Origin of the sequence: Bacillus cereus group sp. BfR-BA-01310, from assembly GCF_022664325.1 — a bacterium.
In the GTDB taxonomy this organism is placed as follows: domain Bacteria; phylum Bacillota; class Bacilli; order Bacillales; family Bacillaceae_G; genus Bacillus_A; species Bacillus_A paramycoides.
Window position 1 is genome coordinate 1 of record NZ_JAKUHD010000008.1, and the last position, 204,849, is coordinate 204,849.

Genomic DNA, 204,849 nt, shown 5'->3' on the forward strand with positions numbered 1-204,849 from the left:
GGCAGAAACAGCGAATGAAAGTCGCTCGTATTCATGAACGAATTAAACAGGCAAGAACGGACTATTTGCAAAAACTCTCTACTAGGATCATTAAAAACCACGATGTGATTGGGATAGAAGATTTGCAAGTATCGAATATGTTACAGAATCACAAACTAGCGAAAGCGATTCAAGAAGTATCATGGTCACAATTCAAAGCGATGTTGTTGTATAAGGCACGCTGGTATGGGAAACAAGTGATTGTGGTGTCGAAAACATTCGCTAGTTCCCAAACTTGTTCGTATTGCGACTACAAAAATAAAGATGTGAAAAGCCTGAACCTGCGTGAATGGAAGTGTCCTTCTTGTGGTATGTATCATGATAGAGATGTGAACGCAGCGGAAAATCTGAGAAAAGAGGCCGTAAGGCTCCTAACCGTAGGGATTACGGGGCTCGCCTACTCATAAAACTGAGGGATACCTTGGTGTTCGTAGGAATCCCCCACTTCAAACAGCTCGTTAGAGTGTTAAGTGGGGGTAGTTCAAATAGAACATATTTTGTAGCTGTAGTTTGCTTTTGAGGGTGGTGGAAATGATGGAAAACAAAAAATACAAAAGTTGATAAATTCTAATTTTAAAATATCGCTAGATCTTGACGGCCCGACTTTTCTTCCAGTGCCAACTGGAATGACAGGGATCAGCTTTATCAGGAACTATTCATGCTCCGTTAGTAGCTACAACTAGTTTTGGTGCTACGATGATTGCGAATCTTTCAGCGGGAGCAGCTGTTCGTTTACAGTTAAATGGTTTACTTACTTCTACGACATTGTCAACGACTACACCGGGAGCGGTATTAACAATTATTCGCTTAAGTTAATAAGAGGAGAGCCTTGAAACTTTTATGCTTCAAGGCTTTTTATTTGTTTGAGCAAAAACATCGCAGTTCGAAAATATATTATAATAGAATGAAGATAGGTATAAATTTGGCAGAAAGGGAGAGTGGCGATGCAGGAAAAGGTTAAAGATTTTTTCGGACGCCCACTTCAAGATTTGCGCATCTCTGTCATTGATCGTTGTAATTTTCGGTGTACGTATTGTATGCCGGCAGAAGTGTTTGGGCCTGATTATGCTTTTTTGAAAGATGAGTTTTTACTGACATTTGATGAAATCGAGCGATTAGCAAAAATATTTGTTAGCATCGGTGTACGGAAAATTAGACTTACTGGTGGCGAGCCATTGCTCCGTAAGGATTTAACAAAACTTATCGCACGTCTTGCAAAGCTTGATGGTTTAGTAGATATAGGATTAACGACAAATGCGATTCATTTAACGAAGCAAGCGAAGGCGTTGAAAGAAGCTGGATTACACCGAGTAAATGTTAGTTTGGATGCGATAGATGATGAAGTGTTTCGTACAATTAATGGCCGGAATATTAATACGAAACCCGTACTAAAGGGAATTATGGCAGCGAAAGAAGTAGGACTTGAAGTGAAGGTAAATATGGTTGTAAAAAAAGGGATGAACGATCATCAAGTACTTCCGGTGGCTACGTATTTTAAAGAACAAGGAATTTCACTTAGATTTATTGAGTTTATGGATGTGGGCAGTACGAATGGATGGAATTTTGATCAAGTTATTACGAAACAAGAATTGATCGATATGATTCATCAAGTATATCCAATTGAACCAGCTGAATCTCATTATTTTGGTGAGGTTGCGAAGCGCTATCGATACGTTGGAACGGATGTAGAGGTTGGTTTTATTACCTCTGTTTCTGAGTCGTTTTGTTCTTCTTGTACGAGAGCAAGAATTTCAGCAGATGGAAAGTTTTATACTTGCTTGTTTGCGACAGAAGGAATGGATCTAAGGAAACTTCTCAGGGAAAACCTTTCGGATAATGATTTATTAAAAGCCATACAAGATGTATGGGAGGATAGAAAAGATCGATATTCAGATGAACGGACAGAAGAAAGTGCGAAGAATCGTCCGAAAATTGAAATGTCTTATATAGGAGGATAAGAAAGGGGGATGTCGTATGCAGGAGCGATATTCAAGACAAATGCTATTTTCTGGTGTTGGGGAAGAAGGGCAGCGGAAAATAAGAGGAAAGCACGTGCTCGTCATTGGTGCTGGTGCGCTCGGAGCAGCGAATGCAGAAGCAATAGTTAGAGCAGGGGTTGGAAAAATAACAATTGCTGATCGTGATTATGTAGAATGGAGCAATTTACAAAGGCAACAATTATATACAGAGGAAGATGCAAAGCATTATAAGCCGAAAGCGATAGCGGCCGCAGAACATTTAAAAGCTATTAATTCCGAAGTAGAAATTGTACCGGTTGTGACGGATGTAACGGTGCAAGAAATGGAAGAGTTAATTAAAGGTGTAGATTTAATATTAGATGCGACGGATAATTTTGAAACGCGCCTTCTTATTAATGATATATCCCAGATGTATAACGTTCCATGGATATACGGAGGATGCGTTGGAAGCTACGGAGTAACGTATACAATCTTGCCAGGAAAAACGCCGTGTTTTCGATGTTTAATGGAACATCCGGCGAGCGGAGCGACATGTGATACGGCCGGTATTATACAGCCAGCAGTACAATTAGTAGTTGCGCATCAAATAACAGAAGCTTTGAAAATATTAGTAGAAGATTTTGAGGCACTTCGTGAAACGATGCTATCATTTGATCTTTGGAATAATCAACAGATGGCATTTAAAGTGAATAGGCAGAAAAAGGATACATGTTTATCTTGTGGAAAGCTACGGACATATCCGAGTTTAACATTTGAAGCACAAACGAAAACAGAAGTATTATGTGGACGAAATACAGTTCAAATCCGTCCAGGTGTGCGTCAGGGGTTTAATTTAGAAGAAATTAAAAAGCGCTTACAAAAAAGTGTGGATGTAAAGGCCACGCCGTATTTATTATCATTTCTGGTGGAAGAATATCGTTTTGTTTTATTTACAGATGGCAGAGCATTTATTCATGGGACGAATGATATGAATGTGGCGAAACGATTATATGCAAGATACATAGGTTGAACCTAAAGGAAAACCTTTAGGTTCAAAGGAGAAATGTAGGATTAAGAATTTCTAATGTAATCTCCATTTTTTCCGCCCGTTTTTTCAAGTAAATACGTTTCGCCAATAATCATACCTTTATCAACAGCTTTACACATATCGTATACGGTAAGAGCGGTAGCAGAAGCAGCTGTTAAAGCTTCCATTTCAACGCCGGTACTACCTTCTGTTTTAACTTTTACTTCAATGAGTAGTCGATATTGTTCTTCTGACTGTTTCCAATCGAAAGAGACGTCAACACCTTTTAATAATAAGGGGTGGCACATTGGGATAATATCAGAAGTACGTTTCGCAGCCATAATGCCTGCGATTTGTGCAACGGCTAATACGTCACCTTTACCAATTTCATTGTGAGAGATTTTATCGTGAATTTCTTTTGTAACGACAATGCTAGAGCGTGCGATTGCTGTTCGAACGGTTATTTTTTTGTCACTTATATCAACCATTTTAGCGCGCCCTTGGTCATTGAAGTGTGTGAATGAAGACATGGAATTCCTCCTTGAAGTAATTGCTATTTAATATATAAAGTGTAATCGAGATTAGATATTTTGCAAATACGAGGTGAGAAACAATGGTAGAAAAACGAATCCCGATTCAAGTTGCTGAGGCAGTAGAGCGGGTTATGAAATATGCTAAGCATGGTGAAGTAGAAGAAGTTTCTATTACAGAAAGTTATGGAAGGGTTCTTGGGGAGGATGTTGTCTCAGATCACGATGTTCCTCATTTTGATCGTTCTCCTTATGATGGTTTCGCAATTCGAGCAGAAGATACGAAAGAAGCAAGTCAAGAGCATCCGGTTGAATTTGAAGTAATAGGAGAAATCGGAGCAGGATCTGTTTTTACAGAAGAAGTAGAAGCTTTTCAGGCGGTTCGTATTATGACAGGAGCAGCTATTCCAGAAGATTGCAATGCAGTCGTAATGCTAGAACTGACGGAAGGGTTCGAGAAGAACGGAAAAACATATATGAAGTTAAAACGCCCTTTCAAAAATGGTGACAACGTATCGTTTAAAGGGGAAGATATAAAACAAAATCAAGTGCTTGTTAAAAAAGGTGCTGCAATTAATCCAGGTGTTGCAGCGTTATTAGCGACGTTTGGATATAGCACTGTAAAAGTTGTAAAGCAGCCTGTTGTCGGTATTGTAACGACAGGAAGTGAATTACTAGAAGTACATGAGCCGTTAGAGCCAGGGAAAATTAGAAATAGTAACTCTTATATGATTGCAGCTCAAATTATGAAAGTTGGCGGGAAAGTGCGTTATTATGGACAACTTGCCGATGAGTTAGATGCATGTTTTACAGCCGTTAAATCAGCGATGGATGAGGTTGATATTTTAATTACAACGGGCGGTGTTTCGGTAGGAGATTATGACTATTTACCAGCTATTTATGAAAGGTTACAGGCGAATGTACTCTTTAATAAAATAGCGATGAGACCGGGAAGTGTAACGACAGTAGCTGAAATTGATGGAAAGCTACTCTTCGGTTTATCAGGTAATCCGTCGGCTTGTTATGTAGGTTTCGAATTATTTGTGCATCCAATTATGAAAACGTATTTGTATGCGAAGGAGCCTCACATATATAGAGCGGACGCTATTTTGCAAAAAGATTTTCCAAAACCAAATCCGTTTACTCGCTTTGTAAGAGCAAACGTGACGATTGTTAATGGGTCATTACAAGTGGTGCCAGTCGGTTTAGATAAATCGAGTGCGGTATCTTCACTTGCGGATGCAAATGCTTTTATCGTGTTGCCTGGAGGAACGAGAGGGTTCGAAACAGGAATGAAAGTGTCCGTATTATTGTTAGAATACTCTCAAGGAAGTGATTGGCCGTGGGCAAAGCCTCTTCAATCTTACAAATAGTAGGGTATCAAAATAGCGGAAAAACAACACTTGTAGAGAAAATGGTACATGCATTAGCTCAAAGCGAAATGAAGGTTGCTACAATTAAGCATCATGGCCATGGTGGTTTTCCTGAAGTAGCGCAAAAAGATAGTGAAAGACACCGAAAAGCTGGTGCTGTAGTAAGTAGTGTGGAAGGCGCTGGATTACTATCTTTGTCCTCCTTGCGAGATGAATGGTCCTTGCAAGAAATTATCCGCTTGTACGGATTTTTTGAAGTGGATATGATTTTAATAGAGGGCTATAAAGCGGAGAAATATCCAAAAGTAGTGTTACTTCGTTCCGCGGAAGACGCTGAACTTTTACATAAAATAGAAAATGTAGTAGCAGTTATTACGTGGCATGATGCTCCATTAAGTTTACGAGAAGAATATAAAGTATTTCATATAACAGAAGAAAAGTTGTATATAGACTGGTTTTTACAAACGGTTAGGAGTGCGAAATGACAAATATGTATTATGAAGTAATTGATACAGAAATCTCGATTGAAGAGGTGACAAAGAAAGTAATCCGCCGTGAATGCGGTGCTGTCACAACGTTTATTGGAACAGTTAGGGAGTTTACGAAAGGGCGTCGTACACTATACTTAGAGTATGTAGCTTATAAGACGATGGCAGAAAAGATGCTACAGAAAATAGGGGCAGAAGTGAAGGAGAAGTGGCCTAGTACACATGTTGCGATTACACATCGCATCGGCACGCTACAAATTTCTGATATCGCGGTTGTTGTTGCTGTATCAACACCACACCGTAAAGAGGCCTATGAAGCGAATGAATATATTATGGAACGCATTAAGCAAATTGTTCCGATTTGGAAAAAGGAGTTTTGGGAAGATGGTGACTCATGGATTGGTGATCAATTAGAAAAAACGCCATATCCAGCAGGAGAGCCTGGGAAGGAGCTATAAATATGATTCGAGTATTGTTATTTGCGAACTTGCAAGAAGAAGCAGGAGTAAGTGAATTACAAATAGAGGAAGAAAATATTACTGTTGCACAATTAAAAGAAATTGTTGCGAAAGAATATAATGTACCGGTGTCAGCGCCAATTATGGTTGCAATTAATGAAGAGTACGCGAATGAAGATGATGCTATACAATCTGGTGATATTGTTGCGTTAATACCACCAGTGAGCGGTGGTTAATATTGGATTCATTAAAACGACTTTCCTGAATAGGAGAAGTCGTTTTTTTATGGCAGTTTGGAGAACACTATTGTATAGAATAAGGAGGGAATTATGAAAAAGATATGTGTAATGATTGCAATGATATGTTCTGTTTTCTTCTCTTCTCCAAGCTATTCTTGGGCAAAAGAATCGAAGGAACAACTTTTAGAGAGTGCGCTACTTAATCGGTATTATTCAGTTATAAGGCAAGTGACAGAAGATCAATATGAATGTGATTCAGTTACAAATATAAAGCGTCTAGGCAAGAAAGATGAGTTTGTTCCTAGATTTGAAGTTACGATACAGTTTCTTACATTTCAAGGGGCGCATAATCCGCCGAATGATCGTATTACACTCACTTTAGAAGATCATTTGGATCACATAAAAATAAAAAAAGTGGAGCGAGAAAAAAATGTTTCTGGTGCTACTGCAGATAAGGTTTGTGAGCGAACAAAAGAGAAAATAAAAGCTCACTCTAATGATTTAGAGCGGTAACCTATGACATTTTGTAGAGAAAGGTAATGAGCGATGGATATATTTTTAGCGATTTTACCAGCCATATTTTGGGGAAGTATTGTGCTATTTAACGTGAAACTGGGCGGGGGACCTTATAGTCAAACGCTCGGTACAACGTTCGGAGCGCTTATTTTCTCAATTGTTGTTTATATTTTTGTGAAGCCAGTATTAACTCCTACGGTTATCGGGGTTGGAATCGTGTCCGGTTTGTTTTGGGCGCTTGGTCAAGCGAATCAGTTGAAAAGTATTGATTTAATGGGTGTTTCGAGAACGATGCCGATTTCAACAGGGCTTCAATTAGTTGCGACGACTTTATTTGGGGTTATCGTGTTTCATGAATGGTCAACGACGATATCAGTCGTTCTTGGAGTTTTGGCGCTTGTTTGTATTATTATCGGTGTTATTTTAACATCACTCCAAAGTGAAGAAGAAAAGAATGCAGAGCAAGCAGGGAATTTTAAAAAAGGAATTATTATTTTATTAATTTCAACAGTCGGATATTTAGTTTACGTAGTAGTTATTCGATTATTTAACGTGAACGGTTGGTCAGCCTTATTGCCACAAGCGGTCGGTATGGTATTAGGCGGGATTTTACTCACATTTAAACATCATCCATTCAATAAATATGCGATTCGAAATATTCTTCCGGGATTAATTTGGGCAGCTGGAAATATGTTTTTATTCATTTCGCAGCCGCGTGTCGGAGTCGCAACAAGTTTTTCCCTTTCACAAATGGGGATTATTATTTCGACGCTTGGCGGAATTCTTATATTAGGTGAAAGGAAAACGAAGCGTCAATTAATTGGGATTGTTGTTGGTATCGTTTTTATTATTGCAGCTGGAATTATGCTAGGGGTCGCAAAAAGCTAAAGGAGGTATTGAAATGTATAGCGATTTAGAAGGGAAGGTCGTCATTATTACAGGGTCAGCAACTGGTCTTGGAAGAGCGATGGGAGTACGGTTTGCTAAGGAGAAGGCGAAAGTTGTTATTAACTATCGCTCAAGAGAATCAGAAGCGAGCGATGTATTAGAAGAAATAAAAAAAATAGGCGGAGAAGCGATTGCTGTAAAAGGTGATGTTACGATTGAATCGGATGTTATAAATTTGATTCAATCTGCTGTTAAAGAATTTGGGACGCTTGACGTTATGATTAATAATGCAGGCATAGAAAATGCTGTACCATCGCATGAAATGCCGTTAGAGGATTGGAATAAAGTAATTCATACAAATTTAACAGGTGCTTTCTTAGGAAGTCGTGAAGCGATTAAATATTTTGTGGAACACGGTATTAAAGGATCGGTGATTAATATGTCTAGTGTTCATGAAAAAATCCCGTGGCCATTATTCGTGCACTATGCGGCAAGTAAGGGGGGGATTAAGCTTATGACTGAAACGTTAGCGTTAGAGTATGCACCAAAAGGCATTCGAGTCAATAATATTGGACCAGGTGCAATTAATACGCCAATCAATGCTGAAAAGTTTGCTGATCCTAAACAGCGTGCTGACGTAGAAAGTATGATTCCGATGGGCTACATTGGAAAACCTGAAGAAATCGCAGCAATAGCAACATGGCTTGCTTCAGCAGAGGCGAGTTACGTAACCGGAATTACGTTATTTGCAGATGGTGGAATGACTTTATACCCATCATTTCAAGCTGGACGTGGATAATATAACAAAAGGACAAAGAGCCTTATCTCTTTGTCCTTTTTTCTGCCAAAAAAAAATAGCGGTCGGCTATTTTTTAAATTAGTGATTGATTGTATCTTGAAGAAATTCTGTTGCTTGATGTTCTGAGACATTTTGTACGAGCGCAACTTCGCTAATAACCATTTTGCGCGCATTATCTAGCATTTGTTTTTCGCTCGCATTTAATGCTCTTTCTTTATTACGGCGAAGTAAATCACGAACAACTTCTGCGCTATCTTGAAGGTTGCCGTTCTTCATTTTTTCCATATTCATTGTATATCTTTGTTTCCATGAGAGTGTTGGGTCTGATTCCCCATGATGAAATTCAAGAAGTATACCATCTAATGTACCCTTATCAACGATATAACGTATACCTGATTTTTGTAATTGATCCATCGGAAGCATTACTTGCATATCTTTACTAATGATGCGTATAACACAATATTGACGCGTAGTACCTAATATTTCTTTCTCTTCAATTGCTTCGATGATTCCTGCACCGTGCATTGGATAAACGATTTTATCACCAATTTGAAACAAATCATCCACCTCCATATGTGGTAACCATTTTTAATGATAACATACTGGTATAAAAATGTCAAATTTTATATAATATCACAAAAAATATATTGAAGTCAATATATAAAAGTGGTTTTTTATGGTTTTTTTTTGCTCTTATATGTTGAATAAATATGGGGAATTTTTTTAGAAAAATAGTACAGGGGAAGAAAGAGGGCATATCCACTTATTTTTAAGCATAAAATGTAAAATCGCTAATACAATATACCTAAATCCGTTCTTTGTAGAGGAGGGAGAGAAGGTGGGGCGCACAATTAGGATTGATATTACAAATAAAGTTGTAGCTAAATTTAGGCCAGATTATTTGGAATTATATACGAGTAAATTTATGATAGGTAAGTTTTATGTCTATACTGAAGATAAACAATATGTGTTAGAAGACGGATATATATATGAAAACGGAAAGTTTTATCGCATCATAGATACGCACCGTGGCAATAATCAAGCGGCGGAGGGCTGCGATCTAGGATGGTGTTAACATGATTCGTGTGAAAGTGTTTGATGAAAGTCATGAAAAAGATTTAGAAGACGCTGTAAATGTGTTTTTGAAAAAAATTGATGATGGGAATTTTGTAGATATAAAGTATCAAGTTGGTGTTTCAATTAATGATGATGAAAATCAAATTTATTGTTTTTCAGCGATGATTGTTTATAAAGCATAAAAAAGAGCTGGGGAGCCAGCTCTTTTTTATGCTTTATGTTGGGACAACATGTGTCGGTAAAATATTCATAATAGATTGCGTTGTATCTATCTTCTTTGTCGTTAAAAGAACTTCCTCTGTTGCATGTTCCTGAGCATCAGTGCACATGCCGAGGTGATAACGATCACCTAAAAATGGATCAATATAAAAACCGTTTTTAAATACTTTATCATTCGGATGTTTTTCGTGGTGAATTTCAGAACAGTTAATGCAGTAGAACATAGCTTTCATCCCCTTTTCATTGTTGGTTAAAAAAATGAGTGGGTAGTCATTTCGCTCCTAAGGAAATGTTGAGGAGAAGAGAAATAACTACCTACCCAAATGGTGGGCATATTCCTTCTGATTTCACATATCTCACGTATTGTCCACGAGGGAAGGAGGAGAGACGAAGTACAGGTGAGATAAGTTAGGCGCTTCGCTCGATATGAATGATGGAGTTTCATATTGAGCGAAGTTTTTATTTTTTATTGCCTTTGTGAGTATATTATGAAGGAATGGTGAGAGAGTGTTTGTCCTGTTGAAAAAATGTTGAGAATTTCTCAACAGTAAAAAGAGTCTTACTGTCCGTAAAAGCCCGATTGGTGTGGGCTAATAATCAGTGGGGGATGGACAAAACTCCACTAATTAAAGTTTCACTTTATTGACATGAAACTAAAAGGTGTTATATTATCTGAATACAACTAAAAGGTGTTATGTATTAATGCCGAATAAAGGAGAAATAAAATGGAACAACAAAATACATTAAACGACATTAAACAAACGGTTATTTTTAGTGCATCTATTCAAAAAGTATGGGATACAGTATCAACTGCAGAAGGAATTGCGTCATGGTTTATGCCAAATGATTTCGAACTAAAGGTAGGACATGAGTTTCATATACAATCACCTTTTGGGCCATCACCATGTAAAGTGTTAGAAATTGATGAACCGAATCGTTTATCTTTCTCATGGGATACAGATGGCTGGATCGTTTCGTTTATTTTGAAAGACTTAGGGGATAAAACAGAATTTACGTTAATCCACGGCGGCTGGAAACATCCTGATGAAATTCTTCCGAAAGCGAATGCGAAGAGCTCTATTATTCGCGACAGAATGAATGGTGGTTGGGTAGCGATTGTAAATGAAAAACTGAAAAAGGTTGTTGAGGGCTAAGTGGCATCGTCGGCAGTAAAATACGATGTGTTTCAGGCAATTGCTGATCCAACCCGCCGAGAAGTATTACGGTTATTAAGTGATAAAGAGTTACCAATTTCAAAAATAACGGATCATTTTCCGATGAGCCGTACGGCTGTTGTGAAGCATCTGCATATTCTTTCAGAAGCGAATTTAGTGAGTGGAAGAAAGAGTGGAAGAGAAAAGATATATCGTTTGCAGCCAGAGCCGTTAGCGGAATTACAGCAGTGGCTCTCGTATTATGAACGATTTTGGGATAATAAATTGTCTATGCTTAAATATATTGTGGAGAATGAAGAATAGATTTTAACGCTCATATAAGGAAAGAGGATGACCGAAATGGTCATCCTCTTTATTATTGCTATTGCTCACTTGTTTGTTTAGCTGGCTTTAATAGGAGCCAAGCGATAATTAATGTTAATACCGCTAATGCGAAAGTGCTCATATAAATGACGTGTATACTTGAGGCTAATGCTTCTTGTGATTCAGTTACTACGTTTGCCGCAGATCCTCCATGTCCACCAGAAGATACGAGGTCAAGGTTTTTGATGCCACGTGCATGTATCATCGTATTGAAGACCATGCCGAAAATTGCAGCACCTAACGTTTGACTAAATGTATTAATGAATGTGTTTAAACCGACTGCTGTTCCGCGCGTATGAGCCGGTACAGCTGCTTGAATTGTTACCATGTAAATTGGTGTGACAAGTCCCATTCCTAAGCCGAATAATCCGACTGCAACATAAATAAGGAATGATGGTGAATCTGTTGATAATGTAAATAATAAGAATGAAGCAACTGATAAAATGCTAGCTCCAAGTAAAATGATTTGTTTTGTTTGTAACTTGCCAACTAAATTACCGGAGAACATAGCACCGAATGTCCACATAACAGGAATTGGCATTAAAATGAGTCCAGCCTCTGTTGCATTTTTTCCTAATACACCTTGGCTCCAAATTGGAAGGTACACTGTAATACTAATAATCATTGCACCAGCAATAAGCGTTAATATGTTTATAGTAGATAATGTACGGTTAGAGAAAAGTGCTAGCGGAATTAATGGTTCCGGAGATTTTTTCTCGATGTATAAGAAAATAATGAATGACACAGCGGCAAAGATTAATAGGCCGATAATTGTAATGTCTCCCCAGTTTTGCTTACTGCTACCTGTTAATAGTGCATATAGTAAAGCAATTGTACTTAATGAGAAGACTGTTGCACCAAGGTAGTCAATATGTTGCTTAGAGGACTTAATAGATTCCTTATAAGAAGTGGCAATCATTAAGCAAGCGATAATTCCAAACGGAACGTTTAAGAAGAAGATATAGCGCCAAGAAAGGGAATCAACTAAAAATCCACCTACTAACGGTCCGATAACACCAGATACACCCCAAACGGCACTCATCCAGCCCTGTGCTTTCGCACGGTCCTTCGCTTCACTATATAAGTCTCCAATAATCGTCATTGTAATCGGCATAACAGCCCCAGCCCCTATACCTTGAAGAGCACGGAAGAAGATTAATTGTTCCATTGATGTAACGACTCCGCAAAGTGCAGAACCGATTAAGAAGATTGTTGCTCCGATGAGCAAAACTTTTTTACGGCCGAATAAATCAGCTAGTTTTCCGTATATTGGAGTCGAAACAGCTGTTGCAAGCATATAGATTGCATATACCCAACTAACAAGTTCGACGCCTGACAAATCACTCGTTATACGAGGGATTGCTGTACTAACAATCGTTCCTTCTACCGCAGAAAGAAACGTCATTAGCATTAAAGACATCATGACTTTTTTTCTCATTTGTTTTCCCCTTACCCTTTTTCAAATATTCAACAATATAAAATATAAAGGTACTAAGCTATATAAAGCAACAAAAAAGAAACAGGAATTATAAGGATAGGAGATTTGTCGTTCCTTGTCGGAGTGCTTATATATTGAAAAAATCGCTAATAATTTTGAAGAAACGGTCGATATAATTTTATATGCAATTTTATTATTTCAACATATAAAAAAGAAACAGGAATCCCTGTTTCTTTTAGTATTGCATTTTCGCATTTTGCCCAGCTGTTGTTCCGGCGATTCTACCAGTAACAAGGGCAGATGTAATGTTATAGCCACCAGTATAACCGTGAATATCAAGAACTTCTCCGCAGAAATATAAACCATTCGTGAATTTCGAAGACATTTCTTTCGGATTAATTTCTTTAACGGATACACCTCCGCCAGTAACGAATGCTTTTTCGAGCGGCTGAGTACCATTTACATGAACGGTAAATTCTTTAAAGTCTTTCACAAGTGCACGAATCTTCTCATGAGAAATTTGTCCAGCTTGTTCGCTACCGTCAATTTCATTTTTTTCTAATAAGAATAGGAAGTAACGTTCAGGAACATAGCCTTTTAAAACGTTTTTAATTCCTTTTTTCGGATCTTCTTTCATTTGTTTCAGCATGCGTTGGAACAGTTGCTCACTATTTTCTTCTGGCAATGCATCGATACTCATTTGCACCGTGTTTGTTTTAAACTTCTTCATCGTTTTTATAACGAATTGGCTACAACGAAGAGCGGCAGGACCAGATAGGCCGAAGTGAGTGAAGAGCATGTCCATTTTATGAGAAATGACAGCTTTTCCTTTCGGGTTTAATACACTTAAGTTTACGTCTCGTAAAGCAAGACCTTGCAATGTACGGTCACGAATAAATGGTTCGTTTGAAAGGATTGGTACTTCTGTTGGGAAAAGCTCTGTAATTGTATGTCCGGCTTTTTCAGCCCATGCGTATCCGTCTCCAGTAGAACCGGTATGAGGAACAGATTTTCCACCAACAGCGATAACGACGTGATTTGTTTCTAACACTTCACCTGTTTGCAATACAACTGCTTTCGTTTGACCGTTTTCATATTCAATCGTGTCAACAGGCGTATTCGTACGTATTTTCACACCTAAATCTTTTAATCGTGTTAAAAGTGCGTCTACAACAGATTGTGCTTTATTTGATACTGGGAACATGCGGCCATGATCCTCTTCTTTCAGTTTTACGCCGAGATTTTCGAAGAATGTAATAATATCTTCATTACTGAAAATAGAAAAAGCGCTGTATAAGAAGCGACCATTTCCAGGTATATGTTTAACGATTTCATCAAGTGGTAGACGGTTCGTTACGTTACAACGACCACCACCAGAAATCGCAAGTTTACGTCCTAGTTTATTTCCTTTATCAAGAAGTAAGACATTTGCGCCTTCTTCAGCAGCACCGATTGCAGCCATTAGCCCTGAAGGACCGCCGCCGATGACAATAACATCATAATGCATAATATATCGACCTCATTTTCTACATTTCCTGCCTAAAAGAATAGCATGTTTTCTCTTAAAAGAAAAATAGAGTGAAGTACTGCTTCAGGAGAGAATTGTGGTACAATACAAAAGTTAGAGTTCAGCGTTATCCCGCATTAACGGGTAGTAAGACTCCTATCCTAAGACTTAGCAGAAGCAAAGAAGTGAGTTTTGAAGCGGGAGGTCAACTGCCCGTAAAAGCCCGATTGGTTCAACTAATAATCAGTGGGGGTGAAGCCTTCCCACTGATTAAAGTTTCACTTTATATAAGAAGTAGGAGGATTTTTGTATGTCCGATTCAAAATTTCTGCGCGGAACGCTTATTGTGACGTTAGGGACATTTTTAGTAAAGTTCTTAGGCATGATTTACGTCTTTCCGTTTCATGCATTAGTAGGCACAGAAGGCGGAACGCTCTATACATATGGATATATTCCATATACGATATTTTTAAGTATTGCAACGGCAGGGGTGCCGCTTGCTGTTTCGAAGTTTGTTTCCAAATATAATGCACTTGGAGATTATAAAACGAGCCGGAGAATGTTCCGTTCGGGAATGGTTATGATGATAGTAACAGGAGTTCTTTCCTTCTTAGTACTGTACATGACCGCACCATTATTTGCAGAAGCAATGCTTGGTAAACAAAGTTTACAAAATAAGATAGAAGAAGTTACGACGATTATTCGCCTCGTAAGTTTTGCGCTTATTGTTGTACCGGCAGCAAGTTTGATTCGTGGTTATTTCCAAGGTCACCAATCGATGGGACCGACTACGGTTTCACAAATTATTGAGCAAATTATTCGTATCGTCTTTTTATTAGCGGGTAGTTTCATCGTTATTAAAGTGCTTGGCGGTACAGTAGCAACAGCGGTTGGGGTTGCTACATTCGCTGCATTCGTTTCAGCAGTTGGAGCGCTCGGCGTATTAGTTTGGTACTGGTTAAAACGTAAAAAATATTTGGATCAATATTTAATTGAGCAAACTGTACCAGAATCGACAGTAAGTACCGTTCAATTGTTTAAAGAATTATTTGCGTATGCAATTCCTTACGTTGTAATTGGGTTAACAATTCCTTTATATCAACAAATTGATACATTGACATTTAACTCTATTATGCAGGCAATTGGTCAAGGGGATATCGCAGAGCGAGCGCTCGGTATTTTCACGATGTGGACGCATAAATTAATTATGATTCCTGTATCACTTGCAACAGCGTTTAGTTTAACGCTCGTGCCAGCGATTACAAAGTCGTTTACTGAAAAGCAATACCGTTATTTAAAATTACAAATTACACAAACATTCCAGGCGAATATGTTTTTAACATTGCCAGCAGTTATCGGTATTTCTACACTTGCATATCCGATTTACACTGCTTTTTACGATTCAGATCCACTAGGTGGACAAGTATTAATGTGGTATGCACCAGTCGCGCTATTGTTTGCTTTGTTCACGGTAACAGCGGCGATCCTACAAGGGATTAACCAGCAGAAACACGCGGTTATTGCGCTTGTGATGGGTGTTATTTTGAAATTTGTATGCAACGTAATCTTTATTCGTTATTTCGGTACAGTTGGGGCGATTTTAGCTACTGCAGTCGGCTTCTTAGCTTCCGTATGGTATACGAATAAACAAATCAAAAAACATGCAAACTATTCATTTGGTGTTGTATATAAGAGAACATTCCAAATTGCAGTATTAACACTTGTAATGGTTATTGCTGTAAAGCTATCACAATGGCTTCTATCCTTCATGATTTCGCCTGATGGCCGTATTGGTGCTCTTATTACAGTTGCGATTTGTGCAGGTATTGGTGGCCTTGTTTACGGATTGTTAGCGATTCGCACAGGAGTACTAGAAAGAGTATTTGGCGGAGAGGCTTTAGAGAAAATCCAGCGTAAACTTGGTAGTAGATTCAAAATAAAGTTGAAATCAAAAGGGGCGTAAATACGTCCCCTTTTCTTATGATAAATAAAGAAGGTGAAGAATATGAGATTAGATAAATTATTAGCGAATATGGGATACGGAAGTAGAAAAGAAGTAAAGAAATTATTGAAAGACGGCGTTGTGAAGATTGATGGAACGCCAGTGAAAGATGCGAAGTTTCATGTGAATGTAGAAGAGCAAGAAGTTATGATTCACGGTGAAGTTGTGGAATATAAAGAGTTTGTTTATTTAATGATGCATAAACCACAAGGTGTTATTTCAGCGACGGAAGATGATAATCATGAAACAGTAATAGATTTATTAGAATTAGAAGATGCGATTTTTGATCCATTCCCGGTTGGAAGACTTGATATTGATACAGAAGGTTTCTTATTAATAACAAATGATGGGAAGCTAACGCATCAATTATTATCGCCGAAAAAGCACGTGCCGAAAAAATATTATGCACACGTTTCAGGCGTTGTAACGGAAGATGATATAAAAGAGTTTGCAAAAGGTGTTATTTTAGATGATGGCTATGAAACGAAGCCAGGCGAACTTACAATTTTAAAAAGCGATGATATTTCGGAAATCGAGCTCGTTATTACAGAGGGAAAATTCCATCAAGTGAAGCGCATGTTTGAAGCGGTAGGGAAAAAAGTTGTTTACTTAAAGAGAACAGAGATGGGACCTTTAGTGTTGGATGAAGAGCTAGAACTTGGACAGTATCGTGAATTGACAGATGAAGAAGTAGAAATGTTAAAGACGTATCAAGTAGATAACGAAAAATAATGCCGATTTTAAGGCGCAGAAAAAACCCCTTTCTATATAATTAGAAAGGGGTATGTATTTATTTTACATACAATTGTTTTCGTTATGAGGTCATTCTCACTTTCTTTCCTGTTGTTGTCCACTTACCGCGGCAAGGGCTATACACGAGTTCATTAAACTGCAACACATTTAGATCACGTTGTATCGTTCGCGGTGTGATCCCGAACTCATCTACAAGGTCTTTCGTCGTTACCGTTCCGTTTTCATTGATGTACATATAAATTGATTTAATGCGTGTTAGCATACGAGTAGTTGTAGGTTTCAAGAGAAAACCACTCCTCTACTAGTTTTTTTGACCCCATTCAGGAAAGAAGGTCGTTACTACCATTGTACTCTACATGACAAAATTCATGCCTTAACTTACTTAAATTTTACAAAAGTTTAACAAATATTCATATAGAAAAATATTGGTAGTTGACATTGTATGTCTGGTCAGTCAACTAACTCATAAATTTCTACGTAAAACGCCAAATTCCTGCAAATTTTTTTGAAAAAATAAAAGAAAAACTAATAAGAAATATCAGAAATATTACAATTGTTCGTTATTGGGTTTCGGTATATGGCATAAGAGATTTTGGTTTGCTATGATAAAAGAGAGAATATAGAAGGAGGATGGATGCGTGATGTCAACGATTAATTGGACAGAAGAAGTTACAAAACGAAAAGATGATTTAATTCGTGATACACAACAATTTTTACAAATTAAAAGTGTATGGGAAGAAGAATCTGCGAAAGAGGGCGCACCATTTGGTGAAGGTGTAGAAAAAGCCTTATCTTTCATGTTACATAAAGGAGAAACTGAAGGTTTCGCTTCGAAAAATTTAGAAGGATATGCAGGCCATCTTGAAATGGGACAAGGAGAAGAGTTAGTAGGTATTCTTTGTCACGTTGATGTTGTACCAGAAGGAGACGGCTGGACAACTCCTGCGTATAGTGCTGATATTCGCGACGGGAAGATTTTTGCACGTGGTGCAATTGATGATAAAGGGCCGACGATGGCAGCCTATTACGCAATGAAGATTGTAAAAGAATTAGGATTGCCTCTTTCAAAACGTGTTCGAATGATTTTAGGAACAGATGAGGAAAGTAATTGGAAGTGTGTAGATCATTATTTTAAAAATGAAGAAATGCCAACGATCGGTTTTGCGCCGGATGCAGATTTTCCAATTATTAATGCCGAAAAAGGAATTTCTGATATACAAGTTGTGCAAAATGGTAGTGAAGAGAAAGGCGGCGCATATAAGCTTATTTCATTTGAGTCAGGCCGTCGTTTAAATATGGTTCCTGATTTTGCAGAAGCAGTGATTACAGGAGAAGATGTAAATGCACTTACAGTAGCATATGAAGAGTATTTACAAACTGCTAAGAAAATAGGCAAAGCAATTGTAGAAGGAAATACGATAACGTTGCAAGTTAAAGGAGTTTCAGCTCACGGATCTACTCCAGAAAAGGGAGAAAATGCAGGCTTGTTATTGGCAAACTTCTTAACGACAGTTTCTCTTGATGGAAAAGCGACTTCATTTGCATCGTTTGTAACAGAAACATTTACAGACGATATTCTTGGAGAAAAAGCTGGTATTTCTTATAAAGACGATATTAGTGGCCCGCTAACAGTGAATGTTGGCCGTCTTTCTTACACGGAAGAAAACGGTGGTAATTTAGGATTGAATGTGCGCTATCCAGTTACGACTAACTTTGAAGAAACGATTGAAAAGTTAAAAGGGTATGCCCATAATCACGGATTTGAAGTAGTGGATTATTCAAATTCCCGCCCACATCACGTTGATAAAGATCATGTATTAATTCGTACTTTACAGCGCGTGTATGAAGAACAAACTGGTGAAAAGGCCGAATTGTTAGCGATTGGTGGCGGTACTTATGCTCGTTCATTGAAAGCTGGCGTTGCATTTGGTCCGTTATTCCCAGGAAAAGAAGAACTTGCTCATCAAAAAGACGAGTACATTGAAATTGAAGATTTATTAAAAGCAACAGCAATTTATGCTCAAGCGATTTATGAATTAGCAAAATAAAGGATGTTGCAATTATGACCGCTCTCTAATTTAGAGAGCGGCTTCTTTTTAGCTGAATGAGATAAGAAAGAAAAGCAACAATATAAAGAAGGAGAAGATGTACATGGAGCCGCATTATTTTGTCGCAATTACTTTACCAAATCATATAAAAGAAGTGCTCTCTAATTATAAAGAGGACATGAAGGAGGAATTACCATTTCGCTCGTGGGTACATAAGGAAGACTATCATATTACCCTTTCTTTTTTAGGGAGTGCGACAGAGGAACAGTTAGAAGGAATAAAGAATGGATTACAAACACTTATAGAAAAAAAGGAACTATCTTTCACATTACAAGGATTTTCAACGTTTGGCAGAGAAGACGAGCCTCGTATTTTTTGGGCGAAGGTAAGTGAGAATCACGATTTGTTTCAGTTACAAAAGCAAGTGCATGCTATTTGTGAAGGGAATGGGTTTTCTTTAGAAACACGTTCGTATCATCCGCACATTACCGTTGCCCGTAAATGGGTAGGAGAAGAAAAGTTTGACTTAGAAAATATAAAAGAAGTGGCTGAAATATCATTTCAAGCGGATACGATTACTTTATACGAATCTCACGTGAAGGAAACACCGAAGTATAAAGCGATTGCTGAAATAAAATTACAAAAATAGAATGTATGAAAACGTTTTTTATACAGGTGAATATACTATAGAGAATAATGGAGTTACTGTATAGAGTCTTGCTGATAAGAAAAGCCTTATCATTTGCTGATCGTAAAGGCCCAATTGGTGGGGGCTAATAATGAGTGGGGGATGAATCCCTTCCTCATTAAGGTTTCACTTTATTTTAATTTTGAGGATGATGGTGATTTTTTATGTTGAAAGTAAAACGTCCATTTGATGCTTATTTAGATGAAATGAATAAAATTACAATTTTGCTCCCACATGCGTATGGAACAAGTCGGACATTTCGTTTACAAGAAGGAAACAATGTGAAAGATTTACCGATTGCTCATACTATCGCACTTCCGGATGCAACGAAGTATGAGTGCTTTATAGAAGAGCCGCTAGATGTGGGGAAGTATTATACAGTACGAGATGAACGGAACGAAGAAACAGATTTACAAATAGGTGCTGTGATTCGAACAGCGATTTTCGATGAGAAGTATTATTACGAAGGTACAGATTTAGGTGCTGTGTATCAAAAAGAAGCAACAACATTTAAAGTGTGGGCTCCAACTGCGAGGCTTGCGAAAGTAAGAGTTTATAAAAGTGATAAAGAATATACCGATCATGAAATGTACAGGGAAGAAAACGGAGTTTGGATTCAGACATTACAAGGCGATTTAGACGGAGCGCAATATACATTTCTTGTTTGTATTAATTTAATATGGAATGAAGCGGTAGATCCATACGCAAAGTCAGTGACTGTAAATGGGAAATATGGCGTTGTTATCGATTTGGAAAAGACAAATGTAATAAAACGAGAACAATTGCCACCATTACAGTCAATGACAGATGCCATATTGTATGAACTGCATATTCGTGATGCTACTATTCACCCAAATAGTGGAGTGCATAAAAAAGGGACATATACAGGGTTGATGGAAGAGGGAACGACGGGACGAAATGGAACGTTAACGGGATTATCTCATATAAAAGATTTAGGTGTTACACATGTTGAGCTATTGCCTTTATATTGTTTCGGTGGCATAGATGAGGCGAATCCTTCCTCCGCATATAATTGGGGTTACAATCCATTATATTACAATGCTCCAACAGGATTTTATGCTACAGACCTTTCTAATCCGTATAACAGGATAGTAGAGTGTAAACAACTTATTGAAACATTTCATGCACACGGCATCCGAGTTGTTGTAGATGTTGTATATAACCACATATATGAAAGAGAGACATCTTCATTTGAAAAATTGGTGCCAGGATATTATTTCAGGCACGGTAAGGATGGTATGCCGTCTAATGGGACGGGAGTTGGAAATGATATAGCATCTGAACGGAGAATGATGAGGAAATTTATTATAGAGTCTGTTTTATACTGGCTTACAGAATACAATGTTGATGGGTTCCGATTTGATTTAATGGGGATTTTAGATGTTGAAACGCTGAATGTGGTAGAAAAAGAAGTACGAAAAATAAAGCGTGATGCGCTGTTATTAGGAGAAGGATGGGATTTACAAACACCGCTTCCTCTTGAGGAAAAAGCTACGTTAAATAATGCAAATAAAATGCCGCATATCGCGCAGTTCAATGATCAATTTCGTGATGGGATAAAAGGAAGTACTTTTAATATAAATAAACGCGGCTTTGCATTTGGTGGGCATGTAGACTGTAATCATTTGCAGTATATAGTAGGTGGTAGTCTTTTAAGTGTGAAAGAAACAGGGTTGTTTCTAGAGCCAGTGCAAAGCATCAATTATGTAGAATGTCATGACAATATGACGATGTGGGATAAACTAGTGCGTAGCAATCAAGAATCAGAAGAAATTTTGAAAAAGCGTCATCGTTTAGCAACCGCAATGGTTATCCTTTCACAAGGAATTCCCTTCTTGCATGCCGGGCAAGAATTTTATCGTACTAAGAACGGAAATGAAAATAGTTATAATGCCACTGATGAAATTAATCGATTAGATTGGGATCAAAAAGAGAAAGAGATGGAGACAGTTAATTATATAAAAGGGTTAATTGCGATTCGGAAGGAGCATGGGGCATTTCGATTACAAAATGCTGACCTCATAAAAAAGTATATGACTTTTTTACAAACATCCACAGAAGTCCTTGCATACCATTTACAACACGTAGAATCTTTTGGGCCATGGAAAGAGATTATCGTTTTATTCAATAGCAGTTTGCAACCTGAAATAGTCCAACTCCCTAAAGAAGAAACGTGGCATGTGTTAGTAGACGAAAAACAAGCGAAAGTACAGCCAATTTCTTCATTTAGAGGAAAGGAACTTCAAATGGCTCCAACTAGCACGTATATATTGACGATAATGTGACAAATCGCTACTTGACGATGAGAATGTAATAAATGTAGAATTGACAAAGGTGACGATTTTGAGAAGTTGTCATTCTACGAGTGGTTTTGTAAAATAAACTAGAAGAGTAGGCGATTTGTCCTACTTTCGGCTTATGCCAAGTTTTCTTTTCATTCAACTACAGTAAAATATATATGAACCCACAACATGTGTAGAAATGTTGCGGTTTTTCTTTTCATAACTATAAAAGATAAGGATTTGTTAACGGGTAATGAATATGGAATGGTTGGAACAATTATTAGGAAAAGAGTGGAGTCTTATACCGGCTGGTGGAGTAACGGGCGATGCATATATTGCGCAAAACGGACAACAAAAGTTATTTTTAAAGCGGAATACATCGCCCTTTTTAGCGGTATTGTCAGCAGAAGGAATTGTTCCAAAATTACTTTGGACAAGAAGGGTAACGAATGGTGATGTAATTTCCGCTCAAAAATGGCTTCCGGGACAGAAGCTAGAGCCGGAGGATATGAAACTAGAACGTGTTGCGAAACTTTTGAAGAAAATACACTCTTCTAAAGCACTTGTGCAGATGATTCAACGGCTTGGTAAGCAGCCGCTTCATGCGCAAGAGTTATTACAACAATTACAGCTTGTTTTAAGAGGAGATATAAGAGTCGATGAGACAATTCAGCAAGGGCTTCAATATTTAACTGAGTCATTAAAAGATATTGAGTACGATGAATTCGTTGTATGCCATTGTGATGTAAACCATAACAATTGGATATTGTCGGATGAAGATGAATTGTTTTTAATTGATTGGGATGGAGCTGTGATTGCTGACCCAGCTTTAGACCTTGGTATGTTATTATATTGGTATGTTCCGCGCCATGAATGGAGTGAGTGGCTCGGATATTATGATGTTGAACTGGATGAATCATTGCTTAGGCGTATGAGATGGTATGTTATAGCACAAACGATTTTATCTATTCAATGGCACACAACAAAAAAGCAGCAAGCAGAAGCTAAATATTGGCACCAATATTTACAGCAACTACTTGCTTCAGAATAAAGTATTAAGAAAAATTGTCCATTCCAGCAATCCACTGAGTAAGTTGTTCTTGATTATTGGAAATATGGTTGTCCAAATTAGAGGAAGATTTACCCGATTGACTATAAGAATATACATCGTTTAGCATTGCTTTAGCGTCACTACTTATACTATCGTTTGCGAGTAACGATTGAATGAGGCGCTCTAATTGCTCGCATTCAGAAACTGTCCCGCAGCAATCACTTTGATGGTTGATTAAAATATCTTTTAACACTTCTAATTGATGCTGTTGATTAATTGGCATGAACGGATCATCCTTTCGATTGTTGTTCTCTTTGGAACATGTAGGAGAAAAAGCTGCTCGTCATGGAGTAGTTAATCATTGGCTAACGAAACATCGGAGTTTCGTTTAATGCTGTATGTAGTTTTTATCAAAATGGTACATCTTATACTTGAAAGAAACGGACCGAGTGCTCGTACGTACTTGGTTTTTTGTTTGATAGATTGATTAAAACAGACAGAAGGAATCATTCCTTTAAAATAGTTTTGTAAAGAGAGGGAGACATCTATGCGTTTAAGACATAAACCTTATGCAATGGATCGAATTAATGAGTATTCACATATCGTAATTGGAAACCCAGAAGAGCGAGCTGGTAACTGGAAAGAAGTATTTGGAAATGAACAACCAATTCATATTGAAGTGGGTACGGGTCGTGGCCGCTTTATGTATGATATGGCAAAAGCAAATCCGCATATTAACTATATCGGAATTGAAAAATTCACAAGTGTCGTTGTAGATGCGCTTGATAAATTGATTGAAGAAGAATTACCAAACTTAAAGTTAATTAATAAAGATGCTGAAGATTTAACAGTTTTCTTTGCAAAAGGTGAAATTGACCGCGTTTATTTAAACTTCTCAGATCCATGGCCGAAGAATCGTCATACGAAGCGTCGTTTAACATATAAAACATTTTTACGCAATTACGAAGAAGTGTTAGTAGAGGGTGGAGAAATTCATTTCAAAACTGATAACCAAGGTTTATTTGAATATTCTCTTATGAGTATGGCCGAGTATGGTATGTTATTAACTTACCTTAGCCTAGATCTTCATAATAGTGATTATGAAGGAAACATTATGACAGAGTACGAAGAGAAATTCTCTAGTAAAGGTCATCGTATTTACCGAGTGGAAGCGAAATATCGTACGGAGCCTGTGCAGTAATGCATAGGTTTTTTATATGAAAAATAATCAGAATCTTGTGTTAAAATTAAAGGGAAAAGGGGGATGGAAGATGGAACAGTTACAAATTGGAAATATAAAAGTGACATGGCTAAAAGGCGGGAATACACATTTAGATGGAGGTGCAATGTTTGGAGTTGTGCCGAAAGTACTTTGGTCACGCAAATATAAACATAATGATACAAATCATATTTATTTACGAACAGATCCGTTACTCTTGCAAACGAAAGAAGGAAACATGCTTATTGATTCAGGGATAGGGAACGGTAAATTGAATGAGAAAATGAAGCGAAATCAAGGTGTAACAGAAGAATCATCGGTTTATGAATCTTTAGAAAAGCTCGGACTAAAGCCTGAGGATATTCATTACGTTTTAATGACGCACCTTCATTTTGATCATGCATCTGGTTTAACAAAATGGGAGGAAAATCATCTTGTTCCGGCGTTTCCGAACGCAACGATTTATGTAAGTGAAACTGAGTGGAATGAAATGAGAAATCCGAATATTAGATCGCGTAATACATATTGGAAGGAAAATTGGGAGCCAATCGTAGATAAAGTTGTTACCTTTCAGCAAGAAATAGAAATTACGGATGAAATAAAGATGGCGCATACGGGTGGTCATAGTGATGGACATGCCGTTATCGTCCTTGAAAGCCAGGGAGAAACGATGCTTCATTTAGCGGACCTGTTGCCAACGCATGCACATCAAAATGTATTATGGGTAATGGCATACGATGATTATCCGATGAAATCAATAGAACATAAGCAAAAGTGGATGAAGTATGGTGCTGAAAAAGAGGCGTGGTTTACTTTTTATCATGATGCATATTATCGCGCTGTGAAGTGGGATGAGGAAGGGCATATCGTAGAAAAGGTAGAGAAAAAAACAAGTATAGAAGCATAATAAGAGGAGGTTGTCCAAAATGTCAGTTGGAACAGCCTCCTCTTATTATTGATCGCTATTATTGTCAGCTTTTGTCGGTAAATCGATATAATTTAAAAATCGCCGATATATTTGGAGTTGCGATCGATATATTCGAAAAATCGCCGATATAATTTCAATTACTATCGTACCTTTTTCGAAAAAAAGAGGTTCACCTAATGGGAAACCTCTTTTTTATGCTGCTATAACCTCTAAAACAGTACCTGTTTTAGCATCAACTAAAAATTCAAATCGTTCTTGTATATCATCTAACATTGTTGTAAGACCACCGCGATAAACTTCATACGCGACATCGTATTTTTCAAACGTCTCTGGAACCATATGTACCCAAGAGCCAGTAATTTCACCTTTATGACTTAATGCTTGTTTCACCATTTTCAATGCTTTTTCTGAAGAAATATGGGATTGTTCTTGTACTTTGTTTGCAACGAAATAACCAGCTGCGAATCCAACGCCAAGACCTGCTACTAAACCTTTCCAGCTCATATATTCACCTCAATTCTATAAAATAAAAATAGTGTACCAATAATAATTATAATGCAAACGCAACTAAAAAAGAAGAAACTAGAAACATTTCGAAAATTTCGTTACAATAAAAGAGGTATTCTACTAAGGTTTGAAAGAAGGGGACTTCGTGAATAAAGAGACATTACAATTATTTCGTACGTTAACAGAATTACAAGGTGCGTCAGGTTTTGAACATGATGTACGCCGCTTTATGAAGCAAGAATTAAGTAAATATGCGGATGAAATTGTTCAAGATGGTTTAGGTAGCGTATTTGGTCTGAAAAAAGGGGACGAAACTGGACCACGCGTTCTTGTAGCAGGTCATATGGATGAAGTAGGCTTCATGGTTACGCAAATTACGAAAAATGGGATGCTTCGTTTTCAAACGTTAGGTGGCTGGTGGAGCCAAGTACTATTAGCTCAGCGTGTACAAGTTATGACGAAGAATGGTCCTGTTGTTGGGGTTGTTGGTTCAATTCCTCCGCATTTATTAAGTGATGCGCAACGTGCAAAACCAATGGATATAAAAAATATGTTAATTGATATAGGTGCAGATAGTTATGAAGATGCGATTGAAATTGGTGTAAAACCAGGACAACAAATCGTGCCAATCTGCCCGTTTACGCCGATGGCAAATGAGAAGAAAATTATGGCGAAAGCTTGGGACAACCGTTACGGATGTGGCCTTGCAATCGAATTATTAAAAGAATTAAAAGATGAAACATTACCAAACACATTATACTCTGGTGCTACTGTACAAGAAGAAGTAGGCCTTCGCGGAGCACAAACTGCTGCAAATATGATCCAACCAGATATTTTCTATGCACTTGATGCAAGTCCAGCAAATGACGCATCTGGTGATAAGACGCAGTTCGGTCAATTAGGAAAAGGAGCTCTTCTTCGTATTTATGATCGCACGATGGTAACGCATAGAGGAATGCGTGAATTTATTTTAGATACAGCAGAAACTCATAATATTCCGTACCAATACTTTATTTCACAAGGTGGTACAGATGCGGGCCGTGTACATACAAGTAACTCCGGTATCCCATCAGCAGTAATTGGTGTTTGTGCCCGCTATATTCATACACATGCTTCGATTTTGCATGTTGATGATTATGCAGCTGCGAAGGAATTAATTACGAAGCTTGTGAGAGCGACGGATAAAACGACATTAGAGACGATTAAGGATAACGCTTAAAGAAGAAGGGCTGAAGAGCCTTTCTTTTTTTGGGTTGAATAGATGACCCATCGATGGGTGGTAGCGGTTGGTGCCTAATTGGTGCTCGAGCGATGTATAAATCTCAGATATGAAGAGAGAGTAAGCCTGTTTTAATGTTAGGGGCCGGGAATGATTTTGGAAAAGTTATTTCTTTTTTTGGATTGAATAGATGACCCATCGATGGGTGGTAGCGGTTAGTGCTTAATTTGTGCTCGAGCGATGTATAAACCCCAGGTATGAAGAGAGAGTAAGCCTGTTTTAATGTTAGGGGCCGGGAATGATTTTGGAAAAGTTATTTCTTTTTTTGGATTGAATAAATGACCCATCGATGAGTGGTAGCGGTCAGTGCCTAATAGGTGCTCGCGCCACGTATAAACTCCAGGTATGAAGAGAGAGTAAGCCTGTTTTTATGTTCGAGGCTCGAAGTTTTGAAGGCGTGAAAGTGGAAAGCTTGATTGTAGAAGGAATATGAGTGTGAATTTATATAGAGGTGATTGAGATGAAAGTGGTAGTTGGATCGAAAAATAAGACGAAGGTTGGGGCTGTGGAGAAGGTTTGGACAGATGTGACGGTTATGTCCCTTTCTGTTCCGTCAGGAGTATCAGCTCAGCCATTTTCAGATGAAGAAACGATGCAAGGGGCGATTAATAGAGCGAAGCGAGCGCTGCAGGAAGGTGAAGCGCATATCGGTATTGGACTCGAAGGCGGCGTTATGAAAACGGAGCATGGGTTATTTATGTGTAACTGGGGTGCCTTAGCAACGATTGACGGTAAAACATTTGTTGCGGGCGGGGCACGTATTAAGTTACCAGATGATTTTTTAGCATCTCTAGAAGAAGGAAAAGAGCTAAGTGAAGTGATGGAAGAGTTTGTGCAGCGAAAAGATATTCGTAGTCACGAAGGTGCCATCGGTATTTTTACAGATGATTATGTAGACCGAACGGAATTATTTGTACACGTTGTTAAGTTACTAGTTGGGCAATATAAGTATGATGAAAAGCAAGCATAAACCTTGCACCGTGCGCGATGTATGGTAGTATAAAGAAAAGATTATAGTGTGAAAAAAGTGCACTCGTTAGAGGAGGAAATATAGATGAAATCATTAGAAAGCATGGAACAATTCCAAGAATTAAAAAATGAAGAGAATGTAGTCTTCATGTTCTCAGCAGAATGGTGCCCGGATTGCCGTTTCGTTGATCCATTTATGCCAGAAGTAGAAGAGAAGTATAGCGATTTCTCATTTTACTATGTAGATCGTGACGAGTTTATTGATCTATGCGTGAAATTAGACGTATTTGGCATTCCGAGCTTTGTAGCGTACAATAAAGGTGAAGAAACTGGACGCTATGTAAACAAAGACCGTAAAACACAAGAGCAAATCGAAGAGTTTATTGAAGGTTTAAAATAAGACAATTAGCCAATTGAATTGTAAAAACAACCTCTACCTTCGCGGGGGAGGTTGTTTTTTTGGAAGGGAGGAAAAAGAGATGAAGATGACAAGTAAAAAGATGAAAGACGAGTTAATGAAGAAATTATCTCGACCAGAATGGGACTTTCATTATGATAGCGAGAAAGAAGTTCTTCGTATTGAACAAAAAGACTCGAAAAAAGGTATTAACATATCACTGCCAGGAGTAGTGGCAAAATGGGAAGTGAACAAAGAAAAAGCGATTGAAGAGGTCGCTTATTACGTACAAGAAGCGCTAATTGCAATGCATAAAGAAGAAAATAGCACGGCAAAAATTTTACCTGTTATTCGCTCTACTTCTTTCCCAAAACAAGCAGAAGAAGGAAATCCGTTTATTATGACGGATCATACGGCGGAAACACGTATTTACTATGCGTTAGATTCTAATAAAACGTATCGACTCATTGATGAGCGTTTATTACAAAAATTAGAACTTACAGAGCAACAAGTACGTGAAATGGCATTATTTAATGCTCGTTCATTAGGTTATGAATTTAAACAGGATACAGTAGCCGGTAATACATTCTACTTTTTAAACACAAATGATGGGTATGATGCGAGTCGTATTTTAAACGAATCGTTACTACAATCGATGCGTGAAAAAATCTCTGGTGATATGGTTGTTGCTGTTCCTCACCAAGATGTATTAATTATTGCTGATATCGTCAACGAAATCGGTTATGATATTATTGCACAAATGACAATGAAATTTTTTGCCGAAGGGCATGTTCCGATTACATCACTTTCATTCGTATATGAAGATGGAGACTTCGAACCAATCTTTATTTTAGCGAAGAATCGGAAGAAGACAGATGGAAAAGAGAAAGGATGAACGAAGTGAACGTTTTTTACAACCTTGAAGGAATTGGTGACACTTTAATTGTTACCTTACAAGATATTACTTTAGAGAACCGTACTTTTGATCGCAAAGGAGATGTTGCACGCGTATACGATCGTGAAAGCAATGCAACAGCAGGCTTTAACATCTTTAATGCATCTTCTTATGTAGAGGTAACAGACAAAGGAAACGTTACATTAACGAAAGAATTTGTTGAAAAAATTAACGGAATTTTAGCGAAGAACGGCTTTGAAGAGAAAGTAGAAGCAGATTTCACGCCGAAATTTGTTGTAGGTTATGTAGCTGAAAAAGAAAAGCATCCAAATGCTGATAAATTAAACATTTGTACAGTAGAAATTGGCACAGAAACATTACAAATCGTATGTGGTGCACCAAACGTTGATGCAGGACAAAAAGTTGTTGTTGCAAAAATCGGTGCTGTAATGCCAAGCGGTATGTTAATTAAACCTGCTGAGCTTCGTGGTGTTCCTTCTTCAGGAATGATTTGCTCTGCACGTGAGTTAGAGCTTCCAGACGCTCCACAAGAAAAAGGTATTCTTGTATTAGAAGATAGCTTTGAAGTTGGACAAGAATTTAAGTTTTAATTGATGTAATAAAAGAGAGGGTGTCCTTTTGGGATAGCCTCTCTTTTATTGTATTTGTGAACTTTTGTCTGTAATTCGATATTCCTTGTCGAATCGTTGATATATTGTAAGTTACGATAGATATATTTGTAACTTTTTTCTTAAAATCTATATTGTATTTTATAAACAATCTAGTTAAAATTTAGAAAAAAGAAGGGGATAGACGTATGAAACAACAACTAAAAGTAGCAGAACTTCTGAAACGAATTGAAACTTCAAAACAACAAGATATTGAATTGGGGTCTTATGAAGTATATGTATTTAGTGAAAATGAATTAGAAGAAGGACAAATTGGTTATCGGTATGATAAACATAAAAATTCATTAATAAGTAAAGAAAGTGGAAAATGGCAAGAAGGATGGATTGTTATTGGATATGAAACGGATATGGGAGATCCTATTTTCGTTAATGTGGATGAGGATACTTATCCAGTTTATACGGCAGAGCGCGGTACAGAAACGTGGCAACCTATTCATATCGGGAATATGGATGAGGTTATAAAAAATCTATAAGAAAATGCTTTGAGTCCGGTGCAAAGTGATAGGGGAGAAAAATGAAGTATATAAAAATAATGTGTGCTATTGCAGTCATTGGAATATATATGGGAGGTTGTTCACAAGAACAACTGCAAAAAGAAACAACATCTTCTGTACAAGAAAAAAGCAAAGATAACAAGGAAGACGCACCGGTAGAAAAGCAGCAGGAAGAAGAAAAGAGAGAAGAGCCACAATCTATTCAAACGAGTGAACAAGCAGAGCCTAGGCAGGAGGAAGTGCCGGCCCAAGAAAAGAAAGAAGAAGTCCTACCTACGCAGCAAACTGAGCACCCAGCGCAAAATAATGAGAAAAAAGTAGAGAGTAATGAGAAACAAGGAAAGTTTCTCGTTGTAATTGATCCAGGGCATCAACAAAAAGCGAATTTAAATTTAGAACCGATTGGCCCAGGAGCAACTACGCAAAAATATAAAGTAACAGATGGAACGACAGGGATTGTAACGAAAAAGAGGGAATCAGTTCTTGTATTAGAAATGGCTTTTATATTGAAAGAAAAACTGGAAGCAAAAGGTATACAAGTATTGATGACGAGAACGTCACATGAGGTTGATATAAGTAATAAGGAACGAGCGACATTCGCGAATGATCATAAGGCGAATTTATTTTTACGTCTTCACGCGGATGGTTCTGAAAATCCAAATCAAAGTGGATTTGCTGTATTGACGCCAGCAGAAGGAAATCAATATACGAAAGAAATCTATGCCGAAAGTCTTCAAATCTCTCAAACAATTGTAAATAAAATGAGGGAAAATCATCAGGTGAAAGTAAATGGAATTAAATTTCGAGATGACCTTTCTGGATTTAATTGGTCGAAAGTGCCTGGAGTACTATTAGAACTCGGATTTATGTCAAACCCAGAAGAAGACAAAAAATTATCTGACCCACAGTATGTAAATTCTTTATTACAAAGCGTAACGGATAGTGTAGATGAATATCGAAAAAATAAAGCTTAAACTGCAGCCTTATATGAAAGGTTGCTTTTTTCTATATGCAAAACACTCGTAAATATAGAATATTATGGATAAATCTAATGTGCTTAATTTTACCTGCACTTTTTGCCGAATGCTGATACAATAAAGGATGTTACTATTTAGTAGAAAGAGTGGTAAACATGTTAGATTGGATGAAAAAGCTGTTTAACAAAGAGGAAGAAAAAACAGCGATGAATAAAGAAGTACCGGAACAAATTGAAAGTCAGCCGAAAATTCCTCGTGTAAACCACTACACTGAAGCAAGAGAAGCACAAATGGCAAGTCGGAATGCGGGGAAATGCCGTTTTCCATTAATACCAGACAATGGCTTCGATGAGGAGGATGTAAGAGAATTACCCCGCTTCGAAGAACAATCTGTTCAAAGAGGAACATATGAAGAACAACCTACTCAAAGAGGAATAAAAGTGGAAAGAAGCAGACGACCATATGTGGAAAAAGCAGTCCCTACATATGAAGAACCGGAAATGCAATATGAACAGAAACAAGAGCCTGTCGTAAAAAGAGCATCTGTACCGTCACAAGAAAGTAACCGTAGACCATTTCGTCCAACAGAAATGATTTCTCCGATTTATGGATACAATCGTCCTTCAGTAGAAACGAAGGTCGTACAGGCGGAAGAAGAGGAAAGAGAAGATCTTGAAATATCCGTTGAAGGAAAAGCTGTCGTTGACGCATGGTTAGAGAAAAAGGGATATACATTATCCGACTTTTCGAGGGGTCTACAAGGGAGTTCATCCGTTAAGAACGAAGTGAACGAACGAAGTAATAAAGTAGAAGAAAAATCGGTTGTGGATGCATGGTTAGAGAAAAACGGTTATGAAGTTGAACGTCAAGCCCCTTCATTAGAAGAAAGCCAGAGTGATGATCAGCTTCATAAAACAGTAGGACAGCATATGGAAAAAGAGGCTACAACGGTACAAGCCTTGAAGCAGGAGCAAGATGTAGTGGCGTTATCATCTACAGAAGATAACGAAGAAACTTTACAAGAAGAATCAGTAGGTTCTAAAGTAGAGCACTTGGATTCGATATTAACAGAAGAAAATGAATGTAATACAGAAATAGAAGAAACTGTTGTTGAAGTTGTAGCAAATCAAGTCGAAGAAGAGTCCTTAGAAGATGCAGTGATTGTAAAAGCAGATGAAAAGCTTGAAGAAACGATCATTGTAGAAATACCAGATGCTTCTGAAGCAGAATTGGCAAAATCTAAGGAAGAAGCAGAAACTGTGGAATTAGAGGAATCTAAAGAAGAAGCCCAGGCTGTGGAATTAGAAGAATCTGAGGAAGAAGCAGAAGCTGTGGAATTAGAGGAATCTAAGGAAGAAGCAGAAGTTGTGGAATTAGAAGAATCTAGAGAAGAAGCAGAAGTTGCGGAGTTAGAGGAATCTAAAGAAGAAGCCCAGGCTGTGGAATTAGAGGAATCTAAGGAAGAAGCAGAAGTTGCGGAGATAGAGGAATCTAAGGAAGAAGCCCAAGCTGCGGAATTAGAGGAATCTAAGGAAGAAGCAGAAGTTGCGGAATTAGAGGAATCTGAGGAAGAAGCAGAAGCTGCGGAATTAGAGGAATCTAAGGAAGAAGCAGAAGCTGTGGAATTAGAGGAATCTAAGGAAGAAGCAGAAGCTGCGGAATTAGAGGAATCTAAGGAAGAAGCAGAAGCTGTGGAATTAGAGGAATCTAAGGAAGAAGTAGCAGCTGCGGAGTTAGAGGAATCTGAGGGAAAAGTAGAAGTTGTGGAATTAGAAGAATCTAAGGAAGAAGAACCAGTTACGGAATTCATATTAGAGGAAACTTCTCAAGAAATAGCAATTGAAGAAACGATAAATAAAGAGTTGGTGGACAATATACCAGTTGCAGAGCAACCAGTAATTTCTCAGCAAGAAACAATTGAGTTCAAGGAAGAACGTGAAGTGTTCGTACCAGATTCAGAAGCGGATGAGCAAACAAAGAAAGATGTTCAAAGCTTTGCGAATGTTTTAATTGAAGAAGCTGAGGAAAAGAAACAAGTTGCTGAAGAACAGCCTGCTACACAAACAGAAGAGCCGAAGCGTGAGAAAAAGCGCCATGTCCCATTTAACGTTGTTATGCTAAAACAAGACAGAAAGAAGTTAATGGAAAGACATGCGGCAAGAACGAATGTAACGCAATCTACTTTCGGTGAACGAGTAGCGGAAAAACCAATGCAGCAAGTGGCGGTAGAAGCACAAATGGAAGAAAAGCCAATGCAGCAAGTGGCGGTAGAAGCACAAGTGGAAGAAAAGCCAATGCAGCAAGTGGTAGTAGCTGAACAAGTGGAAGAAAAGCCAATGCAGCAAGTAGTGGTAGAAGCACAAGTGGAAGAAAAGCCAGTGCAGCAAGTGGTAGTAGAAGCACAAGTGGAAGAAAAGCCAATGCAGCAAGTGGTAGCAGCTGAACAAGTGGAAGAAAAGCCAATGCAGCAAGTGGTAGCAGCTGAACAAGTGGAAGAAAAGCCAATGCAGCAAGTGGTAGTAGCTGAACAAGTGGAAGAAAAGCTAGTGCAGCAAGTGGTAGTAGAAGCACAAGTGGAAGAAAAGCCAATGCAGCAAGTGGTAGTAGCTGAACAAGTGGAAGAAAAGCCAATGCAGCAAGTAGTGGTAGCTGAACAAGTACAAGAGCCAATTTCAAGTACGGAAGTACAAGAGAAAGCATATGTTGTAAATCAAAGAGAGAACGATATGCGCAACGTACTACAGACGCCACCGGAATATGAACTTCCGTCATTAACGTTGTTGTCGGTTCCACAGCAGGCAGCGTTAGATAATACAGAGTGGCTAGAAGAACAGGAAGAATTATTAAATACGACATTTAATAATTTCCATGTTGGAGCACATGTTATTAATGTGTCACAAGGGCCGGCAGTAACTCGTTTTGAAGTACAACCAGACCCAGGTGTGAAAGTAAATAAAATTACAAATTTAAGTGATGATATTAAATTAAGTTTAGCTGCGAAAGATATTCGAATTGAAGCGCCAATTCCAGGGAAGAGTGCCATTGGAATTGAAGTTCCGAACAAGGAAAGTAAGCCAGTATTCCTTCGTGAAATTTTAAGGAGTCCTGTATTTACAAAGAGTGAATCACCGCTTACAGTTGCGCTTGGACTTGATATTTCAGGTGATCCAATTGTAACGGATATTCGAAAAATGCCACATGGACTTATTGCAGGCGCAACTGGTTCAGGGAAAAGTGTGTGCATTAACGCAATTTTAACGAGTATTTTATATAAAGCGAAGCCGCATGAAGTGAAGTTGATACTAATTGATCCGAAGATGGTTGAGCTTGCACCATATAATTCTGTTCCACATCTTGTAGCACCTGTTATTACTGACGTAAAAGCAGCTACAGCTGCGTTAAAGTGGGCGGTTGAAGAGATGGAACGCCGCTATGAATTGTTTGCGCATGCTGGTGCTCGTGATTTGACTCGTTACAATACGATTGTAAGTGAGAGAGAAATTCCGGGTGAGACATTACCTTATATTGTTATCGTCATTGACGAGTTAGCGGACTTAATGATGGTTGCCCCTGGTGATGTTGAGGAAGCAATTTGTCGTATTGCACAAAAAGCTCGTGCTTGTGGAATTCATCTATTAGTTGCGACGCAGCGTCCATCTGTAGACGTTATTACAGGTTTAATTAAATCAAACATTCCAACGCGTATCGCATTTACAGTATCGTCTCAAGTTGATTCGCGTACGATTATCGATATTGGGGGCGCGGAGAAATTACTTGGCCGTGGTGATATGCTATTTTTAGGAAACGGCACGTCTAAACCAGTTCGTGTACAAGGCGTATACGTATCGGATGATGAGATTGAAAAAACAGTTGACCATGTGAAAAAGCAAATGAAGCCGAACTACTTATTTAAGCAAGAGGATTTATTAGCAAAATCAGAGCAGAGTGAGTCTGAAGATGAACTATTTTTTGATGCATGTCAATTTGTTGTAGAGCAAGGGGGAGCGTCCACATCTTCTGTACAGAGAAAATTCCGTATCGGTTATAATCGCGCGGCACGTCTAATTGAAGAGATGGAATCGCAAGGGATTATTTCTGAAGCAAGAGGAACGAAACCGAGAGATGTCCTTATTTCCGAGGATGAATTTGCTGCTATGCAGGAAACGAATGTATAGTACGCGGTTTTGCTGTATACTAAGAGAAAATGTTGGATAGTAAAGTAGGGAGTAAAGCGACATGAAAGAAATTGAATTAAAATTAAAAGGTGAAATAAATCGACTAACAAATAAAACATTTAAATTTGATGAACGTGTTGGAGACGGTTGGTTCTCTGCCGTTTACTTTTTAAAAACTAGAGAAATCATTGAAGAATTTCGCCCAAAAAGTGTTGTAACAATGCAGTTTTTCCAAAAAGAACATGCAGTTCTTTGCGGAACAGATGAGGTAATTGCATTGCTACAAACATTCGCCAAAAATCCTGAGGAATTAGAAATTCATTCTTTAAAGGATGGCGATAATATTAGTCCATTTGAAACGGTTTTAACAATTCATGGTCCTTATGAATACTTCGGCTTTTTAGAAGGTGTAATTGATGGGATTTTAGCTCGTCGTACATCAGTTGCGACAAACGTATATAACGTTGTCCAAGCTGCACGTAGCGTAGACAAAGAAAAACCGGTTATTTTCATGGGAGATCGTGATGATCATTATACGCAACAAGCTGGTGACGGTTATGCGGCATACATCGGAGGTATGAGCGCACAAGCGACGCATGCAATGAATGAATGGTGGGGCAGAAGTGGTATGGGGACGATGCCTCACGCATTAATTCAAATGTTTAATGGTGATGTTGTTGAAGCTGCAAAAGCATATCATAAAAAATTCCCAGAGGATGAATTAGTCGTACTAATTGATTACAACAATGATGTCATTACAGATGCACTTCGCGTAGCGCGTGAATTTGGATCAATATTAAAAGGTGTACGTGTCGATACGTCTCGTACAATGATTGATCAATACTTCATTCGTCACCCAGAAGTACTTGGAACATTTGATCCTCGTGGTGTAAATCCATCGCTTGTATTTGCACTTCGTAAGGCTCTTGATGAGGAAGGTTTCCAACATGTAGATATCGTTGTAACTGGTGGATTTGATGAGAAGCGTATTCGTGAATTTGAAGCTCAAAATGTTCCTGTCGATATATACGGAGTAGGAAGCAGCTTATTAAAAATGAATATTGGTTTTACTGGTGATAACGTAGAATTAAATGGAAAACCAGAAGCAAAAGCTGGTCGTAAATACCGTCCAAACCCACGTCTAGAGCGTGTTCAATTAGAAACAAAAAAAGATATGTAAAAGCGAGAAAAACTGATAGGTGATTGACCCTATCAGTTTTTCTGTTATCATAGTATAGCGGCTTGTTTTTTGCTATAATAAATGTGTTATGGACATAAAAGAAGTACGTACGAGTTTATCCGGATAGGTGAAGGTAAAAAGAAATTCACTGCATCAGAAATGTATGATGATTACCAAAATAAGAAAAGATTCATATACTGTCTTATAGATAGGCCGTTGTATTAGTTCGAAATGTTGGAGGTTCTTTAAGATGACAGTTTACCATTTTGTAGGAATTAAAGGAACAGGAATGAGTTCATTAGCGCAAATTCTTCATGACATGAAGCATACTGTTCAAGGGTCTGATTATGAAAAGCGTTTCTTTACACAAACAGCATTGGAAAAGCGTGGTATTTCCATCCTTCCTTTTGATAAAAATAATATTAAAGAAGGACAAGTGATTATTGCAGGAAATGCATTTCCAGATACGCATGAAGAAATCGTAGCAGCAAAAGAATTAAATATCCCAGTACACCGTTACCACCATTTTTTAGGTGACCTTATGAACAAATATACAAGTGTTGCTGTAACTGGTGCACATGGAAAAACATCAACAACTGGTTTGTTAGCCCATGTAATGCAAGGTGCACACCCAACATCATACCTTATTGGAGATGGAACTGGGCATGGGGTAGAAAATAGTAAGTATTTTGTATTTGAAGCTTGTGAGTATCGTCGTCATTTCTTGTCTTACTATCCAGACTATGCAATTATGACAAATATCGATTTCGATCATCCAGATTATTTTGCAGACATCAATGATGTATTTAGTGCATTCAAAGAGATGGCATTGCAAGTGAAAAAAGGTATTATTGCATGTGGTGATGATGAAGAACTTCAAAAAATTCAAGCAAAAGTACCTGTTATTTTCTATGGATTTGGAGAAGATAATGATTTCCAAGCACGTAACATCCAAAAGAGAACTGATGGTACTATATTCGATGTATTCGTTCGTAATACGTATTATGACAAGTTCAAAATTACAGGATACGGCGATCACAGCGTATTAAATGCATTAGCAGTTATCGCGCTTTGCCATTATGAAAACGTTGATGTAGAAGCAGTAAAACATCAATTAACAACTTTTGAAGGTGTAAAACGTCGCTTTAATGAAAAGCCGATGGGAGAGCAAGTTATCATTGATGACTATGCACACCATCCGACAGAAATTAATGCAACGATTGAAGCAGCTCGTCAAAAACATCCAGAGCGTGAAGTTGTCGCTGTATTCCAGCCACATACATTCTCACGTACAGAGAAATTCTTAGATGAGTTCGCAGAAAGCCTAAGCAAAGCTGACCAAGTATACTTATGTGATATTTTCGGCTCAGCACGTGAAAACAAAGGTGAATTAACAATTGAAGATCTGCAAAAACGTATCGATGGTGCAGAGCTAATTACAGATACAACAACAGAGGTATTAAAGAAACATAAAAACGGCGTTCTTATTTTCATGGGCGCAGGTGACATCCAAAAATTCGAAGCAGCTTACGTAAAAGAAGTTCAAGTTGCAGAGAAGTAAGAAAAAAGACGCATAGCTGAGCTGTGCGTCTTTTTTTGTTGTGTTCGATTTTTATCCCGCTATTTGCGAGCAGTAAGACTCCCACCTCAAAATTCGGCTGTAAAGCAAAGGAGTTAGGTGGGAGATCAACTGCCCGTAAAAGCCCGATTGGTGAGGGCTGATAATCAGTGGGGGATGAACAAAACCCCCACTGATTAAAGTTTCACTTTATGTATTGACCTAGAGTCAACTCTAGGTTGTAAGATGAAAATGTAAAAACAAGGGGGAGAGAACATGTATAAAATCAGTGAAGTAGCAGAGTTAACGGGGATGGGTATTCACACTTTGCGCTATTATGAGAAATTAGGTTTATTACCACCACCAACGCGAAATAGTGGTATTCGGCAGTATACAGAAGGTGATGTGCGGCTATTAAAGTTTTTATATTCATTAAAGCAAACTGGAATGTCATTAGAAGAGATGGCTGAGTTTGCAAGTGATGGATGCATTATAGAGGAAATCAAACAGCGGAAAGAGGAAGTACCTACGAAAGTAAAAAAGAGAATTTCAATTTTAACAACTCACTTAGAGCGGTTAAAAGAACAACAGGAGCAATTGCAAAAAGTAGTTCAGTTAACAGAGGAGAAATTAGAAATTTATTACGGTTTTCTAGAGGGAAAAGACTCGGAGGCCGACAATGAAGAATAAAGTATATGCTCAGTTATTAGGATTTTCCATATTTACTGGTGGGACATTTAATGCTTCGAAATATGCGGTGCAATATTTCGAAGCGATTCATATAGCGGCATGGCGTTTTGGGATTGCTGCACTTGTGATGTTATGTCTTTTAAAAATACGAAAAGATTTTAAAGTGGAAGTATGGAGGCAGAATAGGGTTTATTACTTTTTGCTTGGTATAGTTGGTGTATTCGGTTTTAACTTCTTTTTCTTTTTAGGAATGAAACATACAGAAGCTATTAATGGAGCGCTTATTATGGCGACAAATCCACTTGTTACGACATTATTAGGAAGTGTAATTTTACGAGAGAAAATAGTGAAGCACCAAGCGATTGGAATGTTACTTGCACTACTTGGTGTTGTTTTTGTCCTTACACAAGGTTCGTTTGCAATACTACAAAATTTATCGTTTTCAAAAGGTGATTTATATATTTTATTAGGGAATATTTGCTGGGCACTATACGGCGTATTAAGTAGAAGATTTATTAAGACGGGTAGTCCAATACAAACGACGACATATACGATGACTATTGGGGCACTTGCTTTTATTATGATATCTTTCACGCAAAAGAGTGTAGTACCAGTGTTAGAAATTCCTCTATTAGCTTGGATATCTATCATCTTTATGGCAATTGGAATGAGTGTGCTTGGTTACTTATGGTGGAATAATGGAATCGCTCAAATTGGTGCAGCGAGAACATCTTTATTTTTTAATTTAGTGCCTGTTGTTACTATGATTATTTCTTTTGTAGAAGGAATAAATATAACAGCCGTACAATGTATAGGGATAATATTAGTTATTACGGGAGTACTATATTCTTCTGGCTTTATTAAGATAAGATCGAAAGAAAGTGTGAATATTTAACATTTTCTATCTAGAAATGTTAGAATAATAAGAAAACAAAAAAGGGGCTAAAAAATATGTTCACACTCCGAGTAGATAATGAAATCGAACTTCAACTATTAGAAAAACATCATAAAGAGGAACTATATGAATTAATAGATCAAAATCGTAATCATTTAAGAAGGTGGCTTCCGTGGGTAGATGGGACGAAATCTGCTGATGCTTATGATGAGATTTTTCCGATGTGGTTAAAGAAATTTGCAGAGGGAGACGGTTTTGAAAGTGGAATACGTTATAAAGGAAAGCTTGTTGGAATGGTGGGAATTCATCCGGTGAGCTGGGGAAAGAAAGCGGCGAGTCTTGGATATTATCTTGCAGAAGATGCTGGCGGAAAAGGTGTTATGACGCGTAGTGTGAAGGCTGTGCTTCATTATGCATTTGAAAACTTGAAACTGAATAAAATTGAAATCCGGTGTGGTGTTGAAAATGCGAAAAGCCGCGCAATTCCAGAACGTTTAGGTTTTAAGTTAGATGGTACTTTAAGAGATGAAGAATGGCTATATGATCATTTTCAGGATATTGCTGTGTATAGTTTACTAGCTTCGGAATGGAAGGGGATTCGATGAACGAGAAAATTTTCATTGTGCCATATGAAAGTAAGTTTCAAGATGAAGTAGTAGATCTCATTGTTCATATTCAGCAAAAAGAATACAATGTCCCAATTACGAAAGAAGAGCAGCCTGACTTACTAGAAATAGAAACGTTCTATCAAAGGGATCAAGGAAACTTTTGGGTGGCAACTTATGATGGGAAAGTAGTTGGAACGATAGCTTTATTAGATATTGGGAATCGTCAAGTAGCGCTAAGAAAAATGTTTGTGAAGAAAGAGTTCCGCGGAAAAGAATGGGGTGCATCAAGAATGCTACTTCAAACAGCAATCTCTTGGGCGAAGGAACAGAACTTGGAAGACATTTATTTAGGAACAACAATTAAATTTCTAGCGGCACACCGTTTTTACGAAAAGAATGGTTTCCAAAGTGTGAGTATAGAAGAGTTGCCAAAAAGTTTTCCTGTGCTAGAAGTAGATAAGAAGTTTTATAGGTACATCGTTTAAAAAGGTCATTCAGAAATGGCCTTTTTTATAAACAAAAATGGAAAATATAGTATAATTCAGGTTAGGTGATGTAGGTATGAACTTTCCGATTCAAAGAAGTAAGTCATCGTTGATTTTCGTTAGTCTCACGTTAGCTTCTATGTTTGTGTATCCAATTGTAATGTTTTTTACAAGAAAAGGGGATTGGGTTTCAGCTCTAATTGGGATGGGGTTATGCTTCATTGTAAATGTCCCTCTCGTTTGGGAAATATTCATTAAAAAACATAAAGTAGAAAATGGTGTGCTAAAATACGGTATTTTAAACGATGATGTTGTATTAAGAGATGTTAGAATTGTTCGTCAAGTTGGAAAGTCTCTTGAGATTACAACGAATGCATATAAGGTACATATGATTGCGATGCCACAAGATATGACACAGTTTTTATTGCTTGTTGAAAAAGAGAATCCAAATGTGAAAATAGATATGTTTGGGAAGAAATAACAAATAAGAAAATGAGTTTTAAAGTGCCAGAGGATGTGGCTAAAGATTTATCCCGCATTAACGGGCAGTAAGACTCCCACCTCAAAATTCGGCTGGAGCAAAGAAGTTAGGTGGGAGATCAACTGCCCGTAAACGCCCGATTGGTGCGGGCTGATAATCAGTGGGGGATGAACAAAACCCCCACTGATTAAAGTTTCACTTTATTACAGTACTGATAAAAAAACGCTCGGATACAATTCCGAGCGTTTTTTTATATTATTTTAAGTTCTCTGGGTTTAAAGCTTCTAGTTCAGGTACAACGAAGCGTCCGTCTTTACGGATTAGTACGTCGTCCAAGTAAATTTCGCCGCCGCCGTATTCAGGGCGCTGAATGCATACTAAATCCCAGTGGATGTTAGAGTTGTTGCCGTTCCATGCATCGTCGTAAGCTTGTCCAGGAGTGAAGTGGAAGCTGCCATCGATTTTTTCATCAAATAGAATGTCTCCCATTGGATGTAAGATGTATGGGTTTACACCGATTGCGAATTCACCAACGTAGCGTGCGCCTTCGTCTGTATCGAAGATTTTGTTAATGCGTTCTGAATCGTTTGCAGTTGCTTCAACGATTTGTCCATTCTCAAATTTAAGTTGTACATTTTCAAATGTATAGCCGTTGTAAGGCGATGGTGTATTGTAAGAAACTGTACCGTTAACAGAATCGCGAACTGGCGCAGAGTATACTTCACCATCTGGGATGTTTAAATGACCTGAGCATTTAATAGCTGGAATGTCTTTAATAGAGAATGTTAAGTCAGTTCCAGGTCCAGTTAAGCGAACTTTATCTGTTTTATTCATTAATGCAACAAGGCTATCCATCGCCTTATCCATTTTTCCGTAATCTAAGTTACATACTTCGAAGTAGAAGTCTTCGAAAGCTTCTGTGCTCATTTTAGCAAGCTGTGCCATAGAAGCATTTGGGTAGCGAAGAACAACCCAGCGTGTTTTCGGAACGCGAATGTCTCTATGAACTTTTTTACCAACTGTTTGGCCATGAATTTTCATACGTTCACTTGGAACGTCGGCTTGTTCGTTAATATTATCACCAGAGCGAAGGCCGATGTAAGCATCCATATCTTTCATTACGCTCGCTTCATATGTAGCGATTTGTTCGAAATGTTCTTCCGTAGCACCCATTAATAAAGAGCGATCTACTGAGTGGTCTTTTAAAGAAACGAATGGGAAACCGCCAGCTGCATATGCTTCTTTTACAAGTGCAGTTACAAGTTCTTTTTGTAAGCCAAAGTTTTCAATTAATACTTTTTCGCCTTTTTGTAAGCGAATAGAGTAGTTAATTAAATTGTATGCTAACTTTTCAATGCGTGGATCTTTCATATGTAAAGCCTCCTTACTAATTATGTATCCTCTCCTATTGTAACCTACTTAGTGGAATTTGTTGAATGATTTATGTTAAAGTTAACGAATAAGTATGAAAATTCTAATGAAAAGATAGGGATTAGAATGAAACGGAAAATGATTGTATAATAGGAGAAAGTATGAAAAAGATAAAGGAAGTGATGAAATGCAAGTTCTTTTATATGTAAGTGCGGCTATTATTGCAGTTGCTTTCGCTGTATTAGTAGTATATGCATGCAGAACGTTGTTATCGGTTCAGAAGACGTTAGAAAACGTTGCAAGCACGTTAGAAGGTTTAGAAAAGCAAATGCAAGGAATAAGTGTAGAGACGGAGCAATTATTACATAAGACAAATGCGTTAGCTGATGATATTCAACAGAAGTCACAGTCGCTAAATAAAGTAGTAGAAGGTGTGGATGGAATCGGAACGACGATTCACTCTTTAAATACGAAGCTTCGCAATGTGTCAGAGTCTGTTACGGACGAAATTGAAAATAATGCAGATAAAGTAGCACAAGTTGTACAGTGGAGTAGCGCAGCAATTGAAGTATACAACCATTACCGTGCTACGAGACAAGAGAAAAAGATTGAAAAAGAAGAGCGTAAACTAGAGAAAGCTGAGCAGAAGGCTGAAAAGAGAGAGAAACGCTCTAGACTTCGTATGAGAGGTGAGTAATGATGAGTATGATAAAAATTGAAACGATTGAAGAACTTGAAGCGTTAGTAGAAAAGAACGAGCCATATGTTCTTTTTAAACATAGTACAACATGTCCAATTAGCCACGGTGCATATACAGAGTTTCAAGCGTATTGTGGTGAAGAAAGAGAAGTACCAGCATATTACTTATACGTACAAGATGCGAGAGACGTTTCGAACCATGTTGCAGAGCAGTACAGTATTAAGCATGAATCTCCGCAAGTGTTATACATAAAAGATGGAATGGTAGTATGGCATACATCTCATTGGAATATTAAAAAAGAAGCTTTAGAAGAGAATGTAAAGTAGAGAGGCAAGCGAGAGGCTTGCTTCTTTTTTATTTTGTTGCAATATATTTAGTGGTACACTATAAATACATTAGAACTAAGTAAATTGAATTTTGAAAGTGGGTTTTAAGCAATGAAGAAAATGGCGTTATTCTTCACAACCGTAAGTTTATTACTGGGGGCTTGCAGTAATGATACTATTGGTAAGAAGGATGAAGTTGTACAGAAAGATACGAAAGAAAAAAGTATGATTCCAAGAACTGCGGTTTCTAAGGAGTACTATAGAACTGTTATTCCTTTAAAGGAACAAAAAGTAATTAATACAGTTAATGTTACAACGAATTCTAAACTAGATTTAGCAGAATATGAAAGTGGTTTAATGAATATTGCTTCAAAACAATTTGATACAGAAAATTACGTATTACAATTAAATCAGTATATTCCAGAGAAAACTATTGATGAATTAGTTACGAAACAAGAAGTACCGGTTGTGACTAATATTATAGAACAGGACTATTTCGGCAAACAAAATTCAAACGAACTAAGCTTGTCTGGTGTAGTTATTGGTTTAGCTATGTCTTCAAATGTATCTAATGAGGAAGCTATTTCTAAAGGTACTGAAGTCGCTAAGAAGCTTATAGAAGCTATTAATAAAAATGATAAATATAACAAATCTCCAATTACGTTTGCTATATTTAAGCAAGAAAGTACAAGTTCTTTAAAGAATGGTACTTATATTTCTAGCGCTTCTGTTCAAAAGAACGATACAAATCTTGGGAATTGGGAAGCTATTGATGAAAAGTCGTATTCGTATCCTTCTCAAGAATTTGAGGGAGCACATGGAGAAGATAATAAAAAGCTAAATGATTTTTCTAAAGCGATAAAGGAATTTTCTAAAGGAGATTATATTCCAGTTAATGCTAAGATTTCATATAAGCAAAATCGTATGGATAAATTAAATCTGGATATTGTCGTTAAATACAATGGTAAATCAGAATTAATGGGGCTCTCTCAAATTGCTGTTCAAAGTATGTTAGAACAATTGCCTAAAGATGCTAAAGTACAATTACAAATCAAGTCCGAGAGTAAAATCGAGGCTGTTATTATAAAAGAGAAGGACAGCGATAAGCCGTTTGTTTCTTTCCTATAATAAAAAAAGACAGTTTAAATACTGTCTTTTTTTTCATTGCAAACTACTATATTTGCATGAAATTCTCATGCATTCTTTCTATCTGTTCACTACGTCACTCTTTGTTGTATATCGTGTGACAACTGCATATGTATCAGCTATAATAAGTTATCTTAAAAAAGTTAATGACTGTAACATATAGAAATTTGAAAAAGGTGGCTTTCTTATGGCATCACAAGAATTGGATCGTTTACGTTCTGGAATCGATCAACTCAATCTACAAATATTAGAATTACTAAGTGAAAGAGGCCGTCTCGTGCAAGAGGTTGGGAATTTAAAAGAAGTACAAGGTGTGAAACGTTTTGATCCTGTACGTGAAAGAAATATGCTTAATTTAATTGCAGAAAAGAATGATGGTCCATTTGAAACATCAACTTTACAACATATTTTCAAACAAATTTTCCAAGCTGGTTTAGAGTTACAAGAAGACGATCATCGTAAGGCGCTACTTGTTTCTCGTAAGAAAAAAACAGAAGATACAATTGTCGAAATTAATGGCGAAAAAATTGGCGATGGTAATCAGCATTTTATTATGGGGCCATGTGCTGTGGAAAGTTATGAACAAGTACGCAAAGTTGCAGAAGCGATGAAAGAGCAAGGGTTGAAATTAATGCGCGGTGGTGCTTTCAAGCCTCGTACATCTCCATATGATTTTCAAGGTCTTGGATTAGAAGGCTTGCAAATTTTACGCCAAGTTGCAAATGAATATGATTTAGCTGTTATTAGTGAAATTTTAAATCCAAATGATATTGAAATGGCATTAGATTACGTTGATGTTATTCAAATTGGTGCTCGCAATATGCAAAACTTCGAACTGCTAAAAGCGGCTGGTGCTGTAAATAAACCGGTATTATTAAAGCGTGGTTTATCAGCAACAATCGAAGAATTTATTAATGCGGCAGAATATATCATGGCAGAGGGTAATGGTAATATCATTTTATGTGAACGTGGTATTCGCACATATGAAAGAGCAACGCGTAATACGCTTGATATTTCCGCTGTGCCGATTTTAAAGAAAGAAACGCATTTACCTGTCGTTGTCGATGTTACGCATTCTACAGGGCGTCGTGACCTTCTATTACCAGCTGCAAAAGCGGCGATGGCAATTGGTGCGGATGCGATTATGGCAGAAGTACACCCGGATCCTGCGATTGCTTTATCAGATGCAGCACAGCAAATGGATATTCCGGAATTCAATGAGTTTATGAAAGAATTAAAAGCATTTGGAAGTAAATTGTAAAAATTTTTAAAGAGGCGGTCCAAAAAGACATTTTGGAACAGCCTCCTCTTATTTTATAAGTTTTTACTTATGGGACATCTCCTTTTTACAAAAATTGCCCTTTTTGCATAAAAAATACGAAAATACGAGAAAAGAAGCGAATTTTTTCGAAACTTTTGCGGGAAAATATTGTATGAGCCTGCGTTTTTATCGTATCATTAGTAAAAGGAAGAACTCGGGACGATTGTTGGCATCTGCAAATAGAGTTGATGTCTTTTTTTCATTCAAGTGAACCGATACATAAAAATAGATAACATAAATAGAAGGAGTGTGCGAAGAGATGAACGTAACAATCTATGATGTAGCGCGTGAAGCGAATGTTTCAATGGCTACTGTATCACGTGTTGTGAACGGTAACCCAAACGTAAAGCCTACAACAAGAAAGAAAGTATTAGAAGCAATTGATCGTTTAGGATACCGCCCAAATGCGGTTGCACGTGGACTAGCAAGTAAGAAGACAACTACAGTGGGTGTTATTATCCCTGATATCTCAAATACGTTTTATGCAGAACTTGCTCGTGGAATTGAAGATATCGCAACAATGTACAAATATAACATCATTTTAAGTAACTCTGACCAAAACAAAGAGAAAGAGTTCCACTTATTAAATACGATGCTTGGGAAACAAGTGGACGGGATTGTTTTCATGGGTGAAGATATTACAGATACTCACGTTGAAGAGTTCAAAAAATCTCCAGTACCAATTGTATTAGCAGCGTCATTTGATGAGCAAAATGAAACGTCATCAGTAAATATCGATTATACACAAGCAGCTTACGATGCAATGAAGCATTTTATTGAACAAGGACATAAACGTATCGGTTTCGTCTCTGGTCCTTTCATTGATAAAGCGGGAAGCGCGAAGAAGTTACAAGGTTATAAAAAAGCTTTAGAAGAAACAGGTATTTCATATGATGAAAATCTTGTAATCGATGGAGATTACACATATGATTCAGGTCTAGAAGCGTTTGAAAAGCTTTGGAGCATTGATGAAAAACCAACAGCAATTTTCGTATCTTCTGATGAAATGGCACTAGGTGTAATCCACGCAGCACAAGACGCTGGATTAAACGTACCAACTGATATCGAAGTGCTTGGTTTTGACAATACTCGCCTTGCCTTAATGGTACGTCCACAGCTTTCAACAGTTGTACAACCAATGTATGATATCGGTGCAGTAGCAATGCGTCTATTAACAAAGTATATGAACAAAGAAAAAGTAGAAGATCACACTGTTATCTTACCTCACCGTATCCAATTTAGAGATTCAACGAAGTAAGCATAAAAGAGCTCACAGCGATAGCTGTGAGCTTTTATTCATATTCAGGATAATATTGTTTACCTACTACTGTATCTACATTTTCATTTTTCTTAACGTGTAAAAATCTTGCATATAATTCTTTTCCTGTCTCAAATGGCGTTTCATCTAACTCAAAAACGTGAAGTACTTTTTGAAACTTCCATGTTACTTTTTCATCGTACACATTACGGGGTTATTCCTTGTTATATGTCACATAAGTGCAAATTTAACTATTATAGGGCAATGTCATGTATAATAGAAAGAAAAGGCTTGTGAGGGGGGAGAAGAGATGATCGTTCTTTGGATAATTACGCTTTGCATGACTGCTATTTTTGCATATATGACGTTAAAACAAAATGGCTTAAAGCGATTTGTTCCAGGAAGTATTCTTGCAGGAATCGCCCTTATCACGTATGTAATTTCTATTTTTACTGAAAGTATTTCGATAGATTTAAGTACGAGTTTAATGTTTATCGGTATTACACTATTTGCAGGTAGCATTATGGTACTTATGGTTGCAGGTATTATTATATTTATTCATATGAATTCGGAAACGTTATAACATATAAAAAAAGGCATGTCCCGAGAGGGGCATGCCTTTTATCCGTTCAATTATGCTCTATCTTTAGAAGAGTTTTGTTGTTTTAGTAAGTCGCGAATTTCGCCAAGAAGAGCTTCTTCTTTTGTTGGTTCTGGAATTTCTTCCTCTTTTTCTTCTTCTTTTTTCAACGTTAGTTTATTAAACAGTTTAATGAATAAGAAGATAGAGAATGCGATAATTAAGAAGTCGACAACTGTTTGAATAAATGCACCATATTTTACAACCGCGCCACCAAATGTAAAGGAAAGCCCTTTGAAGTTTATTCCACCAAGTAGTAGACCAATTAATGGCATGATAACATCGCCTACTAATGAAGAAACAATTTTACCGAATGCACCACCGATTACGACCCCGACAGCTAAATCCATTACGTTCCCTTTTAAGGCGAATTTTTTAAATTCATTCCACATGTATTATTCCCATCCTTTCCACGATTCAATATGAAATTTATAATTCCTATCAACATATTCTATAGAAACTTTTGATAGAAATAAAGGGGAAATGGGAATGAAAGTAAATTCTGAAAAATGTATCCGTTTTAATTTTTCCTTGCAGCGTGCAGTAGAGATTGTAGCATTTGCTGAGATTTTAATCCTTCTAACCCATCTACTATAGGCTTTGTATCCCCATGTACACATTCGATAAAATGATGAACAGCATCTTCAAAACCGCGCTGTTTTAACGTTGTTTCCCATGAGGGTGAACCACTTTGTGAAACGGAGTTTTCCTGCTCAATTTCAAATGTGTTCATATTTTTTACGCGAATGATTTTACCTGTCGTCACAAGTTCAATTTGTTCTAAATTTGTACCGGCATGGCGGTGCATCGCTGTAGAAAGTAAAAGTCCGTTTGCAGTTGTATATGTATGATGTCCGTAAAGAAGTTCATTCTTTTCATTTATTTGCATCATATTGTGAACGACGTTAAGATCATCATCAGCTAGCCAGCGAGCAGTATCTACAATATGTAAGTAATCATCTAACATAGTAAAGTCATACGTATATGGCCCGACTTTATTTGTGCGGTGCTTTTCAATCCGAATCCATGAAATATCATTAGCCTGCTCTTTTGCAGCGACATACATAGGGACGAAGCGGCGGTTAAATCCAACCATTAATTTCCGATTGTACTTTTCACTCATTTCGACTAGCTTTTCAGCTTGTTCAGTAGTAGCCGCTAACGGTTTATCTACATAAACATCGATTCCCTTTTCCAAAAGTGTAGAAACAATTTCATAATGTGTAGCAGTTGAACTATGAACGAAGATTGCATCACATTCCGAAGCTAACGTTTCAATAGAATGGAAGTCTTGAATACGATATTGCTGGCAAATTTGTTTTCTTTTCTCTGCGTTAGGTGTAAACGCCCCTACAAAATTCCAATCTGTCTCTTTTGTAAGTGTTGGGAGATAAGCTTTTTGTGCAATATTTCCAAGACCAATCATTCCGATTCGAGGTTTGTTCATTTTTATTCCCACCCTATTAGCAATATTTAATTGACGGGTTAAATGTAGCATAGGGCGTGGGAGGAAGGCAAAAAGTAGGATTTTTAATTTTTTACTTATTCCCCTCTAACAAAATCTTCTCTATCTCTTCAAAGTTATGAGCACGAGCATGTTGTAGCGGGGTAACACCATCATTGTCGGGAATATTTACATCTGCACCGTGTTCAATAAGTAGGCGAATGACTTGTTGCTGTGTTTCATCTCCGTTACTTAATACGATAGCTTCCATTAAAGCTGTCCATCCGAGGTTATTTACATGGTTTACATCGATATTTGTTCGAGCGAGGAGTTCTTGTATAACATCGAGATAACCGTGCTCTGAGGCTGGAATAAGAGCTGTTCCGCCGTAACGATTCGTAAGCGCTGGATCCGCACCGGCATCAATCGTTAGTTTTAAAATGTCTAAGTAACCTTCCGCACCGGCGTATAGAAATGGGTTGTTTTTCATATCATCTTGTATATTTACATCAGCGCCAGCATCGATAAGGGCTTTTGCGGTTTTTGTATCATTTTTGTATGTAGCAATCATAAGAGGAGTACGTCCTTTACCGTCAGTTATATTTATATTTGCCCCTTTTTTTAGTAATGCTATAACAGTGTTAGTTTCTTTTTTCTCAGTAGCTGATAGTAGTGCTGTCTCCATGTTTGTCATCTCCTTTTTCACTTCTTGTTCTTGCGAGCATCCTTGTAAAAAAATTACGCAACATATCATACTTAATGTTTTTTTGAACATAGAATTTCAACCTCCTTTTGTAAGCAGTGCGGCCTCTTAATTTAAACTGTAAAATAGGAACATTAAATTTTTATAAACTGGTGCTAAAATTACTATAAAATCGCTTGAGTATTTGAACATATATTTTTATGCTTATGAATAATAAGGATGGATAAAGTGAGGATGTAAATTATGTCTATTAAAACGAGGTTTTTATTTTCTTATATTGCTGTTATTCTCGTTTCTATTACGCTCATATTGGTCGCGGGATTTTTAATTGTATTTTCGATAACAGGTGACTTGGAATCGGTGAAAAATTTCTACAAAAGCTCTTATATTCAAAAGCCGCTGACGGCAGAGGAGGAAAATGCTTTTCTTGAATTGAAATTAGCGGCAAAGCAGCACCAATCTCAACTATTAGATGAATCGTTCGTGTCATCAATAGAAAAAGAGGGTGTGAAAATAGTTGTAAGGAAAGGGGAAACAATTTCATATGCTTCAAAAGTATTTGAAAGCACAGCTTTAAAAGAAGCTCTTCCAAAATTTGAATCAGCAAATATTAATAGTCGTGGCACAACGGAACTAGGTGATACATTTTACCGATATGTAAAATTCGATTTTTATTTTCCGCAGAATGAAGAAGGGAGTATATTTGTACTAAAAAAGCAAAGTTCCTTTGTAGATCTTACACAAAAATTATTTCCGATTTTGTTCGTATCGCTCTTACTTTTAGCCATTTTGCTTATTGGACTATTAAGTTACTTCGTTTCAAGAAGTGTTATAAAACCAATCTTTGTATTGAAAGATGCGACTGAGAGAATTAAAGAAGGGAACTTAGATTTTCAAATTCCAGCTACATCGCATGATGAAATAGGACAGTTAAACCAAGGATTTGAGGAAATGAGGAAGAAGTTAAAAGGGTCGATTGAGATGCAAACGCAGTATGAAGAAAATCGAAAAGAACTCATTTCAAACATCTCTCACGATTTAAAAACACCGATTACATCTATAATAGGGTATGTTGAAGGAATAAAAGATGGGGTAGCAAATACGCCGGAAAAAATGGATAAATATTTAACAACCATTCATACGAAAGCAAAACATATGGACACCCTCATTGATGAACTATTTTTGTTTTCGAAGTTGGATTTGAACCGAGTTCCATTTCAGTTTGAAACGATAGAGTTAAATATGTTTATGCAAGATTTAATAGAAGAGATGCAGATGGATTTAAGTGAAGAAGGTATAGATGTATGCTTACAATTACAGCATGTATCACCGCTATATGTAATAGCGGATCGTGAAAAAATAAAGAGAGTTATATCGAATTTAATTCATAATAGTGTGAAGTACATGGATAAAGGTGAGAAAAAAATTACCGTAACCGTATCAAGTAATGAAAACAAAATTATCGTGAAAGTGAAGGATAATGGATCAGGAATAGAATCTGATACACTTCCGTATATTTTTGAGAGATTTTATCGAGCGGAGCAATCACGAAATTCTAGCACAGGTGGAAGTGGGCTTGGTTTAGCGATAGCGAAGCAAATTGTTGAAGAACATGGTGGGGAAATTTGGGCAGAAAGTAAGCTTGGAGAAAGCACAAGTATTTTCTTCTCGCTGCAAAAAGTACAGGAATGTGGTGAATGAATTGAAGAGAGTTTTACTAATTGAAGATGAAGTAAGTATTGCAGAATTACAGCGAGATTATTTAGAAATTCACGATTTTCAAGTTGATGTAGAGCATTCTGGAGAAACAGGCTTACAAATGGCTTTGCAGGAAGATTATGATTTAATTATTTTAGATATTATGCTTCCGAAGATGAATGGCTTCGAAATTTGCAAACAAATACGTGCTATAAAAGATATTCCTATTTTACTTGTTTCAGCAAAGAAAGAAGATATAGATAAAATTCGCGGACTCGGATTAGGTGCGGATGATTATATAACGAAACCATTTAGTCCAAGTGAGTTAGTTGCAAGAGTTAAAGCACATATTTCTCGTTATGAAAGATTATCAGGAAATATAAATAAGCAACGTGATACGTTATACATTCACGGAATTTCTATTGATCAGCGAGCGAGGAAAGTTTCTATCAATAATGAAGAAGTTGCGTTTACAACGAAGGAATTTGATTTATTAACATTTTTTGTAATGCATCCAAATCAAGTGTTAAATAAAGAACAGTTATTTGAACGTATTTGGGGATTAGATTCAGCTGGTGATTTAGCAACAGTTGTTGTTCATATTAGAAAGTTACGTGAAAAAATTGAAAGAGATCCTGCTCATCCGCAATATATTGAAACAGTGTGGGGAGCTGGTTATCGTTTTAACGTGTAGTGAACCTGTCGAGAGATTGACAGGTTTTTTTATTAGAAAAAATGAGATTAAAAATATATTATCTTTATTTTATCTTTTTTTAATAATTTATTTATAGGCAATTTATACCCGCTATTTATTATTAATATCACAGGAAGCAATGAAAATATTGATCATAAATTTGGAGGGTATAGAGATGAAAAAAATGAAATTTTTAGTACCAGCAGTAATTGGATTTACAGTGCTTGTAACGGGATGCGCGCAAGGTGAAACGAAGGCGGAGTCAAAACAAGCAACGAAGCAAGAGGCAAAGAAAGAGAAGAAAAAACAACAAGCCCAAATTACGAAACTAGAGCCATTAAACGCAATGACATTACAATTAACGTTTTCTAAACCTTTATCAGAAGAGGAAGTGAAATTAGAAAACTTAGATGCAATTAAGAAAAACTTCGTGTTTAGTAATGGCCTGGAAATTGTGAATGTACCGAGACTAAAAACAGGGGCAACGAGTACATATATCGTACCTGTAATGGTGCAAAAACCAGGTGAAAAATATACGTTAAGTTATAAGGGTGGAAAAAAGGAAAAATTTGAAGGAAGTTCGGAAAAGATTAATGTCCGCCAAGCGAAGCAAGTGACAAATGATACGTTTGAAATTGAATCATTTTTAGAAGATGGTGTGACGGATTATGCAAATGTTATTGAAGCGTATAAAGCAGGAAGAGGTAATCAAGCCTTCCAATTAGATGATGAAAATAAAGATAAAGACGGTAAAAAATATCAAATAATTTCTTCACTTCGTGATAGAAAACTAACGATTACAGCAAGTTCAGGTGAAAAAATTGAAGTTGGATATGTTCCGTTTACACAAGCGGCAGATGGTAGACAAGCACCTAAATTCCGATTACCTGCGGGTCAAACGTTGAAACCAGGAACAGAGTACACAATTACATCTGATTGGGCAACAGTTAAAAATCCGAAATTTACTGCTTCGTCTATCGCTCCGTTAGTAATTCAAAGTGCAGAAGCAATAGATAATAAATCTATTCAAGTTACATTAGACAAAGATCCGAGCATGGAACTTTTTGCTGGTAGAAAAGTAGAATTACAAAGTGAAGATGGAAATAAAGTAGAAGCGCAATACCGCTTCAGCTCTCGAAAAGGTGCAGTAGGAATCTTTGATTTACAAAACGGCGCAACTCTGCAACAGGGGATGAAGTATACAGTTGTACCAATGGGAGGCTGGGCGACTGGCGAACAAGTTACATTTGGAGGGAAATAGTTCAGATAGCGTAGGACAACTGTATAAATGATAGATTAAATCGAGTATAAAATCATGAAGATTTTATGCTCGATTTTTTTATGTGTAATGGTGTATTTTGCTTGTTATTTGAATGGAAAGGGAATAATAGGTAATTTATATTAAAATATAAAGAGAAATAAAACTTCTTTGTTTTGCTAAAACGCAGGATAGTTTGAGGGGGAGTGCTAGATTTTGGGGGATGAATTAAAGAATAATAAATCAAACAAGGCTTTAAGGATTGGAACTAATATCATAATTATTTTATTAATTATTGGTGCAATAGAAATGTTTTATGATGAAGATTATACAAATGATCATTATGGTTGGTTATTTTTGATGATATGTTGGATAGTTAGAAGCGTTTTTAGTATTACGATAAGTTTAAAGGAAGGAGATAAAAAGTCGGTATTACTGGATTTAGGTTTAGTGCTTTTTTCCTTTTATCTTATATTTGTATATAGTACGAAATATTTCTTCTGAAAATTAAGCTCATAGTCATATAGAGACTTTGAGCTTTTTGTCAGTAAATTAGTTTGTGAATTAATATGTTATTTTAGATTTCCACAATAATAACGGAACTAAAGGCGGGCATTTTCCTAGCGTAACGATTTATAAAACTCTTGAATAGTAGAAGTAAAGCGGCTGGCTTCTTCTAAAAAAGGATAATGGTTACTGTACTCAAATGGCACAAAGATAGAATCGTGTATGCTCTCATGCATCTCAAGAGAATATTGAATGGGGCACTGTACATCATGTTTTCCGCAAATAATAAGCGCCTTTGTTTGGATAGAAGAAGGTAAGTACTCTCTCAAATCAAATGAAGAATATTCTTTAGCGAAAGCGTTCATCCGGCTAGCGGACATTATTTTTTGGATGGATTTACAAAAATAAGAGTTATAGTTTTCGGGTTTGTATAAAGATAATTTTGTTCGTTTAGTAGATAATTCTTTTCTTTCTTCATTTGTAAGATGGGGGCTTTTTAAGTTCTCGATAAGCTCTTGCATATAATGAAACTGTGGGTGTGCTGGGTGATAAATACAAAATGATGTTTCGGTATAGTTACTGGCTGAAGCTCCAACGATAACTAATGATTGTAAGGAATTTGGGTATGTAATCGCGTATAGAAGTCCAAGCATACCGCCTGTTGAATGGCCAGCGAAATGCCATGTGGGAAGTTGTAAAGCTTCTCGTATCGCTTCTAAGTCATGAATTGTTTCAATCATACGTAATTCATTTTCTGACTGGGCTTTTACAGAGTTACCAGCATCACGTAAATTAATGAGGAATACACGGTGTGCAGGAGTAAAAGTTTCCGCAAAGTAATCACCGGTTTCGTTAAATTGTGAATAGTGATGTGTAATGCAAAGTGGTTCGCCGTCGCCTTTTATAAATAGTTCGAACTTTCCACGTTTCGTATTGATTATTTGTTGTTTCCACATAATATCACTACCTTTTCTCATTAGAGGTGGGATAGTCCGTTAGTAAACGAAAATATATCATCGATTTTTCATTATATTGACCGCAACTCAAAATATATCGATTTACCGACAGTAAAATAAAAGGAGGCCATTCTAAAACGAGCCTCCTTTCTGTTTAATACAAAGATTTTTTCATATTATTCCGAATAATTTCAAGGGATTTCGCTACAGTTAATGCATTTTTTTCTTCAATTTCAAGTTTCCGAGGGATAGGTTTATACATGTTGTCTGGATCTTCCCATGTGAGGGGAAGTTCAGTTTCTGCTTGTCCTTTCCAAGCATCAATCCATTCTGGAGGGAGATAACCTGAGATGTTTTGGATGTTGTTCATTTCGAGCCAAATGAGTGCCCAAGCTCTTGGTACGACGCGCCATAAGTCGTAGCCACCGCCGCCGACAGCAATCCAGCGACCGTCGCAATATTCATTAGCAATTTCGCGAGCGAGCTTCGGTATTTCACGGTAAATGTTCATCGTTGCGCAAAGGTGTGTAAGTGGATCGTAATAATGTGCATCGGCACCGTTTTGCGTTAAAATAATATCCGGTTTAAAGTATGCTGCAACTTCTTTTACAACAGTTCGATACGAGTCTAAAAACGATTCGTCTTCTGTAAAGGCATCGAGCGGAACGTTAAAAGAGTAACTATATCCATTTCCTTGTCCGCGTTCATTCACAGCACCAGTTCCAGGAAATAAATAACGCCCAGTTTCATGTAATGAAATGGTGCATACGTTAGGGTCGTCGTAAAATGACCATTGTACACCATCACCGTGATGAGCATCTGTATCAATATATAAAACGCGTAAACCGTATTTCTTCTGGATATATTTCATTGCGATAGAGCTATCGTTATAAATGCAAAAACCAGATGCTTTGCCGCGAAAGCCATGGTGTAAGCCGCCGCCTAAATTAAGTGCATGTTTCACTTTTCCGGAAAGAACAGCATCTACAGCTGTTAACGTACCGCCAACGAGTAATGCGCTTGCTTCATGCATATTTGGGAACATCGGTGTATCTTCTGTTCCGAGCCCATATGTCATAGCAATTGATTTTTCTAACTTTCCTTCTCCAGCACGTTTTACCGCATTTATGTACTCCTCTGTATGAATGAATGCAATTTCCTCATCTGTAGCCATTCTTGGTGGAATGACTTGAGAAGGGGAGATAAAACCACTTTTTTGTAATAAATCGTACGTAAGTGTGACGCGCAGTTGGTTAAAAGGATGTTCAGGGCTAAAAGAATAGCCCCGAAAGTCATCCGAATAAATGAAGGCGCTATTCATGCTTGCATCCCCATTATGTTCGGCCATAAAACGCGATAGCCCTCTGCTTCAAGTGCATCAATCACCCTTAAAGGATTCATCGTTTGAATGCGGAAAACGAGTACTTTATCATTCTCATCTTTTGCTGGATAGACGAGAACGCTCACAATATTAATTTGTAAATCGCTAAAAATAGCAACTACCTTTCCGAGAATACCAGGTTCATTCTTCACTTGAATTTCAATTTGCGAACTAGGCTGATGTGCCCCTGTTAACTTCACTAATGTGTGTAGTACTGTAGATTCGGAAATAATTCCTACTAGCTTTCCAGCCTTTGTAACAGGGAGACAGCCAATTTTATTTTCAAAAAATAAAGTAGCAATTTCCTCAACGAAATCAAGAGGATGGCAAGTCATGACAGGCTGTTTCATAATAAGTTCGAGCGGTTGTTTCAGCATATTGAGTGGAACTTGTTCATCAAGAATTGATGGACTTGCATCTCTTACATCTCGATCAGAAATAATGCCTACTACGTGATTATTTTGATCGACAATTGGAATGTGCCGAATACCTTTCGTACGTATCGTTCGGATTGCTGTTTCGATTGTATCATCTGGATGCAATGTTACTACATTTTGATTCATAATTTCTTCTACAATCATTCCAGTTGCCCCCTTTATTAATACATAAAACGATTGTGAAAACGTAGACGATCGAATGCTTGAATGGAATCCGTATCGACGCGCTTACCGACGCGAACCATTAAACAGTTAGCGGGGTGTGAACAAATTTCAGGATCGTCTGTAGCCATCCATTGTAAACCACCGGCATTCATCATTTTTTCCATTACTTTTCGGTATTCCCAAACATTTAAGCCTGTTTGTTTTAAATCCCAGTGCCAATAATATTCAGTCGTTAATATAATGTAATCTTCCATATGATCATCCATCATTGAAACTTCTAATAAGTTTTTTCCGACAGAGCACCCGCGAAAGGCTGGGACAACTTCAATTGCCCCAAGTTCAATTAAGTTTTCAATTTTTCCTTCTGACCATCGTTCGAGCGGATCAGGATATAAGTATGTAACGTATCCAATGATCGTTTGATCATGTCTAGCAATAATGAGACGAGCTTCTGGCAATTTAGAGATTTCGACAATTGCTTTATATTGCTGCTCGGCAGGACGAAACGCAACTAAGTCTGGATGGAATTCATACATTTCAAGATTATGTGTAGAGACAGGCCCTTCGATAATTAAAGTGCCCTTCGCTGTTTTTAAGTTTCTGGCATTATATATTTTTTTATGAATCAATGTATTGCTCACCACCTTGAGGGTTTGTGAATCTATTAATATCGTACTTTATAATATATGAGATGTGAATCGAATTTTGTCATTAAAAATTTGTCTAAAAATCAACAAATATACTGAAAATTTTAAATAATATCATTATAATAGATAATAGAATACATAGGAGGGGGATGTAAAGTATGAAAGTAGAAACGCTTCCTGTCATTAAAGGGGAAAATAATTTGCCGAATTATGAAGAGGCATACGCAAATTTTAACTGGGAAGAGGTTAATAAAAATTTTACTTGGAATGAAACAGGCCGAGTGAATATGGCGTATGAGGCAATTGATAAGCATGCGAAATCCGATCGAAAGAATAAAGTAGCGCTTTATTATCAAGATGGATCGCGAAAAGAGAAATATACATTTAAGGAAATGAAGGATTTTTCTAATAAAGCAGGAAATGTCCTGAAAAACTATGGCGATGTTGAGAAAGGCGATCGCGTTTTTATTTTTATGCCGCGTTCCCCAGAATTATATTTTGCACTTCTTGGTGCAGTGAAATTAGGGGCTATTGTTGGACCGCTATTTGAAGCATTTATGGAAGGTGCAGTTCGCGACCGCTTAGAAGATAGCGAAGCAAAGGTGCTAATTACAACTCCTGAATTGTTAGAGCGCGTACCATTAAATGATTTACCTGCTTTAAAAACAGTCTTCCTTGTTGGAGACAATGTAGAAGAAGGCGGTAAAACTGTAGCGTTCAATCCTTTATTTGAACAAGCTTCAAAAGAATTACATATCGAATGGTTAGGCCGTGAAGACGGTTTAATTCTTCATTACACATCTGGTTCTACTGGTAAGCCAAAAGGTGTGCTTCATGCGCAAAACGCAATGGTTCAGCACTATCAAACGGCGAAGTGGGTATTAGATTTAAAAGAAGATGACGTATATTGGTGTACAGCTGACCCGGGCTGGGTAACTGGAACAGCTTACGGTATTTTTGCACCGTGGTTAGTGGGGGCATCAAATGTTATTTTAGGTGGACGCTTTAGTCCAGAAGCGTGGTACGAAGCGTTACAAGATTACGGTGTAACAGTTTGGTATAGCGCACCAACAGCGTTCCGTATGTTAATGGGAGCTGGACAAGATGCAATTAAAAAATATGATTTATCACAAGTTCGTCACGTATTAAGTGTTGGTGAGCCGTTAAATCCAGAAGTAATTCGCTGGGGGATGAATGCATTTGGACTTCGTATTCATGATACATGGTGGATGACAGAAACAGGTGGACAAGTTATTTGTAACTACCCTTGTATGGAAATCCGTCCAGGTTCAATGGGTAAACCAATTCCAGGCGTGAAAGCAGCGATTGTTGATAATGAAGGAAATGAAGTGCCTCCATACACAATGGGTAACTTAGCAATTGCAAAAGGTTGGCCATCTATGATGCGTGCGGTTTGGAATAACCCGCAAAAATATGAGTCTTACTTCATGCCGGGAGATTGGTACGTATCAGGTGACTCTGCCTATATGGATGAAGATGGATACTTCTGGTTCCAAGGACGTATTGATGATGTCATTATGACGTCAGGAGAGCGCGTTGGTCCGTTTGAAGTAGAAAGTAAATTAATCGAGCATGCTGCTGTAGCAGAAGCTGGTGTAATCGGTATTCCTGATCCGGTTCGCGGAGAAATCATTAAAGCATTTATCGCGCTTCGTGCAGGATACGAACCATCTGAAGAATTAAAAGAAGAAATTCGTCAATTTGTAAAGAAAGGTCTAGCAGCTCATGCAGCGCCACGACAAATTGAATTTAGAGATAAGCTACCGAAAACGAGAAGTGGTAAAATTATGCGCCGCGTATTAAAAGCGTGGGAATTAAACTTACCAACAGGCGATTTATCGACGATGGAAGATTAAGAGAGAAAGGTCTGAACGATACGTTCAGACCTTTCTTTTTTATGTTATCATAAACTTATATATACGTGTTGGAAGGGGAGAAAGAAATGAAAACAGAAAAAGAAAAGATGATACAAGGGGAAATGTACATACCAGCTGATCCAGTTTTAGTACAAGACAGGGAGCAAGCTCGTATATTAACGAGAACGTTAAATGAAACATCAGAAGTAAAAGTAGAAGAACGTAGTGCAATCGTAAAAGAATTATTCGGAACGACAGGAGATAATATTCACATCGAGTCTTCTTTTAAATGTGATTACGGCTATAACATTCATGTTGGCGAAAATTTTTACGCAAACTTTGAATGTACGATTTTAGACGTATGCCCAGTTACAATTGGAGTGAACTGTATGTTAGCCCCAGGTGTTCACATTTATACAGCGACACACCCGCTTGATCCAGGAGAACGCATAAGCGGATCAGAATACGGAAAGCCAGTTACAATTGGTGATAACGTATGGATTGGCGGAAGAGCGATTATTAATCCAGGTGTAACAATTGGGGACAATGCGGTTATCGCATCTGGCGCCGTTGTAACGAAAGATGTGCCGGATAATGTAGTAGTTGGCGGGAATCCTGCAAAGATTATTAAAAAAATAAAATAATATTTGAACGAAGCGTCTTCCTCGTCTGTATACATTTATGAAAGAATAGATAGGGGAGGCGTCTTTTATGCTAATGGGGTTTATTATTTCAGGTGTTGTAATAGTTGTAATGATGGGTGTTATCCTTGGGATTTTAATACCTTTTGATAGAAAATATATTGTACGGAAAAAAGGAAATAAAATTGATTTTACAAAAACAAAAGTGTATTTTCGCTGGAATGTATTTGATACTATTTCTGTCTGTCTTGCAGTGTATGCATGCATATGTGTGCAAGCGTTAAATATTTTAATTTTAAGTGGATTTACAGTTCAAAACCCGTATGTTCAATTTCTTGCGAATCAATCACAAGTATGGATTATTGTCGCAAGTGCATATTTAATTTCCCGCATTTCATTAACGTTAAAAGGAATAAAGGAGATCAAAAATCATGGCGCAGATTGGGATTGAGGAGGAGCTCATGCTTGCGTATCAAAGTGGAGATAAGCAGGCTGGGGAAAAACTATACGTTTTAATCAAACCAGCGCTATATACATTTTTGTATCGTTTTAACCGAGATGAACAATTAAGTATCGACCTTGTGCAAGATACGTTTTTGACGTTAGAACGCAAGAAACATATGTATGAAATCAAAAAAGGAAAAATTAAAACGTATTTATTTCAAATCGGTTATCGTCTTATGATTAATAAATTAAATAGAAGAAAAAAGTGGCGTACGCTCTTGCCGTTTTTAGTACCAGTTCAGGAGATAGAGTTTTCACAAGAAGACCGTCTTACAGTAAGAGAAGCAATTTTGAAAGTTCCTGAAGAGCAGAGGGCTGTCCTTATTCTTTCTTATTATCATGATATGCAGCAAAAAGAGATTGCAGAGATATTAAACATTCCTATTGGAACAGTGAAATCGAGGCTCCATAACGGAATAAAGAAATTGAAACAATTGCTGGAGGTGGATGAAATTGAGCGAAAATCCCTTTAAAAGTGAATATAAATTACAGCAGCATTTAGAAAGCGACCATGTAGAAGTGCCAGATTTTCCGAAAGAGGTAAATCGTTTGGATCGATTACTTGGATTTCTGGCTTCTCCGGCGAAAGATCCTGTGGAAGCTACGATTGGAAATGATTTATCGGTTGTGTTTCATGTATCGTTATTAGTTGGGGTTCCAGTTATTTCTTTGATTACGATATTCCTTGCGACGTTGTAAAGGAGTGGTAAGGAGAGAAACCCCACCTCTATTTGACACGCCTATATAAATGATGGTATAAAGAAAAGTATATGAATAATTGAGCGTGGAAAGGGAGAAGTAGTGATCATTTCCCTGTTTTAGAGAGCTGATGGTCGGTGGAAATCAGCACATAGATGATCGCGAATTACGCCCCTAGAGCATCTTTTTTCGATTGAATTATATTCAAAAGGGAAAAGACGGTGCTAAGCCGTTATGTAAATAAGGTGGTAGGCCTTTTTGGTCTGCAACTAGGGTGGTAACGCGATAATCAAAATCGTCCCTTATTTGAAGGGGCGATTTTTTTATGTTTTCAACATTCACGCTAGACTTAACTTAAAGGAGAGTATGTAGGATATGGGTATTTTACAAGATCTTGAATTTCGCGGTCTAATTAATCAGCAAACAGATGCTGAAGGCCTTGAGCAATTATTAGAAAAAGAAAGCGTTAAATTATACTGTGGTTTCGATCCGACAGCGGATAGCTTACACATCGGTCATATGTTACCAGTATTAATGTTACGTCGTTTCCAATTAGCTGGTCACCAACCAATCGCACTTGTTGGCGGTGGTACTGGTATGATCGGTGACCCAAGTGGTAAAAAAGCAGAGCGTACATTAAATACGAAAGATACAGTTGCTTACTACACAGAAAGCATTAAAAACCAGCTTTCAAACTTCTTAGAGTTTGAAAATGTGGACAACCCAGCAACGATGGCTAACAACTATGACTGGCTTGGTAACTTAGATGTAATTACATTCTTACGCGATATCGGTAAAAACTTCGGTTTAAACTATATGTTAGCAAAAGATACAGTAGCATCTCGTTTAGAAACTGGTATTTCATTCACTGAGTTTAGTTACATGATTTTACAATCATATGACTTCTTAAACTTATACCAACAGCACAATTGCCGTCTTCAAATCGGTGGTAGTGACCAATGGGGTAACATTACAGCTGGTCTTGAATTAATCCGTAAATCAGAAGAAGATGCAAAAGCATTCGGTTTAACAATTCCACTAGTTACAAAATCTGACGGTACGAAGTTTGGTAAAACAGAAGGCGGCGCAATTTGGTTAGACCCAGAGAAAACGACTCCTTATGAGTTCTACCAATTCTGGATTAACACAGATGACCGTGATGTAGTTAAATACTTAAAATACTTCACATTCTTATCTCATGAAGAAATTACTGAGCTTGAGAAGCAAGTAGCTGAAGCGCCAGAAAAACGTGCAGCACAAAAAGCATTAGGTTCTGAAATGACAAAACTTGTTCACGGTGAAGAAGCATTAGAGCAAGCAATTAAAATTTCAGCTGCATTATTCAGCGGTTCTGTAGCAGAACTTACTGCAAGTGAAATCGAACAAGGATTCAAAGATGTACCATCTGTAGAACGTACTGCAGAAGATACAGTATTAATCGACTTACTTGTAGAAAGCAAAATCTCTCCATCTAAACGTCAAGCACGTGAAGATGTAACAAATGGTGCAATCTACGTAAACGGTGAGCGTACACAAGCATTAGACTACGTTGTAACAGAAAACGACCGCATCGAAGGTAAATTCACAATCATTCGCCGCGGTAAGAAGAAATATTTCTTAATTCGTTACTAATCAGAAAAGAATTTAAAACAAATAGTACCCCGAATTGTAGGCTGAAAAATCTATGATTCGGGGTTTTTTATGTATGAATTTAGATTGCCTCAGTATTTCTTTTAAATAGAATATGAAAAATTAATACTAGCATATAAAGTAAGCTAATTAGCATAACGACAAATGCTGTGGGATAAAATTTTGCCGCATATATAAAGAAATCGATTTGATAAATATCTTCATAACTTGAAACGGGCCCTTTAAAATAATTCGTAAACTTCGCGCTATATTTCCATTCATCAGGGCTGTCTATTAAATTACTCCCTTGATACCAACTAATAAATGCTGAAGTAATAAACAGCATAAACGAACTGCCTAATTGAACCATTTGATTTATTGTCAAAATGAACCCCCTCCTATTTTCTGGTTATTATAACTTGATAATTTGCTTTAATAAACTACTCAGGAGATAGAGTGCAGTTGGCAGTCCTTTAAATTTTTTTGTTTTAATCTCCTTTTCGAGTTCATACGGAAATCACATGTAAGCGGTATGATAATCGTATAACAACTAGAAAGGAGTGGTAAAACGAAATGTCACTAGAAGCGCTTATTATTTTTTCTTTGCTAAATGCGGGTCAGCTTGCAGAGAACACGAAGGTTGATATACATAAAGAGCAGAAAGATGCTTATGTATATGTTCAAAAAGAGGAAAATAAATAATTTTATTTTATATATAAAAAATGAAGGCTGTTTGAAGTAACTGTTTAGTTGCTTTAGATGGCCTTTTTTATTTAGAAGGAATAAAAAGGCTAGGGATATCGTCGACCAGTCAAAGCGGAAATGTTGTTTTTCTACTTTTTGGATTTCTTCATCTGTAATTGGTGTTTTACTCATAAAGGACCATGTAATATTCTTCATTTTAATACTCCATATTAAAGGAGGGCTGTTTTCAATGCTTCTTCAAGCATTGTATTGAAATCATTATATGTGTTCATCACTGTTCCAGATGGTTTATCAAGTTCTAAATAAGTACTGTCAGATAAGTTTTTACAAAACCACGCAATATTTGAATCTCCAAAGAAAAGATACTCTTTTTGAAATTCATTTTCATACCAAATCTCATTCGTGTCTATAAATCCACAAATCGGTTCGTTTCTTTCTGTTTCTAGTAAAGAAGGGTCAACTCCATAAATAACTAGTCCACCAAAATCTAAACCGTTTACATTTTTAAGAAACTCCTCAAATTCAATCGGTAAATCAACATTAAATTTCTCTTTCACGTGCTCTCTTAATCTATGAACTTCAGTATCCTTTGCTGGTGTGTTCAAATTAAAGTTAACACTTTTTAGTATATCTCCAATTTCTAAAACTAGATTTTTCCACATATAAAAACCTCTTTCTAAGTGTATTTATTCTCCTTTAGGGTAGATATTATATTTGGGTATAGGCCAGCTTATGTCTGCACTATCTCCATCTTGTAAGTGTCTAGTTAATGTACGTTGTGTATTAGTTATAGCTTTATGATATGGATGATTTTGTATTAAAGTTAAATTTTCAAATGCGTTTGTTCCTCCGTCGTCTAAAGGAAGATTATGATGTACTTGCCACCCTACTGGAGGTCTTCCTTGTTTCATTAATTCTATATTACCATCTGTTATTCCCGCTTTCTTAAGTTCAGCAAGCTTAACAGGGTCATTTACTAAGGATTTAAGAAATATGTATTGGATGTAGAAGGAGCCGGCGATATTAGATAATTCACCAAATAAAAAAGTGAACGATTATGAAAAATATTCGTTCACTTTTATTTTACTCTTTATAAATATAGTTCATAATTTCCATCAGTACTATCAGGCTTTCTAAATATTTCCTCGAATGGACCGACATTTTTTGAAAAACCATTTTTTAATGCAAAGTGGTAACCTTCTTCGGTTATAACTTCTTGTAATACTAATCGTTCGAATCCTTTTTCTTTAGCGAACGTTTTAAACCAGTCAATAACAATACTGCCCTTACCTTGATTACTGGGAGAAATACTTATAGTAGTAATTGCTAAGTGTGGATCAGGGTAAAATTCACTTCTAAGATTAATTGTGACCAAAGATTCTTTAGAAGAAATAATTAAAGCATATTTAGAAAAATTTTCAATGAATTCTATTTCATCTTGCACTAATTCTTCTAATAACAATTTTAATTTTTGAAAGTCTTGTACATGAAGAGGAATCTTGGTGAATTTTTCTTTCAAAACAAGTAACTCCTTTTATCATCTATTTTGTGTACTTATCCATTTCTATACACACGCCAGCCTTTTTTATTGTGGCCCCAAACTGGCCCCAATTACATTCTTTTTTATGCCTTATCTTGCATTATTAAATAAAATAAAAAAAGCCCAGGCCCCTTGATAAACAAGGTTCCTAAGGCTTTTAATACGACTCTTTTCAGAGTACCGAGATTAACGAGAGTAGAACTCTACGATTAATGCTTCGTTGATTTCAGCTGCTAACTCAGAACGCTCAGCGTGACGAGTGTAAGTAGCTTCTAACTTATCAGCATCGAAAGTTAAGTATTCTGGTACGAAGTTGTTAACTTCGATCGCTTCTTTAACAACAACAAGGCTGTTAGATTTTTCGCGAACGCTGATAGTTTGACCAGGTTTAACGCGGTAAGATGGGATATCTACGCGAGCGCCATCTACCATGATGTGGCCGTGGTTTACTAATTGGCGAGCTGCGCGACGAGTGCGAGCTAAGCCCATGCGGTAAACTAGGTTGTCAAGACGAGCTTCAAGAAGGATCATGAAGTTTTCGCCGTGCTTACCAGGCATTTTACCTGCTTGGTCAAATGTGCGACGGAATTGACGCTCAGTCATGCCGTACATGTGACGAAGTTTTTGTTTCTCTTGTAATTGTAAACCGTATTCTGAAAGTTTCTTACGTTGGTTAGGACCGTGAGGACCTGGTGCGTAAGGGCGTTTTTCTAATTCTTTTCCTGTGCCGCTTAGAGAGATTCCAAGACGACGAGACAGTTTCCAAGCTGGACCTGTATAACGAGCCATAGTTGACTCCTCCTTCAAAAATGTTTTTATTTTCGTAAAATAAAAACAGACGTAATCGATATTTACGGGTATTTTGTTTTCATGTACCTTCGCTCCAGCAGCAGGGAGTTACGAGATACACCTCCGCAGAGGAACAAAATACAAACGATAAACTCACATTACAAGGCTGCCTTTTTATTTTACACAAACGCTATTATATCTTTTACCTACAATTTCGTCAAGCGAGTATCTTTTTGTTTTATGCAGATAAATTTTGGAAATTAACAAGAAGGAATTTAAAACAATATAAAAGAAGAGATAGAAACACAAGTGAAACGCTTACATAAAATGTAGTAAAAACGTTCATCAGTTTTTTACTTGTGGATAAGTGGCAATAAAAACATAAGGGGGATGTTTTTATGAAAAAGAAACATATGGAGACAGCATTAATTCATCACGGTTATGAATCAAACGAACATAAAGGGAGTTTAACACCACCTTTATTTCAAACTTCTACATTTACGTTTGAGACAGCACAGCAAGGAGAAGCGAGTTTTGCTGGAGAAGATCCATCTTATATTTATTCAAGGCTTGGAAATCCAACTGTGAATTTATTTGAAGAACGTATGGCTGTTTTAGAAGGTGGAGAGGAAGCGCTGGCGTTCGGTTCAGGTATGGCAGCAATTTCAGCAACGTTAATTGGCTTTCTAAAGGCTGGAGATCATATTATTTGTTCAAATGGATTATATGGATGTACTTACGGTTTTTTAGAAGTGTTAGAAGAAAAATTTATGATTACTCATTCGTTTTGTGATATGGAAATAGAGGAGGATTTGGAAGGGAAGGTTCGTCCAAATACAAAGCTCATTTTTGTTGAAACACCGATTAATCCAACGATGAAATTAATCGATTTAGAGAAGGTGATACAAGTAGCAAAGCGAAATGGTTTACTTGTTATTGTCGATAATACATTTTGTTCACCTTATTTACAAAGGCCTCTTGAGCTCGGATGTGACGCTGTCGTTCATAGTGCGACAAAATATATTGGGGGTCACGGGGATGTTGTAGCGGGTGTAACAATTTGTAAAACGAAAGCGTTAGCGGAAAAAATCCGTCCGATGCGAAAAGATATTGGCGGTATTATGGCGCCGTTTGATGCGTGGTTATTATTACGCGGGTTAAAGACATTAGCGGTAAGAATGGATCGTCATTGTGATAATGCGGAAAAAATTGTAGCGTTTTTGAAAAATCATGAAGCGGTTGAAGGTGTTTGGTATCCGGAGGGAGAGTTAGCATCTCGGCAAATGAAACGAGGCGGGGGCGTTATTTCTTTTTCTGTAAAAGGCGGAAAAGAGGAAGCGCAGTCGTTTATTAATGACCTCCATTTTATTACGATTGCGGTAAGTTTAGGTGATACAGAAACGTTAATTCAGCATCCGGCGACGATGACGCACGCGGCTATTCCAGCTGAGCTCCGGAAGGAAATGGGTATTTTTGATAATTTAATACGCCTATCTGTCGGTTTAGAATCATGGGAAGATATCATTTCTGATTTAGAGCAGGCGCTTAAAAAGATATCCACTGTTAGCAATCAATAAAGTGAAACTTTAATCAGTGGGGGTTTTGTCCATCCCCCACTGATTATTAGCCCTCACCAATCGGGCTTTTGCGGGATAAAAAAGAGTGAGCTCTCGGTTTCGTACATTACGTACGTAATTGATAACTCACTCTTTTCTTTTTTACATATGTTTTAGGAGTGTTTCCACAAACTTTTCTAAATAGTGCTGATCTACTTCATCGAAACGATTTTTTTCAGGACTATCAATATCAAGTACACCAATGACAGTTCCTTCTTTCATAATCGGTACAACGATTTCCGAATTAGAGGCACTATCGCAAGCGATATGTCCTGGGAATTGGTGAACGTCTGCTACAAGTTGCGTTGTTTTTGTTTCAGCTGCCGCGCCGCAAACACCGCGTCCGAAAGGAATACGTACGCAAGCGGGCATTCCTTGGAATGGTCCAAGAACAAGCTGATTTCCTTCTGTTACATAAAAGCCAACCCAATTAACGCGATCTAAAAATTGATTTAATAGTGCGGACGCATTTGATAAGTTTGCGACTACGTTCGGTTCGCCAGTTAATAATGCATCCAGTTGTTTAATTACTGTCTCATATTGCTGCTCACGAGATCCTGCATAACTTTCTTTTGTAAACATGGAAACAACTCCCTTTTTATCGAGATATGTAAAATGCTAGCAAAATACGATGTATTTCACATGACTTTGTCGATAGAAAATTAAAGGAATTTGTCTTAAAAGTCAAGAAATTTAAACTATAGCTGTTCAGTGAGAGGAAGTGAGCGCATGAAGCAGACGAAACAAAAGGTAATTGATGCGGCAATATCGTTGTTTAATACGAAAGGTTATGATGGAACGTCGGTGCGAGACATTGCAAAGCGAGCGGATGTGAATGTAGCGAATATTTCATATTATTTTGCTGGAAAGCAAGGCCTATTAGAACAGCTTATTACTGATTTTTTAGAAGGATATATTCACGTAATTGAAACATCATTTGAACAGAGAGAATATTTATCGGCTAAAGATGCGATAGTGCAAATGGTGCGCGGGATTTTACGATATCAATTTGATAATAGGGAACTGACACGTTTTTTTTATAGAGAGCTTTCGCTTGATACGACATTAATTCGTGAAGTGATGACCGTTTATTTTTCTAGAGAAAGATATTATATAGAGCAAATTATTAAACAAGGACAAATGAAGAAAGAATTTAAAAAGGTATCTTTTACAATGTTTATGACGCAATTAAAAGGCATGATGAATATGCCGTTTTTATATCCGCAATATATATCAGAAGTACTACACTCTTTTCCGTCAGAGACATTTTTCTTAGAAATGTACACGAAAGAAATTGAGCAATGGATGGAACGAACATTGTATACAACGAATATGTACTATGAATTGCCAAGAGCTGTTCATATGTGAAAAACCCCCACCTAACGAACTGAGGTGGGGATTTTTATATCTTGTTTTCTTTGCCATAAATTGTTGCATAATAGCGCAATAATTGTTAATGCTGCTCCGACAATTTCTATGTTGTCGATTGTATAACCTCGAAATATAGAACCGATAAGTGCAAGCACAGGAACTAAATTCATAAATAATATGCCGTTAATAGATGAAATGTATCGATTTCCCGTGTTCCAGCAAAATACAGCGATAACGCCCGCAATAATTGACATATAAAAGAGCTCAAAACGAACGCTCATAATTGTATGTAGTGACGGTACAGCGACTATATTTGCGTTTGTTAATGCAGTAACGATTACAACGAGTGAAATAGAACCGAATAAACAAGTTAATGTTGTGTATCTAAGTGGTGACCAAGACTTGAAATTAGCACCGCCGTTCGTGTAAATTACCCAGCAAGTAACGCCGCATAACATAAATATATTTGTTGATAAGTGACTTGCGGTTCCGAATAATAAGTGAATGTTTCCTTTTGAAATGACAAGCATAACACCGAATAATGCAACGAACATACAAAGAAAGGTGTAGTGTTGTGGGCGTTTATTTTTAGTTATCCATTGCAATAATAGAGCAATTAGTGGCATAAGAGACTGAATCATAGCCGCATGAATCGCTCCGGAAGGCCCAGCCAGTTGTTGTCCGTAGAAAACGAGAAATCCATACCCTGCGAAACCGACTGTTCCATAAAAGAATAACGAAAGTGTTCGTTTTTCTAAGCGGAGCGAATTCTTCCCCTCGATGATTAAGAGCAGCATAAGGAAAATAATAGCTGCTGATCCATAGCGGATAGTTGTGAAGAAGAATGGATCTATAAACTGCAGGGCATTTGCCATTACAGGAAACATAAATCCCCAAGCCATTACAGCGATTAAGCATAGAAGGGATCCGAGTAGTATTTGTTTTTTGTCCAAGAGTATCTTTCTCCTTTTTATTTCGTTATAGTAAGTTGATAAAATAAGTATAAAGATTGATTCTTTCTAAGAGGAAATATAGATTTTTTATGGCGGTTATAACTTTTTGTTAGAGGTGTGTATGATGGATTTGGAGGCAGTACGATCGTTTATTGAAGTAAAGAAAACGCGAAGTTTATCGAAAGCGAGTAAACTTTTACATATTTCACAACCAGCGCTTAGTAAACAAATTCAAAGATTAGAAGCTGACTTAGAGGTTACTTTATTAAAACGTTCCGCTCAAGGGGTAGAGTTAACAAAAGCTGGAGAGCTATTTATAAAAAGAATGTCACCGATTTTGGAACAAATAAATGAAGTGAAAACGGAAATGAAGGAATTTCAAGAGAAGCGGAAAATCTCAATAGGTATATTACCGAGTTTAGCGGCTCATTACATATCAAAGTGTACAGACATATTAGGCGATGTATATGAAGTAGAGTGGCAAATCGAGCATACGAAAGTATTAATGGAATTATTTAAAGAGCGGAAGATTGAAGCGATGTTCATTGATTCAGTAGTAGAAGGCGCTACGTCTATAAAAGAAATTCGGGAAGAAAAAATTGTTTGTGCTGTTTCAAATGATCATCCGTATAAAGAGAAAACGGTAATTCGAATGGAAGAATTGCAAAATGAAAAGTTAATTGTATACCCAGAAATATGTGATGTAAGGAAAATGATTATGAATATGTTTCAAGGTATGGGCGCGAAACCGATAATTGCAGTTGAAACCTCTTATGCAGAACCTATGCTTGCGATGGTAGGAGCTGGACTTGGTATAACGTTGCTTCCAGAAATAGCTGTACAGCAAGCAGTAATGCAAGGTAATGTGCATGCAATTTCTGTAGAACCATCACTATTGCGAAAAATTTATTTCGTATCTCATATGGAAGAGTGCTTGTTATCGCGTTCATTTGAGGATAGAGGGTGAAGTAAACGGAATGTTGAGAAAGATTACAATTACATTTAAAGAAACATGAAATTTTAAAAAAAACTAGGTCAAAAACACGCCATTACATGGTATGATTAGTACATTGTTAGTTGTTAAATATAGGGGAATTCCCTTTTTATACATAATGCCTTCCATTTCATAAACGGAACGGACAAAAAAAGAGATATAACTAGGAGGCTTTTTTGCATGGATTCTATCCTGACGATCGTTATCATTGTAGTAAGCTCTATTCTAGTGCTGCTCATGATAGAGCTTGTGATAAGAAATCGTTCATATAAAGATATTGAAGCACTGGAGCAGTGGAAACAAGAAATAAAAGATAAACCTGTGGCAGATGAACTAAAACGGGTGAAAGACTTAAATATGACAGGTCAAACAGAAGAACTGTTTGGTAAATGGCGTGAAGAGTGGGATGAAATTGTATCAACAACTCTTCCGAAAGCTGAAAAAGATTTAGGGCAAGCGCGAAAATTCGCCTCGCAATTCTCCTTCCGAAAAGCAAAGCATGCGATGAAAGAATCCATAAGTGGTTTAGATGACGCTGATAATCGTATTACTGATATTTTAAATGAATTACAGCAACTGTTAGAAAGCCATGAGAAAAATAGTTCGGAAATTGAAGGGTTACGTGATACATATCGTAGTATGAAGAAAAGTGTTCTTGCTCATCGACATATGTATGGAGCAGCTGAGCAAAGAATTGAAGAGATGCTAGATGCTGAATCTAATAAATTTAAAAGTTTTGAAGAAGCAACAGATAATGGCGATTATTTAAAAGCGAGAGAAATTGTTATTAGTTTAGAAGAAGGTTTAGCAAGTTTAGAAATTATTATTCACCAAATTCCGGATTTATTGGTAGAGTGTCAAGCGACATTACCAGTTCAGCTGGAAGATTTATTGCACGGCCATAACGATATGGTAAGTCAAGGCTATGTATTAGAGTATTTGGAAATCCCTAAAGAAGTCCGTGATATGACGACACAACTACAAACATGTTTAATGGATATACAGGAGCTTCATATAACGGAAGCAGCTGAAAAAGTAGAAAACTTAAAAACTCGTTTAGATGGTTTTTATGACCAACTTGAACAAGAAGTGCATGCGAAACATTATGTGGAGCAAAAAACACTTTCTGTTTATGAAGATTTAGAAGAAATTCGCATAGGAACAATTGAAACGAAAACAGAAACACAACTTGTGAAACAAAGTTATCAATTACAAGATAAAGATATTGAGTCGCAAAAAGTAATTGAAAAACAAATGCATATTTTATTGAAACGTTTTGAAGTATTGCAATTACGAGTTGCTGAGCAAGATATTGCATTCTCTATTATTCGTGAGGAACTAGAAGAGATTTATGAGCAATGTGAAACTTTAAAAGTACTTCATGAAGAATATAAGGAAATGCTACAAACGATGCGTAAAGAAGAATTTGAAGCACGTGAAAAGTTACAAGAAATGCGAAATACCATTTTTGAAACGAAACGCTTTATGCAAAAGTCGAATTTGCCAGGTCTTCCAGAGAGTATTATGGAAGATTTACAAAGAGGGCAAATGGCAATGCAAGCTGTATATGAGCAATTAGAAGTAAAACCGTTAAATATGAATGCTGTAAATAGCAGTTTAGAAGAAGCATATACAACTGTGAATGGTGTATATGAAATGACGGAAGAGTTAATTGGACAAGCGTATTTAGTTGAAAAATTAATTCAATACGGTAATCGTTACCGCAGTCATGATGTGGAACTTGCGCAAAGTTTAGATTATGCGGAGAAGTTGTTCCGTGAATATCAATACGATGCAGCTTTAGAGCAAGCAGCTTCTGTATTAGAGCAGCTTGAACCTGGCGTTGTTCAAAAAATAGCTGAATATGTAGACAATGAACAAACCCTTTAATAAAGGGTTTGTTTTTTTGTGTAATTTTGAAGACGATGTTGCTATAATGAATAGCGGAATATAGTAAGGTTATTCGTTTCAAAATAAAGTGAAATCATAAGTGATGGGGATTCATCCACCACTGATTGTTAATCTTCACCAATCAGGCTACCTGCAAATAGCGGAGAAAACTGTACACTTTTATATAAAAACGGAACCTTTGAGTAGTCTTAGCGTAATTACACGTATTTGTGATATGATTATATGATGTGATAGCGCTGAAAGGGGAAGAACGATGATCTATTTTGATAATAGTGCGACGACGAAGCCATATCCAGAAGCTCTTCAATCGTACGTAACGGTTGCAGGGAAATATTTTGGTAATCCTTCTTCTATTCATTCGCTTGGAGGAGAGGCAGAGCGTCTATTAACTCAATCGAGAACGATTGCAGCACAGCTCCTTCACGTTAAACCTTCTGAAATTATTTTTACATCAGGTGGAACGGAAGGGAATAACCTTGCGATTAAAGGGATAGCGATGAGGAATCGTTCGCGCGGCAAACATATCATTACAACAAATATTGAACACGCGTCTGTGTTTGAGGCATATAAACAATTAGAAGATCTCGGTTTTGATGTAACATATTTACCGGTTAACGAGCATGGTGTTGTATCGGTAGAAGATGTAAAACGAGCGCTTCGTGAAGATACGATTCTTGTGTCAATTATTCACGTGAACAACGAGACGGGAGCAATTCAGCCCGTTGCTGAAATTGGAACGTTATTATCGAATTATCCGAAAATAAGATTTCACGTGGACCATGTACAAGGGATAGGAAAAGTACCACTTGATTTATACGCTTCTCATATTGATCTTTGTTCAATATCTGGGCATAAATTTCACAGTGTAAAGGGAACAGGACTTCTTTATGTACGTGATGGTGTAAGATTAGATCCAATCTTATCAGGTGGTCAACAAGAGCTCAAGTATCGCTCAGGTACAGAAAACTTACCTGGTATTGTAGCGATGGTGAAAGCACTTCGTATGACGATGGAACAAGTGAAAGAAAAGGTAGTTCATTTGCAAAATTTACAAACAGAGCTGGTCCGTTTCTTTAAAGAGATGGAAGATGTAACGATTAATACGTCACTTGAATATGCGGCACCGCACATTTTAAACGTATCATTTGTTGGTTTAAAACCAGAAGTAGTCGTTCATGCTTTAGAAGAGCATGGTGTATATGTATCGACGAAGTCTGCTTGTTCTTCAAAAGCAAATGAAGTGAGCCGAGTACTAGTGTCAATGGGAGTACCGCACGCCGCAGCTGCAAGTGCGATTCGCATTAGTCTAGCACCGGAAAACACGATGGAAGAAGTAAAACAATTTGAAGGTATTGTTAAAGAGACAATGCCAAAATTATATGAAGTGATGAGGTAAAGAAATATGATGACATATGAATATATTTTAGTTCGTTACGGAGAGATGACGACTAAAGGTAAGAACCGCTCTAAATTTGTAAGTACGTTAAGAGATAATGTGAAATTCAAATTGAAAAAATTCCCAAACATTAAAATCGATGCAACACATGATCGTATGTACATCCAATTAAACGGTGAAGACCATGAAGCAATTTCTGAAAGATTGAAAGATGTATTCGGTATTCATAAGTTTAACTTAGCGATGAAAGTACCATCAGAATTAGAAGATATTAAAAAAGGTGCACTAGCAGCTTTCTTACAAGTAAAAGACGATGTGAAAACATTTAAAATTACAGTGCACCGTTCTGATAAGCGCTTCCCAATGAAGACGATGGAGTTACTTCCAGAAATCGGTGGGCACATTTTAGAAAATACAGAGGATATCACAGTAGACGTTCATAATCCAGATGTGAATGTACGTGTAGAAATTCGCAGTGGTTACAGCTATATTATGTGTGATGAGCGCATGGGAGCTGGCGGTTTACCAGTTGGCGTTGGCGGAAAAGTAATGGTACTTCTTTCTGGTGGTATTGATAGCCCGGTAGCAGCTTACTTAACGATGAAACGCGGCGTATCTGTGGAGGCAGTTCACTTCCATAGTCCACCTTTCACAAGTGAGCGCGCGAAACAAAAAGTAATCGATTTAGCACAAGAGTTAACGAAATACTGTAAACGTGTAACACTGCACCTTGTTCCGTTTACTGAAGTGCAAAAAACAATTAATAAAGAAATTCCATCTAGCTATTCTATGACGGTTATGCGTCGTATGATGATGCGTATTACAGAGCGTATCGCAGAGGAGCGTAATGCGCTTGCAATTACGACTGGTGAAAGTCTTGGACAAGTAGCGAGCCAAACATTAGATAGTATGCATACGATTAACGAAGTGACAAACTATCCTGTTATTCGCCCGCTTATTACGATGGATAAATTAGAAATTATTAAAATCGCTGAAGAAATTGGCACATATGATATTTCAATTCGTCCATACGAAGACTGCTGTACAGTATTCACACCAGCAAGCCCAGCGACGAAACCGAAGCGTGAGAAAGCAAATCGTTTTGAAGCGAAATACGATTTCACGCCGTTAATTGAAGAAGCTGTAGCAAACACAGAACAAATGGTATTACAAACGGTAGAAGTAGCGGCGGAAGAAGAAAAATTCGAAGAACTTTTCTAAAACCATAAATTACCATATCTAAAATATGTATGAAGTCATGTTGTTTATCACACTCTATACTCACAAGGAGGTGATACAACATGGCAAGCACAAATAAATTAGCAGTGTCTGGTGCTCAAGCAGCATTAGATCAAATGAAATACGAAATCGCTCAAGAGTTTGGTGTTCAACTTGGAGCTGATTCAACATCTCGCGCTAACGGTTCTGTTGGTGGCGAAATCACTAAACGTCTAGTTTCACTAGCTGAGCAACAATTAGGCGGTTTCCAAAAATAATCCCATATACGATGGCTTAGAAAGAGCGGGTTTTCCCGCTCTTTCTTTTTTGTTGTGTCGCTTTTTGTCGGTAAGTCGATATCACCTGTCGAACGTTGATATATTTAGTTTTACGTCGATATATTTGAAAAACTGTCGATATAGTTTCATTTACCAATTCAGCAAAACTGAAAAATTTGTCAAAAGAAGAGGGTTCAAAATTTACAGAAAATTCTTTATTATATAAGGGAGGCATAGAAATAAAGGAGGATGTTTATGAAGAGAGAGGAATTGTTGGCGCCACCGTCTTATAATTTAGTTTCGGAAATAGAGAAATATACAGGCGATAAAGAGAAGCTTGCTTTAATTTGGCAAGATGATAAAGGAAATAGACGAGAGGTTACATATTTTGAACTAATGCAAGGTGCGAATAAAATTGGAAACGCTTTTATAAAAAGTGGCTTGCAAAAAGGGGACAAGCTCCTTATTATGATGCCGCGCTTAATTGAAGCTTACATGACGTATATCGCTGCGATTAAAGCAGGATTTGTCGTTATTCCAAGCTCAGAAATGTTGCGTAAAAAAGATATTGAGTATCGTATTGAGCACGGGGAAGTGAAGGCAATCGTCAGCTACGAACCGTATATTGGACAATTTGACGAGATAGAGGCGATGGACTCTCTTCAAAAATTCGTTCTGAGCGAGCGATCAGTAGATGGATGGACAAACTTAAAAACAGCATTAGAAACAGAAAGTGACATGCTAGAAATAGCGAAGACAGATAAAGAAGATATGGTCTTTTTATCTTATACGTCAGGGACGACAGGAAATCCAAAAGGTGTTGTTCATACGCATGCATGGGCATACGCTCATTTACGTACGAGCGCCCCAAATTGGCTCGGAATTGAAGAGAATGATGTTGTATGGGCAACGGCTAGTCCAGGGTGGCAAAAGTGGATTTGGAGCCCGTTTTTAGCAACTCTCGGTTCAGGGGCAACAGGATTTGTGTACAACGGTAAGTTTGAACCGAAAACGTATTTAAATTTATTAGACGATAATAAGGTGAATGTGCTTTGTTGTACGCCGACTGAGTATAGATTAATGGCAAAGGTAGAAGACTTGACTGAGTACAATTTAGAAGCGTTACATAGCGCTGTATCCGCAGGTGAGCCGTTAAATAGAGAAGTCATTGAAACGTTCCAAAAGCATTTTGATATTACAGTAAGAGACGGTTATGGGCAAACGGAAAATACATTACTTGTTGGTGTAATGAAAGGGATGGATATTAGACCGGGATCAATGGGGAAACCAACGCCAGGAAACCATGTTGATATCGTTAATGAAGAAGGAATTCCAGTACAGGTAGGAGAAGTTGGCGATATTGCGGTTCATATTGAAACACCAGCACTCTTTAAACAATATTATAAAGACGATGAGCGCACAGCGATGCAATTCCGCGGCGATTATTATATTACCGGTGACAAAGCGAAAAAAGATGAAGACGGCTATTTCTGGTTTGAAGGACGCGGAGATGATATTATTATTAGCTCTGGTTATACAATCGGACCGTTTGAAGTAGAAGATGCACTTGTAAAACATCCATACGTAAGAGAATGTGCTGTTGTCGCAAGTCCAGATGAAATTCGCGGAAGTGTCGTGAAGGCATTTATCGTATTAAGAGAGAATATACAAGAGAACGAAGAAACATTAATTTCAGTGCTTCAAGAACACGTCAAAGAATTGACTGCACCATATAAATACCCTCGCAAAATTGAATTTGTAGATGAACTACCAAAAACGATTTCTGGAAAAATTCGCCGTATTGAACTTAGAAAACAAGAGATGGAGCTTCCTTCAAAATAATTTCGAAAATGAAGGGGTAAATAGTTGAATAAGATGTAAAACGTATGATATTATAAAAACGAACACAAGTTCTGTTTTAAAAACTTAAAAAAGAGGTGTCCGTATGATTTTAGGTATCAATCCGTACTTAGTTTTAGATGGTAGTGGGCAAGAAGCTGTACAGTTTTATAAAGAGGCGTTAGATGCAAAAGTAGAAGTAATGCAAACTTTTGGTGACATGCCTGAAAATCCAGAATACCCGATTCCAGCTGAAGCGAAAGAGCGCGTTTTACATGCTCATTTAAAAATTGGTAATACGGAACTTATGATTTCTGATACATTTCCAGGTAAAGGGCATGCGATTGGATCTCAAGTAACAATTGCAATTCGAATTAGTAATGCAGAGAAAGCAAAAGAAGTATTTGATAAGTTACAAGAAGGTGGAGAAGTTTTAATGCCACTTCAAGAAACTTTCTGGAGCCCAGCATACGGACAAGTAAAAGATAAATTTAGTATTGAATGGCAAATTACAACGAATCCTACTGAACAAAATTAATTTTTGGAAAAGCACCATTTTTAATCGGAATGGTGCTTTTTTTATACACTTTAATTTAGACTAAAGGAAAAAGGGGATGAGTATATGGGAGAAATTTGGTATGGCGGCATCATTTACACGATGAGAGAAGAAAATGAAAAAGCGGAAGCTATTTACGTTGAAAACGGCATGATCGCTGATATCGGGAGTAAGGAAGAGTTAGAAAACCGATATGCTGCGGAGAAGTTGCATGACTTAGAAGGAAAAACAATGATTCCGGGGCTCGTTGATAGCCATATGCATCTTATTGGGCATGGAGAGAGGTTGCTCCGTTTAGATTTATCAAATTGTACATCTTATAGCGAAGTGCTTATTCTTGTTCAGAAGCGAGTAGAAGAAGCTCCACAAGGAACATGGATTATTGGAGAAGGCTGGAATGAAAATAATTTTACAGATACAAAGCATGTTCATATACGTGATTTAGATGAGATTTCTAAAGAGCATCCGATTTTATTAAAGCGCGTTTGTCGTCACGTTACATGGGTGAATTCATACATATTGGAACAAGCGAACATAACAGAAGCGACACAAGACCCGAAAGGCGGGAAAATTGGTCGTGATGCGTCTAATAAGTTAACAGGACTTCTATATGAGCAAGGACAAGAGTTAATTAAACATGTTCAGCCTGAAATAGATGGAGTGTATTTGCAAAGCGCGTTACAAACGGCTATTTCAGACTGCTGGCAATACGGGTTAGTTGGCGGACATACGGAAGACTTAAATTATTATGGCGGCTTTCAAAAAACGTACAATGCGTTTTCGCATGTTATAAACGAAATGCCATTTAAAGCACATTTACTTGTTCATCATGAAGTAGCGAATGAACGAAACGAATATGAAAATAAGCATTATATTGAATTTGGAGCGATGAAAATTTTTTCTGACGGCTCTTTTGGCGGAAGAACGGCTTTATTAAGCGAACCGTACGAAGATGCGAAGGAAACGAATGGAGTTGCCATTTTTTCACGTGAAGAGCTTGCAGAGTTAGTGAAAAAAGCTCGTGATTTACAAATGCCGGTTGCGATTCATACAATCGGTGATTTATCGCTTGAATATGTCATTGATGCGCTTGAATTATATCCACCTGCAGAAGGATTACGTGACCGTATTATTCATTGCCAGCTTGCTCGTGAAGAGTTAATTGAAAGAATGAAGAGTTTGCAAGCAATCATTGATATTCAGCCTGTCTTTGTGTCGTCGGATTTTCCATCAGTTATTGAAAAGTTAGGAGAACATCGCCTTCGTTATGCATACGCTTGGAAGACATTACTCGATGCGGGATTACATTGTAACGGAGGATCTGATGCTCCAATTGAACAAGTAAATCCGTTTTTAGGCATATATAGTGCTGTTACACGTCGAAGCTTTATTGACGGCGTATGCTATATGCCAGAAGAAAAGTTAACGGTATATGAGGCAGTTTCTTTGTTTACGACAGGAAGTGCATACGCAATTGGCAAAGAAGCGAAGCGGGGGCAAATCGCAAAAGGATATGAAGCAGACTTTACGGTATTAGATCGCAACATATTTGAAATTGAGCCAGAAGAAATAAAAGAAGTACAAGCAGAAATGACCGTCATTGATGGGGAGATTGTATATAGAAACGATGCGTGAAAGTATATTAGTGATTTTCGAAATATATCGATTTAACGATAAAAACTGACAATGATATGAGGCTGTGCGCCAATAGCGGGGGAAATAAATAACCCTCGAATTATGGGATTTCCATAATTCGAGGGTTATTTTATTACTATAAAAACGTTCTCTGTACTTTTTCCCAGAAGGAATTATTTTTTAATTTAACAGTTTTAATTTGTTTATCGCTTAATCGAACAACGGCTTTCTCCACTTGTTTAATGCTAAGTGCTTCGTTATCCATTCCGATAACAGGATAATCATTGCCATCTGGTCTAAGTTTTAAAGTTAACGTACGTTCGTGATTTAAAAGAAACGGTGATCCGAGTGTACGGTATGTGTTGTTATTTAAAGATGCTAGTTCGCTTACTTGGAAACATGGGATAAGTGGATCGACAACTGCACCATGTAATGATTTATTATAAGCGGTACTTCCTGTTGGTGTGGAGATAACTAATCCATCACCTCTAAATGTTTCGAAATGTAAATCGTCGACGTGTACATCTACGACAAATGTTTTAATGATGCTAGAGCGTAATGAGAATTCATTTAAACAATGGAAAGATGTGCCGTGATCTACATCTACTTTAATTGTTGGATATTTTCGCACTTCAATTTCATTTTTTGTAATTTCTTGAAGGGCTGTATCAACGTGGTCAATGTGGAAATCGCAGTAGAAAGAAATTTCATCTTTCGTCGAAATACCTGCGTATAAGCAATCTTCTCTAAAACCAGTTTTACGAACGGCTTGTAAGAAAGTTCCATCATCTCCAACGCTGACGATAGCGTTTGCATTTTTTGGATGATCTAATATGGTAAATCCATTCTCCTCTAAAATACGATATATTGGTTTCATTTTTTCAACGAGCGTTACTTTGTCATCACCATAAAAGAAAAATAAATTGCGACGATCTGCCATTATGTATCCCTCCACTGCAGTCAAATTTTCTAATCTTAGTGCTGCATATCATGAGAGTGTCTTCTGAATGATATGCTCAAATAGTATATTTCGATATAAAATGTCAAAATTCCTTTTTGTTTTTAGAAAAATTTTTATATTCAATTTTATAAAAGGTTGTTTAATGATGAATAAACTTGTCGATAATGGGTATGGAGTGAAAGGATGGTACGAATGAAATGGCTCGTAATTGGAATGATAATTCTTCTCCTTTTTATTTTACTAATACTATTATCGAAAATAACGCTTAAGGTGACGTTTTTATATTCAGAAATGGAAAAACAGTGTTTATTTCAAGTGAAAATATGGATGATTCGATATACGTTTGATGTATTGGAAAGAATTGAAAAACAGCAGAAAAAGACAGGGCAGAAAATCGAAAAGGCTGAAAAAGATGGCGGAATAGATAATAAAATTATGGCACAACTTGATAGCATTGGAGAACTGATAAAAAAGCTTCAAGAAGTTCATACTATTCTTAAAGATTTTCTCAAACGAGTGAAAATCAATAGTTGGAAATGGCATTCACAAATTGGAGCAGGCGACGCAGCTAGTACTGGAATTGTCACTGGATATGCATGGGGGACAAAAGGAATGGCTGCTGGAGTTGTAGGACAATATATGCATATTGTCGACGTACCAGAATTTGAAATTACACCTGTTTTTCAAGGGAAGGGATTTGCATCAAGATGTGAATTAACGGCTTCCTTTCATATATTTCGTACTGTGAAAACAGGGGTAAAACTACTCATGTTTATGAGAAAGCAAAAGTCTGGTATGGCAGATAAATCTGTTCAAGCATAGGGGGGGATATAGAATGGACCATCCAATTCAAGGTTTAATGACAACCGCAATGCAGCATTTAAAACAAATGACTGATGTAAATACTATTGTTGGTGACCCAATTAAAGCGGCAGATGGAAGTGTAATTCTTACCGTTTCAAAAGTAAGTTTTGGATTTGCTGCTGGTGGAAGTGAATTTGGAAAAGTAGAACATTCTGGTCGTCATCCATTTGGTGGAGGTAGCGGTGGTGGTGTTTCCATTAATCCAGTTGCCTTTCTTGTTATAAATGGAGAAGGTGTGAAAGTTTTACATTTAGATAAACAAACACATGTTATTGACAAAATAATTGAATTAGCGCCACAAGCTGTTGATAAAGTGAAAGAAATGATGGATAAACGAAAAGAAGATGATCCAGAATTTCAAATTTAATGAGTAAAGAAGCTAATCAATGGATTAGCTTCTTTATTTTTTTGTAAATGAAGCGATTTTATTTGCATTATCGATAGGGACAAACTATCATTTACATTGTACATATTTTGTTTAAATAAGGGAGGATTTTTAAGTGGCAAACGTAACTTTTAAAGGTAACCCAATTACTTTAGTTGGAACAGAAGTTAAAGTTGGCGACCAAGCGCCAAACTTCCAAGTATTAGCAAATGACTTATCTCCAGTAAGTTTAGAAACATACAAAGGTGAAGTGAAATTAATCAGTGTTGTACCTTCAATCGACACAGGTGTATGTGATGCACAAACTCGTCGTTTTAACCAAGATGCAGCAGGTATTGAAAATGCGAAAGTATTAACAATTAGCGTTGATTTACCATTCGCTCAAAAACGCTGGTGTGCAGCTAACGGTTTAGAAAATGTTGCGACACTTTCTGACCACCGTGACCTTTCATTCGGTGAAGCTTATGGCTTAGTAATGAAAGAACTTCGTTTACTTGCTCGTGCAGTATTCGTAGTAGATAGCAATGACAAAGTAGTTTACGTAGAATACGTAAGCGAAGGTACAAGCCATCCAAACTATGAAGCAGCATTAGAAGCAGCAAAAGCTGCGAAGTAATGTAAAAGAAGACGACCTCTAACTAAAGTTTTACTTTAGAAGAGGTCGTCTTTTCTCATGTATTGTTAACTGAACCAATATATGAGAAAAGACGTTACATCATAAACAACTTGAAGGGGAGCTCTTTACAAGAGGTCGCTTTTTCTTTTTGGAAAAAATCACTTTGTGGTATGATATAAGTTATGTGTAAATGAGAGAAGGAGGAATGTACGTGAGTCAGACAGTAGAAACATTATTTTCTATTTTTGATTCTTCTACGGTAGTTTTACGTAAAGAATTAGATGTAACATATTTAGAGGCGCTTGTAGAAACAGGGGATAACTTGTTTGAAGGAGCGATTTTACAAGAGGAATTATCCGAATCAACAATTGAAAGGTTGAATCGTGAATATAGTACGTTTAATGAAGAAACATATAAAGGTGAAGAAATTCGTAAAGCATTTCAGCTAGCCATTTTAAAAGGCATGAAAGAAGGCGTGCAAGCGAATCACGAAATGACGCCTGATGCAGTTGGAATGTTCATGAGCTACTTATTCCATAAATTTATGCAAGGTCAAAAAGAAATTACTGTTTTAGACCCTGCAATTGGAACAGGTAACTTAATGACTACAGTGTTTAATAGTGCCAAAGAAGAACTAGCAATGAGTGGATTTGGTGTAGAAGTGGATGAAGTGCTAATCAAACTTGCTTTAGTAAATGCAAATTTACAAAAGCATGCAATCGAATTCTTCCATCAAGATGGACTAGCACCACTTTATATCGATCCGGTTGATGCAGTTGTTTCAGATTTACCAATTGGTTACTATCCAAATGAAATCGGTGCAAGTGAATATACATTAAAAGCAGATGAAGGAATGTCATATGCGCATCACTTATTTATTGAACAAAGTGTGAAACATACGAAAGAAGGCGGGTATTTATTCTTCTTAGTACCAAACTTCATTTTTGAAAGTGATCAAGCGCCAAAACTACATGCATTTATTAAAGAAACATGTTTTATTCAAGGGTTGTTACAGCTACCTGTTTCCATGTTTAAAAACGAGAAAAATGCAAAAAGTATATTTGTTCTCCAAAAGAAAGGCCAAGATGTAACAATGCCGAAACAGGCACTACTAGTGGAATTACCTAAATTCTCTAACATGAAGGCTATGGAGGATATTATGGATCAATTAAATACTTGGTTTGCAGCACATAAATAATACAGTATATATGTAACAGGGTTAGTATTCAATATAGTACAGTTGTATATGATATATAATATTTTTTAATGTATACAAGATTTAACTGAATTTTTTTGAAATCTGTAATATATTTTTTTTCTTGGTGTTACAATTTTTTCACTTGAAATATATGTCGGACGATGTTTAAATTAAAATCGTGAGTATAAAATTTACTGATGATGAAACGTTTTCATAGTGAGTGAATTTAATTAGATAAAATCGAGCGGTTTGTGGAATGATCCACACAACTACCAAGAGAAAAAGGGGCGAAAGACTAGATGTCAAAAATCATCGCGATTAACGCAGGAAGCTCTTCCTTAAAATTCCAATTATTTGAAATGCCAAGTGAAACAGTATTAACAAAAGGTTTAGTAGAACGTATCGGTTTAGAAGATAGTGTCTTCACAATTACTGTAAATGGCGAAAAGCAAAAAGAAATTACAAATATTCCAGATCACGCAGTAGCAGTTAATATGCTTCTTAACAAATTAACTGAAAACGGAATCGTAAAATCTCTTGATGAGATTGGCGGTATCGGTCACCGTGTTGTACACGGCGGCGAAAAATTTGCTGATTCTGTTTTAATTACTGATGAAGTATTAGCTGATATCGAAGAATTAAGCGATTTAGCACCACTTCACAACCCAGCAAACCTTGTTGGTATTAAAGCGTTCCAAGAAGTATTACCAAACGTACCAGCAGTAGCAGTATTCGATACAGCATTCCACCAAACAATGCCGGAATCTGCATTCCTATACAGCTTACCATATGAGTACTATGAGAAATTCGGCATCCGTAAATACGGTTTCCACGGAACTTCTCATAAATATGTAACTGAGCGTGCAGCTGAATTATTAGGTCGTCCACTTGAAAGCTTAAGCCTACTTTCTTGTCACTTAGGTAACGGTGCAAGTATCGCAGCAGTAGAAGGCGGTAAGTCTATCGATACTTCTATGGGCTTCACTCCACTTGCTGGTGTAACAATGGGTACACGTTCTGGTAACATTGACCCTGCGTTAATTCCATACATCATGGAAAAAACAGGCCAAACAGTAGAAGAAGTAGTTAACGTATTAAACAAGAAGAGTGGTATGCTAGGTCTTACTGGTTACTCTAGTGACCTACGTGACATCATTTCTAAAGAAGAAGAAGGCGACCACCGTGCGAAAGTAGCACTTGATGTATTCGTAAGCCGTATCCACAAATACATCGGTTCTTACACAGCTCGTATGAAAGGTGTAGACGCAATCATCTTCACAGCTGGTATCGGTGAAAACAGTGCAGTTATTCGTGAGCGCGTATTAGAAGGCCTTGAGTACATGGGCGTATACTTCGATGCAAAACGTAATAACGTATTTGGTGAAGAAGCATTCATCAGCTTCCCACACTCTCCAGTAAAAATTATCGTAATTCCAACTGACGAAGAAGTTATGATCGCTCGTGACGTATTACGTCTTGGAAATATTGGTTAATATATGCATGAAAAAAGACGAGATCCTAAAGGATTTCGTCTTTTTTCTTTTGGATATATTTTATGATTCCATCCGGATATAGCACTTTTTCCTTCTGAATGAATGCAGTGATGGGGATCCATTTTGCATAGGAAGATGTTTGTTCATCATATATGGGGAATATTTCTGTTGTATGTAGTGATGTATTTAAAAGGCGGATTGTATATAGTTGAATAATCTCATGAGCAATTTCATCATCTGCATGAAAAATGTTTTCCAAGCAACCTAAATAATCGATAATTTCCACTTCTGTATGAAGTTCCTCTTTAAACTCCCGAATGACTGTTTCAGCCGATTTTTCTCCGAGTTCAATTGATCCACCAAGAGGTCGGTAATAGGTTTCATCGGCCGTGCTATACTCTTGTACGAGAAGGAAATTATCCCGTATTACAATACCGAAGGCCTTTGCACGTGGATACATGTATGTGATCGCCCCTTATTCATTAATATGTGGATAATTATAATTTGAAATATGGAGAAAATCACCTTTTTATTCAATTGGTTGAGCTAATTGTAAAGAATAAGCGGAAATATGTTACAATAGAAAAAAATCGAACGAGGTGGTTGTTGCGATGCGATCGAAGCGAGAACAAGCCATTTTAGAAAATATAAAAGAGTGGGAAGGGCAATTAGTAGAGCAAGAAGCGACTGATTTTCAAAAAATGTTTGATAAGTGGTTGCATACTACAATTACGAAACTGCCTGAGAAAAAACGAAAAGATTTCTTTGCGAAAGCAGATGGATGGCTCTTTCATTTGCATGCACTCATTCAAAGTTCGCAATCACAGTTAGATGCACGAAATCGTATTTTAGGAACATCGAGATTATTTGATGAATCAATTGAGCAACTTGAAGATTTGAAGGCGTTATCTATTGATCAATTAACATACATAGCAGAGCAGCAAACAGCACGTCATCGTCTATATTCATTCGTACAAGGCGGGGCAACAGGTGCTGGCGGTCTATTATTATTAACGGCTGATTTTCCGGTTATGATTGCATTAAATGTGAAGGCTGTACAACTTATTGCGACATCATTTGGGCATGATGCGAACAAGCCGTATGAGATGATGCTCGCGTTGAAAGTATTCCATGCAGCATTATTACCAGCAAGACTTCAGCAATATGCATGGTACAATTTACTGAGAGAACTCGAGCAAGAAGATTCATTCTTTTATGAAGGAGACGAAGAAGTGTTAAAGCCAGCTTCTACTGAGGTTGTGTTAAAACAAATTTTGAAGACATTTTCGATTTATGCTCTTCGTCGTAAATTATTCCAAGGTATTCCTGTACTCGGAATGGCAATTGGCTCTACAGTGAACTATCGCTTAACGAGGAATGTTACTGAATTTGCAAATAAGTTTTATCAAGTACGCTACATATTAGAAAAAGAAAAGAGAGCATGAAAAAAAGCGAGAGGCCGAAGCCTTTCGCTTTTTAGTTTGTCGCATGTTTTTTGGACATTGGAATAGATACTGGTTTCTTTTCTGCTTTTGGATAGTAAATTAAATCCAATGTTTTTGCCTGCACGGCAATCGAAAGAATAGTAAAAGCGATTTCTGTCCAATTTAAATAATATAATGAAAGCGCAAGAACAATCGCGTCAAAGACGAAGAAAATTTGCCCAATTGTAAAACGAGTTCGTTTACTTAATACAATTGTCAAAATATCGTCTCCACCGGTTGCACCGCCAAATCGCAATATAAAACCGAGTCCAATACCAGCTAACGCACCGCCAACTATTGCAGCTATAAATAAATTATTTGATAAGTCTACCGTAAAAGGAGAATAATTTTCCATAAGGGAATAAAATACTCCGAATGAAATTGAACCTAAGAATGAATAGCCAACCATTTTTCTACCTAAAAATGAAGCGCATAGTAAAATAATTGGGATGTCCATTATTACAGTTGAAATAGATGGTGAAATATCATAAAAATTTTGGATGAATAGTGCAATACCTACAAAGCCACCTTCTGTTAAGTGGTTTTGGAAGTGAATGTGATATAGCGCTGCTGCTAAAATAAATGAACCGATTAAAACCATAAAAATTTCTTTAATAATTTGTCGACTTTGGATGTTCCTCATCGTTATTCCTTCTTTCCGTAGTTAGTAGTCCTTTTTGTGTTGTAAACTAACTACGAGCTCACATGTAGCTTTCAGTTAGTTTACGAAAAAACTAACTACGCTATATGTCGCTGAAGAAATAACGAATAATCCTCTCGTCCATCAATTCTCCCTACCTTCGTTTTAGTTTAAGTCTTAAAACGACTAAACAAAACGTGGAGTAGGATTCGTCATTTAGCAATCCTGCTCTTCTTTGTTTTGTTTAGCTAGTAACAATTAAGTCCTAAACAAAACGCTATGTGTAAGAAGAGTCTTTTTTTTGCCAAATTATCCTTCGGGCAATCATAATTTCCCCACTCTCGTATTTTTTTCGCTAGACTAAAGTATCTGAGCTGAAAAATACGCTACGTGTATGATTCGTCAATACGATGCCACATGCTCCTTCGAGCGATCATGATATCAAAATCCCTTCCTTCAAGATTTATATTATTATATCATACTTTCAAAAAATGTATGCGGATGGAAACCGACAATAAACGGAGGGAATCTACAAAAATTGTTATGTTTAAATATTTTTGTAGAAAAGCCTAAGCTATTCCGTAAGATTGGACTGTTTTTAAAGTTTGTCCAATAAGTAAGAAAAGATGGGTTTTTATTCAGTTGTATTGTTCTTATCACTTTTATCTTTAAAAAATGCATCCCAGCTAATCACACTTAAAAAAGTTAAAGCGATAATAATGAAAGCTCGCATAAGTTTGAAGCCTCCTTTTGTACATAGTATATGAATAATTCATTTTGGGATGTGTCATTTTTTTACAAATTTTAATTGTTATGAGATTATATTGATATAGATAGATGAAAGGGAGAGTGGAGATATGCTAAAAGACATGTTTAAAAGAAAAGAATTACAATGTGTTTCATGTCAGAAAAAGATTGAATACGAAGAAGAGCTTGTTGCTTTTGTGAAGTTGCCGAAAGAAAGAAGTATATTAGTTGGCCCGTTTGATGTATGTTTAGCAAAAACAGCGCAAGAAATATATTGTAAATCGTGTTACGACAAAAAAGCATGACCCAAAGTAATTGAGGGGCATGCTTTTTTTATTGGTGTGCTTTTCCCTCAGATACATTTTGGGTAAGACGATACCAAAGCCAAAGATCATTAATGATGGAAGCGAGATCGGCAATTTCTGAATTAAGTTTGCAAGAAATTTCGAAGTCTTCCTCGTTATTTAAATGATGTTGTTTTGCATTAATATAGTGTTCGAGTTCTTTTATGCGATCAGGAATTTTCCCGCGAACTTGTTCCCATCTTAGTAAAATAGCATGTTGCATTTTTTCGGGGATGTCTTCCCAGTCTTCTTGTAAATGCGGAATTTCAATTCCTAGATGTTCATCGTATAAGAAATACTTTTCCATAAGTTCACCCCCATTTTCCTGCTTATATTGTACATAAAAACAGAAAGAAGTTCGACGAAATTGTTTGAAAAAAATTTAAAATGCCCCTTGATACATTTTATAAAAGGTGTTAAAGTTTGAATTATTATAAAAGAAAATGAATATTTATTCTTTAGGGGGATGCAAAATGGAGAAGAAAAAAGTTGTGTTAGCATATTCCGGAGGTCTTGATACTTCCGTTGCAATTAAATGGTTACAAGAGAAGAATTATGATATTATCGCGCTTTGTTTAGATTTAGGGGAAGGTAAAGACTTAGCATTTGTAAAAGAAAAAGCACTTTCAGTAGGAGCAATTAAATCGTATATGATTGATGTTCAAGAAGAATTCGCGAATGAATATGCATTGATGGCATTACAGGCCCATACGTTGTATGAAGGGAAATATCCTCTCGTTTCGGCATTATCTCGTCCACTTATTGCGAAGAAATTAGTAGAAATCGCAGAACAAGAAGGTGCAACTGCAGTTGCACACGGATGTACAGGGAAAGGAAATGACCAAGTTCGTTTTGAAGTTTCTATTCAAGCATTGAATCCATATTTAGAAGTGATTGCGCCTGTGCGTGAATGGAAATGGTCACGTGAAGAAGAAATTGCATATGCAAAAGAAAACGATGTACCAATTCCGATTAATTTAGATAGCCCATTTTCAATCGACCAAAACTTATGGGGACGCAGCAACGAATGTGGAATTTTAGAAGATCCATGGGCAGCGCCGCCAGAAGATGCATACGAGATGACATTGGCATTAGAAGATACACCAAATAAACCAGAGTTTGTAGAAATTGGATTTGAAGCAGGAGTACCGACTACTTTAAACGGCACTGCATATTCGCTTTCTGAATTAATTAAAACGTTAAATGCACTTGCTGGCAAACATGGCGTGGGACGTATCGACCATGTAGAAAATCGCCTTGTCGGTATTAAATCTCGTGAAGTATATGAATGCCCAGCAGCAATGACATTAATAACAGCGCATAAAGAACTTGAAGATTTAACACTTGTGAAAGAGGTTGCTCATTTCAAACCGATGATTGAGCAAAAACTAACAGAATTAATTTATAACGGCTTATGGTTCTCACCTTTAAAACAAGCACTCAATGCTTTCTTACAAGAAACACAAAAACATGTAACAGGTACAGTGCGTGTGAAATTATTTAAAGGTCATGCAATTGTAGAAGGGCGTAAGTCTGAATACTCTTTATACGATGAAAAATTAGCAACGTATACTGTCGATGATGAATTTAATCATGATGCAGCAGTTGGTTTCATTTCATTATTCGGTTTACCTACAAAAGTATATAGCCAAGTGAATCAAAAGAAGGTGGAAGCGTGAGCAAACTTTGGGGCGGACGTTTTACAGAAGAAGCGGAAGCGTGGGTAGAAGAATTCGGAGCTTCTATTTCCTTTGATAAGCAATTGGTTAACCAAGATATAAAAGGTAGTATCGCACACGTTACAATGCTAGCAAAACAAGGCATCGTAACGAAAGAGGAAGCGGAGAAAATCAAGATAGGGCTTCAGTATTTATTACAAGAAGCAAAAGAGAATAAGCTTCAATTTTCGGTAGAAGCAGAAGATATTCATTTAAACATTGAAAAAATGTTAATTGAACAAATTGGCGAAGTAGGAGGGAAACTTCATACAGGCCGAAGCCGTAACGATCAAGTAGCGACAGATATGCACTTATATTTAAAAGAAAAAGTAGAACATATTATAAAAGCTACCAAACAATTGCAAACTGTTCTTGTTCATCAAGCGGAAAATAACATTGAAACAATTATGCCTGGCTATACGCACTTACAGCGTGCCCAGCCGATTTCATTTGCGCACCATATTCTTGCTTACTTTTGGATGTTAGAGCGCGATGTGAATCGTTATGAAGATTCGTTAAAGCGTATTAACATTTCACCATTAGGAGCAGGAGCACTAGCTGGCACAACATTTCCGATTGACCGAGAATATAGTGCGGAGCTCCTTGGATTTAATGGAATCTATGAAAATAGTTTAGATGCGGTAAGTGATCGTGATTTCATACTGGAGTTTTTAAGTAACTCATCTATGCTCATGATGCACTTATCACGCTTTTGCGAAGAACTTATTTTATGGAGTAGCCAAGAGTTTCAATTTATTGAAATGAGCGATCAATACGCGACAGGTAGCAGCATTATGCCGCAAAAGAAAAATCCCGATATGGCGGAACTCATCCGCGGAAAAACAGGCAGAGTATATGGCAATTTATTTAGCTTGCTTACTGTAATGAAAGGATTGCCGCTTGCTTACAATAAAGACTTACAAGAAGATAAAGAAGGAATGTTTGATACAGTGAAAACAGTAGAAGGATGCCTTCATATTATGGCGGGCATGCTTGAAACGATGACTGTAAACAAAGAAAAAATGGGGCAAGCTGTGACGCAAGATTTCTCTAACGCAACAGAAATTGCTGACTATTTAGCAAGCAAGGGACTGCCATTCCGTCAAGCTCATGAAATTGTTGGGAAGTTAGTTCTACATTGCACACAAAAAGGAATCTATTTATTAGATGTACCACTTGAAACATATAAAGAAATGAGTTCGTTATTTGAAGAAGATTTATATGAGGTTCTTTCACCGTATGCAGCTGTAAAGCGCCGTAACAGTGCTGGTGGAACAGGCTTTGAACAAATTGAAAAAGCTTTGGAGAAAGCGAAGAGTTTAACTAAAGAGGTTATTACAAATTAAGTTGGAAAGTACGCCATTCTGTTAAAGGGTGGCGTACTTTCTTTTTTTTTAGTATTCAAGTTATGATATAGTAAAAAATAATAATTGAGGGGAATCTATGAAAAGAACAATATTTATCGTTGTACTATTAATTAGCTTACTTGCAAATGTTAAAGTATTCCTTTTGGACAAATATATGATTGTTGGTGAACAAGAGAAGCGAGAAGAAGCGATTATTGCAACGATGTGGCATCTGCAAGAAAAAGGATATAAAGAAAGTGATATTTCATACATAAAACCGGCCTTTTATAGTAAAAACGGTTCTTACGGTATGAATGTACAGTTTAAAGATGAACCAAATGAATCGTATACATATAGAGTTTCGAAAGATGCTAAAACAAATGAACTAACTGTACACCAAGATAGCAATGCGCCAGGTGGTATGGGTGGGAAGCATCAGGAACTTAAATAGATAAGAGAGACTGCTAAAAAGTAATATTAGCAGTCTTTTATATTTTTAGAGATGCATCGAGCGTTTTATAGTCATTTTTCATAATGATAAAATGATGCTTCTCATGTATTGCTAATAGTTGAATAGATTGAATAAGGTTAGGATAGTGAGCAATTGGATCTAAAAATACGATATGTCCTGCAATATTTTCTTCTATATTTTGAACTAGTTTTTTTATTTCATTTGTTTCACGTGAAAGTAATTCTTCTAATTCATTTACATTCATAGCGTAATAGACTTTTTTTGAAGGGATTAAAATCCAAGGGGCTTTCATTCCTTTGCCATGCTTTTCTTTATATTCGGCATAAATGTCATGTATTTCAGTTGCAAATGGGGTATTTCTTCTTAATTTGGCATAGGGGATAAGAGCGAAAGAGAATTTAATCGCTACTTTTAGCATCCTTGCAATTAAATATAAGTGATAAAAGTGCTCACCAATAGACCATTTTGCGTCTTCTTTCTTATACCATAGTTGCTCTTGTGAAAGTGAATGAAGTTTAGGAAGGAATTGGTTTCTTTGTACATGTAATGTGTGAAAGTGTTTTGAGATATTTTCAGATTCCATAGTAGAGCATCCTCCATACATGTTTTTCCTAATTATAACATTTTACATGTGAATATAATTAAGCCTAGAACAATATGTTCTAGGCTTAATTATCCATCGATTAATCATACTTATGTCGATCTTCCGTAATTCGAATATACTCAATATCCATCAAATCTCGAAGTAGCGCTCCGTGACTTAGTTCAACCCCATGCTTTTCTTTAAAGTGTGAGCGAATTGTATTTAACATTTCGATTTCTTTTCCGTTTACATCTAAAATGATTCGTTCATAATCTTCCATAAAGCATCCTCCTTTTTTAAACACATATATTTTGTCCGTCTATTTCTAAAAAATGTATGTTGACCTAATGTTAGGAAATAAGAAAGGAATGGAAGATGAGACGTATTTATTTTATAGGGTTAATTTTGTACACGCTAATTGTATTACACGTTGCATTCCCAGAAATATTTTCATTTGAGAATGTAACAAAAATACATATAGCAATATTTATTTTTACTTTATTTGTAGTAGATTGCTGTATTTCTTTATGGATTTCTAGAAAAAAGAAAGTACAAGAAGTAAAAGATAAAAAAGAAATAGAACGGAAAAAGAGAAAACGTTCATTGTAGCTTGTCTTGTATTTATAGTAAGATATGTGAAATGAAAAACACCAAGCCCATGTGGACTTGGTGTTTTATTTATCCCGCATTAACGGGCAGTAAGACTCCCACCTCAAAATTCGGCGAATGCGAGGGAGTTAGGTGCGAGATCAACTGCCCGTAAACGCCCGATTGGTTCAACTAATAATCAGTGGGGGATGGACAAAACCCCCACTGATTAAAGTTTCACTTTATAAATTAAAGATCACCTTGCTCCTCATCACCACGAACAACAAGGACATCGCATTTCGCATAGCGAATAATATGTTCAGAGACGCTACCAATTAGGAAACGTTCTACAGCATTTAAACCAGTTGCACCGCACATAATTAAATCCACTTTATGTGTTGGGGCAATTTCTTTTGAGATTTTAGATTTTGGATTACCAAATTCTAATACAGTTTCCACTTTTTCAAGACCAGCTTCAACCGCAGTCTTTTTGTAGTCTTCTAATAAGTCTTCTGCAAAGAGGTTTGCACGCTCAGCAATAGCGCGGCTATAAGCCTCTACTGCGGAATATGCTTTCACATCAACGATATGAGCAATTGTTAATGTTGCATTGTTTCGTTTTGCGACTTGAATTGCTTTCTTAAAGGCTTTTTCTGCTTCTTTGGAACCGTCCACTGCAATTAAAATATTTGTATATGTATTATTCATAGTAGATTCCTCCCAATTCATTTTCATAACCGTTTACAACTTAATTATAAAACAAATTATGGTAATGTGCTTGCTAAAACGTTACAGAATTTTGAAAACTCTGTTTTAGTTCATTTTAGTTGTAATTGGAGCGAGAACTTGTTACATATGAAGTATAGCAATTTAAAAGGAGGCAGTTTTGTGAGACACGCGCTCATTACAGCCGGTACGAAAGGTTTAGGAAAGCAAGTAACAGAAAAGTTATTGGCTAAAGGATATTCAGTAACAGTAACGTATCATAGTGATATATGTGCTATGGAAATAATGAAAGAAACTTATAAAAATATGGCAGAACGTCTACAGTTCGTGCAAGCTGATGTCACGAAAAAGGAAGATTTACATAAAATAGTAGAAGAAGCGATGAGCCGTTTTGGCAAAATTGACTTTTTGATTAATAATGCTGGTCCGTATGTATTTGAACGGAAAAAATTAGTCGATTACGAAGAAGACGAATGGAATGAAATGATCCAAGGTAATTTAACAGCGGTGTTTCATTTATTAAAACTTGTCGTGCCGATTATGAGAAAACAGAACTTTGGTCGTATTATTAACTACGGTTTTCAAGGAGCAGATAGCGCGCCTGGATGGATTTATCGTTCAGCCTTTGCAGCTGCGAAAGTAGGGCTTGTTTCATTAACGAAAACAGTAGCTTACGAAGAAGCGGAATATGGTATTACTGCGAACATGGTTTGTCCTGGTGATATAATTGGTGAAATGAAAGAAGCGACGATTCAAGAAGCACGAAAGCTAAAAGATAGTAACACACCAATTGGTAGATCCGGAACAGGTGAAGATATCGCAAGAACTATTTCGTTTTTATGTGAGGAAGATTCGGACATGATTACCGGTACAATTATTGAAGTAACAGGTGCGGTTGATGTTATCCATAAACATCTCAAATAATGAGTAGTTGTAGTAATTGGACAGGTGATTTTCATATATAAGAATCATACTGTCCTTTTATGCGGAAGAAATTCTATCGGAAAACTTGTATTATTTTTTGTCAAATATTGAGATATTATGTTAAAATATAAGAGCGTAGAAAGCGCTTTAAAAAATGATTCAGGGGTCATTTCATAACTCAAGGGGGAACTAATAATGCGTATCGGTATTCCAACAGAAATTAAAAACAATGAAAACCGTGTGGCAATGACGCCAGCGGGAGCTGTACATTTAGTACAAAATGGTCATGAAATTTTTGTTCAAAAAGGAGCAGGTGTAGGATCAGGCTTTACAGATGAAGAATACGTACAAGCTGGTGCAAAACTTGTTGAAACTGCTGAAGAAGCATGGAATCAAGATATGGTTATGAAGGTAAAAGAGCCAGTTGAAAGTGAATACGGTTATTTCCGCGAAGGTTTAATTTTATTCACATACTTACATTTAGCTCCAGAGCCAGAATTAACAAAAGCATTAATTGATAACAAAGTTGTATCAATTGCATACGAAACAGTACAATTAGAGAATCGTTCTTTACCATTACTTGCACCAATGAGTGAAGTTGCAGGCCGTATGGCTGCGCAAATCGGTGCACAATTCCTTGAGAAAAACAAAGGCGGTAAAGGTATTTTACTTGCAGGTGTTCCAGGAGTTAAACGCGGTAAAGTAACAATTGTCGGCGGTGGTCAAGCTGGTACAAACGCAGCAAAAATTGCAGTTGGTTTAGGTGCAGATGTAACAATCATTGACTTGAGTGCAGAACGTCTTCGTCAATTAGATGATATTTTTGGTAATCAAGTAAAAACGTTAATGTCTAACCCATACAACATTGCAGAAGCTGTTAGAGAATCTGATCTTGTAATCGGTGCAGTATTAATCCCAGGTGCAAAAGCACCAAAACTTGTAACAGAAGAAATGATTAAATCAATGGAACCAGGTTCTGTCGTTGTAGATATCGCGATTGACCAAGGTGGTATTTTCGAAACAACTGACCGTATTACAACTCACGACAACCCAACTTATGAAAAACATGGTGTTGTTCATTATGCAGTTGCAAATATGCCAGGTGCGGTTCCACGCACATCAACTCTTGCGTTAACAAACGTAACAGTACCATATGCAGTACAAATTGCTAACAAAGGCTACAAAGATGCTTGCTTAGGCAACTCTGCATTACTAAAAGGTATTAACACATTAGATGGATATGTAACATTCGAAGCAGTTGCAGAAGCGCACGGCTTACAATATGCTGATGCGAAAGAGCTTCTTGAAAAAGCTCCTGCTTTATCATAATAGAAATAAAATAAAGACCTTTCCTTTGTAGGAAGGGTCTTTTTGTTTAAACTAATTATCTAATTTCTTCACAATTTTCAAGCCGAACATCATTGTGAAGAAAAGAATTCCAAACAAGTAATACAGGGCATACTCAACTCGTATCGTCGAATTTTTGTCAGTGATATATAAAATAAATAGTATCGCAGAGCCGATTAAATGAGAGAGGCCGAAAATTTGCGCCATAAGTTTTAAACTCATTTTCTCAATTCGTTCATCTATCTCAGGTAATGGATATTTCTCGGACTCTTTCTTTTTTTTCTTAAAGAATATTCGTTTCACTACAAATAGTACCAAGGCTAAGAGTATGTATACGCCAGCGAATAGAAGGACAGAGCGAATCGTTTCTTCATCATTACTATTGAAATAAAGAAAAATTGATCCTAACACTAAAATGGTAAGATGTGAAATGAATTCTTGATTAAAAGTATTTTTCATTCTATTTCCTCCCTAGTTTTATCTAATTGAAATAAATCTTCTACTTTACAGTTGAAAAACTCACATAATTTCAATGCTAATTCTAAACTTGGGTTGTATTTATTCTTCTCGATAGCGATGAGGGATTGTCTAGTGATTTGAACAGAGGAAGCTAATTGCTCTTGGGTGATGCCTCTAACGACGCGGAATTGTTTTACTTTATTTTGTATCAAATATACAAAGTCTCCTTTTTGTAAATTTGTTACATTTATTATATCCATTTTTAGGAAATAAGTAAATAAAACTTTACAAAAAGTAAACAAAACTTTACGAGAGATATCGCTTGTTGCAATGTATATTTTTGTGATAATTTGGAATTAAACGGAAAGTGAAAGTCGATAGAGGGGATTGGGTGGGGAGAACTATGGAAACAGTAAATCTATTAGAGTTAACAAAAGATATTAAAGACCAACATAAGAACTTCGTCGTTTCAAATGTAAATAGTCATTGTTTACGAATTGCTGTATTTGCTGGTGAATATGATTGGCACTATCATTCTAATTCGGATGAATTATTCATTGTGTTAGAGGGAGAATTACTGATCGATTTTCAAGATAGAGAGACGGCAGTTTTAAAGTCAAATGATTCTATTTTAATTCCAGCAGGTACAATTCATAGAACGAGAGCGTTGAAGAGAACGGTAAATCTTTGCTTTGAAAATGTAGAGGCGGATACAGTAATTGTGGAGGTCGTATGAGAAGGTTAGAGATTGAAGAATACGATAAAGTAATTCCGCTTTTAGAAGGGAATCAACGAACAACAACTTTTGCGTATGCAGTTTGTGATCAAATCATAGATGGTGAAATTTTTACAAATGAGAAATTAACAGCAGGACTAATCGTTACAGCTAACGGCATTTATTATTTGTTTGGCGACACTTATGACCGAAGTTTTAACGAAGATTTAGTTTCATATATTGAAACAGCTATTGAAAAAACAGAGAAACGATTTACACTGTTCACTTCGAGTAAAGAGTGGGAAATGATTATTGAAGAGCGTTTTAGTAATGTACTCCGGAAAATTCCAAGAATGACATTTCAATTTCAAAGAGAAGTTCTTGAAGAAAGAAAACAAGATTTTAACAAAAATACATATGAAGTTAAGCGTATTGATAAAAGCAATATAGAAAGAAGTAATGAATTTACAGAGGAATATTACAAAGAATATTGGGGATCAAAAGAAGCGTTTTTAAATAGTGGCTTTGGTTTTTGTATAGAACAAGATGGGATAATCATAGCTGAATGCGTCTCAATATTTAGCGGGAATGGTTTTGCTGAAATTGATATTGCTACGCATGAGGCATATCAAGGGAAAGGATTAGCTAAAGTTGTCGCAACAAGTTTCATTGAACATTGTATACAAAATCATATTATACCGTGCTGGGATTGTAATGTGGATAATATTCCTTCGCAAAAGTTAGCTAGTAAAATAAGTTTTCATAATCCAGTAGAATATGATCTATTTGTGCGTAAGAAAATGGGGGAATAAAAATGAATGTGGAATTAACGAGATTTAAAGTAAAGCAAGGTAAAAGTCATCGTGTAGATGAATGGATGAAGCTTCTTAATGACAATATGAAAGAAGTGCTTTTGACATTAAACGACGAAAAAATGTATGTCGAGACAATTTTCCGGGAAATAAGAGATGGAGAAGAGTACTTATATTGGTATTCTGTGCAAGGAGAAGGTGGTACTCTTGTCGAAAATTCTCATCATGAAATTGATAAAAAACATTTAGCGTTTTGGTATGAATGTATTGATGAGGATGATCCGGCTGTCGATATGAAGACGGAAGTCGTTATGATTCAAGATGTTGTGAAAGAAGCGATGAAATAATAGAATAGTATTTTTGGGAGAAGCACATCAAAACAGATGTGCTTTTTATTATGAAAATTTTTTTTTAGAAAAGCTGTATACATTTTACGCTCTCAAACGTTGAGTATATAGAAAGGAGAGCCGAATGAGTCATGATACGTTTGAAACATTATTAATAGAAAAGTCAAAAGCTGTATTTGGATACTTAATTAAGATTGGAGCAGATAGAAAAGAAGCGGAAGATATTGTGCAAGATACTTTGTATAAAGCTTTATTGCTTATAGGGGAAATACCGCTAGAACATTTAACTCCTTGGCTATTTAGAGTTGCGATCAATCAGCACCGAGATTTACACCGAAAAGAAAAAAGATTAAATCCAATTGCGATTGAATCAGTTGTTCTTATAGGTCAAAAGTCATTAGATGAAGTGCTTTTGACAAGTGAACTACAAGGCGAGGTACAAGAAATATTGGAGACGATGACAGAGGATTATCGTCATATTTTACTGTTGAAATATGAGTATGAACTATCTTATAAGGAAATTGCCATTTTATTAAGTATGAAAGAAGAAACAGTGAAAACAAGTTTGTACCGTGCAAGAAATCAATTTAAAAAATTGTATAGGAGGAGAACTAATGAGTCGGAAAGACTTTGATTTGAATATGGATGATAAGCAGATGAAGACTTTGATGAAGAGGGCGAAGAGGAAGCAGCTTTTTAGAAATTTTGTCATCTCAATCTTTGCATCTACTTTAGTGATCGTTGGATCTTTCACCTTAATAGTATATTTAAAACAAAAGAACTTTAATGAGATGGAAAAAAGAGTATTTGCAGAGCAAACTGTAACGGGGCCTAACATAAAATTTTATTCTCATAGAAAATTAAATATGGGTTTAATGAGCGATTCTATTATGTATAGTTCGTATAAAAATATTTCGGGTCAACCGGTTAAGTGGATAGATGAAATATATGAATATGATGTATGGGGCTATATGTCAAGAAGTCATAATGGAAATACGCATTTAGAGGAAGAACTATCGAATATAGACGAAGCTGAAACTTTGCAGGACTACAATATACAAACGATGCAACGCGAAATGAGGTTTTATTTGCCGTTCATGAAGTATGTAAATTATGCGAATGATTTAAATCAAATTGGGGATTTAAAAAATAAAGTCGCGGAAGTGGCTCTATCGTTTGATAAAGCGTATACGATGGATGAAATCATGAGAATACTACCAAAAGGTGTACAACCAGTTTGGTTTTGGGTAGATACATACAATGAAAAGAAACGAGATGAATATGTTGGTTTAACAGATCCGAAAACGGGTGCTGTTTTAAATGCTGAAAAATCTACTCTTGTCTATGGATTTACAGGAAGCTATGCTAAAAAAGAAGAAGAAATGAAAATGGATTTTGAGAGGCATTCAAAAGAATTTATGGGAGCAATGAAAACATTAGCAGAAGATGAACGACATATGGATAATGCGAAAGATTCGTATAAGGAAATAAAAAACACAAAACCAAAAGATCTACCAATATACGGTGTAGTCGTAACCGGAAAAATAGAGGATTTACAAAGTTTACAAGGTGCGCCATATATTAAGGCGGCTGTAAGAGGTGTAACAGTTGAGAAATATTGATTACAACTAATTAATGTGAATAATCAGAAAATTTATGTTATAATATGGGAAAAGGAGGTTTATATGAGGCAAATACATGGAGCAATTTATATTTACATAACAATGTTTTTCGTGGGGATATCCTATGGTTTAGGGCACGTGTATTCGCATCCTATATTAACTTTTTTAAGTGGAGCATGTATGGTGATTGCGTTTCTTGTCCACCTCTTCTCAGTTTGGATCGTGAAATTTCAAATAAATATTAGTGAGATAGAAGAAGGCACTTTTTAAGAGCCTTCTTTTTTAATAATATTGGCGAAGCCCCTGTAGTAATTTTTCAATTTCGCATTCAGTTTCTTTACATATAGACATTGTACGTAATCTGAAAAATAAGCTACGTAAGAAAGATTTTATATTTCCGAATAGAAATTCGTACGAGTTAATATGTAGTGTCGGTTTTTGAACTTGCAATTGAGCTACTAGATCACGAAGGGCTAATATGAGTACTTCTTCCTCTAGACCATTTTGCAGCATTGCGACAATTGGACAAACGATACGTTCATCTTCTTCATACTTGTAATAGATGGAATGGACACAAACTTTATTTAATAAAGTTGTTAGTATTTCTCCGTAATGTGAAGTTCCCAGTTTAGGATTATTAACAAGCGCTTCAAATGTATCTGAAACATGAGCGATACTATGTGCCCAGCCACGGTCTTGAACATATCCTCGTAAGTCATGTTCTTTGTTCATATATAGAATTAATTTATCTTTTACATTTAAAATATCAGACTGTGATAAGAAATGATGTTTTGTATCAGCATCAATAATGAGCGCAATTAATAATGTCGTAAATGCTCGGGTAAATACAGCATCATCGTCATCTAAGTGAACCTTATAAAATAAATATTTTTCACTGATGCTTTCTGAGAATAGTTTCTGTAAGTGGGTGTGTGAAATATAGTCCTTCTTGATTAGATGATAAAAAGTAGAGTAAATGAGTTTGTCTCTTAAATAGCTATCGGTAACACCGATATGTTGAAGCATACTTGAACTTAAAGAATCAATATGAAGTGTGTTGTTGATTATGTAATTATTATTACGAATTTCTTCTAACTGCTGTTGTAACATATAACCCTCCTATTTTAGAAAATTCTGTATATTAATAGTATAATGGAAGGAAGAAATAGACAAGAAATAAGTTCTTTTGAATGACTCGATATGGGGGATCGTTATGAGGAAAGCCACGTTCTTCTTCATTAGTATTTTATTTCTAATAATATTATCAGCGTGTACTACGAAAACAGTAGAGCAAGTAGGAGTAAAAGAAGAACCTAAAGAAGGGTATATCATATTAAGAAATGACACGGTATTTTTTGTCGGTGATAAAACGTTTAAAACAAAAGTAGAGTTGCAAAATTATATAGAACAACAAATAAATAAAGAACATCCATCAGATACAATTTTGAGGCTGAATGATAAAAGAGCCTATGATCAATTAAAAACAGGGGATAAAATAAAAGTATGGTCTTCTCAAGTACTTGAAAGTTATCCAGCAAAAATGATTGTAGAGAAACTTGAAATAGTAGAGAAATAGAAAAAGGTAGCGATCACGCTACCTTTTTTATTATTTCACAAATTGTAATTCTTTCGGGAATTTCGTTAAAATTTCTGATCCGTCTTTTGTGATGTAAATATCATCTTCAATACGAACGCCACCTACGTTTGGTACGTAAATACCTGGTTCGATTGTAAAGACCATACCTTCTTTTAATAGAGAATCGTTGCCTTCTTTTACATCTGGATATTCGTGTACGCTAATTCCAAGTCCGTGACCAAGGCGGTGTGGGAAGAAGTCTCCGTAACCTGCATCTGCGATGACAGAGCGAGCAGCGTTGTCGATTGCGCCAAGTGTAACGCCTGGTTTACATGCTTCAACTGCTTGTAGTTGTCCAGCAAGTACAGTGTTGTAAATGCGAGTTTGTTCTTCAGAAATATCACCAAACGCTACTGTACGTGTAATGTCAGAGCAGTAACCTTCAATAATTACACCTAAATCAAATAGTACGAAATCGCCGCGTTTCATTTTGTTTGCACCTGGAATACCGTGTGGAAGAGCAGAGTTTGCACCTGCTAATACCATCGTATCGAATGACATTTTATGGATGCCTTTTGTTTTTAATTCATGCTCAATAATTGCTAATACTTCTAGCTCGCTGCGGTTTTCTTTAATTGCATTTACACCAACTTCAACAGCATAGTCTGCCATTTTAGCTGCTTCACGTAAAATAGAAAGTTCTTTTTCATCTTTAATTAGGCGAAGCTCGCGAACTTTCTCTTCAGCTGATTTGAAAGCCGCTTTCGGGAATAATTTCGTTAACTCTTCGTAGCGCTCTACGTTTAAATGTTCTTTTTCAATTGCAACTGCATTTGCATCAATACCACGATCTTTAATTGCTTTTGCAATCATATCCCATGGTTTGTCAGTATCAGTAAATCCGATAATTTCATGTGCCCAGCCAGCGTTACGCGCTTGGCCTTCTTCCATTTTAGGACAAATTAAAATAGGCTCTTTTTCTTGGAATACAAACATACCAAGTAGTCTTTCATGTGGTTCGCAGTGGAAGTTTGTCATGTAGAAGACGTTTGGTGTAGAAGTTAAGAACGCAGCTTCTACGTTTTTTTCTTTTAGCCATTGCATTAAATTTTCTAATCTAGCATTCATCGATAGGCACCCCCGAGATATTTAATTACAAATATAACTTTACATCGGATGAAAGCGTTATGACAAGTAAATAGATGTTAGAAAAGACAGGGAATTAAGAAATCATGTAGAATAAAAAGTGTGAATGTGAATAGGGGAGGAATGGAATGATGAAAGTATCTTATCACGGGCATTCAGTTGTAAAGATTGAAACGAATGGAAAGGTTATTTTAATTGACCCATTTTTAACGGGGAATCCGAAAACAGATTTAAAAGCAGAAGATGTAAAAGTTGATGCGATTATTTTATCGCACGGACACGGTGATCATGTCGGCGATACAGTAGCGCTAGCAAAAAAAAATAATGCGGTTGTTGTGGCGCCGTTTGAACTAGCGACATTTTTAGGATGGCAAGGTGTAAATACACATCCAATGCATATTGGAGGTTCACACGAATTTAACTTCGGTAAAGTGAAATTTACGCAAGCATTCCACGGTTCTAGTTATATTGATGAAGAAAATAAAACAATTACATATACAGGTATGCCAGCTGGTATTTTGTTTACGGCAGAGGAGAAAACTGTATATCATGCAGGAGATACTGCTTTATTCTCTGATATGAAGTTAATTGGAGAACTTAATAACGTTGATTTAGCATTTTTACCAATTGGTGATAATTTTACAATGGGGCCAGAAGATGCTGTTTTAGCTGCAAAATGGGTAGGTGCGAAAACAGTTGTACCGATGCATTACAATACGTTCCCAGTTATTGAACAAGACCCTTATCAATTTGTAGAAAAACTACAAAATTGTACAGGGAAAGTATTAGAAGCTGGAGAAAGTATTACACTATAAAAAAGAAACCCTTCATTTGAACAAACAAGTGAAGGGTTTTTTACGTGTGTAGCACAGCTTTTAAAGTTTGCGCTTGTTTTGGTGATTTTTTTCTTTTTGGGAGTGGCTGTTCGGGTGTTTCATTCAATTCAATTGCAACCTTTTTTCCATCTACGAAAGCTAAAAATACAGCACCTACAACCTCTAAAAATTTTTTTATCATTTATTCGCTCCTTTGTTTCATTTCTTGTCTTAATTGTATATGGAAGCGTGTGGACAAGCTATCGAACGAGATGACAATACCATTACATTGTTGTAATGGAAGGATTAGTGTAATGTAAGGAGCATTTTGTTATAAAAAAAATAGTACAGACATACAAAGAGAGAGTGTAACAGTTTTGAAAATATAGTATACTGAAAATACAACACATGAAGAATTTAGGGAAAAGAAAGTATGGTGAAACCATTTGGCTACCAAACATAATCAAATTTTAGAACATATTAATAGCCTGCCAGTAGGGCATAAAATTTCTGTGAGGCAAATTGCGAAAGATTTAGGTGTAAGTGAAGGGACAGCTTACAGAGCAATTAAAGATGCAGAAAATAAAGGATATGTTAGTACAATTGAACGTGTCGGAACAATTCGAATTGAACAAAAGAAGAAAGAGAATATTGAAAAACTGACATATGCAGAAGTCGTTAACATTGTCGATGGTCAAGTGCTTGGAGGCAGAGACGGACTACATAAAACATTAAATAAATTCGTAATCGGGGCTATGAAATTAGAAGCGATGATGCGCTATACAGAAGCAGGGAACTTACTTATTATCGGTAACCGTACGAACGCACATCAACTAGCATTAGAAGCTGGAGCTGCGGTGTTAATTACGGGTGGATTTGATACGGAAGATCATGTGAAGAAATTAGCAGACGAGTTAAAGCTACCGATAATTTCGAGTAGCTATGATACATTTACGGTCGCAACGTTAATTAACCGTGCTATTTATGATCAGCTTATTAAGAAAGAAATTGTACTCGTTGAAGATATTTTAACACCAATTGAAGAAACGTTATATTTAAAGCCAAGTGATACAGTACAGCAATGGCATGCCTATAATGAAGAGACGATGCATGGACGTTATCCAATTGTTGATGAAAATAAAAAGGTGCTAGGTATCGTAACTTCCAAAGATATGATTGGTGTTGTGAAAGAAACACCAATTGATAAAGTAATGACAAAGCATCCAATTACGGTAAATGGAAAAATGTCTGTCGCAGCTGCGGCACGTATGATGGTGTGGGAAGGTATTGAGTTACTTCCTGTTGTTGACGAAGGAAATAAATTACAAGGAATTATTAGCCGCCAAGATGTACTTCAGGCGCTGCAAATGATTCAGCGTCAACCGCAAGTTGGTGAAACAATTGATGATATTGTAACGAATCAATTTATGACTCCGAAAGAAGCGAAAAATGAGCATCTATACCAATTTTCAGTGACACCACAAATGACCAATTCGATCGGGACGTTATCTTACGGCGTATTCGCAACGATTGTGACCGAAGCAACGAATCGCGTCATTCGTGCGCAGAAGAAGAGTGACTTAATTGTTGAGAACTTAACCATTTATTTCGTAAAGCCAGTTCAAATTGATAATGTTGTATCAGTTCATCCGAAAGTATTAGAAATTGGGCGTAAATTTGGTAAGGTTGATGTAGAAGTGCATCATGAAGGTAATGTTGTTGGAAAAGCATTGCTTATGGTGCAATTGATCGACAAATAAAAAGATGGAACAAATCGCTTTGATTTGTTCCATCTTTTTTGTTTTATAGGTGTTGTCCATCGCTAAAGATGTAAGCGAGTTTTAGTAGAATATGTATAAGGCTGAGTAGGAGTAGGAAAATTATGCTTATTTGGTATGTAGGAGAGGGGTTATATGGAGAGACAATTATATAATGAGAAATAACAGAATATTAATTCTTTTAGATTATATACTATGTTATAATCGGATTGTAAGATAATGGATGTCGGAAGGGGGATGCAATATGTCATCAGAATTACTCTTTTTTGGTGGTATCGCACTCTTTTACTTTCTTGTGATGATACCAATTCAATACTTATATTTACAAGGATTAAATGAAAAAAAGAAACGAACAGGATTATCTCAGCAAGAACTGTACAAACAGATGTCCTTTGAAGAAGAACAATTACATTTTCACGTACAAGGCAATCTATTTAATATACCTTCTGCGTTTGTTGCAAGTATGATTTTGAAGATTAAGGGACGTAAAAAAGCATCACAATATTGATGCTTTTTTACGTTGTTTTATAAGATTCAGCTTCTTTTACTGCTAATGGTAGAAAATGTTTATATTGGCGGAATCCATTAAATGTACTCGCAGTGCCAAATAAAATAAACAAAACACCAACGATGATGCGGGCAGTTGAAAGCTCTAAAAAAAATTGGTTTATCCCAAAGAATAGGACGAATAAGCCGAGTGCCATAGCGGATTTCCCTGAGAGCCAACCTTTCTCCATTGGACGGTTTGTACGAAAGAATTTTGTTTTATAGAAGAGATACAACATAAATGAGACGATAATACAGAAAACTAATACTGGCATAATGCACACTCCCATCGCTTTATATAAAATAGTGGAGAATAAAGAAATATCTAAACTTTCTAACTTTTATTATAAAGCAATTGTTCGCATGTATGAAATATTTTCCGCTATAATGGAGGATAAAGTGAAACTTTAATTAGTGTGGGGATATTTCCCCCACACTAATTATTAGTTGAACGAATCGGGCTTTTACGTGCAGTTGATCCGCCGCTTAACTTTGTCTCATTGGTTTCAATGTATTTTGAGGTGGGAGTCTTACTACACGTTAATGCGGGATAAAGTGAAGAAGTTGAATGAAAAGGAGATTATACATATGCATGAACAAATTTTAGGAGCAATTAAAGAGTTTGATACAATTATTATTCATCGTCATGTGCGTCCGGATCCAGATGCGTTAGGTTCTCAGTGCGGACTTGGTACAATTTTGCAAGAATCGTTTCCAGAGAAAAATATTTATATGGTTGGGTACAACGAGCCTTCTTTATCGTTTTTACGAGTAATGGATGATATTGAAGATAGTGTATATGAAGATGCACTTGTTATCGTTTGTGATACAGCAAATCAAGAGCGTGTTTGTGATCAGCGTTATACAAAAGGAAAGATGTTAATTAAAATTGATCATCATCCGAATGAAGATCCGTACGGAGATATTACGTGGGTGGATACGACAGCAAGCTCTACAAGTGAGCTTATTTATGAGTTTTATTCTTATGGAAAAGATAAAGGATTAACGATTTCAAAGGAAGCAGCTCGCCTTATTTTAGCGGGTATTGTTGGAGATACAGGCCGCTTCTTATTCCCAAATACAACAGCGAAAACACTTCGTTACGTAAGTGAGCTTGTTGATATGGACGTGAAATTCACGGATTTATACAATGAAATGTATAAGACGAAAGAGAAAATTGCTCGTTTAAACGGTTATATTTTACAAAACTTTACGATGGTAGAAGAAGGAGCAGCGTACATTAAATTAACGAAAGAGGTATTAGAAAAGTTTGATGTACTTCCTTCTGAAGCATCTGGTGTTGTCGGAGCGCTTGGTAATATTGATGGATTAAAGGCGTGGGTTCTATTTTTAGAGGAAGACGATGTTATTCGTGTTCGTCTTCGTTCAAAAGGACCGGTTATTAATAAATTAGCAATGCAATATAACGGTGGAGGACATCCGATGGCTTCTGGTGCAAAAGCATCTTCTTGGGAAGAAGCGGATCGTCTTTTTGCTGATTTACGTGAGCTGTGCAGATAAGAGCTTATATGTTAAAACGAAAAGAAGGAGAGGTGTAGAATCCCTCCTTCTTTTCGTTTATTTTTCTTTCTCTATATCAATACTAATTTCAAGTACGGTATCAAAAGAGACTGTGTCTACTTTAAAGCGATATATACGATCGTAATGTTTGTACGTTTTATTTTCGATTACCTTTTTGAGTAGGTCTTTATTTTTGGCGATGCTTTGAATGTTTTTCGTTAAAAGATGTTGGAGATCGTTATGGATAGAAGTGGTCATATTTTCGAGTGTAAGGTTGTCTAAGTCATATTTTTCTCGATTTATAATTTTTATTTTGATTTCTTGAATTGTTAAGAGCCGCTTATTTTCCGTATTCAATTTCTCTTGATCTTCGAGAAGGACATGGAGTTTTGCTTCTTGCTTTTCTATAATTTCTTTTTGTTCTGCTATTTTACTAGCTTGTTCTTGCTGGAAAACACCGTATATGTACAAAAAAATAAACCAGCTCAAAACCCCTCCAACAGCAGCACCAGCTAAAACTAAATACCACCTTTTTGCTGTATTGGCACTTGGTACTCTCATACATGTTCCTGTGTAAGCCATTTAATAATAATAAGACCAGTTTGCATACCACCAGTTGCGAAAAAAATAAGGAGAATTTGTTTTACGATATCTTTCATATCTCCGCCAAAGAAGCTTCTTTCAAAGCTATAAAAGGTATCGAACGTTCCACCAATTGCTGCAACGAGTGCCCAAATTCTTAAATTTTGGGCAAATTGATTAATATAAGTTAGAGCTGGTTTTCCGATGAGAAATGCACCAAATCCACCAATTAATGAACCACCAAGTATAACTCCAAAGGCAATAAAGTAACTAATAATAAGCAGAGAGAAAAAAGTATGTTCTCTTACATCCATCGTCATTCCCCTTTCTTCTTCATATATATGGACAAAGTATGAGAAGTATGTTTTGATTTCCGCTTTCCTCATCACCTATAATAAAAGTAGTCAAATAGGTAAAGAGAGGGTACAACAGTGAAGTTTGTGCATTTACAATGTCAAACCGTTTTTAGTTTATTAAAGAGTGCTTGTAAAATTGATGAGCTTGTCATTCGGGCGAAAGAGCTTGGATTTTCATCGCTGGCCATTACGGATGAAAATGTCATGTATGGAGTTATTCCGTTTTATAAAGCATGCAAGAAAAATGGTATACAGCCTATTATCGGCTTAACAGCCTCTATTTTTAGTGAAGAGGAAGAAAGGTCTTATCCACTCGTCTTACTCGCTGAGAATGAAATAGGCTATCAAAATTTATTAAAGATTTCTAGCAGTATTATGACGAAGTCAAAAGAGGGTATTCCGAAGAAATGGCTTGCTCATTATGCGAAAGGATTAATTGCGATTTCACCAGGGAAAGATGGGGAAATTGAACAGTTATTATTAGAAGACAAAGAGAGTCAGGCTGAAGAAGTAGCCCGCACGTATCAAAATATGTTCGGCAATTTTTATATAAGTTTACAGTATCACGCGATTCAAGATGAACTGCTTTTGCAAGAAAAACTGCCTGAATTTATTAATAAGGTAAACGTTCCAGTCGTTGCAACAAATGATGTGCGCTACATTAATCAAAGCGATGCACTTGTTCATGAATGTTTATTATCTGTTGAGGGTGGAACGAAAATGACTGATCCAGATAGGCCGAGGATGAAAACGGATCAGTATTATTTAAAGTCGTCGGATGAAATGGAAGCACTATTTTCTCATACTGAGGAAGCGATTCAAAACACAATAAAAATCGCGGAGCGTTGCCAAGTGGAGATTCCTTTCCAGGTAAATCAACTACCTAAGTTTCCTGTTCCATCTAACGAGACGAGTGATATGTACTTGCGCCGTGTTTGTGAAGAAGGCTTGCAGAAACGATATGGCGTGCCGAAAGAAGTGCATATAAAGCGTTTGGATCATGAATTAAATGTTATTTCCCGCATGGGATTTAGTGATTATTTCCTCATTGTATGGGACTTTATGAAATATGCACATGAAAATCATATTTTAACAGGACCAGGACGTGGATCAGCAGCTGGTTCGCTCGTTTCTTACGTATTGGAAATTACAGATATTGATCCGATTGAATATGACTTATTATTTGAAAGGTTTTTAAATCCGGAACGTGTGACACTTCCAGATATTGATATTGATTTTCCAGATATAAGACGTGATGAGATGATTCGATATGTGAAAGATAAATATGGTCAGCTTCGTGTTGCACAAATTGTAACGTTCGGAACCCTTGCAGCAAAAGCTGCAATTAGAGACATTGCTCGTGTAATGGGGCTACCGCCAAGAGATATTGACATATTTTCAAAACTTATTCCATCAAAGCTTGGTATAACATTAAAAGATGCATATGAGGAATCACAATCACTCCGTGAGTTTATACAAGGGAATCTTTTGCATGAGCGTGTGTTTGAAATTGCAAAACGTGTAGAGGGATTACCGCGGCATACGTCTATTCATGCAGCTGGCGTTATTATGAGCCAAGAACCGTTAACGGGGAGTGTAGCAATCCAAGAAGGGCATAACGATGTTTATGTTACGCAATATCCAGCTGATGTATTAGAAGAACTTGGCCTGTTAAAGATGGACTTTTTAGGTTTACGTAATTTAACGTTACTTGAAAATATTATGAAGTTTATCGTTAAAAAAACGGGGGAACAAATTGATATAAGAAATCTACCTCTTCAAGATGAAAAGACGTTTCAATTGTTAGGGAGAGGGGATACAACAGGTGTATTCCAGCTTGAATCAGGTGGTATGCGAAATGTACTTCGCGGGTTAAAACCGAATGAATTTGAAGACATAGTCGCTGTTAACTCGTTATACAGACCAGGACCGATGGAACAAATTCCAACCTTTATTGAATCGAAGCATGGAAAAAGAGGAATTGAATATTTACATCCAGATTTAAAGCCGATTTTAGAACGAACATACGGCGTAATTGTATACCAAGAACAAATTATGCAAATCGCATCGAAGTTAGCTGGATTTTCGCTCGGAGAAGCGGATTTACTGCGCCGTGCAGTGAGTAAAAAGAATCGTGATATTTTAGATCAAGAACGTAAACATTTTGTTCAAGGTTGTTTGAAAAACGGATACGATGAGACATCATCAGAACGAATTTACGATTTAATTGTAAGATTTGCGAATTACGGTTTTAACCGAAGTCACGCTGTAGCTTACAGTATGATCGGATATCAGCTTGCATACTTAAAAGCAAATTATACGCTGGAATTTATGACAGCATTATTATCAAGTGCAATTGGTAATGAAGATAAGATTGTGCAGTATATACGAGAAACGAAGCGGAAAGGTTTTCACGTCTTACCGCCGTCTCTTCAGAGAAGTGGTTACAATTTCCAAATAGAAGGAAATGCGATTCGTTATAGTTTACTTTCGATTCGGAATATCGGAATGGCTACAGTGACGGCGTTATTGGAAGAACGAGAGAACAAAATGTTCGAAGATTTATTTGAATTTTGTCTTCGTATGCCATCAAAGTTTGTCACAGAGCGAAATTTAGAGGCTTTCGTCTGGTCTGGATGTTTTGACGATTTTGGTGTTTCGAGGACGACTTTATGGAAAAGTCTTAAAGGGGCGTTAGAGTACGCAAACCTTGCACGTGATTTAGGAGATGCTGTTCCGAAATCAAAATACGTACAAGGAGAAGAGCTATCCTTTATTGAACAGTTAAATAAAGAGAAGGAAGCACTCGGTTTTTATCTATCTAGCTATCCGACAGCGCAGTATGTGAAGTTAGGAAAAGAATTAGAAATTCCATCTCTTGCTCAGGCGATGCGACATAAGAAAAAAGTACAAAGGGCAATCGTATATATAACAAGTGTGAAAGTTATTCGTACGAAAAAGTTACAAAAGATGGCGTTTATTACATTCTGTGATCAAAATGATGAAATGGAAGCTGTTCTTTTCCCGGAAACATATATACATTTTTCAAACAGGCTACAAGAAGGAGAAATTGTTTTAGTTGATGGCACGATTGAGCAAAGAAATCATAAGTTACAATGGATTGTGAATGGACTATATCCGCTAGAAGAAATGGATGTTTATGAAGAGATGAAAGAAGCGTCTGTTTACGTGAAGTTGCCGTCTCAGTATGAAAAAAAGCTTGTAAATCAAGTTACAAAAACATTGTTTGACTATTCAGGTTTTGCGAAAGTACTAATTTATTATGAAAAGGAACATAAAATGGTACAATTATCTCGAAGTTTATCAATTCATCCAAGTGAAGAATGTTTAGGAGCACTTCGTGAAATTGTCGGTGACGAAAATGTCGTTGTGAAAATATAATGGACAATTTCCCTACACTTCGATTATTATAGTAGTAGTGTTCGTGGTCAGACCACTTGGAGAAATTGATATCAGCAAGAATAATTTGAGGAGAGTGGATAGTTTGTCAACACTTCGTGAAGAAGCACTTCACATGCATAAAGTGCATCAAGGAAAATTAGAAACTGTATCAAAAGTAAAAGTAGAAAATGCAAAAGATTTAAGTCTTGCATATTCTCCAGGGGTAGCAGAGCCTTGTAAAGAAATTTATGACGATAAAAGTAAGGTATATGAATATACAATGAAGGGAAATATGGTAGCAGTTGTGACAGATGGAACGGCTGTACTTGGTCTTGGTAACATTGGACCTGAAGCATCTCTTCCAGTAATGGAAGGTAAAGCTGTATTATTCAAGAGCTTTGCTGGTGTAGATGCATTCCCAATTGCCTTAAATACAAACGATGTAGATAAAATTGTTGAAACTGTAAAATTAATGGAGCCAACTTTTGGTGGTGTAAACTTAGAAGATATCGCAGCACCAAATTGCTTCATTATTGAAGAACGTTTGAAAAAAGAGACAAATATTCCTATCTTCCATGATGATCAACACGGAACAGCTATCGTAACAGTAGCAGGCCTTGTGAACGCGCTGAAATTAGTTGGGAAGAAAATGTCTGACATTAAAGTTGTCGCAAATGGCGCAGGTGCAGCAGGTATTGCAATCATTAAACTTTTATATCGCTATGGTGTACGTGACGTTATTATGTGTGACCGTAAAGGTGCGATTTATGAAGGTCGTCCTGTCGGTATGAATCCCGTGAAGGATGAAGTTGCAAAATATACAAATAAGAATCGTATAGAAGGTTCTTTAGCTGACGTTGTAAAAGGTACGGACGTATTCATTGGTGTATCTGCAGAAGGTGCATTAACGGAGGAGATGGTTCGTACAATGAATGACGATGCGATTATTTTTGCAATGGCGAATCCGGTTCCAGAAATTATGCCAGAATTGGCAAAAGCAGCGGGCGCAGCTGTTGTTGGAACAGGTCGTTCTGACTTCCCGAACCAAGTAAATAATGTACTAGCGTTCCCTGGTATTTTCCGCGGTGCACTTGATGTACATGCGACACAAATTAATGAAGAAATGAAGATGGCAGCTGTACAAGCCATTGCAGAGCTTGTATCAGAGGATGAGTTGAATGCAGACCATATCATTCCAGCGCCGTTTGACGCGCGTGTAGCGCCTCAAGTAGCGGCTTACGTTGCGAGAGCAGCAATGGAGACAGGAGTAGCTCGCCGTCAAGTAGATCCAAATGAAGTCGCTGAGAAAACAAAACAATTAGCGCTGATTGGTAAAGAATAAGCGAGGAATTCCCATTGACATCATCAAATACAAAAGTATATCTCGAAATTGTAAAAAAAATCCGTTCCATTATGGAAGAGGATGGTTTAGTAGCGGGGGATCGTTTGCCGTCTGAGCGTGAGTTAAGTTCACGTTTAAACGTTGGACGTTCCTCTGTAAGAGAAGCATTGCGTGCTTTAGAATTGGTAGGGTTAATTGAAACAAGACGCGGTGAGGGGACGTTTATTCGAAACTTTTACGATAACGGTCTTGTACAATTAATTGCTCCGTTTCTACTGCAAGATGAGAAAACAATTCGTGATTTATTACAAACAAAACGATTGCTTGAGAAAGATATGATTCGCATTGTATGTAATTTACCGAAAGAAGCGTTTTCTAAAGTGCTAAGTAAATTACACCAAGTGCTTGAAGAAAACGCAAGTTCAATTCCGATGCTTCATCAAACGTTCTTTAAAACACTTATTGAACAAGTCGATAATTATTTACTATATCGCATTTGGATGATCGTAAATGATTACGTTGCAACTCTTTCTTGTGAAGTTTCAGGAGATTCTATCGAATTGTATAGAAAACTGTATGCTACTTTGGAAGTGAAACAAGAAAATGATGCGTTAAAAATTTACGATGAATTAGTAGAGAATATACAGTTTCACTCGTAATGTATAAAATTTGTCGAAATGACCATGACACGTTATGACAAACATTCTACCGCATAGCGGTTAAAGTTAAACGTAAAGAGAGAGGTTATTAGACAGATTGAGAAGATAAGGCTAACATCAAACTTTGGTGTTAGCCCCATTTTCTTCTTACGCTAACCTTAGCTCTCAACGAAGGGGGTCAAATTGTGCTAAGAGATTTATTCGTGAAAAAGAAAAAGTACGCTGCAATACCTTCAGAACAAGTACGAAAAGATGTACCAGATGGCGTTATGACAAAATGTCCGAAATGTAAAAAAATCATGTATACGAAAGAGCTTCTTAAGAATTTAAAAGTATGCGTAAATTGTGGATATCATCATCCAATGAATGCATGGGAACGTCTTGACAGTATATTGGACGAAGGTTCATTTCGTGAGTATGACAAAGAGATGGTTTCATTAAATCCACTTGAGTTTCCAGGATATGAAGAGAAACTAGAAAACGATCGTAAGAAGACTGAATTGAATGAAGCGGTTGTAACTGGTGAAGGAACAATTGATGACATGCTTGTTGTTGTTGCAGTAATGGATTCTCGTTTTCGAATGGGCAGCATGGGCTCTGTTGTAGGAGAAAAAATTGCCCGTGCAGTTGAAAAGGCATACGACTTACAAGTTCCATTTATTATCTTTACTGCGTCGGGTGGTGCCCGTATGCAAGAAGGGATATTAAGTTTAATGCAAATGGCGAAAACAAGCGTAGCTTTGAAAAAGCATAGTAATGCAGGAGGGTTATTTATTTCTGTTATGACTCACCCGACGACAGGCGGGGTTTCAGCGAGTTTCGCTTCACTTGGTGATTATAATCTTGCAGAACCAGGTGCACTTATCGGATTTGCTGGTAGACGTGTAATTGAACAAACAGTGCGTGAGAAACTGCCGGAAGATTTCCAAACGGCAGAGTTTTTACTAGAGCACGGTCAATTAGATGCGGTGGTGCATCGTGATGATATGAGAGAATCACTCCGTAAGATTTTAGAAGTTCATCAAGGAGGGGAAATGGCTGTATGGCAGAGCTAGAATTTGAGAAACCAGTTGTTGAGCTAAGAAATAAGATTCGCGAACTGAAAGACTATACGAAAAACAGCCAGATGGACTTCAGTGAGGAGATTCGTATTTTGGAAGACAAGCTAGAACATTTAGAGGAAGATATATACGGCAATATGAAAGTATGGGACCGTGTTCAAATTGCTCGTCATGCAGAACGACCGACAACGCTTGATTATATTGAGCACTTATTTACTGATTTTTTTGAATGTCATGGAGATCGCCTATTTGGCGATGATGCAGCGATTGTCGGCGGCATTGCGAAATATAAGGGAATGCCTGTAACTGTAATTGGGCATCAACGCGGAAAAGATACGAAAGAAAATATTCGTCGTAATTTTGGGATGCCTCATCCAGAAGGATATCGAAAGGCACTGCGTTTAATGAAACAAGCGGAAAAGTTCAATCGTCCAATTATTTGTTTCATTGATACGAAGGGAGCTTATCCTGGTAAAGCAGCTGAAGAGCGTGGTCAAAGTGAAGCTATTGCCCGTAATTTATTTGAAATGGCCGGTTTAACTGTACCTGTTATTTGTATTGTTATCGGTGAAGGTGGTAGTGGTGGTGCGCTAGGTCTTGGAGTAGGAGATTACATTCATATGCTAGAAAATTCCACTTATTCTGTTATTACACCAGAGGGTGCGGCAGCAATTCTTTGGAAAGACGCTGGAAAAGCGAAAGAGGCTGCAGAAGCGATGAGAATTACAGCATTAGATTTGAAAGAATTAGGTGTAATTGACGAAATTATTCCAGAGGCGCGAGGCGGGGCGCATCGTAATGTTTTGAAACAATCAGAAAATATAGATTTAATGCTTAGAAAAACTTTTGAACAATTAAGCGGAATTTCGAAAGATGAATTAATCGAAAAACGTTATGAAAAATATATGAAAATTGGGCAAGTTTCGTTTTCAAACGCTTCCATTTGGATAAAATAAGAAAAGCGTGCGTTCCTCTTCGCGAATGCACGTTTTTATTATGAAAAGACACATCTTCTCCATTGTGTTTTTATATTTTTTCGTGTTATTTTATTATAAGGCAAATAATCTTTATGAGGTGAGTACAAATGAAACGTATTGGTGTATTAACAAGTGGTGGAGATTCACCTGGTATGAATGCTGCCATTCGTGCAGTTGTTCGTAAAGCGATTTTCCATGATATTGAAGTATATGGTATTTACCATGGATACGCTGGTTTAATTTCTGGTCATATTGAAAAATTAGAACTTGGTTCTGTTGGCGATATTATCCACCGTGGTGGTACAAAATTATATACAGCAAGATGTCCTGAGTTTAAAGACCCAGAAGTACGACTTAAAGGAATCGAGCAATTAAAGAAACATGGTATTGAAGGACTTGTTGTTATTGGTGGAGATGGTTCTTACCAAGGCGCAAAAAAATTAACTGAGCAAGGATTCCCATGTGTAGGTGTACCAGGTACAATCGACAATGATATCCCTGGAACAGACTTCACAATTGGTTTCGATACAGCTTTAAATACTGTTATTGATGCAATTGATAAAATCCGTGATACAGCTACATCTCATGAACGTACATATGTTATTGAAGTAATGGGACGTCACGCTGGAGATATCGCATTATGGGCTGGTTTAGCTGATGGTGCAGAAACTATCTTAATCCCAGAAGAAAAGTATGACATGGATGATGTTATCGCTCGTCTGAAACGCGGTAGTGAACGTGGTAAAAAGCACAGTATTATCGTTGTAGCTGAAGGTGTTGGAAGTGCAATTGACATCGGTAAGCACATTGAAGAAGCAACAAACTTTGATACTCGTGTAACTGTATTAGGTCACGTACAACGTGGTGGATCACCAAGTGCACAAGACCGTGTATTAGCAAGTCGTCTTGGTGCAAGAGCAGTTGAATTATTAATTGCTGGTAATGGCGGACGTTGTGTTGGTATTCAAAACAATAAACTTGTTGATCATGACATTATCGAAGCGTTAGCTCAAAAGCATACAATCGATAAAGAAATGTATCAATTATCTAAAGAATTATCCATCTAATTGACTTAATGTCAGATATTTGGGAACGGTTTCATAATTTTCGGAGGTGCAATATGCGTAAAACTAAAATTGTATGTACTATAGGTCCTGCTAGTGAAAGTATTGAGAAATTAGAGCAATTAATCGAAGCGGGTATGAACGTTGCTCGTTTAAACTTCTCTCACGGTAGCCATGAAGAGCATGGAGCTCGTATTAAAAACATTCGTGAAGCTTCAAAGAAAACTGGTAAAACAGTTGGTATTTTACTTGATACAAAAGGCCCAGAAATCCGTACACATGACTTCGTAGACGGACAAGCTGAGCTTGTAACAGGTGCAGAAGTAATTCTTTCTACTGAACAAGTATTAGGAACTGCAGAGAAGTTCTCTGTATCTTATGCTGGTCTTTATGATGATGTAGACCCAGGTTCTCGCATTCTAATCGATGACGGTCTTATCGAACTAGAAGTAATCGAGAAAGCTGACGGAAACATCCGTACAAAAGTATTAAACAGCGGAACTGTAAAAAATAAAAAAGGTGTTAACGTACCAAACGTAAGCATTAAGCTTCCTGGTATCACTGAAAAAGACGTTAAAGATATCGTTTTCGGTATCGAACAAAAAGTTGATTTCATCGCAGCATCTTTCGTACGTAAAGCATCTGACGTATTAGAAATCCGTGAATTATTAGAAGAGCATAACGCTCAGTATATCCAAATCGTACCAAAAATCGAAAACCAAGAAGGTATCGACAATATCGATTCAATCTTAGAAGTTTCTGACGGTTTAATGGTAGCTCGTGGTGATATGGGTGTAGAAATTCCACCAGAAGAAGTACCATTAGTGCAAAAACGTCTAATCAAAAAATGTAACGTATTAGGCAAACCAGTTATTACTGCAACGCAAATGTTAGATTCTATGCAACGTAACCCACGTCCAACTCGTGCGGAAGCAAGTGACGTAGCAAACGCAATCTTCGATGGTACAGATGCAATCATGCTTTCAGGTGAAACTGCTGCGGGTCAATATCCTGTAGAAGCTGTAACAATGATGGCTAACATTGCAGTACGTGTTGAAAAATCATTACAATATGAAGATATGTTCAAAAAACGTATTAAAGAGTTCACTCCAACAATTACAGATGCAATTAGTCAATCTGTTGCGCACACAGCACTTGCTCTTGATGTAGCTGCAATCGTAGCTCCAACAGAAAGTGGATATACTGCGAAAATGATCTCTAAATACCGTCCGAAATCTCCAATCGTAGCTGTAACATCTGACGAGCAAGTAGGACGTCGTCTTGCACTTGTTTGGGGTGTTCAAGCGTTTATGGCTGGAAAACGTGCAGCTTCTACTGACGAAATGTTAGATACTGCAATTCAAACAGGTATGGATGCAGGTCTAATTGGACTTGGAGATACTGTAGTAATCACTGCTGGTGTTCCAGTTGCTGAAACTGGTACAACAAACTTAATGAAAATCCACGTTGTTGGTGAAGAAGTTGCTAAAGGGCAAGGTATCGGTCGTAAAGCTGCAAAAGGTAAAGTAGTTGTAGCGAAAACAGCTGCTGAAGCTGTAGCGAACGTAAACAAAGGTGATATCCTTGTTACTACAAGCACTGATAAAGATATGATTCCTGCAATTGAAAAAGCTGCTGCTCTAGTAGTTGAAGAAGGTGGCTTAACAAGCCATGCAGCTGTTGTAGGTGTATCAATCGGTATTCCTGTTATCGTTGGTGTAAACGGCGTAACAACAACTTTAAAAAATGGCCAAGAAGTAACAGTTGATGCAGCACGCGGAATTGTTTATAATGGACATGCGGAAGTGCTATAAGAAGTAATACGGAGAGAAGGAGCGGAGTCCTTCTCTTTTTTTTACACAAAAAAGGGTAGAGATAGCTTTAAATACCTGAAATCGCTTTGGAAAACGTTTGTTATAATGTTTAATGGCCGAAGGTTATTTATCTTTTGTAGAGCTTATATGAGCGTTGTGAGAGGCTTATAAAGCCATGATAGATGTGATGAGGGAGAGGCGATATTTGAGCCTTTTGAATGAAATATGAAGGAGTGTGGAGTTATGAAGTGGTTACTATGCTTGCTTATTTTAATACCGGCGATTGAGATTACGGTATTAATTGTGTCGAGTCATGTAATAGGTTTATGGTCTACGTTCGCTATGATTGTATTTACGGGTATTGTAGGTGTGTATTTGGCGAAACGACAAGGGTTTAAAGTGCTTAGAGAGATTCAATTTAGGTTAAATAGAGGAGAAATGCCGGGTGATGCGGTTCTAGATGGTATTTTTATATTCGTAGGAGGTATTCTTTTGGTGTTACCGGGATACGTAACGGATATACTTGGTTTTATCTTTGTTGTTCCTGCGACGAGGACTTTATTAAAACCGCTTGTTATGAAGTGGATTGATTGGAAATTTAGAAAGAGAACTACTATTATTGTTCAAAAATAAAGCGTGGATCATAATGATCCACGCTTTATTTTTTTTGTTTGTTAATTATGGCTGCTTAGACTTCAGTTGGAATATGAGTTTTTTGTGAAAGTTAGATTGTTGTCAGCTGATAATCAATAGGGATAGAGAGTTGTTCTTGTAAATTAAATGTTTACTTTAGGGAATGTTCTTTCCTCTGTCGAGGTTTGATTAGTGTAAAGAAGATAGGTGAGGGGAGGAAAACTACTGATTAAAAGGGTCCCCTACCTCGTTTTGTATATTTATTCATTTACATAAAAAGTAATAAATGTAAGTAATAATTATAGGGTAAATAGAATAAAAATGTAATTTCAACCTAAAACATGCGCTTTTTATGCAAAAAACAAGAGAATTATCCTTTTTTAGGAAATTCTCTTTCGGATGTAGTTAGTACAAAAAAGTACAGTGAATAATCAGTGGGAAATTCCCACTGATTACAGTTAATTTTTTTATTGTGTATGAATTAGAAAATATTATTTTGATGGTGAGCCTTTGATGAATTTCCATAAGTCATGGAATACATGAGCTTTGTGTAATGTATTAAGTAGTACTAATGTGACTGGACCGATGATTAATCCTAAAAAACCAAAGAGCTTAAAGCCGACAAATAGAGCGATGAGTGTCGCTAATGGATCAAGTCCAATATTAGACGAAAGTACTTTCGGCTCCATGATTTGTCTTTGGACAATCACGACGATGTATAGGATGAGAAGACCGATGGCAAATGCAGTGTCGCCTGTGAAAAATACGTATATAACCCAAGGAACGAAGACAGCTCCTGTTCCTAAATACGGGAGTAAATCCACAACTCCTGTAATAATCGCGATAGTAATTGCGTATGGCACGCGTAATATTAAAAGGCCGATTAGTACAATGATAGTTGTCATAGATACGAGTGTAAGTTGCGCTTTAACAAAACCGAACAAAGCTTTTCTTAAATCGACAAAAATAGTTTTTCCGTATCCATGTACACGATTGGGTAGGAGTTTTCGTGCTTTATGAGCAAGACGATGCCAATCGTAACTAATGAAGAAAGTGGCTAATAAGACGAATACAAGGACAGTTAAAGTTGTTGGTAATGCACTAATGAAATTTGTTAATCCGCTTATGATGGCGGTTAAAAGTTCTTTCATTTGTGTCGTTGCTTCGGTACCTAAGTTTTGAATATTTTGTGTAATAGTGTATCGCTGTGGTTCTCCGAGATGATTAAATTTAGAGATTAAATCATCATAGAGAGGCATAATATGATTAAGTGCAAATTCTTGGGCGAATGCAACGATATCTGGAAACTTCACTGTAACAATTTGTAGTAAGTATGTTGTGGCAGATATTGCTTCAGTTACAAGGTATGTAACAAGTCCGACGATAGCCCCGAACACGAGAATTAAGCTAACGAGTACCGATAAAGCACGAGGAAATTGTAGTTTTTGATTAAGGAAATTGACGACAGGATTAATCAAATAAGCGAATGCAAAAGCGATAATAAAAGGGTAAATAAGGCCTGACATGTAAAGTAAGGCATAGAACCCAACTACCGTTGCTACAATGACAAATATGAGTCGTAATATCGTATATAGCAAGTTTCGGTTCAAAGATGTATACCTCCCATTCCAATTTGGATTATCCTAATTCGTTCAACTTATAACTAGTGAGATTCACTGATCAAAGTTTCACTTTATGTTATAGTGGAATGATGGATTTAGCCTGCTTTTGCAGTGGAATAATGACTGTAAAAGCTTGCTGGTGATATGGTAAAAACTTCATTTTCTCTCCTTTTTATTTTACCTGTTTCTTATTAGAAAAGAAAGGAGAGACAGCCGGTGTATACATGCTTTAGTTTTTTTCTGGTTAAAGTCTTGTTTGTAATTTTGAAACGCATATAAAAATTAATTTGTTGCTTTATTATAATTGATAAATGCGCATCGATATAGCATGTATAACGATAGGTTTAAAGGTATTTTTGTTTGGAAACAAGTTCATTATTTTCAGAAAGGAAGTGCAATCATGATTAGTCAGTCAACGTTATTTTTATTCATACTACTTATTATAGGACTAATTGCTAAAAACCAATCGCTTACTGTAGCTGTTGGTGTGTTGTTTTTATTGAAGTGGACGTTTTTAGGAGAAAAAGTTTTTCCTTATTTACAAACGAAAGGAATTAACCTCGGTGTGACGGTTATTACAATTGCGGTGCTTGTACCAATTGCGACGGGTGAGATAGGCTTTAAACAACTTGGAGAAGCGGCGAAATCATATTATGCATGGATTGCCTTAGCTTCAGGGATAGCAGTTGCTTTGTTGGCGAAAGGTGGAGTGCAATTATTAACGACTGACCCTCATATTACAACTGCACTTGTTTTTGGGACAATTATAGCTGTCGCTTTATTTAATGGGGTCGCTGTAGGTCCATTAATTGGGGCTGGAATTGCCTATGCAGTTATGAGTATTATGCAAATGTTTAAATGAGGAATTTTATAGTAATATAAAATTTTTGAATTCTTTCTGTTCACAAAAGTCAGATAATTGTTTATAATAGGATTAGAAACTTTGAAAAGTTACATAACAGCAAAGACTTTACACCAGATAAAATAAAAACAACATAAAACAATTTTATAATGATATTGTTTTATGTTGTTTTTATCATAAAACTCTTCGGAATTAATTTTCCTCACTAACTTGTTGTTCTGAGCGTGAGGATTCGGGGAGACATTCACGCTCATGCTTTCCATGTAAGCAATGGACAATAAGAGGGGAACATCGCAATAAATTTGCATGATCGTGCATTTTGCTTGCCTAAAGAGTGAACGAGCGTTCATAATTTATAAGGGGAGCAAATAGATATAAGGAGCAAGATTGGGAGAATTTTCAGGAAAAGGAGAGAATGTCATGACTGTTATTCGAGGTTTAGAAGGGGTAGTAGCAACAACATCATCTGTGAGCTCTATTATTGATGATACATTAACTTATGTTGGGTATAATATTGATGATTTAGCTGAGAATGCTACATTTGAAGAAGTAGTGTACTTATTATGGCACCGCAAGCTTCCTAACGAAAAAGAACTAGCGGAATTTAGTGAAACTGTGTCTCAATACTATAAAGTTCCAGGTGAGATTTTAACATATTTAAAACAAGTAGATTTAAATATTGCGCACCCGATGTCTGTTTTACGAACTGCAATTTCCATGCTATCATTATATGATGAGAGCGCTGAAATAATGGATGAAAAATCCAATTATTTGAAAGCGGTTAAATTACAGGCGCAAGTGGGGACTTTAGTTGCGGCTTATGCAAGAATTCGCAAAGGTTTAGATGTTGTTGAGCCAAGAAAAGATTTATCATTAGCTGCAAACTTCTTGTACATGTTAAATAATCGTGAGCCAAATGAAGTTGAAATTGAGGCTTTTGACAAAGCACTTGTACTCCATGCAGATCATGAGTTAAACGCTTCTACATTTACTGCACGTGTTTGTGTTGCTACGCTGTCGGATGTATATTCTGGTATTACAGCAGCGATCGGTGCGTTAAAAGGTCCTCTTCACGGCGGGGCAAATGAAAATGTAATGAAGATGTTAACTGAAATTGGCGAAGAAGAAAATGTAGAATCATATATTCATAATGCTCTTCAAAATAAAGTGAAAATTATGGGATTTGGCCATCGTGTGTATGAGCATGGTGATCCACGCGCGAAACATTTACGTGAAATGTCTAAGAGATTATGCGTGCTTTTAGGAGAAGAGAAATGGTATAATATGTCTATCAAAATTGAAGACATTGTAACAAAAGAAAAAGGTCTTCCACCAAATGTTGATTTCTATTCAGCTTCTGTATACCATTGTTTAGGAATTGACCATGATTTATTTACACCTATCTTTGCAATTAGCCGTATGTCAGGCTGGTTAGCTCATATTCTAGAACAATATGAAAATAACCGTTTAATCCGTCCGCGTGCTGATTATAATGGACCGACACACCAAGTGTATGTTCCACTAGCACAACGATAAGCGAAAAACACTATTTTGATAGTGAAAATACGCTTTCAAAAGTCTGACTTTTTTGGGAAGATGTAATGATTAGAATATTTTAATTTGACTAACGGTTTGAACTGAGGGGTTAATCCCTCAGTTTCATACATATGAAATTTCAAACATGGGGGTTATCACATTGACAACAGGTGAAAAAATTACTGTAACTAATGGTGTTATGAATGTACCAAACAATCCGATTATTCCATTTATCGAAGGAGATGGAATTGGTCCTGATATTTGGGCAGCTGCATCTCGCGTACTAGAAGCAGCAGTTGAAAAAGCTTATGATGGTGAGAAGAAGATCGTTTGGAAAGAAGTGCTTGCAGGGGAAAAAGCATTCAACCAAACAGGCGAGTGGTTACCAGAAGAGACATTAAATGAAATTCGTGAGTATTTAATCGCGATTAAAGGTCCACTTACAACTCCGGTTGGTGGTGGTATTCGTTCTCTAAACGTAGCTCTTCGTCAAGAATTAGATTTATATGTATGTCTACGTCCAGTTCGTTACTTTGAAGGTGTTCCTTCACCTGTAAAACGTCCGGAAGATACTGATATGGTTATTTTCCGTGAAAATACAGAAGACATTTATGCTGGGATTGAATATGCACAAGGATCTCCAGAAGCAGAAAAAGTTCTTACTTTCTTAAAAGAAGCAATGGGCGTTAATAAAATTCGCTTCCCAGAAACTTCAGGGATTGGTATTAAGCCTATTTCAGAAGAAGGGACAAAGCGTCTTGTTCGTGCTGCAATTCAATATGCAATTAACGAAAAACGCTCTTCTGTTACATTAGTTCATAAAGGAAACATTATGAAATTTACAGAAGGTGCTTTCAAAAACTGGGGTTATGAAGTAGCGGAACAAGAATTTGGCGATAAAGTATTTACTTGGGCTGAATATGACCGTATTGTTGAGAAAGATGGTAAGGATGTAGCGAATAAAGCGATGGCTGAAGCAGAATCTGCTGGAAAAATCATCGTAAAAGATTCTATTGCAGATATCTTCTTACAACAAATTTTAACTCGTCCTCGTGAGTTCGATGTTGTTGCAACAATGAACTTAAACGGAGACTATATCTCTGATGCACTTGCTGCACAAGTAGGTGGCATTGGTATTGCACCTGGTGCAAATATTAACTATGTTACTGGACATGCTATTTTTGAAGCTACACATGGTACAGCTCCGAAATATGCAGGTTTAGATAAAGTAAATCCATCTTCTGTTCTTCTTTCTGGTGTATTATTATTAGAGCACTTAGGATGGAACGAAGCTGCGAAATTAGTAACTGCTTCAGTTGAGAAAACAATTGCATCAAAAGTAGTAACATATGATTTCGCACGCTTAATGGAAGGTGCAACAGAAGTGAAATGTTCTGAGTTTGCTAATGAACTTATTAAAAACATGGATGTAGCGATAATCAAAAACGCATAATTAAAGCGGGGGGTAAATTATGACAATCAAACGCAAAAAGGTTTCAGTCATCGGTGCAGGATTTACAGGAGCAACAACAGCATTCTTATTAGCACAAAAAGAACTTGCAGATGTTGTATTAGTGGACATTCCACAGCTGGAAAATCCAACAAAAGGGAAAGCGTTAGATATGTTAGAAGCGAGCCCAGTACAAGGTTTTGATGCTAACATTATTGGTACATCTGATTACGAAGATACTGCTGATTCTGACGTTGTCGTTATTACAGCAGGTATTGCGCGTAAGCCTGGTATGAGCCGTGATGACTTAGTAGCAACAAACTCTAAAATTATGAAAAGTATTACGCGCGACATTGCAAAACATTCACCAAATGCGATTATTGTTGTGTTAACAAATCCAGTTGATGCAATGACATATTCTGTATTTAAAGAGGCTGGGTTCCCGAAAGAGCGTGTTATTGGTCAATCAGGTGTATTAGATACAGCTCGTTTCCGTACATTCATTGCGCAAGAATTAAATCTATCTGTTAAAGATATTACAGGATTTGTTCTTGGGGGACATGGTGATGATATGGTACCTCTTGTGCGCTACTCATATGCAGGTGGTATACCGTTAGAAACATTGATTCCGAAAGAGCGTTTAGAAGCAATTGTAGAACGTACACGTAAAGGTGGCGGTGAGATTGTAGGCTTATTAGGAAACGGTAGTGCATATTATGCGCCAGCAGCATCTTTAGTTGAAATGACAGAAGCAATCTTGAAAGATCAACGCCGTGTATTACCAGCTATTGCGTACCTTGAAGGTGAGTATGGTTATAGTGACCTTTACTTAGGGGTACCAGTAATTCTAGGTGGTAACGGAATTGAAAAAATTATTGAATTAGAACTTCTTGAAGATGAAAGAGAAGCGTTAGATCGCTCTGTAGAATCTGTACGTAACGTTATGAAAGTTCTTGTTTAATAATTAAATATAGGCGGAAAAAGATTCGGGGCCCCGAATCTTTTTCTACTATTTACTGAATTGTTTTTTTAAAATAATATGAAAACGCTATCATTTGTAGGATCCTATAATGAAACCATAGACTTATACTATACATTGCCCTCATCATAGTAATTTTCGGATAAGGTATCGCTTTTAGTAGGATAATAAGGTGAAAAAATCGGAGGGGGTTGTAACATGTTAAAGAAAAAAGTTCAAATTGGTCGTAGAATGGATGAAATTACAGTAGGAGAGAAACTATCTATCACTGAAAAAATTGAGGATAAAGATTTGTTATTGTATTTAGGGTTAACGAATGATGCCAATCCATTATATATTCAGCATGATTACGCATCCCAAACTCCGTATGAAAAGCCGATTGTACCAAGCATTATGCTAACAGGGATGATTACAACGGCGGTTACGAAATATTTGCCAGGTCCAGGTAGTCATATTATTAGGAAGGACCTTACGTTCGTGAAGCCTGTTCACCATTATGAAACGTTACAAATCCACTTTGAAGTTGTGGCTGTTTCTGAGGAGGAACATACAATTGATATGCTTGTATCAGCTTATGATGAACAAGAAGAGAAAGTTGTAAAAGGTTCATTAACAGTAACACCACCTTTTAAATCTGTCTCTATTATGGAAAAAGCATTAGATAATTTTTAAAACATGAAAATATGAATAGCGCTAGCATCCCTGTATTAAAGAGATGCTAGCGCTATTTTTAGTTGAAGAATCCATCTACGAATCCTTGGGCGAAATCTGAGCAGTTAGTTTTAATTGTATCCCAGTTTGAGATGTTAAAAGTAAGAATACATGTTACCACTAAAGATAAAATAGGTAGTACGAGTCGCATAATAAAACCTCATTTATTTTAAATTTATATATAGTAATTTTGTATTTAATTATTGCATTATTAAATAATGGAAGTCAAATGAAGGGGTGGTTTTTAGAGGAATGAGATGGAAAAGTGAAGACACGATCTTTGAAACGATGAGAGAAGCTGAAGTATGGGCAGATTCGATCGCGAATGAAATGTATGAGAGAGTATTTGATGGATATGAAACACCAGATTATAAAATAGCATATGCTCTTTCGTTTTTCCTAGCGCAAAATCAAGATTTTATAGTTTGTACAGAAGTGAGTTATAAAAAAGATAGGATGATTTATAAGGTTTGGACAACAACTGGATCACTAAAGTGAAATTGTAATTATTTCGATTTTTCGGAACGATTTTATTATAACCGGGATCCATGAATAGACAATTTTATTGAGGGGGAACCTGTTTTCTAGTATGATGAGAATAACGGGGAAAATACTAGGATGAAGAAGGTTTCAAGTCTATAACTTGGAGGAAGAGAATGAACAATCGTATTTTAGTAGTTGATGATGAGGAGTTTATCTTAACTTTAATTGAATTTAATTTACAACAAGCTGGGTTTGAAGTTATAACAGCGATGGATGGAGAAATGGCGCTTCAAAAAGCGACTACAGAACGCCCAGATTTAATTATATTAGATTTAATGCTTCCGAAAATGGATGGTATGGAAGTGTGTAAAGAATTACGATTGCAGCGTGTTATGACGCCGATTCTAATGCTAACAGCAAAAGATGATGAATTTGATAAGGTGCTAGGTCTTGAACTTGGGGCTGATGATTATATGACGAAGCCATTTAGTCCAAGGGAAGTTGTTGCTCGTGTGAAGGCGATTTTGCGTCGTACGAAATTACAACAGGAAGAACAAGTTTCAGAAGCGTCAGATGAAGATAGCATCATGATTGCAGAACTGAAAATTTTACCTGAGTTTTATGAAGCGTACTTCCAAGGGAGAAAGCTGGAGTTAACGCCGAAAGAATTTGAGCTGCTTGTTTATCTTGCGAAAAATAAAAGTCGTGTATTAACTCGTGATCAATTATTAAGTGCTGTATGGAATTATGATTTTGCCGGTGACACAAGGATTGTTGATGTCCATATTAGCCATTTGCGCGATAAAATTGAAAAAAATACGAAAAAACCGACGTACATTAAAACGATACGTGGTTTAGGTTATAAATTAGAGGAGCCAAAAGGGGATGAATAAATTTCGCTCCAGGCTTCTTTTTACATTTGTTTCTCTCATTGTTTTTATTCTAGTTGGACTAGGTGTGTTATTAGAAACTGTATTTGAAAATTACTATATAGATCATGTTAAAGAGAGAATGGTAAAAGAGACGCAGTATGTTGCGTTATTAGCAGAAGAGCAAGGGTTTGATGCTGTTTTAAAAAAGCCGTATGTATTTGAAAAGTTAGAAGAACAAATACCAGCTTCTATTCTATTTGTTGATGAAAAAAGGAAGGTTCAATATAGCGGTGGGCAACAATCTGCATTTAGTCAAGAGGTGATTAAAGAACTTTCTTCCGAAATAGCAAACCAAAGAAATAAAGTCATTACGAAAGAAACGGATCAAAAGAATGCATTTTATCATGCGGTGTTCGTTCAGGATGTAGCAGGGAAACAAGGATATATTTTGGTGAAAAGTACGATTGAACCTTTGAGGGACATTCACCAAAAAACGTGGGGATTATTAATTATCGGATTTGTCATCGCTTGTCTCGTAGTTGTATTCCTTGGTATGAAAATTACAGGGCAATATATTAGGCCGATTGAATCGGTTACGAAAGTTGCGATTGAATTAGCGAAGGGGAATTATAAAGCGCGTGCATATGAAAGTCGTTCAGATGAAACTGGAATGCTGAGTAAAGCGATTAATATTTTAGCTCGTAATTTACAAGAGATGACACTCGAACAAGAAATGCAACAAGATCGTTTGCACACATTAATTGAAAATATGGGAAGCGGAATGATTTTAATTGATAGCCGTGGATATATAAACCTTGTAAACCGTTCTTATAAGGAAACTTTCCACGTAACAGATGAAGAATATTTAAATCGTTTATATTATGAATCGTTTCACCATACGGAAATTATTGAACTTGTGGAAGAAATTTTTATGACGGAAGTGAAAGTGCGTAAACAAATGTTATTGCCGCTTGGCATTGAGCGAAAGCATTTCGAAGTATATGGAGCGCCAATTATTGGGACGAACCATGAATGGAAGGGAATTGTTCTCGTATTCCATGACATTACTGAGCTAAAGAAATTAGAACAAATGAGAAAAGACTTTTTAGCGAATGTTTCTCATGAATTGAAGACACCGATTACCTCTATTAAAGGTTTTTCAGAAACGCTCTTGGATGGAGCGATGGATAACAAAAGATTTTGTGAACATTTCTTACATATTATTCTAAAAGAAAGTGAACGCATGCAAGGATTAATTGAGGATTTATTAGATTTGTCAAAGATCGAGCAACAAGGATTTAAGTTGAATATGGGTACGGTTGATATGAAGGGGCTTCTTGAGGACATTCACATGGTGCTTGATAATAAAGCGGGAGAAAAAGAAATCTCTTTACAAGTGAATGTATTGAAACGAGTTTCTGTTATTGGAGATCCTAGCCGCTTAAAACAAATCTTTATTAATTTAATTAATAATGCAATCGTATATACGCCAGCTGGAGGCGTGGTTTCTGTTGAATTAGCAGAAGATAAATATAATGCTTATATAAAAGTATCGGATACTGGAATTGGTATTAGTAAAGAAGAAATCCCTCGTATTTTTGAACGTTTTTATCGAGTAGATAAAGCGAGAAGTAGAAATACAGGTGGAACAGGTCTTGGCTTGTCCATTGTTAAACATTTAGTGGAAGCACATCAAGGTACGATTACAGTGGATAGTGAAGTTGGGGAAGGAACAACATTTACAGTTGTTTTACCAAAATCGGCAACTGTAAAATAGGGCGAAGGATGTTTACAATATATTAACAATTGCTTAATTAAATATTAATAAAGTTCTGTTAATATAATATATGAAAACCCCTTCATCCAAGGAGTAATTTTGGACGAGAATAGTTACGCTATTCTCGTCACTTCCCTTTATGCCAATATAAGTCTGTTTATATATAATAGAAAAAACCGTTATTTTTCTTCTCTCTATTAGTCATGTTAATATAGAGAGAGGAAAGGAACGGTTTTTTTCTGTGGAAAAATCGTTTTAAATTTGTATGGGGAGGTTTGCAGTTTGGAAAAAAAAGTCGTATTAGTAGATGGTAATAATATCGCGTATCGTGCTTTCTTTGCACTACCGCTTTTAAATAACGACAAGGGTATACATACGAACGCAATTTATGGTTTTACGATGATGTTAATGAGAATATTAGAGGAAGAAAAACCGACGCATATGCTTGTAGCGTTTGATGCGGGAAAAACAACATTCCGTCATAAAACATATAGTGATTATAAGGGAGGGCGTCAAAAGACTCCGCCTGAATTATCAGAGCAATTCCCGTTTATTCGTGAACTACTTGATGCATTTAATGTTCCGCGTTATGAGTTAGAAAATTATGAAGCGGATGACATTATGGGGACGTTAGCGAAAGAAGCAAGTGAACAAGGGTTTCATGTTAAAGTTATTTCAGGAGATAAAGATTTACTTCAACTTGTTTCAGATAATACACTCGTATGTATTCCTCGCAAAGGGATTACGGAAGTAGATGAATATACGAAAGAAGCTTTATTTGAGAAATATAGCTTGTCACCAAAACAAATTATTGACATGAAAGGTTTAATGGGAGACCAATCAGATAACATTCCTGGCGTACCAGGTGTTGGTGAAAAAACTGCAATTAAATTGTTAACACAATTTGAAACAGTAGAAGCTGTATATGAAAACTTAGATCAAGTAAGTGGCAAGAAATTAAAAGAAAAGTTAGAAGCAAATAAAGAACAAGCTCTTATGAGTAAAGATTTGGCGACTATTATTACGGATGCACCAATTACTGTGCATGTAGATGATATGGAATATAAAGGATACGAAGCAAGCGATGTTATTCCGATGTTCGAGAATTTAGGATTTACATCTCTTTTAAATAAGTTAGGTGTTACGCCAGAAGAAACAGCGCCAGCTGAATTAGATGATATTACATTTGATATTGTGGAAGAAGTTACGGAAGAAATGCTTCAGCAAGATAGTGCGCTTATTGTAGAGGTACAAGAAGATAACTATCATAAAGCGGACATTCAAGGTTTTGGTATTCAAAATGAAAATGGTTGTTACTTTATTCCGACAGACGTCGCTCTTAAATCAGATGCTTTCAAAGAGTGGCTTGCGAATGGAGAAATGAGGAAACATACATTTGATGCGAAGCGTGCTATCGTTGCTCTCAAGTGGAATGGTGTAGATATTCAAGGGATTGACTTTGATTTATTAATTGCCGCTTATTTACTTGACCCAGCTGATACCGATAAAGATTTTCGTGCTGTAGCAAAAATGAAAGAAACACATGCGGTAAAGTCTGATGAAGAAGTTTACGGAAAAGGTGCGAAGCGTGCTGTTCCAGAACAAGAGGTAGTAGCTGAGCATGTAGCTCGTAAAGTGCATGTATTATACGATGTGAAGCAAACATTCGTAGAAGAGTTAGAAAAGAATGAGCAATATGAACTATTTACAGAGTTAGAATTACCGCTTGCGCGTGTATTAGCTGACATGGAAGTGAAAGGTGTTACAGTTGATACGGAGCGTCTTCGTAATATGGGAGAAGAGCTTGCAGGTAGATTAAAGGAAATGGAACAGGAAATTTATGAGCTAGCGGGGACAGAATTTAATATTAATTCACCGAAGCAGCTTGGCGTCGTTCTATTTGAGACCTTAAACTTACCAGTTATTAAAAAAACGAAAACAGGTTATTCTACGTCAGCTGATGTACTAGACAAGCTTATGGATCATCATGCAATCATTCCGAAAATTTTACACTATCGTCAATTAGGGAAACTAAACTCAACATATATTGAAGGGTTATTAAAAGTTGTACATGACGATTCGTCTAAAATTCATACTCGCTTTAACCAAGTGTTAACGCAAACGGGGCGACTAAGTTCAACAGAACCTAACTTGCAAAATATCCCAATTCGCTTAGAAGAGGGAAGAAAGATTCGTCAGGCATTTATTCCTTCAGAAGAAGGATGGATTATGTACGCGGCTGATTATTCGCAAATCGAATTGCGCGTGCTTGCTCACATTGCAAAAGATGAAGGGTTAGTTGAAGCGTTCCAACATGATATGGATATTCATACGAAAACAGCTATGGATGTATTCGGCGTTGGAAAAGATGAAGTGACATCTAATATGAGACGACAAGCAAAAGCTGTAAACTTTGGTATTGTGTACGGTATTAGTGATTACGGACTTTCACAAAACTTGGGGATTACTCGAAAAGCGGCAGGAGAATTTATTGAGAAGTATTTTGAAAGTTTCCCAGGTGTGAAAGAATATATGGATGACATTGTAAAAGACGCGAAGCAAAAAGGATATGTTTCAACGTTATTAAATCGTCGTCGTTACATTCCAGAAATTACGAGTCGTAATTTTAATTTGCGTAGCTTTGCAGAGCGTACTGCAATGAATACACCGATTCAAGGTAGTGCGGCGGATATTATTAAAAAGGCTATGATTATTATGGCGGATCGCTTAGAAGAAGAAGGATTAGAAGCGCGTCTTCTTCTGCAAGTGCACGATGAATTGATCTTTGAAGCACCAAAAGAAGAAGTGGAAAAATTAGAGAAGCTTGTACCGGAAGTAATGGAGCATGCAATTGAATTGGCAGTTCCATTAAAAGTTGATTATTCTTACGGCCCAACTTGGTACGACGCGAAATAAGGAAGGGATAAAATGCCTGAATTACCAGAGGTTGAAAACGTTAGACGGACACTTGAAAATCTTGTAACGGGAAAAGTAATTGAAGATGTAATTGTCACTTATCCAAAAATAGTGAAACGACCGGACGATGTAGAAATCTTTAAAGAAATGCTGAGAGGCGAGACGATTGGAAATATAAAACGAAGAGGTAAGTTTTTACTTCTATATGTAACGAACTATGTAATTGTTTCACATTTGCGTATGGAAGGTAAGTTTTTACTTCATCAAGAGGATGAGCCAATCGATAAACATACACACGTGCGTTTCTTATTTACAGATGGAACTGAATTACATTATAAAGATGTGAGGAAGTTTGGTACGATGCATCTCTTTAAGAAAGGTGAAGAATTTGCTCAAATGCCTCTTGCAGATTTAGGGCCAGAACCATTTGATGCTGAATTGACACCGCAGTACTTAAGGGAAAGACTACAAAAGACAAATCGTAAAATAAAAGTTGTATTATTAGACCAGCGTCTTTTAGTAGGGCTTGGAAATATATATGTAGATGAAGTTTTATTCCGTTCGCGCATCCATCCAGAACGAGAAGCATCGTCTTTAACAGAAGAGGAAATCGAAAGAATTTACGAGGCGACTGTCACAACACTAGGTGAAGCTGTTAAACGCGGGGGAAGTACAATTAGAACTTATATTAATTCACAAGGTCAAATCGGTTCGTTCCAAGAGCTTCTAAATGTATATGGGAAAAAAGGAGAACCGTGTGTAACTTGTGGCACGATATTAGAAAAAACAGTGGTTGGTGGAAGAGGAACGCATTACTGCCCAATTTGCCAGCCTAGAATATAGAAAAGAGATAACATCGGATAGGCATTTGTCATATACATACAGCAGAGCTATGTATAAGGGAGGAGCTTACCGATGTACCTTTATTTATCTCTTATTTTATTAGCTTTTACATTAAGCTTAGATAGCTGTAGTGTAGGGCTGACATATGGGTTAAGAAGCGTAAGAATTCCGCTAAGATCCATTATAATTATCGGGATCTGTTCAGCAGCTGTAATGCTCGTTTCCATGGGAATTGGACATATGATCGCGAAAATATTTTCACCTGTTATCGCAACGCGTATCGGTGGGCTTGTTCTTATTGGAATAGGTATTTGGGTGTTATATCAGTTTTTTCGGGGCGATAAAAAAGAAGAACCGAAGCAAGAAGAGAAAGTTTGGAAGTTAGAAATTGCTTCGCTAGGGCTAGTCGTTCAAATTTTGCGAAAACCGACTGTTGCGGATTTTGATAAATCAGGAATCATCTCCGCAGGAGAAGCGCTACTTCTCGGTATTGCTCTTTCTGTGGATTCGTTTGGTGCTGGAATTGGTGCATCTTTATTAGGGTATGCACCTGTGATGATGGCGACGATAGTTGCGGTTATGAGTTCTTTATTTTTATTTATTGGAATGAAGCTCGGTACGGTTTTATCGAATATGAAATGGTTACAAAAATTTACATTCCTGCCTGGGGTTTTACTCATTATTATTGGAATTTGGAAAATGTAAGTATGGGCGTGGAACATTAGTTTCGCGCCTATTATTATGAGGAGGATTATTATGACAGTTGTAGTTGGATTAACAGGAGGCATTGCGAGTGGGAAAAGTACAGTATCACAAATGTTTCGAGAAATACATATACCAGTCATTGATGCCGATATTATTGCGCGAGAAGTTGTAGAACGTGGAAAACCAGCATATAACAAAATTGTAGAAGTTTTTGGAACGGAAGTGTTACAAAAAGATGGAGAACTTGATCGACCGAAGCTTGGAAGTGTTGTTTTTTATAATGAAGAAAAACGATTGCAGTTAAACAAAATTGTTCATCCTGCGGTGCGTGAAGAAATGAATGAACAAAAGGAGATGTACATAAAAGAAGGTATGCAAGCGGTTGTGTTAGATATCCCTCTTTTGTTTGAAAGTAAATTAACAAATCTCGTTGATCGAGTATTAGTTGTAGCGGTTACGCCGAATACGCAATTAGAACGTTTAATGAAACGGAATGATTTTTCAGAAAAAGAAGCAACGGCACGTATTCAATCTCAAATGCCACTAGAAGAAAAGGTAAAGATGGCGGATGAAGTAATTCATAATGATGGCACAATTGTTGAAACGAAAACACAATTAGCTGCTATTTTGAAAGAATGGAACATTATTGATTAAAAAATTGTGAAATTAATGAAAATGCTTAGTGACATATCTCCTTTTTGTGCTATACTATTATTGGGATTGGAGATAAATAGTATAACGCATTCAAGGGGGATAACATATTATGACTCGTGTGGCAATTAATGGATTTGGACGTATTGGGAGAATGGTATTTCGTCAAGCAATAAAAGAAAGCGCATTCGAAATTGTAGCAATCAATGCAAGCTATCCATCCGAAACGTTAGCACATTTAATTAAATATGATACAGTTCATGGTAAGTTTGACGGAACAGTAGAAGCATTTGAAGATCACCTACTAGTTGATGGGAAAATGATTCGCCTTTTAAACAACCGCGATCCAAAGGAATTGCCTTGGAAAGATCTAGGTGTTGAAGTTGTAATTGAAGCAACTGGTAAATTTAATTCGAAAGAAAAAGCAATTCTTCATGTTGAGGCTGGAGCGAAAAAAGTTATTTTAACAGCGCCTGGTAAAAATGAAGATGTAACAATTGTAGTTGGTGTGAACGATGACCAATTAGATATTACAAAACATACTGTTATTTCAAATGCATCTTGTACAACAAACTGTTTAGCGCCTGTTGTAAAGGTGTTAGATGAGCAGTTCGGAATTGAAAACGGTTTAATGACAACTGTTCATGCTTATACAAATGACCAAAAAAATATTGATAATCCACATAAAGATTTAAGAAGAGCACGTGCTTGCGGACAGTCTATCATTCCGACAACGACGGGTGCTGCGAAAGCGCTAGCAAAAGTTCTTCCACACTTAAACGGAAAACTTCATGGTATGGCACTTCGTGTACCAACACCAAACGTGTCTCTAGTTGACCTAGTAGTAGACGTAAAACGTGATGTGACAGTTGAAGATATTAATGAAGCGTTCAAAACTGTTGCAAACGGTGCATTAAAAGGAATTGTAGAATTCAGCGAAGAGCCTTTAGTGTCTATCGACTTTAATACAAATACACACTCAGCTATTATTGATGGTTTATCTACAATGGTAATGGGTGATCGTAAAGTGAAAGTGCTTGCTTGGTATGATAACGAGTGGGGCTACTCTCGTCGTGTTGTAGATCTTGTAACGTTAGTTGTTAATGAATTAGCGAAACAAGAAAATGTTCAACACATTTAAGTGAAATAAAGGGAGGGCAAGTAAATATTTGCCTTCTTTTTTATTTTTTTCTGAAAAGGGAAAAAATTATATGAGTATATTTTCAAAAAGTGGACATACCAAAAACCATTGGGATTACTGCATTTGTGAATGGTTTATTTTTTTTAGGGAAAAGTAAAGAGGAAAATATGACAGAAAATCGAAAAAACTGTTGTTGCAAAATGAAAATAAACAAAGTATACTAACACTCGTAAACTTAAGAGCTGAGGTACGTAGTCACTACTTAAAGGGTTAGGACCTCTCTGGACTAACTTTCCCCCGTGGTAGTGGAGCAAGCCAAATTGCAAATTAGTTTTCAATTCGAACAGTTAGATTAAATTTACAAGGGGGAACTGTAGAATGGATACTATGGATACGATGGGTCGTCACGTGATCGCTGAACTTTGGGATTGCGATTTCGACAAGCTTAATGACATGCCGTATATTGAACAATTATTTGTGGATGCAGCACTAAGAGCTGGTGCTGAAGTACGTGAGGTTGCTTTTCATAAATTTGCACCACAAGGTGTAAGTGGAGTAGTAATTATTTCGGAATCACATTTAACAATTCATAGCTTTCCGGAGCACGGTTACGCAAGTATTGATGTTTATACTTGTGGGGATCGTATTGATCCAAATGTTGCTGCAGAATATATTGCAGAAGGTTTAAACGCGAAAACGCGTGAGAGCATCGAGCTTCCTCGAGGCACTGGTAGCTTCGAAATTAAGCAGAGAGAAACAAAAGCTCTTTAAAAAAGAACATAATTGATTTAAAATGTAAAGAGGTGTATAATGCACCTCTTTTTTAGTTTATATAAAATAAGATCATGATATGTATTAACTTAGAGTGGTCAGTGTAGAAGAATGAGTTATATAATATTGTATATATATTTTCACGTGTAGATGAATCGTAAAAAATAAAGAGTATATTGTAAAGGAGTGAATGAATTGCGTTGTCCATCCTGTTTTCATAATGGCACAAGAGTGTTAGATTCGCGTCCGGTAGACGAGGGGCGCTCTATTCGAAGAAGGAGAGAGTGTGAGAGTTGTTTAAGTCGCTTTACGACATTTGAAAGGGTAGAAGAATCACCTCTTATCGTTGTTAAAAAAGAAGGAACACGAGAAGAGTTTAATAAAGAGAAGATCTTACGCGGTTTAATTAAAGCGTGTGAAAAAAGACCTGTATCTTTAAGGCAGTTAGAGGAAGTAACGCAAAGTGTAGAGCGTGAACTTCGTAACTTAGGTATATCAGAAGTGAAAAGTGATATGATTGGTGAAATTGTTATGGAAGAACTTCGCGATATCGATGATGTTGCTTACGTACGTTTTGCTTCTGTATATCGTCAATTTAAAGATTTAAATGTATTTATTGAAGAATTAAAAGATATACTGCAAAAAGAGAGAGAGTAGAAGGTGTAATCCATTCTCTTTATATACTGTAAGTAAACGAGATAAGAGAGCTAGAAGCGGAAGCTAATAGCTCTTTTTCGCTAAGAAATTATATAATGAAGATAGAACGAATGAAATATAGGTTAGATTGGATGAGAGAAAGGAAAGCAAGAATGGAAAAACAGTCATGGATGGAGCTATTGCCGATTGATCGTTATAAAGTAAGTGCGAAAGGGTTGCTACATAATTACGACCGGAAAGTGTTAACGATGTTGTATCAGCCGCTAGTAGGTAGTAGAGCTTTTAGCTTATACATGACGCTATGGGGAGAGTTAGAGCAAGATCGTGTGTTTGGAAAAGAGAATACACATCACTCCCTTATGGTGACCATGCAAATGCAACTTCCTGAAATATATGGGGAACGAGTAAAGTTAGAGGCGATTGGGCTTTTAAATGTATATATTAAGAAAGAAAAAGATATTCGAATGTTTATATATGAATTGCAACCACCTTTATCTCCGAAGCAGTTTTTTGATGATATTGTTTTAAGTATCTTTTTATACAATCGATTGAGTCGGACAAAATACAACCAAGTAAAGCAATATTTCTTAGAAGAAGAATTCGATTTTGCTTCTTATGAAAATGTTACGCGCTCCTTCAATGATGTATTTGATTCATTTAACCCAGGTCAGTTTGAGTATGCGCAAGAAGAACTTCGTATCCCGAAAACGACAACTATGCCAAGTAATGAGAATGGGGATGCTCCGAAAGTTTGGAATGATTTCTTTGATTTCTCTTTATTTGTAGAAGGATTATCAGCGCTTGTTCCTAAAAAGGCGATTACAGATCAAGTGCGAGAATGTGTCATTACACTCTCTTATGTGTACGGTGTGGATGTGTTATCGATGCAAAATATCGTTCTTGGCGCAGTGACAGAGATGCAAACAATTGATATTGAAAGGCTTCGAAAGGGAGCACGCGATTGGTATCAATTCGAAAATGGTCAAGCATTACCTGTATTAAGTGAAAGGGTGCAACCTCATGCTGCTCGTACAATGAAAGAGAAAGAGCCATCTACGCAAGAAGAGATGCTAATGAAGCAGTTAGAGGAAATCTCGCCAAAACAACTATTGAAGGAGATTTCGGGCGGTGCAGAGGCGACGAAGGCGGACTTGCAAATTGTCGAGGATGTAATGATAAACCAAAAATTAACGCCAGGGGTTGTGAATGTACTTATTTATTACGTTATGCTACGCTCAGATATGAAGCTTGCTAAAACGTATGTTGAGAAGATTGCTGGGCATTGGGCGCGAAAAAAGGTTGGTACAGTAGGCGAAGCAATGGCGCTAGCAAAAGAAGAGAATCGTCAATATCAAGAGTGGGCTGAGACGAAGAAGAAAGGCCGTACGACCAAGAAAACGGTGCGTAAAGAAATGGTACCTGATTGGCTTAAAGAAGAGCCGAAAGAACAAGCGAAAGAAACTGTGAAAAATGACGTGAGTGTGGAAAAAAATGCAAGTACGTTAGAAGATGAACGAAAACGATTAGAAGAAGTGTTGAAAAAATATAAGCGTGATTAATAGAAGAGAATGAACGCTCTTTGAGGTGAGGAAATGGAGCATATTCAAAATTCGTTTGCGAAATTAATGGAGAATGAAAACTTTAAGAATAGATATGAAGTCTTAAAGGCAGAAGTGATGGCACATCCGCGTGTGAAAGAATTTATAGACGAACATAAAGGTGAAGTAACGACTTCGATGATTGAACGAAGTCTTGTGAAGTTATATGAATATATTGGGCAAAGTGTAGGGTGCGCTGATTGTCCAGATTTAGGGTCATGTAAAAACATGCTGCAAGGATATGAGCCAAAGCTTGTTATCCAAGGTAAGATGATTGATATTCAATACGATCGCTGCGTTAGAAAAGTAGCATATGATGAGCGGAAGAAATATGAAAAGCTTGTTCAAAGTGTATATATGCCAACTGATATTTTACAGGCAACTATGGAAAACCTAGACCCTTCAGATTTAGATGCACGTATCGATGCAATCGGTGCAGCGAATGAATTTTTAAGCACATATGAACCGGGTAAAAAAGTACAAGGTTTATATCTGTACGGTAAATTTGGTGTGGGGAAAACGTATCTTTTAGGAGCAATTGCGAATGAGCTTGCCCGAAAAAAAATAAGTTCGATGCTCGTATACTTCCCTGAATTTTTACGTGAAATTAAAAGTTCTATTCAAGATAATTCGATTGGGGAAAAGATTGATGCGGTTAAACGTGTACAAGTGTTAATGTTAGATGATATTGGAGCGGAGGCAATGTCGAGTTTTGTACGTGATGATGTGCTTGGTGCAATCTTACAATTCCGTATGCTAGAAAACTTACCGACGTTCTTTACGTCTAACTTTGATTTCAAGGAGTTGGAACATCATTTAACGTATACACAACGCGGTGAAGCCGAAGAAATGAAAGCAGCCCGTATTATGGAACGAATTAAATATTTAGCGAAACCAATTCCAATTGGCGGAAAGAACCGTCGTCATAAGTAAAGAGCAAGCTGAGAAGCTTGCTCTTTTGTATTATAGTGATATTTTCTTTTCGAATATGAGCTCCAAATATTCAGGGTGGCCGGAACCTCCATCCGTCTCTAGCATGTTCTTGAATAATTTCTTGGTAATCTTCAGCGGGTTTTACGCGGGTAAAACCCCAATGTAATTCGATTTTCACAAACTTATATTCAAAAATTTGTATACCCTATTTTGGTGATGAATAAATTATACAATGAAAAAATTAAATTGGCTTGTATCATTTTTTTCTCTCTCCTTTAATATATATGAAATTAGCAAGTTGTATCGAGTGGGTTGTCTAAGGGTAGAAGATTGTTTCTGCTGAGAGACTTTGCCACGGATCGGACTCTTATAGGGTTTTTAAATCCTTTAGAGCGGGGATAAAAGGGGGGACAAAAGTGATTGAAATTTGCTTCGAAGAAAAAAATGATGCTGTGCACATATACAGACAACTAACGAAAAAAATGGAATTCTTATACAAGGAAACAAGTGTATATTTAAACGAACAAAAGGTTGTTATTCATATACCATTATGTGAATCGAATTATATTGAAAAGATTTTATTGCCAGTATTACTATATTTCATTATGAATGTGAAACAAAATGAATGGATTCATACCATTTTAAAGGAAAAGTTTTTTTATGAAGAACAAGAAGAGTGTCATCAAATATTGCATATGGCACATGAGATTTTAAAGGAAAGAAGAAAAGGGGTAGCTAGTGATTTAACGCGTCATAAATTTGAATCTTATATTGCGTCGTCTTTAAATGATTGGCTTTGTGATCCGCTCTCATTTTCGTTTTCATCATACGTTCGCTTTCGTCTTCGTACATATAGGGAAATGGTAGATCGGCTTGCTGAAGTTGCAATTGATGAGTATAAGATGGAGCAGGAATATCAAATGTTCATTGAGACACTTCGCCAACAAGTAAGGAGCCGGAAATCGCGTTTGTCCTGTGTGCATCTTATTTTTGATGAAAGTTTTATTTTCTATGATGATAAAGGTAGACGTTTAAAACAGGAGAAATTGGTTCAATATATAGATGAAGAATTATTAAAGCAAAAGGATGTATATATCGATACGAAAGTAATTGCACCACTTCTTTCCATCTCGCCGAAAAAGATTTATTTATATACGAAAGAACAAGATCATAATATGATTATTACTTTGCGAAATGTATTTCAAGAACGAGTACAACTACATGGATTACATGAATTTGAGCGCAACGTGAAAAATTTAAAAAATAAGGGTAACGCCCTTGATTTTCTAAGTTTTTGAGCATATAATTACCTACATAAATGAAATATATCGAAATGTTATGATGAGGACATGAGTAGTTTTCTACGATTTTCAGAGAGGGAAGCCTTAGGGTGTGAGCTTCCTAGTACGGGATTATTACTTACCACCTCTAAACTTTAGCAGTGAACCTTTTTCTAGTAATTGCTAACGGACAACACCGTTATGTTGAACTTGAGCAATTAACAATAAAGTTAATTGGAACAAGGGTGGAACCACGAATTCAACACTCGTCCCTTTTTATGGGATGAGTGTTTTTTATTTTGAAAAAAAGAGGAGTGACCAGTGATGGCAGATGTAGTTAAAATTACTTTCCCTGATGGAGCTGTGAAGGAGTTTCCAAAAGGAGTAACAACTGAAGAAATCGCAGCTTCTATTAGCCCAGGCTTAAAGAAAAAAGCTGTGGCTGGAAAGTTAAATGATGAGATGATCGATCTTTCTACACCAATTGAAGAAGATGGTGCAGTTTCTATTATTACATTAGATTCTGAAGATGGCTTATATATTTTACGCCACTCAACAGCCCACCTTTTAGCGCAAGCGTTAAAACGTTTATATAAAGATGTTAAGCTTGGTATCGGTCCAGTAATCGAAAATGGCTTCTACTACGATATCGATATGGAAGAAGCAATTACAGTTGAAGATTTCAAGAAAATCGAAAAAGAAATGCAAAAAATTGTGAACGAGAACTTAGAAATCGTTCGTCATGAAGTACCACGTGCAGAAGCACTTCGTCGTTACGAAGAAGTTGGCGATGAGCTAAAATTAGATTTAATTAACGATCTTCCAGAAGATGCAGTTATTTCAATTTACGAGCAAGGCGAATTCTTCGACCTTTGCCGTGGTGTTCACCTTCCATCTACAGGAAAGATTAAAGTATTTAAATTATTAAGCGTTGCAGGTGCTTACTGGCGCGGCGATAGCAATAATAAAATGTTACAACGTATTTACGGTACTGCATTCGTTAAGAAAGCAGAATTAGATGAGCACTTACGTATGCTTGAAGAAGCAAAAGAGCGCGATCACCGTAAATTAGGTAAAGAATTAAAACTATTTACTAATAGCCAAAAAGTAGGACAAGGTTTACCACTTTGGTTACCAAAAGGTGCAACAATCCGCCGCATTATTGAGCGTTACATCGTTGATAAAGAAGCAAGCTTAGGATATGACCACGTATACACTCCAGTACTAGGAAGCAGAGAGCTTTATGAAACTTCTGGTCACTGGAACCACTATCGTGATGGCATGTTCCCATCAATGGAAATGGATAATGAAGAATTAGTTCTTCGTCCAATGAACTGTCCTCACCATATGATGGTTTATAAAAATGATATTCATAGCTACCGTGAACTACCAATCCGTATTGCGGAACTTGGAACAATGCACCGTTATGAAATGTCTGGAGCATTATCTGGATTACAACGTGTACGCGGGATGACTTTAAATGATGCGCACATTTTCGTTCGCCCAGACCAAATTAAAGAAGAATTAAAACGCGTTGTAAACTTAACTTTAGAAGTATACAAAGATTTCGGCTTAGAAGATTATTCATTCCGTCTATCTTATCGTGATCCAGCAGATACTAAAAAGTATTATGCTGATGATGAGATGTGGGAAAAAGCACAAGGTATGTTAAAAGAAGCTATGGATGAAATGGGTCTTGAGTACTATGAGGCTGAAGGTGAAGCAGCGTTCTACGGTCCGAAACTTGACGTTCAAGTTCGTACTGCACTTGGAAAAGACGAAACACTTTCAACTGTACAATTAGACTTCTTACTTCCAGAACGCTTTGAATTAACTTACGTAGGTGAAGATGGTAAACAACATCGCCCAGTTGTAATTCACCGTGGTGTTGTATCAACTATGGAACGCTTCGTTGCCTTCTTAATTGAAGAATACAAAGGTGCATTCCCAACTTGGTTAGCTCCAGTTCAGGCGCAAGTAATTCCAGTTTCTCCGCAAGTACATTTAGACTACGCGAAGAAAGTACAAGAAGACCTGCAACGTGCTGGTATCCGTGTTGAAGTAGATACTCGTGAAGAGAAAATTGGTTACAAAATCCGTGAAGCACAAATGCAAAAGATCCCGTACATGCTTGTAGTAGGTGACAATGAAGTGACTGAAAATGGCGTAAACGTACGTAAATATGGCGAACAAAAATCAGAAACAATCGCATTAGATGCGTTTGTTGACATGATTAAAGTAGAAGGAAAACGATAAGAAAGAGCCGCGGTATACCGCGGCTTTCTTATGTATTATAAATAAGAAAAACTAGAAAAAATAACCAAACAATACTTATCATAAAAAAGTATTGCAAGTATGCTAGTTGTTTGTTACAATATTTCTTGTTGTTAGTAAAACACATCGCGTCTTCTTGACAGACGTCATGTCCTATGATAAACTCATCAAGGATAATAGAATATGGTTTTGGAACAAGTAGAAGCACCCGCTTCTCACCTGATGGACGCATTCGCAGTTAGCAGGTAAATGTATTTCTTACTAAAGATATTACAAGTGTGGGTGCCGTATGCCCGCACTTTTTTTGTTCGGGTTCTACAATTACAAAACGTATTCTGAGAAAACCTTGGAGGTGGCTTACTATTAGCAAGGATATGATGATTAACGAGCAAATTCGTGCACGTGAAGTACGCTTAGTTGGCGCGAACGGCGATCAACTTGGAATCAAGTCTCGTAATGACGCTTTAGACTTAGCTGCAAATCTTAATCTTGATTTAGTATTGGTTGCTCCAAATGCGAAACCGCCAGTATGCCGCATTATGGACTACGGTAAATTCCGCTTTGAGCAACAAAAGAAAGAAAAAGAACAGCGCAAAAATCAAAAAGTAATTAGCATGAAAGAAGTTCGTTTAAGTCCAACAATTGATGAACACGACTTTAACACAAAACTTCGTAATGCTATCAAGTTTTTAGAGAAAGGCGACAAGGTTAAAGCGTCAATTCGCTTTAAAGGACGTGCCATTACTCATAAAGAAATCGGTCAACGTGTTTTAGATCGCTTCTCAGAAGCTTGTGCTGAAGTTAGTACAATTGAATCTAAGCCTAAAATGGAAGGACGTAGTATGTTCTTAGTTTTAGCACCGAAAAACGATAAGTAATAGATAGAGGAGGAAATACCTATGCCTAAACAAAAAACTCATCGCGGCGCTGCAAAGCGTTTCAAAAAGACTGGATCTGGTAAACTGAAGCGTTCTCACGCTTACACAAGCCATTTATTCGCTAACAAATCTACAAAAGCTAAACGTAAATTACGTAAAGCTGGTGTAGTAAGCGCTGGTGACTTCAAACGCATTCGTCAAATGCTTGACAACTTAAAATAAGTTCGGCTGATATATAGAACAAATAGGAGGTAATATTATGCCAAGAGTAAAAGGTGGTACAGTTACTCGTCAACGTCGTAAAAAAGTTATAAAATTAGCAAAAGGTTACTACGGTTCTAAGAGCACATTATTTAAGGTTGCTAACCAACAGGTTATGAAATCTCTAATGTATGCATTCCGTGACCGTCGTCAAAAGAAACGTGACTTCCGTAAATTATGGATTACACGTATCAACGCAGCAGCTCGTATGAATGGTCTTTCTTACAGCCGCTTAATGCACGGTTTAAAAAATGCTGGCATCGAAGTTAACCGCAAGATGCTTGCTGACTTAGCTGTTCATGACGAAAAAGCTTTCGCTGAATTAGCAACAGTTGCAAAAAACAACATTAACTAATTGTTTAAAACCTTAGAAGATTTTTCTTCTAAGGTTTTTTATTTGTATTCATTATAATTATTCAATAATTAATAAAATTCCCTACGTGATATCGTCACAATTGAGTGCGTTATTTCGCACCTCAGTATATTAATATGTGCTTGTAAGAACTTTTGGAAAGATAACGAGGAGGCGTTTACATGAAAGCAGGAAAGATCTACGGGCGTGTCGTTATCGATATGACAAAATCAATATAAAAGTTATAGCAATATAGAAGAATATACATATGAAGTCAGGGGAATTCTCTTGGCTTTTTTATTTGTACTCATTCGTGAGGAAGTGTACCTTTCCTAGCAGAAACGACACTGCTATAATGGAAAGATGATATGGAACTTTCATCAGATGAATAATCTATGAATGATGATTGAAACGTATTTGCAAATTAAGGACAAGCTATCTTTATAAAGATGTAGGTAGCTGACTTGTTAATAAGAAACGAAAAATAATAATGAACTTTGAGATGAAACAACATTGTTGCGGAAAATGCGATGTTGGAGGAGGACAATAGAATGGACTTACTACAACTATTTAAATTACAAAAAGAATTAGACGATCGTATTGTGAAAGAGCATGACTTACAACCGAAGAAATTGTTAAAAGAAAAAATGTTAGCTCTTCTTGTAGAAATTGGAGAACTTGCAAATGAAACACGTTGTTTTAAATATTGGAGCAATAAACCAGCATCAGAACGTGAAGTAATATTAGAAGAATACGTAGATGGCCTACATTTTATTTTATCAATCGGAATCGATTTAGGAATTGATAAAAACTTCTTATTCTATAAATGTGCGCAAACGAATAAAACACAAGTAGAAATTTTCTTAGACACATATGCGAAAGTAATTCGTTTTACAGATCAACCTTCTATTACGAACTATATTGAATTATTTACAAGCTATCTTCGCCTTGGACAAGCGCTTGAATTTGAACAAGAAGAAATTGAAAAAGCATACTTAGATAAAAATGAAGTAAATCATCAGCGTCAAACACAAGGATACTAAGTTAATTTTTGAATATTTCAATTTACTTATTGTATAATGAAGTGACTGAAGAAAAAGGAGGGTGTTGGCAATGACAAAATTAGACGCGACATTGACAATGCTAAAAGAATTAACAGATGCACGCGGTATTGCGGGTAACGAGCGCGAACCACGTGAAGTAATGAAGAAATATATTGAGCCGTTTGCAGATGAACTTTCTACTGACAATTTAGGAAGTTTAGTTGCGAAAAAAGTTGGGGAAGAAAACGGCCCGAAAATTATGGTTGCAGGTCATTTAGATGAAGTTGGCTTTATGATTACGCAAATTGATGACAAAGGATTCCTTCGTTTCCAAACGGTTGGAGGCTGGTGGTCACAAGTTATGCTTGCACAGCGTGTAACGATTGTAACGCGTAAAGGAGATGTAACAGGTGTAATTGGTTCCAAACCACCGCACATTTTACCTCCAGAAGCTCGTAAAAAGCCAGTTGACATTAAAGATATGTTCATCGATATTGGTGCTTCTAGCCAAGAAGAAGCGATGGAGTGGGGCGTACGACCAGGAGATCAAGTTGTACCTTACTTTGAATTCCAAGTAATGAAGAATGAAAAAATGTTACTTGCAAAAGCATGGGATAACCGAATTGGTTGTGCAATTGCAATTGACGTATTAAAACAATTAAAAGATGAAAAGCATCCAAACGTTGTATACGGCGTTGGGACTGTACAAGAAGAAGTTGGTCTTCGTGGTGCGAAAACATCTGCAAACTATATTAAGCCAGATATCGCATTCGCTGTAGATGTTGGTATTGCTGGTGATACACCAGGTGTATCGGCGAAAGAAGCACAAAGTAAAATGGGTGATGGCCCACAAATCATTTTATATGATGCTTCTGTTATTGGTCATACAGGTTTACGTGATTTCGTTGTTGATGTTGCTGACGAATTACAAATTCCGTATCAATATGACTCTGTAGCGGGTGGCGGAACGGATGCAGGAGCAATTCATATTTCTGTAAACGGTATTCCGTCTATGGCAATTACGATTGCGACACGCTACATTCATTCTCATGCAGCGATGTTACATCGTGATGATTATGAAAACGCAGTGAAGTTAATTGTAGAAGTTATTAAACGTCTTGATAAAGAGGCTGTACATAACATTACATTTAATTAATAGAAAAAAGCGAAGGGGAATTTCCTTCGCTTTTTTTATGTTAAAAGGGTCTTTCTAATCCTGCTGCCGTATGAGCTCCTAAAATAATTAAGCGCGTCAACTGCATTGCCATAAAATGCGGGGTATAGATCATGCCCTTTTTTAGCCATGACATAATCATTCCGAGATGAGCACCAGTAACATAACTAATGAGAATATCACGAGGGACCATAAGCTTTTCGTCGTTAGGCTGTGAAATGGATAAACTTAACGTTAAATGTGTTTGAATTGCTTTCATCATTTTATAAGTATAGTTTCCGGCTGCTTTATCACCGAGCATAATGTTATAGAAATTAGCATTTTCTGCGATATGCTCAAATAAAGCTAAAAAGGTCGGATGTGGAGAATCAAACGTAAGCTGAAAGTCTTCTTTACTGCGCTTTTCTGGCTTAATCACCTCGACTAGCTTTTCTAACATCTCTTCTATGCTTTTTTCTAATAAGTCATATTTATCGTGATAATGGCTATAAAATGTAGCGCGATTTACGGGGGCGCGTTCTGCGATATGTTGAACGGATACACTTTCAAAGCCCTTTTCGCCTACTAAAGCGACAAAAGCATCCTGTATGAGTTGTCTCGTTCGTTTCACGCGTGGATCATTTGTATTTTTAATAGACATTTTTACTTCACCTCGTTTAATTTTTTTCACTTAAACAACACATATATAGTGTAATGTTGTTTAAACAACATATATGTTTAAATTGTCGGTTGTAGATTCGGAATAATTATTTATAATTATAAACGATAGTCCTTTAGAAATCAGCACCGCTCGCAGGCAGACAAATTAGGTTTATACTGCAGATGGTGTGATTTTTTTGGTTAAAAGTTAATATAATTAACAATTAAGCAATCTAAACAAAAAGGATATAAATAGTTTAGAAAAAAATTATATGCGATATAAGGAGAGGAATGCAATGAATCAGTTTCGAAGAATGGTAATTATCAATATTATCACATTAATTGTATTAGTTGGCGGCGGTATTGGCGGTTATTACTATTACAATCAAACAGAAAATTATTTAAAGACAGACAATGCAAAGATTGACGGGAAAGTAATCCCAATTGCATCACCAGTAGCAGGTAAATTAACAGACTGGAAAGCTGAAGTAGGTAAAAATTACAATGAAAATGATAAATTAGGTGCTGTTACTGTAGCAGGAGCGAATGGTGAGCAAACAGTAGACGTAACGATTCCACAAAATGCAACAGTTGTACAATCAAACGCAACAACAAATGCGTTCGTTGGAGCAGGAAGCCCAATTGCTTACGCATTTGATATGAATAATTTATGGGTAACAGCAAACATTGAAGAAACAAATATTGATGATGTTCAAAAAGGTCAAACAGTAGATGTGTATGTAGATGCATACCCAGATACAACGTTAACAGGAAAAGTAGAACAGGTTGGATTAACAACAGCAAATACATTCTCGATGTTACCATCAAGTAACGCAACAGCGAACTATACGAAAGTAAAGCAAGTTGTACCAGTTAAAATTTCTTTAGATCATAGTAAATCAGTAAATATTGTTCCTGGAATGAATGTGTCAGTTCGTATTCATAAGTAAGGGGGAGATGAGATGTCCTCAATTGCAATTGTAGGATATGCGCTATTTTGTATAATCGTCTTCTTCCTTGTAAATCGTCTTTTACGAAAGAAAAAAACGAATGTGGGAGAAGAACAAGTCCCAGCCGTAAGTAAGATAGAAGTAAGTAAGATAGAAACAGTAGAGAAAGAAATTGAATCAAAACAAGAAACAGAAGTTTCTAATGTTGTTGAATTAGAAACAGGGAAGCAAGAAGAAGTAAAACAAGAAATAGAAGTGCCGAAAAAACAAATGTCTATGCCTCTAGAGAATGTAAACGTAAAGGCAGTTGTAGCTGTATTAATTCTCGGTATGTTCGTTTCTATTTTAAACCAAACGATCATTAATGTTGCATTGCCTCCATTAATGAACGAATTTAATGTATCAACTTCAACAGCACAATGGTTAATTACAGGCTTCATGCTTGTAAACGGAATTTTAGTACCGATTAGTGCCTTTTTAGTTTCACGGTTTACGTATCGTAAATTATTCGTAGCAGCAATGTTATTCTTCACTGTAGGATCTATCATTTGTGCTACATCAGGTAACTTTACAATGATGATGACGGGCCGCGTTATTCAAGCGGTTGGTGCGGGTATTTTAATGCCAGTTGGTATGAATATCTTCATGACATTATTCCCGCCTAATAAACGCGGAGCAGCTATGGGACTATTAGGGGTAGCGATGATTTTAGCACCAGCTATCGGACCAACTGTAACAGGTTGGGTAATTGAAAACTATAGCTGGAACTTAATGTTCTATGGGATGTTTGTTGTCGGTTTAATTATTACGTTCTTATCTTTAAAATTCTTTACACTAGCCCAGCCAGTGTCTAAAACAAAGTTAGATGTATTCGGTGTTATTAGTTCAAGTATTGGACTAGGTAGCTTACTGTACGGATTTAGTGAAGCTGGAAATAATGGCTGGACTAGTGCAGAAGTTGTTATAACACTTATCATCGGTGTCATTGGTTTAGCTGTATTTATTTGGAGAGAGCTAACAACGGACAATAAAATGCTTGATTTACAAGTGTTTAAATATCCAGTATTTACTTTTACTTTAGTAATCAATGCAATCGTTACGATGGCCTTATTCGGAGGTATGTTATTACTTCCAGTATACTTGCAAAACATTCGCGGTTTTACACCGATGGAATCAGGTTTATTATTACTTCCAGGATCATTAATTATGGGAATTATGGGACCAGTTGCAGGTAAACTATTTGATAAGTATGGTATTCGTCCGTTAGCAATTGTCGGATTAGCCATTACAACATTTGCGACATATAAATTTACAACGTTATCGATGGATACACCGTATAGCGTTATTATGACGGATTATATTATACGTTCAATTGGTATGTCATTCATTATGATGCCAATTATGACAGCTGGTATGAACGCGTTACCGATGAAATTAATTTCTCACGGTACAGCAACACAAAATACGTCAAGACAAGTAGCTGGTTCAATTGGAACAGCGATATTAATCACGCTTATGACGCAACAAACTACTGCTCACGTAGCGGATTACGGCAATATGTTAACAACGTCAAACCCAATTTTAGTTGATAAAGTACACGGTATGGGCCAAAGCTTAGCGGCATTAGCCGGATCAGCTCAAGCAGGAGATGCGATGAGCACGCAACTATTATTCGGACAAATTTCAAAGCTATCTGCAATTAACGGTATTAACGATGCCTTCTTAATTGCAACGATATTAGCAGGCGTTGCTTGGGTATTATCGTTCTTCTTACCATCAGGCAATAAACCAAATAGAAAAGCAGGGAATTAAATTCCCTGCTTTTTTGTCTTTTTAAAGAGTTAGATATAAAAAATGATAACCAATCACGGAGCATAATCCTGTTATAAACAAAATCGTCCCCATAGAAAGAATACTTGATATTTGTCTTCCGCTTATAATAGCTAATAGTCCAGCTAAAGAGAAGAAACACCAATATAAAGTTCCTGAAATTGGGAGACTCCCCTCTAAATCTATTCCGTTACCTATACAAATGATAGGAACAACGATAAATAATACGCTAATCAATCCAGCTATAATGGTAAGTAATTTACGATATTTAATTCCGGCAGCAATTAAGAAAATACCAACGATGATTTCACATAACAATAAAATAGGGGCTAAGATAAGCCAAATAAATAATCCGGTAGATTCCATGTATAATAACTCCTTAACGAATGAAAAATGAATCAGGCATAGACATGAGTTGATAACAAATAGTTGCGAACAGTCCTATTGAGAAAATAATGAATCCCATGTTGCGTATACTATTAATTTTTGAACGTGCTCCATTCATTCCTGCTAATAGACCAGCTAAAGAGAAAAGCATCCAATATAGAACAGTTGGAATGTGAAGAATGTCCTCTCCATTGATACCTTTGCTCAAAAAAATAAAAGGCATTATAACGAATGAGAAACAAATAATCCCCATTAAGATAACAAGTAATTTTTGATGAATAATTCCTGTTACTACTAAAAAAATACCACCAGCAATTCCACATAATAAGAGAAGCGGCATAAAAAATATCCAAATAATACTGAACATATGTAAACTCCTTTATATTAATTAAGTTATATTTTACTACATGAGGTTTATTTTGGATATTATTAATAAATATGTATAATTTGATAGAAATGAGTAGTAACGATACGAATTAATAGATGTAGAGAACGTTAGAGAGGTATCGTGATGATACCTCTCTTTATCCTAAAAATGCTACCATATTATTTATAATATGAAATAGTATGGTTGGAATGATGGAATTTGTTTTCTTGTATAAAATGGCCATCATTAGTCCTGCGAAGAAAGCACTCACCATTATCCCGAGTGAGTATGTATGGGCGACTCCGAAAAATAAACTTGTCAAAATTGCAGCAATCCAGAATGGGAACCGCTCTGAGAAGAAGCGAAGCATAAAACCTCTGAAAATAAGTTCTTCAAAAATGGGTGTAAGTATTGCGGACCCAATAAGTAATAATATTTGATATTGCTCTAAAATATGTAAGTTTAATGCAGCCGTTTGTTCTTCTAATGCATCTGGAAATACGTTTTCTAATACGAATAAATTGAAAAGGATATTTAATGAGAAGAAAATGAGTAAATATGCGTATGTACGCCATCCTTTTAATACTCTAAAGTTAAATGATGATAATAATAACCTTTTGGCAGGCTCGTATTTAAATATGAAGAACAATAGAATAGTCAGTTGTAGTGCAATGCTAGTCGTATCTATAATAGATTCGCATAAGGCGATTTGTGATTTATCTGCAAAAAAACTTTTATAAATTATTAGTGGGAGTATAAGGAATCCAGTTATAAAACCAGTGCCCCAAAATGCAAATAGAGCAGAGGGAATAAACTGCCCCCATGACATGGATTGTTTTTGAGTATCTGAAAACTGTGCATTTGATTGCATATGAAAAACCCTTTCTTTTTTATTTATATATTGATTTTATTTCTTGATAGTAAAAAGGTGGGATGGGGGTGTCTTCAATAAATTTGATTTTTAAGTGAGAAATAATCAGTGGAGAATAAAGAATCCACCACTGATGGAAGTTTTATAATAATGCTAGGGTATTATTCAGCATGTGCAATAAAATAGCTGGAATAATTGAATTTGTCTTTTTGCATAAAATAGCCATAAATAGACCCATGATGAACATACTAAACATAACACCAGTTGAATATGTATGACCTATTCCGAAGAGGAAGCTAGACCCAAGTGCTGCAATCCAAAAAGGGAAGCGCTGTTGTAGGAAGTGAAGAATAATACCGCGGACTATAAGTTCTTCAAAAATAGGTACAAAGATAGCGCTGCCTAGTAGCAATAATAGTTTGTATTGTTTTAACATTTCTAGGTTTAAAGCGGATGACTGTTCTTTTGCCGCATCAGGAAAAAGATTAGTAATTATAAATATATTACTAACAATATATAGTCCATAGAAAAGGATTATATATATATATGTGCTTACTTTTTTTAATGGTGTAAAGTTTAGCGTTGGGACAATTAAATTTCTTAATGGTTTGTATGAATAAATTAAAATTAATAAAATGCACAATACAAATAAATTTCTTCCAGAAGTAGTAAGGGATTTGGTTAAAGCAATTTGGTTTGGATCGGTTAGGCCTTCTGTATAAATAACAGTAGGAAGGCCTATGAAAAGGTCGGCCAGGAATCCTGTTCCCCAAATCGCAAAAACGATTGAAAATAGAACTTGTGAGAGTGACATAGGATGTTTTTGTGAGTAAGTTAGTTGTGTGGCTTGTTGTATAATAGTGAATCACCTATCCTTATATATCGAAATTGTATATAAAGATTATAGAATATATGTAAGAAAAAGTCATTACTATAGTAAAAGGTATATTTTTGACTCCACTATTTACAGACAGTAATAATCTTATATTGATGTTCTGTGAAGGGAAATTATCGTAAAATTCTGTGTATTTTTTAAGGTAAAATAATAAAAGAGGTATCACTCTGTAGTGATGCCTCTTTTTCATTGGTAAATGTGTTCTGTTGTTTTATTCAATTTCTTTTGCTCTATTTGTAATTCACGCTCTACCAATCGATCTAATTGCTGAATTGCCTTTAGGGCTTTTTCATAAGAAATAGTTCGGTAATGGTGAGCTCCGCCTGGTTCTTCGTCTGCTTCATCCGCCCACTTAATAATGTTTTGTAGAGGTGTTCTTTCAAGTGTTTGTTCTACTAAGAAAGAATCAGTGTGCAATAGAATTGCAACAGAAATTTCTTTTGCTTGCTTCGGATGTTCTCCTAATCGGATTAATAATTTATGAGCTCTTTCCGCCCCTTTAATTGCATGTATATCATTCTTTTTATACAATTCATAGTCCCATTCTCCGCCTGTATACCATGTATGATGTCCGATATCATGAAGGAAACCAGCTTTTGTTGCAGCGTCGACTGAGGCGTGATGCTTTTTGGCTAAGTGAAACGCATGGTAAGCGACAGCAATCGCGTGGACCATCCCAGAACGATTTACGTATTTTTGTGTAATATGGTGTTTAAAAATTTGTTCAAGCGTAATACGGTGCATAAAACATTCACTCCTTTTATCTAATGGTGTATATGAAGAAAAATCGATCGGTTTAAATGTATTTTGAACATTGTACTCCATCGATCAGCGTTAGTAAAGTAGAAATGTTTAGGAGAAGAAAAATTTTATAGACATAAAAGGTCACCTTAGTTTTTTCTAAGGTGACCTTTTAGTGTTTATTTTTTTAATCCTTGCTCCAGCGTTTCTAACATTTCGTGTTTTTCATTTTCATCAGCATTTTTCCAAATGACTTCGAATAAAACGCCAAGACCTGGAAGCATTTTTTCTTCACCGCTTTGAATTGCATCGACAATCGTTTCTTGTAATTGGTCTTGTGAATTTCCAGATATATTCGCTAATACAGCGCCGCGTAAATTAAAACTCATTATTTTCACCTCTTCTTCAGAATTGAAACTGACGTTAGTTTTTGTTCTTTTTTATGTAAATATGTATGAAAAATAGGCTATAATGATAAGACAAGAAGAGAGGGAAATACATATTATGAAAAACATTGATTCAGTACAAAACCCGCGTGTGAAGCAGTGGAAAAAGCTGCAGACGAAAAAAGAGCGCGATAAAAAAGGTTTATTTTTTGTAGAAGGATTCCATTTAGTAGAGGAAGCTTTAAAGGCAGGAGTTGTAACAGAACTTATCGTTTCAGATCAGACAGACCTTCCGAAAGATTGGACAGTTAATGATGTTGAAATGTATATCGTGCCTGAAGCAATTGTAAAAGTACTTCGTGAAACAGAAACAACGCAAGGTGTATTTGCTGTTTGTGAAAAACAGGAGAAAGAAGTAGCTCTTACTGATGGGAAATTCCTTTTATTAGACGGTCTTCAAGACCCAGGTAATCTAGGGACGATTATTCGTACAGCTGATGCAGCTGGTATTCATGCCGTTGTACTTGGAGAAGGTTGCGTTGATGTTTATAATAGTAAAGTACTCCGCTCTACACAAGGTTCTATTTTTCACTTACCGATTGTAAAAGGGAACTTAGAAGAATGGGTAGACAAATTAAAAGAACATAATGTTCCTGTATATGGAACAGCTCTTGAAAATGGAGTTCCATATGGTGAAGTAACACCGGCTGGAAGTTTTGCATTAATTGTAGGAAATGAAGGAAGTGGCGTACGCCAAGAAATTCTTGCGAAAACTGATCAAAACTTGTATATTCCGATTTACGGTGGGGCAGAATCATTAAATGTTGCGGTTGCAGCAGGGATTTTAACGTATTATTTACAAAGCCCAGTTGCGAACAAATAAAAAACTTCTTATAATAAGTTGAAGTACATGTTCGTAATGAACATATAATAAAAGTTAAATAATGAAAAACGTTGATAGAGAAGAGTAGCTTACAAAATCGCCATATAGGGAGAGAGTGCCGTAGACTGAAAGCATTCTTATGGTAGACGAAAGTGAATTCACCTCTGGAGTTGACGCCAGGACCATTTATATGTAAAGGCGTTCCGGCCAAAGCTGGCCGTTATAACTAATGAAGTGGGCAGACTTGTTCTGTCAATTTAGGGTGGTACCGCGAATTTACCTCGTCCCTTTTTGGGAGCGAGGTTTTTTTATTTTTAAAATTAGGAGGGTTCCAAATGGAAGCACGTTTAAAAGAGCTAAAGCAAAAAGCGTTAGAGCTTATTGAAGAAGCGAAAGAGTTAAAGGGCTTAAACGACGTACGCGTAGCGTATTTAGGGAAAAAAGGTCCAATTACAGAAGTATTACGCGGCATGGGAAAATTATCAGCAGAAGAGCGTCCACGTATGGGAGCATTAGTAAATGAAGTACGTGAAGCGATTCAAACGCGTCTAGAAGACAAAATTAGCAACTTAGAAAAAGCAGTAATCGAAGCAAAATTAGCTACTGAAACAATTGATGTTACACTGCCAGGTCGTCCTGTTGAAACAGGTTGTCATCATCCGTTAACAGCTGTTGTTGAGCAAATTGAAGATGTATTCATCGGTATGGGTTATGAAGTAGCTGAAGGGACAGAAGTAGAAAAAGACTACTACAACTTTGAAGCATTAAACTTACCGAAAGATCACCCAGCGCGTGATATGCAAGATACATTCTACATTACAGAAGAAACGTTACTACGTACACATACATCTTCTGTGCAAGCACGTACGATGGAAAATAATAAAGAAAAAGGCCCAATCAAAATTATTTGTCCTGGTAAAGTGTATCGCCGCGATGATGATGATGCGACGCATTCACACCAGTTCATGCAAATTGAAGGTCTTGTAATTGATAAAAACATTCGTATGAGTGACTTAAAAGGTACACTACAAGTATTCGTGAAAAAGATGTTCGGTGAAGATCGCGAAATCCGTCTTCGTCCAAGTTTCTTCCCATTCACAGAGCCATCTGTAGAGATGGATATTTCTTGTATGATGTGTCACGGCAAAGGTTGCGGTACTTGTAAAGGAACTGGCTGGATCGAAATTTTAGGCGCAGGTATGGTTCACCCGAACGTACTTGAAATGGCTGGTTATGATTCAAAAGAATATCAAGGCTTCGCATTCGGTATGGGCGCAGAGCGTATCGCAATGCTGAAATACGGCGTAGATGACATTCGTCATTTCTATACAAATGATGTACGTTTCTTACAACAATTCAAACGAGCGTAAGGGAAGGAGAGGATAAATATGTTCGTATCATATCGTTGGTTACAAGAGTATGTAGATATTAAAGATGTAACAGCACAAGAACTAGCAGACAAAATCACGAAAAGTGGTATTGAAGTAGAAGGCGTTGAAGTATTAAATAAAGGTGTAAAAGGTGTTGTGGTTGGTCACGTATTAGAATGTGAAAAACACCCAGAAGCTGATAAATTAAGCAAATGCTTAATCGATATCGGTGAAGAAGAACCAGTACAAATTATTTGTGGTGCTGCTAACATTGCAAAAGGTTTAAAAGTACCAGTTGCAAAAGTTGGTGCTGTACTTCCAGGTAACTTCAAAATTAAAAAAGCGAAACTACGCGGGGAAGCTTCTCACGGTATGGTTTGTGCTCTTCAAGAGCTTGGTATTGATGGGAAACTAGTTGCGAAAGAATACGCAGATGGTATCTTCATCTTCCCAAGTGACGCTGAGGTTGGTGCAGATGCACTTGAGATTTTAAACTTACATGATGAAGTACTTGAGCTTGGTTTAACACCAAACCGTGCAGATTGCTTAAACATGCTAGGTGTTGCATATGAAGTAGCTGCTATTTACGGCCGTGAAGTAAAACTTCCAGCTATCAACTTACAAGAATCAGCTGAAAAAACATCTGATTATATTTCTGTAAGTGTAGAAGCGAAAGAAGAGAATCCATTATACATTGCGAAAATGGTTAAGAACGTAAAGATTGGTCCATCACCAATGTGGATGCAAACTCGCCTTATGGCAGCTGGCATTCGCCCGATTAGTAATGTAGTTGATATTACAAACTACATTTTAATGGAATATGGTCAACCGCTACATGCATTCGATTACGATAAATTAGGTTCAAAAGAAATCGTTGTTCGTCTAGCTAAAGAAAGCGAAAAGATTCAAACGTTAGATGATCAAGAGCGTACATTACAAAGCCACCACCTTGTTATTACAAACGGTGAAAAAGCTTTAGCTGTTGCTGGTGTAATGGGCGGAGCGGATTCTGAAGTTGATAGCGATACAGTGAACGTTTTAATTGAGTCTGCATACTTTGCAGGTCAAACAGTGCGCCGTACATCAAAAGACTTAGGTCTTCGTAGCGAATCAAGTGCACGTTTTGAAAAAGGAATCGACCCAACACGTACATTTGAAGCAATTCAACACGCTGCTGCTTTAATGGCAAAATATGCTGGCGGAGAAGCGCTTGAAGGTGTAGTAGAAGTTGATAACTTACAAGTAGAAGAGCGTACAGTATCTGTTACAGCTGAGAAAGTAAATCATGTATTAGGTACAGACATTTCTACAAGTGAAATGGGTACAATGTTCACAAACTTGAAATTCCCATTCACAGAAGTAGAAGGAACATTCCATGTGAATGTACCAGCGCGCCGTCCTGACATTACAATTTCAGAAGACTTAGTAGAAGAAGTAGGTCGTTTGTACGGTTATGATCACATTCCAGTTACATTACCAGCTGGAACAATGACACGTGGTAAATTAACAGCAGCTCAAACGAAACGTCGTAAAGTACGCCGCTTCCTAGAAGGCGCTGGTTTATATGAAGCAATCACATATTCATTAACAAGTGCTGAAAAAGCGAAACAATATATGGTTGAGCCGAACGAAAAAGCACCTGTAAATCTTGCGCTTCCAATGAGTGAAGAGCGTAGCCAACTTCGTTTAAGCTTAGTGCCACAATTGTTAGAAGCAGTTTCATACAATGTTGCACGTAAAAACGACAGCGTTGCTTTATACGAGGTAGGTTCTATCTTCTTACCAACAGTAGCAGGAGAACTTCCGAAAGAAGAACAACATCTTGCAGGTGTTATGACAGGCCTTGCTCTTCACCATGCATGGCAAGGTGAGAAGAAAGTTGTAGACTTCTTCGTTGTTAAAGGTGTGTTAGAAGGATTATTCGACGTACTTGGCGTTGCAAACCAAATCACTTATGCACCAGCAAAACGTGAAGGTATGCATCCAGGCCGTACAGCTGACATTTTATTAGATGGCGAAGTAATTGGATTCATCGGTCAATTGCACCCAGAAACAGAAAAACAACTAGATGTGAAAAATACATTTGTATTCGAACTATCTCTTGTAAAAGTATTCGGTGCAGACGTTGAAGAAACTTACTACTCAGCAATTCCACGTTTCCCATCTATGACACGTGATATGGCTGTTGTGGTAACAACAGAAACAAAAGCTGGTGAAATGAAGCAAGTAATTGCTGAAGCTGGCGGAGAACTTCTGAAAGAAGTAACACTATTCGACTTATACGAAGGTGAGAAAATGGAAGAAGGCAAGAAATCACTTGCATTCTCTATGAACTACTTCGATGCAGAACGTACATTAACAGACGAAGAAGTAACAGAAGCACATAGCCGTGTATTAACAGCGGTAGAAGAGAAATTTGGTGCGGAGTTACGTAAGTAATAAAAAATTGCCGGATTAATTCCGGCAATTTTTTTAGTAGAGCGGTTGTCGATTACTGTCGGTAAGTCGATATTCTATGTTGAATCGCTGATATATTTCGAGTTACGGTCGATATATGATAAAAATCGCTGATATATTTTCCGACATCTTGCATCTTTCCCTCGAATGTAGTACATTAATTTTAGTTTAACAAAATGAAAGACGATGATAAGGAAAAGTAGTATATACTATAATCCAAAGCGAGTCAGGGGCGGTGAGAGCCTGATGAGGCGGTATATGTGAAGAACACCTTGGAGTTGCTAACCGAAATTGAAGCTTGTATTCAAGAGTAGACTTAGACGGGAATCCGGCCTGTTACAAACCGGGAAGTATGTATTACATACGAGTTAAAGTTGGTCTTTATGACAAATTGGGTGGTACCGCGAAGTTTAACCTTTCGTCCCTTTATGGATGAAAGGTTTTTTTGTATTTAAATATATCAGCAAAGGAGAATTTCACTATGGAAAACACATTAGTAAAAAGTCTGTATAGAGATACAGAGAAATACGCAGATCAAACAGTACAAGTATCAGGTTGGATTCGTAACTTACGTGATTCAAAAGCATTTGGTTTCATCGAATTAAACGATGGTAGCTTCTTCAAAAGCGTTCAAATCGTTTTCGATACAGAATTAGAGAACTTCAAAGAAATTGCAAAACTTCCACTTAGCTCTTCAGTTAAAGTAGAAGGTAAAGTAATTGCAACACCTGGAGCAAAGCAACCATTTGAAATTAAAGCAGAAAAAATTGATGTTGAGGGCTTATCAGATTCTGATTACCCACTTCAAAAGAAGCGTCACACGTTTGAATACTTACGTACAATCGCTCACTTACGTCCAAGAACAAATGCATTCTCAGCAACATTCCGCGTGCGTTCTATCGCAGCGTTTGCGATTCACCAATTCTTCCAAGAGCGTGGATTCGTACATGTTCATACACCAATTATCACTGGTAGTGATACAGAAGGTGCAGGCGAAATGTTCCGCGTAACGACGCAAGATTTAAACAACGTACCAAAAGGTGAAGACGGACAAGTTGACGAATCAAAAGACTTCTTCGGTAAAGAAACAAACTTAACGGTAAGTGGACAGCTGAATGCTGAAGCTTATGCACTAGCGTTCCGTGATGTGTACACATTTGGACCTACATTCCGTGCAGAAAACTCAAACACAACTCGCCACGCAGCTGAGTTCTGGATGGTTGAGCCTGAGATTGCATTCGCTGAATTAGGCGATGTAATGAATCTTACAGAAGATATGCTGAAATATGCAATGAAATACGTATTAGAGCATGCACCTGAAGAAATGGAATTCTTCAACAGCTTCGTTGATAAAACAGTTCTAGAACGCATGAACAACGTAATCAACTCTGACTTCGGTCGCATCACATATACAGAAGCAATTAAAGTACTTCAAGAGTCAGGCGCTGACTTCAAATACCCAGTAGAATGGGGTATTGACTTACAAACAGAGCACGAAAGATACTTATCAGAAGAAATCTTCAAACGCCCTGTATTCGTAACTGACTATCCAAAAGACATTAAAGCGTTCTACATGCGCCTTAATGAAGATGGAAAAACAGTAGCTGCTACTGACCTTCTAGTTCCTGGCATCGGCGAATTAATCGGCGGTAGCCAACGTGAAGAAAGAATGGACGTTTTAGTAGACAGAATTAAAGAATTAGGTATGAACGAAGAGGACTACTGGTGGTACTTAGAACTTAGAAAATACGGCGGTACAAAACACGCTGGATTCGGTCTAGGTTTCGAGCGCTTCCTAATGTACATCACTGGCATGGCTAACATCCGTGACGTAATTCCATTCCCAAGAACTCCAGGTTCTTCTGAGTTTTAAGATATAAAAAAAGCGAGAGCAACTGCTCTCGCTTTTTTTATTGGAAAAGGGTGTAACTAGAACTCAAATTTTATAAAGTATTTCAAGAATGGAAAAGATGTTGTTCATAGTTCCCTTCTCATTTCATATATAGTAAAACGAATGCAACATTTATAGGGAAGGGGTTTTGGGGCGATGGGGGAAAATCCAAGTCATACAAAGTGGACATTGCGTGACAAGTATATAGTAATCACTGGTGCAACAAGCGGTATTGGATTAGCGGCAGCTAAGGCATTTGCAAAAAGCGGTGCCAAACTAGGAATCATTGCACGTAACGAAGCAAAAGCGAATGATGCTATAGTCCAAATTAAGGATGTAACGAATGGGAATGCGACGATAGATTTATTTTTGGCTGATATGTCTTCCCAACAATCTATACGCCAGGTAGCTACTGATATTTTAGAAAGATGTCCGAGAATTGATATATTAGTAAATAATGCTGGCGCTTTATTTCAAACAAGGAAGCTTACGGAGGACGGTTTGGAGATGACTTGGGCGGTTAACCATTTAGGGCCATTCCTGCTCACAGGTTTGTTGTTGGAGCGTTTAAAAGAAAGTGCTCCTGCTCGTGTCATTACAACCGCATCTCACGGTCACAAAATGGCTAAAAAGGGAATTGATTTCGGTGATCTAGATGCAGAACAACTTTATCGTGGTGTTAAGAGGTTCATGGGTGGTCCTACAATGCGTTATGCGCAAACAAAACTAGCTAATATTTTATTCACCTCTGAATTGGCACAGCGGTTGGAGGGAACGGGTGTTAGTGCTTATAGCTTTGACCCGGGGCTAGTGGATACGAATTTCAACCAGGACAATGGTCTGGTTGCTCGCTTAACTATGGCAGCAATGAAACCTTTCTCTCGTACGCCCGAGGAAGGTGCTGAAACTTTGATATGGCTAGCAGAATCAACTGAATTTACTGATCATGGTGGTTATTACTATGCCGATAAGCAAATAGGAAAAATGTCAGAAGCTGCCTTGGATAAGGATGCCGCAAAACGTCTATGGGACATTAGTGAAAAACAAACAGGAGGATAAAAGAGTAGCCAGTATATGTTCAGATGGTTATGTTGAATAGTTTTTTACCCGTAAGTAAAAAGTAAACTTGGGGGGTGATTGTAATGAGTAAGAAAGTGAAAACAGATCATTCTAGATCAAGCTTAGGTTCTCCGGAAGTGGAAGGACAAGGAACGACTACGCATGAAACAGGTTCTTATAAAGTACCTTCATCAAATAAGAAGCAGAAACGAAGTTGAATATGAAGAAGGGGAGTCATGGGGGCTCTCCTTTTTTGCGTAATAAGGAATGATGTACTTGAGCGAAGTGGGGATCGATAAATAGTAAAGGAAATGATATCGGTGGAAATTGAAGTATATTGATCTTAATTTAAGGTTGAGGGATATCATTACTTAAATGGTATTTTTTGTATTTTTAAAAGCTTTTATATGTTATGCTGATGTAAAAGGAAATTCATGTAACTTTTATGTGACTGAAGAGAAGGGGGAGTATTTTGGTAAACAATTCATTGTTTAAATTGAAATTTCGTTATATTTTTCTATATTTAATAGTGGGATTTCTTATTATGGAATGCGTAATTAGATTACCATTGTTTAATGAAGTATCGATGTTGTTAAAGCGGGAAATAGGTTTACTGAGTGTTTTGTATGTTATACCGGTTTTATTATTTTATAAATATTGTAGAAAACATAGTGTGAATTTTTATGAGACTTTTTTCACGAAACCATCTGTAATATCTATTAAAATAATTGTTATGCCAGTTGTAATGTTATTGGTATTCCAACTAGGCTGTCTTATGGCACTTGCTGTTATTATTTGGAGTTTTAGTTCTGTGGAATTAGCTACTGCAAGTGTTGCAAAAACGAAAGAAACAGGAGATGTATTACAGTTATGGATTCGTTGCATTGTGGTGGCATTCATTGCACCTATTGCTGAAGAAATATTGTTCCGGGGTTATTTATTGCGTAAGTTACATTTGAAATTTAGTATGAAAACGAGTGTAATTATTTCTTCAATTATATTTGGTATATTGCATTTGCAAGCAACATTTAGTGCTATTCTGTTTGGGATAGTCATGTGTCTATTGTATATAAAATCTAGAAGTCTTATTTTACCTATTATCGTACATATGATATCCAATATATTATTAGTAATTAAAGACGTTATTATTATTTCTAATCCATCTGAATCTGCTAGTACATCTACTAATCCTTTGAGTATAACAAGTGGGATCGTCGTAACATTGTTCTTTTTAGGGATAGCATTATTATGGATCATCCCATTTTTAAAAAGAAGTTGGCGTGACTGTATGGAAAAAGGTTTACCAAAAATCACATATCATTCATAAAAGGCGAAAAGAACTCAATTCTTTTCGCCTTGTTTAGTTCATCCCTATCCTGTCGATACTAAAAAGTAGTTATTTTTTCAATAAGCGAAACGCTTTCTCCGTATTAGCAAAATGCAGTTTCACAAACTCAGGTAGTCTTTCTTTTCCAAGCTTCTGAATGAGTTTAGCAGCGGCAATATCTACTTGTTTGCCGGCACCTTTTGGAAGTGACATACCAGCTTTTTTGCTTAGTTCGTCAAATTGTTTTACAAATGAGTAACGAGCTAAGATGGAAGCAGCAGCTACTGCTAAATGGACACTTTCTCCTTTTGTAGCGAAGTAAACATCTTCACGTTGTACCTGTTTTTGTTTCGCTAAATATTTATAGTATGTATCAGGTTGCGTAAATTGGTCGATTAAGATGCCTTCTGGTGTTGTAGGTGCAATTTTTGCTAATAAATTTGTGATGGCTTTATTGTGTAGTAAAGCTTTCAGTTTACCTTGGTTGTTTCCTTTATCAAATAGCTCATTATACTTTTCATTGTGAAGAACGAGAGAGCTATAAGGAACAACGTGAAGGAGTTGTTTTGCAATCTCAGCAATTTGGGCATCGTTTAAGTTTTTAGAGTCTTTTACACCAAGTTCTTTTAAAAGTGGAATCTGTTTTGCGTCCACATATACAGCAACGACCGTCATCGGGCCGAAGTAATCGCCAGTACCTACTTCATCGGATCCTACAATAGACATTGTACCGATGGAAGAGGGCGGGGCATAACGATGTGAGTTAGCCGATTTTTTTACAGCTGATTTTGGTGCTTGAGAGACAGTTTGCCAACGAGTAGCTTCTGCTTCAGCACGGCCACCTTGGAACATCACTTTGCCTGATTTATATGCTGTAATCGTGCAAGATGGAACTTTTGCCATAAAGATACCGCCTTGCGGAATTTTCGGGCTAAGCGCCTGTTTATATTGTTGTTTCATGTCTTCAATTACTGTAGAACTTGTTTGTAATACGATAGAATTTGACAAGATGGTCGCTCCTTTTTTATATTGTTATTTTTATCATATCGGATTGTTCTTTCTGTTTCCATATTATGATGGTTCATGGTATGATAAACTTTAGGATTCTGTACGTGATTGGAGGCCGGTGAGTTGTCACAACAAAAGGGAAAGAAAAGTCGAATTAATGTAGAAATCTATGGTCAGCAATATTCAGTTGTTGGCGATGAAAGTACAAGTCATATCCGCATGGTAGCAGCGATTGTGGATGATAAAATGCGCGAACTCAATGCCAAGAATCCTTCGCTTGATACGAGTAGACTAGCGGTATTGACGGCGGTAAACGTCATACACGATTACATAAAATTAATAGAAGAACATGAGAAGCTGAAAGAAAGTATGACAAAAAAAGGAATGGAATAACATGATTGATATTATTATCATTTTACTGCTTGTTATGGGATTTTTCCTTGGCTTACGCAGAGGGTTCATTTTGCAACTTATAAAGTTAACAAGCTTTATTATCGCATACCTTGTTGCATACTGGTACTGTAAAGATTTAGCGCCAACACTTGCGAAATTTATTCCGTATCCATTTGATAAAAACGTATCTGTTCCAGAATGGATTGATGCAAATAATATTGAAACAGTATTTTATCAAGCAATTGCGTTTATCGTATTATTTATTATTACAAAAATCGCACTTTCATTTCTTGGTAATTTGTTAAATATGTTTGCAGAAATACCGGTTTTAAAGCAAGTGAATGCACTTGCGGGGGCAATCCTCGGATTTTTAGAAGTGTATATTATTTTGTTTGTCTTAATTATTGTTGGAACAATTCTTCCAATTGAACAATTGCAAACACCATTACAAAAATCATCAATTAGCAAAATAATTATAGACGATACACCGATTCTTTCTGAAAAGGTGAAGGAACTATGGCAGACAGGTAGCAGAGTATAACTTCTCTTTTTTCGGAAAGAGGAGTTTTTTTCTATGAAAGAAAGGCGGGGGCAATGATGAAAGTAAATAAAAAACAAGTTATTAAATTATTGGAGACAATCGGCCTGTTTATGGAATTAAAAGGCGCAAATCCATTTAAAATATCTGCATTTCGTAAAGCAGCGGCAGCTCTAGAAAGTGATGATCGTAGTCTTTCTGAAATTGAAGATTTCACAAAGATTCCAGGCATCGGAAAAGGAACGGCAGCAGTTATTCAAGAATATATAGAATCGGGAACATCTGAAGTACTACAAGAACTTGAAAAAGAAGTACCGAGCAGTTTATTACCGCTATTAAAACTACCAGGCCTTGGGGGGAAGAAGGTAGCTAAGTTATACAAAGAGCTTGGTGTTGTCGATATGGAAACGTTAAAAGCTGCTTGTGAGGAAAATAAAGTACAAGCTTTAGCAGGTTTCGGTAAAAAAACAGAAGAGAAAATATTGGAAGCAATTGATCAAGTAGGATCTCGTCCAGAGCGTTTACCAATTGCGATGGTATTGCCTATTGCCGGGGAAATAGAGGAGAAATTGTCGAATATTGCTGAGGTGATTCGTTTCTCCCGCGCTGGTAGTTTACGCCGTGTTCGTGAGACAGTGAAGGATTTAGACTTCATCATTGCAACTACAGAACCAGCTGTAGTACGTGAACATTTACTACAATTTGATAATATGATTGAAGTAATTGCGAGCGGGGATACGAAAGTATCAGTTCGTCTTCAATATGAATATGATATTTCAATTGATTTCCGTCTTGTAAAACCAGAAGAATTTATTACAACTCTTCACCATTTCACAGGATCAAAAGACCATAACGTAAAAATGCGTCAAATTGCAAAAGATAAAGGCGAGAAAATTAGTGAGTACGGTGTAGAAAACTTGGAAACCGGTGAAGTGAAAACTTTTGAAACGGAAGAGGAATTCTTCGCTCATTTCGGTCTTCCATTCATCCCGCCAGAAGTGCGTGAAGATGGAAAAGAAATTGAATTAATTAAAGAGTATCCGAACTTAATTCAGTTCTCTGACATACAAGGTGATTTACATATGCATACAACGTGGAGTGATGGTGCTTTTTCAATTGAAGAAATGGTACAAGCATGTCGCGCTCGTGGATATAAGTTTATGGCAATTACTGATCATTCACAATACTTGAAAGTAGCGAATGGCTTAACGAAAGAGCGTCTTTGCGAGCAAGCGAAAGAAATTGAGCGCATGAATGAAAAGTATCCAGACATTACAATTTTACGTGGAATTGAAATGGACATTTTACCAGATGCAACACTTGATTTTGATGATGAAGTATTAGCAGAATTAGATTATGTCATTGGAGCGATTCACTCTAGCTTCTCACAAGACCGTGAAACGATTATGAAACGTCTTCGCACTGCGCTTGAGAATAAGCATGTCACAATGATTGCCCATCCGACAGGGCGTCTTCTTGGGCGCCGCGAGGGCTATGATGTAGATACAGATTTATTAATCGAACTCGCAAAAGAAACAAATACAGTTTTAGAATTAAATGCAAATCCAAACCGTTTAGATTTAAGCGCGAAATTATTAAAACAAGCACAAGATGCTGGTGTAAAAGTAGCGATTAATACCGATGCCCATACACTTGAAATGTTAGAAGATATGGAAACAGGTGTAGCAGCAGCACGTAAAGGTTGGATTCAAAAAGATAACGTGATTAACACATGGGATATTGAACGTTTATTGGACTATATTAAACGTAATAAGTAACACAAGGGGGACCTGCAACATGTTAGAAAGAACGTTGCGTGTATTAGAATACAATAAAGTAAAAGAACAATTACTTGAACATACAGCCTCTTCACTTGGCCGTGATAAAGTGAAGAATTTAGTGCCGAGCACTGATTTTGAAGAAATTGTAGAAATGCAAGATACAACGGATGAAGCAGCGAAAGTCATTCGTTTAAAAGGTAGTGCACCATTAGGTGGTATTACGGATATTCGCTCAAATGTGAAGCGTGCAAAGATTGGAAGTATGTTAAGCCCAAATGAACTACTTGATATTGCCAATACGATGTATGGTAGTCGCAATATGAAACGTTTCATTGAAGATATGGTTGATAATGGTGTCGAGCTTCCAATTTTAGAAACTCATGTCGCTCAAATTGTATCTTTATATGATTTAGAAAAGAAAATTACAAATTGCATCGGTGACGGCGGTGAAGTAGTCGATAGCGCAAGTGATAAACTGCGTGGTATTCGTACTCAAATTCGTACTGCGGAAAGCCGTATCCGCGAGAAGTTAGAAAACATGACGCGTTCTTCAAATGCACAAAAAATGTTATCAGATGCGATTGTAACGATTCGTAACGAACGCTACGTAATCCCGGTAAAACAAGAATACCGCGGCGTATATGGCGGTATTGTTCACGATCAATCAGCTTCTGGACAAACTTTATTTATTGAACCACAAGTCATTGTAGAATTAAATAACGCGCTTCAAGAAGCACGAGTGAAAGAAAAACAAGAAATCGAACGCATCTTATTGATGTTAACAGAAGAAGTAGCAGTAGAAGCGGATATCGTTTTATCTAACGTAGAAGTAGTTGCCAATCTTGACTTCATTTTTGCGAAAGCTTTTTATGCGAAGCGAATTAAAGCAACGAAGCCAATCGTAAATAACGAGCGGTACATGGATTTAAGACAAGCACGTCATCCGCTTATTGATCCGGAAATTATTGTGCCAAATAACATTATGCTCGGTAAAGACTTCACAACAATTGTTATTACAGGGCCGAATACAGGTGGTAAAACAGTTACGCTGAAAACAGTTGGTATTTGTGTATTAATGGCGCAATCTGGTCTTCACATTCCAGTAATGGACGAGTCAGAGATTTGTGTATTTAAAAATATCTTTGCTGATATCGGTGATGAGCAATCGATTGAACAAAGTTTAAGTACGTTCTCCTCACATATGGTGAACATTGTAGATATTTTAGAAAAAGCTGATTTTGAAAGCTTAGTTTTATTCGATGAATTAGGTGCTGGAACAGATCCACAAGAAGGGGCTGCACTAGCAATTTCAATTTTGGATGAAGTATGTAACCGCGGTGCTCGCGTTGTTGCAACGACGCATTACCCGGAATTAAAAGCATACGGATATAACCGTGAGCAAGTTATTAATGCGAGTGTTGAGTTCGATGTGAATACATTAAGCCCAACGTACAAATTATTAATCGGTGTACCAGGACGTAGTAATGCCTTTGAAATTTCGAAGCGCCTTGGACTATCTGATCGAGTTATCGATCAAGCACGTAACCATATTAGTACAGATACAAATAAAATTGAAAATATGATTGCGAAGTTAGAAGAAAGTCAAAAGAACGCAGAGCGTGACTGGAACGAAGCAGAAGCGCTTCGCAAGCAATCTGAAAAACTTCATCGTGAATTACAGCGTCAAATTATTGAATTTAACGATGAGCGCGATGAAAAATTATTAAAAGCGCAAAAAGAAGGGGAAGAAAAAGTCGAAGCTGCAAAGAAAGAAGCAGAAGGCATTATTCAAGAACTTCGTCAATTGCGTAAAGCACAGCTTGTAAACGTGAAAGACCATGAACTTATTGAAGCGAAGAGCCGTCTAGAAGGGGCAGCGCCAGAGCTTGTGAAGAAACAAAAAGTAAACGTGAAAAACACAGCGCCGAAACAACAATTACGAGCAGGCGATGAAGTAAAAGTGTTAACGTTCGGTCAAAAAGGTCAACTACTTGAAAAAGTAAGTGATACAGAGTGGAGCGTACAAATTGGTATTCTGAAGATGAAAGTGAAAGAATCCAATATGGAATACATTAATACACCGAAGCAAACTGAGAAAAAAGCAGTCGCAAGTGTGAAGGGTAGAGATTATCACGTTTCATTAGAGCTTGACCTTCGCGGTGAACGTTATGAAGATGCAATGGTGCGCGTTGAGAAATATTTAGATGATGCACAGCTTGCAAGTTACCCTCGTGTATCAATCATTCACGGTAAAGGAACAGGAGCACTTCGCCAAGGTGTACAAGATTACTTGAAGAAACACCGCGGTGTGAAAAACTTCCGTTACGGTGACATGGGTGAGGGAGGCCTAGGTGTAACAGTTGTCGAATTAAAATAGCAAACAACCAAACAAAAGGGGAACCATTATATGTTTATGGACAAACTTGCAAAAGTATTGTTAGCTTGTTGCGGAATATTTTTGGTGATTGGGGTTATTTATTTAGTTGTTTTTGCGAAGTAAAGGAGCGTCAATCTTGGCATAATGATATTGCCATGGATTGACGCTTTTAATCTATAAGAAAAGGAATAAAACATGAAAATCAACCAATACATAAGCGAAGCAAAATCCTGCTCAAGACGCGAGACAGATCGTCTCATCAAAGCAGGGCGTGTCGCGATTAACGGTGAAATATGTACGCACGGTACAATCGTTAACGAAGGTGATGTTGTAACGATTGATGGACAGGTAGTTGCAAAAGAAGAGAAAGAAAAAGTGTATATTGCTTTCCATAAACCAGTTGGAATTACTTGTACAGCAGCGGATCATATTGAAGATAATATTATTGATTATATCAATTATCCAGAACGAATCTTTCCTGTTGGGCGGTTAGATAAAGCATCGGAAGGACTCATTTTATTAACGAATGATGGTACGATTGCGAATCAAATTTTGCACGGTGATCATGAGCATGAGAAAGAATATGTTGTTACGGTCGATAAGCCGTTTACAGATTGGTTTATTGATATGATGTCCAGCGGAGTGAAAATCAAAGATGGAATGACGAAACCATGTAAAGTGACGAGAGTTGACCAATCTACATTTCGCATCGTTTTAACACAAGGAATGAATAGACAAATTCGTAGAATGAGTCGTGCTTTCGGGTATACAGTAACAAAGTTGAAGCGAGTTCGCATTATGAATATAGAGCTAAATGAACTTGAAACCGGAAAATGGCGGAACATTACAGCTGAAGAATTAGAAAGATTGATGGGGCAAATATAGGGGGGAATGTTTTCCCCCTATATTTTTTTGTCAGAAAAAATAAAACTATTGATTTTTTAAAAAATAGCCCATATAATAAAAAAACAACAAGTTTCGACAAGATATTTTATAAAAGTAATGATGAGGACACGAGTTGTTTTTTACGATTCTCAGAGAGGGAAGCCTTAGGCTGTGAGCTTCCTAATACGGAAAGACATACTTACCACCTCTAAACTTCAAGAGTGAACTGCATGATGCATTGTAATTCTTGGCGGATAAAACCGTTATCAATTTACACGAGCTATAAAATGAGCTTATTTCGTTATAAATTCATTTTATTAGAATAAGGGTGGAACCACGATTTCAACACTCGTCCCTTTGTTAGGGACGGGTGTTTTTTGCGTTCTTTTATAGGGAAGTATGCTTGAAAGAGGAAATGTGACGGAATTTAATTCAGAATATTTTGTTAATCTGATAATTATATAGGAGGTTAGTAGAAATGAAATCGTCTTTAAAGTTTTCTGAGATGTTTGCAATAAGTTTAATGTTATTTGCATTGTTTTTCGGTGCAGGTAATATGATCTTCCCACCAGCGTTAGGACAAGGTGCTGGAACGGATGTATGGATTGCGTTGTTTGGTTTTATCGTAACAGGTGTGGGACTTCCTTTATTAGGGGTTATTGTTATAGCTTTAAAAGGAGATATTAATGAACTGGCAGGACGTGTACACCCTGTATTCGCACTTATTTTTATCACTGCAATTTATTTATGTTTAGGTGTATTTGTTAGTGTACCACGTACAGGAACTGTTGCTTATGAAATGAGTGTTGCACCGTTTTTACCAAGTGAGGTAGCTGGTCAATCATATCCACTTGTTATCTTTACATTTATTTTCTTTGCAGTAACTTTCTATTTAGCTTTAAACCCATCGAAATTAGTGGGCCGCATCGGTAAAGTGTTAACACCAATTTTATTAGCTGTCATTGCAATTATTGTAGCGAAAGCAATTATGACACCAATTGGAGAGTTTGGTGCACCGACAGAAGCGTATAGTGCTCCACTCTTTAAAGGCTTTATTGACGGATATTTAACTTTAGATGGACTTGCAGCACTTGTTTTCGGAAATGTTGTAATTAATGCTTTAAAAGCAAAAGGTATTACAAATAAAAATAGCATTGCGAAAGTAACAATTTTTGCAGGATTTATTGCAGCACTTGGCTTACTACTTGTTTATTTAGCGCTTGCTTACCTTGGAGCTTCTAGTGTTTCACTTGGCATGGGAGCAAACGGCGGAATTATTTTAACAAACGTAGTGACTCATTTATTTGGCAATTACGGAACGTTATTACTTGGTATCGCAATTACAGCAGCATGTTTAACAACTTCTGTAGGTATTGTTGCAGCTTGTGGCGAATACTTCTCTTCTTTATTACCAAAGCTTTCTTATCAAAAAGTTGTTTTCATTTTCTGTGTATTAGCATTTATGGTAGCAAATCTTGGTTTAACTCAGTTAAATGCATTAGCATTACCAATTTTAATTGCAATTTATCCAATTGGTATCGTGCTTATCGTATTATCACTCGTTGAAAATTACGTTCGTCTTCCATTAGCAATGTATGTAGGCGGTATTATAGGGGCGTTCGCGATTAGCTTCTTTGATGGATTGCACAATGCAAATCTTCAAATTGCCGCATTAGCACCTATTTTAGATAAGATTCCATTATATAGTGTAGGGATTGGCTGGTTAGTTCCAGGTATGATCGGTATAGGAATTGGTTATATAGTTTCTAAGTTTCAAAAGCAAGAAATTGCTGTAGAAAAATAAAGAAAGTCTCTTTTATATAAGTTTTTTCAGTTATTGTAGATAGTAAGATGTTCACTTCAAAAGTTAGTAAATATATAGCGGTTATGCGAGAGGATAGGCTAGTTGTACTAGCAAAGCAATAATATGGTATAGTGAAACGAGGCTGTTTTTTCAGTCTCGTTTTTTAAATGCTTACTATAGTTAGAAAGCATTCAAATGGAAAGGAAGACATTACATGCGATCTGAAGTAACTATAAAAATAAAACCGAAGTTTATAAAAGAAATTAAAAGTGGATATCCGCTTATTTTAAAAGATGCTATTCAAAATTTAAATGATGTACGTGAAGAAGGGACAATCATCAAAGTAGTAGATGAGAAGAACCAATTCATCGGAAAAGGCTATTATGGAAAACAAAATAAAGGATATGGATGGATTTTAACGAGAAAAGAGAAGGAGCAAATTAATCAACCTTTCTTTGAAAGTAAAATCAAATCTGCTTTACATAAACGAAAAGATTTTTATAAATCAAATGATACAACAGCATTTCGTGTTGTGAATGGTGAGGGCGATGGTCTTGGTGGTTTAATCATCGATTATTATGACGGTTATTACGTAATAAGTTGGTATAGTGAAGGGATTTATACTTTCCGTGATGAAATCGTAGAAGCACTTCAAAAAGTAGCAAATTTCAAAGGGATTTATGAGAAAAAACGTTTTGATACGAAAGGGAAATACATTGAAGATGATGATTTTGTAGCAGGAGAGCGCGGTGAGTTTCCACTTATCGTAAAAGAAAACGGTGTAAACTTTGCTGTATATTTAAATGACGGGGCGATGGTTGGTGTATTTTTAGATCAGCGTAACGTTCGAAAACAAATTCGTGATAAATATGCAAAAGGAAGAACAGTTTTAAATATGTTCTCTTATACTGGAGCTTTTTCTGTATTTGCAGCACTTGGCGGTGCAAGTAAAACAACGAGTGTTGACCTTGCAAATCGTAGTTTAAGTAAAACGATTGAGCAGTTCAGCGTAAATGAAATTGATTACGAAGCGCAAGATATTATTGTAGAAGATGTATTTCTATATTTCAAATATGCAGCTAAGAAAAAGATGAAATTTGATATGGTTGTACTTGATCCTCCAAGCTTTGCACGTTCGAAAAAATATACATTCAGTGCAGCGAAAGATTATAAAAATTTATTAAAAGAAACAATTGCCATTACAGAAAATAACGGTATTATCGTAGCTTCTACAAATTGTAGCGCATTCGATATGAAAAAATTTAAAGGCTTTATCGATACAGCATTTAAAGAAATGAACGGCAAATATAAAATATTAGAAGAACATTCTTTACCCGAAGATTTCCGTACAATTGATCAATTTAAAGAGGGAGACTATTTAAAAGTAGTTTTCATCGAAAAAATTAAAGGGTAATGAAAATAAGAAAAGGAGCTCAATTTCAAATGAGCTCCTTTTCTTATTGAATAATATTTTGTACTCTGCCAATCTGTCCGTCCTGCAATCTTACTTTAATGCCGTGCGGATGGGAAGGGGAATTCGTTAAAATATCTTTTACAATTCCTCTTGTTAACTTACCAGTTCGTTGATCTTGTTTTAACACAATATCAACTTCAAGACCTGGCGCGATGTTAGATCGTTTTTGCCCGTTCATTTACACACCTGTACGTCTACGTTGGTTGTTTGTTTTCTTCGTTTGTTGGTTTTGTAATTTTTTCGTTGCTTGGCTTTGATTTGTATTATTTGAACCATTTCCATTTCCTTGCTTTTTCTTTGCAAGTTGTTCGCGCATTAAATCAGCTAAGCTTACTTTTTTGTTTTCTGACATGATAAGTCTCCTTTATATAAAGTTAATTATGAACAATAGTAGTGAATTTCATCATATCATTGTTAAGGAAGGAAGGGAAGTTGGTTTGAAAATTCATATAATTCTTTCCAGCATTCATTCGTTACGATACAATTGAAATGTTAATGTTTGTAAAAAGGGGATGAGAATATGTCACATCATATTTTATTAGTTGAAGATGATGTCTCAATTCAAGAGATGGTTGAAACATATTTAGTAAAAGAAGGTTTTCAAGTTACAATCGCATCTGATGGAGAAGAAGGAGTTACCGCATTTTTAAAAGGTTCATTTGATTTGATCATTCTCGATATTATGATGCCGAAGTTAGATGGCTTAGAGGTTGTGCGAATCATTCGAGAGAAAAGTGCCGTTCCGATTTTAATGATGTCAGCGAAGGATACAGATGTTGATAAGGCAGTTGGTTTAGGTCTTGGAGCGGATGATTACATTTGTAAACCGTTTTCTATGATTGAACTAGCAGCGCGTGTAAAAGCTGCTATTCGAAGATCTACAAAGTATTCAGCTGTGGAATCAAAAGATGAGACCATTCAGATTGGTGATTTAATAATTGACCCAATTAATTTTACTGTGGAGAAAAAGGGAAGACAGCTTAAACTTACTTTAAAAGAATTTGAGATTTTAAAACTGTTTGTAAAGAACCAAAATCGTGTATTTACGAAAGCGCAAATCTATTCACTAATTTGGAATGAAGAATATTATGGTGATGACAACGTTATTAATGTCCATATGAGAAGATTGCGCGAGAAAATTGAAACGGATCCATCTAACCCAGCGTATGTAAAAACATTGTGGGGCATCGGTTATAAGCTGGAAGGGATGTAGTATGGTTACTTTTTTAACGGCCGTTATTTTTATATTGCTAATAATAATTTATGTACAATATAAAATTCGAAAAAATAATAGTAGAAATTTACGTTATACATATGAAAAATTAGAGGATATTGTAAAAGAGAAAACTGGTGAGAAGCTATTAGTTATGACAGATGATAAGGAACTGCAAAAACTATTAGTTACTATTAATCATTTGTTAGATGCGAAACAGAAAACGAATGCAGATCATGCGAAAGTAGAAATTTCGATGAGAAAAATGCTTTCGAACATCTCACATGATTTAAAAACGCCGCTTACCGTCATTCTTGGATATACAGAAATGTTAAATGTAGATAAAACGATTAATGAGGAAGAACGGCAATTATTATTACAAAAGGTACATGTGAAAACATTAGAAGTAATGGAACTGATTCATAAGTTTTTCGATTTAGCAAAATTGGAATCTGGTGATAAAGCAATTGAAATAACGAAGATAAACATGAATGAAATATGCAGGGAAAAGATTTTATCGTTTTATGATTTAGTAACCTCGAAAGGATTCGAGGTTCATATTGATATACCAGAGAGAAATATATATGCATTTGGAAATGCAGAAGTGATTGGAAGGGTGTTAAACAATTTAATATCAAATGCGATTGCCTATGGATATGATGGGAAGGCGCTCGGTATGGTATTAAGAGAGGATGAAACGAGTGTGTATATAGACGTATGGGATAAAGGGAAAGGAATTGATGAATCTCATATTGATAAAGTATTTGAGCGTATGTACACACTTGAAGATTCAAGAAATAGATTGTACCAAGGGAGCGGTTTAGGGTTAACGATTACGAAAAGGCTTGTGGAAGCGATGGACGGAGAAATACATCTTTCTAGTAAGCCGTATGAAAAAACAATTTTTACAGTTGTATTAAAAAAGATGCTGTTTTAGCTTGTAGAGAAGTAGATTCTACAAGCTTTTTTTCAGCGTAAGGAATTTGTAAGGAACGGGTAAGAAAAAAGAGATTTCCGTTGTCTATTATAGAGGTATAAGGTAGTGCGAAAGGAGACAGTGACATGACATATATATTAAAAACGAATCAGTTAACGAAAGTGTTTAAAGGGAAAGAAGTTGTTTCTAGCGTTAACATGCATGTGAAAAAAGGAGAAATTTACGGTTTTTTAGGACCGAATGGTGCGGGTAAAACAACGATTATGAAAATGATTACAAACTTAATAAAGCCGACGAGCGGTGATATTGAAATTTTCGGTGAGAAGTTAACAGATACATCTTATGAATTGTTAAAGCGTATGGGAACGATTATTGAATATCCGATTTTTTATGATAAATTAACGGCGAAGGAGAATCTGGATTTACATTGTGAATACATGGGTTATTACGATAAGAACGCAATTGATCATGCTTTGAATCTTGTTAAGTTGCATGGCATCGATAATAAAAAAGTAAAAGATTTTTCATTAGGGATGAAACAAAGACTGGGTATTGCAAGAGCAATCATGACAAAACCAGAGCTTCTTATTTTAGATGAACCGATTAACGGCTTAGATCCAATTGGTATTAAAGAATTACGAGATTTATTTAAAATGCTTTGTAAGGAATATGGCATTACTTTATTAGTTTCTAGTCATATTTTAGGTGAAATGGAACAAATGGCGGATACAATTGGTGTTATTCAAAATGGAAAACTAATAAAAGAAGTTTCAATGAAGAGTATTAACGGAAAACAAACAGAGTACATTGAAATTACTATTCCTGATGTGAAACGTGCAGCTTATATTTTAGAAGATAAACTTGGTATAAAAAATTACAAAATAATGAGTGGAAATATGATTCGTGTTTATGAAGTGGCGGTGACGCAGCAAGCAATTTCAAAAGCACTTATTATGAACGATGTGGAAATTGAAAGTATAAATAAGAAACATAGCTCTTTAGAAGAGTATTTCTTAAATGTCATGGATGGAGAAGGAATTCATGCTTAGTGGATTGTTGCTGAATCTAGTAAGTGGATTGATTGTAATACTCATAAGTGGAATTTTATATTATAGAAAACCAGAACGAAAGTGGATTCTAATTTTACTAGTAATAGGAATAGTAAGCGTAATTACAGCTGGAATTAGAATATTATTAGCATAGAGACAATTATGTCAGTAATGGAGGCGTGGTTTATATGTTTAGATTAGTGAAGCTCGAATGGAAGAAACATCACTTATCTAGTTATTTTAAAGGGGTAGCTATTTGTATTATAGCAATTTTTGCTGCGGTAAGTCTTATGGCATGGGGATCTAAAGTAGAGGATGATTTGATGTTCTCTACCTATATGGAGTACATGTCTTTAGCAAACATTTTTATTAGGGCAACATTCATTATTTTTAGTTCGGTCATTTTATCACGTTTAGTAATTGATGAATACAAGAATAAAACAATGCAATTATTGTTTATGTACCCACTGCAAAGAAAAATGGTAATGAGAGCGAAATTAGCAATTGTTTTTAGTTTTTGCTTTGTGAGCACGGTTATCGCTACTTTCATTATTAGTTTGCTCATATTCTGTGTGAATCCAATGATGGGACTACTTGAAACACCTGTTACGATAGGTGAAATAATAGCTACCGTTCCAGCTACATTTATAAGTGCATTTATGATATCTGGTATAAGTTTAATTCCTTTATTTTTTGGGATGAGAAAGAAATCGACACCCACAACGATTACTTCTGCAGTAATAATCGGGATGATAATTAACAGTAACGTTAGTACAGGCAACACTCAAACGAGTTTATATGATTTTATAGTTATACCTATTGCTCTCTGTTTATTAGGGATTTTTATTAGTTATCTTTCGTATCGTAAAGTCGATCAGGTCGATGTGGCGTGAAGCAAGCTTAAAACAATAACGAACTGGGGTAGGAAGAGTGAAAAAAATAATAGTAATTGCAATTTATATCAATTAAATTTTAAGTGGTTTACATGGAAGGAGGACCATAATGCTACGTCTTATGAAGCTAGAACTGAAGAAGTTTAAGCTTGGATGGTATGTGAAGGGAGCAATTATTGCAAATATCACCATACTGGCACTATTAATCTTGGCTGGTTTCGTTGCTCAAATAGAAGGAGATCCAGAAATAAGGGATCCGCAAGCGATTTTGTCGATGGCTAGTGTGTCAGTAAGAGGAACATTTATTATTTTTGGTGGTGTACTAATAGCCAAGTTAATAATTGATGAATATAAAAATAAAACAATACTACTCATGTTTTCTTATCCTATTAACCGGAAGAAAATGATGATTAGTAAGTTGGCCATTACAGCAACATTAACATTTATAACAGTTATTTTATCTAACATTTTAGTAGTAGGAATTTTCTTTGGGATAGATAGTTATTTTTCAATTCTTCCTAATCCATTTACAGTAGATCAATTGATTCAAGAAGGGGTAAACCTTGTCCCTTTAGCAATTGCAACTGCGGGAATAAGTTTAATCCCTCTATATTTCGGAATGCGTAAACATTCGGTGCCAACTACAATTGTTTCATCTATTATCGTTGTAATAATCGCAATTAATAACCAGCCAATATTTCCTATAGCGACTTTTCTCCCTCTTCAATTCACATTTGCAGCGATCGGTATGGCGATTGCTTATTATGGAATTAAAAATATTGAGAGGGAAGATGCAACGGTATGACAAGAATAAGTAAAAAAGAGTTGGCGTTACACCAACTCTTTTTTGTATATGTATGCTTCGTTACTACTCTGTAAATTTGTAGTGTTTGCTTAAATATTCTTGAACTTCTGGAGAAATGTTAAAGTTATTAGGACTTTTATATTCGATAGTAAACTCTCCGTCTGCACTTGTTTCAAAGGAGATTGCATAGCTATCCATTTTAGAATCGTAAGAAGTATTTTTGACTTCCGCATTTAGATTGAAGTATTTTGTAATATAACTTTTTGATTCCGCAATTGCTGTTTGTTTTCCCCAAGGAGTACCATAATATGTGAAGTAAAGGGATACACCGATAACTCCAATAATAGAAGTTAGTAAAAGAGTTCCCATAGCTATTTTTTTATTTTTTGTATTCAATTTGGTTGCCCCTCCTCATAATATGTATTCATTTTAACGTGTTTTTTTCATAAAACAACCATTTAGCAAAAAATAGTTTCACATGAAACAAGTTACAGAAAAAGACAAGATGTGTAAACACCTTGTCTTTTTTTGTTGTTACATTTTAGGAGCTTCCATTCCAGCGGCAGCCCACTCTTCTTTTGCAGGACCGTATACACCAGGAACTATTAATCCCGCTTGTCGCATTAAAACAGTCATTTGCCCGCGGTGGTGATTTTGATGATTAATGAGTGTCATTAAAAATATAGAATTCGGCATAGGGCGACCAAAGAAGTCATTAATAGTAGATAAGTCTTTATCTGTCCATTCACTTTGAAGTGCTTCAACAAAAGCTGCATTCACTTTGCGATACCCATCTGCAATTGTTTTTGCTGAAGTTGGAACAGGATAATCTTTCGTTTCGCCTTCAAACTTTAATCCTGTCCCTGATAGCATAACAGGAATTGTAGTAACGATATGCCAAGCAACTCGTCCTAAAGTCCAGTGTCCAGGCGCAATTTCCTGTGATAAAGATTCATCCGTTAATGCATCGTACATTTTCTGAGTAGACTCAGCCTCGTATTTCCATGATTGTAAAAAGCCTTCAATTGTTTGGTACATGTTATCCCCCCTATTTTCGTTCATAGATTAAATTCGTGAGAGATAATATAATCCCTGTTTAATAAAGAACACTTAATTAAGTATTGCTACAATATAGAAATAACTAGGAAATATTTGTGGAAGTGTCAGGAAACTGACGAGTTCATTCGTATACTTAGTGAGTAGAGAATGGAATAAAGGGTGGTGATAAGGATGAAAGAAATAGAGATAGTAGAGGGATTACGAAAAAGAGACATGTTAGCATTGCTTGCAACGACTTCCTTTAGTGCAACAATAATTACAACTCTTGCAGCTGGAAGTGCCATTAGTTTGCAATTATTTGGTTTGGTAGCTGTTGCAACATTATCAACAGCTACTCCAGGAGCGCTGTTAGCGATTATAAGACTAAGCTAAATACTAATAACTCTCTTACTCTTTTAAGATTAGGTGAGTTTATACATATAATAAGAAGTTAATGAGATAAAGCATAGCTATACAAAAGTCAGAATATTATGATTGTAACGTTGTTATGACTATAATATAATGAAAACAACCATCATGAATGAACATTCATTTATTTTCGCAAATATTGGAAGGGGGAATGAGAGTGGAAAAACCTTGGTTGAAAAATTATCCAGAGGAAATTCCAAGTACGATTTCTTATGATATTCAGCCGCTTCATGGATATGTAGAACAGATGGCTTCTCGTTATCCAGAAAAGAAAGCGCTTCACTTTTTAGGGAAAGATATTACATTTTCAGATTTCCATGATAAGGTGAAGAGATTTGCAAATTATCTTCAAACGCTAGGTGTGGAAAAAGGGGATCGAGTTGCCATTATGTTGCCGAACTGTCCGCAATCTGTAATTGGTTATTATGGTACATTACTTGCGGGAGGAATTGTCGTACAAACAAATCCACTCTATACAGAAAGAGAGCTGGAGTATCAGCTTCGTGACTCGGGAGCAAAAGTAATTCTTTGCCTGGATTTAGTATTTCCGAAAGTGACGAATGTTCAAAATACGACAAAGCTTGAACATATTATCGTAACCCGTATTGCAGATTTTTTACCTTTCCCTAAAAATTTATTGTATCCATTTGTGCAGAAGAAACAGTCGAATTTAGTTGTGAAAGTATCAGAAAGTGAAACGATTCATCTTTGGGATTCAGTAGAAAGAGAAGTAAATACGGATGTTGAAGTACCGTGTGATCCTGCAAATGATCTAGCCCTTTTGCAGTATACAGGGGGAACGACAGGATTTCCAAAGGGGGTTATGTTGACGCATAAAAACCTCGTTTCGAACACTTTAATGGGAGCGCATTGGTTATATAATTGTAAAGAAGGGGAAGAAGTAATCCTTGGTGTCCTTCCGTTTTTTCATGTGTACGGGATGACAGCTGTAATGAATTTAAGTATTATGCAAGGATATAAGATGGTGCTTATTCCGAAGTTTGATATGAAAATGGTTTTTGAAGCAATTAAAAAACATAAAGTCACACTATTTCCAGGAGCACCAACCATTTATATTGCTTTATTAAATAGTCCACTTCTAAAAGAATACGATATTTCTTCTATTCAGGCTTGTATTAGTGGCTCTGCACCGCTTCCGGTAGAAGTGCAGGAAGAGTTTGAGAGAGTTACAGGTGGCAAATTAGTAGAAGGTTATGGATTAACGGAATCATCACCAGTTACACATGGGAATTTTTTGTGGGAAAAACGCGTGCCGGGAAGTATTGGGGTGCCGTGGCCAGACACAGAGGCAATCATTATGTCACTTGAAACAGGAGAGGCATTACCTCCGGGTGAAATTGGTGAAATTGTTGTAAAGGGCCCACAAATTATGAAAGGGTATTGGAATAAGCCTGAGGAAACAGCGGCTGTATTGCAAGATGGCTGGCTTCATACAGGTGATGTAGGATACATGGATGAGAATGGCTTTTTCTATGTGAAAGATCGTAAGAAGGATATGATTGTTGCTAGCGGTTTTAATGTATATCCTCGTGAAGTAGAAGAGGTTTTATATGAATACGAAAAGGTGCAAGAAGTGGTAACAATCGGTGTTCCTGATCCGTATCGAGGGGAAACTGTAAAAGCGTTTGTTGTTTTAAAGGAAGGCGTCGAATGTTCTGAAGAAGAATTAGATCAGTTTGCACGTAAATATTTAGCAGCTTACAAAGTCCCGAAAGTATATGAGTTTAGAAGTGAGTTGCCGAAGACGACAGTTGGAAAAATTTTACGACGTGTCCTAATAGATGAAGAGAAGAGAAAGAATGAGGATGAACAAACGGGCTAAGGCCCTTTCTTTTTGAAAAAATAGGATTGACACTTTTCTAAATAGTCAGTATTATAAGAATATGAATGACTATTCATTCAGTCATCTTCTTGAAGGGGACAGTAAAGTGAAGAAAAATAGACCGAAATACAATCAAATTATTGATGCAGCAGTCATTGTGATTGCGGAGAATGGATACCATCAAGCGCAAGTTTCTAAAATTGCAAAGCAAGCTGGGGTAGCTGATGGCACGATTTATTTATATTTTAAAAATAAAGAAGATATATTAATATCCTTATTCCAAGAGAAGATGGGAGAATTTGTTGAAACAATTCGTCAAAAAATAGCAGGAATTGAAAGCGCTGTAGCGAAGTTATTTATGTTGGTAGAAACGCACTTCTTGCTGTTGTCGCAAAATGATCCTCTTGCTATCGTTACACAATTAGAGCTAAGACAGTCCAATCAAGACTTGCGCCTCAAGATAAATGAAGTATTAAAAGGCTACTTACAAGTTATGGATGAGATTTTAGAGACAGGTATAAAGCAAGGTGAATTTCAGGCGGATTTAAATGTTCGCGTGGCAAGACAAATGATCTTTGGAACAGTAGATGAAGTTGTGACCAATTGGGTAATGAGCGATCATAAGTATGATCTGGTCGCACTTTCAAAAACGGTACATGGGCTACTTATTGCAGCTTGTGGTTATCGTCAATAATGGGAGGGATCATGTTGAAATTCCTATCTGTAAGAGTTGAAGATCATATCGCCGTGGCGACGTTAAACCATGCGCCAGCTAATGCGATGTCTTCACAAGTTATGCATGACGTTACTGAATTAATCGATCAAGTGGAAAAGGATGATAACATTCGTGTTGTTGTTCTGCATGGCGAAGGGCGCTTCTTCTCAGCGGGAGCAGATATTAAAGAATTTACATCTGTTACTGAAGCGAAGCAAGCGACAGAATTAGCACAGCTTGGGCAAGTTACGTTTGAGCGTGTTGAAAAATGTTCAAAACCAGTTATTGCGGCAATTCATGGAGCGGCACTTGGCGGCGGCCTTGAATTTGCTATGTCTTGCCACATGCGCTTTGTAACTGAAAGTGCAAAGCTTGGTTTACCTGAGTTAACACTTGGATTAATTCCTGGTTTTGCAGGTACACAGCGCTTACCGCGTTATGTTGGTAAAGCGAAAGCTTGTGAAATGATGTTAACAAGTACACCAATTACTGGTGCAGAGGCATTGAAATGGGGACTTGTTAACGGGGTACTTTCTGAAGAATCACTTTTAGAAGATACGCTTAAAATTGCAAAGCAGATTGCTGGAAAAAGTCCGGCAACAATTCGTGCTGTGCTAGAGTTATTACAAACAACAAAATCGTCTCATTATTATGAAGGTGTACAGCGTGAATCACAGATTTTTGGTGAAGTATTTACGGGTGAAGATGGAAAAGAAGGCGTAGCAGCATTTTTAGAAAAACGTAAGCCTTCATTTAGTGGTAGGTAGTCCAAATATTTTTTTAATATAAATTAACAGAATTTTAAAATTGATAGAATCTTTCTGAAAAATAAGGGGGTAAATGGAATGAACATCTACGTACTCATGAAACGAACATTTGATACAGAAGAAAAAATCGTAATTAAAAACGGTGCAATTTACGATGGCGAAGCGGAATTCATCATCAACCCTTACGATGAATATGCGATTGAAGAAGCAATTCAAGTAAGAGATGCACAAGGTGGAGAAGTTACTGTTGTAACAGTTGGTGGCCAGGATAGTGAAAAAGAACTTCGCACAGCATTAGCGATGGGTTGCGATAAAGCGGTATTAATTAACATTGAAGATGATGTTGAGAATGGTGACCAGTTCACAACGGCAAAAGTGCTTGCTGAATATTTGAAAGATAAAGAAGTAGATTTAATTTTAGGTGGAAACGTTGCGATTGACGGTGCATCTGGACAAGTTGGTCCACGTGTAGCTGAAGCGTTAAATATTCCATATGTAACGACAATTACAAAGCTTGAAATTGATGGTACAAATGTGAAAATCGAGCGTGATGTTGAAGGGGATACAGAAGTAATTGAAACATCATTACCGGTTTTAGTAACAGCGCAACAAGGTTTAAATGAACCGCGTTATCCATCGCTTCCAGGTATTATGAAAGCGAAGAAGAAGCCACTAGAAGAATTAGAATTAGATGATTTAGATTTAGAAGAAGATGATGTGGAAGCAAAAACAAAAACAATTGAAATCTATTTGCCTCCTAAGAAAGATGCAGGAAAAGTGTTACAAGGCGAGCTGCAAGATCAAGTAAAAGAACTTGTATCGTTGCTCCATACAGAAGCGAAAGTAATCTAATAAAATACGAAATTATATATGCAGGAGGGAAAATCTATGGCTCGTAAAGTATTAGTAATGGGTGAAGTTCGTGACGGATCGCTACGTAACGTTTCGTTTGAAGCGGTAGCAGCAGCAAAAACAATTGCAGAAGGCGGTGAAGTGGTAGGTCTTCTAGTTGGAGACAGCGTTACCTCTTTTGCAAATGAATTGATTCATTACGGTGCAGATCGCGTTGTGACAGTTGAAAATGATAAATTAAAATCATATACATCTGATGGCTATGCACAAGCGTTTTTAGCTGTATATGCTGAAGAAAAACCAGAAGGAATTGTATTTGGACATACAGCACTTGGTAAAGATTTATCACCAAAATTAGCTGCGAAGCTTGAAGCTGGTCTAGTTTCTGACGTAACTGCTTTAGAGGTTGAAGGTGGAAATGTTATCTTCACTCGTCCAATTTACTCTGGTAAAGCGTTTGAGAAGAAGATTGTAACAGAGGGTATCTTATTTGCGACAGTGCGTCCAAATAACATTGCAACTCTTGAAAAAGATGAGTCTCGCAGCGGTGACGTGTCTTCTATTACAGTAGATGTGAAAGATTTACGTACAATTATTCAAGATGTTGTCCGTAAAACAGCAGAAGGTGTAGACCTTTCTGAAGCAAAAGTTATTATCGCTGGTGGACGTGGTGTGAAGAGTGAAGAAGGATTTAAACCATTAAAAGAGTTAGCTGACGTATTAGGCGGCGCTGTTGGAGCATCTCGTGGTGCTTGTGACGCTGAGTATTGTGATTACTCATTACAAATTGGTCAAACTGGTAAAGTTGTTACGCCAGACCTATACATTGCATGCGGTATTTCTGGTGCGATTCAGCATTTAGCTGGTATGTCTAACTCAAAAATAATTGTTGCGATTAATAAAGATCCAGAAGCTAGTATCTTCAAAGTAGCTGACTACGGTATTGTCGGTGATCTATTTGAAGTAGTACCTCTTTTAACAGAAGAGTTTAAAAAGTTAAAAGTACATTCATGATTTGAGTACCCTTGAGTTCCAAGTGAAGTACCCCTATATATAGAAAAAGGTGAGAGATCCCCTGTCTCTCATCTTTTTAGTATTTAATCCGTATTTTTATATAGTATAAAGGAACATTTTTTTGTTACAATACATAACGATACATAATATTCGCCACGTATATAAGTTAATGATATACTCTTGGTAGAATATACTTGAAGGAGGAAATAAAATGGCAATTGTAAATGCAAATGACCAAAGCTTCGCAGCTGAAACTAGCGAAGGTGTTGTATTATTAGATTTCTGGGCGCCTTGGTGCGGACCTTGTAAAATGATCGCTCCTGTATTAGAGGAAATCGATGCAGAGTTAGGCGAGAAAGTAAAGGTAGTAAAAGTTGACGTTGATGAAAACCAAGAAACTGCTCGTCAATTCGAAGTAATGAGCATTCCAGCTCTTTTCGTGTTAAAAGATGGTAAAGTGGTTGATCAAGCGTTAGGTTACAAACCGAAAGAAGCGTTAGTAGAATTAGTTTCTAAACACTTCTAATAAAAAAAGCTGCCATGAGGCAGCTTTTTTTATTTTATAATATTTTCTTTTTCTGTCGCTTTCCGTTACAATAAAAGAACGTATGTTGGGTGTTTTAGCATAGTATGTTTTCGTATGAAAATAAAAATGATAAGCATGTAGAAATGGAGGGAGACGAGTGCACGAGCATTTAAAAGAGAAGTTAGCAATTTTGCCCGATCAACCTGGTTGTTATTTAATGAAGGATAAACAGGGAACGGTTATATACGTCGGAAAAGCAAAGGTACTCAAAAATCGTGTACGCTCGTACTTTACTGGTTCGCATGATGGGAAAACACTTAGGCTTGTAGGAGAAATTGTAGATTTTGAATATATTGTAACCTCCTCAAATTTGGAGGCTCTTATTTTAGAGTTAAATTTAATTAAAAAGTATGATCCAAAATATAATATTCAATTAAAAGATGATAAAACATATCCTTTTATTAAAATTACAGCTGAAAAGCAGCCGCGTTTACTCATTACGCGAAATGTAAAAAAGGACAAAGGAAAGTACTTTGGTCCTTATCCGAACGCCCAGTCAGCTCATGAAACGAAAAAGTTATTAGATCGTATGTATCCGCTTCGTAAATGTACCAATATGCCGGATAAAGTTTGTCTCTATTATCATATGGGACAATGTTTAGCACCTTGTGTAAAAGAAGTAACGGAAGAACAAAATAAAGAAATTGTAGATGAAATTATTAAGTTTTTAAATGGTGGACATAAAGAAGTTCGTTCAGAATTAGAAGCAAAAATGTATGAGGCTTCAGAGAAGTTAGAATTTGAACGGGCAAAAGAGTTGCGAGATCAAATTGCTCATATTGATGCAATTATGGAAAAACAAAAGATGATTATGAGTGATTTAGTGGATCGTGACGTGTTTGGATATGCAGTTGATAAAGGGTGGATGTGTGTTCAAGTTTTCTTCGTTCGAAAAGGAAAGCTAATTGAACGTGATGTTTCTATGTTTCCAATCTATGATGAACCAGAAGAGGGATTTTTAACGTTTATCGGTCAATTTTATGAAAACAGTAGTCATTTTAAGCCGAAGGAAATTGTCGTTCCAGGAAGTATAGATTCAGAATTAGTAGAGCGCTTTTTAGAAGTTGAAGCGACACAGCCGAAGCGTGGGAAGAAAAAAGATCTTGTGGAATTAGCAAATAAAAACGCGAGAATTGCACTAGAAGAGAAATTTTACTTAATTGAACGCGATGAAGAGCGGACGATTAAAGCTGTTGACAATTTAGGGAAGCAGCTCGGTATTGAAACGCCATATCGTATTGAAGCGTTTGATAACTCGAATATTCAAGGGACAAATCCTGTTTCAGCAATGATTGCTTTTATCGATGGGAAACCAGCGAAGAAAGAATATCGGAAATATAAAATTAAAACAGTCCAAGGGCCAGATGATTACGAGTCTATGAGGGAAGTTGTGAGGCGCCGTTATACGAGGGCATTAAAGGAAAATTTACCCTTGCCAGATTTAATAATTATCGATGGGGGAAAAGGGCATCTCGCGGCTACAAGTGATGTTCTTGAAAACGAGCTTGGATTATATATTCCAATGGCAGGGCTTGTCAAAGATGAAAAACATAAAACATCACATTTAATTATTGGGGATCCACCTGAGCCCGTTATGCTTGCGAGGAATAGCCAAGAATTTTATTTATTGCAGCGCATTCAAGATGAGGTGCATCGATTTGCAATTACATTCCATCGTCAATTACACGGGAAATCTGTTATTCAATCCGCGTTGGATGAAATTCCGGGAATCGGTGATAAACGGAAAAAGGTATTGTTAAAACATTTTGGTTCATTAAAAAAGATGAAAGAAGCTTCCATATCGGAATTTGTCGAAGCAGGTATGCCGAAAAATGTAGCGGAGACGATTTATACTTATTTAACAGATAAGAAGACGTTGTAGTTTACAATGTCTTCTGTTTTTTGGTATAATTTCTGAAGATTTGAAATAAACACATCTGAATGAATATACAAAAAAGTCAACTAAACGTATATGTCTAGTTTAGTTGACTGTAGGTAAATGCTACACTTCAATGAGATCTTTTATATCCCATTTAACAAGAAATGTAATAGAGTCTGAACGTTTTTTCTGTTCTTCGTAGGACTCGGCAATGACGTTTCTTTGTCTTTGAATTTGCTCGGCGATAAATCCAGCTTCTAATTGATAAGAAGAATGTCTTTTTTGTTTTTGACGCTCAGCAATGAGTGCACTTTTAAGTTGGAACTGCATTTCACGACGTTTATGCTCAACGATGCTTAAAGTGCCCCAACCGGCTTTTTCGAAAAACTGAATAACTTCTTCAATGGTTTCTAGCGGATATTTTCTTGCAAGATTTCTACCGGACCAGTATAAAATTCCATCTAAATCATTACCAATTAAATCAGGTAGTAGTTCTTCACGCAGTAATTCATAAGCGAAGGCGTTCAATGAAACATCTTCTAAAGATGTTATATCGATTGTATTTTTGCTCACAATATTCCCCTCTTTCTATAGGGATTATTATATAACATTTCTCATTTATAAAAACAGATTTTTCTTTGGGAAATCTGAATATATAAGAAGAAAAAAAGAAATGGCAAATTATATGCAAATTATGTATACGTTTTCTTGACGCTTCGACAAAAATAGGAGTAAAATGAACTTGGTATCAAATTATGCTGAAATATTTCGAATAATTTTTTCAGTTTTTCTTATGCCAATAGTGAAAAAACATTATTGTTGTAAACTAATCTGAAAACAGCAGTCAAACATTCAAGGGGGGTAATGGGGACATGAAAGGCCGCGAGTATACGTTTCGTAAGTGGCACTCATTAATGGGGGTCATCCCGGTTGGTGTCTTTTTGACGCAACATTTAGTAGTAAACAACTTTGCAACAAGAGGAGCAGAGGCTTTTAACAAAGCTGCAGGCTTTATGGAGCTCCTTCCATTCCGGTATGCGCTAGAAATTTTCATCATCTTTTTACCTATACTGTACCATGCTATATATGGCTTATATATTGCATTTACAGCTAAGAACAATGCGGTATCTTACGGTTATTTCCGTAACTGGATGTTCGTCTTCCAACGAATTTCAGGTATCGTTACGCTGATATTTATTTCTTGGCACGTCTGGGAAACTCGTATTCAAGCAATGTTAGGTAAAGAGGTAAACTATGATATGATGGCAGATATTTTAAGCAATCCAGCTATGTTTGCATTCTACTTAGTTGGTGTTGTTTCAACTATTTTCCACTTTGCAAATGGACTATGGACATTCTGCATAAGCTGGGGAATTACAGTATCTCCACGTTCACAAAGAATCTCTACTTATGTAACATTAGCTATTTTCTTAGGTCTATCTTATGTAGGTGTGAGTGCATTATTAGCGTTCATCGATCCACAGCTAGCAAACCAGTAAGGAGTGGGAGAGCATGAAAGGGAAACTTATAGTAGTCGGCGGTGGCTTGGCTGGCTTAATGGCAACGATTAAAGCGGCAGAAGCAGGAGTAAATGTTGAACTGTTTTCATTAGTACCAGTAAAACGTTCACATTCTGTATGTGCCCAAGGTGGAATTAACGGTGCCGTAAATACGAAAGGTGAAGGGGATTCTCCATGGATCCACTTTGACGATACAATTTATGGTGGGGATTTCTTAGCGAACCAACCACCAGTTAAAGCGATGTGTGAAGCAGCACCTGGTATTATTCATTTAATGGACCGCATGGGTGTTATGTTCAACCGTACGGAAGAAGGACTTCTTGATTTCCGTCGTTTTGGTGGAACACAACATCACCGTACAGCATTTGCTGGCGCAACAACTGGTCAACAATTACTATACGCATTAGATGAGCAAGTACGTCGCCATGAAGTAGCAGGACTTGTAACGAAATATGAAGGTTGGGATTTCTTACGAGCTGTTGTGGATGACGAAGGTGTGTGCCGAGGAATCGTTGCACAAGACTTACAAACAATGGAGATTAAAAGTTTCCAAGCTGATGCTGTGATTATGGCAACAGGGGGCCCTGGTATCATCTTCGGAAAATCAACGAACTCCATTATTAATACAGGTACAGCAGCATCTGCTGTATATCAGCAAGGTGCATATTATGCGAACGGTGAGTTCATTCAAATCCATCCAACAGCAATTCCTGGAGACGATAAGTTACGTCTTATGAGTGAATCTGCACGTGGTGAAGGTGGACGTGTTTGGACATATAAAGATGGTAAGCCATGGTACTTCTTAGAAGAAAAATATCCAGCTTACGGAAACCTTGTACCTCGTGATATTGCAACGCGTGAAATCTTTGATGTTTGCGTAGAGCAAAAACTAGGTATTAACGGTGAAAACATGGTATATCTAGATCTTTCTCATAAAGATCCAAAAGAACTAGATATTAAACTTGGCGGAATTATTGAAATCTATGAGAAATTTACAGGTGATGATCCTCGTAAACTACCAATGAAAATCTTCCCAGCGGTTCACTATTCAATGGGCGGATTATGGGTTGATTATAAGCAGATGACAAGTATTCCAGGTTTATTTGCAGCAGGTGAGTGTGATTATTCTATGCACGGTGGTAACCGTCTAGGTGCGAACTCACTATTATCAGCAATCTACGGTGGTATGGTAGCAGGACCGAATGCAATTGAGTATATGAAAGGTCTTTCTAAATCATCTGATGCTGTGTCATCTACTGTATATGAGCAAAATGAATTAATCGAAACAGAGAAATTTAACAATATTTTAACGCTTGATGGTAACGAAAATGCATATGTTCTTCATAAAGAGCTTGGAGAATGGATGACAGATAACGTTACAGTAGTTCGTGAAAATAAAAAATTACTAGAAACAGATGCGAAAATTGAAGAGTTAATGGCTCGTTACAAACGCATAAACATTAACGATACAGCAAGATGGAGTAACCAAGGTGCTTCATTTACACGCCAACTTGCAAATATGTTTGAATTAGCGCGTGTTATTACAATTGGGGCATACAACCGTAATGAAAGCCGCGGAGCGCATTATAAACCAGAATTCCCAAATCGTGATGATGCAAACTTCTTAAAAACTACGATGGCAAAATTTGAAGGAGAAGGAAATGCACCAGCATTCCATTACGAAGACGTGGATGTTTCATTAATTAAACCACGTAAACGTGACTATTCTTCAAAACATGATGTAGCTGCTAAGGGTGAAGAGAAGGGGGATAAACAACATGTCTGAGAAAACAATCCGCCTCATCATTACGAGACAAGATGGACCAGATGCACAAGAGTTTGAACAAGAGTTTGAAATTCCATATCGTCCTAATATGAATATTATTTCGGCGCTTATGGAAATTCGTCGTAATCCTGTTGACTCAAAAGGAAACCACACAACTCCAGTTGCATGGGATATGAACTGTTTAGAGGAAGTATGTGGAGCATGTTCGATGGTGATTAACGGAAAACCACGTCAATCATGTACAGCTCTTATTGACCAATTAGAACAACCAATTCGCTTAAAGCCGATGAAGACATTCCCAGTTGTACGTGATTTACAAGTTGACCGTAGTCGTATGTTTAACGCGTTAAAACGTGTGAAAGCTTGGATTCCAATCGATGGTACGTACGACCTAGGACCAGGTCCAAGAATGCCAGAGAAAAAGCGCCAATGGGCATATGAGCTTTCAAAATGTATGACATGTGGTGTTTGCCTAGAGTCATGTCCGAACGTAAACAGTAAATCTGACTTTATTGGACCAGCACCGCTTTCACAAGCGCGTTTATTCAACTCGCATCCAACTGGTGAAATGCATAAAGCAGATCGCTTACGTGCAATTATGGGTGATGGAGGACTTGCAAACTGTGGTAACTCTCAAAACTGTGTGCAATCATGTCCGAAAGGTATTCCATTAACAACTTCAATTGCAGCATTAAACCGTGATACAACAATTCAATCGTTCAAAGATTTCTTTGGTAGCGACAATAACTATTAATAAATATTGCCTCTTCATTTTGAAGAGGCAATATTTATAGCTTAATTTTTCTGTTTATTCTGTGTATTTATAAAAGAAAAGGAGAGGGAACAATGAAGAGAATTTCTTATATTGAAGACTTTGAGCAGTGGGAAAGTGGTTTTTCATTTTATAATCCTGTTAAAGTTCGTTTTGGTGAAGTAGATATGTTTGGCCATGTGAATAACGTCGTTGCTTTTACATATTTTGAAGAAGCACGTATCGCATTGTTTAAAGAACTTGGATTTATGCAAGAATGGACACATGAATCTTCAGAAACGATGATAGTCGTCGCAGATCTACAATGCAATTTCATAAAACAAATTTATTTTGATGAGCAGTTGAAAGTATATGTAAAAGCAGGAGCGGTTGGGAATTCTTCTTTAGATTTACACTATATGGTCAAAAATGCAGAGGGAGAAGTTTGTTTAGTTGGGCGTGGAACAATGGTGCAAGCATCGAAAAAAACTGGAAGAGGCGAACCATGGCCTGAAGAATGGAAGAAGAAGTTGCTACAATAATAGAATGAAAGAAAAATAAGAGAGCGATTCGCTCTCTTATTTTTTGTCCTCCATCGCCTCTTCTAATGTTAGATGGTGCTTATATATGTATGTGGCGTATGGATTACCAACGTAGCGCAAGTGCCACGGTTCATATGCATACTCTGTTGTCTTTGTTTTATCCTCTAAATAACGAATGACAAATCCGAACTCATGGGCATGTTCTGCAACCCATTTTCCCTCTGCGGTCTCTCCGAAGATTGGTTCTAATTGGAATTTAGCAGATTTTGAGCTAATATCCATTGCTAGACCAGTTTGATGCTCGCTTGTTCCAGGAATTGCACTTACTGAATCAGCTTCAGCTTTTCCTTGGCGTTTAATATATGTGTTATGTAATGATTGTTGGCGTTTGTAAGAACGGTAACCTGAAACTGCTGTAAGTTCTAAGCCTTCCTTTTTCGCTGCTTGGAACATTTTTTCGAGCGCGTCTGAAGCATCTTTACGAAGTAATGTTTTCTCCTTATCTTTTGGACTAGTAAATGGTACGTTCGGTTTAGTTAAATCTTCTGGAATGTACCCATCTGGTAATTTACGATGTTTATTGACCAATACAAGATCAGAATCTGGATTTGTTACAACGGAAAAATTATCATCTAGTTTCTTTGCATTATGATCAGCTTTTGGAAAAGCAGGAATCTCTTCTTTTTGATGGTTATTATGTTTTTGACTTTCGACAGCTTTCGCCTCATTCTGTAGTGGTGATTTAGAACCGAAGTAAGCGAAAGATGTGATACCGATTACAATAGTAGCGGCAGAAATAATTACTATTTTTTTCATGATGCCCTGTAATCACAGTCCTTTCTTAATAAAATTTGTATCATTATTGATTATAAATCTAGTTTGTCGAAAAAGAAATATAAGAGTCGTAACGTAATAGAAATGCAAAGAAAATGTCAGAAAATGTGTGAAATTGTAGAATTTTTTCACATAATTCATTTCTTATCTTTCATGAAATTCATTTTTATGTAATATATATGTATAAGAAGATGTAGCGATTATCGAGAATAAAGGACTTCTTGTATAGACTAGGAGTGAATGAGAATGGATTTTGCAACAATTATTGGGCTCATTTTAGGATTTGTAGCGGTAGTAGTAGGGATGTTCGTCAAGGGCGCTGACGTAACAGCCTTATTGAATCCTGCCGCAGCATTAATTATTTTTATCGGTACATTTGCCGCAGTTTGTATTGCATTTCCGATGAATCAACTTAAGAGGGTTCCAAAATTATTTAAAGTTCTTTTTGGTTCAAATAAAAAAGATTTAAGTTATGAACAGTTGCTAGAATTATTTGTTCATTGGACATCTGAGAGTAGAAAATATGGTATTTTGTCTTTAGAGCAACAATTAGATAAAATTGAAGATGAGTTTCTTTTGCGTGGTATGAAATTTGTTATTGATGGCGTATCTGCGGAAGATTTAGAACAAATTTTAGAAGCTGAATTAGAAGCAATTGAAGAGAGGCATGCAAAAGGTGCTGCTATTTTTTCGCAAGCTGGTACATATGCACCTACATTAGGGGTTTTAGGTGCTGTTATTGGTCTTGTAGCTGCACTTGGAAATTTAACTGATATTGAGAAGCTAGGGCATGCTATTTCAGGTGCATTTATTGCAACGATTTTCGGTATTTTTTCAGGTTATGTGTTATGGCATCCATTTGCAAATAAATTAAAGCAAAAGTCTGCCGCTGAATTAGAGAAGAAACGTTTAATTATTGATTGTTTATTAATGTTACAAGAAGGTACATATCCGTTTATTATGAAAAACCGCATTTTAGGTGCGCTTTCTGCGACTGAGCGTAAGAAGCTAGAAAAAGGAGCGGAAAAAAATGCGGAGTAAGAAAAATAGAAGAGGTAAAAAGAAAAAACACGATGAGCATATTGATGAAACTTGGCTAATTCCGTATTCTGATATGCTAACGTTGTTGTTTGCGCTGTTTATTGTTTTATTTGCAATGAGTAGTATAGATGCTGCGAAATTTAAACAGATGGCAGTAGCTTTTCGCAGTGAACTAGCAGGTGGAACAGGAAATAAAGAGTTTTTAAGTGATCAAAAACCGAAGAAAGAAAAGGAATTATCGGCAAGTAGTTTGGAATCTGAGAATATGAAAAAAAATGCTGAAGCTGAAGTGAAGCAGCAAGAAATGAATGAATTAAAAGCAGTACAACAAAGTATTGACAAGTATATTGCTGAGAATCAATTATCTTCTTCTTTTAAAACTGATTTAACAGAAAAAGGGTTAATGGTAACGATATTAGAAAATGTCCTATTTGATTCAGGAAAAGCGGATGTGAAGTTGGAATCGTTAGGGATTGCAAAAGAGATGTCTAATCTACTTGTTTCGGCATCACCTCGTGAAATCACAGTATCTGGTCATACAGATACTGTTCCTATCGCAAATGCTCAGTTTGCATCAAACTGGGAGTTAAGTACACAGCGTGCAGTAAATTTTATGCAGGTATTACTTCAAAATAAAGAATTGCAACCAGAAAAATTTAGTGCAATTGGTTACGGAGAATACCGTCCAATTGCACCAAATGATACACCAGAAGGAAAAGCAAAAAATAGACGTGTAGAAGTATTTATTTTACCTTTAACAAGAAATATGCAATAAAAGAGGATGGCGAAAGCCATCCTCTTTGTTATTTTGCATCAAATGATTTTAAGTTGTCACGACGAATTTTATCTTTTTCTGCATCTGATTTTTTGAAATCATAGTCATATAAAGCGCCTTCCCAATCACCATACATTGGATTAGGGAAAATGATGAATTTCTCACCAAATTGTGCTTTTGATTCTTCTACTGTTTGATTGCGATCTTTTACAGATTTTCCATCAAAACCAGTGAAATCAGATAAGTTATCACCGAAGAATAGGACAATATCATGTGTTTGAGAAACAAGTTCACGGCGTTTTTCTTTTCCTTTTTCTTTCGGGTCTTGTAGTAATATGTGTTCTTTCGTTGCTTGAGGAGCACCTACGCGCTCGAGATTTTTAATTGTTGCATCTAGTTGATTCGTTTTACGATTTGAGATGTAGTAAATATCTACACCTTTAGACTCTGTATATTTTAAGAAATCAATCGCGCCTGGAAGGGCTTCAGCTTCAGCCTTATTAATCCAATCGTCCCATTTATAAGGATAGCCTTTTCCTGTTTTTACGCTCATTGCTTGATGAGGACTGTTATCTAAAACAGTTTCATCTAAATCAAGTACGATAGCAGGTTTTTTGTTTGTACCTTTTGCAAGAGCTGCATCAAGCTTCAATTGACCAATATTGTATCCTTGGTAGTACAGCGCTTTCGTTTCGCCAGCTGTTTGATACCATAAATCAGCCATCAATTGCTGGTCTGTTAATTTTACTTTCTCTTCTTTTGCCACTGTTTTCTCAGCTGTTCCTGAACATGCTACAAGCGATGTGGAAAGAACGGCTACAGATAATAAAGTGGTAATACCCCTCTTCATCTTCATATGTATCCTCCTTGATGTTAGAAAATCAATTAATATTATATATTAAAATATAATATTTTTTGTATTTTTTTTATGAACATTTGCATATTGTCTTTTGTATATATAGTAGTTTGTCCTATAGTAGATAAGATGCATAAAAAAGATGCGATAAAAACTAAGTAGCTGAAGAAAAGGAATGTATATAAGAAGATGGAATAAGGTGTTACTATATGTTGTTTTTTAAACAATCATATTATGAAAGCGAGAATGCTATTGAAGGGGAGGATATATACATTGAGTTTACAAATTCAAAACTTAACGAAACTATTTGGAGAATCAAAAGCAGTTAATGGTTTGCAAATCTCGTTACCAAAAGGTGAAGTGTTAGGGTTACTTGGCCGAAATGGTGCAGGGAAAACAACGACGATTAAAATGTTACTAGGTTTATTAACGCCAAATGAAGGTTCTATTACGTGGGATGGAAAAGAATTTGGTAAAAGCGGGGTAACGATTGGATATTTACCAGAAGAAAGAGGATTATATACAAAAAGTAGAGTAATAGATCAACTACGTTATTTTGGTAGATTAGAAGGAATGACGAAGAAAGAAGTGGATCTTGCAATTGATCACTGGTTAGAGCGATTAGCAATCCCAGAATATAAATTCAAAACAGCGGGAGAACTTTCGAAAGGAAACCAGCAAAAAATTCAATTAATTGCTGCTCTTCTTCATGATCCAGAGCTTCTTATTTTAGATGAACCATTTAGTGGACTTGATCCAGTTAATGCTGGGATGCTAGCTAGTATTATCGAAGAACAAGTACAAAGGGGAAAGACAATTATTTTATCAAGTCATCGTATGGAGCAAGTAGAAGCTTTTTGCCAGCATGTATGTATTTTGAAAAAAGGTGAAGCGGTCGTAGAAGGTCAATTAAGTGATATAAAGAAAGAATATGGTTTTCGTAATTTAACGGTTGAAGATACAGTAGAGAATGAAAAAGGGCTCGAAGTTATAGATGTTCCGTATGAAAAACAACAAGGCCTTCTTTATGTGAAAATACAAGACGATGCAGAAGCTCTAAAGATTTTGCAACAGTTGCAAGAACAAGGTGTTAGCTTACGACAATTTAAAATGTTAGAGCCGACATTAAACGAAATCTTTGTAGAGAGGGCGAAATAAAGATGCGTAAATTTTCTCATGTATTTTCATTTTATTTTAGGGAAGCGTTTTTATCTAAAAAATCATTAATTACAAGTGCGATTTTATTTTTAGTTGTGTTTGGTATTTTTGCATTTAATCATTTTACTTCAGGTGGAGATAAAAATAAGGATAAAGATAAAATTGCAGTTGTAACAGAGAGTTCCACCTACAAAATACAAAAAGAAGAGTTAGATAAGTTATTACCATCAGCAAAAATAACGGTTGGTTCAAAGGCTGATTTTGATAAACTGCATAAGCAAGTAGAAGAAGGCGATTTAGATGGTCTATTCCATGTGACGGAGAAGAATGGAGCCCCATCGGTTACATATATGTATAATGGATTCCCAAGCCAAGCAACTTCTGCAATTATGGCGGGGTATTTAAAACAACAATATACAATGGTGACGATTGCAAAAAATAATGTTTCGCTGGAAATTGCACAGCAATTACAAGCAGAAATTCAAGTAAAGCAAGAAGCGATAAAAGACCGTACGTCTTCTTTCGGAATTGCGTATTTCTTTACATTTGCTTTGTATATGTTTATTGTTGCTTTCGGGAATACAATCGCAATGAATATTGCATCTGAAAAGGCGTCACGCGTAATGGAAGTGATGCTTCCGAAAGTAAAACCTCTTACGATGATGTATGCGAAAATCTTAGCGGTTGTTTCAACGGCGTTACTACAACTTGTAATACTGGCGTGTGGTTATCTTATTCCTTATTTGTTAGGTTGGGTCGACTTAGAAAGTGCCTCATTATTTGGGATTCCAATTGACTTTACAAAATTAGATGCAAAAGTTATAAGTATGTTTCTTGTCTATTTCATTACGGGATATTTACTTTATGCGATGATGTACGCTGCGGCTGGAGCTGTTGTGTCTAAGACAGAGGATTTACAAGCTGTGTCTTTCCCGGTAATGATTTTGATTATGGCTGCATTCTTCATTAGTATTAAATCATTAAGTGATCCGAATAGTACTATTGTCGTTGTAAGTTCGTATGTTCCGTTTTTCACTCCGATGGTTACCTTCTCGCGTATTGTAGCTGGTGAAGCAGGTATGTTAGAAATTACGATAACATTAGTAGTTTTATTGGCGACAATTGGTATATTAAATGCTATTACAAGTCGTATTTATGTAAACGGTGTAATGAATTACTCCGGCAAAGTGAAATTTAAAGATTTAGCGAAATTTATAAAGCGTCAATAAGGAGAGAAAAGCATGATTTTCTAGTGGAATCATGCTTTTTCTTTATGTATAAATTAAAAATAGTATATAATAATAAGAGTTGTCTTTTAATAGAATGAATAAAAAGGAGGGTGTGCAGATGGGAATTAGTAGTCGTTTTACAGTAGGTGTTCATATGTTAACGTTACTTGCAATAGATCGAAACTCTCGCTGTACCTCTGAATGGATTGCTGGTAGTGTGAATACAAATCCAGTTGTGATTCGTCGCATTACAGGAATGTTGAAGAGAGCAGGACTTGTTGATGTACAAGCTGGTAAAGGTGGTACGACACTTGCTCGTGATTTAGATGAAATTACATTACTTGATGTATATAAAGCTGTGGAAGTTGTAGAAGAAGGACACCTATTTTCTTTCCATGAAAATCCCAACATTGAATGTCCAGTAGGAGCTAATATTCAATCGGTATTAGAAATTATTTTAATGCAAGCGCAAGAAGCGATGGAAAACGTACTTGCAAATGTAACGGTAGACCAATTAGTTACAAATTTGAAGTCTAAAATTAAAGAATAAAAAAGCGAGCATCCTCATAATGAGGGCTCGCCTTTTTTTATTCGGAAATATTGAAAATTCTATTTTTCAGTATTTAAAATAAACTTTCCTACAACAGCTGCTACGATACCACCAAGAATTGGTGCAACGATGAATACCCATAGTTGAGAAATTGCTTCTCCGCCAGCGAATAAAGCTGGTGCGATACTACGAGCTGGGTTAACAGATGTTCCAGTTAACGGGATACCTAATAAGTGAATTAATACTAATGTGAAACCAATTACTAGTCCAGCTAAAGAAGAACTTCCTTTTTTACCTGTTACAGCAACGATAACTAAAACAAATACGAAAGTTAAAATGAATTCAACTAAAAATGCTCCAGATAAACCAAGAGTTCCAAAACTATTTTGTCCTAAATTATCTAAAGATAATTTAGCAGATCGTAAAATTGTTACTAACGTTGCAGTTCCTAATAAACCACCTAAAATTTGAGCTAATAAATAATAGCTAAGTTCCATAGCGTTCATTCTTTTGTTGATGAACATAGCGATCGATACTGCTGGGTTAATATGACATCCAGAAATTGTTCCAATGCTATATGCCATAGCCACGATAGATAATCCGAAAGCCATAGCGATACCTAATGTTCCAATTCCTTCAATTCCGCCGCCAATGACAGCTACTCCAGTTCCGAATAGTACAAGTACAAATGTACCAATAAACTCAGCAATTGCTTTTTTTAACATAATTTACCTCCTATTAATGCACATGAAACGTATTATAACATAGGTTTTAGTATAAATAGCTAATGAAATTCTATTCTGATAAATCTGAATAGGGGGACGGTAAAAAAGCATGATTCTATAAAGAAGAATCATGCTTTTTTTATGCTAATTTTTTCTGTTTAACGACTGGAACAGAACGGTTTAAAACACTATTTACGACCATGCCTAGCATGATAATAATCATCCCAATCAGTGACAGACCACCAGGAAATGAACCATTTAAGAAAATAATCTCACCGAGCACGGTAAAGACCATCGTTCCAGCTTGTGTTGCTTCAACAGCTCCAAGTAAACCAAGATTGTCTTTTGCTAAGTCAGTAGCAAAGAAAAATGTCATCGTCGCAATAACTCCGGAACATAATGCTAACAAAAACCCTTGCAACATTTGACTTGATGATGGAATACCAGTAGTGGAAAATCCGTATATACCAAGTAAAATTGTAATAGGGAGACTTCCGATCGCCATTCCTAATACACGTTGGAATGTATCAAGACGCCCGCCAACAAGTTCCATCATTTTTCGGTTACCGAAGGGATATAAGAAAGCTGCTAAAACGACGGGTAAAAAACCAGAAATGAACTGAGTCATTGTAATATGACCTGCCGCAGTAGTTTGCATACAAATTACACCAAGTAAAATAAATAATGCTACATATAAACTGCGCAGTGGAATTTTTCCGCGTACAAGTTTTGTACCAGACTTTGTTTCTATTTTAATGAAAAATAATGGTGATAAAAGTAAACCTGCTAATATCGTAACTTGCCAAGTTCCAGCAACGAGCCAAGCTGGAGAAAAAACAGCTGCGAAACTTAATAAAGAATAGAAGCCGATGCCAGCGACGGAGCCCCACCCAATCCATGCAAATGGATGTTTCTTTAACTCTGCCCATAAAGCTCCCAAGTTTTTGCGAAATAAAACGATAAGGAATAAAATAGGGAGAGCAAATAGAAAACGGAAGGAAGCAGTCCAAGCCCAGCTTGTTCCAGATACATTCATTGCTCTGTTAATAATAAAGGTTGCAGAAAAAAAGGCCGATGATAAAAGACCAAGTAATATTGCGCGCATGAAGTATAACGCTCCTTTCAGAATTGAATGGTTATGTATATTATACTATGCTTTAATTAAATAAAAGTAAACTATTTTATACTTTAAGGTGGTTTTTAAAGATGAAAGAAAATGAGGACATGCAAACGAAAGAAGTCATTCAGCAAGTAGGTCAGCTATTAAGACAAATTCGAAATGAACAAAAATTAAGTTTAGAAGATTTAGCCCAAAAGACAGGTGTTAGTAAATTAACGCTAGGAAAGATTGAAAGAGGTGAAACGAATCCAACATTAGCTGTCATTTGGAAAATTACGAAAGGGTTATCAATCCCTTTATCGAGATTGATGGTTGTTGGAGAGCCTGTAGCTGTTGCACGCTGCGGAGAAGGGTTTGCAGTAGATGTAGGACAGGCGTGGCACTTAGAAACAATGTTCCGTTACACGAAAGAAACGGGGATGGAAATGCACCGGGCTTGTTTAAGAGCGCATAGTATATATGAGCCTGAAGCTCATCATGAAGGAGCAATTGAGCTTGTAACGGTAATGAAAGGGAAAGTTTCTATTCAAGTTGAGAATGATGTGTATGAGCTAAATGAGTTTGATTCCATTCAATTTGAAGCGAATAAGAAACATAGTTATAAAAATGAAGAGGATGAAGTGGCGGTATTGCATTTAACGATGAAATATTCTTCATAAAAAAATCACCTATAGAATTCTATAGGTGATTTTTTTATATGCACTGCTAAAGTATAGTGAATGATGTTATTAGTACGAACGTGGCATGAGTAATAAACAAACGAGATAAACTAAAAACCCTGTTCCAAAACATAGAACGGCAATAAGCCAGATGATACGAATGAGAGTAGCGCTAATATCAAAATATTCGCCTAAACCTCCGCATACACCAAATAACATTTTGTCAGTTTCAGATTTACATAATTTCTTCGACATATAATGATCCTCCCCTTTTTATATCATCATTGTGAAAATTTTATGTGTGCGTATGTACTTTTATTCTATATGGGAATTTACGGGAATACCATTTGATTATATTATTTTTTTCGAAGAGGTTCATAGCTTGTTAATTGTCTTGATTTTCAGTTGATATTAAAATGAAAATGAGGGTGTGACGTATTTTCTAATATAAGGTGGGGAAATGGTAATGACATTGTATTGGTTGACTAATGTAAAGCTTGAAACAGGTTATACATATGAAGAAGCGAAAATTTCACAAACGGAAACAGAGATATACAGTCTTCTTATTGAAGATGGCATAATTAAAAAAATTATATCGGGAATCGTTCAAGAGGAAGGAACTTTAATTTTTGATGCTAATCGTTTATTAGTTTTACCAGCTTTCGAAGAGATGCATATTCATATCGATAAAACGTATTATAGTGGGCCTTGGAAAGCTTGCATGCCAGCAGAAAATATTTTTACACGTTTTAATGAAGAAGAAACGATTTTGCCAAAGCAATTAGCAACTGCTCAACATAGGGCGGAAAATATGTTAGAGTTACTGCTCCGAAATGGCGCAACGAATATTAGAACGCATTGTAATGTTGATCCAATTATTGGACTTCGTAATTTGGAAGCAACATTAGCGGCTTTAGAAACATATAAAGATCGGTTGTCTGGTAGAATAGTTGCATTTCCGCAACATGGATTATTGCGCAGTAATTCTGTACAACTTGTGAAAGATGCAATGCGTATGGGCGCGCAATTAGTTGGCGGAGTGGACCCAGCTACTGTAGATAATGACATCGAAAAATCATTACATACAATTATGGATATTGCAGTAGAGTTTAATGCGGATGTGGACATTCATCTGCATGATGCAAATAACCTTGGAACGTTTACGATGAAGAGATTGGCAAGCCTAACAGAGGAAGCAGGATGGCAAGGGCGTGTAACGATTAGCCATGCACTTGGACTTGGAGGCGTCACTGATAAAGAAGCTGAAGAAGTGGCAGAAAGATTAGCGGCATTAAAGATCGATATTACTTCAACTGTTCCAATTGGTAAACAAGTAATCCCAATTCCATTATTAGATCGAAAAGGAGTTAAAGTTTCATTAGGAAATGATAGTATTACAGATCATTGGTCTCCGTTTGGAACGGGAGATATGCTTCAAAAAGCGAATCGATTGGCGGAACGGTTTGGTTGGAGTGATGAAAGATCTTTAGGAAAAGCTCTTCGTTTTATTACAGGAGGGAAAGAAACGTTAAATAATGAAGGGGAGCGAGTGTGGCCTAATGTAGGGGATGAAGCAAGTTTTGTTTTAACGAATGCAACATGTGTCGCTGAAGCAGTAGCTCGTCAAACGGAGAAATGTGTAGTAATGTATAAGGGGAATGTCGTTATGGGGAATTTAGATCAAGTGAAATTAGATAATCTTGTATAGAAGAATCGTTTAGACGTTTTGAGAAGGGGTCTTATTTGCATGTGTGCTACTAGTTGTTATGTCGCTGTTTCCAAGTATTATCCGCTACCTAGCATCTCTGCCATCCGCGGTCGCATCTGCAGTTTTAATGGCTTCGTTCGTACAGTTAATTGGAATTGGGTTTCATAACATAAAAAAATACAACTTAGCGAAAGGAATGTAACGATTTTAGGGGTTGCGGTATTATTTGGCTGCGGCGTTATGTTTTTACCGTTTGGAGCACTCCAATCATTGCCTTCTGTTATGCAAAATATATTCGGTAATGGTTTGTTTGTAGGTACCGTTGTAAGTATATTGCTAGACCAAATATGGCGTACGGAGAAGTAAATGTATAAAACGAGTGCATAAACAGTATAAAAGTCTAAAATAACATAAGAAATAAAGCCCATTTTCATTCACCACCTGCACATTTCGTTCATACAATATCTTGACTAAATAAACACCCAACTTACACATACACAGCTCTGGCTTAAGCAAGGAGGGTTATACCAGTTGAAGGAAAAAGCGTATCAATCTAAACCTTTACTCACAAAGAGAGAGAGAGAAGTATTTGAATTACTGGTTCAAGATAAAACGACGAAGGAAATTGCAGGTGAACTTTTTATAAGTGAAAAAACAGTGCGCAACCACATCTCAAATGCAATGCAAAAGCTAGGGGTTAAAGGACGTTCACAAGCAGTTGTTGAGCTTCTTCGTATGGGAGAACTCGAACTATAAATAGAAGAAGCCGACTTTTATAAAAAGAGTCGGCTATTTTTCTGTTTATATTTTGAAGTGAACTATTGAAGTGGGAAAAGGTTCTTGAACTTAAAAAGCAGGTATCTCAGATTTTGAGATAGAAGATATGTTAAGGAAGAATCCTTTATTGCGTGGTTTTGTAAAAACTTATCGGAGGGTACTTATTTAGAACTGGATAAGCCATCAGGTACAGTGATGAAAACATATAACGATTTCAATACAATGCTTGAAGAAGCGTTGAAAACAACTGTTTTATAACATGATGAGGTATTCAAGATAGGTATCTTTGCTATTCATGAATAAGAAGGTGTAAATATGAAATTGTATTTTAAAGATATAGAAATAGGTGAAATTAAAGATGTTTTTGGAGAAATGCCATGGATGTATGGAACAATTCGTTTATACGAGAATAGTAAACCAATTCAAAAATATTTTCGCGAGATGGTAGACGAAGAGAGTACATTTGATTTTGAAAGCATAGACCGTGAATTTCTAGATGACGAAAATTGGTCTGTTTTTGATGAGGGTGAGCGACGATATTTAGGGATTAATATTCCTGCTATTCATATGGAAGATACAACGATTGCATGGCGCTGGAGATAAGAACTATAGCGTGTGCAATCAGTAGGTGAGCTTCTTCGTATGGAATACCTCAATAGAAGAAACATTATGTAGTAACAAGAAGGTTTGTCCGTAATCATATTAATAATGCAATGCAAAAGCAAGGTGTTAAAGGACGTTCACAAGCAGTGGTTGAGCTTCTTCGTATGGGAGAGCTCGAACTATAATAGAAGTGAAGTGACCCCATAAAGTTAGACAGATTATTTCATTAGGCAACCTTTTGGGCATGGGTCCGGTATTGTACCGGGCTCATGCCTTTTAGTT

217 protein-coding genes, 9 pseudogenes and 6 other annotated features are annotated in these 204,849 nt (G+C 36.7%); of the genes and pseudogenes, 167 read left to right on the top strand and 59 right to left on the bottom strand.

The annotated features are described in order from the left end of the window. From MR109_RS16820 to MR109_RS16835, 4 genes and pseudogenes are all read left to right on the top strand, one after another. Positions 1-446: RNA-guided endonuclease TnpB family protein (locus MR109_RS16820; protein WP_242273191.1), on the top strand; the 446-nt coding region annotated here is incomplete at its 5' end. Positions 447-672: 226 nt separating this feature from the next. Next, positions 673-855: pseudogene (locus MR109_RS16825) on the top strand (BclA C-terminal domain-containing protein); the annotation flags it as partial. 128 nt (positions 856-983) lie between these two features. Next, complete coding sequence (gene moaA, locus MR109_RS16830; protein ID WP_242273195.1) at positions 984-1,997, top strand: GTP 3',8-cyclase MoaA; 1,014 nt, start codon at positions 984-986, stop codon at positions 1,995-1,997. A 16-nt stretch (positions 1,998-2,013) separates the two neighbouring features. Beyond that, positions 2,014-3,027 (top strand): molybdopterin-synthase adenylyltransferase MoeB, encoded by a 1,014-nt coding sequence (locus MR109_RS16835; RefSeq protein ID WP_002138701.1) that lies wholly within the window; start codon positions 2,014-2,016, stop codon positions 3,025-3,027. A 41-nt stretch (positions 3,028-3,068) separates the two neighbouring features. Here the strand turns inward: MR109_RS16835 and moaC are convergent, their stop codons facing one another. Continuing rightward, positions 3,069-3,554 (bottom strand): cyclic pyranopterin monophosphate synthase MoaC, encoded by a 486-nt coding sequence (moaC, locus tag MR109_RS16840; protein ID WP_002173847.1) that lies wholly within the window; start codon positions 3,552-3,554, stop codon positions 3,069-3,071. 83 nt (positions 3,555-3,637) lie between these two features. Here moaC and MR109_RS16845 point away from each other — a divergent pair, with 83 nt between their 5' ends. From MR109_RS16845 to MR109_RS16875, 7 genes are all read left to right on the top strand, one after another. Beyond that, entirely contained in the window at positions 3,638-4,927 is a 1,290-nt protein-coding gene (locus MR109_RS16845) for a molybdopterin molybdotransferase MoeA (RefSeq protein WP_242273197.1), read from the top strand. Continuing rightward, positions 4,891-5,412 carry a molybdopterin-guanine dinucleotide biosynthesis protein B gene (mobB, locus tag MR109_RS16850; protein WP_242273200.1) on the top strand — a complete coding sequence of 174 codons (522 nt, stop codon included), beginning with the start codon at positions 4,891-4,893 and terminating at the stop codon, positions 5,410-5,412. The genes MR109_RS16845 and mobB overlap by 37 nt, the downstream gene beginning before the upstream one ends. Then, positions 5,409-5,873 carry a molybdopterin synthase catalytic subunit MoaE gene (gene moaE / locus MR109_RS16855; protein ID WP_002173844.1) on the top strand — a complete coding sequence of 155 codons (465 nt, stop codon included), beginning with the start codon at positions 5,409-5,411 and terminating at the stop codon, positions 5,871-5,873. Before mobB ends, moaE begins: the two co-directional genes overlap by 4 nt. 2 nt (positions 5,874-5,875) lie before the next feature. Further along, positions 5,876-6,109, top strand: coding sequence for a molybdopterin converting factor subunit 1 (gene moaD / locus MR109_RS16860; RefSeq protein WP_002173843.1), 234 nt, complete (start codon positions 5,876-5,878; stop codon positions 6,107-6,109). A gap of 93 nt (positions 6,110-6,202) precedes the next feature. Beyond that, positions 6,203-6,625, top strand: a complete 423-nt coding sequence (locus MR109_RS16865) for a DUF3888 domain-containing protein (RefSeq protein WP_002173842.1) — start codon at positions 6,203-6,205, stop codon at positions 6,623-6,625. A 33-nt stretch (positions 6,626-6,658) separates the two neighbouring features. Further along, positions 6,659-7,516 carry a glucose uptake protein GlcU gene (gene glcU, locus MR109_RS16870; RefSeq protein ID WP_098308100.1) on the top strand — a complete coding sequence of 286 codons (858 nt, stop codon included), beginning with the start codon at positions 6,659-6,661 and terminating at the stop codon, positions 7,514-7,516. 13 nt (positions 7,517-7,529) lie between these two features. After that, positions 7,530-8,315: a glucose 1-dehydrogenase gene (locus MR109_RS16875; protein WP_242273202.1), complete on the top strand. Its 786-nt coding sequence runs from the start codon at positions 7,530-7,532 to the stop codon at positions 8,313-8,315. Positions 8,316-8,393: 78 nt separating this feature from the next. On the opposite strand, the gene MR109_RS16880 is transcribed toward MR109_RS16875, so the two are convergent. Further along, positions 8,394-8,888, bottom strand: coding sequence for a CarD family transcriptional regulator (locus MR109_RS16880; protein ID WP_242273204.1), 495 nt, complete (start codon positions 8,886-8,888; stop codon positions 8,394-8,396). 265 nt (positions 8,889-9,153) lie between these two features. Here MR109_RS16880 and MR109_RS16885 point away from each other — a divergent pair, with 265 nt between their 5' ends. Continuing rightward, a complete protein-coding gene (locus MR109_RS16885; RefSeq protein ID WP_048374324.1) occupies positions 9,154-9,390 on the top strand; it encodes a DUF2553 family protein in 237 nt (78 codons plus the stop codon). A gap of 1 nt (position 9,391) precedes the next feature. Beyond that, a complete protein-coding gene (locus tag MR109_RS16890) occupies positions 9,392-9,574 on the top strand; it encodes a sporulation protein Cse60 (protein ID WP_000621746.1) in 183 nt (60 codons plus the stop codon). Between the two features lie 33 nt (positions 9,575-9,607). Here MR109_RS16890 and MR109_RS16895 read toward each other — a convergent pair whose 3' ends face one another. Beyond that, the gene (locus MR109_RS16895; protein ID WP_048374325.1) at positions 9,608-9,835 is read right to left on the bottom strand and encodes a DUF3973 domain-containing protein; all 228 of its coding nucleotides are present in this window, start codon (positions 9,833-9,835) and stop codon (positions 9,608-9,610) included. A gap of 501 nt (positions 9,836-10,336) precedes the next feature. Here MR109_RS16895 and MR109_RS16900 point away from each other — a divergent pair. Next, the gene (locus tag MR109_RS16900; RefSeq protein ID WP_048374326.1) at positions 10,337-10,765 is read left to right on the top strand and encodes an SRPBCC family protein; all 429 of its coding nucleotides are present in this window, start codon (positions 10,337-10,339) and stop codon (positions 10,763-10,765) included. Continuing rightward, positions 10,766-11,089, top strand: a complete 324-nt coding sequence (locus MR109_RS16905; protein WP_002173835.1) for an ArsR/SmtB family transcription factor — start codon at positions 10,766-10,768, stop codon at positions 11,087-11,089. Positions 11,090-11,147: 58 nt separating this feature from the next. Here MR109_RS16905 and MR109_RS16910 read toward each other — a convergent pair whose 3' ends face one another. Both MR109_RS16910 and MR109_RS16915 read right to left on the bottom strand, forming a co-directional pair. Next, positions 11,148-12,587: an MDR family MFS transporter gene (locus MR109_RS16910; protein WP_048374327.1), complete on the bottom strand. Its 1,440-nt coding sequence runs from the start codon at positions 12,585-12,587 to the stop codon at positions 11,148-11,150. Positions 12,588-12,822: 235 nt separating this feature from the next. Further along, on the bottom strand, positions 12,823-14,094 hold the full coding sequence (locus MR109_RS16915; protein WP_071718399.1) for a BaiN/RdsA family NAD(P)/FAD-dependent oxidoreductase: 1,272 nt from the start codon (positions 14,092-14,094) through the stop codon (positions 12,823-12,825). Between the two features lie 310 nt (positions 14,095-14,404). On the opposite strand from MR109_RS16915, the gene MR109_RS16920 reads away from it, so the two are divergent. Both MR109_RS16920 and MR109_RS16925 read left to right on the top strand, forming a co-directional pair. Further along, positions 14,405-16,057, top strand: coding sequence for a putative polysaccharide biosynthesis protein (locus MR109_RS16920; protein ID WP_242273206.1), 1,653 nt, complete (start codon positions 14,405-14,407; stop codon positions 16,055-16,057). A 42-nt stretch (positions 16,058-16,099) separates the two neighbouring features. Further along, positions 16,100-16,828 (top strand): pseudouridine synthase, encoded by a 729-nt coding sequence (locus MR109_RS16925; RefSeq protein WP_002173831.1) that lies wholly within the window; start codon positions 16,100-16,102, stop codon positions 16,826-16,828. A gap of 82 nt (positions 16,829-16,910) precedes the next feature. On the opposite strand, the gene MR109_RS16930 is transcribed toward MR109_RS16925, so the two are convergent. Beyond that, entirely contained in the window at positions 16,911-17,132 is a 222-nt protein-coding gene (locus MR109_RS16930; RefSeq protein WP_000805512.1) for a DeoR family transcriptional regulator, read from the bottom strand. Positions 17,133-17,490: 358 nt separating this feature from the next. On the opposite strand from MR109_RS16930, the gene pepV reads away from it, so the two are divergent. The 4 genes from pepV to MR109_RS16950 all read left to right on the top strand — a co-directional run bounded on the left by pepV (position 17,491) and on the right by MR109_RS16950 (position 22,939). Then, positions 17,491-18,897 carry a dipeptidase PepV gene (pepV, locus tag MR109_RS16935; protein WP_242273209.1) on the top strand — a complete coding sequence of 469 codons (1,407 nt, stop codon included), beginning with the start codon at positions 17,491-17,493 and terminating at the stop codon, positions 18,895-18,897. 103 nt (positions 18,898-19,000) lie between these two features. Next, entirely contained in the window at positions 19,001-19,546 is a 546-nt protein-coding gene (gene thpR / locus MR109_RS16940; RefSeq protein ID WP_048374330.1) for an RNA 2',3'-cyclic phosphodiesterase, read from the top strand. A gap of 203 nt (positions 19,547-19,749) precedes the next feature. Further along, positions 19,750-21,891, top strand: coding sequence for a type I pullulanase (gene pulA / locus MR109_RS16945; protein ID WP_242273211.1), 2,142 nt, complete (start codon positions 19,750-19,752; stop codon positions 21,889-21,891). 250 nt (positions 21,892-22,141) lie between these two features. Continuing rightward, the gene (locus MR109_RS16950; RefSeq protein ID WP_002077574.1) at positions 22,142-22,939 is read left to right on the top strand and encodes a phosphotransferase family protein; all 798 of its coding nucleotides are present in this window, start codon (positions 22,142-22,144) and stop codon (positions 22,937-22,939) included. Between the two features lie 4 nt (positions 22,940-22,943). Here MR109_RS16950 and MR109_RS16955 read toward each other — a convergent pair whose 3' ends face one another. Further along, positions 22,944-23,222, bottom strand: coding sequence for a YtzH-like family protein (locus MR109_RS16955; protein ID WP_002112336.1), 279 nt, complete (start codon positions 23,220-23,222; stop codon positions 22,944-22,946). A 264-nt stretch (positions 23,223-23,486) separates the two neighbouring features. Between MR109_RS16955 and trmB the strand changes: the two genes are divergently transcribed. Together trmB and MR109_RS16965 are read left to right on the top strand one after the other, a co-directional pair. Further along, positions 23,487-24,140 carry a tRNA (guanosine(46)-N7)-methyltransferase TrmB gene (trmB, locus tag MR109_RS16960; RefSeq protein ID WP_025150604.1) on the top strand — a complete coding sequence of 218 codons (654 nt, stop codon included), beginning with the start codon at positions 23,487-23,489 and terminating at the stop codon, positions 24,138-24,140. Between the two features lie 70 nt (positions 24,141-24,210). Continuing rightward, a complete protein-coding gene (locus MR109_RS16965) occupies positions 24,211-25,065 on the top strand; it encodes a YtnP family quorum-quenching lactonase (protein ID WP_242273213.1) in 855 nt (284 codons plus the stop codon). A gap of 213 nt (positions 25,066-25,278) precedes the next feature. On the opposite strand, the gene MR109_RS16970 is transcribed toward MR109_RS16965, so the two are convergent. Continuing rightward, positions 25,279-25,590, bottom strand: a complete 312-nt coding sequence (locus MR109_RS16970) for a PepSY domain-containing protein (RefSeq protein WP_000118537.1) — start codon at positions 25,588-25,590, stop codon at positions 25,279-25,281. A gap of 148 nt (positions 25,591-25,738) precedes the next feature. Here MR109_RS16970 and MR109_RS16975 point away from each other — a divergent pair, with 148 nt between their 5' ends. From MR109_RS16975 to MR109_RS17045, 15 genes are all read left to right on the top strand, one after another. Then, positions 25,739-26,812, top strand: coding sequence for a M42 family metallopeptidase (locus MR109_RS16975; protein WP_002173825.1), 1,074 nt, complete (start codon positions 25,739-25,741; stop codon positions 26,810-26,812). 520 nt (positions 26,813-27,332) lie between these two features. After that, positions 27,333-27,842 (top strand): DUF84 family protein, encoded by a 510-nt coding sequence (locus MR109_RS16980; protein ID WP_002173824.1) that lies wholly within the window; start codon positions 27,333-27,335, stop codon positions 27,840-27,842. 84 nt (positions 27,843-27,926) lie between these two features. Next, positions 27,927-28,241, top strand: coding sequence for a thioredoxin family protein (locus tag MR109_RS16985; RefSeq protein ID WP_000838192.1), 315 nt, complete (start codon positions 27,927-27,929; stop codon positions 28,239-28,241). 79 nt (positions 28,242-28,320) lie between these two features. Next, complete coding sequence (locus tag MR109_RS16990; protein ID WP_242273215.1) at positions 28,321-29,133, top strand: DUF1444 domain-containing protein; 813 nt, start codon at positions 28,321-28,323, stop codon at positions 29,131-29,133. Then, positions 29,130-29,744 carry a YtpR family tRNA-binding protein gene (gene ytpR / locus MR109_RS16995; protein ID WP_242273217.1) on the top strand — a complete coding sequence of 205 codons (615 nt, stop codon included), beginning with the start codon at positions 29,130-29,132 and terminating at the stop codon, positions 29,742-29,744. The genes MR109_RS16990 and ytpR overlap by 4 nt, the downstream gene beginning before the upstream one ends. Before the next feature lie 206 nt (positions 29,745-29,950). After that, a complete protein-coding gene (locus MR109_RS17000; RefSeq protein ID WP_242273219.1) occupies positions 29,951-30,295 on the top strand; it encodes a thiamine transporter in 345 nt (114 codons plus the stop codon). Between the two features lie 41 nt (positions 30,296-30,336). Further along, on the top strand, positions 30,337-31,290 hold the full coding sequence (locus MR109_RS17005; protein WP_242273221.1) for an N-acetylmuramoyl-L-alanine amidase: 954 nt from the start codon (positions 30,337-30,339) through the stop codon (positions 31,288-31,290). 158 nt (positions 31,291-31,448) lie between these two features. Further along, on the top strand, positions 31,449-35,468 hold the full coding sequence (locus MR109_RS17010; RefSeq protein ID WP_242273222.1) for a DNA translocase FtsK: 4,020 nt from the start codon (positions 31,449-31,451) through the stop codon (positions 35,466-35,468). Between the two features lie 61 nt (positions 35,469-35,529). Then, complete coding sequence (locus MR109_RS17015; protein ID WP_002173816.1) at positions 35,530-36,648, top strand: nicotinate phosphoribosyltransferase; 1,119 nt, start codon at positions 35,530-35,532, stop codon at positions 36,646-36,648. A gap of 250 nt (positions 36,649-36,898) precedes the next feature. Continuing rightward, complete coding sequence (gene murC / locus MR109_RS17020; protein WP_242273223.1) at positions 36,899-38,209, top strand: UDP-N-acetylmuramate--L-alanine ligase; 1,311 nt, start codon at positions 36,899-36,901, stop codon at positions 38,207-38,209. 273 nt (positions 38,210-38,482) lie between these two features. Further along, a complete protein-coding gene (locus MR109_RS17025) occupies positions 38,483-38,896 on the top strand; it encodes a MerR family transcriptional regulator (RefSeq protein ID WP_002173814.1) in 414 nt (137 codons plus the stop codon). Continuing rightward, positions 38,886-39,791 carry a DMT family transporter gene (locus MR109_RS17030; RefSeq protein WP_242273224.1) on the top strand — a complete coding sequence of 302 codons (906 nt, stop codon included), beginning with the start codon at positions 38,886-38,888 and terminating at the stop codon, positions 39,789-39,791. The genes MR109_RS17025 and MR109_RS17030 overlap by 11 nt, the downstream gene beginning before the upstream one ends. A 56-nt stretch (positions 39,792-39,847) precedes the next feature. Next, positions 39,848-40,396: a GNAT family N-acetyltransferase gene (locus MR109_RS17035; RefSeq protein ID WP_242273225.1), complete on the top strand. Its 549-nt coding sequence runs from the start codon at positions 39,848-39,850 to the stop codon at positions 40,394-40,396. After that, positions 40,393-40,884: a GNAT family N-acetyltransferase gene (locus MR109_RS17040; RefSeq protein WP_242273226.1), complete on the top strand. Its 492-nt coding sequence runs from the start codon at positions 40,393-40,395 to the stop codon at positions 40,882-40,884. Before MR109_RS17035 ends, MR109_RS17040 begins: the two co-directional genes overlap by 4 nt. A gap of 76 nt (positions 40,885-40,960) precedes the next feature. Beyond that, positions 40,961-41,365, top strand: a complete 405-nt coding sequence (locus MR109_RS17045) for a PH domain-containing protein (RefSeq protein ID WP_242273228.1) — start codon at positions 40,961-40,963, stop codon at positions 41,363-41,365. Positions 41,366-41,620: 255 nt separating this feature from the next. Here MR109_RS17045 and MR109_RS17050 read toward each other — a convergent pair whose 3' ends face one another. Beyond that, complete coding sequence (locus tag MR109_RS17050) at positions 41,621-42,736, bottom strand: aminopeptidase (protein ID WP_242273229.1); 1,116 nt, start codon at positions 42,734-42,736, stop codon at positions 41,621-41,623. 187 nt (positions 42,737-42,923) lie between these two features. Here MR109_RS17050 and MR109_RS17055 point away from each other — a divergent pair, with 187 nt between their 5' ends. The 5 genes from MR109_RS17055 to ccpA all read left to right on the top strand — a co-directional run bounded on the left by MR109_RS17055 (position 42,924) and on the right by ccpA (position 47,487). Next, positions 42,924-43,433, top strand: coding sequence for a DUF948 domain-containing protein (locus MR109_RS17055; RefSeq protein WP_098789960.1), 510 nt, complete (start codon positions 42,924-42,926; stop codon positions 43,431-43,433). Positions 43,434-43,435: 2 nt separating this feature from the next. Then, entirely contained in the window at positions 43,436-43,762 is a 327-nt protein-coding gene (ytxJ, locus tag MR109_RS17060) for a bacillithiol system redox-active protein YtxJ (RefSeq protein ID WP_025147632.1), read from the top strand. Between the two features lie 111 nt (positions 43,763-43,873). Next, positions 43,874-44,890 carry a CamS family sex pheromone protein gene (locus tag MR109_RS17065; RefSeq protein WP_048372089.1) on the top strand — a complete coding sequence of 339 codons (1,017 nt, stop codon included), beginning with the start codon at positions 43,874-43,876 and terminating at the stop codon, positions 44,888-44,890. 205 nt (positions 44,891-45,095) lie between these two features. After that, a complete protein-coding gene (locus MR109_RS17070) occupies positions 45,096-46,169 on the top strand; it encodes a bifunctional 3-deoxy-7-phosphoheptulonate synthase/chorismate mutase (protein ID WP_242273230.1) in 1,074 nt (357 codons plus the stop codon). Positions 46,170-46,488: 319 nt separating this feature from the next. Next, positions 46,489-47,487: a catabolite control protein A gene (ccpA, locus tag MR109_RS17075; RefSeq protein ID WP_242273231.1), complete on the top strand. Its 999-nt coding sequence runs from the start codon at positions 46,489-46,491 to the stop codon at positions 47,485-47,487. A 34-nt stretch (positions 47,488-47,521) separates the two neighbouring features. On the opposite strand, the pseudogene MR109_RS17080 reads toward ccpA, so the two are convergent. Then, positions 47,522-47,695: pseudogene (locus MR109_RS17080) on the bottom strand (DUF4288 domain-containing protein); the annotation flags it as partial. A 102-nt stretch (positions 47,696-47,797) separates the two neighbouring features. Here MR109_RS17080 and MR109_RS17085 point away from each other — a divergent pair. Next, entirely contained in the window at positions 47,798-48,070 is a 273-nt protein-coding gene (locus MR109_RS17085; RefSeq protein WP_000636596.1) for a DUF3917 domain-containing protein, read from the top strand. Positions 48,071-48,120: 50 nt separating this feature from the next. Here MR109_RS17085 and mscL read toward each other — a convergent pair whose 3' ends face one another. The 3 genes from mscL to MR109_RS17100 form a co-directional block, all read right to left on the bottom strand. Further along, positions 48,121-48,519: a large conductance mechanosensitive channel protein MscL gene (gene mscL, locus MR109_RS17090; protein WP_242273232.1), complete on the bottom strand. Its 399-nt coding sequence runs from the start codon at positions 48,517-48,519 to the stop codon at positions 48,121-48,123. A gap of 128 nt (positions 48,520-48,647) precedes the next feature. Beyond that, on the bottom strand, positions 48,648-49,574 hold the full coding sequence (locus MR109_RS17095; protein WP_242273233.1) for a Gfo/Idh/MocA family protein: 927 nt from the start codon (positions 49,572-49,574) through the stop codon (positions 48,648-48,650). Between the two features lie 91 nt (positions 49,575-49,665). After that, positions 49,666-50,346 carry an ankyrin repeat domain-containing protein gene (locus tag MR109_RS17100; RefSeq protein WP_242273234.1) on the bottom strand — a complete coding sequence of 227 codons (681 nt, stop codon included), beginning with the start codon at positions 50,344-50,346 and terminating at the stop codon, positions 49,666-49,668. Between the two features lie 171 nt (positions 50,347-50,517). Here MR109_RS17100 and MR109_RS17105 point away from each other — a divergent pair, with 171 nt between their 5' ends. From MR109_RS17105 to MR109_RS17120, 4 genes are all read left to right on the top strand, one after another. Further along, positions 50,518-51,975, top strand: a complete 1,458-nt coding sequence (locus MR109_RS17105; protein WP_242273235.1) for a sensor histidine kinase — start codon at positions 50,518-50,520, stop codon at positions 51,973-51,975. A gap of 1 nt (position 51,976) precedes the next feature. Continuing rightward, on the top strand, positions 51,977-52,666 hold the full coding sequence (locus MR109_RS17110) for a response regulator transcription factor (RefSeq protein WP_071718418.1): 690 nt from the start codon (positions 51,977-51,979) through the stop codon (positions 52,664-52,666). Positions 52,667-52,841: 175 nt separating this feature from the next. Further along, the gene (locus MR109_RS17115; protein WP_242273236.1) at positions 52,842-53,927 is read left to right on the top strand and encodes a hypothetical protein; all 1,086 of its coding nucleotides are present in this window, start codon (positions 52,842-52,844) and stop codon (positions 53,925-53,927) included. A 213-nt stretch (positions 53,928-54,140) separates the two neighbouring features. Then, positions 54,141-54,428 carry a hypothetical protein gene (locus MR109_RS17120; protein ID WP_242273237.1) on the top strand — a complete coding sequence of 96 codons (288 nt, stop codon included), beginning with the start codon at positions 54,141-54,143 and terminating at the stop codon, positions 54,426-54,428. A gap of 116 nt (positions 54,429-54,544) precedes the next feature. Here the strand turns inward: MR109_RS17120 and MR109_RS17125 are convergent, their stop codons facing one another. The 4 genes from MR109_RS17125 to acuA form a co-directional block, all read right to left on the bottom strand. After that, entirely contained in the window at positions 54,545-55,408 is an 864-nt protein-coding gene (locus MR109_RS17125) for an alpha/beta fold hydrolase (RefSeq protein WP_242273238.1), read from the bottom strand. A 133-nt stretch (positions 55,409-55,541) separates the two neighbouring features. Then, complete coding sequence (gene acuC / locus MR109_RS17130; RefSeq protein WP_082147851.1) at positions 55,542-56,708, bottom strand: acetoin utilization protein AcuC; 1,167 nt, start codon at positions 56,706-56,708, stop codon at positions 55,542-55,544. After that, positions 56,705-57,349: an acetoin utilization AcuB family protein gene (locus MR109_RS17135; protein WP_242273240.1), complete on the bottom strand. Its 645-nt coding sequence runs from the start codon at positions 57,347-57,349 to the stop codon at positions 56,705-56,707. The genes acuC and MR109_RS17135 overlap by 4 nt, the downstream gene beginning before the upstream one ends. A 17-nt stretch (positions 57,350-57,366) precedes the next feature. After that, positions 57,367-57,999 (bottom strand): acetoin utilization protein acetyltransferase AcuA, encoded by a 633-nt coding sequence (gene acuA, locus MR109_RS17140; RefSeq protein WP_242273241.1) that lies wholly within the window; start codon positions 57,997-57,999, stop codon positions 57,367-57,369. 176 nt (positions 58,000-58,175) lie between these two features. Between acuA and acsA the strand changes: the two genes are divergently transcribed. From acsA to tyrS, 6 genes are all read left to right on the top strand, one after another. After that, on the top strand, positions 58,176-59,894 hold the full coding sequence (gene acsA, locus MR109_RS17145; protein ID WP_048372126.1) for an acetate--CoA ligase: 1,719 nt from the start codon (positions 58,176-58,178) through the stop codon (positions 59,892-59,894). An 86-nt stretch (positions 59,895-59,980) separates the two neighbouring features. Beyond that, a complete protein-coding gene (locus MR109_RS17150; RefSeq protein ID WP_242273243.1) occupies positions 59,981-60,538 on the top strand; it encodes a maltose acetyltransferase domain-containing protein in 558 nt (185 codons plus the stop codon). Positions 60,539-60,605: 67 nt separating this feature from the next. Continuing rightward, entirely contained in the window at positions 60,606-60,986 is a 381-nt protein-coding gene (locus tag MR109_RS17155) for a hypothetical protein (protein ID WP_025147617.1), read from the top strand. Continuing rightward, positions 60,967-61,512, top strand: a complete 546-nt coding sequence (locus MR109_RS17160; protein ID WP_048372131.1) for an RNA polymerase sigma factor — start codon at positions 60,967-60,969, stop codon at positions 61,510-61,512. The genes MR109_RS17155 and MR109_RS17160 overlap by 20 nt, the downstream gene beginning before the upstream one ends. Continuing rightward, positions 61,493-61,738, top strand: a complete 246-nt coding sequence (locus tag MR109_RS17165) for a hypothetical protein (protein ID WP_242273244.1) — start codon at positions 61,493-61,495, stop codon at positions 61,736-61,738. The genes MR109_RS17160 and MR109_RS17165 overlap by 20 nt, the downstream gene beginning before the upstream one ends. Positions 61,739-61,815: 77 nt before the next feature. Continuing rightward, positions 61,816-62,044, top strand: a binding site (T-box leader). 69 nt (positions 62,045-62,113) lie between these two features. Beyond that, the gene (gene tyrS / locus MR109_RS17170) at positions 62,114-63,370 is read left to right on the top strand and encodes a tyrosine--tRNA ligase (RefSeq protein WP_071718427.1); all 1,257 of its coding nucleotides are present in this window, start codon (positions 62,114-62,116) and stop codon (positions 63,368-63,370) included. Positions 63,371-63,449: 79 nt separating this feature from the next. Here the strand turns inward: tyrS and MR109_RS17175 are convergent, their stop codons facing one another. Continuing rightward, the gene (locus tag MR109_RS17175) at positions 63,450-63,752 is read right to left on the bottom strand and encodes a YjdJ family protein (RefSeq protein ID WP_071718428.1); all 303 of its coding nucleotides are present in this window, start codon (positions 63,750-63,752) and stop codon (positions 63,450-63,452) included. 188 nt (positions 63,753-63,940) lie between these two features. On the opposite strand from MR109_RS17175, the gene MR109_RS17180 reads away from it, so the two are divergent. Next, on the top strand, positions 63,941-64,069 hold the full coding sequence (locus MR109_RS17180) for a hypothetical protein (protein WP_002112286.1): 129 nt from the start codon (positions 63,941-63,943) through the stop codon (positions 64,067-64,069). Positions 64,070-64,195: 126 nt separating this feature from the next. Here the strand turns inward: MR109_RS17180 and MR109_RS30415 are convergent. From MR109_RS30415 to rpsD, 4 genes and pseudogenes are all read right to left on the bottom strand, one after another. Continuing rightward, positions 64,196-64,267, bottom strand: a pseudogene (locus tag MR109_RS30415) (SMI1/KNR4 family protein); the annotation flags it as partial. Positions 64,268-64,281: 14 nt separating this feature from the next. Further along, on the bottom strand, positions 64,282-64,734 hold the full coding sequence (locus MR109_RS17185; RefSeq protein ID WP_048372138.1) for a YrhA family protein: 453 nt from the start codon (positions 64,732-64,734) through the stop codon (positions 64,282-64,284). A gap of 428 nt (positions 64,735-65,162) precedes the next feature. Beyond that, positions 65,163-65,591 (bottom strand): GNAT family N-acetyltransferase, encoded by a 429-nt coding sequence (locus MR109_RS17190; RefSeq protein WP_242273246.1) that lies wholly within the window; start codon positions 65,589-65,591, stop codon positions 65,163-65,165. A 207-nt stretch (positions 65,592-65,798) separates the two neighbouring features. Further along, positions 65,799-66,401: a 30S ribosomal protein S4 gene (rpsD, locus tag MR109_RS17195; RefSeq protein ID WP_000135316.1), complete on the bottom strand. Its 603-nt coding sequence runs from the start codon at positions 66,399-66,401 to the stop codon at positions 65,799-65,801. A gap of 398 nt (positions 66,402-66,799) precedes the next feature. Between rpsD and megL the strand changes: the two genes are divergently transcribed. Next, positions 66,800-67,978 carry a methionine gamma-lyase gene (megL, locus tag MR109_RS17200; RefSeq protein ID WP_002173778.1) on the top strand — a complete coding sequence of 393 codons (1,179 nt, stop codon included), beginning with the start codon at positions 66,800-66,802 and terminating at the stop codon, positions 67,976-67,978. A 141-nt stretch (positions 67,979-68,119) separates the two neighbouring features. On the opposite strand, the gene MR109_RS17205 is transcribed toward megL, so the two are convergent. After that, complete coding sequence (locus tag MR109_RS17205; protein WP_002173777.1) at positions 68,120-68,599, bottom strand: GAF domain-containing protein; 480 nt, start codon at positions 68,597-68,599, stop codon at positions 68,120-68,122. Positions 68,600-68,746: 147 nt separating this feature from the next. Between MR109_RS17205 and refZ the strand changes: the two genes are divergently transcribed. Further along, entirely contained in the window at positions 68,747-69,385 is a 639-nt protein-coding gene (refZ, locus tag MR109_RS17210) for a forespore capture DNA-binding protein RefZ (RefSeq protein ID WP_025147606.1), read from the top strand. Between the two features lie 11 nt (positions 69,386-69,396). Here refZ and MR109_RS17215 read toward each other — a convergent pair whose 3' ends face one another. Next, the gene (locus MR109_RS17215) at positions 69,397-70,341 is read right to left on the bottom strand and encodes a DMT family transporter (protein ID WP_071718432.1); all 945 of its coding nucleotides are present in this window, start codon (positions 70,339-70,341) and stop codon (positions 69,397-69,399) included. A gap of 121 nt (positions 70,342-70,462) precedes the next feature. Between MR109_RS17215 and MR109_RS17220 the strand changes: the two genes are divergently transcribed. The 8 genes from MR109_RS17220 to MR109_RS17255 all read left to right on the top strand — a co-directional run bounded on the left by MR109_RS17220 (position 70,463) and on the right by MR109_RS17255 (position 80,168). Beyond that, positions 70,463-71,308 carry a LysR family transcriptional regulator gene (locus MR109_RS17220; protein ID WP_242273248.1) on the top strand — a complete coding sequence of 282 codons (846 nt, stop codon included), beginning with the start codon at positions 70,463-70,465 and terminating at the stop codon, positions 71,306-71,308. Positions 71,309-71,515: 207 nt separating this feature from the next. Then, a complete protein-coding gene (ezrA, locus tag MR109_RS17225; RefSeq protein ID WP_098789764.1) occupies positions 71,516-73,225 on the top strand; it encodes a septation ring formation regulator EzrA in 1,710 nt (569 codons plus the stop codon). Between the two features lie 274 nt (positions 73,226-73,499). Next, positions 73,500-74,642 (top strand): cysteine desulfurase family protein, encoded by a 1,143-nt coding sequence (locus tag MR109_RS17230; protein ID WP_048372153.1) that lies wholly within the window; start codon positions 73,500-73,502, stop codon positions 74,640-74,642. A 6-nt stretch (positions 74,643-74,648) separates the two neighbouring features. After that, positions 74,649-75,863 (top strand): tRNA uracil 4-sulfurtransferase ThiI, encoded by a 1,215-nt coding sequence (gene thiI, locus MR109_RS17235; protein WP_048372155.1) that lies wholly within the window; start codon positions 74,649-74,651, stop codon positions 75,861-75,863. A gap of 80 nt (positions 75,864-75,943) precedes the next feature. Further along, a complete protein-coding gene (locus MR109_RS17240) occupies positions 75,944-76,138 on the top strand; it encodes an alpha/beta-type small acid-soluble spore protein (RefSeq protein WP_002173769.1) in 195 nt (64 codons plus the stop codon). A gap of 255 nt (positions 76,139-76,393) precedes the next feature. After that, the gene (gene mbcS, locus MR109_RS17245; RefSeq protein WP_242273250.1) at positions 76,394-77,980 is read left to right on the top strand and encodes an acyl-CoA synthetase MbcS; all 1,587 of its coding nucleotides are present in this window, start codon (positions 76,394-76,396) and stop codon (positions 77,978-77,980) included. Positions 77,981-78,083: 103 nt separating this feature from the next. Beyond that, positions 78,084-78,515, top strand: a complete 432-nt coding sequence (locus MR109_RS17250; protein ID WP_242273252.1) for a VOC family protein — start codon at positions 78,084-78,086, stop codon at positions 78,513-78,515. An 84-nt stretch (positions 78,516-78,599) separates the two neighbouring features. Then, complete coding sequence (locus MR109_RS17255; protein WP_242273254.1) at positions 78,600-80,168, top strand: amidohydrolase; 1,569 nt, start codon at positions 78,600-78,602, stop codon at positions 80,166-80,168. 136 nt (positions 80,169-80,304) lie between these two features. Here the strand turns inward: MR109_RS17255 and MR109_RS17260 are convergent, their stop codons facing one another. Further along, positions 80,305-81,108: an NAD kinase gene (locus MR109_RS17260; protein ID WP_071718439.1), complete on the bottom strand. Its 804-nt coding sequence runs from the start codon at positions 81,106-81,108 to the stop codon at positions 80,305-80,307. Positions 81,109-81,312: 204 nt separating this feature from the next. Between MR109_RS17260 and MR109_RS17265 the strand changes: the two genes are divergently transcribed. From MR109_RS17265 to ackA, 5 genes are all read left to right on the top strand, one after another. Continuing rightward, positions 81,313-81,951: a DUF2953 domain-containing protein gene (locus tag MR109_RS17265; protein ID WP_025147596.1), complete on the top strand. Its 639-nt coding sequence runs from the start codon at positions 81,313-81,315 to the stop codon at positions 81,949-81,951. A gap of 13 nt (positions 81,952-81,964) precedes the next feature. Further along, positions 81,965-82,360 (top strand): GerW family sporulation protein, encoded by a 396-nt coding sequence (ytfJ, locus tag MR109_RS17270; protein ID WP_000350005.1) that lies wholly within the window; start codon positions 81,965-81,967, stop codon positions 82,358-82,360. A gap of 133 nt (positions 82,361-82,493) precedes the next feature. Next, positions 82,494-82,994, top strand: a complete 501-nt coding sequence (tpx, locus tag MR109_RS17275) for a thiol peroxidase (protein WP_042980312.1) — start codon at positions 82,494-82,496, stop codon at positions 82,992-82,994. Positions 82,995-83,205: 211 nt separating this feature from the next. Next, complete coding sequence (locus MR109_RS17280) at positions 83,206-84,192, top strand: class I SAM-dependent methyltransferase (RefSeq protein WP_242273256.1); 987 nt, start codon at positions 83,206-83,208, stop codon at positions 84,190-84,192. 299 nt (positions 84,193-84,491) lie between these two features. Next, a complete protein-coding gene (gene ackA, locus MR109_RS17285) occupies positions 84,492-85,685 on the top strand; it encodes an acetate kinase (protein ID WP_242273258.1) in 1,194 nt (397 codons plus the stop codon). Between the two features lie 25 nt (positions 85,686-85,710). Here ackA and MR109_RS17290 read toward each other — a convergent pair whose 3' ends face one another. Next, positions 85,711-86,145, bottom strand: coding sequence for an NUDIX hydrolase (locus MR109_RS17290; RefSeq protein WP_048372171.1), 435 nt, complete (start codon positions 86,143-86,145; stop codon positions 85,711-85,713). A 151-nt stretch (positions 86,146-86,296) separates the two neighbouring features. Between MR109_RS17290 and MR109_RS17295 the strand changes: the two genes are divergently transcribed. Next, positions 86,297-87,130 (top strand): EcsC family protein, encoded by an 834-nt coding sequence (locus MR109_RS17295; RefSeq protein ID WP_048372173.1) that lies wholly within the window; start codon positions 86,297-86,299, stop codon positions 87,128-87,130. Between the two features lie 31 nt (positions 87,131-87,161). Here MR109_RS17295 and MR109_RS17300 read toward each other — a convergent pair whose 3' ends face one another. Beyond that, the gene (locus tag MR109_RS17300; protein WP_098306425.1) at positions 87,162-87,812 is read right to left on the bottom strand and encodes a YitT family protein; all 651 of its coding nucleotides are present in this window, start codon (positions 87,810-87,812) and stop codon (positions 87,162-87,164) included. Positions 87,813-88,666: 854 nt separating this feature from the next. Here MR109_RS17300 and MR109_RS17305 point away from each other — a divergent pair. Then, positions 88,667-88,861 (top strand): hypothetical protein, encoded by a 195-nt coding sequence (locus MR109_RS17305; protein WP_048372177.1) that lies wholly within the window; start codon positions 88,667-88,669, stop codon positions 88,859-88,861. Positions 88,862-88,889: 28 nt separating this feature from the next. On the opposite strand, the gene MR109_RS17310 is transcribed toward MR109_RS17305, so the two are convergent. After that, entirely contained in the window at positions 88,890-89,207 is a 318-nt protein-coding gene (locus tag MR109_RS17310; RefSeq protein ID WP_048372179.1) for a hypothetical protein, read from the bottom strand. Positions 89,208-89,373: 166 nt separating this feature from the next. On the opposite strand from MR109_RS17310, the gene MR109_RS17315 reads away from it, so the two are divergent. The 3 genes from MR109_RS17315 to MR109_RS17325 all read left to right on the top strand — a co-directional run bounded on the left by MR109_RS17315 (position 89,374) and on the right by MR109_RS17325 (position 92,415). Further along, complete coding sequence (locus MR109_RS17315) at positions 89,374-90,579, top strand: argininosuccinate synthase (RefSeq protein ID WP_002173754.1); 1,206 nt, start codon at positions 89,374-89,376, stop codon at positions 90,577-90,579. Then, positions 90,576-91,964 (top strand): argininosuccinate lyase, encoded by a 1,389-nt coding sequence (gene argH / locus MR109_RS17320; protein WP_242273262.1) that lies wholly within the window; start codon positions 90,576-90,578, stop codon positions 91,962-91,964. Before MR109_RS17315 ends, argH begins: the two co-directional genes overlap by 4 nt. 97 nt (positions 91,965-92,061) lie before the next feature. After that, on the top strand, positions 92,062-92,415 hold the full coding sequence (locus MR109_RS17325; protein WP_048372182.1) for a DUF3139 domain-containing protein: 354 nt from the start codon (positions 92,062-92,064) through the stop codon (positions 92,413-92,415). A gap of 37 nt (positions 92,416-92,452) precedes the next feature. Here the strand turns inward: MR109_RS17325 and MR109_RS17330 are convergent, their stop codons facing one another. Together MR109_RS17330 and MR109_RS17335 are read right to left on the bottom strand one after the other, a co-directional pair. Then, positions 92,453-93,019, bottom strand: coding sequence for a DinB family protein (locus MR109_RS17330; protein ID WP_242273264.1), 567 nt, complete (start codon positions 93,017-93,019; stop codon positions 92,453-92,455). A gap of 100 nt (positions 93,020-93,119) precedes the next feature. Next, positions 93,120-93,299, bottom strand: a complete 180-nt coding sequence (locus tag MR109_RS17335; protein WP_002173750.1) for a hypothetical protein — start codon at positions 93,297-93,299, stop codon at positions 93,120-93,122. A 95-nt stretch (positions 93,300-93,394) separates the two neighbouring features. On the opposite strand from MR109_RS17335, the pseudogene MR109_RS17340 reads away from it, so the two are divergent. Then, a pseudogene (locus MR109_RS17340) lies at positions 93,395-93,622 on the top strand (hypothetical protein); the annotation flags it as partial. A gap of 234 nt (positions 93,623-93,856) precedes the next feature. Here MR109_RS17340 and MR109_RS17345 read toward each other — a convergent pair. Continuing rightward, positions 93,857-94,315 carry a universal stress protein gene (locus MR109_RS17345; protein WP_071718455.1) on the bottom strand — a complete coding sequence of 153 codons (459 nt, stop codon included), beginning with the start codon at positions 94,313-94,315 and terminating at the stop codon, positions 93,857-93,859. A 147-nt stretch (positions 94,316-94,462) separates the two neighbouring features. Here MR109_RS17345 and MR109_RS17350 point away from each other — a divergent pair, with 147 nt between their 5' ends. Continuing rightward, positions 94,463-95,257: an SDR family oxidoreductase gene (locus MR109_RS17350; RefSeq protein WP_242273359.1), complete on the top strand. Its 795-nt coding sequence runs from the start codon at positions 94,463-94,465 to the stop codon at positions 95,255-95,257. A gap of 195 nt (positions 95,258-95,452) precedes the next feature. After that, complete coding sequence (gene ald / locus MR109_RS17355) at positions 95,453-96,586, top strand: alanine dehydrogenase (RefSeq protein WP_025147585.1); 1,134 nt, start codon at positions 95,453-95,455, stop codon at positions 96,584-96,586. 51 nt (positions 96,587-96,637) lie between these two features. Here the strand turns inward: ald and MR109_RS17360 are convergent, their stop codons facing one another. Together MR109_RS17360 and MR109_RS17365 are read right to left on the bottom strand one after the other, a co-directional pair. Beyond that, positions 96,638-97,063, bottom strand: coding sequence for a hypothetical protein (locus MR109_RS17360; RefSeq protein WP_071718456.1), 426 nt, complete (start codon positions 97,061-97,063; stop codon positions 96,638-96,640). After that, the gene (locus MR109_RS17365) at positions 97,060-97,323 is read right to left on the bottom strand and encodes a helix-turn-helix transcriptional regulator (protein WP_242273266.1); all 264 of its coding nucleotides are present in this window, start codon (positions 97,321-97,323) and stop codon (positions 97,060-97,062) included. The genes MR109_RS17360 and MR109_RS17365 overlap by 4 nt, the downstream gene beginning before the upstream one ends. 143 nt (positions 97,324-97,466) lie before the next feature. Here MR109_RS17365 and MR109_RS17370 point away from each other — a divergent pair, with 143 nt between their 5' ends. The 6 genes from MR109_RS17370 (at position 97,467) to MR109_RS17395 (ending at position 100,829) form a co-directional block, all read left to right on the top strand. Then, entirely contained in the window at positions 97,467-97,799 is a 333-nt protein-coding gene (locus tag MR109_RS17370) for a cupin domain-containing protein (protein ID WP_242273269.1), read from the top strand. Then, positions 97,796-98,590 (top strand): GNAT family N-acetyltransferase, encoded by a 795-nt coding sequence (locus MR109_RS17375; RefSeq protein WP_242273271.1) that lies wholly within the window; start codon positions 97,796-97,798, stop codon positions 98,588-98,590. The genes MR109_RS17370 and MR109_RS17375 overlap by 4 nt, the downstream gene beginning before the upstream one ends. 2 nt (positions 98,591-98,592) lie before the next feature. Further along, on the top strand, positions 98,593-98,937 hold the full coding sequence (locus MR109_RS17380) for a DUF6176 family protein (protein ID WP_242273273.1): 345 nt from the start codon (positions 98,593-98,595) through the stop codon (positions 98,935-98,937). A gap of 124 nt (positions 98,938-99,061) precedes the next feature. Beyond that, positions 99,062-99,571 carry an RNA polymerase sigma factor gene (locus MR109_RS17385; protein ID WP_071718460.1) on the top strand — a complete coding sequence of 170 codons (510 nt, stop codon included), beginning with the start codon at positions 99,062-99,064 and terminating at the stop codon, positions 99,569-99,571. After that, positions 99,552-100,559 (top strand): anti sigma factor C-terminal domain-containing protein, encoded by a 1,008-nt coding sequence (locus tag MR109_RS17390; RefSeq protein ID WP_242273276.1) that lies wholly within the window; start codon positions 99,552-99,554, stop codon positions 100,557-100,559. Before MR109_RS17385 ends, MR109_RS17390 begins: the two co-directional genes overlap by 20 nt. 63 nt (positions 100,560-100,622) lie before the next feature. Continuing rightward, positions 100,623-100,829: a hypothetical protein gene (locus MR109_RS17395; protein ID WP_002173739.1), complete on the top strand. Its 207-nt coding sequence runs from the start codon at positions 100,623-100,625 to the stop codon at positions 100,827-100,829. 12 nt (positions 100,830-100,841) lie between these two features. Here the strand turns inward: MR109_RS17395 and MR109_RS17400 are convergent, their stop codons facing one another. Then, positions 100,842-101,669: a DUF2785 domain-containing protein gene (locus tag MR109_RS17400; protein WP_242273278.1), complete on the bottom strand. Its 828-nt coding sequence runs from the start codon at positions 101,667-101,669 to the stop codon at positions 100,842-100,844. 103 nt (positions 101,670-101,772) lie between these two features. Here MR109_RS17400 and MR109_RS17405 point away from each other — a divergent pair, with 103 nt between their 5' ends. Continuing rightward, complete coding sequence (locus MR109_RS17405; RefSeq protein ID WP_071718463.1) at positions 101,773-102,135, top strand: DUF3221 domain-containing protein; 363 nt, start codon at positions 101,773-101,775, stop codon at positions 102,133-102,135. A gap of 30 nt (positions 102,136-102,165) precedes the next feature. Here the strand turns inward: MR109_RS17405 and pepQ are convergent, their stop codons facing one another. Next, positions 102,166-103,263, bottom strand: a complete 1,098-nt coding sequence (pepQ, locus tag MR109_RS17410; protein WP_048372208.1) for a Xaa-Pro dipeptidase — start codon at positions 103,261-103,263, stop codon at positions 102,166-102,168. Positions 103,264-103,412: 149 nt separating this feature from the next. Between pepQ and MR109_RS17415 the strand changes: the two genes are divergently transcribed. After that, positions 103,413-104,096 carry a metal-dependent hydrolase gene (locus MR109_RS17415; RefSeq protein WP_025147575.1) on the top strand — a complete coding sequence of 228 codons (684 nt, stop codon included), beginning with the start codon at positions 103,413-103,415 and terminating at the stop codon, positions 104,094-104,096. 40 nt (positions 104,097-104,136) lie between these two features. Here MR109_RS17415 and MR109_RS17420 read toward each other — a convergent pair whose 3' ends face one another. Beyond that, on the bottom strand, positions 104,137-104,298 hold the full coding sequence (locus MR109_RS17420; RefSeq protein WP_242273281.1) for a hypothetical protein: 162 nt from the start codon (positions 104,296-104,298) through the stop codon (positions 104,137-104,139). A gap of 244 nt (positions 104,299-104,542) precedes the next feature. Between MR109_RS17420 and MR109_RS17425 the strand changes: the two genes are divergently transcribed. Both MR109_RS17425 and MR109_RS17430 read left to right on the top strand, forming a co-directional pair. After that, positions 104,543-105,856, top strand: a complete 1,314-nt coding sequence (locus tag MR109_RS17425) for a CBS domain-containing protein (protein WP_002173733.1) — start codon at positions 104,543-104,545, stop codon at positions 105,854-105,856. A 262-nt stretch (positions 105,857-106,118) separates the two neighbouring features. Beyond that, the gene (locus tag MR109_RS17430) at positions 106,119-106,382 is read left to right on the top strand and encodes a DUF3949 domain-containing protein (protein WP_025147574.1); all 264 of its coding nucleotides are present in this window, start codon (positions 106,119-106,121) and stop codon (positions 106,380-106,382) included. Positions 106,383-106,389: 7 nt separating this feature from the next. Here MR109_RS17430 and MR109_RS17435 read toward each other — a convergent pair whose 3' ends face one another. Continuing rightward, complete coding sequence (locus MR109_RS17435) at positions 106,390-106,695, bottom strand: YtpI family protein (RefSeq protein WP_002173730.1); 306 nt, start codon at positions 106,693-106,695, stop codon at positions 106,390-106,392. Positions 106,696-107,008: 313 nt separating this feature from the next. Here MR109_RS17435 and MR109_RS17440 point away from each other — a divergent pair, with 313 nt between their 5' ends. Further along, on the top strand, positions 107,009-107,941 hold the full coding sequence (locus tag MR109_RS17440) for a DHH family phosphoesterase (protein ID WP_098306393.1): 933 nt from the start codon (positions 107,009-107,011) through the stop codon (positions 107,939-107,941). Between the two features lie 57 nt (positions 107,942-107,998). Here the strand turns inward: MR109_RS17440 and ytrI are convergent, their stop codons facing one another. Further along, complete coding sequence (gene ytrI, locus MR109_RS17445) at positions 107,999-108,502, bottom strand: sporulation membrane protein YtrI (RefSeq protein WP_002173728.1); 504 nt, start codon at positions 108,500-108,502, stop codon at positions 107,999-108,001. Then, positions 108,499-108,912, bottom strand: a complete 414-nt coding sequence (locus MR109_RS17450; RefSeq protein ID WP_002034291.1) for a YtrH family sporulation protein — start codon at positions 108,910-108,912, stop codon at positions 108,499-108,501. Before MR109_RS17450 ends, ytrI begins: the two co-directional genes overlap by 4 nt. Positions 108,913-108,954: 42 nt before the next feature. On the opposite strand from MR109_RS17450, the gene dnaE reads away from it, so the two are divergent. From dnaE to MR109_RS17490, 8 genes are all read left to right on the top strand, one after another. After that, positions 108,955-112,281 carry a DNA polymerase III subunit alpha gene (dnaE, locus tag MR109_RS17455; RefSeq protein ID WP_242273283.1) on the top strand — a complete coding sequence of 1,109 codons (3,327 nt, stop codon included), beginning with the start codon at positions 108,955-108,957 and terminating at the stop codon, positions 112,279-112,281. 133 nt (positions 112,282-112,414) lie between these two features. Beyond that, positions 112,415-113,623 (top strand): NADP-dependent malic enzyme, encoded by a 1,209-nt coding sequence (gene ystJ, locus MR109_RS17460; protein WP_162790989.1) that lies wholly within the window; start codon positions 112,415-112,417, stop codon positions 113,621-113,623. Positions 113,624-113,637: 14 nt separating this feature from the next. Further along, positions 113,638-114,282, top strand: a complete 645-nt coding sequence (locus MR109_RS17465) for a FadR/GntR family transcriptional regulator (protein WP_002173725.1) — start codon at positions 113,638-113,640, stop codon at positions 114,280-114,282. Positions 114,283-114,467: 185 nt separating this feature from the next. Next, positions 114,468-115,337: an acetyl-CoA carboxylase, carboxyltransferase subunit beta gene (gene accD, locus MR109_RS17470; protein WP_002173724.1), complete on the top strand. Its 870-nt coding sequence runs from the start codon at positions 114,468-114,470 to the stop codon at positions 115,335-115,337. After that, positions 115,325-116,299 (top strand): acetyl-CoA carboxylase carboxyl transferase subunit alpha, encoded by a 975-nt coding sequence (gene accA / locus MR109_RS17475; RefSeq protein WP_048372219.1) that lies wholly within the window; start codon positions 115,325-115,327, stop codon positions 116,297-116,299. Before accD ends, accA begins: the two co-directional genes overlap by 13 nt. Positions 116,300-116,427: 128 nt before the next feature. Continuing rightward, complete coding sequence (gene pfkA / locus MR109_RS17480) at positions 116,428-117,387, top strand: 6-phosphofructokinase (protein WP_242273286.1); 960 nt, start codon at positions 116,428-116,430, stop codon at positions 117,385-117,387. A gap of 53 nt (positions 117,388-117,440) precedes the next feature. Further along, positions 117,441-119,198 (top strand): pyruvate kinase, encoded by a 1,758-nt coding sequence (gene pyk, locus MR109_RS17485; RefSeq protein ID WP_048372220.1) that lies wholly within the window; start codon positions 117,441-117,443, stop codon positions 119,196-119,198. A gap of 243 nt (positions 119,199-119,441) precedes the next feature. Next, positions 119,442-119,831, top strand: a complete 390-nt coding sequence (locus MR109_RS17490) for an FxsA family protein (RefSeq protein ID WP_242273288.1) — start codon at positions 119,442-119,444, stop codon at positions 119,829-119,831. Positions 119,832-120,322: 491 nt separating this feature from the next. Here MR109_RS17490 and ytvI read toward each other — a convergent pair whose 3' ends face one another. Then, entirely contained in the window at positions 120,323-121,441 is a 1,119-nt protein-coding gene (gene ytvI, locus MR109_RS17495) for a sporulation integral membrane protein YtvI (RefSeq protein WP_098306390.1), read from the bottom strand. A gap of 412 nt (positions 121,442-121,853) precedes the next feature. On the opposite strand from ytvI, the gene MR109_RS17500 reads away from it, so the two are divergent. The 17 genes from MR109_RS17500 to dnaI all read left to right on the top strand — a co-directional run bounded on the left by MR109_RS17500 (position 121,854) and on the right by dnaI (position 140,338). Continuing rightward, complete coding sequence (locus MR109_RS17500) at positions 121,854-122,315, top strand: DUF441 domain-containing protein (RefSeq protein WP_071718469.1); 462 nt, start codon at positions 121,854-121,856, stop codon at positions 122,313-122,315. Positions 122,316-122,702: 387 nt separating this feature from the next. Next, positions 122,703-123,851, top strand: a complete 1,149-nt coding sequence (citZ, locus tag MR109_RS17505; protein ID WP_116500351.1) for a citrate synthase — start codon at positions 122,703-122,705, stop codon at positions 123,849-123,851. A gap of 160 nt (positions 123,852-124,011) precedes the next feature. Next, positions 124,012-125,304 carry an NADP-dependent isocitrate dehydrogenase gene (gene icd / locus MR109_RS17510; RefSeq protein WP_242273291.1) on the top strand — a complete coding sequence of 431 codons (1,293 nt, stop codon included), beginning with the start codon at positions 124,012-124,014 and terminating at the stop codon, positions 125,302-125,304. A gap of 19 nt (positions 125,305-125,323) precedes the next feature. Then, complete coding sequence (mdh, locus tag MR109_RS17515; protein WP_242273293.1) at positions 125,324-126,262, top strand: malate dehydrogenase; 939 nt, start codon at positions 125,324-125,326, stop codon at positions 126,260-126,262. Positions 126,263-126,478: 216 nt separating this feature from the next. After that, a complete protein-coding gene (locus MR109_RS17520; protein WP_002173714.1) occupies positions 126,479-126,952 on the top strand; it encodes a MaoC/PaaZ C-terminal domain-containing protein in 474 nt (157 codons plus the stop codon). Positions 126,953-127,243: 291 nt separating this feature from the next. After that, complete coding sequence (locus tag MR109_RS17525) at positions 127,244-127,489, top strand: hypothetical protein (RefSeq protein ID WP_242273294.1); 246 nt, start codon at positions 127,244-127,246, stop codon at positions 127,487-127,489. A 158-nt stretch (positions 127,490-127,647) separates the two neighbouring features. Then, positions 127,648-128,367 carry a two-component system response regulator PhoP gene (gene phoP, locus MR109_RS17530; RefSeq protein ID WP_242273296.1) on the top strand — a complete coding sequence of 240 codons (720 nt, stop codon included), beginning with the start codon at positions 127,648-127,650 and terminating at the stop codon, positions 128,365-128,367. After that, positions 128,360-130,123: a sensory box histidine kinase PhoR gene (phoR, locus tag MR109_RS17535; protein WP_242273299.1), complete on the top strand. Its 1,764-nt coding sequence runs from the start codon at positions 128,360-128,362 to the stop codon at positions 130,121-130,123. The genes phoP and phoR overlap by 8 nt, the downstream gene beginning before the upstream one ends. A 282-nt stretch (positions 130,124-130,405) precedes the next feature. Next, positions 130,406-133,039, top strand: a complete 2,634-nt coding sequence (gene polA, locus MR109_RS17540) for a DNA polymerase I (protein WP_242273301.1) — start codon at positions 130,406-130,408, stop codon at positions 133,037-133,039. Positions 133,040-133,051: 12 nt separating this feature from the next. After that, positions 133,052-133,882 carry a DNA-formamidopyrimidine glycosylase gene (mutM, locus tag MR109_RS17545; protein WP_025147563.1) on the top strand — a complete coding sequence of 277 codons (831 nt, stop codon included), beginning with the start codon at positions 133,052-133,054 and terminating at the stop codon, positions 133,880-133,882. Between the two features lie 72 nt (positions 133,883-133,954). Beyond that, positions 133,955-134,587: a sporulation membrane protein YtaF gene (ytaF, locus tag MR109_RS17550; RefSeq protein ID WP_071718477.1), complete on the top strand. Its 633-nt coding sequence runs from the start codon at positions 133,955-133,957 to the stop codon at positions 134,585-134,587. 51 nt (positions 134,588-134,638) lie between these two features. Then, positions 134,639-135,241 (top strand): dephospho-CoA kinase, encoded by a 603-nt coding sequence (gene coaE, locus MR109_RS17555; protein WP_242273303.1) that lies wholly within the window; start codon positions 134,639-134,641, stop codon positions 135,239-135,241. Between the two features lie 109 nt (positions 135,242-135,350). Continuing rightward, complete coding sequence (locus MR109_RS17560) at positions 135,351-136,379, top strand: glyceraldehyde-3-phosphate dehydrogenase (protein WP_002173705.1); 1,029 nt, start codon at positions 135,351-135,353, stop codon at positions 136,377-136,379. 387 nt (positions 136,380-136,766) lie between these two features. Further along, positions 136,767-137,150: an adenosylmethionine decarboxylase gene (gene speD, locus MR109_RS17565; protein WP_002003660.1), complete on the top strand. Its 384-nt coding sequence runs from the start codon at positions 136,767-136,769 to the stop codon at positions 137,148-137,150. A gap of 195 nt (positions 137,151-137,345) precedes the next feature. Continuing rightward, on the top strand, positions 137,346-137,807 hold the full coding sequence (gene nrdR / locus MR109_RS17570) for a transcriptional regulator NrdR (protein ID WP_001203686.1): 462 nt from the start codon (positions 137,346-137,348) through the stop codon (positions 137,805-137,807). A 152-nt stretch (positions 137,808-137,959) separates the two neighbouring features. Next, a complete protein-coding gene (locus tag MR109_RS17575; RefSeq protein ID WP_098789781.1) occupies positions 137,960-139,366 on the top strand; it encodes a replication initiation and membrane attachment family protein in 1,407 nt (468 codons plus the stop codon). Between the two features lie 33 nt (positions 139,367-139,399). After that, the gene (dnaI, locus tag MR109_RS17580; RefSeq protein WP_048372891.1) at positions 139,400-140,338 is read left to right on the top strand and encodes a primosomal protein DnaI; all 939 of its coding nucleotides are present in this window, start codon (positions 139,400-139,402) and stop codon (positions 140,336-140,338) included. A 30-nt stretch (positions 140,339-140,368) separates the two neighbouring features. On the opposite strand, the pseudogene MR109_RS17585 reads toward dnaI, so the two are convergent. Beyond that, positions 140,369-140,534, bottom strand: a pseudogene (locus MR109_RS17585) (DUF4177 domain-containing protein). A 220-nt stretch (positions 140,535-140,754) separates the two neighbouring features. Here MR109_RS17585 and ytxC point away from each other — a divergent pair. The 7 genes from ytxC (at position 140,755) to MR109_RS17620 (ending at position 147,582) form a co-directional block, all read left to right on the top strand. Further along, positions 140,755-141,636 carry a putative sporulation protein YtxC gene (gene ytxC, locus MR109_RS17590; RefSeq protein WP_242273305.1) on the top strand — a complete coding sequence of 294 codons (882 nt, stop codon included), beginning with the start codon at positions 140,755-140,757 and terminating at the stop codon, positions 141,634-141,636. 31 nt (positions 141,637-141,667) lie between these two features. Beyond that, positions 141,668-141,895, top strand: a binding site (T-box leader). Positions 141,896-141,942: 47 nt separating this feature from the next. Then, the gene (gene thrS, locus MR109_RS17595) at positions 141,943-143,874 is read left to right on the top strand and encodes a threonine--tRNA ligase (RefSeq protein WP_071718480.1); all 1,932 of its coding nucleotides are present in this window, start codon (positions 141,943-141,945) and stop codon (positions 143,872-143,874) included. 208 nt (positions 143,875-144,082) lie between these two features. Beyond that, positions 144,083-144,203, top strand: a sequence feature (ribosomal protein L20 leader region). Between the two features lie 63 nt (positions 144,204-144,266). Beyond that, positions 144,267-144,770, top strand: coding sequence for a translation initiation factor IF-3 (infC, locus tag MR109_RS17600; RefSeq protein ID WP_000973214.1), 504 nt, complete (start codon positions 144,267-144,269; stop codon positions 144,768-144,770). A 21-nt stretch (positions 144,771-144,791) separates the two neighbouring features. Further along, positions 144,792-144,992, top strand: coding sequence for a 50S ribosomal protein L35 (rpmI, locus tag MR109_RS17605; protein WP_001125945.1), 201 nt, complete (start codon positions 144,792-144,794; stop codon positions 144,990-144,992). A gap of 37 nt (positions 144,993-145,029) precedes the next feature. After that, entirely contained in the window at positions 145,030-145,386 is a 357-nt protein-coding gene (rplT, locus tag MR109_RS17610) for a 50S ribosomal protein L20 (RefSeq protein ID WP_001138364.1), read from the top strand. A gap of 548 nt (positions 145,387-145,934) precedes the next feature. Beyond that, entirely contained in the window at positions 145,935-146,426 is a 492-nt protein-coding gene (locus tag MR109_RS17615; protein ID WP_000365057.1) for a dUTP diphosphatase, read from the top strand. A gap of 70 nt (positions 146,427-146,496) precedes the next feature. Further along, positions 146,497-147,582 carry a M42 family metallopeptidase gene (locus MR109_RS17620; RefSeq protein WP_098306379.1) on the top strand — a complete coding sequence of 362 codons (1,086 nt, stop codon included), beginning with the start codon at positions 146,497-146,499 and terminating at the stop codon, positions 147,580-147,582. A gap of 40 nt (positions 147,583-147,622) precedes the next feature. On the opposite strand, the gene MR109_RS17625 is transcribed toward MR109_RS17620, so the two are convergent. Further along, positions 147,623-148,240 carry a TetR/AcrR family transcriptional regulator gene (locus MR109_RS17625; RefSeq protein ID WP_098473603.1) on the bottom strand — a complete coding sequence of 206 codons (618 nt, stop codon included), beginning with the start codon at positions 148,238-148,240 and terminating at the stop codon, positions 147,623-147,625. A 295-nt stretch (positions 148,241-148,535) separates the two neighbouring features. Here MR109_RS17625 and MR109_RS17630 point away from each other — a divergent pair, with 295 nt between their 5' ends. Next, the gene (locus MR109_RS17630) at positions 148,536-149,189 is read left to right on the top strand and encodes an HlyD family secretion protein (protein ID WP_002173697.1); all 654 of its coding nucleotides are present in this window, start codon (positions 148,536-148,538) and stop codon (positions 149,187-149,189) included. A 12-nt stretch (positions 149,190-149,201) separates the two neighbouring features. Next, positions 149,202-151,001: a DHA2 family efflux MFS transporter permease subunit gene (locus tag MR109_RS17635; RefSeq protein ID WP_002173696.1), complete on the top strand. Its 1,800-nt coding sequence runs from the start codon at positions 149,202-149,204 to the stop codon at positions 150,999-151,001. Between the two features lie 21 nt (positions 151,002-151,022). Here MR109_RS17635 and MR109_RS17640 read toward each other — a convergent pair whose 3' ends face one another. The 6 genes from MR109_RS17640 to sspI all read right to left on the bottom strand — a co-directional run bounded on the left by MR109_RS17640 (position 151,023) and on the right by sspI (position 154,669). Further along, positions 151,023-151,385, bottom strand: coding sequence for a hypothetical protein (locus tag MR109_RS17640; RefSeq protein ID WP_002173695.1), 363 nt, complete (start codon positions 151,383-151,385; stop codon positions 151,023-151,025). A gap of 13 nt (positions 151,386-151,398) precedes the next feature. Then, positions 151,399-151,773, bottom strand: a complete 375-nt coding sequence (locus MR109_RS17645) for an ammonia permease (protein WP_242273307.1) — start codon at positions 151,771-151,773, stop codon at positions 151,399-151,401. Between the two features lie 157 nt (positions 151,774-151,930). Then, complete coding sequence (locus MR109_RS17650; protein WP_178938836.1) at positions 151,931-152,644, bottom strand: CPBP family intramembrane glutamic endopeptidase; 714 nt, start codon at positions 152,642-152,644, stop codon at positions 151,931-151,933. Positions 152,645-152,786: 142 nt separating this feature from the next. After that, on the bottom strand, positions 152,787-153,458 hold the full coding sequence (locus tag MR109_RS17655; protein ID WP_242273310.1) for a CPBP family intramembrane glutamic endopeptidase: 672 nt from the start codon (positions 153,456-153,458) through the stop codon (positions 152,787-152,789). 267 nt (positions 153,459-153,725) lie between these two features. After that, a complete protein-coding gene (locus MR109_RS17660) occupies positions 153,726-154,283 on the bottom strand; it encodes an HD domain-containing protein (protein ID WP_002173692.1) in 558 nt (185 codons plus the stop codon). A 176-nt stretch (positions 154,284-154,459) separates the two neighbouring features. Continuing rightward, positions 154,460-154,669, bottom strand: coding sequence for a small acid-soluble spore protein SspI (gene sspI / locus MR109_RS17665; protein ID WP_025147547.1), 210 nt, complete (start codon positions 154,667-154,669; stop codon positions 154,460-154,462). Between the two features lie 82 nt (positions 154,670-154,751). On the opposite strand from sspI, the gene MR109_RS17670 reads away from it, so the two are divergent. From MR109_RS17670 to MR109_RS17700, 7 genes are all read left to right on the top strand, one after another. Continuing rightward, complete coding sequence (locus tag MR109_RS17670; protein WP_242273313.1) at positions 154,752-155,549, top strand: TrmH family RNA methyltransferase; 798 nt, start codon at positions 154,752-154,754, stop codon at positions 155,547-155,549. 62 nt (positions 155,550-155,611) lie between these two features. Continuing rightward, positions 155,612-155,841, top strand: a binding site (T-box leader). A 43-nt stretch (positions 155,842-155,884) separates the two neighbouring features. Continuing rightward, positions 155,885-156,919 (top strand): phenylalanine--tRNA ligase subunit alpha, encoded by a 1,035-nt coding sequence (gene pheS / locus MR109_RS17675; protein WP_000388222.1) that lies wholly within the window; start codon positions 155,885-155,887, stop codon positions 156,917-156,919. Between the two features lie 18 nt (positions 156,920-156,937). Further along, positions 156,938-159,358 (top strand): phenylalanine--tRNA ligase subunit beta, encoded by a 2,421-nt coding sequence (pheT, locus tag MR109_RS17680; protein WP_242273315.1) that lies wholly within the window; start codon positions 156,938-156,940, stop codon positions 159,356-159,358. A 195-nt stretch (positions 159,359-159,553) separates the two neighbouring features. Beyond that, positions 159,554-159,805: a binding site (T-box leader), on the top strand. A 52-nt stretch (positions 159,806-159,857) separates the two neighbouring features. Then, on the top strand, positions 159,858-161,249 hold the full coding sequence (gene asnS, locus MR109_RS17685) for an asparagine--tRNA ligase (protein ID WP_242273317.1): 1,392 nt from the start codon (positions 159,858-159,860) through the stop codon (positions 161,247-161,249). A gap of 174 nt (positions 161,250-161,423) precedes the next feature. Then, positions 161,424-162,326 (top strand): SDR family oxidoreductase, encoded by a 903-nt coding sequence (locus MR109_RS17690; protein WP_242273319.1) that lies wholly within the window; start codon positions 161,424-161,426, stop codon positions 162,324-162,326. Between the two features lie 83 nt (positions 162,327-162,409). Continuing rightward, a complete protein-coding gene (locus MR109_RS17695) occupies positions 162,410-162,544 on the top strand; it encodes a YuzL family protein (protein WP_002112167.1) in 135 nt (44 codons plus the stop codon). 326 nt (positions 162,545-162,870) lie between these two features. After that, positions 162,871-163,653 (top strand): CPBP family intramembrane glutamic endopeptidase, encoded by a 783-nt coding sequence (locus tag MR109_RS17700; RefSeq protein WP_242273322.1) that lies wholly within the window; start codon positions 162,871-162,873, stop codon positions 163,651-163,653. 69 nt (positions 163,654-163,722) lie between these two features. Here MR109_RS17700 and rnhC read toward each other — a convergent pair whose 3' ends face one another. Beyond that, positions 163,723-164,661 carry a ribonuclease HIII gene (gene rnhC / locus MR109_RS17705; RefSeq protein WP_242273324.1) on the bottom strand — a complete coding sequence of 313 codons (939 nt, stop codon included), beginning with the start codon at positions 164,659-164,661 and terminating at the stop codon, positions 163,723-163,725. 123 nt (positions 164,662-164,784) lie between these two features. Here rnhC and zapA point away from each other — a divergent pair, with 123 nt between their 5' ends. The 7 genes from zapA to MR109_RS17740 all read left to right on the top strand — a co-directional run bounded on the left by zapA (position 164,785) and on the right by MR109_RS17740 (position 173,853). Further along, entirely contained in the window at positions 164,785-165,054 is a 270-nt protein-coding gene (gene zapA / locus MR109_RS17710; RefSeq protein ID WP_242273363.1) for a cell division protein ZapA, read from the top strand. Position 165,055: 1 nt separating this feature from the next. Next, positions 165,056-165,595: a CvpA family protein gene (locus MR109_RS17715; protein ID WP_242273326.1), complete on the top strand. Its 540-nt coding sequence runs from the start codon at positions 165,056-165,058 to the stop codon at positions 165,593-165,595. 56 nt (positions 165,596-165,651) lie between these two features. Further along, complete coding sequence (polX, locus tag MR109_RS17720; protein ID WP_242273331.1) at positions 165,652-167,370, top strand: DNA polymerase/3'-5' exonuclease PolX; 1,719 nt, start codon at positions 165,652-165,654, stop codon at positions 167,368-167,370. A gap of 19 nt (positions 167,371-167,389) precedes the next feature. Beyond that, on the top strand, positions 167,390-169,750 hold the full coding sequence (locus tag MR109_RS17725) for an endonuclease MutS2 (protein ID WP_242273333.1): 2,361 nt from the start codon (positions 167,390-167,392) through the stop codon (positions 169,748-169,750). A 195-nt stretch (positions 169,751-169,945) separates the two neighbouring features. Next, the gene (locus MR109_RS17730; protein ID WP_002173681.1) at positions 169,946-170,635 is read left to right on the top strand and encodes a 23S rRNA pseudouridine(2604) synthase RluF; all 690 of its coding nucleotides are present in this window, start codon (positions 169,946-169,948) and stop codon (positions 170,633-170,635) included. 108 nt (positions 170,636-170,743) lie between these two features. Then, positions 170,744-170,995 (top strand) — a binding site (T-box leader). A 118-nt stretch (positions 170,996-171,113) separates the two neighbouring features. Further along, complete coding sequence (gene brnQ6, locus MR109_RS17735; protein WP_025147539.1) at positions 171,114-172,439, top strand: branched-chain amino acid transport system II carrier protein BrnQ6; 1,326 nt, start codon at positions 171,114-171,116, stop codon at positions 172,437-172,439. Between the two features lie 214 nt (positions 172,440-172,653). Beyond that, positions 172,654-173,853 (top strand): class I SAM-dependent rRNA methyltransferase, encoded by a 1,200-nt coding sequence (locus tag MR109_RS17740; RefSeq protein WP_002173679.1) that lies wholly within the window; start codon positions 172,654-172,656, stop codon positions 173,851-173,853. Between the two features lie 43 nt (positions 173,854-173,896). On the opposite strand, the gene MR109_RS17745 is transcribed toward MR109_RS17740, so the two are convergent. Beyond that, positions 173,897-174,091 carry a YwbE family protein gene (locus MR109_RS17745; protein ID WP_178938844.1) on the bottom strand — a complete coding sequence of 65 codons (195 nt, stop codon included), beginning with the start codon at positions 174,089-174,091 and terminating at the stop codon, positions 173,897-173,899. Further along, positions 174,092-174,265 (bottom strand): hypothetical protein, encoded by a 174-nt coding sequence (locus tag MR109_RS17750; protein WP_001293584.1) that lies wholly within the window; start codon positions 174,263-174,265, stop codon positions 174,092-174,094. A 168-nt stretch (positions 174,266-174,433) separates the two neighbouring features. Here MR109_RS17750 and MR109_RS17755 point away from each other — a divergent pair, with 168 nt between their 5' ends. The 6 genes from MR109_RS17755 (at position 174,434) to MR109_RS17780 (ending at position 178,810) form a co-directional block, all read left to right on the top strand. Continuing rightward, on the top strand, positions 174,434-175,126 hold the full coding sequence (locus MR109_RS17755; protein ID WP_025147537.1) for a response regulator transcription factor: 693 nt from the start codon (positions 174,434-174,436) through the stop codon (positions 175,124-175,126). A gap of 1 nt (position 175,127) precedes the next feature. Beyond that, positions 175,128-176,063: a HAMP domain-containing histidine kinase gene (locus tag MR109_RS17760; protein ID WP_242273335.1), complete on the top strand. Its 936-nt coding sequence runs from the start codon at positions 175,128-175,130 to the stop codon at positions 176,061-176,063. A gap of 125 nt (positions 176,064-176,188) precedes the next feature. Further along, complete coding sequence (locus tag MR109_RS17765) at positions 176,189-177,112, top strand: ABC transporter ATP-binding protein (protein WP_242273339.1); 924 nt, start codon at positions 176,189-176,191, stop codon at positions 177,110-177,112. Beyond that, positions 177,105-177,266: a hypothetical protein gene (locus MR109_RS17770; RefSeq protein ID WP_205206294.1), complete on the top strand. Its 162-nt coding sequence runs from the start codon at positions 177,105-177,107 to the stop codon at positions 177,264-177,266. The genes MR109_RS17765 and MR109_RS17770 overlap by 8 nt, the downstream gene beginning before the upstream one ends. A 34-nt stretch (positions 177,267-177,300) precedes the next feature. Continuing rightward, the gene (locus MR109_RS17775; RefSeq protein ID WP_242273342.1) at positions 177,301-178,005 is read left to right on the top strand and encodes an ABC transporter permease; all 705 of its coding nucleotides are present in this window, start codon (positions 177,301-177,303) and stop codon (positions 178,003-178,005) included. A 109-nt stretch (positions 178,006-178,114) separates the two neighbouring features. After that, the gene (locus MR109_RS17780; RefSeq protein ID WP_242273344.1) at positions 178,115-178,810 is read left to right on the top strand and encodes an ABC transporter permease; all 696 of its coding nucleotides are present in this window, start codon (positions 178,115-178,117) and stop codon (positions 178,808-178,810) included. 63 nt (positions 178,811-178,873) lie between these two features. On the opposite strand, the gene MR109_RS17785 is transcribed toward MR109_RS17780, so the two are convergent. Both MR109_RS17785 and MR109_RS17790 read right to left on the bottom strand, forming a co-directional pair. Beyond that, positions 178,874-179,206 carry a YfjL-like protein gene (locus MR109_RS17785; RefSeq protein ID WP_242273347.1) on the bottom strand — a complete coding sequence of 111 codons (333 nt, stop codon included), beginning with the start codon at positions 179,204-179,206 and terminating at the stop codon, positions 178,874-178,876. A gap of 138 nt (positions 179,207-179,344) precedes the next feature. Next, complete coding sequence (locus tag MR109_RS17790) at positions 179,345-179,848, bottom strand: DinB family protein (RefSeq protein ID WP_242273349.1); 504 nt, start codon at positions 179,846-179,848, stop codon at positions 179,345-179,347. 246 nt (positions 179,849-180,094) lie between these two features. Here MR109_RS17790 and MR109_RS17795 point away from each other — a divergent pair. The 8 genes and pseudogenes from MR109_RS17795 to uvrC all read left to right on the top strand — a co-directional run. Beyond that, a pseudogene (locus MR109_RS17795) lies at positions 180,095-180,241 on the top strand (BclA C-terminal domain-containing protein); the annotation flags it as partial. A 193-nt stretch (positions 180,242-180,434) separates the two neighbouring features. After that, entirely contained in the window at positions 180,435-182,120 is a 1,686-nt protein-coding gene (locus tag MR109_RS17800; protein ID WP_242273352.1) for a long-chain-fatty-acid--CoA ligase, read from the top strand. Positions 182,121-182,226: 106 nt separating this feature from the next. After that, complete coding sequence (locus tag MR109_RS17805) at positions 182,227-182,814, top strand: TetR/AcrR family transcriptional regulator (protein WP_012261773.1); 588 nt, start codon at positions 182,227-182,229, stop codon at positions 182,812-182,814. An 11-nt stretch (positions 182,815-182,825) separates the two neighbouring features. Beyond that, the gene (locus MR109_RS17810; RefSeq protein WP_002173667.1) at positions 182,826-183,602 is read left to right on the top strand and encodes an enoyl-CoA hydratase; all 777 of its coding nucleotides are present in this window, start codon (positions 182,826-182,828) and stop codon (positions 183,600-183,602) included. 78 nt (positions 183,603-183,680) lie between these two features. Beyond that, complete coding sequence (gene etfB / locus MR109_RS17815) at positions 183,681-184,454, top strand: electron transfer flavoprotein subunit beta (RefSeq protein ID WP_071718503.1); 774 nt, start codon at positions 183,681-183,683, stop codon at positions 184,452-184,454. A 36-nt stretch (positions 184,455-184,490) separates the two neighbouring features. Then, entirely contained in the window at positions 184,491-185,468 is a 978-nt protein-coding gene (gene etfA / locus MR109_RS17820) for an electron transfer flavoprotein subunit alpha (RefSeq protein WP_071718504.1), read from the top strand. Positions 185,469-185,679: 211 nt separating this feature from the next. Further along, positions 185,680-185,994: a thioredoxin gene (gene trxA, locus MR109_RS17825; protein ID WP_001018943.1), complete on the top strand. Its 315-nt coding sequence runs from the start codon at positions 185,680-185,682 to the stop codon at positions 185,992-185,994. Between the two features lie 157 nt (positions 185,995-186,151). After that, positions 186,152-187,936, top strand: coding sequence for an excinuclease ABC subunit C (gene uvrC, locus MR109_RS17830; protein ID WP_071718505.1), 1,785 nt, complete (start codon positions 186,152-186,154; stop codon positions 187,934-187,936). A 120-nt stretch (positions 187,937-188,056) separates the two neighbouring features. Here the strand turns inward: uvrC and MR109_RS17835 are convergent, their stop codons facing one another. Continuing rightward, on the bottom strand, positions 188,057-188,506 hold the full coding sequence (locus tag MR109_RS17835; RefSeq protein WP_002173663.1) for a YslB family protein: 450 nt from the start codon (positions 188,504-188,506) through the stop codon (positions 188,057-188,059). Between the two features lie 299 nt (positions 188,507-188,805). On the opposite strand from MR109_RS17835, the gene sdhC reads away from it, so the two are divergent. The 4 genes from sdhC (at position 188,806) to MR109_RS17855 (ending at position 192,532) form a co-directional block, all read left to right on the top strand. Further along, on the top strand, positions 188,806-189,432 hold the full coding sequence (gene sdhC, locus MR109_RS17840; RefSeq protein ID WP_000678360.1) for a succinate dehydrogenase cytochrome B558: 627 nt from the start codon (positions 188,806-188,808) through the stop codon (positions 189,430-189,432). A gap of 13 nt (positions 189,433-189,445) precedes the next feature. Then, positions 189,446-191,239, top strand: coding sequence for a succinate dehydrogenase flavoprotein subunit (gene sdhA / locus MR109_RS17845; protein ID WP_000676747.1), 1,794 nt, complete (start codon positions 189,446-189,448; stop codon positions 191,237-191,239). After that, the gene (sdhB, locus tag MR109_RS17850) at positions 191,232-191,993 is read left to right on the top strand and encodes a succinate dehydrogenase iron-sulfur subunit (protein ID WP_071718506.1); all 762 of its coding nucleotides are present in this window, start codon (positions 191,232-191,234) and stop codon (positions 191,991-191,993) included. Before sdhA ends, sdhB begins: the two co-directional genes overlap by 8 nt. Before the next feature lie 92 nt (positions 191,994-192,085). Further along, complete coding sequence (locus MR109_RS17855) at positions 192,086-192,532, top strand: acyl-CoA thioesterase (RefSeq protein ID WP_098789794.1); 447 nt, start codon at positions 192,086-192,088, stop codon at positions 192,530-192,532. A gap of 36 nt (positions 192,533-192,568) precedes the next feature. Here MR109_RS17855 and MR109_RS17860 read toward each other — a convergent pair whose 3' ends face one another. Next, positions 192,569-193,348, bottom strand: a complete 780-nt coding sequence (locus MR109_RS17860; RefSeq protein ID WP_002173659.1) for a M15 family metallopeptidase — start codon at positions 193,346-193,348, stop codon at positions 192,569-192,571. Positions 193,349-193,612: 264 nt separating this feature from the next. On the opposite strand from MR109_RS17860, the gene motA reads away from it, so the two are divergent. Together motA and motB are read left to right on the top strand one after the other, a co-directional pair. Next, entirely contained in the window at positions 193,613-194,407 is a 795-nt protein-coding gene (motA, locus tag MR109_RS17865; RefSeq protein ID WP_025147521.1) for a flagellar motor stator protein MotA, read from the top strand. Continuing rightward, positions 194,397-195,182, top strand: coding sequence for a flagellar motor protein MotB (motB, locus tag MR109_RS17870; protein ID WP_071718509.1), 786 nt, complete (start codon positions 194,397-194,399; stop codon positions 195,180-195,182). The genes motA and motB overlap by 11 nt, the downstream gene beginning before the upstream one ends. A 28-nt stretch (positions 195,183-195,210) precedes the next feature. Here the strand turns inward: motB and MR109_RS17875 are convergent, their stop codons facing one another. Next, entirely contained in the window at positions 195,211-196,038 is an 828-nt protein-coding gene (locus tag MR109_RS17875; protein ID WP_025147519.1) for a 5'-nucleotidase, lipoprotein e(P4) family, read from the bottom strand. Positions 196,039-196,311: 273 nt separating this feature from the next. Between MR109_RS17875 and MR109_RS17880 the strand changes: the two genes are divergently transcribed. From MR109_RS17880 to MR109_RS17890, 3 genes are all read left to right on the top strand, one after another. Then, positions 196,312-197,196 carry an ABC transporter ATP-binding protein gene (locus MR109_RS17880; protein WP_071718511.1) on the top strand — a complete coding sequence of 295 codons (885 nt, stop codon included), beginning with the start codon at positions 196,312-196,314 and terminating at the stop codon, positions 197,194-197,196. A 2-nt stretch (positions 197,197-197,198) separates the two neighbouring features. Beyond that, positions 197,199-198,425, top strand: coding sequence for an ABC transporter permease (locus MR109_RS17885; RefSeq protein WP_242273356.1), 1,227 nt, complete (start codon positions 197,199-197,201; stop codon positions 198,423-198,425). Between the two features lie 118 nt (positions 198,426-198,543). Further along, positions 198,544-198,975 carry an Rrf2 family transcriptional regulator gene (locus MR109_RS17890; protein WP_002173653.1) on the top strand — a complete coding sequence of 144 codons (432 nt, stop codon included), beginning with the start codon at positions 198,544-198,546 and terminating at the stop codon, positions 198,973-198,975. A 59-nt stretch (positions 198,976-199,034) separates the two neighbouring features. On the opposite strand, the gene MR109_RS17895 is transcribed toward MR109_RS17890, so the two are convergent. Both MR109_RS17895 and MR109_RS17900 read right to left on the bottom strand, forming a co-directional pair. Further along, on the bottom strand, positions 199,035-199,700 hold the full coding sequence (locus tag MR109_RS17895; RefSeq protein WP_071718513.1) for an MIP/aquaporin family protein: 666 nt from the start codon (positions 199,698-199,700) through the stop codon (positions 199,035-199,037). A 139-nt stretch (positions 199,701-199,839) separates the two neighbouring features. After that, complete coding sequence (locus MR109_RS17900) at positions 199,840-200,805, bottom strand: DMT family transporter (RefSeq protein ID WP_071718514.1); 966 nt, start codon at positions 200,803-200,805, stop codon at positions 199,840-199,842. Positions 200,806-200,906: 101 nt separating this feature from the next. Between MR109_RS17900 and MR109_RS17905 the strand changes: the two genes are divergently transcribed. Continuing rightward, on the top strand, positions 200,907-201,479 hold the full coding sequence (locus MR109_RS17905) for a helix-turn-helix domain-containing protein (RefSeq protein WP_002173651.1): 573 nt from the start codon (positions 200,907-200,909) through the stop codon (positions 201,477-201,479). A 69-nt stretch (positions 201,480-201,548) separates the two neighbouring features. Here the strand turns inward: MR109_RS17905 and MR109_RS17910 are convergent, their stop codons facing one another. Continuing rightward, positions 201,549-201,734, bottom strand: a complete 186-nt coding sequence (locus MR109_RS17910; protein ID WP_098306309.1) for a PspC domain-containing protein — start codon at positions 201,732-201,734, stop codon at positions 201,549-201,551. Between the two features lie 211 nt (positions 201,735-201,945). On the opposite strand from MR109_RS17910, the gene MR109_RS17915 reads away from it, so the two are divergent. The 6 genes and pseudogenes from MR109_RS17915 to MR109_RS17940 form a co-directional block, all read left to right on the top strand. Continuing rightward, the gene (locus tag MR109_RS17915) at positions 201,946-203,187 is read left to right on the top strand and encodes an amidohydrolase family protein (RefSeq protein WP_242273357.1); all 1,242 of its coding nucleotides are present in this window, start codon (positions 201,946-201,948) and stop codon (positions 203,185-203,187) included. A gap of 31 nt (positions 203,188-203,218) precedes the next feature. Beyond that, positions 203,219-203,553: pseudogene (locus MR109_RS17920) on the top strand (purine/pyrimidine permease); the annotation flags it as partial. A 165-nt stretch (positions 203,554-203,718) separates the two neighbouring features. Beyond that, complete coding sequence (gene gerE / locus MR109_RS17925; RefSeq protein WP_000659484.1) at positions 203,719-203,943, top strand: spore germination transcription factor GerE; 225 nt, start codon at positions 203,719-203,721, stop codon at positions 203,941-203,943. 138 nt (positions 203,944-204,081) lie between these two features. After that, positions 204,082-204,222 (top strand): annotated as a pseudogene (locus MR109_RS17930) (YrhA family protein); the annotation flags it as partial. A 57-nt stretch (positions 204,223-204,279) separates the two neighbouring features. Beyond that, positions 204,280-204,567, top strand: coding sequence for a hypothetical protein (locus MR109_RS17935; RefSeq protein WP_071718522.1), 288 nt, complete (start codon positions 204,280-204,282; stop codon positions 204,565-204,567). A gap of 83 nt (positions 204,568-204,650) precedes the next feature. Next, a pseudogene (locus MR109_RS17940) lies at positions 204,651-204,752 on the top strand (hypothetical protein); the annotation flags it as partial. Positions 204,753-204,849 lie beyond the last annotated feature (97 nt).

Bases quoted from the DNA above. Each gene is read 5' to 3' on its own strand.
- moaA (WP_242273195.1), top strand. From the start codon at position 984: ATGCAGGAAAAGGTTAAAGATTTTTTCGGACGCCCACTTCAAGATTTG.
- MR109_RS16835 (WP_002138701.1), top strand. From the start codon at position 2,014: ATGCAGGAGCGATATTCAAGACAAATGCTATTTTCTGGTGTTGGGGAA.
- moaC (WP_002173847.1), bottom strand. From the start codon at position 3,554: ATGTCTTCATTCACACACTTCAATGACCAAGGGCGCGCTAAAATGGTT.
- MR109_RS16845 (WP_242273197.1), top strand. From the start codon at position 3,638: ATGGTAGAAAAACGAATCCCGATTCAAGTTGCTGAGGCAGTAGAGCGG.
- moaE (WP_002173844.1), top strand. From the start codon at position 5,409: ATGACAAATATGTATTATGAAGTAATTGATACAGAAATCTCGATTGAA.
- moaD (WP_002173843.1), top strand. From the start codon at position 5,876: ATGATTCGAGTATTGTTATTTGCGAACTTGCAAGAAGAAGCAGGAGTA.
- MR109_RS16865 (WP_002173842.1), top strand. From the start codon at position 6,203: ATGAAAAAGATATGTGTAATGATTGCAATGATATGTTCTGTTTTCTTC.
- glcU (WP_098308100.1), top strand. From the start codon at position 6,659: ATGGATATATTTTTAGCGATTTTACCAGCCATATTTTGGGGAAGTATT.
- MR109_RS16875 (WP_242273202.1), top strand. From the start codon at position 7,530: ATGTATAGCGATTTAGAAGGGAAGGTCGTCATTATTACAGGGTCAGCA.
- MR109_RS16880 (WP_242273204.1), bottom strand. From the start codon at position 8,888: ATGGAGGTGGATGATTTGTTTCAAATTGGTGATAAAATCGTTTATCCA.
- MR109_RS16890 (WP_000621746.1), top strand. From the start codon at position 9,392: ATGATTCGTGTGAAAGTGTTTGATGAAAGTCATGAAAAAGATTTAGAA.
- MR109_RS16895 (WP_048374325.1), bottom strand. From the start codon at position 9,835: ATGTTCTACTGCATTAACTGTTCTGAAATTCACCACGAAAAACATCCG.
- MR109_RS16900 (WP_048374326.1), top strand. From the start codon at position 10,337: ATGGAACAACAAAATACATTAAACGACATTAAACAAACGGTTATTTTT.
- MR109_RS16910 (WP_048374327.1), bottom strand. From the start codon at position 12,587: ATGAGAAAAAAAGTCATGATGTCTTTAATGCTAATGACGTTTCTTTCT.
- MR109_RS16915 (WP_071718399.1), bottom strand. From the start codon at position 14,094: ATGCATTATGATGTTATTGTCATCGGCGGCGGTCCTTCAGGGCTAATG.
- MR109_RS16920 (WP_242273206.1), top strand. From the start codon at position 14,405: ATGTCCGATTCAAAATTTCTGCGCGGAACGCTTATTGTGACGTTAGGG.
- MR109_RS16925 (WP_002173831.1), top strand. From the start codon at position 16,100: ATGAGATTAGATAAATTATTAGCGAATATGGGATACGGAAGTAGAAAA.
- pepV (WP_242273209.1), top strand. From the start codon at position 17,491: ATGTCAACGATTAATTGGACAGAAGAAGTTACAAAACGAAAAGATGAT.
- thpR (WP_048374330.1), top strand. From the start codon at position 19,001: ATGGAGCCGCATTATTTTGTCGCAATTACTTTACCAAATCATATAAAA.
- pulA (WP_242273211.1), top strand. From the start codon at position 19,750: ATGTTGAAAGTAAAACGTCCATTTGATGCTTATTTAGATGAAATGAAT.
- MR109_RS16950 (WP_002077574.1), top strand. From the start codon at position 22,142: ATGAATATGGAATGGTTGGAACAATTATTAGGAAAAGAGTGGAGTCTT.
- MR109_RS16955 (WP_002112336.1), bottom strand. From the start codon at position 23,222: ATGCCAATTAATCAACAGCATCAATTAGAAGTGTTAAAAGATATTTTA.
- trmB (WP_025150604.1), top strand. From the start codon at position 23,487: ATGCGTTTAAGACATAAACCTTATGCAATGGATCGAATTAATGAGTAT.
- MR109_RS16965 (WP_242273213.1), top strand. From the start codon at position 24,211: ATGGAACAGTTACAAATTGGAAATATAAAAGTGACATGGCTAAAAGGC.
- MR109_RS16970 (WP_000118537.1), bottom strand. From the start codon at position 25,590: ATGAGCTGGAAAGGTTTAGTAGCAGGTCTTGGCGTTGGATTCGCAGCT.
- MR109_RS16980 (WP_002173824.1), top strand. From the start codon at position 27,333: ATGAAAGTGGTAGTTGGATCGAAAAATAAGACGAAGGTTGGGGCTGTG.
- MR109_RS16985 (WP_000838192.1), top strand. From the start codon at position 27,927: ATGAAATCATTAGAAAGCATGGAACAATTCCAAGAATTAAAAAATGAA.
- MR109_RS16990 (WP_242273215.1), top strand. From the start codon at position 28,321: ATGAAGATGACAAGTAAAAAGATGAAAGACGAGTTAATGAAGAAATTA.
- ytpR (WP_242273217.1), top strand. From the start codon at position 29,130: ATGAACGAAGTGAACGTTTTTTACAACCTTGAAGGAATTGGTGACACT.
- MR109_RS17000 (WP_242273219.1), top strand. From the start codon at position 29,951: ATGAAACAACAACTAAAAGTAGCAGAACTTCTGAAACGAATTGAAACT.
- MR109_RS17005 (WP_242273221.1), top strand. From the start codon at position 30,337: ATGAAGTATATAAAAATAATGTGTGCTATTGCAGTCATTGGAATATAT.
- MR109_RS17010 (WP_242273222.1), top strand. From the start codon at position 31,449: ATGTTAGATTGGATGAAAAAGCTGTTTAACAAAGAGGAAGAAAAAACA.
- MR109_RS17015 (WP_002173816.1), top strand. From the start codon at position 35,530: ATGAAAGAAATTGAATTAAAATTAAAAGGTGAAATAAATCGACTAACA.
- murC (WP_242273223.1), top strand. From the start codon at position 36,899: ATGACAGTTTACCATTTTGTAGGAATTAAAGGAACAGGAATGAGTTCA.
- MR109_RS17025 (WP_002173814.1), top strand. From the start codon at position 38,483: ATGTATAAAATCAGTGAAGTAGCAGAGTTAACGGGGATGGGTATTCAC.
- MR109_RS17030 (WP_242273224.1), top strand. From the start codon at position 38,886: ATGAAGAATAAAGTATATGCTCAGTTATTAGGATTTTCCATATTTACT.
- MR109_RS17035 (WP_242273225.1), top strand. From the start codon at position 39,848: ATGTTCACACTCCGAGTAGATAATGAAATCGAACTTCAACTATTAGAA.
- MR109_RS17040 (WP_242273226.1), top strand. From the start codon at position 40,393: ATGAACGAGAAAATTTTCATTGTGCCATATGAAAGTAAGTTTCAAGAT.
- MR109_RS17045 (WP_242273228.1), top strand. From the start codon at position 40,961: ATGAACTTTCCGATTCAAAGAAGTAAGTCATCGTTGATTTTCGTTAGT.
- MR109_RS17050 (WP_242273229.1), bottom strand. From the start codon at position 42,736: ATGAAAGATCCACGCATTGAAAAGTTAGCATACAATTTAATTAACTAC.
- MR109_RS17055 (WP_098789960.1), top strand. From the start codon at position 42,924: ATGCAAGTTCTTTTATATGTAAGTGCGGCTATTATTGCAGTTGCTTTC.
- ytxJ (WP_025147632.1), top strand. From the start codon at position 43,436: ATGAGTATGATAAAAATTGAAACGATTGAAGAACTTGAAGCGTTAGTA.
- MR109_RS17065 (WP_048372089.1), top strand. From the start codon at position 43,874: ATGAAGAAAATGGCGTTATTCTTCACAACCGTAAGTTTATTACTGGGG.
- MR109_RS17070 (WP_242273230.1), top strand. From the start codon at position 45,096: ATGGCATCACAAGAATTGGATCGTTTACGTTCTGGAATCGATCAACTC.
- ccpA (WP_242273231.1), top strand. From the start codon at position 46,489: ATGAACGTAACAATCTATGATGTAGCGCGTGAAGCGAATGTTTCAATG.
- MR109_RS17085 (WP_000636596.1), top strand. From the start codon at position 47,798: ATGATCGTTCTTTGGATAATTACGCTTTGCATGACTGCTATTTTTGCA.
- mscL (WP_242273232.1), bottom strand. From the start codon at position 48,519: ATGTGGAATGAATTTAAAAAATTCGCCTTAAAAGGGAACGTAATGGAT.
- MR109_RS17095 (WP_242273233.1), bottom strand. From the start codon at position 49,574: ATGAACAAACCTCGAATCGGAATGATTGGTCTTGGAAATATTGCACAA.
- MR109_RS17100 (WP_242273234.1), bottom strand. From the start codon at position 50,346: ATGTTCAAAAAAACATTAAGTATGATATGTTGCGTAATTTTTTTACAA.
- MR109_RS17105 (WP_242273235.1), top strand. From the start codon at position 50,518: ATGTCTATTAAAACGAGGTTTTTATTTTCTTATATTGCTGTTATTCTC.
- MR109_RS17115 (WP_242273236.1), top strand. From the start codon at position 52,842: ATGAAAAAAATGAAATTTTTAGTACCAGCAGTAATTGGATTTACAGTG.
- MR109_RS17125 (WP_242273238.1), bottom strand. From the start codon at position 55,408: ATGAGAAAAGGTAGTGATATTATGTGGAAACAACAAATAATCAATACG.
- acuC (WP_082147851.1), bottom strand. From the start codon at position 56,708: ATGAATAGCGCCTTCATTTATTCGGATGACTTTCGGGGCTATTCTTTT.
- MR109_RS17135 (WP_242273240.1), bottom strand. From the start codon at position 57,349: ATGATTGTAGAAGAAATTATGAATCAAAATGTAGTAACATTGCATCCA.
- acsA (WP_048372126.1), top strand. From the start codon at position 58,176: ATGAAAGTAGAAACGCTTCCTGTCATTAAAGGGGAAAATAATTTGCCG.
- MR109_RS17150 (WP_242273243.1), top strand. From the start codon at position 59,981: ATGAAAACAGAAAAAGAAAAGATGATACAAGGGGAAATGTACATACCA.
- MR109_RS17155 (WP_025147617.1), top strand. From the start codon at position 60,606: ATGCTAATGGGGTTTATTATTTCAGGTGTTGTAATAGTTGTAATGATG.
- MR109_RS17160 (WP_048372131.1), top strand. From the start codon at position 60,967: ATGGCGCAGATTGGGATTGAGGAGGAGCTCATGCTTGCGTATCAAAGT.
- tyrS (WP_071718427.1), top strand. From the start codon at position 62,114: ATGGGTATTTTACAAGATCTTGAATTTCGCGGTCTAATTAATCAGCAA.
- MR109_RS17180 (WP_002112286.1), top strand. From the start codon at position 63,941: ATGTCACTAGAAGCGCTTATTATTTTTTCTTTGCTAAATGCGGGTCAG.
- MR109_RS17185 (WP_048372138.1), bottom strand. From the start codon at position 64,734: ATGTGGAAAAATCTAGTTTTAGAAATTGGAGATATACTAAAAAGTGTT.
- rpsD (WP_000135316.1), bottom strand. From the start codon at position 66,401: ATGGCTCGTTATACAGGTCCAGCTTGGAAACTGTCTCGTCGTCTTGGA.
- megL (WP_002173778.1), top strand. From the start codon at position 66,800: ATGAAAAAGAAACATATGGAGACAGCATTAATTCATCACGGTTATGAA.
- MR109_RS17205 (WP_002173777.1), bottom strand. From the start codon at position 68,599: ATGTTTACAAAAGAAAGTTATGCAGGATCTCGTGAGCAGCAATATGAG.
- refZ (WP_025147606.1), top strand. From the start codon at position 68,747: ATGAAGCAGACGAAACAAAAGGTAATTGATGCGGCAATATCGTTGTTT.
- MR109_RS17220 (WP_242273248.1), top strand. From the start codon at position 70,463: ATGATGGATTTGGAGGCAGTACGATCGTTTATTGAAGTAAAGAAAACG.
- ezrA (WP_098789764.1), top strand. From the start codon at position 71,516: ATGGATTCTATCCTGACGATCGTTATCATTGTAGTAAGCTCTATTCTA.
- MR109_RS17230 (WP_048372153.1), top strand. From the start codon at position 73,500: ATGATCTATTTTGATAATAGTGCGACGACGAAGCCATATCCAGAAGCT.
- thiI (WP_048372155.1), top strand. From the start codon at position 74,649: ATGATGACATATGAATATATTTTAGTTCGTTACGGAGAGATGACGACT.
- MR109_RS17240 (WP_002173769.1), top strand. From the start codon at position 75,944: ATGGCAAGCACAAATAAATTAGCAGTGTCTGGTGCTCAAGCAGCATTA.
- mbcS (WP_242273250.1), top strand. From the start codon at position 76,394: ATGAAGAGAGAGGAATTGTTGGCGCCACCGTCTTATAATTTAGTTTCG.
- MR109_RS17250 (WP_242273252.1), top strand. From the start codon at position 78,084: ATGATTTTAGGTATCAATCCGTACTTAGTTTTAGATGGTAGTGGGCAA.
- MR109_RS17255 (WP_242273254.1), top strand. From the start codon at position 78,600: ATGGGAGAAATTTGGTATGGCGGCATCATTTACACGATGAGAGAAGAA.
- MR109_RS17260 (WP_071718439.1), bottom strand. From the start codon at position 81,108: ATGGCAGATCGTCGCAATTTATTTTTCTTTTATGGTGATGACAAAGTA.
- MR109_RS17265 (WP_025147596.1), top strand. From the start codon at position 81,313: ATGGTACGAATGAAATGGCTCGTAATTGGAATGATAATTCTTCTCCTT.
- ytfJ (WP_000350005.1), top strand. From the start codon at position 81,965: ATGGACCATCCAATTCAAGGTTTAATGACAACCGCAATGCAGCATTTA.
- ackA (WP_242273258.1), top strand. From the start codon at position 84,492: ATGTCAAAAATCATCGCGATTAACGCAGGAAGCTCTTCCTTAAAATTC.
- MR109_RS17290 (WP_048372171.1), bottom strand. From the start codon at position 86,145: ATGTATCCACGTGCAAAGGCCTTCGGTATTGTAATACGGGATAATTTC.
- MR109_RS17295 (WP_048372173.1), top strand. From the start codon at position 86,297: ATGCGATCGAAGCGAGAACAAGCCATTTTAGAAAATATAAAAGAGTGG.
- MR109_RS17300 (WP_098306425.1), bottom strand. From the start codon at position 87,812: ATGAGGAACATCCAAAGTCGACAAATTATTAAAGAAATTTTTATGGTT.
- MR109_RS17305 (WP_048372177.1), top strand. From the start codon at position 88,667: ATGCTAAAAGACATGTTTAAAAGAAAAGAATTACAATGTGTTTCATGT.
- MR109_RS17310 (WP_048372179.1), bottom strand. From the start codon at position 89,207: ATGGAAAAGTATTTCTTATACGATGAACATCTAGGAATTGAAATTCCG.
- MR109_RS17315 (WP_002173754.1), top strand. From the start codon at position 89,374: ATGGAGAAGAAAAAAGTTGTGTTAGCATATTCCGGAGGTCTTGATACT.
- MR109_RS17325 (WP_048372182.1), top strand. From the start codon at position 92,062: ATGAAAAGAACAATATTTATCGTTGTACTATTAATTAGCTTACTTGCA.
- MR109_RS17330 (WP_242273264.1), bottom strand. From the start codon at position 93,019: ATGGAATCTGAAAATATCTCAAAACACTTTCACACATTACATGTACAA.
- MR109_RS17335 (WP_002173750.1), bottom strand. From the start codon at position 93,299: ATGGAAGATTATGAACGAATCATTTTAGATGTAAACGGAAAAGAAATC.
- MR109_RS17345 (WP_071718455.1), bottom strand. From the start codon at position 94,315: ATGAATAATACATATACAAATATTTTAATTGCAGTGGACGGTTCCAAA.
- MR109_RS17350 (WP_242273359.1), top strand. From the start codon at position 94,463: ATGAAGTATAGCAATTTAAAAGGAGGCAGTTTTGTGAGACACGCGCTC.
- ald (WP_025147585.1), top strand. From the start codon at position 95,453: ATGCGTATCGGTATTCCAACAGAAATTAAAAACAATGAAAACCGTGTG.
- MR109_RS17360 (WP_071718456.1), bottom strand. From the start codon at position 97,063: ATGAAAAATACTTTTAATCAAGAATTCATTTCACATCTTACCATTTTA.
- MR109_RS17365 (WP_242273266.1), bottom strand. From the start codon at position 97,323: ATGGATATAATAAATGTAACAAATTTACAAAAAGGAGACTTTGTATAT.
- MR109_RS17370 (WP_242273269.1), top strand. From the start codon at position 97,467: ATGGAAACAGTAAATCTATTAGAGTTAACAAAAGATATTAAAGACCAA.
- MR109_RS17375 (WP_242273271.1), top strand. From the start codon at position 97,796: ATGAGAAGGTTAGAGATTGAAGAATACGATAAAGTAATTCCGCTTTTA.
- MR109_RS17380 (WP_242273273.1), top strand. From the start codon at position 98,593: ATGAATGTGGAATTAACGAGATTTAAAGTAAAGCAAGGTAAAAGTCAT.
- MR109_RS17385 (WP_071718460.1), top strand. From the start codon at position 99,062: ATGAGTCATGATACGTTTGAAACATTATTAATAGAAAAGTCAAAAGCT.
- MR109_RS17390 (WP_242273276.1), top strand. From the start codon at position 99,552: ATGAGTCGGAAAGACTTTGATTTGAATATGGATGATAAGCAGATGAAG.
- MR109_RS17395 (WP_002173739.1), top strand. From the start codon at position 100,623: ATGAGGCAAATACATGGAGCAATTTATATTTACATAACAATGTTTTTC.
- MR109_RS17400 (WP_242273278.1), bottom strand. From the start codon at position 101,669: ATGTTACAACAGCAGTTAGAAGAAATTCGTAATAATAATTACATAATC.
- MR109_RS17405 (WP_071718463.1), top strand. From the start codon at position 101,773: ATGAGGAAAGCCACGTTCTTCTTCATTAGTATTTTATTTCTAATAATA.
- pepQ (WP_048372208.1), bottom strand. From the start codon at position 103,263: ATGAATGCTAGATTAGAAAATTTAATGCAATGGCTAAAAGAAAAAAAC.
- MR109_RS17415 (WP_025147575.1), top strand. From the start codon at position 103,413: ATGAAAGTATCTTATCACGGGCATTCAGTTGTAAAGATTGAAACGAAT.
- MR109_RS17420 (WP_242273281.1), bottom strand. From the start codon at position 104,298: ATGATAAAAAAATTTTTAGAGGTTGTAGGTGCTGTATTTTTAGCTTTC.
- MR109_RS17430 (WP_025147574.1), top strand. From the start codon at position 106,119: ATGTCATCAGAATTACTCTTTTTTGGTGGTATCGCACTCTTTTACTTT.
- MR109_RS17435 (WP_002173730.1), bottom strand. From the start codon at position 106,695: ATGCCAGTATTAGTTTTCTGTATTATCGTCTCATTTATGTTGTATCTC.
- MR109_RS17440 (WP_098306393.1), top strand. From the start codon at position 107,009: ATGCATGAACAAATTTTAGGAGCAATTAAAGAGTTTGATACAATTATT.
- ytrI (WP_002173728.1), bottom strand. From the start codon at position 108,502: ATGAGAGTACCAAGTGCCAATACAGCAAAAAGGTGGTATTTAGTTTTA.
- ystJ (WP_162790989.1), top strand. From the start codon at position 112,415: ATGCATAAAGTGCATCAAGGAAAATTAGAAACTGTATCAAAAGTAAAA.
- accA (WP_048372219.1), top strand. From the start codon at position 115,325: ATGGCAGAGCTAGAATTTGAGAAACCAGTTGTTGAGCTAAGAAATAAG.
- pfkA (WP_242273286.1), top strand. From the start codon at position 116,428: ATGAAACGTATTGGTGTATTAACAAGTGGTGGAGATTCACCTGGTATG.
- pyk (WP_048372220.1), top strand. From the start codon at position 117,441: ATGCGTAAAACTAAAATTGTATGTACTATAGGTCCTGCTAGTGAAAGT.
- MR109_RS17490 (WP_242273288.1), top strand. From the start codon at position 119,442: ATGAAGTGGTTACTATGCTTGCTTATTTTAATACCGGCGATTGAGATT.
- MR109_RS17500 (WP_071718469.1), top strand. From the start codon at position 121,854: ATGATTAGTCAGTCAACGTTATTTTTATTCATACTACTTATTATAGGA.
- mdh (WP_242273293.1), top strand. From the start codon at position 125,324: ATGACAATCAAACGCAAAAAGGTTTCAGTCATCGGTGCAGGATTTACA.
- MR109_RS17520 (WP_002173714.1), top strand. From the start codon at position 126,479: ATGTTAAAGAAAAAAGTTCAAATTGGTCGTAGAATGGATGAAATTACA.
- MR109_RS17525 (WP_242273294.1), top strand. From the start codon at position 127,244: ATGAGATGGAAAAGTGAAGACACGATCTTTGAAACGATGAGAGAAGCT.
- phoP (WP_242273296.1), top strand. From the start codon at position 127,648: ATGAACAATCGTATTTTAGTAGTTGATGATGAGGAGTTTATCTTAACT.
- phoR (WP_242273299.1), top strand. From the start codon at position 128,360: ATGAATAAATTTCGCTCCAGGCTTCTTTTTACATTTGTTTCTCTCATT.
- mutM (WP_025147563.1), top strand. From the start codon at position 133,052: ATGCCTGAATTACCAGAGGTTGAAAACGTTAGACGGACACTTGAAAAT.
- ytaF (WP_071718477.1), top strand. From the start codon at position 133,955: ATGTACCTTTATTTATCTCTTATTTTATTAGCTTTTACATTAAGCTTA.
- coaE (WP_242273303.1), top strand. From the start codon at position 134,639: ATGACAGTTGTAGTTGGATTAACAGGAGGCATTGCGAGTGGGAAAAGT.
- MR109_RS17560 (WP_002173705.1), top strand. From the start codon at position 135,351: ATGACTCGTGTGGCAATTAATGGATTTGGACGTATTGGGAGAATGGTA.
- speD (WP_002003660.1), top strand. From the start codon at position 136,767: ATGGATACGATGGGTCGTCACGTGATCGCTGAACTTTGGGATTGCGAT.
- MR109_RS17575 (WP_098789781.1), top strand. From the start codon at position 137,960: ATGGAAAAACAGTCATGGATGGAGCTATTGCCGATTGATCGTTATAAA.
- dnaI (WP_048372891.1), top strand. From the start codon at position 139,400: ATGGAGCATATTCAAAATTCGTTTGCGAAATTAATGGAGAATGAAAAC.
- thrS (WP_071718480.1), top strand. From the start codon at position 141,943: ATGGCAGATGTAGTTAAAATTACTTTCCCTGATGGAGCTGTGAAGGAG.
- infC (WP_000973214.1), top strand. From the start codon at position 144,267: ATGATGATTAACGAGCAAATTCGTGCACGTGAAGTACGCTTAGTTGGC.
- rpmI (WP_001125945.1), top strand. From the start codon at position 144,792: ATGCCTAAACAAAAAACTCATCGCGGCGCTGCAAAGCGTTTCAAAAAG.
- rplT (WP_001138364.1), top strand. From the start codon at position 145,030: ATGCCAAGAGTAAAAGGTGGTACAGTTACTCGTCAACGTCGTAAAAAA.
- MR109_RS17615 (WP_000365057.1), top strand. From the start codon at position 145,935: ATGGACTTACTACAACTATTTAAATTACAAAAAGAATTAGACGATCGT.
- MR109_RS17620 (WP_098306379.1), top strand. From the start codon at position 146,497: ATGACAAAATTAGACGCGACATTGACAATGCTAAAAGAATTAACAGAT.
- MR109_RS17625 (WP_098473603.1), bottom strand. From the start codon at position 148,240: ATGTCTATTAAAAATACAAATGATCCACGCGTGAAACGAACGAGACAA.
- MR109_RS17630 (WP_002173697.1), top strand. From the start codon at position 148,536: ATGAATCAGTTTCGAAGAATGGTAATTATCAATATTATCACATTAATT.
- MR109_RS17635 (WP_002173696.1), top strand. From the start codon at position 149,202: ATGTCCTCAATTGCAATTGTAGGATATGCGCTATTTTGTATAATCGTC.
- MR109_RS17640 (WP_002173695.1), bottom strand. From the start codon at position 151,385: ATGGAATCTACCGGATTATTTATTTGGCTTATCTTAGCCCCTATTTTA.
- MR109_RS17645 (WP_242273307.1), bottom strand. From the start codon at position 151,773: ATGTTCAGTATTATTTGGATATTTTTTATGCCGCTTCTCTTATTATGT.
- MR109_RS17650 (WP_178938836.1), bottom strand. From the start codon at position 152,644: ATGCAATCAAATGCACAGTTTTCAGATACTCAAAAACAATCCATGTCA.
- MR109_RS17655 (WP_242273310.1), bottom strand. From the start codon at position 153,458: ATGTCACTCTCACAAGTTCTATTTTCAATCGTTTTTGCGATTTGGGGA.
- MR109_RS17660 (WP_002173692.1), bottom strand. From the start codon at position 154,283: ATGCACCGTATTACGCTTGAACAAATTTTTAAACACCATATTACACAA.
- sspI (WP_025147547.1), bottom strand. From the start codon at position 154,669: ATGAGTTTTAATTTACGCGGCGCTGTATTAGCGAATATATCTGGAAAT.
- MR109_RS17670 (WP_242273313.1), top strand. From the start codon at position 154,752: ATGATAAGACAAGAAGAGAGGGAAATACATATTATGAAAAACATTGAT.
- pheS (WP_000388222.1), top strand. From the start codon at position 155,885: ATGGAAGCACGTTTAAAAGAGCTAAAGCAAAAAGCGTTAGAGCTTATT.
- pheT (WP_242273315.1), top strand. From the start codon at position 156,938: ATGTTCGTATCATATCGTTGGTTACAAGAGTATGTAGATATTAAAGAT.
- asnS (WP_242273317.1), top strand. From the start codon at position 159,858: ATGGAAAACACATTAGTAAAAAGTCTGTATAGAGATACAGAGAAATAC.
- MR109_RS17690 (WP_242273319.1), top strand. From the start codon at position 161,424: ATGGGGGAAAATCCAAGTCATACAAAGTGGACATTGCGTGACAAGTAT.
- MR109_RS17695 (WP_002112167.1), top strand. From the start codon at position 162,410: ATGAGTAAGAAAGTGAAAACAGATCATTCTAGATCAAGCTTAGGTTCT.
- MR109_RS17700 (WP_242273322.1), top strand. From the start codon at position 162,871: ATGGAATGCGTAATTAGATTACCATTGTTTAATGAAGTATCGATGTTG.
- MR109_RS17715 (WP_242273326.1), top strand. From the start codon at position 165,056: ATGATTGATATTATTATCATTTTACTGCTTGTTATGGGATTTTTCCTT.
- polX (WP_242273331.1), top strand. From the start codon at position 165,652: ATGAAAGTAAATAAAAAACAAGTTATTAAATTATTGGAGACAATCGGC.
- MR109_RS17725 (WP_242273333.1), top strand. From the start codon at position 167,390: ATGTTAGAAAGAACGTTGCGTGTATTAGAATACAATAAAGTAAAAGAA.
- MR109_RS17730 (WP_002173681.1), top strand. From the start codon at position 169,946: ATGAAAATCAACCAATACATAAGCGAAGCAAAATCCTGCTCAAGACGC.
- brnQ6 (WP_025147539.1), top strand. From the start codon at position 171,114: ATGAAATCGTCTTTAAAGTTTTCTGAGATGTTTGCAATAAGTTTAATG.
- MR109_RS17740 (WP_002173679.1), top strand. From the start codon at position 172,654: ATGCGATCTGAAGTAACTATAAAAATAAAACCGAAGTTTATAAAAGAA.
- MR109_RS17745 (WP_178938844.1), bottom strand. From the start codon at position 174,091: ATGAACGGGCAAAAACGATCTAACATCGCGCCAGGTCTTGAAGTTGAT.
- MR109_RS17750 (WP_001293584.1), bottom strand. From the start codon at position 174,265: ATGTCAGAAAACAAAAAAGTAAGCTTAGCTGATTTAATGCGCGAACAA.
- MR109_RS17755 (WP_025147537.1), top strand. From the start codon at position 174,434: ATGTCACATCATATTTTATTAGTTGAAGATGATGTCTCAATTCAAGAG.
- MR109_RS17760 (WP_242273335.1), top strand. From the start codon at position 175,128: ATGGTTACTTTTTTAACGGCCGTTATTTTTATATTGCTAATAATAATT.
- MR109_RS17765 (WP_242273339.1), top strand. From the start codon at position 176,189: ATGACATATATATTAAAAACGAATCAGTTAACGAAAGTGTTTAAAGGG.
- MR109_RS17770 (WP_205206294.1), top strand. From the start codon at position 177,105: ATGCTTAGTGGATTGTTGCTGAATCTAGTAAGTGGATTGATTGTAATA.
- MR109_RS17775 (WP_242273342.1), top strand. From the start codon at position 177,301: ATGTTTAGATTAGTGAAGCTCGAATGGAAGAAACATCACTTATCTAGT.
- MR109_RS17780 (WP_242273344.1), top strand. From the start codon at position 178,115: ATGCTACGTCTTATGAAGCTAGAACTGAAGAAGTTTAAGCTTGGATGG.
- MR109_RS17790 (WP_242273349.1), bottom strand. From the start codon at position 179,848: ATGTACCAAACAATTGAAGGCTTTTTACAATCATGGAAATACGAGGCT.
- MR109_RS17810 (WP_002173667.1), top strand. From the start codon at position 182,826: ATGTTGAAATTCCTATCTGTAAGAGTTGAAGATCATATCGCCGTGGCG.
- etfB (WP_071718503.1), top strand. From the start codon at position 183,681: ATGAACATCTACGTACTCATGAAACGAACATTTGATACAGAAGAAAAA.
- etfA (WP_071718504.1), top strand. From the start codon at position 184,491: ATGGCTCGTAAAGTATTAGTAATGGGTGAAGTTCGTGACGGATCGCTA.
- trxA (WP_001018943.1), top strand. From the start codon at position 185,680: ATGGCAATTGTAAATGCAAATGACCAAAGCTTCGCAGCTGAAACTAGC.
- sdhC (WP_000678360.1), top strand. From the start codon at position 188,806: ATGAAAGGCCGCGAGTATACGTTTCGTAAGTGGCACTCATTAATGGGG.
- sdhA (WP_000676747.1), top strand. From the start codon at position 189,446: ATGAAAGGGAAACTTATAGTAGTCGGCGGTGGCTTGGCTGGCTTAATG.
- sdhB (WP_071718506.1), top strand. From the start codon at position 191,232: ATGTCTGAGAAAACAATCCGCCTCATCATTACGAGACAAGATGGACCA.
- MR109_RS17855 (WP_098789794.1), top strand. From the start codon at position 192,086: ATGAAGAGAATTTCTTATATTGAAGACTTTGAGCAGTGGGAAAGTGGT.
- MR109_RS17860 (WP_002173659.1), bottom strand. From the start codon at position 193,348: ATGAAAAAAATAGTAATTATTTCTGCCGCTACTATTGTAATCGGTATC.
- motA (WP_025147521.1), top strand. From the start codon at position 193,613: ATGGATTTTGCAACAATTATTGGGCTCATTTTAGGATTTGTAGCGGTA.
- motB (WP_071718509.1), top strand. From the start codon at position 194,397: ATGCGGAGTAAGAAAAATAGAAGAGGTAAAAAGAAAAAACACGATGAG.
- MR109_RS17875 (WP_025147519.1), bottom strand. From the start codon at position 196,038: ATGAAGATGAAGAGGGGTATTACCACTTTATTATCTGTAGCCGTTCTT.
- MR109_RS17885 (WP_242273356.1), top strand. From the start codon at position 197,199: ATGCGTAAATTTTCTCATGTATTTTCATTTTATTTTAGGGAAGCGTTT.
- MR109_RS17890 (WP_002173653.1), top strand. From the start codon at position 198,544: ATGGGAATTAGTAGTCGTTTTACAGTAGGTGTTCATATGTTAACGTTA.
- MR109_RS17895 (WP_071718513.1), bottom strand. From the start codon at position 199,700: ATGTTAAAAAAAGCAATTGCTGAGTTTATTGGTACATTTGTACTTGTA.
- MR109_RS17900 (WP_071718514.1), bottom strand. From the start codon at position 200,805: ATGCGCGCAATATTACTTGGTCTTTTATCATCGGCCTTTTTTTCTGCA.
- MR109_RS17905 (WP_002173651.1), top strand. From the start codon at position 200,907: ATGAAAGAAAATGAGGACATGCAAACGAAAGAAGTCATTCAGCAAGTA.
- MR109_RS17910 (WP_098306309.1), bottom strand. From the start codon at position 201,734: ATGTCGAAGAAATTATGTAAATCTGAAACTGACAAAATGTTATTTGGT.
- MR109_RS17915 (WP_242273357.1), top strand. From the start codon at position 201,946: ATGACATTGTATTGGTTGACTAATGTAAAGCTTGAAACAGGTTATACA.
- MR109_RS17935 (WP_071718522.1), top strand. From the start codon at position 204,280: ATGAAATTGTATTTTAAAGATATAGAAATAGGTGAAATTAAAGATGTT.